Here is a 230,686-nt window from a genome sequence, read left to right on the forward strand (position 1 = left end):
TTTTGGTGCTTTGATCCAGCTCATGCTAAGGTTTTTTCAGAAAAAGATGAATTGGAATGGTTAAAAACATTGTATCCATATCTTAAAGAAATACATTGCCATGATAACTTAGGAAAATATGATGATCACTTAGCTATAGGAAAGGGTAATGTAAAATTTAAAGAAATTTTTGAATTTTTGAGAGAAAAAAATATTAAACCCATTTTAACCTCAGAAGCTCATAATGAGGAAGATACCTATATTAATTTGAAATTTCTAAAAAGTATTTTCTAATGAAGAAATTAATATTTTTTTTAATATTTTTATTTTTAATTTCTTATATCTGGACAAACGCTTTATTTTCTTTCAATAATAGCACTTCTTCTACATCAAATACAACATCAAATGTAACTTTAAATAGCACTTCAAATATGACCACTTCTAATATAATTTTAAATGAAATATCAAATGAGAGTTCAAATAAAACTTTAAATATGAATTTATCAAATAATACAGTTTCAAATAAAACTTCTTCAGAAAATTTTGAAAATTTCAAGGAAGTTTATGAAACTTTTGAAGAATTACCTCCTGAAGTAATTATAAACTTGCCTCCAGATATAAACAATCAGGTTGCATATTTTCTTCATTATTATACTACCCGAGGAAAAAAGGGACTTCAGAAATGGTTTAACAGATGCGGTCCTTTTTTACCTTATTTCAAGACTATTTTTAAAGAATACAATATTCCAGAAGATTTAGTTTATTTAGCTTTAATAGAAAGTGGATGCAATCCTTTTGCGGTGTCCAGAGCAGGGGCAGTTGGAATTTGGCAATTTATGAAAGGAACAGCTAAGAAGTATGGTTTAAAAATAAATTATTGGATTGATGAAAGAAAAGATTTTATAAAATCCACCTATGCAGCAGCTAAATATTTAAAAGATCTATATCAACTTTTTGGAGACTGGAGACCAGCAGTTGCAAGTTACAATCTTGGTGAAGGTAGACTATTGCGAATTCTAAAAGCCAAAAATTTTATAGATTACTGGCAAGTAATGAGGTCTAATAGATTACCTTTAGAAACTATGACATATCTGCCTCAATGGATGGCTATAACACTAATTGCCAAAAATCCTCAAAAATACGGATTTAAACCTATTGTAGAAAAACCTGTAGATTATAAAGAAATAAAAGTAAATGGAGGTATAGATTTAAAAGTTTTTACTGCGGCAGGGAAAATAGATTACAAAAAATTGCTTATCTTAAATGCAGAGCTGAGGCGTAATATCACTCCTCCTAAAAAAATTTACAATTTAAAAATACCTTATGGTAAAGATAAGGAATTTCAAAAAAATTTGAAAAATATAAAATTAATCAAAGTTAGAAAATGGACTCCTTATGGCATAATAAGAATTATTACCATTCCAAGAGTTGCTTTTAGAGGTTTATTGCGATCTTCCAAAGCCAAAAAGTGAAAACTAAACTTGTTTTTTTTAAAAAATTTATTAAAATTTTGTCAGTTCTTTTTTAAAGGAAACAATATTATGAAAAAATTTATACATTTAGTAATAATATTAATTGCTCTCATTTTTTATAATTTATCCTATGCTCTGGAGATAGTTGTTTCTAATTCTCCTTTAAAAAAAATTATTAAAGAAATTGCTCCAGAGTATTCAATTTATCAATTACAACCTGAAGGAGCAGATTTTCACAGTTTTGAGCCAACTTTATCTCAATGGAATAAGATAAAAAAAGCGGATTTAGTCATTATAGTTGGAACAGAAAGTTGGGCTAAAAGGGTTTATGATTTAAGAAAAAATAGGCTTATTTTAAGTCTTTCTAATGGAGAAACTAAATTTATAGATCCGCATTTGTGGTTTGATCTAAACAGAGTTAAGATGTTAATAGAGAATTTTCTGAAATATATTAAGGTAAAAGATCCTGAAAATTATCAGGATTGTTTAAAAAGAACAAACAAATTTTTAAAAGAATTAACTAAAATAAAAAAGGAATATAAAAATCTTGAAAAATGTAAATATAAAGAGATTTTTATTTTGGGGCATCCAGTTTTTAGTTATCTTTTTAGAAATACAGATTTGAAGCAGATTACTCTTATAAAAGGATATCATAAAGAGGGAGAGCCAAGTATAAAAAGACTTGCAGAAATAATGAGAGGAATTCAAAAAAGAGAAGTAAAAATAGTGTTTTTATTAGATCCTGAATTTGAGAAATATAGAAATTATTTTGAGATTAAGGGTATAAAAGTTATCAAACTTTGGTCTGGTGGAAGTTATTATATGCCGGGTAATTATTTAGAACTTTTGAGATATAACTTGGAAAATATTAAAAAAAGTTTGCTTTGTAATTTTTAGATAGGGATAGGATTTTGTCTACAAGACTAAAATTAAAAATATTTTTTGTAATATTTTTATTGATTTTCGCTGCTTTTTTACTTTTACCTACTTTTGTTCCTAATCTACCTCCTTGGTTTAAAAAATATATCTATAGAGGTAGTTTAAAGCTTGGTTTAGATTTAAAAGGTGGAGTCCATTTAGTTTTACAGCCTGATTTACAAAAGGCTTTGCAGAATCAATTTGAAAATTATATTCAGGATTTAAAAGCCCAATTGGTAAGAGCCTCCATTAATTGCGAAATCTCAATAGATCATCTTAAAGCAACTTTAAAATTTAATAAAAAAGAGGATTTAGACAGCTTTAAAAGAGATATTTTAAAAGAATATAAAGAACTTCAAATAGTAAAAGAGACTCAGAAAGATAGTGTTTATACTATAGAATTAACCCTTTCCAAAGAAAGAGTTTCTTATATAAAAGAAAACATCGTAAATCAACTTTTAGAGGTTCTTAGAAACAGGATTGATCAGTTTGGTGTTTCAGAAGCTATTATTACTAAACAAGGGGCTGATAAAGTAGTAATTGAACTTCCGGGATTAAAAAATCCTCAAAGAGCTATCAAAGTAATAGGTCAAACTGCTCAGCTTGAATTTAAACTGGTAGATGAAGAGACTATGCAACGACTTGACTTAAAAAGCCTGATGCAAGAGTTAATAAAGGAAGGGAAGATAAAGCCTGATGCTTCTTTAGAAGAATGGAGAAAGGTTATAAAGCCTTATATTCCTGAAGATTCTGAGTTTTATTTTGAAATAGAAAAAGATAGAAAAACAGGCGAGATTATAAAGAGACCTATTATTTTGAAAAAAGAAACGCTTCTTACAGGAAATTATTTAAAAACAGCTCAGGTTAGAATAAATCCGCAAACCAATGAACCTTACGTTTGGATACAATTTGATTCAAGAGGAGCAAAGATTTTTGAACATATTACAGCTGAAAATGTGGGAAGACGCTTGGCTATAGTTCTTGATGATGTGGTTAGGTCTGCACCTGTCATTAGAGAAAAAATCTCTGGAGGAGAAGCACAGATTACAGGAAGTTTTACTATGGAAGAGGCTTCAGACCTTGCTTTAGTTTTAAGAGCAGGTGCTTTACCAGCCCCAGTTAAAATATTACAAAACATAACCATAGGACCTTCTCTTGGAAGAGATTCTATACAAAAAGGAATAACAGCAGGTTTAATCGGAGCAGCTGCAGTAATCCTTTTTACAGCTATTTACTATAAAATTTCTGGAGTTATTGCAGTAATAGCTCTTATTTTAAATATTTATTTTCTTCTGGCTTTGCTTTCAGCTTTTCAGGCTACTCTCACTTTACCAGGTATTGCAGGTATAATCTTAAGTATAGGAATGGGAGTGGATTCCAATGTTCTTATTTTTGAAAGAATTAGAGAAGAATTAAAGATAGGTAGAAGCACATATTCTGCTATTTTTCAGGGTTATTCCAGAGCCTTTTGGACAATTTTTGATGCTCATATTACAGTTTTGATTACCTCTTTAATTCTTTTTATTTTTGGAACAGGTCCTATTAGAGGTTTTGCTGTTACTCTTTCTGTTTCTATTATAGTAAATCTTTTTACAGCTATTTTTGTTACTAAAATCTTTTATGAATACTTTTATGAAAAAGGTAAAGATTTAAAAATCAATTTTTTTGAAATCATAAAAAATCCCAATTTTGATTTTATGAAATATAAAAAAGTTGCTCTTACTCTGTCTGCTATTTTAGCAACTACAGGAATAATAGCTTCTGTTTTAGCTTTTATGGGAAAAGCTAATTTAGGAATAGATTTTACAGGAGGAACTTTACTTTATTTAAAAAGTGAAACACCTGTTTCTCTGGATAAAATTAGAAAAGTTTTATCAGAAGAAGGAATAAAAGACTTTACTCTTCAGGATGTTAAAGGTGAAAATATGCTTTTATTAAAAGTAAAAAGCTCCAAGGAAACACTTACCGAGGATGTAAATAAAATACTTAAAATTTTAAATAACAAATGTTCAGAATATAAATTTAAATTAATAGCCAAGGAAGAAATCGGATCCGTAATAAGTAAAGAGCTTAAACATAAGGCAGTTTTAGCTATTATAGGTGCTTTATTAGGGATCATTCTTTATCTTTCTTTTAGATTTAATTTTAATTTTGGAGTAGCAGCAGGTATTGCTACTTTTCATGATGTATTTGTTACAGTAGCTATATTTTATCTCTTAGGGAAAGAAATAAACTTACTTTTTATAACAGCACTTTTAACCATTGCAGGATATTCTTTAACAGATACAGTGGTTATCTTTGATAGAATAAGAGAAAATATTTTAAAAGGTGGTTTTAAAGATTTTGATTATCTTATAAATAGAAGTGTAAATGAGGTCTTGGCAAGAACCATTATTACTACTTTAACAACTCTTTTTGGTTCTATAAGCCTTTTAGTCTTTGGAGGAATTGTAATAAGAGATTTTGCTTTAGCTCTAACTATAGGATTTATTGTAGGAACTTATAGTTCCACTTTTGTAGCTTCTCCACTCTTACAGATTTTACAAAAAGGCAAGATACCAGAACTTACTCAAAAAGATCACCTTTTTTAAGTCTTTTACCACAGGCAAATTCATAAGCAGACATTTTTTTCTTCCCTTCTAATTGAACTACCTTTAGTAAAATAGCATTTTTAGAGGTAGCTACTAATATTCCTTCTTTATTTATTTCTAAAATAGTTCCTGGTATTTTGTTATGAGTTAAATCTACAGCTTCAGCAGAAAAAACTTTAAGAAGTTTATTTTTAAAATAAGTATGAGCTACAGGCCAAGGTAAAAAGGCTCTCACTTTTCTTTCTATCAAATCAGCAGGTTCTTCAAAAGTAAAAAAACCATCTTCTTTTTTAATAATAGGAGCATAAGAGATCCCATCTTCTGGTTGAGGGGTAGATTTAAGAAGCCCTTTCTTATGCAAATCTATAGCTTCTAAAATGGCTTCCTTTCCTAAAAAGCTTAATTTTTGAGCTAAAGTAATAGCAGTATCTTTTTTTGAAATGGTAATTTTTTTCTGTAAAAGAATAGGACCTGTGTCTAAACCTTCTTCCATAATCATAATAGTTATACCTGTTTCTTTTTCACCTTCTAAAATAGCCCAATTTATAGGAGAAGCACCTCTATACTTTGGAAGAAGAGAAGCATGAATATTCCAACAGCCAAATTTAGGAATTTCTAAAATTTCCTTGGGTAAAATTTTACCATAAGCACAAACTACAATTAAATCCGGTTTCAAAGATTTTAGAGTATTTATAAATTCTAAATTTTTAATCTTAGGAGGATCTAATATTCTTAAATTTTTTGATAAAGCCCAAGCTTTAACTGGACAAGGAGCAGGTTTTAATCCTCTACCTTTTGGTTTATCTGGTTGAGTTACTACTGCTATAATTTCTTCCTTTTCATAAAGACCTTCTAAAGAAGGAATAGCAAATTCCGGACTTCCCATGAATATAATACGATATTTCTTCATAAGCTAATCTCCCTAATATTTTATAATTTAATTTTAGCATAATTTTTAATAAAAGTCTAAATTATAAAGAGGTCTTCTCTCTTTAAAAATAAATCAAAAAGATTTATAATTTTAAGCATGAGAAACTTTTTAAAATTTTTTGCAATCTATTTAGGATTAATTATAGGAGTTCTGGTTCTCTTAAAAGGAGAAGGTGTTCCAAATTTTTTATTTTTTCCTCTAAGATCAACAGAATTGTTCTATGGAATTTATTATGGTCCTTTTAAAATAGGAGAATGTAAAATAAGAATAACTTCAAAAAAATATGAAGCTATTGTTTATAGTGTTGGCTTAGGAAAAATATTTTTTCCTTTTTATGCTAAGTGGGATACTTGGGTAGATAAGGAAGGTTATCCTCTTAAAGTTTTAATTTATTCCAGAGAAAGAGGAAAGGAAAGAAAAAAATTGATAAAATTTAATAAAAAACAGAATACAGTATTTTATCAAAAATTATTACCTAAGAAAAAAAAATCTGAAGTAATTTCTATAGACTTTCCTGTTTATGATGAACTTTCATCTTTTATCAAAGCAATTTCAATAGATTATTATTATGTTAATAAAACAGCTCTTCCTGTTTACATTAAAAAAAGCAGGGATTTTATTATTTTAAAAGCGGAGAGAGAAACAGCATGTAAAATAGGAAAAGAGGAAAAAAAATGTATAAAAGTCTTAATTCATTTACCGGAAAAAAGTGAACTATTGAAAAGAACCTCTCAAATAGAAATGAAAATACTAAAAAGAGAAAAATATCCTGTAGAATTAAAAGGCAAGTTACCTTTATTAGGTCATTTGGTAGGCAAACTGCAAAAAATTTCTTATTTAGATTATGCTAAGGTAATTTCTTCTTCAAAAGAAGGGATATAAATTTCTTCAAATTTGTTTTTAAATTTTTCTTCAAGAACTTTTTTAAAAATTTCCATTTTTTCTCGTTCTCCATGGATTAAAAAAAGTTTTTTCACTTTATCTACATGAGAAATCCATTCTAAAAGCTCATTTTGTCCTGCATGAGAAGAAAATCCATTAATGGTATAAACCTTAGTTCTTACAGGTATTTCTTCCCCAAAGATATGCACCTTTTGTGCTCCATCTACAATATGTCTTCCTAAGGTCCCCTTAGGTTGAAATCCTACAAAAACAAGACTACATTCTGGTCTCCATAGATTATTTTTTAAATGGTGAAGAATTCTTCCACCAGTAAGCATTCCATTTCCTGCAATTATAATAGCTCCTGATTTTACATTATTAATACCTTTTGATTCTTCCACATCTTCTGTAAAGATTAAGTAGGGGAAATCAAAAGGATCTTTTTTAACAAAAATGTGAAAGGTTTCTTCATCATAGAATTCTGGATTATCTTTGAATATTCTGGTAGCTTTAATAGCTAAGGGGCTATCAAGAAAAACATGACATCTGGGAAGTTTACCCTCTTCATAAAATTCTCTCAAGATATATATAATTTCTTGGGCACGCTCTAAGGCAAAGGAAGGAATTAAAACATTTCCTCCTCTATCAAAGGTATCCAAAATAGCTTCTAATAGCTCTTGTTTAGATTCTTCAAAGCTTTTATGATTTCTATCCCCATAAGTAGTTTCTATGCAGAGAAAATCTGTAGAGGAGGGATAAGCAAAATCACGGATTATAGGTCTGTTTTTATTTCCAAGATCTCCAGAAAAAATAATTTTTTTGTGAATTTCTAAATCTTCAATCTCTACAAAAGCAGAACCTAAAATATGGCCTGCATCTTTAAAGGTAATTTTAATATTATTTTCTAAAAGTAGAGGAGTATCATAAGCTACTAAAATTTTAAAATAATTAAAACTTTCTACTACATCATATTCATCATAAAGAGGTGGAGGAGGCAAATCCAGACCTTTTCTTAAGGACTTTCTGTAAAGAGTTTTATAATGTTCTCTCATAACTTTGGCAGCATCAAGAAGCATTATTTTGGCTATTTGAGAGGTAGGCTTGGTGCAAATTATCTTTCCTTTAAAACCTTTTCTTACTAATAAGGGAATCCTTCCACAATGATCTACATGAGAATGAGTTAAGATAAGATAAGATATATCCTTGGGATCAAAAGGAAATTTTATATAATTTTTGTCATGTTCCAGCCCTTGAAACATTCCACAATCAATGAGAATTTTAGTTCCTCTAATATTTAAAAGAAAACAACTACCTGTAACAAATTGAGTAGCTCCATAAAAACCTATGGAAATGTCCATTTTAAAAACCTCCTCTTTTAAATTATTATTCTATAAGAATGTGAATACACATTAAATCTTTCTTCCCTCAAAAAGCCAATAACTGTTATATTTGATTTTTCAGCAAGTTCTACAGCTAAGGAGGTAGGGGCAGATCTGCTAACTACAATTGGTATCCCTGTTTTTACAATTTTTGAAACTATTTGATAAGAGATTCTACAACTCACTAAAAGTAACTTGTTACTTAAAGAAATACCTTTTAAAAAAGCATAACCGATGATCTTGTCTATAGTATTATTCCTACTTATATCTTCTACTAAAAAAATTATTCTATCTTCTTCGGCTAAAGCTGCAGAATGAAAAGCACCTGTTAATTTAAACAGTTTAGCATTTTTTTGAAAGTCTTTAAAAAGCTTAAAGAGATTTTGGCTTTTTATTTTAAAATTACTCTTTAAAACATTTCGGCAGTTTTTTTCTATTTTTACATCTTCTAAATATATATTTGCTATTATTTCATTGTTTTTTTCAAAAATATCAAGATTTTTTATAAGGTGAGAATTATCTAAAATATTTTGGCTTATAAGAAAACCTATAATAAGTTCTTTTATATAAGAAGGACTGATAGAAAGGGAAAAAACTTGATTGTTTACATTAATTTTTAAAATCTTTTCAACACCTAAGAAATCTTCTAAGCTCTCTTTAAAGCCGTCAGATTTTATTTTTGATATAAATTTTTTAGAAATTAAAGAAGACATTACCTTACAGTAACAGCTAAGATTTGCTGCAAAGTAGTTTCACCTTTTAGTACTTTTAAAATACCATCCTGCTTAAGGGTGAGAAATCCTTTTTCAATAGCAGCGTTTCTAATTTTATTAGCAGGGGTATTCTTGACAATTAAAGTTTTGATTTCATCATCAGGAATAAGAAGTTCATGAATGGCAATTCTTCCTTTAAATCCTGTATAATTACAATTATGACAACCTACAGGTCTAAAAAGGGTAGCATTTTTAATTTCTTCTTCAGACAATGGTTTTACAGGATGGTAACCGTATTCTCTTTTTATACGTTCTATTTCTTTTTGAGAAGGAGTATAAGGTTCTTTACAATTGGGACATAATTTTTTAGCTAACCTTTGAGCTAAAATTCCAAGTAAAGCATCTGCAAAGTTGTAAGGATCTATTCCCATATTGAGAAGTCTGGTGACTGTTTCGGGAGCGCTATTGGTATGTAAGGTGCTTAACACAAGATGCCCTGTTAAAGAAGCTTCAACCAAAGTATGAGCTGTTTCGTGATCTCTTGTCTCTCCTATCATAATAATATCAGGATCTGCTCTTAAAAATGCCCTTAAAATTCTGTGAAAAGTTAATCCTATTTTTGGATTAACTTGAACCTGTCTTAATCCTTCTTGAACAATTTCTACAGGATCCTCAGCAGTCCATATTTTTCTATTAGGTTTATTTAAATACTTTAAAGCAGCATGAAGAGTGGTTGTTTTACCAGAACCTGTTGGTCCTACAACCAATATAAGTCCATAAGGATAATCTAAAATTTTCTTAAAATTTTTGTAATTTTCTTCTGAAAGATGAATTTCCTCCAAAGTTCTGAATTCTATCCCTCCCAATATTCTCATAACTACATCTTCATTATTTTCTATAGTAGGTATAGTAGCAACTCTTATTTCAAAACTTTTACCATTCTTTGTTTTAAATTTTATTTTACCATCCTGAGGCAATCTTCTTTCTGCAATATCTAAATTAGCCATAATTTTAATACGAGAAATAACAGGTCTTTTTTGATGTTCGGGAATGGTGGTATGAAGGAAACACTCTCCATCAACTCTGAATCTGACCCGTAATCCCTTTTTTCCTGTTAAACTTTCCCAGTGAATATCCGAGGCTCTCATTTTGTAAGCCTCTTCAATAATACTGTTTACTAATTGAACAATAGCACTATCAATTAAAGCAGTTTCTTCAATTTCTTCCTCTTCTGGGACTTCTTCTATTTCCAATTCAGTCAATATAGGTTGGGAATAGTATCTTTCTATAGCTTCTATAATATCTTCTTTGATAGCATAGGCAATTTTTATATCCAAAGGAATTTGAAGAATTTTTTTCACTTTTTCTATTTTGTCTTTATCTTCAGGGTTATAACAAACTAAGTAAATAATTTGAGTTTGAAAATCTTTAAATGGAATACATAGAGTTTCTAAGAAGAACTGTTTTTTAATGGTTAAAACCTGAGGCAATTTTTGAAACTTTGCCAGATCTCTAAGTTCAAAAGCAGGGATTTTATAATAATTTTCCACACATTCTAAAATAGATTTTTTAGATATTTTAAACTTTTCAATTAATATTGATTCAATGCTTTTGTTTGTTTCTAAGGATTGTTGATAAATTTTTAATAAATCATTTAAGGAGAGAGAATAATTTTTTAAGATATCTTTAAACTTTTCAAAGACTTTCAAAATTTTTAAATTTTCTATTTTTTCCAAATACTTAGAATTTGAAGTGGAAAGATATAATTTATGATAAATTCCTATAGCTCTTTCAAATTCAAAGAGTTTTTCACATATAATAGCTACTTTTTCCCACAAAAAGAGTTCAACATCCTTAGGTATTTTTTTTGTGTGAAGAATTTCTAAAATGACTTCTAAAATTAGAAGGGGTTTATCAATTTTTTGTTCATATTCTTTTATAATTTGTTTAATTGAGACCAAGTTATTGATATTAGATTGCAAAAGTTCTTTTAATTCTCTAACATGAAGCTGTTCCATATTAGAGAAATTTTATTATAATTGTTTCAAAAAACAAGGGGGTTTTTGTTTTATAATATAATAAAAATATAAAAAAGTTAAAAAATATAGAAAAAAAGCCATAAAATAGTAGAAAAAATTAAAATAAAAACTTTTATTTTAAGACAATCCAAGATTTTCATTGTTGACATGAAATCAATTTTAAATAAAATCAAAGTTATACAAAAATTGTAGGGAGGGTGCAATGAGTGAGATTAAAAAACATGATACGCCAATGGTAGATCAGTTAAAAAGTGGTCCTTGGCCAAGTTTTGTGGATGACATTTATAGTTATGGTGAGAAACACAAAAAACAATGTGCTTTTGACCTTATGGGTCAATTAGAGCTTTCTTATAAGCACAAAGAAACACATTGGAAACACGGTGGAATTGTTGGAGTTTTTGGTTATGGTGGAGGAGTAATTGGACGTTATTCTGACCAGCAGGAAAAGTTTCCTTCTATTTGGGCTTTTCATACAATTCGTGTTCATCATCCTGCTGGTAAGTGGTATCATACAGCAGCTTTGAGAAAGCTCTGTGATATGTGGGATCATCGTGGAAGTGGTTTTGTTAATTTCCATGGTTCTACAGGAGATATGGTTCTTCTTGGAACTACTACAGAACAATTAGAGCCTGTATTTTTTGATCTTACTCATCAGTTTCACTGGGATCTTGGGGGGTCTGGTTCTAATTTAAGAAGTCCTGCCTGTTGTATGGGTAAATCTCGTTGTGAATGGGCTTTATTTGATACACAGGAAATTGATTATGAATTAACTATGCATTTTCAGGATGAGCTTCATCGTCCAGCATTTCCTTATAAATTTAAATTTAAATTCTCAGGATGTCCTCTTGACTGTGTTGCAGCTATAGCTCGTGCAGATTTGTCTTTTATTGGAACTTGGATTGATGAGATACAGATTGACCAGGAGGCAGTAAAAGCTTATGTAAATGGTGAATTAAAACCAAATGCAGGTGCATTTTCTGACAGAGACTGGGGTCCATTTGATATTAAAAAAGAAGTAATTGATCTTTGTCCTACTAAATGTATGCATTGGGATGAAAAAGAACAGAAACTTTATATAAATAATAAAGATTGTGTAAGATGTATGCATTGTATTGCGGTAATGCCCAAGGCATTGAAACCAGGAAAAGATAGAGGAGTATCTATATTAATTGGAGCTAAATCAGTTATTTTAGAAGGTGCTCAATTATCTACTCTGCTTATTCCATTCATGAGATTGGAACCTCCTTATGATGATGTAAAAGAACTTGTTTATAAGATTTGGGATTACTGGATGGAGGTTGGTAAGAACCGTGAACGTGTGGGAGAACTTATTCAGAGAATTGGTTTGAACAGATTTATTGTAGATGTTATGGGAATGAAGCCTATACCACAACATGTGAGAATACCTCGTAACGATCCTTACATCTTCTGGAGAGAAGAAGAAGTTCCTGGTGGTTGGAAGAGAGATATTAAAGAATTTAGAAAACGTCATCCTGCTTAGTAATTAGATTAAAAAAATAGAAATAAAAAATATGTAAAATAAAAGGAGGGAATAAGATGGCAGATGAAAAGGTTATTGAAAAATTGAAAGAACTTTGGACAAAGTATGAAGAAATAGATGGTAAATTTGATGAAGAAATGGATCCAGTATTTAAAGAACCTTATTATCCTGGGGTAGCAGAGAAATTATTTAATCCAGATAAACCAATGGAAAACAGAATTACAGATATAGGTCCACCTTATTTTAGACAGTTTTTACCGCCTATAATTAAGAAGAATTATGGAAAATGGGTTTCTCATGAAATTATTCAGCCTGGAGTTTTAAAGTATGAATCTGAAACCGGTGATGTAATTTATGTGGTAAGATGTGGAACTCCACGTTTGGAAACTACAGATTATATTAGAGAGATTTGTGATATTGCTGATAAATACTGTGATGGTTATGTGCGTTGGACTACTCGTAATAATATAGAATTTCATGTTGATTCTGAAGAGAAATTAAAAGCACTTATTGAGGATTTGAAGAATAGAAAACATCCTAATGGTTCTTACAAATTTCCTATTGGTGGAACAGGTGCAAGTGTAAGTAATATTGTTCATACTCAGGGATGGATTCATTGTCATACTCCTGCTATTGATGCTTCTGGAGTGGTTAAGTCTATTATGGATGAACTTTTTGAATATTTTGGTTCCCATAAACTTCCTGCTAAAACAAGATTAGCTTTAGCTTGTTGTTTGAATATGTGTGGAGCTGTTCATTGTTCTGATATTGCTATTGTTGGTATTCACAGAAAACCCCCTATGGTAGAAGATGACAGGATTCAACATGTATGTGAAATACCTTTAGCTATAGCTGCATGTCCTTTAGGTGCTATTAAACCTGCTACTGTAGAAATTGATGGACAAAAGAAGAAAACCGTTAGAGTAAATGCTGAACGCTGTATGTTCTGTGGAAACTGTTATACTATGTGTCCAGCTATGCCTATTGCTGATGGTGAAGGCGATGGTATTGCTATTGTGGTAGGAGGAAAGGTTACTAATAGAATTTCACCTCCTAAATTCTCCAGAGTTGTAATACCTTTTATTCCTAATGAACCTCCGCGTTGGCCTACCGCTGTAAAATGGATTAAGCACATTCTTGAAGTTTACTCTCAGCATGCTAATAAGTATGAAAGAGTGGGAGATTGGATTGAAAGAATTGGTTGGGAGAAATTCTTTGAATTGACTGACATTCCATTTACTGAAAAGAGTATTGATGATTACAGGCTTGCTTATACTACTTATAGAACTTCTACACACTTTAAGTTTACAAAACATATTGAAATTAAATAAAAATTAAAAAGGGGTGAGATAAGATGGATAAAGCAGAATTAAAGCAAAAAATTTTGGAAGTAATGGAAGCTAAGATTAAAAAAGGTGGTAAAACTAAAATTTATTTAAAAGATTTACAAAGAGAGATTCCAGGTGCTAACCCTCGTGAAATTAAGAATGCTGCTAATGAACTGGTTAGAGAAGGGAAACTGGAATATTTTTCCACTGGTAGCACAGTAATGTTTGGACTTCCAGGTGTAGGTATGGGCTTGGAAGCTGGTGTAGAAAAACCTGAAGAATAAATATTTTAATAAACTTTTTAAAAATAAAGAGGGAGAGGATTCCAGCTCTCCCTCTTTATTTTTTTGGTTAAAGAAATTCTTTAAAAGTTTTATATAATTTAGGATATAAATTATACATCAAATAAAATAGTTTTTTTTCTGCAATAGGAATATATGTTTTAAACCAGTGTTTTCCCAAGATGCTTAACTTGCAATAAGCAGCTAAAGCCTGCATCAGTCTTACAATACTTAAAAAATAGAATTCTTTAAAAAAAGAATTTGCAGAATAATCGGTCATTTCTAAATAATATTCAATCCATAAGGATATTGTTTTTAAATCATTGAAAAATCTTACATAAGGATCATGAAGTAAAGAAACCAAGTCATAAGATGGAGGTCCTATTCTTGCACCTTGAAAATCAATCAAATAAATTCTATTATTTTTTATCATTAAATTTTTACTTTGAAAATCTCTATGCATAACAACTTGATCTATAAACTTTGCTTCTTCTTTAGCCCAATAAAATATTTCTTTTATAAAACTATCAGGTAAGATGATTTTTTTATATTTTTTCATATACCAATCTAAAAAATATTTAATTTCTTTTTCCCATAAAAAATTAAAATCATAAACAGAATTATCTAAGGTTTTTTCAATAGGGAACAAAGAAACAAGTTTTTGGAATTTTATTAAAATTTGAATGCTTTCTTTATAATATCTATGAGAAAAATCTTTAATATCAAAGAGTCTTATATTTCCTAAATCTTCTACTAAAAGAATACCTTTTTCATGATCAAAAAATTCTATTTTAGGAACAGGAATGTTATTTTTATAAAAAAATTTTCCTAATTCATAATAACTACAGGCTTCTTTTAAACCATATTTTCCTTCCTGTGGTAAAATAAGGATCAAGGAACTTTTTTTTAAATAAATTCTAAAAAATTTTCTATTTGATCCATCTCCAATTAATGGTTCTATTTTATTATGAGAAAGATTTATTTTTTTTAAAAACTCAGTTATAATTTTTATCATACTAAAATACAATTATTATAAATCCCTGTTTTTATATAAGCTCCTTTCCAGGAGACAGTTTTTGACAAAATTGTATTATCTTCTATAAAAGTTCCATTGTCTATAAAAACCCAATTTTTAAAGATTACATTATTGCCAACTTTAGCATTTTTTATTACAATTGAATTAGCATAAGAAAAAGGGACAAAGGGAATATTTATTTTTTTTATCAAAATATCCTCATGACAAGCTAAATAATTTGAAATTGTTCCAATGTCTTTAAAATAATCATTGTTAGAGATAAAAGCAAAAATTTTTATTCCTGAATTCAATAAATCTTGATAAATTTCTATAAGGTCAGTTTTATAAGAAAAATGAGAAATTATATCAGGATTAATAATTTGTATTCCTGCATAGTTAAAAAGAACCCCTTCTTTTAATCTAAATCCTGAAACAGTATTAGATTTGTGGTCTATCAAAACATTGTTATTTTCACCTTTATAAAGCACCATAGTAATAGGAAAAGCTGAAGAAAAATGATGATCAAACAGAGTTTTGAAATTTAAGTTAGTAAGGATGTCAGAATTTATGATCAAAGTAGGTTCTTTAAAAAAATTTTTAGCATTTAAGATTGCGCCACCAGTCCCTAAAAGTTTAGGTTCTTCAAAAATTTGAAGTTCAATTTCAGGATGTTTTTTCTGATAATTTTTTAAAAAATTGATAAGTTTATTTTTAAGATGAAAGGTATTTATTCCAATTCTTTTTATTCCTGTATTTATTAACTGCTCAAGAATTATATTTATTATAGGCTTTCCTAAGATAGGGAAAAGAGGTTTAGGAATAATATTAGTAAAAGGATATAAACGTGTTCCTTTACCAGCAGCTAAAATAAAGGCTTGCACAATATAAAATTAAGCTTTTTTGGAAACTGCCTCTTCAGAAGAAGTATTGGTAGTAGCAGAGGGACTATTTTTTTCTTCCAATTTTTCTAAATCTTCTTTGACATCAGCAGCTTTTAAAGATTCTTTAAAAGCCCTAATTCCTTTGCCAAGTCCAGCTCCTACTTCCGGTAATCTTTTAGCACCAAAAAGGAGTAGTGCTAAAAATAAAATAATAAATAACTCTTGTCCACCTAAATTGGGGAACATAATTAACCTCCTTTTTTTAAAGAAGTCATCTTAATTAAAATTATACCTGTTTCATAAAGTAGTGTCAAGGGGATAGCTAAAAGAATTTGATTTAAAGGATCAGCTCCACCTGTAACAATAGCTGCAATTAAAAAAGCCAAAATAATAGCATAAGGTCTAAATCTTTTTAATTCTTCAACTGAAACTATTTCTAATTTGGAAAGAAGTAAAAGAAAAGAAGGTATTTGAAAAATAACTCCAAATATAATAAAAAACTTCAGAGTAAAATTAATATAATCTTTTAAAAAAGGTTTAAACACTAAAAACTTTTCTCCAAAAGAATAGAGAAATTTTAAAATAGAAGGAAGGAAAATAAAATAAGCTATTATATCACCTGTTAAAAAAGCAAAGCATGTTAAAAAAACAGCACTTTTGACCCATCTTTTTTCATGAGGATATAAACCTGGAGCTATAAAAGACCATAATTGATAAAAAATATAAGGACTTCCTAAAATAAAACCTCCGATTAAAGAAAGTTTTATATAAATAGAAAACACTTCAGGGAAGGTTTTAAAAAAAACTTTAGATTGAGAAGGAATAGCTTTATATAAAGGAAAAATCAAAATATTTATGATCTTCTCAGCTAAAATATAAGCTATAATAGAACCTATTATCCATCCTATAAAAGCTTTAATTAGACAACTTCTTAGTTCAATTAAATGTTCTACTAAACCTTGCTTTTTATCTTCAGAAAAGGCTTCTAATTCAGGCATTAATTAACTTTTCCATAGTATTGGCAATGTTTTCTGGATCTAAACCAGATATTTTAAATAATTCATGAGGTTTACCAGAAGATAAAGGTCCTTTATGTCCCAAGAATTTTAAATTAACAGATTTGTTATTTAAAGCTAAGAAAGAAGCAATTTTACTTCCTAATCCAGTTTCAATTAAATGATCCTCAACTACTAAAATATTTTTCAATTCTGAAGATCTTAGTATATCTTTTTCAGGTAATGGTCTAATGGAGGCGATATTTAATAAACTTACATCTAATCCTTTATCTTTAAGAATTTTCCAGGCAGATAAAGCATAATAGGTCATAGTTCCATAAGTAATGATTACACCTTTTGATCCATATCTTATCCAATCTGCTTTACCAGCTTCAAATTTATAATTTTTGTCAAAATAAGGAGTTCCATCTTCTTTTGTAATTATAGGAATTTTAGATCTTCCCATTCCTACAAAAATATTTCCTGGTCTGTTTGCTATGAATCTGATAATATGATCAGTTTGATTAGGATCAGCAGGTATATATATTTCAAAATCTGTTAGATTAAAAAGTAATCCTAAATAATCTATGCACTGATGGGTGGGACCATCTTCTCCGACATCAGCTCCTAAGTGAGTTGAAACTATTTTTAAAGCAGATTTATTAAGGGAATTTATTCTTAATTGATTATATACTTCATCTACTGCAAAAACTCCAAAAGTAGAAAAGAATACCAAGAAACCTTCCTTAGATAAAGCACCTGCTACAGAGGCAGTATGATGTTCTTGAATACCTGATTCAAAAAAGGCATGAGGTGAATGTTTTTTTAAACCAGTCATTTTAACAGAACCCTCTAAATCGCAGGTAAGACCAAGAATTTTAGGAGATTGATTGGGTAAATTATTTTTTTCTGACAATTTTAATAATGCTTTTCCATAAGCGCTTCTACAATCTGTCTTAGTTTCAGGAGAGTAAATAGTAGGTTCAGGTATTTCTATTTTTACAGGAAGAGGATCATGAGATTGATGTGGAAAAGATATATTCCAATTTTTTCTCTTTGCTTTTAAAATATCAAGTTCAGAGGGATCAAATCCCAGTTCTTCTAAAGCTTTTTTAGCTAAATCTTCTGGTAAAGCCATTCCATGCCATTTCGGATCATTTTCCATAAAAGATATGCCTTTTCCCATAATAGTATGGGCTAAAATAGCAGTAGGTTTAGAAGGATCTTCAACCTTACTTTTTAAAGCTTTTCTTAGAGCTTTAAAAATTTCAGAATAGTTATGTCCATCTATTTCTATAACATTCCATGATGTGGCAAGGATCTCATCTTTTAATTTTTGAGGCATTACTTTATAAGTATCACCACCTATCTGGAGTTTGTTATAATCTATTAGAGTAACTAAATTATTTAATCCAAATTTAACTGCCCAACGTCTTGCTTCTATTACTTGACCTTTTTGTTGTTCACCATCTCCCATTAAACAAAAAACATAGTTGTTAAGATTTTTTAATTTTAAGGCTTTGGCCATTCCACAAGCTGCGGATAATCCCTGTCCTAAATTACCAGTATTCCATTCAATTCCAGGAACAGCCTGTTCTACATGCCCTGCAAATGCAGAACCTGCTCTTCTAAATTCCATTAAAAAAGGTTCTTCAGAAAAAAAACCATATTCACAAAGCACACTATAAACTCCAGGACTTATATGACCATGGCTAATAACTACTCTATCTCTATCTGGTTTACGGGGATTTTGAGGATCAACCTTGGCTAAAGCATAAACTACTAAAAGTAAACTTAAAGAAGATAAAGAGCCTCCAGGATGCCCTGATCCTGCCAAAGTAGTAGCAAGTATTATCCTTCTGGCACACCTTTTAAAAGCCTCTTCAAAAGCTTTTATTTCTTCAGGTAAAAGCTCCTCTTTTTCTAAATTCAATTTAAGCATCTCTTCACCTCATCTATATTTTTTCCTTAGGAAATTTTACATAGACATTTATAACTTGATAAATAGAAAAATCAAGAGGATATTTTTGAAAAAATTTTAAGTAGATTTTTTCTCTCTTTTCATAGCAATAGTTCCAGTTCTTACAATTTCTTTAATTCCCATAGGTTTTAAAAGCTCTATTACTGCTTCTAATTTATTTTTATCTCCGGTTACTTCAACTACATAAGATCTTGGACTAACATCTACAATTTTACATCTAAAAATTTCACAAATTCTAAAAATTTCTTCTCTATTCTCTTTTTCAGCTCTAACTTTTATTAAAGCCATTTCTCTTTCTACATATTCTCCTTCTTCAGTAACATTAACTACTTTATAAACATCTACAAGTCTTCTGAGCTGTTTAATGATTTGTTCTATTATTTGATCATCACCATGGGTTACTAAAGTTAAATGAGATAAGGTAGGATCTAAGGTTTCTGCTACACATAAACTATCTATATTAAAACCTCGTCCACTAAAAAGTCCTGCGATACGTGCTAAAGCACCTGGAGTATTTTCTACTAACACAGAAAGAGTATGCCTTTTTTCAGACATTACTTATCCTCCTTATACTAAAATCATTTCTGTAGTAGCTTTTCCTGCAGGCACCATAGGAAATACGCCTTCTTCAGGAGCTATATGAACATCTAAAATAACTAAGGTATTCATAGATAATATTTTTTTTAATGTTGGTTCTACTTCTTCTGGTCTGGTAATTCTTATTCCTACTGCTCCATAGGCTTCTGCTAATTTTACAAAATCAGGTAATACATTAAATTTAACCGCAGAATATCTTTTACCATAAAATAATTCTTGCCATTGACGAACCATGCCTAAATATCCATTATTCAAAATGATAATTTTTATAGGGAGTTTTTGCTCCATAGCAGTAGCAAGTTCCTGTATATTCATCTGGATGGAACCATCTCCTGCAATATCTATAACTAATTTTTCAGGATTACCCATTTGAGCGCCTATAGAAGCAGGGAACCCAAAGCCCATTGTTCCTAAACCACCTGAGGTTATAAGAGTTCTGGGATATTTAAATTTGTAAAAAAGCGCTGTCCACATCTGATTTTGTCCTACTTCTGTAGCAACAATAGCCTCGCCTTTGGTTAATTCATAGAGTTTTTCTATTACAAATTGGGGTTTTATATAATTAGGATCTTCTTTATAAGAAAGAGGATATCTCTTTTTCCATATATCAATTTGTTCCCACCAATCTTTAAATCTTTCTTTCCAATATTTTTTAGGTCTTCCTACTAATTTAGTTACTTCAAGGAGTCTTGTAAGGGCTCTTTTACAATCTGCTACAATAGGTACATCAACTTTTACATTTTTTTGAATAGAAGTGGGATCTATATCAATATGGATAATTTTTGCTCCTGGAGCAAAGGCATCAACTTTTCCTGTCACTCTATCATCAAATCTTGCTCCTACTGCTAATAAAACATCACAATTAGCTACAGCCATATTAGCATAATAGGTTCCATGCATACCAAGCATTCCCAAGGCTTGATAATGCTCTCCTGGGAATGCTCCTAAACCCATTAAAGTCATTACTACAGGTAAATTAAGTTTTTCTGCTAATTTAACAGCTTCTTCTGAAGCATTAGAAGCTATAACACCTCCTCCTAACATTAATACAGGTCTTTCAGCTTGTTCTAACAATGTATAAGCTTTTTCTATTTGTTTTATATGGGGTTCATATACAGGATTGTAGCTTCTTAACTTTATCTCTTCAGGATAATTAAATTCTCCTTTAGCTTGTTGAATATCCTTAGGAAGGTCTACCAAAACAGGACCAGGTCTTCCTGTTTTGGCAATATAAAAAGCCGCTTTTAATATTTTTGGAAGATCTTCAATTTTTTTTACTAAAAAATTATGTTTGGTAATAGGTCTGGTTATTCCTGTGATATCAACCTCTTGGAAAGCATCGTTTCCTATCAATTTAGTGGGAACTTGACCTGTTAAAACTACTATAGGAATAGAGTCCATATAAGCTGTAGCAATCCCTGTTACTGTATTAGTAGCTCCTGGTCCAGAAGTAACCAAAGCTACACCAACTTTTCCTGTAGATCTGGCATATCCATCAGCTGCATGAGCAGCTCCTTGTTCATGTCTAACCAAAACATGTTTAATTTCTGGGGTTTTATATAATTCATCATAAATATCTATAACAGCTCCTCCAGGATAACCAAAAATAACTTCAACTCCTTCTTTCTTTAGAGCTTCTACTATCATTTTAGCACCTGTCATTATCTCACCCAAAGCTAAATCCCCCTCTTTATAAGATTTTAGGTGTACTTTAAAAAGTTTTAAAAGCTATTTGCTTTTAATTAATCTATTTCAACTCCTTCATAATTTTTAATAAGCTGATATATTTTTTCTTTTATGTGCAATTTTTCTTTTTTAAGCTGTTTAACTTTAACTTCTTCTTCCTGAGTTAGATATAATTTTTTACTTAATTCATCAACTTCTTTTTCAAGAGCTTGGTGCTTTTCAAATAAATCTTTTATATCAGAATACTTTTCAGCAAACTTTTTAACAAACTCTTTATCCATAATTTAAACCCCCTATAATTTTTTTATAATACAAATTTATTTAACAATTTAATACTATATGTGAAAATTTTCTTAATAAAAATCAGATATTTAAAAGTCATTTAGAATCTGTTGAAAGAGCTTTTAATAATTCTAAAGGCAATGGAAATAAAATAGTTGAATTTTTCTCAGTAGCAATTTCTATAAGAGTTTGAAGATAACGAAGCTGTAAAGCAACAGGATTTTGTGCCATTATTTGAGCTGCATCTAATAAGGTTTTAGCAGCTTGGTATTCTCCATCAGCACTAATAATCTTAGCTCTTCTTTCTCTTTCTGCTTCAGCTTGTTTAGCCATGGCTCTTTTCATCTCTTCTGGAAGGTCTATTTCTTTTATTTCTACTTTTGAGACTTTTACACCCCAGGGTTCTGTATCAGCATCTAAAATTTCCTGAAGTTTAATATTAAGCTTTTCTCTTTCTGCAAGGACTTCATCAAGTTCTACTTGGCCACAGATACTTCTTAAAGTAGTTTGAGCTAATTGACTGGTAGCATAAGAGTAATCTTCTACTTGCAAAAAAGCTTTTTCAGGATCCATAACTCTATAATAAACTACCGCACTTACTCTTATTGAAACATTATCTTTTGTAATAACTTCCTGGGGAGGAACATCCAAAGTTACTGTTCTCAAATCTATTTTTACCATTCTATCAATAATAGGAAGCAAAATAATTAATCCAGGACCTTTTACTGCCAAAAATTTTCCTAATCTTAATACAACAGCCCTTTCATATTCGTTAACAATTTTTATAGAAGCCTGCAAAATAAATAGAACAACTATTATAATAAATAAAAGAGAAAGCTCCATAACTCACCTCTTTAAAAGCTTATATAAAAATTTTATAATGGAAAATTTCTTTTTGGTCAAGTTTAAAAATTTAAAAATTTTTTACGAAGGATACTTGACTTTTTAATTTTTTTATGATATAAAAGTAATTGAAATTTAATTTCAATTACCTTGAAAAGGAGGAAATATATGTTACCCTTAGGACTTTTAAAGAGCGGAGAAAAAGGAGAAATCATAAATATTTTATCTACAGGAAGAGGAATGGGAAGAGGTATAATTTTTCGTTTGGAAAGCATGGGATTAATGCCTGGAAAAATTGTTGAAATTTTAAATAATACAGGTTGGGGACCTATGCTTGTTAAAGTGGATGGATCAAGAATAGCTATAGGACGAGGAATGGCTATGAAAATAATGGTAAAGAGATTGTCATGAGGTTAAGTAGAGAAATTTTAAGTAAAACAGGATCTTTAACTGCGATCCTTTACTTGTGGAATATTTGTTTAATATCCAAAATAAAATTGAATCGTATTTAGGTATAAAAAAAAGATAATTATAAAAAAATTTTTTTAAATAATAATTGAAAATGAAATACAATTTAAATTTCAATTTAAAATTAGGGGTTTAATCTGAATAACAGGAGAGGTAATTATTATGCTAAGAGACTTGTAAAAAATCTTATAAGGAGGAGGGAGGTATGAAACTAAGTGAGCTTAAACCAAAAGAAAAAGGAAAAATTGTAAAACTTACAATTACTGGATCTTTAAAAAGAAGATTGATGGATATGGGGATAGTACCAGGTGAAATTGTTTATGTAGAAAAAGTAGCACCTCTCGGAGATCCTATAGATATAGTTATTAAAAACTATCATCTCTCTCTAAGAAAAAGCGAGGCAGAAAATATAGAGGTTGAGGAGGTGAAGTGATGAAAGAGATAACCGTTGCAGTGATAGGAAATCCTAACACAGGCAAATCTACTCTCATAAATGCTATTGCTGGAACAAGACTTCAGGTGGGAAACTGGCCAGGTGTAACTGTAGAAAAGAAAACAGCTATTTTTGAATTTGATGGGTTAACTGTAAACTTAGTTGATCTTCCAGGGACTTATAGCTTAAGTCCTTATACTCAGGAAGAAATTATTGCAAGAGATTTTCTGATAAAGGAAAAACCCGATCTTGTGATAGATGTTGTGGATACTACTAATCTTGAGAGAAATCTGTATTTACTTTTACAGATTTTAGAGCTTGGAATCCCTATAATAGTTGCTTTAAACATGGTTGATGAAGCTAAAAAAAAAGATTGGAAATTAACATAAAAGGCTTAGAAGAAGCTTTAGGAATAAATGTGGTTCCTACTGTGGCTACTAAAGGAGAAGGGGTAAAAGAACTTCTTTTTACAGTAAAAAAAATAGCTGGAAATAAAGAGGGTTATAAACCAAAAATCCTTAACTATGGAGAAAAAATAGAAAAAGCTTTAGAAAATCTGGAAGAGCTAATAAAAAAAGAAAATATGGAACTTGTGGCTAAATATCCTTCACGATGGCTTTGTTTAAAACTTCTTGAAGGAGATGAACTTATATTAAAGGAAACAGGTCTTATTAATAATTCAGAATTTTTAGAGAAATTGGAGAAAATAAGAGAACCTTTAATAAAGACCTATGATGAAGATATAGAATCAATTTTGGCAGATATACGTTATGGTTTAGCTCATGGTATTGTCAAGGAAATGGTAAAGAAAAAGGAAAAGGTTACTTCAGATTTTACAGAAAGAGTGGATAAAATAGTTTTAAATCGTATTTTGGGAATTCCTATTTTCTTAGCTATAATGTGGTTAGTTTTTAAATTGGCTTTTGACTTTGGGGGACCTTTTTGTGATTGGATTGATGGATTTATAGGCTTCATAGGGAAATGGGTTTCAGTTGGTCTTGATAATATAGGGGCTGCAGAATGGTTTAAATTTCTTATTGTTGATGGGATAATTGGAGGAGTAGGGGCTGTTCTTGTTTTTGTTCCCTTAATTGGAATCTTTATGCTTGCTATAACCTTTCTTGAAGGAAGTGGTTATTTAGCAAGAGCAGCTTTTGTAATGGATAGAATAATGCATAGTTTTGGTCTTCATGGGAAATCTTTTATTCCTTTGATAATAGGTTTTGGTTGCAATGTTCCCTCTATCTATGGAACAAGAGTTCTTGAAACAGATAGAGATAGAAAACTTACAGCTCTACTCTGTCCTTGTATGTCCTGTAGTGCAAGACTTCCTGTATATGTTTTATTTGCAGGGCTTTTTTTTGCTCAATACGGAGGTACTGTAATCTGGTCTCTGTATATTTTAGGGATTATTGTAGCAGTCATTTTAGGAATAATTTTGAGTAAAACTATTTATAAAGGAATGAAACCAATTTTTGTTATGGAATTGCCACCTTATAGAATGCCTACTTTAAAATACCTCTCTATTTATACTTGGGAGAAATTAAAACATTTTCTTATAAAAGCAGGAACTTTTATTTTAGCAGCTTCTATTTTGGTCTGGGTTCTTTTAAATATTCCTTACGGTGCTCCAAAGGATAAAACACTTTTAGCAGGTATTGGAAAAGCTATAAGCCCTGTGTTTTCTCCACTTGGTTTTGGTAAATGGGAGGCTGTTTCAGCTCTTGTTACAGGCATAGTAGCAAAAGAGGTGGTAGTAACCACCATGGCTGAGATATATAGTGCTAAAAAGGAAAAAGAAGTAGAAGAAAAAACTTCTTTTGGGCAGGATTTAAAAGAACAAATAATAGGTTTAAGCTCTGCTTTTAAAGAAGCTGTTAAGAATATGTTTTCTCTAAAATCTGGAATTTTTGAAGCTGAGGAAGAGGAAGGTGGGTGGAAAGCCAATATTAGAAAAGCTTTTACTCCTTTGAGTGTTTATTCCTATTTAGTTTTTGTTCTTCTTTATTGGCCCTGCATGGTATTTGCTTTTGCTTTAAGAGCAGAATTTGGTTGGAAACTTTTGGGACAGACTTTTTTGATTTATACACTACTTCCCTGGATTATGTCTTTTCTTGTGTATAATATTGGTAAATTGTTAGAAATAGGATAAAAAGTAAATATTGAATATAAACTATTGAAAAATTTTTAAAATATGTTAATACAAATTTTTATAAAATTTTACAAAGGAGAAATAAATGGAAAAATTTTCAAACGATATGGCTAAAATTAAACATCTTATATCTCACTGGATTGAGCATGCTCAAGAGCATGCAGAGGAATTTGAAAGATGGGCTGAGAAAATAAAACAAATAGAAGGTACTGAGGAAATTTCAGAAGCACTTAAAAAGGCTTCTACGAAATTTAAAGAAGTGGTGGATTTGTTAAAACTCTATAAATAATATAAAGGAGGGATATCATGAGGAAAACCGCTTTTGCTTTGGCAATGGGAAGTTTATTATTAGTCCCCAGTATTTCGGTTTTTGCTTATGACTTAAATGGTAAAATCTCTTTTGAGGGTACTTTTACAGGTGTTTATCAATATTTAGATAAAACACAAGGAAATTTTAAAGATCATGATCGTGGTTCTGGAGCTGTAGATTTGGGTTTATCTTTTACTCCAACTGATGTGGATGAGTTTCATATTACAGGTAGCTTTGCCAGTGGTAATGGAGTGAAAGATGTATCACCTTTTAATCTTGCACCTAATGCAGATGATTTAGAAGATGATGTTAAAAATATAAACGGTCATAAAGATCAAGATGCTGTTTTAGAACTTTGGTATGCTCATGATTTTAACTTTGATAAAGATACTTCCTTAAAATTGACCTTAGGAATTATTGATGCTACTGTTTATATAGATGATAATAGATTTGCAAATGATGAAATTTCTCAATTCATGAATGATGTATTTGTAAATACCCCTTTAACTACACCTCCAAGTTATGATCTGGGTGCAGTGGCTGAGTTTAATAAAGGACCTATTTCAATAAAATTACTTGGTATGCAAACTAAGGATACTGATGTTAATACTTTTTATCAATATTATGCTTTGCAATTGGGATACCATTGGGAAAATTCTCTTGGAGAGGGTAACTATAGAATTTATGGTTTTATGACTAATAAAAGATTTCCTAATTGGACAAATACTGAAAAAGAGAGGCTTAAAGGGATAGGTATTTCTGTGGATCAAGATATTATAAAAGACAAATTAGGAGCCTTTTTAAGAGCAGGATGGCAGGATGATAAGGCTCAGATTGATTATGAATATCTTATTTCTTTTGGAGTAAACATTCCCTTTAGTTTTCTTGGTAGAGGAGGAAATGAACTTGGAATTGGGTATGCCTATTTAGATGGAGCTGATAAAGCTGATATTTCTAATACTCATGCTATAGAAGCTTATGCTAAATTTCCTCTTTTTACACAAGATAGATTAAGTTCAGATATTACTTTAGATTTTCAGTATTTAAATGATAATTACAAAAGCGATCAAGAAGATAAAGAAGGATTCGTTTATGGTGTAAGATGGAACTTGGCATTTTAACCTTCATACCACACCTCAGCCCCTTCGGGGGCTATTTTGTTTAAAAATCTTGACTTAAATTTTTTATGTTTTACAATTTTCAAATAAGAGAATTAAAATTAACTTAGGAGTTGGGTTATGGATTGCATTTTTTGTAAAATTGCTAAAAAAGAGATTCCTGCTAACATAATTTATGAAGATGATAAAGTATTAGCTTTTCATGATATTAATCCTCAAGCACCTTTTCATATTTTAGTAATTCCAAAAAAGCACATTTCTACACTTTTAGAGCTTACAGAAGATGACAAAGATCTTATAGGTCATATTTATTTAGTGATAAATAAATTAGCCAAGGATCTTGGTTTTGCGGATAGAGGTTACAGAGTAGTTGTTAATTGTAAAGAAGAGGCAGGACAGACTGTATTTCATATTCATTTCCATATTTTAGCAGGAAGAGAAATGGGCTGGCCTCCGGGCTAAACCAGCCCTTAATTTTATTTAACTTTTGCGCCTGGTTCCACCTCTTTTTCCGGGATTATTAAGCAAAGTCCATTTTTATCTTTTGCAGCTAATATCATCCCTTCTGATAATACACCTCTTATTTTGGCTGGCTTTAAATTTGCTACTAATACCACTTCCTTCCCTATTAAATCTTCAGGTTTATAATATTCCGCTATTCCAGAAACAATTTGCCTTTTTTCAGGACATAAAATTTCTAATTTTAAAAGTCTGTCTGTTCCTTTAACCTTTTCTGCAGAAATAATTTTACCTATTCTAAGATCTAATTTTTGAAACTCCTCTATAGATAATAATTCTGGTTTTTCTTTCTTTTCTTCCATAGACTTTTCTCCTTTTTCAGCTTTTTCTAAAATTTTTTCATCTATTCTTGGGAAAAGAGGTTTTCCTTTGGTAATTAAAACATCTTCTTTCAAACCCTTGAAATTTAAAACATCTTCCCAAATGAGATTTTTATCATAACCAAGATTATTTAAAAGAATTTGAGAACTTTCTGGCATAACAGGATAAAGAGCAATAGCAAAACTTTTAATAGCTTCTAATATAATTCTTAAAATGGTAGCAGTTCTTTTTTTATTCCCCTTTTTTATTTCGTTCCATGGAGCTGTGCGATCTATATAGACATTTCCTTCTCTTATGGCTTCCCAGAGTTTTTCCAAAGCTCTGTGAAATTGAAACCTTGTAAAAAGATTTTCATATTCTTTTAAAGCTTTCTCAATCAAAGCGAGATAATTTTTATCTTCATCTTTAAGCTCTTCCAACTGCGGAACTTTACTTTCAAAATACTTTTCTACTAAATTTAAAGTTCTATAAATCAAATTTCCATAATCATTAGCTAAATCTGCATTAATTCTTGTAATAAAAGCTTGCAAACTGAATTCTCCATCATAACCAAAAGCCATTTCTCTTAAGAGAAAATATCTTAATTGATCTTTTCCGAATTTTTTAGCAAGTTCTACAGGATCTACAATATTTCCCAAGGATTTTGACATCTTTAGTTTATCAACTAACCAGTATCCATGAACCAGAAGTTTTTTATAAACTGGTAAATCCAAAGCTTTTAGCATAATAGGCCAGTAAATAGCATGAGGTTTCAAGATATCTTTTGCTATAATATGATGGGCATTTTCCCACCAATCTTTCCATTGAGGATTATCAGGATATTCTATTCCTGTTAAATAATTAAGTAAAGCATCAAACCAAACATAAGTTACATAATTAGTATCAAAAGGAAGCTCTATTCCCCAGGAAAGCCTAATTTTAGGGCGAGATATACAAAGGGGAGGAAGCTCTTCTTCTAACATATTTAAAACTTCCTCTTTGTAAAATTCAGGATAAATCAAATCGTTCTTATGAATGTAGTCTTTTAACCAGTTTCTGTATTTTTCTAAATTAAAAAAATAGTTTTTTTCTTTTATATATTCTGGTCTGGTTTTATGATCTTTACACCTTCCTTCTTCATCAAGTTCTTTATTGGTAAGAAATCTTTCACAACCAAAACAATATAAACCTTCATATTCATCTAAATAAATCTCTCCTTTCTCATAAAGTTTTTGCAAAACAAACTGAACAACCTTTTTATGTTCAGGATAAGTAGTTCTTATAAATTTATTGTAAGTTAAACCAAAATAATCCCAGTTTTTCTTAAAAACTGAACTAATTTCATCAACAAAAGTCTGAGGATTTTTTCCTTTATCTTTTGCTGATTTTTGAATCTTATCTCCGTGTTCATCAGTTCCTGTTAAAAAGAAGACTTCCCAATTTTTTAATCTATAAAATCTTGCAAGTGTATCTACCACAATTGTAGTATAAGCATGCCCTAAATGAGGATAAGCATTAACATAATAAATCGGAGTAGTTAGATAGATTTTCATAGATTTATTCCTCCTCTTCTAAAGTTTTAAGATGGTCTTCAGTTATATCTTCTGCATGTTCTTCTATAAAAGATTTTATGTCATTTACAGGTATTTGAATTATCATACCATCTTTATTTTCCAGATATACAGCTTTTTGGAAGATGTTATATTTAAGAATTTTATAAGATTCGCCATTGATTCTAATTTTATTACCTATTTTAGGAAGATTTTCTAAAAATTCTTTATAAACATTCATTTCATAGGCTAAGCAACAGAGAAGTCTGCCACAGGGACCTGAAATTTTATTAGGATCCAAAATAAGCCCTTGTTCTTTTGCTATTCTTATGGATAGAGGTGTAAATTGTTTTAAAAACCTGGCACAGCAGAATTCCCTCCCACAAAATCCTATTCCTCCTATAAGAGCTGTTTCATTTCTTACCCCTATTTGTCGCATTTCAATCCTCATTCTTAAAGCTCTGGCTAATTCCTTTACTAGTTGTCTAAAATCTATTCTTCCATCTGCAGTATAATAAAAAATAATTTTGCTTCTGTCAAAAAAACAATCTACTCTTACTAAATTCATCTGTAATCCTAATTCCTTAGCAAATTGAAGACAAAATTCTTTACCTTTTTCTTCAAGTTCTAATTTTCTCTCAAACTCTTTCCTCTCTTTTAAATTGGCTTTTCTTAATACCACAGGAAGACCTTCTATATCAAAAGGTATTTTATAAGAAACTTGAGTAAGTATAAAAACTTCCTTTCTTTGATCAGGAAGTTCTACAAGAACATAAGTTCCCTTAGGGAGAGGTTTATAAAGTTTCAAAGCTCTATCAGGGAATTCAGATTTTAAAGTTCCAGAGCTAATCCAGATTTGGTGTCTTTTCTCTTGCGCTTTCCCTCCTTTTTTAGACATTTAACCTCCTATAGCTCTCATAGGTCTTTTAGTAAAATTAAGATGATGTTTAGCAGGTTTAATTCTTAAAGCTCTTTCAAAAGCCTCTTCTAAAGTTCCTTTATTTCCTCTTAGTATAGGCTTTAAATTTATTTCATTATCTGAAAAAAGACAAGGCCTTAATCTACCATCTGGAGTAATTCTTAATCTATTACATTTATAACAAAAATGTTCAGAAATAGGAGAAATTATACCTATTTTTCCTAAAGTATTTTTCCATTTAAAAACCTTAGCAGGTCCTCCTCCTACAGAGTTAGAGGGAATTAAAGGAGAATATTTGTTTAAAATTTCTTTTATTTCCTGGGCTGTTATAATATGATTTTCATTCCATAAAGAATTTTTTCCTATTGGCATAAATTCTATAAATCTTACCTCTAAAGGTTTTTCAAAAGTTAATTTAGCAAGTTCTAAAATTTCATCGTCATTAAAACCTTTAATTACAACAACATTTATTTTAACAGGATTAAAACCTAAATCCAAAGCTAAATTTATTCCTTTTAAAACTTTCTCAAAAGCATCTACTCCTGTGAGTATTTTAAATTTTTCTTTATTTAAAGTATCCAAGCTTATATTTAAACGTTTAAGTCCGGCTTTTTTTAATTTTCCCCCAAGCTCTTCTAAAAAGAACCCATTGGTAGTTAAACTTAAATCTACAATTCCGGGAATTTGAGACAATTTTTCTACAAGGATTTCTATATTTTTTCTTATAAGTGGTTCTCCTCCTGTTAATCTAATCCTTTTTACTCCTAATTTAGCTCCTACTTTAACAATTTTTTCTATTTCCTCAAATCTCAAAATTTCTTTATGAGAGAGCCATTTCCAATTCTGATGAGTTGAACAATAAATACATCTAAAATTACAACGATCTGTAACAGAAATCCTTAAATATTCTATAATTCTTCCTAAATGATCTATAAGCACTGTAATCCTTTTAATTTATTTTTATACCATTCTCTTGCTTTATTAAAAGTGGCTATGATTTGAGGTTGTTTGTAATCAGGATAGGTCCAAGGAAGCTCTGTAAAGCTTTTTCCTTTAAATATTAGAGTAACTTCAGCAAAAACACCTTTACCAATGTAAACTCTATGTGAAAAGTCTTTAAAAGTAGATAAGACAATTTTGGAAAGAGCTATATATCCAGGATCAAGATTTACTGTTCTATTTCCAGAGGGCTCAGCCAGTTCTCTTTCAATTTCATAGCATGTATGTTTTAAATCTATTAAAAATTCAGGTTCTCTCAGTCTTTCAAAAAAATAAAATCCCTTTTTGAGAGTCTCTCCCATTTCTTTAGCATAATAGGAAGTAAAAGAAGAAAAATCATATATTTCTGATTGTAAAACAACTTTTCCCAAATCAGGTTCTAAATTAATTAAAACTTTTTCCCATAAAGAAAGATCTTTTCCAGTAATAGCAAGAAAAAAAAGATTAGGAAAAGGTTTTTGAGGATGACTCATTTTAATCTAATTTTACATTTTCAGCTTCTTCAATAAGCATTACAGGAATATCATCTACAATAGGATAAAAAAGCTGACATTTTTTACAATAAAATCCCTGTTTTCCATCCCAGGTTTTGTATTCTAAATCCCCTTTACATTTAGGACAGGCTAAAACTTTTAAAAATTCATCAATTCTATCTTTTTCCATAAAACCCCTTTATTATAATATCACTTTTCAAAGTTTATGCAATTGCAAAAATATTATTCCTTAATCTTGTTTGACAAACAACATATTAAACTGGTAAAGAAAAAATACATCTTAATAGCTTTTAAATTTTTCACAAAATAGGTTGTATATTTTTTTTGATAATTTCTAAAAATGTTTCTACAGTTTTTATGATTTTTTCAGGCTCTTTTTCTTCAGAAAATAATATGTTTTTAATATTTTTTAATTTATCTACATCTTCAGGTTCTACAGATTCTAAGGTTTTTTTCCACAATTCTTCCAAAGAAGGAGGTTTTTCTGGAGGATTTATTTGTGATAGAGACCAAATAGCTTTTAAACCTATTTTAAAGATTTCTTGAGCCTTTCTTTTAAGATCTTCAGGTTTTTTTAAAAAATGGGGTAGATCTTTATATAAATCCAAGGCATATCTATAATAGCTTTTAGCTCTTATAAAATAAACCATTTAAGAAGATTTCTTTAAAACTTCTTCTCCCCATTTTTTATAAAAATGTTTACTTATAACTTCGTCTACCAGTTCGCAAATCTCAAAAAGAAGCTCAATCATATCAAGCATTTCTGCTTGACCATCAGGCGGTCTCATTTCAAAGTCTTCTATAAAAGCACCACTTTCTAAATATTCTTTAAATTCCTGAAGTTTTTTAAGAGTAAGCATTTTAACTTGTCCTTTCTATGTATTCTCCTGTTCTTGTGTCCACTTTTATCTTATCACCTTTATTTATAAATAAAGGAACCTGAATAACAGCTCCGGTTTCTAAGGTAGCAGGTTTTGTGGCAGAACCTACAGTATCACCTCTTACCCCTGGTTCTGTGTCTATAACCTCTAACTCCACAATGTTAGGTAGTTCTATTCCTATAACTTTTCCTTTATAATACATTACATACACATTAAGATTTTCTTTTAAAAACTTACCTGCTTCTCCAATATCTTTTTCATCTACATAGATCTGATCATAGTCTTCAAGATCCATAAAGACATATTGATCTTTGTCTTTATATAAATATTGCATTTCTTTTTCCTGAAAATCCGGTTTTTCAAATTTCTCTCCGGCTCTAAAATTTACTTCTAAAACTCTACCAGTAATTAAATCCTTTAATTTTGTTCTTACAGTAGGTTGATTTTTAGAAACTTTTACATGTTGATATTCTAAAATTTCGTATGGTTTCCCTTCCCATTCTATTTTAAGACCTCTTTTAAAATCAGAGGTAGTATAAGCCATATTGTATCACTCCTTTATTTATTTTTTTCTAAGTAAGAGGGTAAAGGGGTTGCCCAGGATTCATCATCAAAATATAATTCTTCTAAATTTTTGGGAACTTCTATATCTATAATTTTAGGACCTTCTACAACTTCAAATCTTAATAAACAGGATTTATACCAATCTACTGTAGGAAGGTTCAAATCAAATTCTTTCATAATTTTATAAGTTTTATAAAAATCTTCCCATTGATTTTCTTCTTCAGGATAAATAGTAAAATCTCTTAAAATATCAGTTAATACAAAGCCAGAATCTATAAGAAACTTTTGAAAATCATGCCATTTTTTTAAAGAGGCTTCTCTATGTGTAAATCCCATATAACCTACAGACCCTTCACCTTTTAAAGCACTAATACATCTACTTACAAAAAGAAAAAGCCCTTTTTGTGTTTCTACAGGATCTGTAACAAATACATCAAATTGTTTATGCAGATGTTCTGGAAGGCTGTCAATTACATTATAATTATAAACTTCTATATTTTTATAACCTATTTCTTCAGCCTTTTCTTTTATAAATTTGTTAATTCTCTCATCAATCTCTACTACTACAATTCGTTTAGGAAGTTTAGTGAGTGCCATACTTAAGGAAATTAAATCATCATCTCCAAGTATAAAAATTTCTGTATCTTCCAGATCTCCTCTCTCATATATAAAAGCAGTTCTTTTTAAAGTATCTTCAGGTCTTACAAAGCCCTGATCAAAATCACTGGTAGGTAAAGGCCTGTTTTTGGTAATTTCTAAAAATTTATTTAGGATCTTTTTCCAATAAGGATTTTTAGAAAAAGGAGAACAATGGAGACATCCTGGATTGTTATAAGGATTTGTATTAATATCTTTTTTAACTAAATAAAAATAAGGTTTTTCATATTTAATAATACCGGAATTCATTAAATCTTTTATAGCATTAAGAAAATTAACCAGATGGGAATCTTGATAATTAATTAATTCCCAAAAAGTAGCAGGATTTTTAACAAGATGTCTTAAAATTTGGTTTTTTATTCGTTCAATTTCTCTCACTTTTCAACTCCAGTTATGATTTAATTAAAAAGACCTCCCAATTTGATAAATAACAAGAATTACTTTTAAGAGAAATGGTTGCGGGGGTGGGATTTGAACCCACGACCTTCGGGTTATGAGCCCGACGAGCTACCTGGCTGCTCCACCCCGCGATCTTAAACTAAATTAAAATATAATAAATTTTTAAAATATGTCAAGATCAAAACCTCTTGTCTATTGAATTTTTAAAATAATACTTTAAAATTTTTACAAAAATTCTAAAGTTTTTAATTATGAACAGACATGAAACCTTAATTTCTACCACTGACTTTAAAGAAAAACTTTATTTTACTGTTAAAGAAATTGCTTTAAATCTAAAAAATCTTATTGAAAAGAATTTCCCGGTTTTGTGGGTAGAAGGAGAGATCGCAAATTTACGTTATAGTCAGAACGGTAATGTTTATTTTAATCTTATAGAAGAAGAGGCTTCTCTTAAAGCTATGATTTTTAGTTCAGATAAAGATCAGAGTATTGTTCCTTATTTAAAAAACGGTTTAAAAGTTTTATGTTTCGGAAGACTTAATTTTTACCTCCGCTCTGGGGATTGTTATTTTATTGTTAGAAGAATAGAACCCTTAGGTAAAGGCTTATTAGCTTTAAAAAAAGAAGAACTTATAAGAAAATATAAACCCCTTTTTGATCCTAATAGAAAAAAAGCTTTACCTTTATATCCTAAAAAAATAGCAATCATTACTTCGCTTTTTGGAGCAGCTTTAAAAGATTTTTTAAAAATAAGTCATAATAGATGGGATCTGGAAATTTTAGTATATCCTGTGAGAGTTCAAGGAGAAGGTGCAGAAAAAGAAATATCTCAAGCTGTAGAAGATATAAATCTGTATTTCAAGGATGTAGAAATTATTGTTATTACAAGAGGTGGTGGCTCTTTTGAGGATCTTGCTCCTTTTTATACAGAAGAAATAATTCTTAGTATAAAAGATTCAAAAATTCCTGTAGTTTCTGCAGTAGGCCATGAGATAGATTATACCATTTGTGATCTTATTGCAGATAAAAGATGCCCAACTCCTACTGCTGCAGCAGAAGATGTGGTTCCTGATAAAGAAGAAGTTTTTAAAAGACTTGAAATTTATAAAAAGAAATATCAACAACTTTTAGAAATAATTATCTCTAAAAGAGAAAAACAACTTTATGAATTAAAATTGACTCTTGAAAATAGAAATCCTTTTAAAATTATTAATAATCTGGAAAAACAGCTTAAAGATTATACGCATAATTTGATTTTAAGAATGGAAAAATTTTTATCCTTTAAAGAAAGCCGTTTAACAGAAATAAAAAACAGATTAAGAAAAAAACATCCTCAGGAAAAAATAAGTTTGGAAGAAGAAAGGCTTAAATTTTTAAAAAATAGATTAAAATCAGCCTTGAACAACTTTTTAGAAACCAAAGAAAGAAAGTTGGAGAGTTTACAGAAACTTCTTGATTCTTTATCCCCTTTAAATATTTTACAAAGAGGATATAGTATAGTAAAAAGTTATCCTGATGGTAGAATAATAAAAATAGCTCAAGATGTTAGTGAGGGACAATTTTTGGAAATTTATTTTTCTAAAGGTAAAGTTTTAGTTGAAGTGAAAAAAGTGGAGACATAGCTGTATGATAGAAAATAACAAAGATTTAAATTTTGAAGAGGCTTTAAAAAGAATAGAATATATTTTAAAACAGCTTGAGAATAAAGATCTTGATTTAGAAACAGCCATAGAACTTTATGAAGAAGGGCTTAAACTAATTTACTATTGCGAACAAAAGCTTAAAAATGCCAGAACAAGAGTAGAAGTGATTATTAAAGAAAAAGAAGGTTTTAGATTAGAAGAATTTGAAAAAGCTATAGAGATTCTTAAAAATGGCAATTAATTTTGATTTAAAATCTTATCTAAAAGAAAAAAAAGAAAAAATAGAAGAAATTTTATTTAAATATTTTCCAGAAGAAAAAGGATACGGGGCAAAGGTTATCACAGCTGCCAAGTATAGTCTTTCTGCTGGTGGAAAAAGAATTAGACCTGTGCTTTGTTTGGCAGGTTGTGAGGTGGTAGGAGGAGATTGGAGAAACATTTTGCTTTTCGCAGCAGGTATAGAGTGTATTCATACTTATTCTTTAATTCATGATGATTTACCAGCTATGGATGATGATGATTACAGAAGAGGCAAACTTTCTTGTCATAAAGCCTTTAACGAAGCTACTGCTATTTTAGCAGGAGATGGTCTTCAATCACTTGCTTATGAATTTTTTACTCATCCAGACTTGGTTAAAAAAGTCAGCAAAACAAGACTTTTAAAAGCTATTTATATAATTTCCAAAGCTATTGGTTTTGAGGGCATGGTTGGTGGTCAGATGGCAGATCTTCTTATGGAAGGTAAAAAAGGAAGCATAAAAGCTTTAAAATGGATTCATTTTAATAAAACCACTCGTCTTATAGAGGCCTCTATCGTTAGTGGAGCTTTGTTAGGGGGAGGTAAGACAAAAGAGATTAAAGTTTTATCTTCTTATGGAAAAAACTTGGGTCTGGCTTTTCAAATAGTGGATGACCTTTTAGATATTATAGGTGATGAAAAGAAACTTGGCAAAAAGGTTTTTTCTGATGTAAAGAAACAAAAATTGACTTATCCTGCTCTTTTAGGTTTGGAAAAAACTAAGGAACTTGCTGAGGCATATATAAATAAAGCAATCTCTGTTTTATCCATTTTTGGAGAAAAAGCCCAGCCTTTAAAAGCTATAGCAGAATTTGTTTTGAATAGGGTCTATTAAAGTATGGCTAAGTTTTTAAAAATGATTAATTCACCAGAGGACTTAAAGAAAATGAAAATTTCACATTTAAAAGCCTTGGCTCAAGAGATTAGAGATTATATTATAGAAGTAGTTTCTAAAAATGGAGGCCATCTTGCTCCTAATTTGGGAACTGTGGAGTTAACCTTAGCTTTACATTATGTTTTTAATTCTCCCAAGGATAAGATTATATGGGATGTAGGGCATCAGTGTTATACTCATAAAATAATTACAGGTAGAAGAAATAGTTTCCCAACTTTAAGAAAATATAAAGGGATTGCGGGTTTCCCAAAGAGGAGTGAAAGTTCTCATGATATTCTGGATACAGGACATAGTAGCACCTCTATTTCTGCTGGGCTTGGTGTAGCTACAGCTTTAAGGATAAAACAAGAAGAGGGTAAAGTTATAGCTGTTATCGGAGATGGAGCCATTACTGCTGGACTTGCTTTTGAAGGTTTAAATAATGCAGGTTTTCAAAAAGAAGATCTTTTGGTGATTCTTAATGATAATGAAATGTCTATAGCTCCTAATGTAGGAGCTTTGTCTTCTTTTGTGTCTAAAAGATTAACAAGTAATTTAGTAAGATTTATAAAAAAAGAGATAGAACATCTGGCTTATAAATTTCCTGGAGGAGATAACATAATAAATTTTCTAAAAAAAGGCGAAGAAATTTTAAAAATAGCAATTTCTCCTGGAGCTTTGTTTACTGCTTTAAATTTTGAATATATAGGTCCTATAAATGGTCATGATTTAGAATCACTTATTACCATTTTAGAAAACATCAAAAATATAAAGGGGCCTGTATTACTTCATGTTATTACTAAAAAAGGTAAAGGATATCCTTATGCTGAAAGGGATCCAGAGACTTTTCATGGGGTTGGACCTTTTGATGTAAAGACAGGAAAGGTTTTGAAAAAGAAAGATGCTCCTCCAACTTATACTGAAATTTTTGGTAAAACCATGTTAAGATTGGCAGAAATTGAACCCAGACTTGTTGCTATAACAGCTGCGATGAGGTCAGGAACAGGGCTTAAAGCTTTTTCAGAAAAATATCCTGATAGATTTTTTGATGTAGGAATTTGTGAACAGCATGCTGTAACTTTTGCTACTGGTTTGGCTTTAGAAGGATTTATTCCTGTTTGTGCTATATATTCTACTTTTTTACAAAGGGCTTATGATCAAATTATTCATGATGTAGCTTTAAATAATGTTAAAGTTATTTTTGCTATAGATAGAGCAGGGTTAGTAGGAGAAGATGGTCCTACTCATCATGGGGCTTTTGATCTTTCTTATTTAAGACCTATTCCTAATTTGATTATAATGGCGCCTAAGGATGAAAATGAATTGCAGCACATGCTTTATAATGCTTTAAAATATCCTGGAGCCGTGGCTATTAGATATCCAAGAGGAGAAGGAGAAAATGTAGAATTAGATTGGGATTTTAAAGAAATTCCCTTAGGTAAAGCGGAGTTACTTAAAGATGGGAAAGATTTGACTATCATTGCTATAGGCAATATGGTTTATCAGGCTTTAAAAGCATCTCAAGAATTGGAAAAAGAAGGAATATCTGTAGGTGTAATAAATGTGAGATTTTTAAAACCTTTGGATAAAGATTTGATTATAGAACAAGCTAAAAAAACCCAAAGGATTTTAACTGTAGAAGAAAATGCAAAACTGGGAGGTTTAGGGTCTGCTGTTTCTGAATTATTAATTGAGGAAGGTATTTCAGTAAAATTTAAAAAAATAGGCCTGCCTGATAAATTTGTAGAACATGGAGATCTCAAAACTCTTAGAGAAATCTATGGTCTTACTTATCAAAATATCATTTCAGAAGTCAAAAAGATTCTCCTTTAAATAACTTTTAACTTGTAAAAAAACAAATAGAATTTAAATTTAATATTTAGGATGGTTACATTAAGTAAGATTTTAGACCAAATTCAGAGTTATTTACCGGGATGTAATACCCGATTGGTAGAGAAGGCTTACGAATGGGCTGCTCGTCTGCATGAAGGTCAAGTTAGAAAATCAGGAGAACCTTATCTTTCTCATCCTATGGAAGTAGCTTATATTTTGGCCCAGATGAAATTAGATTTACCTACTATTGCTGCAGGGCTTCTTCATGATGCTGTAGAAGACACCTCTATTACTTTGGAAGATATAGAAAAAGAGTTTGGTAAAGAAGTAGCTTTTATTGTAGATGGTGTTACCAAGTTAAAAAACTTGCCAGGTCCTATAAATAAGATCAGTAAACAAGCAGAAAATATAAGAAAAATTCTTTTTGCAATGTCTAAGGATTTAAGAGTAATTTTAGTTAAACTGGCAGATAGACTTCATAATATGAGAACTCTCCAGTATCAACCAGAGCACAAAAGACAGAGGATTGCTAAAGAAACTCTGGAGATTTATGCTCCTTTAGCTGGTAGATTGGGTATTGATTGGGTAAAGAGCGAACTGGAAGATCTTTGTTTTAAATATCTTTATCCTCAAGAATATGAAAAATTAAAAGAGGAGGTAGAAAAAAGAGTAGCAGCCTCTCAAGAATATGTGGAAAAAGTAAAGTCTATTTTACAAGATTTATTAGAGAAAAATAATATCAAAGGGAAGGTTCTTGGAAGAGTTAAACATTTATATAGTATTTATAAAAAACTTCAGAAATATAATCTTACTATAAATGATTTAGACCAAATTTATGATATTATTGGTTTCAGAGCTATTGTGAATACAGTAGAAGAATGTTATAAAACCTTGGGTTTGGTACATGCCCTTTGGACCCCTATTCCTGGAAGGTTTAAAGATTATATAAGTCTTCCCAAACCTAATATGTATCAGAGTCTCCATACTACGGTGCTTGGTCCTGAAGGTAAAAAGGTAGAAATTCAGATTAGAACTAAATATATGGATCAGATAGCTAATGAAGGAATTGCTGCACATTTTCTTTATAAAGAGGGTTTTTTTTCTTCAAAACATCACCAATATAAATATTTAGAATGGCTTAATAAATTGGTAGAATTACAAAAAGAATTAAAACACCCCAGAGAATTTCTTGATTCTTTAAAATTAGATTTATTTCCAGAGGAAATATATGTATTCACTCCAAAAGGAGATGTTATAACTCTTCCTATAGGAGCTACACCACTTGATTTTGCTTATACTATTCATACAGAAATAGGAAATAGATGTGTAAGAGCCTATGTTAATGACAAGTTGGTGCCTTTAGACTATAAACTTCAGACAGGAGATATAGTGAAAATAGAAACCTCACCTTATCAAAAACCAAGCAGAGATTGGTTAAAAATTGTAGTTACAGGTAGAGCAAGAAGCCGGATTAAACAATGGTTTAACAGAGAAGAAAGAGAACGACTTGTCTCCTTGGGTAAAGAATTACTAATTAAAGAATTAAAAAAATTTGATATATCTCCTCATGTACTTTCTAAAGAATTAGATTTTCGTTCTGTACTTAAAATTTTAAAGATCAAGACCATAGAAGATTTATTTTATTATGTGGGAAGTGGAAAAATTACATCTAAGCAAGTAGCTAAACTTTGCAGAGAAAAATTTAAAGAGACTATATCCTTAGAGAAAGAAGTTATTCCAGAGCAATTAGAAAAAATAGAGATTTTGCCTCAACCTTCAAAAGATGTAATTATAGTGGATGGAACAGAAAATGTTTTATTTCATTTAGCTCAATGTTGTAGACCAATTCCTGGAGATGAAGTGATAGGTTATATAACAAGAGGAAAAGGTATATCAGTACATAGAATAGATTGTCCTAATCTTAAAGATTTAGATCCAGAAAGATTTATAGAAGTAAAATGGGGTAAGCTTGATAATAGAACTTATCCTGTTCATTTAAGAATAGTGTGTATAGATAGAAAAGGGCTTTTAGCAAATATATCTTCAGCTATTTCTACTTCAGAAAGTAATATTTTGAAAGCTGAATTAAAAACAACTTCAGATAAAAAAGCCTTTTTTGACTTTTATATAGAAGTATCAAATAAAAATCATTTAGATAAAATTATATCTAACATTTTCAAAGTAGAAGGAGTTTTAAGTGTAGAAAGAAAACTAATTTAGCCTACAGCTTTTTGAACTTTTCCAGCTTTTAAACAACGGGTACAAACTTTTATTCTCTTAACCTGTCCATTGGGTAATTTTACTCTTATTTTCTGAATATTAGGATACCACCATCTACTTGCTCTTTTTCCAGAATGACTAACTTTATTTCCTACACGAGGTCTTCTACCACAAATTTCACAAATTTTGGACATATCACAATCCTCCTTCTAAATATATTCAACAAAAAGCACTTTATAATATATTCCAAAGTTTTCAATTTTCAAGTAAAAGTTTTAAATCTCTTTAAAAGATAATTTTGTTTTGGTTTCAAATAAGATATTAAAGTTTTTCAAAGGATTGCCGATAAATATATACAGAAAAAAGAAAACAACAAAAACAAAAGGAGGTGGCTCATATGGCTGTAAGAATTAACTTTAACGAAGCAGCTGCACAAACACATACAGCCCTTATAAGAAATGAAAGGGCTATGAACAAAAGTTTATTAAGACTTTCTACAGGTTTAAGAATTCTCAGTGCTGCAGATGACTCTGCAGGACTGTTCATCGCGGACATGCTTGGGACAATTGCCAAAGCTTATGATCAGGGTAATAAAAACATCCAGACAGGAATTTCTGCTTTACAAATTGCTGAGTCTGCTGCTGGTCAAATTTATGATAAATTACAAGAAATTTATGTAAGAACTCAAAATGCAGCTAATGATATTAATGATCCAAATGCTCGTTCAGCTTTACAACAGGAAATCATGAATTTTGTAGATGCTATTCAGAAAATTGCTAATGATACAGAATACAACGGAATTAAGCTTCTTAACGGAAATTTTAGTGATAAGTATATCCATTATGGTGTGAGAATGGAGCAGACTGTATATATTAGTATTTCAGATGTAAGAGCTCAAAATATTGGTGCTCACATGATTCATTCTCAAGGAAGTGTTGGTTCTGGTACAGGAGCTATTACAAATTTAACTAATTATGTGTTGACAAGCGGTACCACGGTTGCTGTTGGAGGAAGATCCATCACTGCAACTTATAAAAATGGAAGTAACTATATTATAGATGCTGCAAAGATAGCAAATGAAATTAATACTAAATTATATGATGTGGGATTTGAAGCTAAAGCAGTAAATGTAAGTATTGCTAATGAATATAATGCTATTGCAAGTGGAACAGGGACTGTATCTTTGACATTTTATGTAGGAGATAAGAGTTTTAGTCTTACAAATATAGATAGAACAATAACATTGACCGATCTTATAGAACAGATTAATAGAGAAGCTGCTACTGTAGGAGCTAATCTTACAGCTAAGGAAGACAATGGAAGACTTGTTCTTACAGCTACAAACGGAGAAACTATAGGTGTGGAAGTAACAGGTGTTGGTACCAGTGATACAGTGAATTTGGATCAGTTGATTCAGGGAGCTACTGCCCAAAGTGGAGCAAGTAGTGCTGCAGCTATAAGAGTAGGTGAATTGTTCATTGCAGATGATGATAGTTTTTCAGCAGATTTAAGCGGTATTTCTTCAGCTTTAGGCACCATAGACATTGGTAGCACTACAGCTTCTGAATTTAAAAACTTATTTGCTATAGATGTAACAGATAACTCTGGAGCTGAAACAGGAATGATGATAGCAGAAATAGCCATGAAAAAAGTTGACAAGGTGCGTGCTCAAATTGGTGCTACTATGAATAATTTGCAGTCTATTTATGACTCTCAGAAAACTGCTTATGATAACACCAAACAGGCTGAATCTGTCATTAGAAATACTGACTATGCTAAAGAAATGGCTGAGTTCACCACCTATCAGATTAGAATGCAATCTACTATAGCAATGCTTGCTCAGGCTAACTCCTTACCTCAGTTAGTCCTTCAACTCTTGAGATAATAAGAATATAATTTAAAAATCTGAACCCTCCTTGTGGAGGGTTCAGATTTTTGTTTTTTCTTTAACATTTTCTATATTATTTTATTTTTCTGACATAAAAACATAGTTGTAAAAAACTATTCTTAACACCAGAAAAAGATTTTTTTAAAAAATATAACATCTGACTTTTAGATTTTTTAAAACGATTTTAGTAAGTGATTATATTAGTATTAGAGCTTAAAAAAAAGTAACCCCTTCCTCATCTTCTTTCTTTTCTGAAATTTTCACAAGTTCTTCCAAAGTTTTTCTTGCTATTTCTCTTTCCTTTTCCATAGTATAATAATTTTCCAGTTCTTTTAAAATCTCAGTTTTTATTCCTGCTTTAACCAAATCATCTTTTAATTTGTCCAACTCATTTTCTTCTATTTCTTCTTTTATTTTTTCTATTATTTTTAAGGTATGCTGGTTCATCTGGTTAGTTATGTCTTCGAATTGGAGGTTAAAGATAATCTGGTTAATATTTTCGTAAATGTTAGAATGTTTTTTAATAAAATTTTGATGTTCTTTTTTTATTTTTATTATATTTTCTATTAATTCCTTTGCAAATTTTTCAATTAAATTTAATCTTTTTAAGATTTCTACTGTTTCTTCAGCAAAAATAACATATAAAGATTCAAACTTTTTTATATTTTTTTGAAATTCTAAAATGATATCTTTAATTTCATTTACAAATTTAGAGCTAAAATCTGCTAATTTTTTTATTTCATTAGCAACCACTGCAAAACTTTTACCATGCTCTCCAGCTTTTGCAGCTTCAATAGTTGCATTTAAAGCTAATAATTTAGTTTGTTTTGCAATATCAGCAATTCCTTCTGAAATTTTACTAATATTTTCGATATTTTCTACCAAAGTTTTTATCCTATATTTTCCTGTAATTTCCTTAGTAAACTCACTATCTTCTACAGAAGAAACTACTTTTTTTAAAAATTTTTTTAATTCTATATAAATTTTTTCACTATTATTCAAATTTTGACATAATTTTTCTTTTTGACATTCTTCTTTGAACTCGCAAGATTTACCTTCTAATCTAAAACCAACCATTTCACAAAGATTAAAATTTACTTTTTTATGAATTAAGTCAATTTTTTCTACATCTGAAGCAGCAATTTTATCAAATTCTTCTGAAAGCTCCATAAATTTACTAATACTTTCTTGAGTAGCGGTAGAAATATTAGAAGTAGCAGATTGAATAGTTTCAGAAATTACATTCAACATTTCTTTCTGTCTTATAAAAATTTTTTTTACATTTATTAAATTTTCTGTCAATTTCTCAATTTCTTTTTCCAATAGTTTATTTCTTTTTTTAAGTTTTTTTATATTGCTCTCTTTTTTTAATATTATGAAAAGAGAAATTACTCCAAAGGTAATAAACAATAAAACTACAATTCCTAAGACAAGTAAATTCATAAAAGGCTCCTTTTTTTTTAAATAATTTTTTCTGGATTTAAAACCAGAACAACATTTCCATCACCCATAATCGTTACTCCAGAAACAAATTCTATGCCTAAAAGAATATCAGGAACTGGTTTAATTGCTATCTCATTTTTTTTATGAAGTTTATCTACCAGAATACCAAACTTTCCTGTGCGGGTTTTTAAAACCACAATAGAAACTTCTTTTTCTTTTTGAAAATTTCTTTTAGAACTTCTTTCATTTTTATAGAGTAAATTTGTTAATTTTTCGCAAGGTAAGATAGAACCTCTATAGTATATTCCTATTCTATCATGAAGAGTTTTTAGCTCTACTGCAGGAATTTTAAGAGTCTCTAAAACATAATCAATAGGAATAGCAAAGATTTTATTATTTTCTTCTATTAGAAGGGCAGATGTTATACCAATGCTGGTAGGAATTACTAAAGTAACTTCTGTGCCCCAATCTTTTTCTGAGCTAATATATACTTTTCCGCCTAAGGATTCTACTGTAGTTTTAACTACATCCATCCCAACACCGCGTCCTGAAATATCTGTAGCTTTTTCTTTAGTGCTAAATCCTGGCATAAAAATAACATTTAAAAGCTCTGGATCATCTGGTGATTGAAAATTGAAGCCCTTTTCTTTAGCTTTTTCAAAAAGTTTCTCTCTATCAATTCCTTTTCCATCGTCAATTATCTTAATAATAAGATTGCTTCCTTCTTGAAAAGCATTTAAAATAACTGTACCTTCTTCTGGTTTCCCTTTGGCTTTTCTTTCATCAGGAGGTTCAATTCCATGATCACATGCATTTCTAACTAAATGAATTAAAGGATCAGAAAGCATATCTGCAACTTTTTTATCTATTTCTGTCTCCTCTCCCTCAGTAATAAGTTTTATTAATTTACCTTGTTTTCTTGCTATATCTCGTACTGCTCTATGGAATCTCTGAAATATATTCTTTATAGGGATCATTCTCAGAGACATTACACCCTCTTGGAGACTGTAAGAGAGTCTGGTAAGTTGATAAAGATTATCTTTAAATGCACGTAAAAATTGTCTATCAAGCTCAAAAAGATTAATTAGAGAATTTAATAAATATTCATAAGTATTCCTTACTACCACTAATTCCCCTATAAGATTGGTTAAATTATCAATCTTCCTTTCATCAACTCTCATTGTTTTAATTTCTTCTTCTGCCTTAACAGTAACCTTAGAACTAAGTTGAGCACCTGTTTCCATAAGTCTCTGCTTTTTAAGTGCTTCTTGCACATCTTCTTTTTTAATCTTTCCTTCTTCAATCAAAATTTCCCCTATCTTTTTCTGTTTAGATAAAGCTTCTTTTAAATCTTTTTCAGTAATTTTTTGATCTTCTAATAAAATTTCGCCTAATTTTTTAGCTCCTCCAGATAAAAGACCTTCTAAAAAGGCTTCAATGCTTTTTAATTCTTTTTGAAAATCTTCAATTTTTTTCTCTTCATGAAGAGATAACGCTCTTTCTACCATTTGAGAAAGAGTATAAAGTCCAATATAAGAAGCTGAAGATTTTATACTTCTCAAAGCTCTTAAAATAATTTTTAAATTCTGCTCATCTAAACCCTTAGGAAGATAAATTTTTATGATATCTCTAAATTGAGAAGCCTGATCTAAAAAAATGTTAAGTGTGTCTTCCGGAGGCAAAGTTTCCTTAGATAAGATTGGTTTCTCCTTTAAAGATTCTTTAGAAGATAAAATCTCTTTTAACTCATTTTCTATCTGATGAATAGTAGAAGGATACCCTTTATTAGTTTTTAAATTAACAATAGTAATTCTTAGAATATCTATAGCTTTCAACAAAGTATCTATAATTGTTGGAGTTCTTTTAACTTTTCCAGATCTTAATCTTTCAAGGAGTGTTTCCAAATTATGACAAAATTTAGCTAAAACATTTAGACCAATATAATCAGCATCTCCTTTTAAAGTATGCACAGCTCTAAAAATTGCATTTAACGCTTCTAAAGAATTATCCTTTTCATAAGCAAGGATATTTTTTTCTATAGTGTCTAAAGCTTCAAAAGCATCTATCATGAATTCATTAAAAACATCTTTATCTATAGCTTCAAAAGGAATAAATTCTTCAGCTTCCTCAGGAACTTTAAACTGTAACGATAAGTCTATAATTTCAATTAAAGTTTCATCAAAAACTAAGTCTTTTATCTCTTCTGTATTTAAATCTGTTGCGATATAAATTACAGGTTGCAAATAAAGAGTTAAAGGATTAAAATCCTTTAAAGGAGGAACGGTGGAAATATCTGTTATAGCTTGATAGTAAACTGTATTGGATTTTAGATTTTTAAGAAAAATTAAAGGATCAAAACCATTTACATATTCATCTGTAGTATATTTTACCAATATTTTATATACTTTATAACCTCTTTCATAATAATCCTTTAAATTTTCAACTATATCTAAAGGTATTTCTTCTTTTTTAATAGAAACTGCTTCTTCTTTATGTATCTTTTCAGAAGTTTCGATATCTCTAATATTTTCAGATTCTTTGTTTGGAATAGCAAAACTTTTAAATTTTTCTATTAATTCATAATTTATCTCTGGTTTAAGTCCTTTTTCACAATCTTCAATCATTTTAGCTATATAGTCAAGTCCATTTAAAATTATATCCACAATTTCAGAGGTAAGTTGTATTTCTCTATTTCTTAATTTATCAAGTAAAGTTTCTAAGTGATGAGCAAATTCTGATATTTCTTCCAGTTCAAATCCACCTGCACTTCCTTTAATAGTATGAACCCCTCTAAAGATAGAATTAAGGAGTTCTATATTATCAGGTTCTGTTTCAGCTTTTAAAACATCTTCGGTTGCCTTTTCTATAATTTCTTTAGCTTCTATATAGAATTGTCTACGATAATATTCCATTTCATCCATCATCATATTTAACACCCCTTATCCTATAATTTTCTTTACTACACTTACGAGGACATCTGGTTTAAAAGGTTTTACAATCCAAGCTTTAGCTCCTGCTTTCCTTCCTTCTTCTTTTTTGGCTTCTTGACTTTCTGTAGTGAGCATTATTACTGGAATAAATCTATACTTCATATCTGCTTTTAAAGTTTTAATTAGTTCTATTCCATCCATATTAGGCATATTTAAATCGGTAATTATTAAATCTACCTTACCTACCGAAGAAAGTTTGGTAAGAGCATCTTTTCCATCAGAAGCTTCTACAACCTCATATCCGCTTTTCTTCAAAGTCATAGCGACTAATCCTCTCATAGAAGCAGCATCATCTACAATAAGAATTTTTTTACCCATAAAAACCTCCTTAAATTTCAATTCCGTAGAGAGTCTCTATTTCTTCTAAACTCTTCTTTCCTTTAGGAAATCCTATATTGAATCCCGAGTTTTTTAAAGATATCAAGATTTGAAAATAAGAAGTATCTATATTACACTCCTTAGAAGGAATGATTTCAAATTTTTTTATTTTTTTATTCTTAACAATTTTTGTGATTTCATTATAAAATTCCTCTATTTCCATAATAGAACAAGTTTCCTTTAAATAAATTTTTACAGTGCTGTTTTTCTTTTTTATTTCAAACATAGTTTATTCTCCTCCTAAAAGCATTTTAATATGTGTAATTAAAGCCTGAGGTTTAACAGGTTTTACTATATACAAATTAGCTCCCGCTTCGTATCCTTTTTGTCTATTAATAGCTTCTTCTTGAGTGGTAATAATAATTATGGGTGTCTCTTTATCTAATTCTCTATACTTCTTAATAAAAGTTAATCCATCCATTCTTGGCATATTTATATCACAAAGAATTAAATCATATTCATCTGTTAAAGCTTTTTCCAAAGCCTCCACTCCATCTGCAGCACCATCTACTTGAAAACCTGCTGATTTCAAAATATTTCCATGGAAACTTCTAACTACGTGGGAATCATCTACTATTAAAACCTTTCTTATCTTCTTCATAACTTTACTCCTTAGTATAAACTATATGTCCCCCTAATCTTTTAATTTTAAAGGCATTGGTAATACGAGCTAAAGATTCAGAACTTCCAAGAAAAATATATCCCCCTTTATTTAAGGCAATATAAAAATGATCCACTACTTTTTTGCGGGAAATTTCATCAAAATAAATAAGAACATTTCTACAAAAAATGAAATCAAAACCCCGTTTTTTTCTTAAAACTGGAAAATCCATTAAATTTAAATGCTCAAATTTAACCAATTTTTTAACCTCATCTTTTATTTTGTATTTATCTTTTATTATTTCAAAATATTTTTTTAAATATTCTGTAGGAACATGTTTTACACTTCTCCAATCGTAAATTCCTTCTTGAGCTTTTCTTAAAGCTTCCTTATCAATATCAGTTGCTAAAATTTCAATACTCCAGCTATTAACATCTTCTAACATTTCATATAAAATAATCGAAATAGTATAAGGTTCTTCTCCTGTGGAACAGCCTGCTGACCAAATTTTTAAACTATCATCCCTTATTTTTATCTTTCTTTCCACCACCTCAGGCAAACAGTATTCTGCAAAGGCTTGAAGTTGAGGAAAATCTCTAAAAAAATAGGTCTCATTTATAGTAATAAGATCAACTAAATTTTGGAGTTCTTCACCGTTTTTATCTCCAAATTTAAGTCTCCTTAAATAAGCAATGGGATCTGTAATACCCAATTCCTGCATACGTTTTTCTATTCTCTTAGAAAGAAAATAAAATTTTTTTTGATCAAAACGGATACCAGTTTTTCTATAAATAAAATCTGCAAATTTTTCAAAATCTTCTAAAGTAAGATTAATTCCTTCCATTAAAACAACCCTCACCTAAATAGGTTTTTAGTCCTTCCTCTACAGTAGGGTCGTCTTTAATGTATTGATAAATATTATAAATTTGCTCTAATTTTTTTAATTCTGGAAATCTTTGACAAATTTTAATTAAAAAATTTATTAAATCGTAAGCATAAGCTGGATCATATTTAACAATCTCTAATAAATAGATAATATCATCTTTTTCGCCTAAATCTGCTACTAATTTTATAAGTTCTGGCAAGAAAATTATATTCTCCTCTGTAACCTTTTTTTCAGGTAAAACCATTTTGATAATATCTTTTATTTTAAATCCTTCTTTTATTTCTCTTAAAGCATGTAAAATTGAAACTCTAAGCATGGGCTCAGGATCTTTTTTAAAAAGTTCTATCAATTCTGGTAAACTTTCTTTATCTCTCAATTTTCCTAAGTATTCTACAGCTGTAATTTGAACATTTTTAGAAGAGTCATAAAGAGAAGCCCTTATAGCCATAAGAGCTGATGGTGTGCCAAGCCCAACTAAACTATCTAAAATAAGTTTTCGAACTTCTTTATTAGAGTGATCAAGTTTAGAAGCTAAAAAGGCTACAGCTCCTTCTTTATCTAAACTTGAAGCAAAAATTTCTACAGCTGCATTCCTTAAATAGGCATCTGGAGAAGAAAATAGTTCAAAAAGTCTTTCATAAATAGAAGAAATATCCATATTTTTTAAAGCTTCTACTATAGCGTCTTTAACCGCTATGCTTTCGTCAGTGACTAATTTTTCGACTAAATCTGGAAGAAGTTCAGTAATATTATTGTCCATAATATCATGCACTGTATAAATTCTTTCAGCTTCGTCTGGATGGTTTAATTTTTTTCTTAATTCTTCTACACTATCCATAAGTCCCTCCAAAGCTATCAATTAGCTAAACGATTTACCGCTTTTATTATTTCTTCTGCTATTTGATAACTTGGAGCTATAATTTCAGCTCCTCCCCTTTCTATAGCTTCCTTAGGCATACCGAACACTATAGCTGTTTCCTCAGATTCTGCGATAGTAACACCACCTGCTTTTCTTATTTTCACCATGGCATTAGCTCCATCATCTCCCATTCCTGTAAGAAGAACCCCTACAGTATTCCTTCCAAAAACATTTAAAACTGATTCCATCATTATATCTACAGAAGGTATAAAAAGGTGTGGAGGATTAGTAGAAAGTCTTATTCTAATAACCTTTGATGCTTTCTTTAATAAGAGATGATATCCGCCTTTTCCTAAATATCCATAAGATTTTTTAACAATATCCCCTGCTTCAGCTTCTTTAATAAAAATTTGAGAATAGGCATCTAATCTTTTAGCAAAAGAATTAGTAAAAGATGGAGGCATATGTTGAACAATAAATATTGCAGCAGGAAGATCTGCAGGTAATTCCGGAATAATATCCATTAAGGTTTTAGGACCTCCAGTAGAAGCTCCTATAGCTACTGCTACAGGAATTTCTTTGGCAATTTCTTTTATTTCTGGTATAGATGGTTTAACAACTTTTCTTCTGGGAGGAATTCTTTTTTTAGCTCTTTTTAAAAGTTTATAAAAAATTAATTTCTTTTTAGCTGCTGCCTTTACTTTTTCTATAATTTCATCAGCTACTTGTTTTAAATTTAGTGATATAGTCCCCCCTGGTTTAGCAACATAATCAAAAGCTCCTAATTCTAAAGCTTGAAAAGTAATTTCAGCTCCTTCTTGGGTCAATGAACTTACCATAACTACTGGACAAATTTCTTCTTCTACAATATGCTTTAATACAGTTAATCCATCCATACCCGGCATATTTACATCTAATGTAATCACATCAGGTTCGAGTTTACGTGCCTTTTCTAAGGCATCTTCCCCATCTCGAGCTGTAGCTATTACCTCTATTTCAGGATCTGATTCCAAAATTTCTCTTAACATTTTTCGCATTAAAGCTGAATCATCAACTACCAGAACCCTAATCTTCTTTTTCATCATCTTTTATCCTTTTAAGTGTTTTTTTCTTTCTTTTAGGTTTTTCATCAGAAGGTTCTGGAACTGTAGTTTCTTCAGAAGATATTAAAGTTTCTAATTTTTCTTTTTCTTCATCACTTAAAACATTCAGAATATTTATTACTAAAATTATTTTATCTTTTTTTTCCAGTTTGCAAATTGCTTTAATGAAACGAGTATCTATATTTTCAGCAATAATTTCTGGTGGAGTCTCTAAACTATCCTTTGGAACTCTCAAAACCTCAGAAACTGAATCTACTACAAAACCAACCAATTTATCTTGCAATTTTACTATAATTACTTTAGTTGTTTCATCATATGGGCGAAATTCCATTTCAAATCTCTTTCTTAAATCAATAACAGGGATTACATTTCCTCTAAGATTCATAACACCTTCTACAAAATAAGGAGCTCTTGGAACAGAAGTTATACTTTCCACTCTGTTAATTTCCTGAACATCTTCTATAGGAATAGCAAAATCAACTTCAGCAAGTCTAAAGGTAACTAATTGAATTTCTTCTGTAACTGTAGTAACTTCTTTTTCTAATTTTTCTTCTTTTTTAATCATTTCCTTTAACTCCTCAATAGTTTTTTTATCAAATAAGCTTTCTTCAGAAATAAGCATAATTATTCTTTTTCCTTCTTCCAATTTTGCTATACCTTTTAAATTGTCACTTTTTTCGGTTTTTAAAATCTCAGGCGGTTTTTCTATAGAATCTTTTGGAACTCTAATTACTTGTTTTATTCTATCTACTAAAATACCTATAGGGATATTAAAGATTTCCAGTACCAAAATTCTTTGATCTTCTTTAATGTCTTCAGAAATAGCTTCTTTTAAATTTTTAAAATGCCTTTTTAATTTTTCAAATACAGATAACATGTCATTTTCAAAAAATTGCAGGGCTGATTCTTTACTATGTTCTTTAACCTTTTGTAAAGTTATTTTAGCCAGTTCATGAAAAAGTTGGTGGTCTTTTTTCATAGATTCAATAGCTTGATTTATCTTTTCACTTGAAGTAATAAATTTTTTCATCCACAAACCAAAGCTACATTTATTATGATCAAGTTCACCTCTAAAGGGACTTCCTGTTTCTATGGAATTTTTTAAATCTCTTACAAAATCTTCATGTTCTTTCAAAATTTTATCTACTTCCTCATTTATATCTTCTGCTAAATCTGAAAAACCGAATAATTTTCTTAAATCTATTACAGGAAGTAAAGTATCTCTTACAGCCAAAATTCCAAGAATATACTCAGGAGTTTCTGGAACTTCAGTAATATTACCCACTCTCAAAATTTCTCTTACTATTTCTATAGGAAAAGCGTATTCTTCTTCAGCAATTGAAAAAGTAACTAATTGAACTTCCTCTATATGCTTTTTTTCTTCTTCCTCCTGTTCCTCTTTAAATATTTGGGTACTTCTTTTAGTTTCTGAAGTGGTTATTTCAATTTTACATAAATTTTCTAAATTAAGTTTAAGAATAAGCTGACCGTTTTTCCTTATAACTCCAGAAATATATTCTTTTTCTATTTCAGAAGATAAAACTTGAGGAGGCGGTTCAACTTCATCCTCCTCTACATCTATTACTCCTTTTACCTGATCTACTATTAATCCCAAAAAAGTTTTACCTATATCTAAGATTAATACCCTGGTATGAGGAGTAATTTCTATATCAGAAATACCCAGCTTAATACGAGTATCAATAACTGGGATAATAATTCCTCTTAAATTAGCCAGACCTTTTAAATATTTAGGAGCTCGGGGGATCTCGGTGATTTTTGGATATCTTATAATTTCCTTTATTAAATTAGTATCTATACCAAATATTTCTTTTCCTAATTGAAAAGTAACTATTTGATTTCCCATTTTATACCCCCTTTTACATACTCTGCAATTCATCAGCAAGAGAAGCTATCTCTTCTATCGCCTGAGAAAGTTCTTGAATTCCTCTGGCTTGCTCTTCTGCGGCTGCAGCTGCTTCTGCAACAGCTTTAGCAGCTTCTTCAGATGCAGAGGCAATTTGATCTATAGCCTTTTTAGATTCTTCAATAGCTCTTAAGGCTTCCTGAGCAAGCTCTAAACTTTCTGCAAGTGCTGTAAGTGTATCTTTTATATTTTCATCTATTTTAACAAGAGATTGAGAGGCTACCTTTGATTTTTCTGCTTCCCCTTTAGCAGTTTTAGCTGCAAGTTCTATTTCTTGCATACATACATTAATTATATCTTGTAAATTTCTTACCAAATCTTTAATTTTATCTGCATTTTCCGCTGATTCTGTAGCAAGATTTCTTATATCACTTGCTACTACAGAAAAACCTTTACCATATTCCCCTGCTCGGGCTGCTTCAATAGAACCGCTTACAGCAAGCATATTAGTTAAAATTGTTACATTCATAATAACCTCAACTATTTTTTCAATCTTCCTGGTGTGTTTTTCTAAAGTTTTTATATTTTCCAAAGCCTTTAAATTATCCTCAGCAGATTGTTTAATATTTTCAATCATGCTCTCTACATTAATTTTATTTTCATTTACCAATTTGCTGACCTCTTCACAATCTTTTACAAGTTGATTTGCTCTACCTTCTATTTGTTTGGCAGAAGCTATAAGTCTTTCTGCTATTTCACTGGCATTTTGAGTTTCTTTGGCTTGAAGATCTGAAGCAGTTTTTATTTGATCAATAGCCTGAGCAAGTTCTTGAGCAGCTGTACTGGTTTCTTCTATATTAGCAGAAAGCTCCTCTGCCATAGCAGCTACTTCTTCAGCAGATTTTTTAGTATCTGTAGAAGTTTTCAATTCTTCAGCTACCTGTGCCAATTCTTGAGCAGCTACAGACATCTCACCCAATGCTTTGGATTGCATTTCTGTCCCTTTCCTTGCTTCCTCTGCTGAAGAAGCAAGTTCTTCCGCTGCTGTAGCAATTTGTTCTGCACTTTTCAAAAAGTTTCTTGCTTCCTCTAAAGTTTTATTTGCTACATCTACTATTTCTTCAGTAGCTTTTAAAAATTCATCCATTTTTTGAGTTATATTTTGTAGTTCCTCTCTTATTGTTTTCCCTTTTTCAGCCTCATTCTTAGCATTATTACTTATTTGATTAATTTCATCTACCACTGTTCTTACTGAATTTTGAATTTCCGCCACTAATTCTCTTATATCTCGGGCACTTTTCTCCGAAGTCTCAGCAAGATTTCTAACTTCATCAGCTACTACTGCAAAACCTCTTCCGTGTTCCCCTGCACGAGCTGCTTCAATAGCTGCATTTAAAGCCAGCAAATTGGTTTGATCAGCAATCCTCACTACTGCTTGAACAATATTTCCTATCTCCTCTGATTGTTTTTCAAGTTCCTCTATTAATTTAGAAGTTTCAAGAGCGGCTTCAGAGGCATTATGAACACCTTCAATTAAAAGTTCAATTTGAGAAACAGTGCCTTCGATTAAATTTTTGACATTTTTAACTTTTTCTAAATTCTGTTTAGCATTTTGGGCTATTCTTGTAGAGCCCTTTTCTATTTGAACTACAGAGGCACGAATTTGTTCAGCAGCACCACTTGTTTCTTCAGCACCAGCAGCAATCTGTTCCATAGAACGATTAAGTTCTTCTGCAGCAGCACTTGATTCTTCAATAGCTGAAGCAAGTTCTTCTGACGCTGCAGCTATTCTTTCAGCTATTTGCTGCTGTTTAGCAAGAGTTCGAGCACGAGCTTTTTCTTGAGCAAGTTTTTTAGCTTTCTCTCTTTTAAGAGACAAACCTTCTTCAGCTATTCCTTTAGGATGCTCTTCTGGTTTAGCTAAACCTTTAGATTTAATCCCCAATTTTTTTTCTTCAGCCATTTCTACCTCCCTCTTTTATTTTTGTATTTTTTAATACTAATCAGCCTATCTTTTAGCTTGTTAAAGAGGGATGGTATCCCCTCTTTTTTATTATCATCTCTTAAGATTGCAAAATTTGTAAATTTTCTTTAAGAATGGAATTCTCTGGAAAATTTTTTATTCCCTCTTTAAGAATTTTAATCGCCTCTTCTTCTCTCCCTACTTCAGCATATAATACTGCTAAATTATTTATTGCTTTTGCATTAGGTTTTAATAAATTAGAAAGACGATAATAAAATATAGCTTCTTCAATTAAACCTTCATCCTCACATCTTAAACCTATTTTAAAAAACAAACGGGAAAGCTCTGGAATATTTTTAAAAATTTGAACTATCAACTGATGAGTTTCCTGAAGCAGAAAATTGATATCTTTTTCTTTAAGTGCAACTTTAACATTTTTTATACTTTCTAAAATTTCAGGAATTTCAGGATAAACTCCAGAAACTTGAAAAAGTATATTTTCTTTTATTAACTCTTTAAGTTTTACACCTTTTGCCATCTTTAAACTCCTAAAAGAAGTTCTTCAGCAAGCATGTGAAAATCGTAGGCAGCTTTGGATCGAGGAGCATATAAAATAATTGGAAGCTGATGCCAAGCAGCTTCAGATATTTTTATATCTATCCTAATACCTCTTTTGATAACATCATTTCCAAATGTATCTTTTAACTCTTTTAAAATTGCATTAGCGTGTTTGGTTCTCATATCAACCATTACTGGAATAATGCCAGATAAAATAATATTAGGATTATATTTTTCTGAGATAGTATATAAAAACCCTAATAATTGAGCCAGACCTTCCATTGCAAGAAATTGAAGAGGCATAGGAACCATAAGCTCGGTAGAAACCGAAAGACAAAAAGTTAAAATATCTTCTCTTCCTGGAGGAGTATCTATCAGAATAAAATCGTATTTTGAACTTATTTCAGAAAATATATCTTTATACTTCAACTCAGAACCATAAAGTATATAAGAATTGTCTTTATGAAACGAAGGAATTATATCAAAAAGTTTATGAGAGGGAGTTTTTATTAGATTTTCAATATGATAATTATTAAAAAGTGAACCTGCTCCTTTTAAAGGAGAATAAGGATTAAGCCCTGAAATTAAAGTAGCATGACACTGAGGATCTAAATCAACCACTAAGCATTTTTTACCTTTTTGTCCCAAAACTGCAGCTAAATTTACTACTGTAGTAGTTTTTCCACTTCCACCTTTTCTATTACCAAAAGTTATAATTCTTGCAGACATAATTTTTATAAAAAATTATATTATAACTATAATAATTTGTCAATTTTTTTTTATTCAATTTTTAAAATTTTTTCGTTTTTTATTAGAAAACTTATATGAACAATTTTGGTTGGTTAATTTAAGAATAATAGTTAATATTTTAAAAATAAAATTTTTTAAAATAATAACAATTTTTAGTATAAAACCAAAGATTAAAAAAGAATAGTATTTTTTTTGAAAATTTTTTTATGAAGATAAAGAATATTACAAGTAAAATATAGAAAGAATTGAAAATCAAAAAGCAAGTAACGAAATTCAAATCAAAACCCCGTCTTATAAAATTTAAGTATTCTTAGCAAGCATAATTATTTATAAAAGTTATATCTACTTGGCAAAAACAGGTTTTTCGTATAAAATTTTTTAAAATCTCTGTAAGGAGGAAAATTTTTATGTTTGCACCATTTAGAGCTTTTAAAAATCCTGTTTTACTTGATGAAAAAGAGCACAAAGATTTAAAAATCAAAAAACCTTTAAACTATGCTTTTATGAAAGAGGTAGAAATTGTACCGCTTGGGTTTTCTGAAATTCTACCTGCTACTATGTATTATCCTGTAATGATCGGAAGCCATGAAGGTGAACTTTTCCCTTTTGCAGTAATGGGAGTTGATAAAAAAAATATTTTTATAAATGAAGAAGGTTTTTTTAAAGTAGAGGCAATACCTAAGGTATGTGAAATGTATCCTTTTTCAGTAATAAAACAAAGATTTGAAGGAAGAGAAGAATGGGCTGTAGTGGTGGATCTTGCCTGCATTAATGAAGAGGGAGAAAGACTTTTTACTGAAGAAGGAGAAGAAACTTCTTATTTTTCTGAAATTAAAGCCAAATTAACAGAACTTGCTATAGATTTTCAAAAAGCTATTGAATTTTGCCAGGAGATTACTCAAGCAGGGTGTGTGCAATCGGTAAATTTAAAAATAGAGTGTAAATATGGAAAAGCGGTTTTTAAAAATGTTTTTATAGGAAATATAGAAGCTTTGAGAAAAATTCAGCCAGAAAAACTTTATTATCTCAATACCTCTGGATATTTACCAATAATCTATGCCATTTATTTTAGTGCCAGGAATTTTAAACTTTTTGATTTAATTAATTAAATTTTTATAAAAAATGTTTGAAGATTTTTATAAAAATAAAAGAATTTTCATTACCGGACATACAGGTTTTAAAGGAAGCTGGCTTACTTTATGGCTTATAAATCTCGGTGCAGAAGTTATAGGATATTCTTTAGAACCACCTACCAAACCAAGTTTGTTTGAAGTTTTAAATATCAAAGAAAATATTGTTAATATAATAGGAGATATAAGAGATGAGAGAAAATTAAAAAAAGTTTTCAAAGAATATAAGCCTGAAATAGTTTTCCATTTAGCTGCTCAATCTCTTGTAGGATTTTCTTATAAAGAGCCAAAAATTACCTATGAAACAAATGTCATAGGAACTCTAAATCTTTTAGAAGCTGTTAGAGAAACGCAAAGTGTTAAGGTTGTAATAGTTGTAACCAGTGATAAGTGTTATGAGAATAAAGAATGGTTTTATGGTTATAGAGAAATAGATCCACTTGGAGGATATGACCCCTATAGCTCAAGCAAAGCTTGTGTGGAAATTTTGGTTAGTTCTTATAGAAGATCCTTTAGGCTTCCTCTTGCTACTTGCCGTGCAGGGAATGTAATAGGAGGAGGGGACTGGCAGATTGATAGGCTCATCCCAGATTGTGTAAAGGCTCTTTCTAAAGGAGAGTCTATTAAAATAAGAAATCCCAAGGCTATAAGACCATGGCAGCATGTTTTTGAACCGCTTTCAGGTTATCTTCTCCTTGCTATGCGTATGTGGGAAGAGCCGATAGAATACTCAGAAGCCTGGAATTTTGGGCCTTTTGAAAAAGATTTAGCCACAGTAAGGGAAGTTGTAGAGAAAGTAATTGATCTTTGGGGAGAAGGAAAATACGAAGTAATAGAAGATAAGTACTATCATGAGGCAGGTATATTAAGGCTTGATATAAGCAAAACCATGTTAAAACTTGGCTGGAAGCCAAAGTGGAATCTGGATACAGCTTTAAAGAAAACTATAGATTGGTATGAGTGCTTTTATAAACAAAGAGAAAATATAAAAAAGCTTAGCTTAAAACAATTAGAGGAGTATATGAAAGATTAAACGGTAAGAGGTGGATTTATATGGACTGGAAATTTTTACAGAGTATTAAACTGGTATTTGCTACTGGAAGTCCAAAATCTGGAACAACTTTTTTACAGATGATTTTAAACAACCATCCCGAGGTTTCCTGTCCTGCTGAACATTATTTGTTTGAATTGCTTACTGAAAAACTTCCGAGATTTTTAGAAAATTATAATAAAAGCGTAATTTTTATAGATAAAGTTACAGCTAATCAAGGAGCCCCTGTTTTTACTGAAGAAGATATAAAAGAAATCGGAAAATTTATTATAAAACTTGCAGGATATAAGGGTGCAAAGGGTAGAAGGGTTAAATGGTATGGAATAAAAGATGATCAGTTGACTGAAAGAAATGGTTTTAGTTTCTTGGAAAAACTCTTTCCTGAAGCGAAGTTTATAGGGATAATAAGAGATCCTCGTTCTGTAGTAGTTTCTGCTTGGCATTTTAATATTAGAATACATTCAGATTTTTTAGAAAGCATCGGAAATAATAAAGAAAAGTGGATTGAATATGCTGCTAACTGCTGGCTACGAGATAACAATAATCTTATCAATTTTTTTAAGAAAAGTCCTTCCAAGGTGTTTCTTTGCAAATACGAAGATTTGTTATTAAATTCTTTTGAAAATTATAAAAAAATTTTTGAATTTTTAGAAGTAAATACCGATGATACTTTAATAGAAGAAATAATTGAAAAAACTTCTTTCAAAAAATTTAAAGATGGTAAATTTTTTAGGAAGGGAAAAGTTGACAGTTGGAAAGAGGAGTTAACACCTTTAGAGATAAAAACTGTAGAAAAAGTCTGTGGATCATTAATGAATTTTTTGGGATATAAAACTGTATATTGGTAATAAACTTAGTGAAAAATAAAGTGCACTCAAGTAGATCAAGAAAAAAAATTAGTGTAATTATTCCCACTTTTAATGCAGAAAAGTTTATTGGAAAATTGTTGAAAAATCTTATAAAAAACCAAACTTTGAAGCCTGATGAGATAATAGTTGTTGATTCTTCTTCACAGGATAAAACAGTAAAAATTACCAAAAGATATGGGTGCAGAACCATCGTTATTCCTAAAGAAAAATTTAACCATGGAGGAACGAGGACTTTAGCAGGAAAAGAAGCTAAGGGAGAAATTTTGGTATATTTTACTCAGGATGCCTATCCTTATAATGAATATGCTTTGGAAAATTTGGTAAAAATATTTGAAAAAGATGAAAAAATAGCCTGTGCTTACGGAAGACAGATTCCCTACGAAAATACTAACTTTTATGGAAAGTTTTTTAGATACTTTAACTATCCAGAAAATTCTTTTATAAGAACTTATGAAGATAGACATAAATTTGGGAGAAAAACTGTATTTTTTTCAAATTCTTTTTCTGCTTATAGAAAAGATCTTTTAGAAGAAATTGGATGGTTTAAAGAAAATTTAATTTCTTACGAAGATATATATATAGCAGCAAGATTTTTGACGAAAGGTTATAAAATAGCTTATGTAGCAGAGGCAATGGTATATCATTCTCACTCTTTAAGAATATGGCAAGATTTTAAAAGACACTTTAAGCTTGGAAGATTTTTTAGAGAGGAAGATTGGATATTGAAAAAATTTGGCAAAAAGCCAAAAGATGAAGGATGGAGATTGATAAAAGAGTTTATAAAGTTTGCTTCAAAAGAAGGTAAAATTTTTACTTTACCTATGTTTTTAACAATAATGTACCTGAGAAAAATTGCATGGATTATGGGTTATTATTATGAAATCAGAAGAAAAATTTTTATATATTAAAGAATTAGAAGAATGGTTTGAAAAACTTAAAAGTGAAGGTGATAAACAAATTATATTTAAAAATTTTAAATTGTTTGATACATCCTTTATTGAAAAAGACAATTCCCATAATAAAGTAATCCCTGAAAAATTTTTATCTGATTTATGTCAGAAGTTAAAAGACAATAAATTTATTCTTTATGGTGCAGGGATAGGAGGTTTTTTATTTTTTAATGCATTTTGTAAAAAATATAATTTATATCCATTTGCAATAGTTGATAAAAATTTTAAAGGCAAAGAAAAATATTTTGATATACCAGCTTATTTTCCTTTAGAGTTTAATTTTACATCTGATTTGTTTGTTATAATTACAATAACTAAACCGTTTTATGTAAAAGAAATTATTGAATTTTTATCAAAATTTATTTCTTTGGAAAAGATTATTACTATACCACCAGAAATTTGGGGTTATCTACATTTATCTCTTTCAGGGTTTAAAAGAAAAAATAATTATTATTTAAAACCTGTAAAATTTTATTTAGAAAACAAAGATAAAATAATAAAAACACTAAAATTTTTTCACGATAAAACATCTTTAGAACTATATATAAAATTAATTAAAAGTTATATTTCAGGAAATTTTTATTCTTTACCTTTTTCACCTGCAGATGAGCAATATTTTCCAAGAGATATTAACCTCCTCAAAGGATATAGAAGATTTATTCATTGTGGAGCTTTTATTGGAGATACTATACGGCAGCTTATGCAAATTGTTGGAAAAATAGAAGCTTTGGTATGTTTTGAACCAGATATTATAAATTTTAATGAACTAAAGAAATTTTTAAATTACTATGCTAAAGAAATTGCAGATTATATAATAGCTCTCCCATGTGCTGTGTGGAAAGAAAATACATTTTTAAATTTTACAAATGGTATGGGTGGTGGTAGTTGTATTGATGAAAATGGAGAGTTTATGGTCTATGGAGTAGCTATAGATGATGTTTTACCTAATTTTAATCCTACTTATATTACAATGGACATAGAAGGGGCGGAACTTGAAGCTTTAGAAGGAACTAAAAAGACTATTAAAGAATGTCTGCCAGATTTAGCAATTAGTGTTTATCATAAACCTGAACATTTATGGGAAGTCCCTTTATATATTAAGAGCTTGAATCCAAGTTATAAATTTTTTTACGAAATTATACGGGTGGAATTTTAGAGACTATATTGTATTGTACAATGTAAGTAATAGTTGTTTAAAGTTAAAATTAGTATATAAGGTGTATAATGTTATGAACATAGAACAGATAAGTATAAAAGACTTAAAACAATTACTTAGAAATAAAAAAGTCGCAATTTATGGAGCTGGAGCTTTAGGTAAGTACTTAGTGGAATTTTTAAAAAAATCGGATTTAAATGTAGAGGTAGTTTTTGATAAAAAATTTAGAAAAAAAGAAAAATTTTTAGGGATAACAGCTACTAATTTAGATAATTGGGATATAGAAGATGATTTAAAAAATTTTTTAGTAATTATTACGGTTACTGGGAAATTTAATCAAAAAGAGATTTATTTAAATTTAAGAAAAAAGGGTTTTAAAGAGATATATGTTGTTTCTAAGGAATTTTTAAAGCCTATACCTAAAACTTCTCGTAGTTTAAAAATTTTAGAAAAAACTAAAGAAATTGTAAAACAAGAAGGAGGACATTTTTTAAAACTATTAGCTTTTTATTTACCTCAATTTCATCCTATCCCAGAAAATGACAAATTTTGGGGTAAAGGATTTACTGAGTGGTTTAATGTAGTAAGAGGGAAACCACGGTTTAAAGGACATTATCAACCTCGTTTGCCAGGAGAGCTTGGTTTTTATGACTTACGAGTTCCTGAAGTTCAAGAACAACAAGTTGCCCTTGCAAAAGAATATGGAATTTATGGCTTTGTTTTTCACTTTTATTGGTTTAATGGTAAAAGACTTCTTGAAAGGCCTATTTTACAATTTATTCAAAATAAAAATATAAGTTTTCCTTTTTGTATTCATTGGGCTAATGAAAGCTGGACAAGAAGATGGGATGGTTTGGAACATGAAATTCTTATCAAACAAGAACATACTTTAGAAGATGATATAGAATTTATAAAATATATCGCAATCACTTATTTTGAACATCCTAACTATATCAGGATAAAAGGAAAACCTTTACTAATTATTTATAGACCAGACTTATTTCCTAATATTAAAGAAACTGCAGAAAGATGGAGAGAATGGTGCTATAAAAATGGTATTGGAGAAATTTTTCTTTGTAATATGCATTCTTTTGATTGGACAGATCCAAGAGAAATAGGTTTTGATGCCAGCATAGAATACCCTCCTAATGCAATATTATTCAACGATGTAACTGATAAAATAGAAGTTATAGATTCTTTTTTTCAAGGCAGGGTTTTAGATTATGAATCAGCTATAGATCAGGCATATTTATATGAAAAGCCTGAATATAAAAAATTTAGAGGTGTTTTCCCTGATTGGGATAACGAAGCAAGAAGAAAAGGAAAAGGGAGATGTTTTATAAATTCTTCTCCTGAGAATTTTAAACTTTATCTTTCTATTGTGTGCAATTTTACAATTCAAAATTTTGAAAAAGAAGAAAGATTAGTCTTTATAAATGCTTGGAACGAATGGGCAGAGGGATGTTATTTGGAACCAGATGCAAAATATGGTAGGGCTTATTTGCAAGCAGTTAAAGATACCTTAGAATTTTTTAACAAACTAAATATATAAATTGCAGTAAAAAACAATGATTAGTTTTAAAAATTTTGTATATAAAGATAAAAAGCTAAAAATAATTTGGGAAGAATTAATAGAATTAACAAGCAAGTTTAATTATTTAAAGAGGATATTACAATCTGGAAAATTTTATCTATATGGTGGTGGCTGGTGTGGAGAAGTTTTTTATGAGATTTTTTGTAAACCAAATAATTTATATCCCAAAGCTGTATTAGATAAATATGCAGAAGAAAATAAAACTAAATTTGATGGTCTCTTAAAAAAATTTGATGAAAATGATAAAAGTCTGGATAAGAATTTTCCAGTAATAGTTACCATTTATAAAAAAAGTACTGTCGAAAATGTAAAAAAAACTCTTTTAAAATTTGGTTTTAAAGAAGTAATTATTATTCCTCAAGATTTTTGGGCTGATTTGCTACTTATTCAACACATGTTTTATTATTTAATAAACAAATATTTTATAAAAAAATTTTTTGATAGAAATAAAGCAGGATATGTAGATTTAGTAGGCGTAAGATTAGATTTATTGGGAGATTTTTTTATATTTTTACCTTTTTTTCTTGAATATTTAGAAAGGTATAAAAAACATTTGTTTATAGTTAATTCCTTTCACGAAGAGATAGTTAAATGTTTCACTAAAAATTACTTGTTAATAGAAAGAGAAAAATTTACTAAAAATTTGTTTTACAAAACTAAAATTTTTAAAAATTTGGCAAATTATTTGTCTCAGAAGGGAATTAATTTTATTACTTATAGAGGTTATTTAATTGCAGATGAACTAATTGCAAGTTTAAATAGTAAAGAAAAAATTTATTATAAAGGGGATTTTAAAACTTTACCAAATTTGGAAATTTTTCAAAAACTATTTGAATGGTATGATAGTTTTTATAATAAAAAAAATTTGTCAAATGTAAAAAATCTAAATAAAATTCAAAGAAGCGTCTTTTTGCATTCTTCAGAATATGAAAAGGATTATTTCTATCAATTAACTTTACAGGAGATTCAAAATTTAAGGATATTTTATGAAAAAGCTTATGATAGGTTTAAAAAATATATTAAAAATAACAAACTTAGTTCTAATTATATCTGTATTATTACCGATGCCTCGCAAAGATATAAAATTTATCCACAAGAAAAATGGCAAAAATTACTCAATATGTTACCTAAGGATTGGAAAGTTGTTCAATTAGGAATAAGGAAGATGCCTTTATTTCATCCAAATTTAATTGATTTAACTGGAAAAACTACTTTAAAAGAAGCTATGCAAATTGTAGCTAACGCAAAATTAGTAATCGGTAATGATACAGGGCTTATGCATCTTGCTTATCTTTCAGGAGTGCCTACCGTTTGTATTTTAGGAGGAGGACATTTTGGAAGGCTTCTTCCCTGGAAAGAATTTGAAGATAGAGTTATACCAGTTTATAAACAAATGGATTGTTTTTGTTGTAATTGGCAGTGTAAATATTTAGAAACAAGTTATAAAGCCTATCCTTGTATAGAAAGAATAGAACCTGAAGATATTTTAAAAACTGTGGAGGTGTTAAATGAAGGAAAAAAATAATAGTAAAAAATGGTTTGAAAAAAAAGATTTTTCAAAAGCTAAAAATGAAATAGAGCCTTTACCAGAATTTTATAAATATAAAGAAAAAGCAGAAACATTAGAAAAAAAGTTTGTAAATATTTTTAAAAATAATAGTTTTATAATGTATGGGGCTGGAGGAGGAGGATTGTTTTTTTTAAAAGCTTTTTGTGAAAAGTATAACCTTTATCCAAAAGTAATCCTTGATAAAGAAGGAGAAAAACATCCTAATAAAGACTTTTTTGAAGTTCATAATTTAAAAATATCTAAACCTGAAAATGAAACTTTTAAAAGATTTCCCCAAAATATTCCTATTGTAATCTCTATAGCTAAAAAGGAATTACAAGAAGAAATAAAAAATAATTTACAATTATTAGGATTTAAAAATTTATATTTAATTTCAGAAGATATATTTGACTATTGGTATTTAAAACTATGGGACGCTATATAAAATTCTTATTATGTTATAAAAATAATTATTAATTATAAAAAGGAGAAAAATAAATGTATATTATAGGTACAAAATTGTTCCATCATGATTCTGCAATATTTATTTTAGATTTTCAGAATAAAGAAATTTTTGCTCTTTCTACTGAAAGAATTACCAGAGTAAAACATGATCCAAGTTTTATTGCTCCTATTTTAACAGGAATAAATAAAGATATTTTTAAAAAAGCTGAATATATAGTATATAACCCTTTATGGGAAAGAGATTCTTTAGTTAAAAATTTTTTTTATAGATATGGTATAAATGCTAAAATAGAAAAAAAAGAACATCATTTATGTCATGCAGCTTCAGCTTATTATTTTTCTCCTTTTTATGGAAAGCCTACTATTGTTTTTACATTAGATGGAAAAGGAGATGGAAAATATGGTACACTATTTTTATTTAATAAAAATAATTATGAAAAAATCTCTTTTTTTAAAAATCAATATTTAGATAACAAAAAAATAGAATTTTATGAAACTTCTATTGGAATTTTATATCTTAAATTTACCAGTGTGTTAGGTTTAAAATCCAAAATAAATGAAAAAGCAAAACTTTTTAAAAGAGAATCAGAGATTGACATTTTAAAAGCTTTAGGAAATGAAGGAAAAACAGAAGCATTAGCAGCTTATGGAGAACCTGATGAAAAACTTTATAGTCTATTAAAAGATGGATATTCAGTAGATAAAGAAAACTTGTGCTGGAATCATAATTTTGAGGTTTTAAGAAAGTTGCATAATATAGATTTTTTAAAAAAATGGAAAGAAAAAGTAGGAGATAAAAATTTTGCAGCTACAATTCAAAGGTGGTTAGAAGATACGGTAGTAGAGCTTTTAAATATAGTTTATGAAAAATATAAAATTCCAAGGCTTGCTATGGCAGGAGGAGTAGTAGCAAATGTAATTATGAATCTAAATATTTTTGAAAGAACTCCTTTTAAAGAAATTTATATTTTTCCAGCAATGGGAGATGACGGAACAGCAGCAGGAGCAGCAGTTTTAAAAGCTATAGAATTAGGATACGATATTTCTTGGTTAAAGGAAAAAGAAATGCCTTATTGGGGGCCAAGCTATACCAAGGAAGAAGTAGCAAAAGAATTAGAAAAAGAGAGATGGAAAGATAAGATAAAATATACTTATATTGGAGAAAACTGGCAAGAAATGGCAGCAGAAATGATAGCAGATGGGAAAATAATTGCAGTTTTTCAAGGAAGAATGGAATTTGGTCCCAGAGCTCTAGGTAATAGGAGTGTTTTAGCAGATCCACGAGATCCCTATACCAGAGAAAAACTAAATAAAACTATTAAAAGACGTCCTTGGTTTCAACCTTTTTGTCCATCTGTTCTTGAAGAAGAAAGAGAAAGACTCTTTGAAAAGTCTTATAAGAATAAACACATGACTATTGCTTTTAGAATGAAAAAAGAATTTTGGGATAAACTTCCTTCTGCTATACATATAGATGGAACTGCAAGACCTCAATTTGTAGAAGAAAAAGATAATCCCAATTTTTATCGTATTTTGAAGAAATTTAAAGAACGTACTGGATATGGTATAGTTGTTAATACTTCTTTTAATTTGCATGGTAGAACAATTGTAATGACACCAGAAGATGCTTTAAAAGATTTTATAGATTGTAATATTGATGCGTTATTTATAGAAGGTTATCTAATAGAAAGAAAATAAAATAATTTTTAGGAGGGATTAATGAAAAATTACGAAAAAGAACTTAAAAAAATCTTAAAAAGTTTTGAACAAAACAAAGATATTCAAAATGAAAGTATAAGAAAAGAAAAATTAAAAAATTTAATACTTAACAGTTTCAAAACAGAATTGATTGATAGATATAAAACCAGTATAAAAAACGTAGAACAATTTGAAAAAGAATTGATACAAACATTAGAAAATAAAAAATTTTTTGTTTATGGAGCAGGAGGGGGAGGGTTTATATTTTTCAAGAATTTCTGTGAAGAATATAAAATTTATCCAAAAGCTTTCCTGGATAAAGAAGATAAAGGAGATTTTTACAAAAGTTTTTTAAAGATAAATGGGTGCGTTATAGTAAAAAGTCTTAGTAATAAATTCAAAGAATTAAACAGATCTTTACCTGTAGTAATTGCAGTAGGAAAAAAAGAATTACAAAAAGAAATAATAAGCTTTTTAAAAAAAGAAGGATTTAAAAAAATTATAACTATTCCAGAAGAATTCTGGAGAAAATGGTATAGTCAAGAATTAGATAAAGTATTATCTTTATGGTTTTGGGAGACTTTTATAAAAATAGAACATTATTTTGAAAAATTTAAAGAAAACTTATTAAAAATTATAGAGTTCTTTGATGAAAATAAAAGTAAAGAAATTTTAGTAACACATGTAAAACAGTTTTTGTTTTTAGAAAAAGAAAATATTAATTTTGAACCTTTAGAACAGCACTATTTCCCAGAAGATATAAAAATGGAAAAAGGATATAATGTATTTATTGATTGCGGGGCTTATTTAGGAGATACCGTTTACTATCTAAGTAAACACATAGGGAAGATTGATACTTTAGTTTGTTTTGAACCAAATTTAGAATTTTATAAAGCTTTAACAAAATATTTAAATGAAGATTATGAAAAAATAGCTAAAAACATTATTTCTATTCCTTGTGGAGTGTATAGTGAAGAAACAATTATAAAATTTGTTAATACATCTGCAGGAGATAGTCATATTACTTTTGATAGGGGTAATGAAGAAATTATGGTAGTGGTTCTTGATAGAGTATTATCTGGAATTGTTCCTACATTTATAAAAATGGATATAGAAGGAACAGAGCTTGAGGCTTTGAAAGGAGCAAAAAGAATTATAAAAACCTATAAACCAGATCTTGCTATTTGTGTTTATCACAACCCTATGGATTTAGTTGAAATCCCATTTTACTTAAAAAAGCTTGTGCCGGAATATAAATTTTACTTAAGAAAATATGGAGAGCAACCATTAACAGAGCTGGTGTTGTATGCAACAGTTTAGAGTAAATAATATCAAGGAACTTTTAACTTTATTAAAAGATAAAAAATTTATAATATGGGGTGCTGGGGCTGGAGGATATATATTTTTTAAATCTTTTTGTGAGAAATATAAACTTTATCCTCTATTTGTGCTTGATAAAAAAGTTGAAAAAGAAAAAAAATTTTTAGGAATAAAAGCAGTTAATCCTTATTATTACAAATTGGAAAATTTGGATAAAAATTTGTGGATTATAATAACTATTAAAAAGGAATGGATAGTCAGAGATATTGAAAAATTTTTAGAAGAGAGAGAATTTAAAAATATAATAGAACTTGAATATGATACTTGGTTTGAGTTAGAAAAAAATTTTTGGGAAGATCTTTATAAAACAACCTGGAAAACAAAAGAAAAACAGAAAAAACATTCAAAAAATTATACCATTAATGTTTTGCAAAATATAACTCAAAAAGTTTGTGTTATTCATATTGGTATGCCTAAAACTGGTTCAACTTCTATACAGATAAGTTTAAGCAATTTTAAAAATGATAAATTCTGTTATCCTAAGTTAGATCCCTTAGGAAATCATTCTTTTCCTTTAGCATATATTTTTATGAATTATGAAGAATTTATTAAAGTTTTTAACTTATTTGTAAAAGAAAAAAAAGAAAATTTTTTAGAAAAACAAAAATTTTATTTAAATCAGCTAAGAAAAGCATGTGAAAATGATAGTTCTTCTTTATTTATTTTATCTGGAGAGGCAATTTGTAAGTATTTTGAAAATAATTTAAAATATATAAAAAACTTTTTTAAAAAATATTTTTTCGAAATTAAAATAATAGCTTATATAAGGGAACCTTATAGTTATATTTCTTCATCTTTTCAAGAATATATTAAAAATTTTTGCGTAGCTTTAAAAGATTTAAATACTATTTATTTTCAATACCAAACATTTCAAAAATTTTTTGAAGTCTTTGGAGAAAAAAATGTTATACTAAAAAAATTTGATTCTTTAAAATTTCCAGATGGATGTGTTGTAAAGGATTTTTGTCAAACCTTAGGAATTGCTATAGAGGAAAAAAGAATCGTACGTGCTAATGCTTCTTTACCTAAGGAAGCTGTAAATTTGATTTACATCTTAAGGAAGTATTTTTCAAAAATAAACTTTTTTCCTTGGCAGATTGAATATCTTTTAAATGATTTATTACTGGAAAATATTTTAAAGGATATAGCTTTACATAAATTCAAAATCAGTAAAAAATTAATTAAACCAATAGTGGAAAAACATAAAGATGATATAAAATGGATGGAGGAGAAACTTGGAGAACCGCTTATAAATCTAGAAGACTTAGAAAAACCTGAGCCGGATTATGTAATAAAAAGTGAGGAAGATTTATTAACTATTCCAGAAGAGGTATTTGAAAGATTAAGAGATTATACCAATTACAAACTCAATAAAAGAAAATCTATTCCCCAGCAAGTAGCAGAGATGTTATTAACTATCTTGGCTGAAAATTTTCCCGATATAAAAGCTCAGTTAGAAGAGAAGAAAGGATTAATACTTTGAACTTAGATTTACTTAAAAACAAAAAAATTTTTCTTATTGGTGGCACAGGTTTTTTTGGCAGATGGCTTCTGGAAAGATTTGTCCATTTTAACAATACATTTAATTTAAAAACTAGGCTTTTCATTTTGAGCAGAAATCCAGAAAAATTTTTATCTAATAATCCTCAGTTTAAAAAGCGAAAAGATATGGTTTTTGTTAAAGGAGATGTAAGAAATTTTGAATTTTTAAAAGAAAAATTTCATTACATTATTCATGCAGCTTTACCTGCAAGTTATACCCAAATTAAACCCATAGAATTGTTGGACATTGGTATAAATGGAACCAAAAGAGTTTTAGAATTTGCTAAGTATTGTAAAGCTGAAAAATTTTTATTCATAAGCTCAGGGGTGGTTTATGGTAAACAGCTTTCTGAGATAAAAAAACTTTCAGAGAATTCCTTTGGAAGCTTGGAAATAAATCCAGAAAATCCCAAAATATATTATGCTGAAGCCAAAAGAGTAGGGGAACTTTTATGTTATGAAGCTATGAAAGAATGGGGATTAAATATCGTAATAGCCAGATGTTTTTCTTTTATAGGTCCTTATATGGAACTGAATTCCCACCTTGCAGTAGGAAATTTTGTCCGGGATGCTTTGAAAGGTGGACCAATTATTATTAAAAGTGATGGTAGAAAAATTAATTCCTACATGTATGCAGAAGACCTTGCTATCTGGCTCTGGACTATTTTACTGAAAGGCAAACCAGGAGAAGCCTATAATGTAGGCTCTGAAAAAGAAATATCTTTAAAAGAGCTTGCTCAGAAGATAGCAGAGATCTATGCAGAACTTACAGGAAAAAAAGTTGATATAATAATAAAAAAACAACCTGAGCCAGGGAAAATTCCAGAAAGATATGTGCCTTCAACTGAAAAAGCTAAAAAAGAACTTGGGTTAAAAGAAACTGTAAGCTTAGAGGAGGCTATTAGAAAAACTCTCCAGTTTTACCACACTTTCCAGGGAGCTTTTCCTGAAAACCATAGAGAGTCTAAATAGTTTTTATCTTTAAGAGTCTCCAGAGAATACCAAAATCCTTTGTGTTTATAGGCACTTAGCTGATTTTCTTGATTTAACTTTCCAAGAACATAATTCCAATCTGTCTCATCACCTTCTATGTAATCTAAAACTTCAGAAGATACAACGAAAAAACCTCCGCAAAACCATCCAAATTCTTCTTGAGGAGCGCTTACAATTTCTATTTTATCTTCAAAAATTCTCCATTCTGCATACCGAGCTGGATGTCTTGTTGCAAGAGCTGTTATTTTTTTACCACTCAACTTATGGAATTTGATTTCTTCTTCAATATTTACATCAGCTAAGCAATCTCCATAAGTGAAACAGAATATATTTTCATTTTTTAAGTATTTAGCAACTCTTTTAAGTCTCCCCCCTGTTTGGGTGTTTTCTCCTGTATCAACGATGGTAATTTTCCATGATTCGGCTTTGGAAGAATGATAGGTAATAGAGTTATTTTTGAGATCCACGGTGAGATCAGAATTATGCAGGAAGTAATTTGCGAAATATTCTTTGATTATATAGCCTTTATATCCCACACAGATAATGAATTCATTTATACTATAGACAGAGTATATTTTCATAATATGCCAGAGTATAGGCTTTCCTCCGATTTCTACCATGGGTTTGGGTTTGAATTCGGTTTCAGGAAAGAGTCTTTCTCCTTTTCCTCCTGCAAGTATAACAGCTTTCATTTTAGTCTTTCCAGACTTTCCAAGGTGCTTTACCTGAGGCCCAGAGTTTTTCCAAGTAAAGTTTATCTCTCAAGGTGTCCATAGGGTGCCAGAATTCCGTGTGTTTAAATGCTACGAGTTCTCCCATTTCAGCAAGTTTTTTAAGGGGTTCTGCCTCCCAAGGTGTATCGTCTCCTTCTATTAAATCTAAAACTTTTGTAGATAAAACGAAAAATCCTCCGTTTATCCAGCCTCCGTCTCCAGGTGGTTTTTCTATAAAATCTATTACAGATTCTCCTTCTATTTTCAATGCTCCAAATCTCCCAGGAGGTTGGACAGCAAGAATAGTAGCAAGTTTACCATGGGTTTTATGAAATTTTATTTCCTCTGCAATGTTGGCATCTGTAAGACCATCTCCATAAGTGAAACAGAATATATTTTCATTTTTTAAGTATTTGGCAACTCTTTTAAGTCTCCCCCCTGTTTGGGTATTTTCTCCTGTGTCAACGATGGTAATTTTCCATGGTTCGGCTTTGGAAGAATGATAGGTAATAGAGTTATTTTTGAGATCCACGGTGAGATCAGAGTTATGCAGGAAGTAATTTGCGAAATATTCTTTGATCATATAGCCTTTATATCCCACACAGATAATGAATTCATTTATACCATAGACAGAGTATATTTTCATAATATGCCAGAGTATAGGCTTTCCTCCGATTTCTACCATGGGTTTGGGTTTGACTACAGTTTCTTCCATTAAACGAGTGCCTTTTCCTCCAGCAAGAATAACCGCTTTCATTATTTATATCCTTTACCTCCCCATCCGGGTTTGAAGATAGGTTTTATTATTTCTTGATAAACTTCTAATAACCCTTTTTTAATTTCAATCAAATGAGTTTCTAAGTCTTTTTTTAAAAAATTTTCTTTTTCAGAGATCTTTTCCAGTTTTTCTTTTAAAATTTGATAATCTTTACAAAGTTCACGAGCCAGATAAACATTAGTTCTAATTTGTTTGGCAACAATGGGATCATCAATTATATCTGCAATATCAAGAATGTATCTCCATCCTTCATCAGGACGAGGGTTATCAATATAAAGTCCTATTCTTGCTGCTATCATTTCTGATAAAAGTCTATCCCAAAGATTAAGTTCTAAATACTTAAAAAAACCTGGCTTCAGTTTTTCTTGTAATATTTTTTCTTCATAAATAGTTTTTAATACTTTAACAAAGAGAAAGTACTTCCATCCAATATTTTCTTTTTCCCATCTTTTTAAATCTTCATCTGTCTGAGGGTTCATAGGTTCTACTATAGGATAATCAATCACTATAGCAGGATCATAGGCAAAGAAATGCAAGAAAAAAAGCACATGAGGAAATGCCGTAGTTTGATAAAGAGGACGATATTTTTTGAAAAAGACCTCTTGAATATAATCTTCTCCCCAATCTTTAAACTTTTCCTCTCTGTAAAGAAAATTAAGTATTACTGAGGGAGAATATCCCAAAAACTGGTTAAATCCCATAAGATTAGCAAATTCTAAAACAGTGCCTTCATAAGTTTTATAACTGTGAGGAGATAATGATGCATTTGCAACATGAATTATAGCAAAGTTTTTAGCTTTATCAGAATTTAATAAATTCCATACTAAAGGAAATGTGTCTTTTAAAATGATATCATCGTCTCCCATATTCCATATAAATTCAGCTTTTGTTTTTTCTAAAATTTCATTTGGAATAGGCAAGAATTCCCCCATTTTACACCACTTAGGATATCTATAAGTTACAATGAAAGGAAATTTCTTTTTTAATTCTTTCAAAACTTTGGGAGTTGAATCAGAGGAATGGTTATCTATTACAAATATTATTACATCCTTTTCAGCTCCTACTTTAACTACCTCTTCAGCAATTCTTTTTATACAAATCTCAAGTTTTTTGGCTCTGTTCCATGTTCTTATTTGAAAGGTTAATTTTTTCATTTATATTTTGTCCTCCCTTCCCCAAATTATTTCTGCAGCAGAATAGGAAATACTTCTTTTAATAATTTCTTCCCAATTATCATTGGTGTTCCCTTTTATAGCTAAAGCGTACTGAAAATTTCCAAGAAGCTGAGAATTAAAAAAAAGAGATTTCATAGCATCAAGCACAATAAGAGAGGTTGCATTTTTGCGAAGGATTATACTTTTACCACCCTCTTGTCTTATTTCAACTTCTCTTGGGTTTATTCCATCAAGCAGTGTTTCACTAATAAGAGGTTCGGTAAAAACAAAAATTTTGGAAAAACCAGCAGATTTTAAGGCATAAAATAGAGTCCAGAATTTCCAGCGAGTTAAATGATGAGGAGGAAAATCAGCTATCCACCATTTGTATTTTTTACATCCCTTTGCCAGATTTTCAAATTTATAAAAAGAAGGACAGCTTAAAAGTAAAAAGCCATTTTCTTCAAGCATGGAATAAACATCTTGTAAAAATTTCAAGGGATTATCCAAGTGTTCCAGAACTTCAAAAGCTGTAATTATATTATAAGGACCTTTAAATTCTTCAGGTAATTCTTCAAAGCTTGAGGCTTGGACTACATTTAATCCAAATTTTCCTTTTGCTATTTCCACGGCATCTTTTACAGCCTCTATTCCATAAACCTCAAAACCTCTTTTCCTTGCTAATAAAAGAAAATTACCAGAACCACATCCTATGTCAAAAAGTTTACCTTTGGGAAGAACAGAAAGAATGGGAAGAAGAATATTAAATCTTGGATGTTTTTCCCATTTTTCTATCTCTTTTTCTTCTTCTAACACATTTTTAGTCCAGCTATAATCCATATTACTGACACTTAATAAATCTTTTTCTTCTTCTTTTTTATAAGCTTTATTGTAATCCATAGCTTTAAAAGGGTATGCGAACTGTAAATTGCAGGAAGGACACTCAAAAATTCTGTGTTGATTAATAACCTCAAATAAACTAAAATTGCCTTCATATCCACAAAGAGGACATTTTTCAGGCTTTGGATGGTCTTTTTTGCAAGCAAGCTCAGCATCTTTTAGTGCAAAATAAATTACCTTAGGAGGAATACTATCTAAGCAGGGGCTGTAAAATTGCTTTTTTATTTTGGCTTCATTGCATGGTTCTTCCAAAGCATGAATCATACAGGGGGAACTGCAGGTTTCTCCTTTATAATTAGGTCTTACAGGAATAACCGTTGGATATGTTCCGCATCTTAATTCTGGCTCAATAGCTCCTGAAATAAGAACTGTAGGCTTTTTAAATGCTGCTGCAATGTGAACGGTTGCTGTATCTGCTGTAATTACTGCATCAGATAAACTTATAGCAGCTATTAAATATTTAATGTTTTTCATAAAAGAAGAGAGATTGGCTGCTCTAATTCCATAAACATCTAAAGCAACTTCAACAGTTATATCTTCCTCAGGTAAACTGCAAATTACAGGTGCATATTCATCCCAAATTAAATCTTCTATATATTTAAGCAGCCTGGGAGGCAAAGTTCTGTGAATGGAGGAGGCAAGATAATGAAAAATCAAAACTTTTTTTCCACCAGACACTTCTCTTATTTTAGCAAAAACCTCTTCAAGTTCTTTTTTTATATTTTCATCAACTACAACATCAGGTGTTTCATCTTCTGCAAAGTAAAGATGCATTTTCCAGAGGAAGTATTGCACCATATTCATATTGTCAAACTGGGGCTTTCCTACCATTTCTACTGCTTTTACTAAATAGTCAGCCTTTGTTACTTCTTTAAGAGGAGAGGGATGTGGAAGGAGCTTATCTATGTAAGGCAAGCCTTCAAGCACCGGACGGGCTCTGCCTGAAATTGCCACCCATAGCTTCATCTCAGGAAAACGCCTCTTTATCTCTCTTAAAGCAGGGGTCATACACAAAGCATCTCCAATTGCAGCTTGAGCAAAAACAAGTAGTATTTTTCCATTTAAATCCTCTCCTTCATAAAAAGGAGGAAGCACACTATGAGCTTTTTCAAATTGTATCTGTAAATCTTTTGGAAGAAGTGCAAATACATCATTTGCAAAAAGAAGCTTTTCTTTCCGTTTTAATTTAAATTCATATCCATTAAAAGAAAATTTAAGAGGCGTTTTTGCTTTGGCTACAAGCATTTAAATTCCTCCAAATTTTATATTAAAATTAATTTAAACAAGTTATTTTTGAAAGTCAAATTTATTCAATGTAAATGCAAAATTAATACCCAAAAAGAATAAGAAAGAATTTTTAAATAATTTTTGATCTTGGGAAGATCAAAGTCAAATTTTTGACAAAGAATAAATATAATAAAAAAATTATATGATACCATGGATTTACCATTAGTTTTTAAAATGTCATATTTAAACACATATTGATGCAATTTAATTGACAGAAATGTTTTCATATTTATAGAAAAATTTTTTTATATCTCTATAATATATAGAATCTTTACAAGCAAAAAGATTGAATTATAAATATGACAACTTATTTTATTAAACTCTTGACTAATTATTTAAAATCTGTATTATTTTCTTAAAAATGTCGTGATTTTAAAGTGAAAAATTAAAATGTTAGAACCTTTATTAACTAAGTTAAAGACCAAAATTAAAGGTGCAAAGAAAGGGATTTTAGGAATTAATTTTGGAAATTTTTCCATAAAAATTGCTGAGATCAAAGTTATAAAGGATAAGCCAGTTTTAACAGGATTTATTCAAGGAAGATCTTTTGAGAATGTTATCCTTAATGGAATAATAAATGATATGCCTTTATTAGTAACAAATATGAAAAATATTTTAGAAAATTTGCAATCTCATATAAAAAATGTCAATATTTCTTTACCCTATGAATTGATAATTTTTGATTTTTTTAAAATGAAATCTTTACCTCAAATAGAAGAGATAAAAGATAAAATTAATGAAGAAATTCCTTATAAAATTGAAGATGTTTATTATAGCTATTATATTTTACCTGAAGAAGATACTTATAAGATTTTTTATTTAGTGGCTAAAAAAGACATAATAGATCAATATGTTGACTTAATAAACAAGCTTGATCTAAAGATTAATAATATAGATGGAGATTTTATCAATTTACATAATTTGATTGAATTTTTATATGGAAACAAAAGCAAGTTAATAATAGATTGGGGTTACAGCAAAATTAAACTTTTGATTTCAAATAACCAGCATCCTATATATAGTAGAGAATTATTTAATTTAGGAATCAAAAAATTAGAACAAAAAATTATTAAAAAGTTAAGAGTATCTCCAGAAGTTGCAGAAAAATTGTTAATAGATCCTAAAAAAAGTGATCAGTTTAATCTGTTAAAAAAAGAATATATTAACTATATTAAAGAAATAAAAGAAGAGATAGAATACTCTTTAGAATTTGTTAAGGAAAGATTTAGAGTGAGTATAGAAACTATATTTTTGGTAGGTGGAGGTGCCAGAATTCCCGATATTGATAATACTATGACAAACCTGTTAAATATAAAAACTCAAAAGATAAAAATAGAAGATAAAATAGATATAGATTCCAATATAGATCCTGAATATTTAGAAATAATTAATTCTCAAGGAGCAATAGCAGTAGCTACAGCTATAAGGGATTTTATATGATAATAAAATTTAATTTATTACCTAAAAAGGAAGAAGCTTTTGAAGAAGAATTAAAAAAAGAGCATATTTTTTTAAAAGTTTTTATAATTTTAATAGTTTTATCGTTTGGTTTTATAATTGTTGAAACAATCAAAATGAGCTACGAAATTAAGCATTTAAAAAAAGAAAAAATTGAAAAAGAGAAAAAATTTAAACAATACCAGCTTATTGATAGGCAGATAAAAAATTTAAAAATAGAAAATGAAGAAATTAAAAGACGCATAGAAACTATAATTAGTTTGAGAAGAGCACAGGTAGAACAGCTCAAAAAAATAGAGACTATAATAGCTTCAATTAACAATAACAAAGTGTATTTAAGTCAATTAGTTTTAAATACAAACCATGCTAAAATAGAAGGTATATCTTTCAATTTAAAAGAAATAGCTAATTATTTAAATAACCTTGAAAAACAGAAGCCTGTTATTAAAGAAGTAAATATTGAAGAAATAAAAAGACAAAATAAATATATCTCTTTTAAAACATATGTAAAATTTTAGCCAATGGTTTTATTAGAAAAAATTAAAACTTGGGAAAAAACTGCTACAACAAGAGAAAAAATTTTAACCCTTGTAATAGTAATTATATTGCCTTTATTTTTATTTTTAAAATTTTATTATTTTCCCACCAAAGAAAAAATAGCCATATTAAAAAAAGATATAATTAATTTAAACTTCAAAATAAAAAGATATCAAAATTTAGTTAAAAAGCGAGAGATTTTAAATAAACAGCTAATTCAAAGAAAAAAATTTTTAGAATTTGTTAAAAATATTTTACCTACAGAAAAAGAAATTCCAGATCTTTTAAAAAGTTTAGCCTATACTGCTAAAAGAAACAACTTGGAGATTATATCATTTAAGCCAGTTGCAGAAAAGTTTAAAGATTATTATAAAGAAATTCCTATAAGTATTGAGTTTGCTGGTGATTTTAAAGATATAATAAATTTTTTTAATGATATAGAAAATATGGCACGTTTGATAGTATTAGATAGAATAGAATTTAAAGAGAATAATAACGAATTAAGAGTATTTGCTGTGTTTAAGACCTTTCAGTATACTGGTAAAATAATAAGTAAAAAAAGGAAACCATGAGGAAATATTCATTAAAGATTATTTTAAGCATAATTAGCATATTGCTTATAGTAGCGTGTTCCAAAAATGAAAAATCTATAAAAAAGCCAAGAAAGGTTTCTAATATCAAAATTGAAGATAAAGAGTTAAAAATATGGCAGCAGGAAATCAAGAAAGCACCTTACAAAATAAAAACCAATCTTAAAAATCCTTTTATCACTCCTGCTTTTATGTCAAAATCTTTTGCTCTTGAACCTACTGTTTCTATAAAATTGGTAGGGATTGTGGAAAAGAATGGTAAAAGAATAGCTCTTGTTCAGGATAATAACAATTTAGGATATTTTGTTAAAGCTGGCACTCAGATAGGAAAAATTAAAATTTTAACAATAGGAAAAAACTATATAATAATAAGCCAAAAAATAGTGAATGATTATGGTGAAGTGAAGATGGTTAGGAAAGTATTGGTTTTAAAGAAGGAGTGAGATATGAAGAAATTTCTGTTTTTTATTTTTATATTTTTATTTACCGGATTGGTAAAAGGTTATCCAGTTGAAAGAATGTATCTAAAAGATGTAATATTTTTAACAAGACCAGTTGATAAATTGGTTTTAGAATTTGATAAAAAGCCAGAATACAAAGTTAATCAAAAAGATAACAAATTAGTATTTGAACTTTTTAATGTTATTCCAGAAACTTCTTATTGGATAAAAAATTTACCTAAGAACATTTTTAAAGAAATTAATGTTTCTTTTGAAAAGAATAAGCTTATTTTAGAATTCACAATAAGTAAAAAATTTAATTTCAAAATAACACCCTTAGATAATAAAATAATTACTGAATTTATATGGAAATCTTTTAAAAAACCTGTAAATATAGCTATAAAAGGTAAAAAAGTAGAAACTTTAGAAGAAAAAGCTTTATCTGAAATCAAATCATTAGAAGAAAAAGTGCAATTTCCTCAATATAAATTATATTTTGAAAATAAAAAAATAAAATTACCTTTAACTACAAAGAAATATCACGGAATTCCTATTACTGTGGATTTTCAGGATGCTGATATACATGCAGTCTTCAGACTTCTGGCAGAGATAGGCAATATAAACGTAATTGTTAGTGATAAAGTAAAAGGTACAGTTACTTTAAAAGCCAAACAGGTTCCCTGGGATTTACTTTTAGATGCTATTCTTGCTAATAATGGTTTAGTTAAGTTAAAAATAGGCAATATAATCAGAATTAGCACCTTAGAAGAGATTAAACAACAGGCTGATTTATATAGATCTTATATGGAATCTATAGCTCAAAGCAAAGAAAGTGTAAGAACTGAAATGGAAGCTCAAAGAGAAATTTTTAGAGCTTTAAAAGAGCTTCAAGAGGAACAGAATATCCTTATTACTAAAACTTATAAATTAAAATATTTAAGAATAGGGAAAAATTATTTAGGAGGTCCTTCAGGACAGGGTGAGGGTCAGAGTTCACTTTTGGTTGATCGTTTAAAAGAGCTGGTAAAAGGTGATAATGAAATCACTTTTGATCCTTTTACAAATACTGTTATTGTAAAAGCTACTCCTAAGGTTTTGAAAGAAGTGGAAAGAGTGATTAAAGAGCTTGATAAACCAAGACCTCAAATTTTAATAGAAGCTCGCATTTTGGAAATAAGTGATACTTATATACATAATTTGGGCATTAAATGGGGAGGAGCAGCTTGGAAAGCTACAGAACATAGCATTTGGGGAGTCTCTCCCAATCCATCTTCTGATATAGGGTCTACAACTTATAACTATCCCGGAGGTGGTTATACTACAGGTAATAATACTATAAACATACCTTCCTCAGCTATTGTAGATCTTGGAGTTTCTGGAGCTACAAGTCAATTGGGAATAATTTTGGGGCATTTTGGCAAAACAGCAGAGGTATTGGATATGCAGCTATCAGCTTTGGAACAAAACGGAGTGGGAAGAGTTATTTCTAAACCTAAGGTTCTTACTTTGGATCAAGAACCAGCTATAATTCAACAGGGTTATAAAATCCCATATTTGCAATGGCAACAAAATGTAAGTCAGGCAACTACAGCCTTTATAGATGCAGGATTAAAATTGCAGGTTGTACCATCACTTACTCCTGAAGGTAAGTTGCTTCTTGATATTTATCTTGAAAGATCTTATCCTGATTGGTCTCACACTGTAAACGGAGTTCCCACTTTAATAACAGACACAATTCAAACAAGTGCTTTGGTAGACAACGGAGAGACTTTAGTATTGGGAGGAATTAAAATGAATGATATATATGAAGCTCTTGATAAAGTTCCTGGATTAGCTGATATTCCGGGCTTAGGAGAACTTTTTAAAAGAAAGGGTAAACAATGGAAAAATTCTGAATTGATGATATTTATTACTCCTAAAATAGTTTATTATCCTGTTAAAGGAATAGATTATTGATTTTATGCAAGAAATTATAATTATTGGAGGAGGATTAGCAGGCTCTGAGGCAGCTTGGCAGATAGCTAAAAGGGGCGTAAAAGTCAAACTCTATGAAATGCGCCCCTTTAAAATGACTCCGGCTCACAAGACAGATAAATTTGGAGAACTTGTCTGTTCTAATTCTCTTCGTTCTAAAGAACTAACCAAAGCTATAGGTCTTCTTAAAGAAGAATTAAAATTGCTAAAATCTCTTATCATGAAAGCAGCTCTTAATTGTGAAATAGAAGCTGGAAAGGCTTTAGCTGTAGATAGAGAATGCTTTGCCAATTATATCACAAAAAAAATTTCAAATCACCCTTTAATAGAAATCATAAGAGAAGAAGTAACAGAGATTCCCAAGGACAAAATGGTAATTATTGCTACCGGACCTCTTACTTCAGAAGCCCTGGCAAGGTCTCTGTCAGAATTGATTGAAGTTCCTTATTTACATTTTTATGATGCTATAGCACCTATTGTTTATGCTGATTCTATAAATTGGGATATAGTATTTGTTTCTAATCGCTATGGAGAAGGAGAAGGGGCTTATGTAAATTGCCCTATGACCAAAGAAGAATATGAAAAATTTGTAGAAGAACTTCTTAAAGCGGAAAAAGTGCCTCTCCATCCTTTTGAAGAACCCAAATATTTTGAAGGGTGTCTTCCTATTGAAGTTATGGCTGAAAGAGGCAAAGATACTTTGAGATACGGACCTATGAAACCTGTAGGGCTTATAGATCCAAGAACTGGAAAGGAGCCCTATGCTGTAGTTCAACTTCGTCCAGAAAATAAAGAAAAAACACTTTATAATTTAGTAGGATTTCAAACCAAATTAAAATATCACGAACAAGAAAGAATTTTTAGGATGATTCCAGGGCTTGAAAAAGCAGAATTTGCACGATTTGGCTCTATACATAGAAATACCTTTGTTAATGCTCCTTTAGTTTTAGAACCTACTTTGCAGCTTAAAAATTATTCTAAAATTTTTTTAGCAGGGCAAATTACAGGTGTAGAGGGATATGTAGAATCAACTGCTATGGGGCTTTTAGCAGGTCTAAATGCTGAAAGATTAGTCAAAAATAACCCTCTTTTAATTCCTCCTAAGGAAACAGCTATAGGGGCTTTGGTTAATTATTTAACAACAGCTAACCCAAGACACTTTCAACCTATGAATATCAATTGGGGACTCTTTCCACCCTTGAATATAAATAAAAAATTACCCAAACAACAGAAATATTTAAAAATGGCAGAAAGAGCCTTGCAAGTTTTAAAAAAGTGGATAGAAGAAAATCATATTCTTACTGATTAAAAGGTCCAGCAATATAACCTTTTACCACAGGTATATTGATATCTTTATCTACTTCTAACCAGATTATATCTCCTTCAATTTTAACAACTTTCCCTACAATTCCTCCTGAAGTGATAACTTTTAATCCAGGTCTTAATTGAGCAAGAAATTGCTGATGTTCTTTCATTCTTTTTTGCTGAGGTCTGATGAGAAGAAAATAAAAAATAAGAAAAATAATAAAAAGAGGAATTAAAGAGATAACAAAACTTGCCAATCCTCCACCTTGAGGAGCTTGTCCTTGGGGAGCTCCCATAGCCCATACACTTCCAATCAAAAAATTCAATAAACCCATAAATACCTCCTAATCTAAGTTGTTTTTGTGATAATACTCTGCTAAATTATTTCTTAACTCTCTAAGAGATTCAGTTTTAATAGCTTGTTTAATAATTCTCATTAGTTTAGCATAATAAAATAAATTGTGAAGAGTTAAAAGATGATATACTAAAAGTTCCTTAGAATGAAAAAGATGTCTTAAATAAGCTCTGGAAAAGTTTCGGCAGACATAGCAATTGCAATCTGGATCTATAGGCTCTGAATCTGATTTAAAATCAGAAATTTTTATAGAAAGTGGACCTTTTGAGGTAAAAACCGTTCCTCTTCTTGCATTTCTTGTGGGTAATACGCAATCAAACATATCAACACCTCTTATAACTGCATCCACAATATCTAAAGGGGTTCCCACTCCCATGAGGTATCTTGGTTTGTTATAAGGCATAAAATCCGTGCTTATTTCTATCATCTCATTTCTAATTTCTAAAGGTTCTCCTACTGACAACCCTCCTACAGCATATCCCTCAAATTCTAAAGAGGTTATAAATTTGGCACTTTCTTTTCTCAATTTTTCAAACATTCCTCCCTGAATAATTCCGAATATGGCTTGTTTATTATTGAAATGCCTTTTTTTATATTCATAAGACTCTAAAGCCCATTTATGAGTAAGATCTGTTAAATATTTAGTCTCTTCATAAGAAGAAGGGTAGGGAATACATGTATCCAGAACCATCATAATATCAGATCCGAGCTTCTTTTGAATCTCTAAGGTTTTTATAGGAGTGAAAAAATGTTCAGAACCATCTAAATGAGATTTAAAAAGAATTCCTTCTTCTGTAATTTTTCTGAATTGAGAAAGACTATAAACCTGAAAGCCTCCACTATCAGTAAGAATAAGTCTTTTCCAGTTCATAAATTTGTGAAGACCTCCAAGTTCTGCAATAATTTCTGGGCCAGGTCTTAAATAAAGATGATAAGTATTAGAAAGAATTATACTATAGCCAAGTCCTGCAATAATTTCAGGAGGCATAGCTTTAACAGTAGCTTGAGTGCCTACAGGCATAAAAACAGGTGTTTCAATAACGCTTCTATGAGTGATAATTTTTCCAATACGAGCTTTGGTATTTTTGCTCTGATAAACTATCTTGAATTTAAACATCAGATTTTAGCAATTCTAAAGGCTTTTTCACAGGCTTTAATAAAATTGGGCTCCATTTTTTCTAAAATATCTTCTGAAACACAAAAAGAAAGTCTTATATGATTTGGAGTGCCAAAGCCTTTACCAGGAACAGCCAGAATTAACTCTTCTTTTAAAATTTCACAAAATTTTACATCATCAATAGGAGATTTGGGAAAAATAAAAAAACCCCCTTTTGGTTTGATAAAAGAAATACCTGCTTTTTTAAGAATTCTGCATAAAATATCTCGTTTTTTTTGATAGGTAGCTACATCCACTTTAGCAAAGGCACAGTTAGCAACTATTCTTTGAGCAAGAGCAGGAGCATTGACAAAACCAAGTATTCTGTTGCAGAGGATTAATCCTTCCAAAATTTCTTTTTTAAACTCTATTTCAGGATGGATTGCTATAAATCCTATTCTTTCTCCAGCTAATGAGAGTTCTTTGGAAAAACTGTAAGCTATAATGCTATTGGAATAAAATTTAAAGATGGAAGGGACTGTGTAATTATCAAAAACTAAATTTCTATAAGGCTCATCTGAAACAAGATAAATAGATTTTCCTAATTCTTTGCTTTTTTGGGATAAAAGATCTGATAGAGCTTTAAGTTCTTTTTCAGAATAAATCTGTCCTGTAGGATTATTAGGAGAATTAATAAGAACTATTTTAGTTTTAGAAGTTATAGAGGCCTCTAATTTTTCTAAATCAAGACTAAAATCTTCTTTTGTTTGAACAGGTTTGGGAATTCCCTGATGATTTTCAGTGTAAAAAAAATACTCTACAAAAAAAGGAGAAGGGAAAATCACTTCTTCTCCGGGATTTAAAAGAGTTTTAAAAATAACATTTAAACCACCAGCAGCTCCACAGGTCATTACGATTTCTTCTGAGCTTACTTTTATATTCTGTTCTTTGCTTATTTTTTCAGCCATTATTTCTCTAACAAAAGAGAACCCCGCATTAGGCATATAACGATGAAAAAAAGGATTATAATTTTTAACCATCTCTTCAAGTGTATTTTTAACTTCAGGAGGGGGAGGAAGATCAGGATTTCCCAGACTTAGGTCAAAAACTTTATCTTCTCCATATTGTTTTTTAAGTTTTAATCCCTCCTCAAACATTTTTCTGATCCAGGAACTTTTTTCCAGATAATTTAAAATTTGGGCAGAAATTCCCATAGTATTTCTCCTTGGTATTTAAAATAATTTAAAAAAATTATACTTAATTTTTTAAAAAAATGTAGTCTGATTTTGTCAAAGTAAAAATTAATTATTCAAAATACACTACTACAGGAGATAGTCCCAGAAGTTTCGTTGTAGGAACAAGTGAAGTTTCCTTGAGAGGAAATGGCTTTAAGCTGAAGAGGATCTTCTGATTCAAGGATAATTTGCTGGGTGTATTTAGATTTTGAACAATTGGAAACAATTTCAGAAGTTGTGGCATTATCTTCTAATTGTTTTGTGGCAATAATTTGTGTTAAACAATTTCTAAGGTCTGAAATAAGAGAAGCACGGATAGCAGAAGGAAGATATTTTCTGTAATATAAAGTAATAGCCATCCCTGCCAGAATAGCAAGGATGGCTATTACTATAAGAAGCTCAATAAGAGTAAAAGCTTTGGACATAAATTTACAATGTTAAGAGCACTCTATAGTTCCATTTGCATAAATTTTACAGGTAATACCACTCGCAGCACCTTTACAATCGCCTTGTGCTAATACACTCCCATCAGTAGCAGAAGGATCTAATGTTGTAATATCTACATTTTGTGTGTCATTATAATCAGTACCTTCAGTACAGTTATTTTTACTAGCATCTTCAGCTAAAGCAGCAGCACATTGAGTTACAGCATTTCTTAAATCAGCAATACATGCTGCTTTAGCTGCATTTCTTCTATACTTGCTAAACTGCGGGATAGCAATGGCTGCCAAAATAGCAATAATAGCAACAACAATTAAAAGCTCAATCAAAGTAAAACCTTTACTTCTGTTTTCCTTCATACCTCCCTCCTTTTAAAAATTTTTAGCTCTTTAAAAATATTTTATAACATTAAACTTAAAAAGTCAAATAAGAAAATTTTGTTACCACTTCGTAGTGGAACTTTTTGGGTTAGCCTTGAATTATAAAAAATTTCTTTTAAACTGATTAAATAAGATGGAGTATAAATGGCTTCCTCCATCTAAAACACACAAATCGCTCTGGGAGGGTAAAATGGTTGAAAAAATTCAGTTAGATAATGGTCTCACCTTGGAAATATGGAACTATTCAAGAAAGATAGCTGGAGATCGCTGGTTGGTGGGACTTCTTATTCAAGTAGGAGTTTCTCCTGAAGAAGTCCATTTTTCTAATAGAGAATACTATCAGATGTTTTTAGAAAAAACAGATGGTAGAGTTTATTATCGTTATAGAAAAGAAAGAACCTTTGTTCCTGAAGATCAGGTTGAATCCCTGTTTTCTACTATGAAAGAGAATTTTCTTAGTGCTGCACTTCCCTATTTATCACATCCAGATTTTAGAGATAGACTTATAAAACGCGAAGTAAAACTTTTTGAACAAAAAATGGATTGGGAAATCTCTATTAAAAAGAAAGATGAAGAGGCAGAAAAGTTGGAAGAACTCTGGAAAGATAGAAAAATATTTTAGTTTGTCAGGGGGATAATGTATGAATATAAAAAATTTATTAAAAAAAACAAATTCTAAAATCCTTTTGATTGTTCTTGATGGGATAGGTGATCTTCCTCTGAAGGATGGAAAAACACCTTTAGAATTTGCTAATACTCCTAATTTAGATAAACTCGTTAAAAAATCCGCTACAGGGATGCATATTCCTGTGGATTATGGAATAACTCCTGGAAGTGGTCCCGGGCATTTAGGAATATTTGGTTATGATCCTTCTAAAATTACCATAGGAAGGGGAGTTCTTGAGGCTTTAGGAGTAGGTATAGATTTAAAGGAAACAGATGTAGCTGTTAGAGGCAATTTTGCTACTGTAAAATATGAAAAGGGAACACCGATAGTGGTTGATAGAAGAGCAGGGCGTATTCCAACTGAAGAAAATCAAAGACTTATAAAATATCTTTCAGAACATATCAAAAAAATAGAAGAAGCAGAGGTAATTTTGAAATCCGGTATGGAACATAGATTTGTAGTGGTTTTTAGATTTCCTCATAAAGTTACTTCTGAAGTAGAAACCATTAATGATACTGATCCCCAGGTGGTTGGTAAAAGTCCTTTATCTCCTTCAGGAAAAGGAGAGCTTGCTCAAAAAGTGGCTAATATAGCCTCTCAGTTTATTGCTAAAGTAGCAGAGCTTTTGAAAAATGAGCCCAAAGCTAACTATGTTTTGTTAAGAGGTTTTTCTGTAAAGCCTATTTTGGAAACTTATGAAGAGAGATATAGTTTAAAAGCTGGTTGTATAGCTACTTATCCTATGTATAAGGGGCTGGCAAGTTTAGTAGGAATGAAACTCATTAAATTTGAAGGAATGGATATAAAAGATGAGATAGAGGCTTTAAAAAGAGAGTGGAATAACTTTGATTTCTTTTTTGTGCATATTAAAAAAACAGATTCTTACGGAGAGGATGGAAATTTTGATGCCAAGGTTAAAATTATAGAAGAATTTGATAAACATTTACCAGAGTTTTTAGAATTAAATCCTGCGGTGCTTTGCATTACAGGAGATCATTCTACACCGTGTTTAATGAAATCCCACTCTTGGCATTCTGTTCCAGTGCTTATTTATTCTCCTTATGTCCTTGGAGAATTATCTAAGAGATTTACAGAAAGAGAATGCTTAAAGGGAGAATTGGGTATATTTTATGCTTATAAGCTTATACAACTTCTTTTAGCTCATGCAGGTAGACTTAAGAAATTTGGAGCATAAGAGTGGAAAAGAGAGGTGTTAATTAGGAAAAAATTAAAAATTAAAAGAAAAATAGATAAAAAAGGAGTTTTAAAAAATTTTTATCAGATTTTTGTTAATATAATCTTCTTTTTACCCTTGACAAAATAAAAAAAATAGTTTATAAAAGGTCTCATACATAAAACTCCCAAAGGAGGCTATTAAAAATGAATTACAAAAAGGTATTGTTGGGTTTAGGTGCAGTGATTTTAACTGGTGGTTTATGTTCGGTGAATAATGTTTTTTCTGGGCAAGCTTTAAATTTTCAAAATAATTCTAAAGTAATGTATCTTGCAAAGGCAGAAAAGGGGTCTCAAGAAAAAGTCCAATCAGTTTATAATTTTGAGGCAAAGCCTTTAAATATAGAGGAATGTGCAAGGTGTCACTATTCCATATTCAAGCTTATAAAAGAGCAAGGTGGAAAGCATAAAAAGGTGAAATGTACTGATTGTCATACTCAATTTCATGTTTATAATCCTGTAAAGAAAAACTGGGCTGAAATAATGCCCAAGTGCACAACCTGTCATGGTCTTATTCACGGTGGCAATTTTACTGCTTGTTTGTCCTGTCATTCGGATCCACATGCACCTATCACTAAATTAAAAGTAACTCCCGAGCTTGCTAAAGCCTGTGCTCAGTGTCATCCTAATATACCTAAGGAAATGAAAGCCTTTCCAAGTAAGCATATGCAGGTTGCTTGTGCTTCCTGTCACCATACTAAACATGGATATATTCCTGATTGTTTAGAATGTCATAAACCTCATAGAGAAGGGCAGACTACAAAGCAATGTCTTGTTTGCCACCCAGCTCATACACCACTTAATATTAAATTTACCAAACAGACACCAAATGAAGATTGTAAAGCTTGTCACCAGACAGAATATCATAAGATTGCTATTACAAAGAGTAAACATCACAATGTAGCTTGTGTCCAGTGTCATACTAAACATAAGGAAATTCCTAAGTGTGAAAGATGCCATGGTAAACCTCATGGTGCATCACTTCATGCTAAGTTCCCCAACTGCTTACAGTGTCATATAGATGTTCATAACTTACCTATCAAAAGATAACAAAAGTATGTAAGAAATGATATATTTCTAAACCCCCAGGTGATATCCTGGGGGTTTTTTTATTTATTAAAAATTTTTCAAAATTTTTTTATCAGCCTCTTGACAATTTAAAAATAATTTTTATAAAAATAATTAGAATATAAAAATAATTAGAAACTTAATAATAAAAATAAGAATAGAAAAAATAGGAGGTGTAATTATGAAACGTTTAATTATTTTTATATTAACATTTTTATTATGTTTTATAGGATTATTTATAAATAAAAATTTACAAGCTAAAATTACAGGTCCTTGTAGTAATTGTCATACTATGCATAATTCACAAAATGGTGAACCTATGGCTTATAATAATTCAACTACCCCTTATAGAGCCTTGACAAGAGGTGATTGTGTAGCATGTCATACAGGGACTAATCCTAATGATGAAAATATTCCTAAGGTTTATTCTACTTCTCAACCCAGTTATACATTTGGAGATGCCTCTAATAGAGCTACTTTAGCAGGGGGAAATTTTTATTGGGTTACTACAGATGACACCACAGGACATAATGTAAAGGGTATAGCAAATGTGGATAGTGATTTAGGGACAGTTCCTCCTGGTTATAACAGCAGTTATGCTGAAGATGCTGATAGACCTGCTACTTGGAATTCAACATATCAATTAAGTTGTGCTGGAGCTTATGGATGCCATGGAGATCCTTCTAAAGGAACAGATGATTTTGCAGCTATTTCTGGAGCGCATCATAAAAATGTAGATTGTAATGGAACCAATTGTGATGGATCTTATGTATATTCAAGTTACAGATTTTTGCTCGGTGTTAAAGGATTTGAAGATACACCTTCTACCACAGGTAGTAGCTTTGGTTGGGAATTAAATCCTGATACTACCCATCATAATGGATATTATGCAGTGGATGATCCTAATGATAGTGATACTGATTATAACCATGGTTCTATAAACTGGCTTTGTGCTGAGTGTCATGGTAATTTTCATGGAAGTAATGCTGGCTCTGGTTGCAGTCCTTGGTTAAGGCATCCTACAGATTATGATATGAATAACGTAGCTACTAAAGAGTATGGCAATTATCCCAATATAGCTCTTTTTAATGGAACTATGGGAGTAAGTGCAGTTCATGATTACTTTGCTGATGTTCCTGTAGGTAATACAGCTGGAACTTTAAAATCTACAGTTTTAAGTTCTGCAGGAGATGCTATAGTTCTCTGTCTTTCCTGCCACAGAGCTCATGGTTCTCCTTATGCAGATCTCTTAAGATGGGATTATTCTGCTTGTACTGCAGGAAGCCAGAATGCTAATTGTGGATGTTTTGCCTGTCATACAAATAAATAAATTTTTTTAACATAAAAAAGGGGGCTTTAAGCCCCCTTTTTTATGTTTATGATCTTTTTAATGAATTTTGAGCATTTGTGAAACTTTATGGATAGGGGAAAATTTTTTTTTTATAAAAAATATGAAATATTGTTTTTTGTTTTTTTATTTATTTTTTTTATATTTATATCCTTAGGTTTTTCTCAGGAAACATTTGAAGAAAATATTCCTATTAAAGAAGTCAAAGCGATTGCCATTCTTAACAAAGATGAATATGGTAAACCCTTTATGTTTCCTATATCTGTTGCTATTGATCCAGTAACCTATGAAATATATGTAGTAGACTCTGGAAAGTCTGAGATTACTATTTATAGTCCTGATTTTTTTCCTAAGATAACTCTTGATAAAGGCAGAGGACTTAGAGCACCTTATGGGGTTGCTGTAGATAAAAATGGAACATTTTATGTAATACAGGCTTCTTCATCTGGGAAACCAGCCTGTTTAAGTATTTTTAATTCAGCAGGGCTTTTAGAAAAAGAGATTTATTTTAAAGATCTTTCTTTTGAGGGATGTTCAAATTTTATTCCTGTGAGTATAGCTTTAGATAGAAGATATATATACATTGCAGGAGAAGGATTTGAAGGGGTTTTGGTTTTAAACAAAAAGGGAGATTTTGAAAAAATTATTACTGTTAAAGATAGTATAACTATGGATTTTCCCAAAAAAAAAGCTAAAATTAGAGCAGTTTATGTAGATAAGAAGGGTAGGTTATATTTACTTAGTGAGGAAATGGGTAGATTTTATGTATTTGACAGCCTTGGAAATTTTCTTTTCAAAGGAGGGATTAAAGGAGGAACTCCTGGTAAATTAAGCAGACCAAAGGGAATAGCTGCAGATCCTAATTTAGGCTTGATTTTAGTTGTAGATTATATGAGGCATTCAGGTCTGGCTTATGATTACAATAATGGACATTTTTTATTTGAATTTGGTGGTAAAGGCTGGTCTCCAGGATGGTTTAATGGACCTACTGATATTAAAATAGATCGCTTTGGAAGAATTTATGTTGCTGATCTATTTAATAGAAGAGTTCAGGTTTTAGTTTTAGGTAAAGAAATAACTCCATATTTGGGACCATCTTTTATAACACCTTTACAACCTGTAAGAAAGAGACTAAATAAAGTGAGGTAGAAAATGAATAACAAAAGATTAATAGGTTTTTTAATAATCTTCTTTTTCATTTTAGAATTTGTTATTTATCAAAAAATAAAGGCTAAGGAAACAACATCAGTTTTAACCGATGCTGATTGCATAAAATGTCATCCTTCTGAGGTTTCTCAAATTAAAACTGAAGGAGGAAAACATGCTAAAGTAAAATGTATAGACTGTCATAGAGGACATCCTCCTTTAGTTCCTAAGGAAAAAGTAATTCCTTCTTGTTCTGAGTGTCATAAAGGTAAACCACATTATACTTTAAGTAACTGTACAGGGTGTCATGTTAATCCTCATACACCTTTGGAAATTGTTTTGAAGGATAAAAAATTAAAGAAAGAATGCCTTAGTTGTCATTCTAAAGTGGGAAAAGAAATGGAAGAACATCCAAGTAAACATGAAAAATTGGCCTGCACTTATTGTCATATTAAGCATGGATATATTCCCGATTGTTTAAAGTGCCATAAACCACATTTCGCAGGACAAAAATTTGAAGATTGTATAAAATGCCATCCTGTTCATAAACCTACATATATTACCTATGGTTTGGATGTTCCTAATAGCTATTGTGGGGCATGTCACAAAGATATTCAGAAAATTTTAGAAAGTGGCAAGACCAAACATGCTCTTTTAAACTGTGCTTTTTGCCATAGAGGTAGACATAGAATTATACCACAGTGTGAAGCTTGCCATGGTATTCCTCATCCACAAAGTATGGTGAGACAGCATAAGGGATGTTTGGGGTGTCACGGAGATCCGCATAATTTGATAAAATGATTTAAAGCCAAATGATTATATTGTGTATAATTATATTTACAATTTTTTTTTGGATAAATGAAGTTTGTGCTATTAATCTTTCTGCAAGCTGGCATGGTGTAGAAGCTTCAGAAGCACCTACGGTATTTTCTCAAACCTATTCTTTTAGTTTTTCCCATGAACTTTCAAGAACCATGTTTTTTACAGGTAGTGTGAGATATTTGCGAACTGATCAAAAAGATGAATATAGAGAGATGATAACTCCATCTTTATTTTATGCTATAACAACAGATCTTTTTAATTATAATTTCGGTTTTTCATCTTTTCAATCCAGAAGCAATGATCGTCCCACTTTTAAAAATTATTCAATTACAAATACCCTTTCCACAAAGATAAAAAAAACCCGTGTAAGTCTTTATTATAACTTTGGAAGAAACTGGAATGAAGCGACTCCAAGAACACTGGATAATAAAAATGAAAGCTGGGGACTTAATTTATCACGCAATTTTTATGAAAAATACTTAAAAAATCTATCTTTAAGCTATTCATACCATTTTAACAAAGGTAAAGATTGTATTAATGGAGGTAAAACAGAAACTTCTACTCACACTTTTAATGGACGTTATTCTAAAAATATAGGAAAGTTGAATTTCAGTATAGAACAAAAGTATTCTACTTCCACTACAGAATCTTGGTATGCTTTAATTGGTGGAAAAGCAAAAGTGGAGATAGGTTTAACAACTAATGGAACTATACCCAATCCTCTTTATGACACGAATGCAACAATAGTTAAACTTCCTTCTGATCAATCTATAGATGGAATACAATTTTATACTGATTATGCCAATAGAATAACTATATCTTCTACAGTGTTTTTTGATATTTATTATAGTAATGATGGGATCACATGGAACACTTTAGCAACCAGTGTTTCACTACCCTATACCTTTTCTTCTTCAATATCCTACACATGGCTTAAGTTAGTGGTAAAAAGTGGAGCGGGAAGTCCACCTTCTGGAGGAATAAATTTACCAGATCCCAAGATTGTAGGGTTTTATTATACTACAGAAGGACATACAAAAAGAAAAAATACTTTTTATACAACTACCGGAAGTCTTTCTTATACTTTCCCAAAAGATATAAGAACAAACTATTTTGGATATTATGAAGTGCAAAAGTCTGACCCTGGTAATAAAAAGACTATTCAAAATCATTCCTTTTATACTTCTTGGGGAGGCAATCTCTACTTTAGACCATCTTTTAGTTTTAATATAAGCAAAACCAAGGATGGAAGTAAGCCGGAAACAAAAAGCACAACCTTTTCCGTAAGTGTATCTTCTACTCCCATAGATACAATTAATTTAGGGGTAGGATATTATAATAATAGATATTATGAAGGAAGTAATAAAGTTTTTAAAACTCAATTTTATTCTTTTTCAGGAGTATTTAATATCTTTCCTGACCTTACCTTAAGAACAAATTTGAATTATAATAAAAACAAAAGTTATGTTTCCAAGGTTGAACAAAATAGTTACGGAAGTAGTATAGATTTATTTATGAGGTTAAAATCCAATTTAACTGCAGAGTTTAAAATAAATTATACTCATTCTAAAAACACTTATGAAAATGGAACTGCCACTTCAGCTTCTAATCAAAAATATGGTGTTTTAATAGACTGGAGAATTTCACAAATTCTGCATTTTACTACTTCTCAATATTTAAACAGTTCTTCGGATAAAACAAATTATACTTTTTTCTATAGTGTATACTTTGCTCCTTGGAAAAGAATAAGGTTGAGTTCTTCTTATTCCGGTATAAGAAATGATGAAAAAACAGATAATATAGCTTTAAATTTAATCTGGGATTTAGGACCTCATATAAATTTCAATACTTCTTATACTTGGAATAAAATTGAAGGAGATACAAAATGGAGCTGGAATTGGACCCTGAATTTAACATTTTAAAAATTTTATACATAGGGGGAACAATATGAAACAGGGTATCAGATTTTTAAGGGGGCTAATTTTTCTATGTCTTCTGGTTTTAATATGTTCATGTGCAGAAATCAGGCCTGGGATTAAGAGTTATTTAAGGCCTGGGATTGATCCAAGATATGTAAAAAAGGTAGCTGTTTTGAAATTTGCTAATCATACACTTGATAAATTGGCTGGAGAGAGGATAAGAGATCTTGTAATTATGGAAGCACTCGCTTTAAAGAAGTTTGATGTAGTGGAGAAAGGTTTAGTTGATGAGGTTTTGTCTGAAGAAGGAGTAGATGCTACTTTTACTTTAAATAAAGAAACTATAAAAAGAATAGGAGCTAAATTAAAAGTTCCGGCAATTTTGGTTGGTTCTGTGATTACCTTAGAGAAAAAAAGAGAGGGAAGTTATACATATCCTGTTGTGTCTATTTCTTTGAGATTGATTGATGTTGCTTCAGGAGAAGTTATATGGGAAGCGACAGGGGTAGACACAGGTTATAGTGTCTTGGGAAGAATTTTCGGTTGGTCTCCTAAAAATGAAATAGAAGTTAGTATGGCTTTAATTGAAAAGCTTTTGAAAACTTTTTAAATGAAGATGAGATTAAAAATATTGTTTTTTACAATTTGTTATTTTTTTATTTTTATAAAAATTGGATTTACTCAAATTGCGGTTTTTCCTTTTGAGGATTTTAGCGGGAATGAAGAAGTAAATATAAAATTTGCAGAAAAAGTGGCAAGTTATTTGGTTACGCAGGGAATAAAGGTGATTTATCCCCAAGAAGTAATAAAAGAACTTATCAAATTGAGAATTAAAAGGATAGGAGTTATTGATAGGGTTGTAGCAAGAGAGATATTTTTAAAATTAAAAGCTCAATATATTTTATTAGGAAGTATTTATGAATTAGATAAAGAAGTTCCAAGTTTATGTGTAGGGATAAGAATTTTAAAAGCTAAGAATTGTAAACTTGTATGGAGTAAAATTTTTTCATTTTGTGGAAAAGACTATCATCCAATTTTAGGTATAAAAAAAATAACTTACGAAGATATTTTAAAAAAATGCTTTAATAATCTATTTGCAGGTTTTAAAGAAGAAAAAATAAATGTGATGTATTCCTCTCCGGTTTTAGAAATAGAAAATGTAATATTTAAAACAAAAAGTGTAAAACCTGGGAATACAATAGAGGTAGCATTAAAGTTAAAATTTTCTGGTCCTAAACCTGAGAAATTAATGTTAAATGTGGGTGATGATAAATTGGTTCCTTTATTAAAAACAGGTGCTTATTATATTGCTTTTTGGAGAGCAGATTTAAAAGAGGGTAAATATCCAATTATTCTTATATCCAAATGGGACAAAAATTGGAATACTCAAAAAAAAATATTTATAGGATCTTACACAGTAGATAATACTCCTCCGCAGATTAAATTGGAGTTTTGGGGGGTTAAAAAGTTGGCAAATATGATAGCATTTAATAAATATTTAGAGATAAGACCCAAAATTTTAAAAAAAGAGAAAATAACAAGATGGAAATTAGAAATTTTATCTAAAAAAAATAAAATTGTTGTTATGGAAGAACAACCGGGAGATCTTCCTTCAACTTTTTTTTGGAGAGGAATAGATAACTCTGGTAAAGCTGTTCCTCCAGGTGTTTATAAACTTAGACTAAGTGTATGGGATGAGGCTGGGAATCTCAAAGTAATAGAAAAGAAGATGCTTGTGGTAAAAAAGCTTCCTGAAATAGAACTCAGAGCTTTTAAAATAGATAATAAAATAAGAATAATTATAAATGTGAAAAAGCACATTATTCCTATTAGAGAAATGAGAGTGGAGATATGGGATAATAAAGGGAATTTAATTAAAAAGCTTGATAAAAAAGAATTAAAAAAGGGTAAAGTTGTTTTGGATAACCTGCCTTTAAATTTAAACTATGAAATAGTTGCGATAGATGTTTTAGGGAATAAATTGTTTGTTAAAGACAAAATCAATCCCCAGGTTTTAAAGAAAAAGAAAAAAGAAGAGAAAAAAACTCCCAAGGCTGAGGAATGGGTTCATGAATTTTAAAAATAAAAAAGTTTTTCATAGGTTTATTTTTTTAATATTATTAATCAGTCTTTCTTCATGTTTTAGAAAAGGGATAATTACAAAAGAACTTACTTCTAAAAGATTTAAAGTTTGTAAAATAGCTGTTTTTCCTTTTTATAATCTTACTAAAAATGAAAAGCTTAGTGATATGTTAGTTCAGATGTTTACAATAGATATGGTTAGAAAAGGTATAGAGGTCGTTGAACCTGGATTGGTAAAAAATTTCCTTTTTAGAGAAAGGATTTTAAATCCTTTATATATAAAGGCAGAAACTTTAAAAAAATTCAGATATGAAACAGGGGCAGATATAGTTATTGGTGGACAAATTATTAAAGTTTCACAAGTGGGTGATAATGTAAAATTAGCTTTGTTAATATGGGCAAGAAGTACATCAACAGGAGATTTTATATGGTATACTTTTTACAGAAGAGAAGGAGAAGATTATAGAAAGGTTTTTCATTTTGGAAAAATATCGTCACTTAGTGCTTTAGCTCAAAGAATGGTAGAGGAAATTATTAAAGATTGGGAAAATAGGGGGTTTTTTAAATGCGAAATGTAATTTTTATATGTATTTTAGTATTGGTTTTGAATCTATTTATTTATAAAAGTGGTTTAGCTAAGGATTATTTAATCAAAATAAATGATAAAGTTTACACAAAGGAAGATTTTAAAAATTGGTGGAAGTATTGGAAAGATAAAAATACTCCTTTTCCAGAAACTCCTGAGCCATTTATTGAATGGATTCTAATGGCAGAAGAAGCTAAAAGGATGAGACTTTATGAAAGTCCAAATTATAAAAGAAAATTAGATGAGTTTAGAAAAGTAAGGTCTTTGTTATGGCTTAAGTCTGAAGAAATAGATAGCAAAATAGACCTTTCTGATAAAAGGTTATGGGAAGAATATGTTAAAAATTTTACACCAGTTTATAAAATATATTTTTTAAAAAGTAATAAAAAAGAGGATATATTAGCTTGGAAAAAAGAGATTTCTGATATTCATAAATGTCAAAAATTTGCGAAAAGATTAAGCCGTAAAAATAGAGCAGAAATTAAGAATATAAGGCCATGGGGAATTCCTGAAAGTTTAAAAAAAGTTTTAAAAGAAGCTAAAGCAGGAGATATTATAGGTCCTTTGAAGATTAATAAATTTTATTATTTAGTTTGTATAGAAGAAAAAAAAAGTCCTTCTAAAGAGGATTTTAAAAAGATAAAAAGTCGTATTTCTTATATTCTAAGAAAAAAAGAAGAAAGCAAGTTAAACAAAGAATTTATTGAAAAATTAAAGAAAAAATACAAAGTGAAAGTAAATGAGAAAATATTAAAAGCTATTAGATTTCCTGCTAATTTTTCTGAAGATTTTTTAAACAAAACAGTTATAAAAATAGAAGATAAAACACTTCCGGTAAGGATTTTTATTGATATGTTAAAAAGAGAAATCTGGTTAAGATATCATAGAAAGAGACCTGAAGATTTGACAGAAAAAGAACTTGAAAGAATAAAAGAATTTTTAGTTAATTCTATAATAGCGCAAACTTTGGTGGATATAGAAGCTTTAAATAGAAAATATGAAGAGACAAAATATAAGCCTTTGTGGAAATTTTACAAAAAAGAAAGACTTGTGAAAGAGTTTGAAGCACAGGTAATATGGCCAAGAGTAAAAGTAAGTGAAAAAGAAATGAAAGAATACTATAAAAAACACAAAAGCCAATATTATTATCCAGAGAGAGTTACTATTGCTATTATAAGAACCAAAGATAAAAATCTTATAAAAACAATTTATGAAAAAATTCAAAGAGGAAGAGATTTTTTTACTGTAGCTAAGGATTTTGGCTTCAGAGTTGTTCCCCAAGTATATAATATAAATCAATTAGACTCGAGAATAAGAAAAGTTGTTGAAAAACTTAATGAGGAAGATATTTCTGATATATTTAAAATTGGAAATGATTATTGTATTGTTAAATTGATTGATAGGGAACCAGGAGGTTATTATCCCTATAAAATGGTAAAAAGATCAATTAAAAATATTTTAATAAACAAAAAATTTGAAAAAGAAAGAAAAAAAATAATAGACCAACTTAAAAAATATGCTAAAATAATAATTAATAAAAAAGAGTGGGAAAAGTTGAAAAAGGAAATGGCAAATGAAAAATAAAAATTTAATTGTTATTTTAGTATTATTAATTTCCTTCTGTTTAAATGTTTCTTCTGCAAGTCCAGAAGAAAAAAGCAAGGGGTGTTTAGATTGTCATCCGAAATTTTTAGAAAAACTCAAAAAAGAAGGAAGTTGTTTACATCCAGAAGTAAAAAAGAGAAATTGTTATGCTTGCCATTATCCTCATGGGATTATTAAAGGAGCATTTCTTAAGAGTAGACCACCTTTTTTGTGTTTGGAGTGTCATAAAGATTTAGAAAACAACCTAAAAGAAGCCAAAGTAGTTCACACACCTGTTAACAGAGGAGAATGTAATAAGTGTCATGGAATCCATGGAGCAAATTATAAAAAACTCTTAAAAGTCCCTGTTGACAAGTTATGTCTGGAGTGCCACAAAGATATATTAAAAGGTAAAAAACATAAAGCTCTTGATAAAGGGTGTATTTACTGTCATGATCCTCACACTTCTAAAAACGATGCTTTATTAAGAAAAAGTCCTGAAAAACTTTGTTTAGATTGTCATAAACCTGAGGCTTTAGCCAAAGCTCATCATGGGTTACCTGTAAAAACAAGATGCATATCTTGTCATAATCCACATTCTTCTGAAAAACCTAAGCTTTTCCAAGAATATATCCATTTACCTGTTCAAAAAGGAGAATGTAATAAATGCCATAACAAAGGAAAATTAACTTTGAGGAAGCCAGTTCCAGAGCTGTGTTTTGATTGTCATAAAAAAGAAGAATATAAAAATCTACATAAACCTTATAAAACAGGTAAATGTAGTGAATGTCATGACTTTCATGGAAGCAAGTATAAATATCATTTAAAAGTAAAACCTGATAAACTTTGTATTACCTGTCATTCCTATTCTTTGAAAGAACAAAAGAAAAAGCATCATATACATTCTATAGTTAAAGAAGGAAAATGTATAACCTGCCATAATCCGCATGGTTCTAATAGGGATTGGTTTTTAAAGGCTTCTTCAGGAGATCTTTGTATTAAATGTCATGCTAAGATATTGACAGGCAATAAAAAACATCCACCTGTGGAGCAAAAAAATTGTTTACTTTGCCATAATCCTCATGATTCCGATTATCTTCATCTTTTAAAGAAATATCCTACAGAAAAATTATGCTTAAATTGTCATAAGGATATTGAAGTTCAAAAGGAACTTTTTAGCCTTCATACACCTTTTGCTCATGGAAAATGTGAAGGTTGTCATAATCCTCATTCTTCCAATTATAAAAATTTATTAAAGACTTCAAAAACTAATTTATGTGAGACTTGCCACAAAGACTGGTTTAAACTTCAAAAAGGAAAATTGCATGCTCCTGTTAAAAAAAGAGATTGCGAACTTTGTCATAACCCTCACGCAGGAAACTATGCTCTTCATGCTCCAAAACCTATGGTTGATATATGTTATTCCTGTCATTCTGATGTAAAAAACGAAGTAAAACATAAAAAGGTTGTTCATTTACCTGTAAAAGAAGACGAATGTATAAGGTGTCATGAACCTCATAGCAGTAAAGAAATAGCTTATTTGAGAAAGAAACCTCAGAAATTATGTTTATCCTGTCATAAAGATATAGATGAATTCTGGAAACAAGGGGTAGCGCATCCACCAGCTAAAAAGAATTGTAAAAATTGCCATGTTCCTCATGCTTCAGATTATAAATTCCTGCTAAAAAATGATATTTCCAAGACTTGTATAAGATGTCATAAAGTCAATAAAAAATTGATAAATGTTCATGAAGGAATTATACCTGAATCAGGAAGTTGTATAATGTGTCATAATCCTCATGGAGCTCCTGATGAATCACTTTTATGGACAGGTTCTATGCATTCTCCCTTTGCAGAGAAAGATTGTAAAATATGTCATGGAGGAAAAAAGTGAGGTTTAGATTATATTTACTTTTTATAATAGTAAGTGTGATAAACCTTATTTGGTTTAAGTTTGTTGTAGCAAAAGAAGTGTGTTTTAAATGCCATAAAGTTGAAAAATTTAAGAGCAAACTTGTCCATTCTCCTGTAGCTAAAAAGGATTGTGAAGCATGCCATACACCTCATGTATCCAAGTTTAATAAACTTTTGATTGCAAAGGTTCCAGATATTTGTTATCAATGTCATCCCAATTTTTTAGAAGATATGCAGAAAGCTGAATGGGTTCATTCTCCTGTAGAAAAAGGAGAATGTTTGAAGTGTCATCAACCTCATGCAGGATATAGAGGTTTATTGAAAAAGTCAGAAAAAGCACAGTGTTTAACTTGTCATAAAAAACTAAAAAAAGAATCATTTAAGTTTATTCATAAACCATTTAAAGAAGGTAAATGTCATATATGTCACAATCCTCATTTTTCTCAAAATTCATATCTTCTTAAGTTTAAGGAAGAGACGATATGTTTAAATTGTCATAAATTAGAAAAGATAAAAAGCACCCATAGATACTATTCCAAAAATATGGAATGTTTAAGCTGTCATAATCCTCATGGAAGCAATAATGAGTATTTAATAAAACAGTATATGCATAAACCTTATGCTCAGAAAAATTGTAAAGTTTGTCACGAAAATCTTGCTAAGGGTTCTGATATGTGCTTTAGTTGCCATTCTGAGGTTAAAAAGGATTTCTTTAAAGTCCATACTCACTACTTACCTTCTAATAAAAAAGCATTTTGTTTAGATTGTCATTCTCCTCACACTTCTGATTATAAAACACTTTTAAAAGGCTCTCCTTCATCTGTTTGTTTTAAATGTCATCCAGAAGCTTTAAAACAACAGAGAGATAGTCTTTATGTTCATCCTTCTCATGATCAGTGTCTTAATTGTCACAATGCTCATGGGTCTGAAACCTTGGGTATGCTTAAAGGAACACAGATTTCAACCTGTGGAAGATGTCATAAAAGACATGTAAAATTTACCCATCCTATAGAAAAAGTGAAAGATCCGAGAAATGGGCAAACTCTTACCTGTATAACCTGCCATGATCCTATGGGAACAGAGTTTAAAAATAATTTAAGATTAAATGGAGATAAAGAGCTATGCTTAGAGTGTCACAAAGGTTATTGATAGGTTTATTTGTTCTTTTAAGTATTTTATTTTTTTGTAGAAAAGGAAGCTGTTGGGAGTGGATGCTAACATTGTATAAAGCACCAGATGGAACCAATCTCTATCATCCTATGAGTGCTATTTATGCTAAAAATAAATTTTATGTAGCAGATACAGGCAATAGCAGATTGATTTCTTATAATATTAAAGGAGAACCTTTGGTTGCAGTAAATCCAGGAGGAAAATTAAAAGCACCTTTAGATTTAACTTTTGATAAAATAGGTAATCTGTGGGTTGTAGAAAGATCAGATAATATGCTTTTAAAAATCAATTTTAAAGAAAAAAAAGTTGAATCTTTTAAGCTCTATTATAAAGGAAAAATTTTATTTCCTGAAAGAGTGAACTATGTAGGACCTTATTTATATGTGCTTGATAGAGAAACAGGAGGGGTTGCTTTTGTTAATATAGAAAATAAAAAACCTATGGTTGAAAAAATTTGGATTCCTAAGGAAAAAAATTTTTCAGGGTTTATAGATTTTAAAGTAAAAAAAGATGGAATCTGGGCTCTTGAGAGAAATAGTTTTAAAGTTTTTTACTTGGATAAAAATGGCAAAGAAAAGGTATGGAATTTACCAGAAAGTTTGGTTTATCCCATTTCTATTGAGGTAACAGAAAATCATTTATTAGTTTTGGATAGATATTTAAGAAAAATATTTATTTTTGATTTAAAAAATAATTTCAAACTTGCAGGGAGTTTTTTAGAACTTGGCTGGACAAAAGGTAAGGTTTATCTTCCTCGTGAAATAAAAATGAGCTTTTTGGGGCTCTTGATAGTTGATGAAGGAAATGGTAAGGTAGAAATATGGAAAAAGTAAAAATAAGCTTGGGAATAATTGTAAGCTTATTTTTAATGATTTTATTCAATACTCAGGGTATATGTAAAGTTACAGGTGTTTGCAGTAATTGTCATACCATGCATAATTCTCAAAATAACCAACCTATGGTTTATGGTAATTCTACCATTCCTATAAAAGCACTATTAAGAAAGAACTGTTTAGAATGCCATACAGGGAAAAATACTGGTGATAATACAATTCCTTATGTTTTAGATACTTCAGAACCCGGTTATACATTTGGAGATGCTTCTGGTAGAGAAACTTTAGCAGGAGGTAATTTTTATTGGGTTTATAAAGGCAACTATAGAGATGGTCATAATGTAGCAGGACTGGATCCTGACGATTCTTTATCTTCTCCGCCGGGGTTTGATTCAGCTTATAGAAATATTTCATGGTCAGGTCAACAGGTGACCTGTGCTGGAACTTATGGTTGTCATGGAGATCCTTCAAAAACAGATCCTATTGAAGCTGTTTTGGGAGCACATCATAAAAATGAACTTTGCAATGCCACTCTTGGGAATTGCGATGGTAGCACAGTAGCAAAAAGTTATAGATTTCTGTTAGGTGTCAAGGGAACAGAGGATCCTGATTGGGAATTACATCCTGATACCCTTCATCACAATGGATATTATGCAGTGGATAATCCTACAGGAGGAACTGAAAATTCTGGATCTATTAACTGGCTATGTGGTCAGTGTCATGGAAATTTTCACTCAGATAATGGAGGTGCAAGTCCCTGGTTAAGGCATCCTACAGATTATGATATGAACAATGTGAAAAATAAAGAGTATGGTAACTATCCCAATATAGCTTTATTCTCTGGCAAATTAGGAGTTTCTGCAACTTATGATTATTTTGCTGATGTCCCTGTAGGTAATACTCAAGGGGTGGTTCTCAGTCAAGTTCTTCAAAATTCTGGTGATGCTATAGTTTTATGTGTTTCTTGTCATAGAGCTCATGGTTCACCTTACTGGAAAAGCTTAAGATGGGATTACAAAGGATGGCCAGGAAATGGTGAACTTAATGGTTGTAATGCATGCCATACTACAAAATATTAACAACATGTTAGAAAAATGAGAAAAATTTTGTACCTTATAGCAATTTTTGTTTTACTTAAATTTCATTTATCTTTTGCTGGGCGAATTTCTGTATTTTGCAATCTTTATCATAACAGTGGAATAAATGCTGTAATGGAAATAAAGGAAATAACAATTCAAGGGGAAAGGGGATATCAGATTTTGGATCTTAAAAATTCTGAAATTTCAACTCAACTCCCTTTTTCTCAAACTTTGATTGCAACAGGTATAGTTCCTTCAGGAAAATATAATAAAATAAAAATAGTTTTAAAGAAAGTTATTTTTGAAGGAAAAAATTTAAAAATTTCTCAAAAAATTATAGAGCTTCCTATAAGTTTTGAATTAAAAAAAGGTGATAGCAAAAGTTTATTTTTGAACTGGAATGTAGCTGAATCTTTTGGAAATGTTTTTTGCCCAAGATTTTATGTAAGTTTACCTTATAAACCTCTACCCGGAGAAAATTTGTTTGTTTTTTCCAAAGATACGGTTTGGATAATAGATCCTAACTTAAATCAAGTGATTTATTCATTTGGAATAACAGGAGAACCTCAAGGAGTAGCAGTAGATTTAAACAATAACAAAATTTATGTAGTTTGTAAAAAAGAAAAGGTAATTAAAGTTATTAATATGAATTCCTTTCAGGTGGTAGAAATTATTCCTATTCCACTTTTAAAGATTCCTCAATTTATAGCTCTTGGAGAAGAAGGAGAAGCTCTAATAACTTCACCAGAGGATTATATGATTTTGGTAATGGATCTCTCAACAGGAGGCATAATTTCTCAAAGAAAGCTTAATTTTATGCCCTATGAAGCCTACTATTTGAAAAGCATTGGGAAATTTATAGTATCTTCTTATGATGAAGGAGCGGTTTATTTATATGATAGCAATTTATCTTCTGAAACAAGATTAACAGGAGGATTTAGAACTGAGGGATTTGTATCTGATGGAGAATTTCTGTATCTTACAGACACTCAGGGAGGAGTTCATGTGTATATTTTGCCTCAGCTTCAATACAGAGGTAAAATTAATGCCTGTGATAGTACTTTAAGAGGGATTTCAGCAGATGATAAAATTTTTATTACCTGTAGAGAAGGAAAGGTGATTTTAATAAGTCAAGGGGGTTATGTTGAAAGAACTATAGAGACTGAAGGAAAGATTTTTGCTATAGTATATCTTCCCAAGAAAAAGTGGATTTATGTAGGATTTAGTGAAGAAGATGCTATTGGAGTGATAGATCTTGTCAGGGAAAAATTTTTAGGCAAAATAAGTATTGGAGGGATACCCCGTGAGCTGGCTTCAAGTGATTAAAAAAGCCCTTTTTGTTTTGAGTTTTTTATTTATAGTTTTTTATTTTTATAATTATGCAAATTCTGAATCATATTTAAATTCAGCTCATGGGAATGGAACTTATGGAGTAAAAAGAGATGTAACAGAGTTGTCAGATTATTCACAGGGAAATTGTGCCCATTGTCATGAAATGCATGGAAGTATTAATGGAAATGAACCCAGTCCAGCAGGTGGTAGCCCTTCTCCTTGGGCGTTATTTGCTGACAATTTTAATAATGGAACTACCACAGGACCTTACTCTCAAAGTGATGATTTTTGCTTTTATTGTCATGGTCCCTCTTCTCTCCAGTCAAATGGAATTACAAATTATGATTATAGTCAAACTTTTGGAGGTGCACCTCAAAATTTAAACGCTACTAATATTATGGATGCTTTTAACCAGCTTTCTTATCACAATTTGTACGATATTTGGAATTTTGCTAAACAAAATTTTTCTTTTTTTAAAGAAAGTTCCAATCCATGCGTAGCATGCCATAATATTCATATTGCTCAGAGAAGTTGCGGAAAACCTGAAGGATCTTTTAATCCTTCATATTCAGCTATTTCTAAACCATCTGATCATGCTCATTTATGGGGAGACAATGATACAGAAAGGATGAATTATTATGCTAGTGGTTATACTTATCAAGCACCTTACTGGTGTGGTACTACAACTTATTATGAACCTGCTGGTGATACTACTTATGATGGGTCTAATATGCCTGATTATGTCACTTTCTGCACAGATTGTCATAATAATTCAAATGAAATTTATAGCACTACCTTAGGTCGTAATCTTTATAAAATTGATTGGGAGACTACAGGTGGGGAGAGTGGAGGTGATAAACATGGAAAAAATACAGCTACTGTTAGCACAAATCTTAAGGCTCCATATAACAACGCTACAGGTTTTGTAGTTTCTTGTTTAGATTGCCATGAGCCTCATGGTGCACCAAATGTAATGTTAATCAGACGAGAAGTTAATGGTGAGAAGCTGCCTGGAAATATTACTACTTTAGATACTTCTAACTGGGCTTATTTATGTGGACGTTGCCATAAGGATGATTCATATTATGGAGGATCCGCTGGTGAGTTTGAATACATTCACCATTTAGATACTAATGATGCACCATACCCCGGACCTCCTAAGTCATGTGGTACATGTCATGATTGGGATCATGCACCTATTAAATGCAATAAATGTCATTTTCATGGAGGAGATGATAGCTGGTTGCAAAATGTTTATCCTTCTGAATATACAGGAAGAAGATGTTTTTAATCTAATTTTTACCCCTTTAAATCCTTTTCAATAATTTCTGCTATTTTTTTACCGCTTCTGAGCATACCACCAAAAATAGGACCCATTCTGGGAAGACCAAAGATTTCACAAACCGCTATACCTGTTACATAAAGACCTTCTGCCACTTTATTGGTGTAATCCACCACCAGTTTTTCTGAAGTTTCACTCCAGTTAGACCTTGTTCCTTTAATATTTATATTAAGCTCTGGATTCTTTTCTGCTGCAATTCTAATGATCTCTGCATCATGTCCTGTGGCATCCACCAAGGCTTTAGAATGAGTATATAAAGGATCAACATGAAGTCCTGCTATTTCTATGGCACTCCATTTCCAGAGAACCCCTACTACCTTTGGTGGATCTTCTCTTACTATCACATCTTCTACATCAACTCCTAAAAAAATTTTAGCACCTGCCTCAAGAGCTCCTGTGGCAAGTTTAGCAATAAGCTCTGCAGGATCTATGATATATAAATTATTATCCGCCCTTTTATATCTTATTTTGAAATCATTTATAATAGAAAGAGCCTCTTCCTGAACTACAACCTTGGGGATCATATTACCACCACCACCAATGCCACCACCAAAAGAAAGTCTTCTTTCATAAATTAAAGTCTTAAATCCTTTTTCTGCTAAATATTTTGCTGCTGTAAGACCAGAGGGACCTGCTCCAACAATAAGCACATCCACATCACTATATTCATAGAGATCCTCTAAACCATATTTTATAATAGCCTTTTGAATTTCCAGTTCCATCTTTAAACAGCCTCCTTTTTAAAATTTTTAAATATATTTTAAATCTCTTTTTGTAAAAGATGTTAATTAGTGAAAAAAAATACATTAATTAATTATATTCCACTTTTTAAGTTTTAGACTAAGGGTTTTTCTATCAATTCCGAGCTTTTTAGAGGCAAGACTTTTATTCCAGTTTAAGGCTTTTAGAACTTTTAAAATGTAATTTTTTTCCACTTCTTCAAGAGGTAATATATTTTCTGAATCTATTGTTTCTTCTGATGTATTAGAGGCTTTTTTAGAGGGAATTTCAAAATCTGCTAATATTAAATCTTTTTTTGTTATTATATTTTTGGTGGAAAAAATGACAATTCTTTCTATCAAATGCTTCAATTCTCTAACATTGCCAGGCCAGTCATAATTTAAAAATATATTCATTGCTTCTGAAGAAAAACTTTTAATATTTTTATTGAATTTTTTAGAATAGTAATTTAAAAAATAATTGGCTAAAAGAGGAATATCTCCTTTTCTTTCTCTTAAGGGTGGTAAATGAAAATGAACTACATTAAGTCTATAATAAAGATCCTCTCTAAAATTTCCTTTTTTAACTTCTTCTTTTAAATTCTTATTAGTGGCAGCAATAATTCTTAAATTAGCTTTTATAATTTTATTGCTCCCTACAGGACAGAATTCTTTTTCATCTATAACTTTTAAAAGCTTAGCTTGAAGGTCAAGAGGAATATTTCCAATTTCATCTAAAAACAAAATGCCTCCTTGAGCAAGTTCAATTTTTCCTATTTTAGAAGTATGAGCTCCTGTAAAAGCACCTTTTACATGCCCAAAAAGTTCGCTTTCAAATAAGGTGGGAACAATAGATCCACAGTCTACACATACAAAAGGACCTTTGTAAATGAGATCCATTTCATGAATTTTCTTTGCCAAAAGACCTTTTCCAGTGCCTGATTCTCCTGTGATTAAAATATTAGAATCTGTAGTTGCAATTATTTTGGCTTTTTCCAAAACCTGTTTTATTTTTGGATCTTCTCCAATAAAAAGAGCCTGTTCCTCTTTTTCTTTTAAACTCAGCTTTAAATAAAGATTTTCTAAAGTGAGTTTTTTCTTTTCTATAGCCTTTTCTAAAGCCAACTTGGCTTGATAAATAGAAAAAGGTTTTTCTAAAAAGTCAAAAGCCCCCAATTTTATAGCTGAAACAGCGGTTTCTATGTTTCCATAAGCAGAGATTACTATTATCTGACTTTCAAGATTTAATTCTAAAAACTCTTTTAAAAGATCCAGACCATTTCCATCTGGTAATTTCAAGTCTAAAAACACTACATCGTATTCATATTTGGAAAACAGATCCAGAGCCTCTTTTTTGGAAGAGGCAGAATCTACAGAATATCCCTCTTTTTTAAAAAAATGGGATAAACTTTCTCTGATATCTATTTCATCATCAACTACCAGAATTTTGCCTTTATACTTCATCTTCTCTTAATGCCTCTCTGGTATATAAAGGAAAAGAAATTTCAAAACAGGCTCCACCTTCTCTTGAATTGTATACTTTTACTTTACCTCTATGGTTTTTAATAATTCCATAACATACCGAAAGCCCCAATCCTGTTCCCTCATTTTTATCTTTTGTAGTAAAAAAGGGATCAAAAATAAAAGGCATAACCTTTGATGGAATTCCTGGCCCTGTGTCTTTTATTTTAATGAATATATTATCATTTTTTATAAAAGTTTCCACAGTTATTTCTCCATAACCCTTCATAGCCTCAGCAGCATTAATAAAAATATTAAAAAACACCTGTTCAATCTGTGTTCTATTAGCATAGATTTTTGGTAATTTGTCATATAAATTCCAGTTCATCTTAATATTTTTAAAAATTTCATAACCTGAGAGAACCTGAAAAACCTTTTTAGCAGATTCATTTATATCCACCCATTCTTTGTTTTCTTTTTCTGGTTTTCCAAAACTTAAAAGACTTGTTGTTATATTTTTGCATCTGTTGGTTAAATGTATTATTCTGTCTAACCATTCTGTATAAGCAGAATTAGGAGGCAATTCATCTTTTAACATAGTAGCATAAAGTAAAATTCCACTTAAAGGATTTTTTAATTCGTGAGAAATTTCACCTGCAAGTTTCCCCAGGCTTGCCAATCTTTCTGTATTAAACCAATAAGGAAATTTTAACCATTCTTTTTCTTCAATAAAAATATGTAGTGTATATCCATAATTAAAAGGAATATTGAATAAATAATAAAACTGATTTTCAAAAGTGAAAAAAGTTAATCCTGATTCATTAAAAACAGGCCCAAACAGGTCTTCTAAAAAAATTGCCTCTTCATCTTTTAAAAAATAGATAAAATTTTTTAAAAAAGAAGAATTGTATTCCACAATTCTATGTTTATTAGTATCCTGAATATTTTCCTTTAAGGAAATAACACAGGAATATTTTATCTTTTCCAGATTTTCTTTTGTAATAGTATAACTACTTTTCTTCATGGTTTAATATCTCAAACAACCTATTTACTTCTTTTTCAAAATAAGCACTTGACATAAAGATTAACAAAGTTTTTTCAGAAGAAAATTCCAATAAATTTATATTTTCATTTAAAAAATAAACTTTTTTACCTTTATTTTTAAGAGATTGTGATATATGACACAAGTTAATTCTTTCAGATTTGGGAATATTTTCTATGCCAGGAGGTTCTTTTAAATAAATAACATCAGCTAAAGCTAAATTTTCCTCATATTCTTTTTGAAAAATTTTCCTTTTGCTGGAGTTGGTTCTTGGTTCAAATACAAGAATAGTATTTTCTGGTTTTATAGCTTTTTGTAATTCCCTTAAAGTTATTTTTAACGCTGTAGGATGGTGTGCAAAATCATCAATAATTATCAAATTTTTATCAGCATAAAGAAGTTCCTGTCTCCTTTTAACTCCAGGAAAATTTTCATAGGCTTGCCATATTTTTGAATCTAAAAGGTTCAACCCATAAATTAAAGCCAAAACTGAAAGGGCATTTAAAGCATTATATTCTCCGGGAATACTTAAAGAGAATTCCAAAATCTCTTTAAAAGGGGTTTTTGCTTTTATTTTATTAACAAATCTATTTTTTTGAAAGGTGGTAATACTTTCCAAAAGAAGAAAATCAGCTTTAGAGTTTTTTCCATAAGAAATACACCTTGCCTTTATAGAAGCCTTAGAAATTAAACTCTTTAAACAGGAATCATCATAATTATAAATAATAACACCATCCTCAGGAACTAATTCTATAAGTTTTTTAAAGACTATTTTTAAAGAATTAAGATCTGGATAAACATCAGCATGATCATATTCTAAACTTGTTAAAATAAGACCAAAAGGTTTATAATGTAAAAACTTGGGATTTTTATCAAAAAAAGAAGAAGGGTATTCATCTCCTTCTATCACCATCCAGGGGTTATTACCAGTTCTAAAATTGGACAAACTGTGTTTTAAAACTCCACCTACCAAATAGCTTGGATCAAGTTCTGATTTTTCTAAAACATAACTTAAAAGAGCTGTGGTGGTGGTTTTTCCATGAGTTCCTGCACAAACTAAAACCTTTTTATCAAAGAGGATAAATTTTTCTAAAAAAGAAGGAAAAGAATATAAAGGAATTTGCAGTTTTTTAGATTCTAAAACCTCGGGATGATCACTTTTTATGGCATTTCCTACAATTACAGCATTAGGTTTTATATTTATTATATTCTGAGGATCAAATTTATAAACAGGAACACCAAGCTTTCTTAAAATATCAGATGCAGGTGGGTAAACTCTGTCTTTTTCTGAACCGTATACCTTGAAACCAGAATTTTTTAAGATTCCTGCTACACCACACATTCCAATGCCACCTATCCCGATTAGGAATACTTCCATTTATAGAATCCTCCTAATCAAAAATAATCTCTATTTCAGGGTTTTTTAAAACACTTATAGCGGATCCACCATTTATAGCAATTTCCAAAAGATTTTCACTTCCAAAAAGAGCTACCAGCTCTCCTATTTTAGCATATCCATAACTTTTGACTAAAGGCAGCTCCTTTCCATTTACCAAAACTTTAAAAGATTTGACAGCTAAATCTTTATGAAAATTTGTTATTATATTACCAAAATGATCTACATACCAGATAGACAGTTTATAACCCTTTTCAGTTTTTTCAGGTAAAGGAAAATCAAGTTTTACCAAGCTGTCTCTGGAAAGAGGTTGGCTAAAATCATTTAAAGGTTCATTTGCTAAAATATAGGCTACTACAGGAGCAAAAAGATCTCTTCCATGAAAAGTTGAACTATAAGGTGGTTTTAAGATTTTATTTGGTAGAATTTCAAAAACTTTAAACTCAGAAATTTCTTTATAAATAAGAGTAAATATTCCATTATCAGGGCCTACAAAAATATAGTCTTGGGTCTGCAATATGATGGCTCTTCTTTCAGTGCCTACTCCAGGGTCAACTATTGCCAAAAATACAGTGTTTGCAGGGAAGTATTTATAAGAGAAATATAAAAGCAAAGCAGCTTTACGAATATCCTGAGGAGGAATTTTATGGGTTAAATCTATAAATTTTATTTGAAAAGGTATTTTTAAGCTTAAAACATGGGTCAGTTCCTGTAAAATTCTACCTTTTACTACTCCTGTATAATGATCTTCTGTTCCAAAATCTGTAAGCAAAGCTACAGTTTTATACATTTTACTTTTTCACCTTGCTGAAGTTTTTGTTTTGCCTTTTTGGAGTATTTTATGAGTAGAGATTTTATAAAATCTTCTGGAGGATCTCCTTCTACAATAACAGCTGTAGGAGCAGGAACATTCAGAGTAAAAATAGGAAATTTATTTTTAGCAATTTTTTCTATTTTTTGATTTTCTTCTTGATTCCTTCCAAGAACTATCCACCAATCATCTTCAAAATAATGTCTTCCCAAAATAAGAAATTGAGCTGTATCATAATTTAAAAGCCTTTTATCTTTAAGAATTTTGAGGACTCTTGTTCCAATTTGAGGATCATTTAAAAGGCATCCACCAGAGGGGGTAGGAATGTTTTTAATTCCCCATTTTCTGGCGAGTTCCAGTTGAGTGGTTCTTTTTCTTCCTCTGATGTCCATAAGTTTTTCTCTTTTGACAAGTCCTTTTATTTCTGGTTCAGTAGGAGCTAAAAGTTTAGCACATAGAGGTCTTAAAACCAATCCTTTTACCCCGGCTTTTTTTTCTATAAGTTCCAAAGCATTTTTATTTTGACTCATAGGTCTTTGCCCTATCACTTCTCCAGTGGCTATGAAATCTACTCTCAATTTTTCCATTAATTCTCTGGCTTTTTTAAACATTAAAATTTTACAATCTATACAGGGATTAGCATAATCTCCGTATCCATATTCAGGCTTTTTTAAAATTTTTAAAAAATCTTCTGTAATATCCTCTATAATACCCTTTTTAAAGTTTAAATCCTTTATTTTTTTATAAAAACTTTCTGGATTTTCTTTATATTTCCAGCCAAAGAAAGGAGTAATGAATTTGACTGCTATGATTTCTATATTCAATTTTTTTAAAAGAATACCAGCTAAAAGGCTATCTAAACCATCTGAAAAAAGAAGGATAGTTTTTGCCATTAGAGTGTGGTTTGTAGAAAATTTTTGGCTAATTTCAAATTGTCAGGATCTCCCAGCATACGGGCTATTTCTTTCAACCTGTCTTCTCCTTCAACTTTTTCTATTTTAGTCTGTGTTTTATTTTCTTCAATTTTCTTTTCCACTACATAATGGGAATCTGCCAAAGCAGCAATTTGCGGAAGGTGAGTAATGCATAAAATTTGATAGTTTTTAGAGAGATTTTTGATTTTTTGAGCTACCTTTTTAGCTGTAATTCCACCTATTCCTGTATCTACCTCATCAAAAATAAGAGTTCCAGCTCGGGTTTTGTCTTGCATAATGGATTTACAAGCTAAAAAGATGCGGGACAATTCACCCCCTGAAGCTATCTTTTCAAGAGGTTTTAGAGGAATTCCTGGATTGGGAGAAAATAAAAATTTTACTTCCTCTAAACCTGAAGAGGTTAAATTTTCAATTGCTGGCTCTTTTGAGATCACCTTTATTTTAAATTCAGCTTTTTCTATTCCAAGATCTTTTAATTCTTTTTTTAACAAGCTTTGTAATTCAGGAGCACCTTTAACCCTTTTTTTACTTAATTGAAAAGCCAGATCAAAAAGTTCTTTTTTTAATTCTTCCTCTTTTTTCTTTAATTTTTCATATTTTTCCTCTCCAGAATCTAAAAGATTTATCTCATCCTTTAGTTCTTTCAGTAATTCTATAAGTCCATGTGTATCCCTTTTGTATTTTCTTTTGAGTTTTTCATATCTGGCAAGTCTTTCTTCTATTTCATTTAAATAGGTATCATCTTCTGGTAGCTGATTTAGGTAGGAGCTAAGATCTCTGTGAATTTCTTTCATTTCATAATAAAAAGAATAAATTTTAGAAAAATAATCTTTAAAACCAGATTCAAAGTTGCTTAATTTTTCAAATATAGAAATAATCTGAGAAAGATTATTATCATTTTCTTCAAAAGCAGAAATAAGGATATGTAAATTTTCTTTTAAGAAACTTAAATTTTTTAATTTTTCTCTTTCTTTAAGAAGTTTATTTTCTTCTTCAGGATCAGGATTTAATTCTTCTAATTCATTGATTTGAAAAAGGATAAAATCTTTTTTCAACTGAGCTTCTGCAATTTTATCTTCCAGGATTTTGATTTGAGATAACAAATTTTTATAATCATTGTATAGGTTTTTAAATTTTTCCAGAAGAGGCTCCAGTCCTAAAAATTGGTCTAAAAATTCAAGCTGTTTTTCAGGATGAAGAAGTGTGTAAAATTCATGCTGACTTGTAAGTATGATCAAATCTTTGGTGAGATAAGAGAGTTCACTTAAAGTTATGGGAGAGCCATTAACATAAGTTTTTTGTCTTTTAGGAGAGATAATTCGTCTTACATGAATTTCTTCTTGGGGAGTGTAACCAATGTTTTCAAGTTTTTTAGACAGTTCTTTTCCACCCCAGATAAGAGCTTCAATTTCTCCATTTTCAGCTCCAGGGCGGATATAATTACTTCCCCCTTTTTCTCCTAACAGAAGTTTGATAGCTTTTACCAAAAGAGATTTCCCTGCTCCTGTCTCACCTGTAAATACAACAAAACCATTATCTAAATCTAAATGAGCTTCTTCTATAAGCACCAAATTTTTAATTTTCAATTCTAAAAGCATAAATAGCTTAATTATTTGAAAATTTTAATACAACCAAAGAAAAAAACAAGAAATACCACTTCGTATGTTAAAAAGCTACACCTGCTCCCAAGAAAATCCTACTATGTTTCTTTCCTTCCGACTAAACTCAACCCCTATGAGATAAATTTCACGACAAGAATTTTGATACTTCTCATGATACCTTTTTGCTTTAAGCTGCTCTATTGCCTTTCCTTCAGGTTCAAGCTCAACCACCTTAAACTCAAATAAATAACACCTATCCTCAAATTTTACTGACATGTCAAGACGGCCAAAACTTGTTGCATCCTCAACCCTCACATCCACTCCTAATGCAGTAAAATATGCATAAAACACACTCGCATAATACCCATCATAGTTCTGTATTTCGCTTTTTTTATACCAGTCATAGGGAACAGAGGCAAAAAAACTTTTAAAGATTTGTATTAAATCCTCTATCTTTCCTTCCTCTAATACTATATACACACGATCAAGTATTCTTTCTTTTTCAGCAGGAACTTTTGTATACCAGTTAAGTAAAGCATCATTGAAACTCATTTTTACTTCAAGATTGGGATAGCCAAGCTTATACATTATTCTTGGGCCACGCCTACGCTTTTCTTTAATTGTCAAATATCCAGTTTGGAATAAAAGAGACTCTGGTTCTATATAATCCACATCAAAAGAAGCCACCAAATTTTCCCCTGCTTCAAATTCTTCAAGACGGGGAAGGTAAAATTTTTTTCATAAAGAAGCTTTATAAGAAAAGTAGGCGTTCCGGTCTCAAACCAGAAGGAGCGGAAGTCTTTTTCTGCGAGAAAAAGAAGGATATCAAAAGGATTATAAACAGGTTCTTTAAGCCAAAAATAGCCATTATACCATTTTTTAACTTCTTCAAGATTTATATCTTTTAGTCTTTCAGCGAAGATTATTTCAAATTCATTTTGGGTATATCCACAGATAGTGCCATATTCAGGATTTAAAGTAATATCTTGCAAATTGTTCAAGCCACTAAAAAGCGAAACCTTGCTGAACTTAGAAACTCCTGTAATGAAGACAAACTTAAGGTAAGGGTCTGCATCTTTGAGAACAGAATAGAAGTTTTTGAGGCATTCCCGCATTTCTATGGCAATTTCAGGATTTTCAATGTTGTCAAGGATGGGTTTATCGTATTCATCTATGAGAACTACTACTTTTTGGTTGTATTTGCGGTAGAGTTTTAGAATAAGTTCTTCAAAACGTTTTTCAAAACGTTTGTTATATAGTTTTTCAGCAAGTTCAACTTCATAGTCCTCAGTAAAGCGTCTTAGGATAAAAAAAATAGTTTCAATAAGTTCTTCTTTTGATTTTACAACTCCAGCTCCAAAACTTATGTAAATAACAGGATACTTCTTAGACCAGTCCCAGTGGTTTTCTAAATAAAGTCCAGTAAAAAGCTCTTTGCGACCAAGAAATGCCTGTCTTAGGGTGTCCAGAAAAAGAGATTTTCCAAATCTTCTTGGACGAGAGAGAAAAAAGTATTTACCCTCATTTGCAAGTTTTTCCACAAAAGGACTTTTATCTACATAATAATACCTTTCAGTTCTTATAACTTCAAAACTTTGAATTCCTATAGGAAGTTTTTTCATAAAATGAAATATATATTATAAATACAAATTTTTATTTATAAAATCCAGCCCTACAAAATGATAATTTGAAAAATTTCCCATTTAATATGTTAAAAAAATTTTAAAAATAATTCAGATTTTTAGAAAAATTTTATCAAAAAAGATTCTAATTCTTTAAATTTCCTCTTGACTTTTTCTTAATTTTTTAATAAGCTTAAGTGGTATAAAGTGGTAAAAAGTGGAAAAAAATGTTTAGAGGAAAATTTAAACACAATATAGATAATAAAGGAAGGTTTAGTCTCCCTTCTAAATTCAGGGAAGTTCTTAGAGTTAAATATGGAAGTGAAAATCTGGTAATTACTAATTATCCTGATTGTTTAGTAGCTTATCCTATAGAAGAGTGGCAAAAAATTGAAGAAAAATTATTAAGTCTTCCTTGGGATGTTCCTGAAGTAAGGCAATATGTTAGATATTTCTTAGGCTCTGCAGAAGAGTGTCAGCCAGATAGACAGGGAAGAATACTTCTTCCTCAGTCTCTTAGAGAAGAAATAAAACTGGAAAAAGAGGTTATCCTTTTAGGAATGTTAAATCACTTTGAAATATGGAATCCTAAGGATTTAGAAGAAAGATTCAGAGAAACTAAAAGCAATTTCAATCAAATTATGCAAATTATAAATCCTTATTTAACAGGGGTTAAAAATTTACCATCATGAGCCAGTTTTATTAAAAGAAGTTCTGGAGTGGTTAAAAGTGGAAAAAGACAAAATTTATGTAGATGGAACTGTAGGATTAGGAGGACATAGTGAAGCTATTTTAGAAGCCTCTTCTCCTACAGGTATTCTGTATGGATTTGAATGGAATGAAGACTCTTTTAAACTGGCAAAAGAACGTTTGAGTAAATATGGTTCCAGGATAAAACTTTTCAATAAGAGTTTTATTTATATAAAAGAAGAATTAAAAAAACAGGGAGTTTTAGCAGATGCTATTCTTTTAGACCTTGGTATTTCTTCTTTTTTGTTAGAAGGATCTGGAAGAGGATTTTCTTTTCAAAAAGATGAGCTCTTAGATATGAGAATGAGTTATACTATAGATCTTACAGCAAAGAAAATTTTAAATTCCTATACTTTTGAAGAGCTTAAGCAAGTATTTTTAAAAGGAGAAGTGCCAAGAGCAGAAAAGTTTGCCAAATTTATTTGTGAAAAAAGAAAAAGAGAACCTTTTGAAACTACTCAGGATCTTGTAAAAGCGGTAAAAGAATTCTATAAAACCTCTAAAAAAGACTTATTAGCAATTATTTTCCAAAGTTTAAGAATTGAAGTTAATCAAGAGCTTAAAAATTTGGAAGTGGCTTTAAAAGAACTTCCAGATATATTAAAACCTTCAGGAAGAATAGCTATAATATCTTTTCATTCCTTAGAAGATAGATTGGTGAAGTTTGCTTTTAAAGGAGATCCCAGAATAAAAGTTCTTACCAAAAAACCCATTATTCCTTCCCAGGAAGAAATAAAAAGAAACCCAAGAGCAAGAAGTGCTAAAATGAGAGTGGGGGAAAGAATATGATAGTAAATAAAGCTTTGCATTACAAACCTGATCTGGAGTATAATAATATAAAATCAAAATCCAAGAAAAAAAAAGAAAAAGTTTCTTTTAAAGAGCTACTTAAGGAATTCTTTTTAAATGTAGCTCTGTTATTCTTTGCTATTTTGACTGTTATTTTTACAGCAGGTATAGCTTATAAAAGCTATATACTTTTTAAATTGAAAAAAGAAGTTTATAAATTAACTCAGGAAAATCAAAAATTGGTAAAAAAATACCAATATCTGACCTCACGAGATATAGTTTTAGAAAAGGCTAAAAAATTAGGACTTAGGCCGCCTCAAAATCGGGATTATCTGAGGTTAGAATGATGAATAAAAATAATACTTCCAGAGTTTTAATATTTGTTACTGTTTTAGTTATTTTATTAACTGGGATATTTAATCTATCTATAAAAAAAGTTAGAGGAAATATTAATAATCTGGAAATAAAAAGAGGCTATATTTTAGATAGAAATATGGAACCTTTAGCTATAACCTTAGAAAATTATAAAGCCTATTATCTTATAAAAGATGATCTATTATTCAACTATTCTCCTGTTTTAAAAAAATATTTAAATTCTACTTTAAATCTTCCTAAAAGGGGTCTTATATTACTTTCAGATAATCTTAGTTTAGATGAAGTGGAAGAACTTAAAAAAGAAAAAAATGTTATCATAGAAAAAAATTTCAAAAGAAAAATTTTGGATTCCAGTTTAACCTTTTTAATAGGAGAAACTTTTAATGGATATGGTGTTTGTGGTTTGGAAAAAATTTTTGATAAAACCTTACAAAAGGGAAAGCCTGTTATTCTTTCTTTGGATTATAAAATAGAAAAAAAACTTTATAAATGGGCTGAAAAGTTTAGAGATTATGATTTAGGAATAGGTTTGTTTGATCTGAAAACAGGAGAGTTATTAGCTTATATAGAAAAAGGAGAAGATAAACTTTTTAATCATTTTTATTCTTCTTCTATTTTCAGAATATCTGAAAAAAATTTGACTGATTTTGAATGGCCCCTTACCAAGGGGAATATAATAGAAATTAATCACAATAGATACATAAATCTTTGGTATTTAGCCAAGTTGTATATGGATAAAGTTTGCGATGGTTCTATAACTCCAAAATTAGTTTATATTAAAGAAAAAGATATATGCAAACCAAAATTGGACTCCTTTGAAAGAAAAAAACAGATCTATTTTTTTAACAAAGGATTTATTAGTGTATATTTAAAAAATGATAAGATGTTGATTTTGGTTTTGAAAGTAAATAATGAAACCAGTTTAGACGAGTTAAAAGAGTATGAAGTTTTAAATAAAAAATTTGATAATTTAGCTTATAAAATCTTATGAAACCCTTAAAAAAGCTTATTAAAGATTTAGAAATAATAGACTTTTTTCCAAAAAAGCATAGAGATTATTTTTATAATTTAGAAATAAAAGGAATTACAGAAAATTCTAAAGAAGTAGAATCCGGATATATATTTGTTGCCAGAAAAGGCACTCAATTTAATGGAGAAGAATTTATTGAAGAGGCTATAAATAAAGGTGCTGTAGTTATATTAAAAGAAAGTCCTATTAAAGAAGTTGAAAAATTTTCAAATGTATTTTTTATACAAGTAAAGAATATCAAAAAAGCTCTTTCTCGCATAGTTTTAAATTTTTATTCTCATCCAGAAAAAGAGCTAATTTTAATTGGAGTAACAGGCACCAATGGAAAAACCTCAGTCAGTTATTTTACTAAAAATATTTTGAATAAAGCAGGATTAAAAACAGGGTATATAGGAACTATATTTTACGAAACTGATCGTGTTATTCCTGCTCTGGAGACCACTCCTTCAATTTTAAAAATAGTCTCGCTTTTGAAAGAAATGGTAGATAAAAATTTTAAAGCCTGTGTAATAGAAGTTTCTTCTCATGCTTTGCATCAGGATAGAATTCTGGGCTTGACTTTTGATATAGCAGCTTTTACCAATCTTTCAAGAGATCATTTGGATTATCATCAAACCATGGAAAGTTATTATCAAGCTAAAAAGAAGCTTTTTACCTGTTATCTTAAACCTTCTGGCAAAGCTGTTGTTTCTCAGGAAACAGAATATGGTAAAAGACTAACTAAAGAATTAAAGCCAATTTTAAAGGATAGACTTATTTTGGTAAATAATGAGAAAATAAAAGCGGAAATACTGGATAAAAAAAACGGTTTGTTCTTATTAGTAAAGTTTGGGGATAAAGAATATAAAATTTCTACTCAATTGTATGGCGATTATCAAGCTAAAAATATAGCAACCCTGTGTGGTATTTTATTAACCTTGAGTTATAAAGAAGATCAAATTATTTCTTATTTAAAAGATTTGAAAAACCCCTTAGGAAGACTTGAGTTGGTAACAGAATATAAAGGAGCCAAAATTTTTGTAGATTATGCCCATACTCCTTCAGCTTTGGAGGAGGTTCTTAAAAGCTTAAAATCTTTAAAAGATAACAGACTCATAGTAGTTTTTGGATGTGGAGGAAATAGAGATAAAGGTAAAAGGCCTCTTATGGGACAAGTGGCAAGTGTATTAGCAGATGAAATCATTTTAACTTCTGATAATCCAAGATTTGAAGATCCTCTTGAAATTATAGAAGATATTAAAAAAGGGATAAATGGAAGCAAACCTTATAAAGTCATTCCTGATAGAAAAGAGGCTTTGAAAGAAGCTATAAAAAGTTTAAAAAAAGGAGATGTGCTTGTAGTTGCTGGGAAAGGACATGAGACCTATCAGGAAATAAAGGGAAAAAGATATTCCTTTTCTGATCAAGAAGAGGTTTTAAAAATTATCCGAGAAATAGGAGGTTAAATTAAATGAACATAGAAAATAAGTTTTCTACAGAAGATATAGTAAAAGCAACTTCTGGAATTCTCATTAATGGAGATATGGGAATCACTTTCAGAGGTATTTCTACAGATACCAGAACTATAAAACCAGGTTATCTTTTTTGGGCTTTAAAAGGGACTAATTATGATGGACATGATTTTTGGAAAGAGGCTATTGATAAAGGAGCTAAAGGCTTAGTAATATCTCGTTTTCCTTCTAAATTTAGAATAGAAGAGCTTCCCAAAACTATATCTGTAGTTTTTGTAAAAGATACTTTAAAAGCTTTAGGAGATCTTGCACATTTTTGGAGAAAAAAACTGAATTGCTCCATGGTTGCTATTACAGGATCCTGTGGAAAAACCACTACCAAAGAATTAACCTATGAAATTCTCTCAAAATTCTGGAAATGTGCTAAAAACGAAGCAAATTATAACAATTTGATAGGTGTTCCTTTATCTATTTTATCCATAAAAGAAGGAACAGACATAGGAATTTTAGAACTTGGCACAAATGCTCCCGGAGAAATAGAAAGGCTTTCTCAAATAGTTTCCCCTCAAATTTCTGTAATTACCTGTATATACCCTTCTCATTTAGAGAGTCTTGGTACTATGGAAGGGGTTTTAGAAGAAAAAATAAATTTATTTAAAAATACCGATCCAAATGGGATTTTAATATATAATTACGATCAAGATATTTTAAGAGAAAAAATCAAAAATTTTCCTCAGAAAAAAATTTCTTTTGGATTAAATAAAGGTGCTGATCTTTATGCAGAGAATTTTAAAATTGTTGAAAATGAGTTAAAAGGAGAAGTGGTCTATTGTAACAAAAAATTCAATTTAAAAATTCCTTATATTGGAAAACACAATTTACAGAACCTGTTAGCAGCTCTTTCTGTAGTAGTAAGTTTGGATTTAGATTTGGAAAAAATTATTTCAGAGCTTGGTAAAAGTATAAACCTCTTTCAAAGAACCAGATTTTATAAAAAAGGAAATTTTTTAATTGTAGATGATACCTACAATGCCAATCCTGGTTCTATGAAGGCTGCTTTTGAATATTTAAAAGATTTTTCTGGTAAGAAAAGAATTTGCATTTTGGGAGATATGAAAGAACTTGGCAAAGAGGCAGAGAAATATCACAGAGAAATAGGAAAATTAGCAGGAGAAATAGCAGATTTATGTTATTTTGTAGGAGATATGGCAGAGGTTTATGGAGAAGCCTTTTCCATCTCTTCTAAGCCTTTTAAGACCTTTAAAAATACTGAAGAATTGTTAGAAAACTTAAATATTTATGAAATAAAGGAATTTTGCCCAGAGAGTGGAATAATTTTTGTAAAAGGATCAAGAGCCTTAAAAATGGAAAGGATAGTAGAAAAACTTTTTAAGGAGCTTGATTAATGTTTTATTATTTATTTTATTCTTTAAGTGATATTTCTATTATTTTTAATGTGTTTAAATATATAACTTTCAGAATGATTTGTGGAGCTATAACTTCTTTTTTCTTGATTTATTTTTTGATGCCACCTTTTATAAGGTTTATGAGAAAAAAACAATTTGGACAAATTGTTAGAGAAGAAGGTCCTTCTCATCATAAAATTAAAACCGGAACACCTACTATGGGAGGTTTTATAGTTATATTAGGAATAACTGTTTCTGTTTTATTGTGGTGTAAACTTACCAATCCTTTTGTATGGTTGGCTCTTTTTATTCTTTTAAGCTTCGGGTTTATAGGGTTTTTAGATGATTTTCTAAAAATAAAAAGAAAAAAAAATTTAGGGTTAAGAGCCAGGGAAAAGCTTTTACTTCAGGTTTTGATAGTAACTGTTTTATATTTTCTTCTGTTTAAAACTTTAAATTTTTCTACAGAATTAATGTTTCCTTTTTTTAAAAAAGCTATAATTAATATAGGTATATTTTATTTAATTTTTAGTATGCTTGTAATTGTGGGAAGTTCCAATGCTATGAATTTAACTGATGGACTTGATGGTCTTGCAATAGTTCCTTTCATGGTGGTGGCAGGAGTATATAGTATTTTAGCTTATGTAGTGGGGAACATTAAATTTGCTAATTATTTATATTTGCCTTTTATACCTTATGCAGGAGAACTTGCTATTTTTTGTGCTATATTAATGGGAGCAGGTTTGGGTTTTTTGTGGTATAACTGTCATCCAGCAGAAGTTTTTATGGGAGATGTAGGATCCTTAGGATTAGGAGCAAGTCTTGGTGCTATTTCTATTATGACAAAACAGGAATTTCTTTTGGTAATTGCAGGGGGTATTTTTGTTATGGAAGCTCTTTCTGTTATACTACAGGTAGGTTATTTTAAATTAACACATGGAAAAAGACTTTTTAAAATGGCTCCTATTCACCATCATTTTGAATTAAAAGGATGGCCTGAAAATAAGGTAGTAGTTAGATTTTGGATTATTTCTATTATTTGTGGATTACTTGCTTTAAGCACACTTAAAATCAGGTAAAAAATTATGGAACTAAAAGAGAAAAAGGTAGTAGTAATTGGCTTTGGGAAAAGCGGTCAAGCAGCTACCAGATTGCTTTTAAAACAGGGAGCTGAGGTTATTGTTTCTGAAAGTAAAAGTAGAGAAAGTTTAAATGAAAATCTTTTGAAAAGTTTTGAATCTCAAGGGGTTTATTTTGAAACAGAAACTCATAAACCTAAAACACTTTTATCTGCAGATTTAATAGTAGTAAGTCCTGGAGTTCCAAAAGAAGTTTATGAAATAGCTTTAAAAAAGGATATTCCTGTTATTGGTGAACTTGAACTTGCCTGGCAATTTTTATCTTGCAAAGATGAAACCATAGCTATTACAGGAACTAATGGAAAGACCACTACTACTGCTATGGTTTCTGATCTTTTAAAATTTTCAGGATATAGAGTTTTTACTGGCGGAAACTATGGTATTCCTCTTTCAGAGCTTGTTATTTCTGAAATTAAAGTGGATAAAGTAGTGCTTGAAGTATCAAGCTTTCAACTGGAAACCATAAAAACTTTTGCACCTAAAACAGGGATAATTATAAATATTACTCCTGATCATTTGGAAAGGTATGTCTCAGAAGAGGAATATGCTTATTATAAATACTGTGTATTTAAAAATCAAAAATTTAAAGATTTTAGCATCCTTCCTTTTGGAGAAAAATGGCTGGAAAAATTTGGATATCTTATTAAAGGGCAAAAAAAGTTTTTTGATGAAAAAGAAAATGCTGAAGCTTCAGCATTTTTAAGGGATGAAAGAGGATTTATACTTAAATTAGAAGAGGAAGAAGAATACTCTTTTACAGGATTTAAGCTATTAGGCAGACATAATAAATTAAACTTTATGATTGCAAGTCTTGGAGCAAGATTAATGGGAGCAACTCAGGAAAGTATAAAGAGACTTGTAAAGGAATTTACAGGATTTCCTCATAGGTTAGAGTATATAGGATGCTTTGGAGGGGTTTATTTTATAAATGATTCAAAGGCTACCAATGTAGATGCTACTTTACAGGCTTTAAAGGGGTTGCAGGCTCCTCTTATTTTAATTATGGGAGGTAGACACAAAGGTGCTTCTTATGCATCTTTAATTTCTTATATCAAAGAAAAAGTTAAAAAATTAATTTTGATGGGAGAATCTCGTTATATTATAGGAGAAGAACTCGGTTTGATTACAGACACTTTTATTACAGAAACTTTGCTACAGGCTGTAACTTTGGCACTTAAATTGGCAGAGCCAGGGGACACTATACTTTTTTCTCCTGCTTGTTCAAGCTTTGATCAATTTAAGAACTATGAAGAAAGAGGAGAGGTTTTTAGAGAATTGGTATTTAAATATGCACCTTTATTTTTAAAAGATACTTCTAAAGAGGTTTATCATTGAGGTGGCTTATAGTGGCAGGAGGGACAGGAGGACATTTGTTTCCAGGTATCGCGGTAGCACAGGAATTAATGCGTATGGGAAGAGAAGTATATTTTATTTCAGGTATAAGGAAAGTAGAAAAGGTTATTTTAAAAGATAGCCCTTTTAAAGTATATGAATTAGATGTAGAGGGTTTCTTAGGTAGATCAGTTTTTAATAAAGGTAGAGCTTTTTTAAAGATGGGAAAAGCAGTTTTAAAGGCTTATAAATTGATAAAAAAACTTAATCCACAGGTCATTTTTGCTACAGGAGGATATATTTCTTTTCCTGTAGTTTTAGCAGGAAAATGCCAAGGTAAAGTTACAGGTCTTCATGAACAGAACATAGAACCAGGTCTTGCTAATAAAGTTTTAAGTAAATTAGTAGATAGAGTTTTTGTAAGTATAAAAGGAAGTGAAATTCACTTCCCTAAGGAAAAAGTGGTTTTCTCAGGAAATCCAGTAAGAAGAGAGCTTTTACAAAAAAAACAAAGAGAACATCCTGGCAAAGGGCTTTTAATCTTGGGAGGTAGTTTGGGAGCAAAATTTATAAATGAAATTTCCTTAAAAATTATACCTGAGCTTTTAAAAGATTTCCAGGATCTTTTTGTAATTCATCAAACAGGCTTAGATGATTATGAAAGAATAAAAGAAATGTATGAAAAAAAATTAAGAAAAGAACAAAAAGAAAGATTAAAAGTCTGTCCTTTTATAAAGGATATGAGCTGGGCTTATTCTCAAGCAGATCTTGTTTTAGGAAGAGCAGGGGCTACAACATTGGCAGAACTTTTTGCAATAGGTCTTCCTGCTATTTTTATACCCTTTCCTTATGCTACTAATAATCATCAGGAAAAAAATGCAAGAAGTGTAGCAGAAAAAGGAGGAGCAATTTTGATTAAACAAAGTGAAGCAACTCCTGAAAGAGTTTTGAGAGAACTGAAAAGTTTATTGAGTTTTCCAGAAAAACTAAAAATGATGGCTCAAGCCATGAAAAGTTTTTTTATAAAGGATTCTGAAAAAATTATTATAAATGAACTTGAGAGGTTAGTGGAAAATGCTTAAAAATTGTTTAAATGAAAAAGAAAAAAAGAAAATTCATTTTATAGGAATTGGCGGAGTTGGAATGAGCAGTTTAGCTATAATTTTAAATTTTTTAGGACATGAAATAACTGGCTGTGATATTTCAAAAAGTAGATATACACAGATGTTAGAAAAAAACGGTATAACAGTATATTATGGTCATTCTGAAAAGCACTTGGATGGGGTAGATATAGTGGTTTATTCCTCTGCTATTCCTCAAAACAATCCAGAATTGCTTAAAGCTAAAGAAAAAGGGATCTGGGTTATTCCAAGAGCTCAGATGCTTTCTGAAGTGATGAATTTATATCCTAAGAGTATTGTAGTAGCAGGTTCTCATGGTAAAACTACCACTACTTCTATGATAGCAGAAGTTTTAATAAATTTAAAGAAAAATCCTACTGTAGTAGTAGGAGGAATTATTAATAATATTAAAACTCATTCAATCTTAGGAAAAAGTGAATACTTAGTAGCAGAGGCAGATGAAAGTGATGGGTCTTTTCTCTGCTATAACCCTTTTATTGAGGTAATTACCAATATTGATAAAGAACACTTGGATTTTTATGCAGATTTCAAGGCAGTTAAAAAGGCATTTATTAATTTTATCAAAAAATGTTCTCCTGATGGAAAGGTGGTGCTTTGTGGAGATGATGAAGGAGTAAAAGATGTTTTAGAGGAAATCTCTGGCCCCTTTTTACTCTATGGTTTTTCTTCAGAAAATCATTTAGTAGGAAAAATTTTAGAGGATACCGGTTATCCTTTAGTAGAAATTTATTATAAAGAAAATTATTTAGGAAATTTAAAACTTTCTGTTCCGGGAAAGCACAATATTTTAAATGCTTTAGCTACTATAGGTGTGTCTTTAATTTTGGATTTACCTGTAAAACAGGTTTTAAAGATTTTAGAAAAATTTAAAGGAGCAAGAAGAAGATTGGAATTCAAAGGAATATGGAGAGGTAATATTTTGTTAGATGATTATGCCCATCATCCTACAGAAATTAAAGCTTCTCTTGAGGCTTTAAGAAAGGTTTATAGAGATAAAAAATTATTTTTAATTTTTCAGCCTCATAGATATAGTAGGGTAAAAGCTTTATGGGATGAATTTTTATTGGTTTTAAAAGACCCAGAAATATTAGTGTTGACAGAAATTTATCCTGCCAGTGAAAAACCTATTCCTGGGGTTTCAGGTTATACTTTTTTTGAAAGTGTAAAAAATTTAAGAGGATCCAAACCCACTTTTTTTGCAAATGATTTTGAAGGTATTTTTGATCTTTTAGAAAAAATAGGAGACAAAGAACAAATTATAGTAACTATGGGAGCAGGTAATATTTATAAAATACATAGTAAACTTTTGCAACAAGAAAAAAATTTAGAAAATGTGGCTTAATGACTTAGAAAAGAGATTAAAGGAAATGGGAATTTTTTATAAAAAAGAAGAGGTTTTAGCTCCATATACTACTATTAAAATAGGTGGTCCCTGTAGCTTAATGATTTTTCCTAAAACTAAGGAAGAAATATTAGAAATTTTAGAATATTTAGAAAAGGAAAATATACATAGTTTTATATTAGGAGGAGGAAGTAATCTTTTAGTTGCTGATGAAGGGTTTGATGGAGTGGTCTTAACTTTAAAAGAGTTTAAAGGAATGGAAATAGTGAAAGAAAAAGAGAAAGAAGTGATTTTGAAAATAAAAGCAGGAACACTTGTAAATGCATTAATATCCTTATGTTTAAAGGAAGGTTTTTCAGGGATAGAATTTTTAGCAGGAATTCCAGCAACTATAGGTGGAACCATCAAAATGAATGCAGGAGCCTTTGGTAACACTATATCTTCTTTTGTTAGAACTATAGAAATTTATAAAAATAATAAATTATTTATTTTAAAATCCGAAGAAAATTTATGGGATTATAGAGTCTTTAAAGAAGAAGGTGTAATTTTAGAAGTTGAATTAAAACTAAAAAAAATGAAAAAAGAGAGGATAAAAGAAAAAGTAAAAGAATATATTCAAAAAAGAAAAAAGAATCAGCCATTTTCTAAAAAAACCTTTGGTTCAGTTTTTAAAAATCCACCTAATGATTATGCAGGGCGATTAATAGATGCGTGTGGATTAAAAGGTTATAGAATAGGAGATGCTGAAATTTCTGAAAAACATGCCAATTTTATTGTTAATTTAGGAAAAGCTAAAGCTAAGGAGGTTTTGAAATTAATAAAATTAGCCCAAGATAAGGTTTTTGAAAAGTTTAATATAAAATTGGAACCTGAAGTTAAATTTTTGGGATGCAGTTTATGATTAGAAAATTTATTAAAAATAAAATATTTTGGGGAATTTTGTTTACTTTAAGTATAATAGTAGGTATAATTTATATTTTATATTTTACAAACCTGTTTATTCTTAAAGAAATAAAAGTTTTTAATACAAAAAGAGTTGATAAAAATGAAATAATAAAATTAACAGGACTAAAAGGAGGAGAAAAGCTATTTAGGATTTCCATGAATAAGCTTAAAAAAAGAATACTTACTAATAATAATATAGAAGATGTAACTATAGTTAGACGCTTGCCAGGAACTTTGGAAATTAAAATTGAAGAAAGAGAACCTTTAGCTATCCTGGTTAAAAATAACAGAGGTTATTTAATAGATAAAAATGGAGTTATTTTAAGTGGCATCTTACCTGAAGATTATTTCTTTTATCCTGTAGTTGAAATAAAGAATAAAACTTTTGAAAAGAAGTTATTTAATTTTTTGGTTTGGTTAAAGAATAATAAAAATTATTTGCCTGTATATGAAAATTTAGCTAAAATTATATTAGCTGAAGATAAATTGATTTTGATTACTAAAAATCATTTGACAATTTATTTACCTTTAATTTCTGAAAAGGATTGGATTTATTATTATAGAAATTTAGACCGAATTATGGCTTATTTATACGAAAAAAAATTGATAGAAAAGATAGAATTAATAAGATTAGATTATCCTTTGGGAGAGGCTTTAATAAAGTTTAGGAGTTGAATTTTATGGGCAAAGGAAAAGGGATTTTAGTAATAGATGTGGGAACAACTAAAATATGTGCTCTTATAGGAGAGGAAAGGGAGGGTAATTTATGGATTACCGGAATAGGAGTAGCTCCTTCTCGTGGATTAAAAAAAGGAATAATTATTAATATAGATGAGGCTACAGAAAGTATAAAAAGTGCTATAGAAAAAGCCCAAGCTCAGGCAAAAGTAAATATTGGATTAATTTACACAAGTATTGCAGGAAGTCATATTAAAACCATTCCTGGAATGGGAGTTGTAGCTTTAAAAGAAAAACAGGTTACACCTGTAGAGGTAGAAGAAGTTTTGCAGGCAGCTCAAGCAGTAGATTTACCCAAGGATAGAGTAATTTTACATGTTATTCCTCAAGAGTTTATTGTGGATCAACAGAGAGGAATTTTGCAACCTCTTGGAATGACAGGAGTTAGATTAGAGGCACATGTAAATTTAATTACCTGTAATCGCTCAACTCTTCAGAATTTATTAAAGTGTTTTGAAAATCTTGAATTAGAGGTTGATGGAGTTATTTTTCAGGGTTTAGCCTCTGCAGAAGCCATTTTAACTCCAGAAGAAAAAGAACTTGGAGTAGCTTTATTGGATTTTGGAGGAGGAACTACAGATGTAGTAGTATATTGGGATGGGGTTTTAAGATATGTGTTTTCTTTACCCATAGGAGGAGAACTTCTTACCAATGATTTAGCAGTGGGTCTTAGAACATCTAAAAAAGAGGCAGAGAAGATAAAAATCCAAAAGGGAGTATGTTTAAGAGAACTGGTGGAGGATGAAGAGGTTATAGAAGTTCCAGGAATTGGTAATCGGCCACCAAGAAAAGTAAGTAAAAGGTTTTTAGCAGAAATTCTGGAACCAAGGGTAAAAGAATTGTTTGAATTTGTAGAGAAAGAATTAAGAAATTACGTTTTTAAAGAGGGTGAAATGTTTGATATTAAATCAAAAATGGGAAGTGGTTTGGTTATCACTGGAGGTTCTTCTTTGTTGCCAGGATTAATTTATTTAGCAGATCAAATGTTTGATTTACCAACAAGAGTAGGTTATCCTCCTAAATTATCAGGTTTAACAGAAGAAATTCATCATCCCCAGTTTGCAACTGCTGTTGGTATGTTGCTTTATGGTTACAGGTTTAAAGAGAAAATTATAGAGGTTGAAAAAGGGGAAGGTTTATTTGGAAAATTAAAAAAGAAATTTCTAAAAATATTACAAGGAGGATAGATATGATACCTTTTGAACTGTTAGAGGAAGAAATAAAAATTCAACCCAACATAAAAGTAATAGGTATAGGTGGTGCTGGTGGGAATGCTGTGGCTAATATGATAAAAAATAAACTTGTAGGAGTAGAATTTATAGTAGCTAATACTGATTACAAAGTTTTAGAATTAAATCCAGCACCTATTAAAATCCAACTTGGTAAAAAATTAACCAAAGGATTAGGAGCAGGAGGAAAGCCAGAAATTGGAAGACAGGCTGCAGAGGAGAGTGAAAAAGAAATTAGAGATGTTTTAAAAGATGCAGATATGGTTTTTATTGCAGCGGGAATGGGAGGAGGAACAGGTACAGGGGCAGCTCCTATAATAGCTAATATTTGTAAAGATTTGGGTATTTTAACTGTAGCAGTTGTTACAAAACCATTTTCTTTTGAAGGAAAATTTAGAATGAAAATTGCAGAACAGGGCTTAGAAGAACTCTCTAAATTTGTTGATACCCTTATAACTATTCCGAACGATAGACTTATTACCTTAGGTTCTCCTCAAGAAAGACTTGCAGATATGTTTAAAAAAGCAGATGATGTATTATATTATGCAGTAAAGGGAATTTCTGATTTGATTTTGTCCCCTGGATATATTAATTTGGATTTTGCGGATGTAAAAGCTGTTATGAGTGAGAGTGGAGGAGTGGCTTTAATGGGAATGGGAGAAGCAGTAGGAGAAGGTAGGGCAGAAATAGCTACTCAAATGGCTATTTATAGTCCTTTGTTAGAGGATCTTTCTATTTCTGGAGCTAAAGGAATTTTAATTAATATAAGCGTTCATCCTGAAACTTTAACTATTCAAGAAACACAAATTATTACTGGTATGATAACCAAGGAGTTACATCCTGATGCTAAGGTATATTGGGGAGTGATTTTTGATGATACCTTGGGAGAGGCTTTAAGAGTTACAGTAATAGCTACAGGTCTTGAAGAGGGTGAAGTGCAAGAAGAAAAAAGTGAAAAAGTAGTTACTATAGAGGAAGGATTAAAAAGAAAAGAATTTAAAGATAAGAAAAAAAAGGTAGATTTAGATTTATTTGATGAGGAAGTTTTGGATATACCCACTTTTTTGAGGAGGAATGCAGATTAAGAGTTTATTAAAGGGGGTGAAATTATGATTGAGTTAGCCTCCTTTGAAGATCCTGTAAAAAAGCAGCCTTTAAAATTGGCTTTGTTTAAGATTGATGAAGTTAATAGACCACCTTTCCAAAGAGATATTTCTGAAAGTTTAAAAAAACATTTAGAAATGGCTATAGAAAAACTTGGTTTTCTTACTCCTATAGTAGTGGTTCAAAAAGATGGAAAATATTATGTAGTAGATGGACAACATAGACTTGAAGCTATGAGAGATTTAGGAGCAAGAGAAATACTTGCTATAATTGCAGATGAAAGTTTATATCATCATATTTTAGAATTTAATACTGAAAAACCCCCAAATGTAAAAGAAAAGTCCAAACAATCCTATAGACTTTATCAGGATCTTTTAAAGAGTGATCCTAATTTAATAGAAGCTGATCTGTTTACTTATTTTAAAGATCCAGTATTTATTACTTTTGGTTTTGCTTTAGAAGAATATGATCCAAGATTTCCTGCAAGTTTTTATGAAAGCTTTGTTTCTAAAATTGATAATTTTTTAGATATGCCTTTAAGTGAGGCTGCTGAAGAAAGAAGAAAGAGGGCAGAGGCTTTAATAGATCTTAATAAGGTTGTCAATGAAAAATATGCAGAATTTGGATGGGAAAATGCTCTTATGAAAGGTGATATAGTAAGAAAATCAGTTCAAAAAGCCTTTGGTATAAGAGTAAGAACAATAGAAGAAGATTTTTATACTGCTGTAGAAAGAGTAAAAGAAGCTTGTCAGAGTTTAACACCTGAAGATTTTGGAGAGGGAGCATAATGGAGGAATATAGTTTGGATTTTAAACCTATTTTAAGATATATGGATGCTATTCCAACAGAACATGAAGGACAACCTGTATTTTTGTTAAGAGATCCTATAGGTATTATAGAGGAGCTTGTAGTTATCCCTCAGAATATAGCTTTTCTTCTTTCTTTAATGGATGGAAAGCATGATTTAAGAGATTTACAGGCAGAGGCTACTAAAGCTGCGGGAGAAATAGTTCCTATTGAAGAAATAATTAAAATTGTTAAATTTCTGGATGAAAAAGGCCTTTTGTGGAGTAAAAATTTTGAAGAGATAAAAAATAAAGCCTATTCTAAATGGTTTTCTTATCCTTTTAGACCAATGGCTCATGCCAATCAGGCTTATCCTTTATCTGCTTCAGAAGCTAAATTTTTTGTAGAAGATATTTTAAAATTAGCAAATCCTCATTCCTCTGAACCTCCCAAAATTCTTATTGTTCCTCATATAGATATAAAAACTGGTGCTAAAGCTTATGCAGAAAGTTATAGCAGATTTAAAATTCCTGAGGGGTCAAGAATAATCATTTTAGGAGTGGGGCATCACTTAGATCTACCTTTTTCTATCCTTACTAAGGATATAGCTACACCCTTTGGAACTGTTAGAAATGATAAAGGAGGAATATTTTATTTAAATAAATCTAAAAAACTGGAAATATTTCCTGATCACATGGCTCATAAATTGGAACATTCTATAGAATTCCAGGTTTTATTTTTACACCATTTATTAGGAGATGGTTTTGTAGTTTTACCTATTTTAATTGGCCCGCTTCCTACCTTTTTTCCTCAGAAAGATCTTGTGGAAAAATTTGCAGAAGGGATAGCAGAATTGTTAGATGATAGCACTTATTTATTGTTAGCTATAGACTTCTGTCATTTAGGCTTAAGATATGGAGATCCCTTTGAAGTTACAGATAAACATATTAACAGAGCTTTAGAAGTAGATAAAACTTTAATAGAACTTACTTCTAAGGCTTCTACAGAAGAATTTTTAGATAAAGCCAAAGAAGTAGCTCCTATGAAAATTTGTGGTTTATCCTGTTTATTTTTAACTAATCTTATTTTACAAAAAGTAGATCTAAAAGGTGATTTTAAAATTTATTACCAACAAGCTGTGCCTTTTGGAAAAGGCTCTGCAGTATCTATAGTCTCTGCAGGATATCATATTTAATATAAATTTCTCTTGATTTTATTTTATTTATCCTTATATTTTAAGACGAGATTAAAACCAGAGTTAAATATTTAAATAAAGGAAAAATTATGAAAATAATTGAATTTAGGTGCTGTGTTTGTGGAAAAAAATTTAACAAATTTTTTTGCACTAATTGCAGTAATGAAAGTTGTAATTTAAAAATAAAATGTCCTTATTGTGGTTCAAATAAAATAGTAAGAATAGTAAACAAAGTTAATCTTTTTCAAATATCTTCAAAAACTTATCATAATCATCTTTAAAGAATTAAAAATTCAAAAGAATAAATAGTTTTTTAATTTTTTCATGATCTTTTTTCCCAGGTGAAGCTTCTAAACCTGAGGAAATATCCAGAGCATAGGGATTAACAGCTTTAACAGCATTTAAAGCATTATCAAGATTTATTCCTCCTGCTAAAAAGATTTTATAACCCTCAGAAACAACTTTTTTTGCAATTTCCCAATTAAAGGTTTTCCCGGTTCCTCCTGGAAGATCCTTTATAAAAGTATCAAGAAGAATAGCATAAGCCTTTTTCCAAGGTTTTAAGTCTTTTAAATTAAAACCCTTATTTTTTACTCTAAAAGCTTTAATAACCCTTTCTAATCCTATTTTTTTAGCAAAATCCAGAGGCTCATTTCCATGAAGCTGAATAAGATGAGCTCCGTAATCTAAAGCCTTTTTAACTTCCTCATAAGAAGGATCTACAAAAACAACCACTTTTTTAGCTTTTATTTCTAAGGAAAGTAGGTCTTTTAGTCTATTTCCTACATATCTGGGAGATTTTGGATACATAATAAAACCTACATAATCTACAGAGAATTGAATAAGAAACTCTATATCCTCTTTTTCCCTAAGTCCACAGATTTTTATTTTAGCCATTCTATTTAACAGGAGGTCTATCAAAATAGATATTTTTTCCTTTTATACTTAATGGTATTCCCATTATGATTTGTCCAGGAAGTAATTTTAGCCTTCTGGCAGCAACCCCCACAGTATACATTATTCTATTATCTATACATAAATCCTTAGCTTTAGCAACTGCAGAACCTATGGCAATACCCATATCCAGAAGTTTTATAGCACAAACAGGACCTTCAAAATCTGAGTTAGATTTGGATTGTTTTAATATATCTCCACAGGAAAAACCACAGGCTCCACAATTTAGACCTAAAGGCTTTTTGAAATCTAAGGAGATTAAAATAACAGCCTCGGAATTTCTCACATTATTCGCATCTCTTTTGAAAAATTTAAATTTTTCTCCTTTTTCTTCTGCAACTTTTTCCATTTCTTGTGCCAATTTTTCTTTTTCTTCTTTATCTGTAATTAAAGCAAACTGTAAATCATCTACCCCTTTAGCCTTAGGAGCAGTTCTTGCAGCAACAAGTATTTGTTTAGCAAGATCTTCTATAATTTCTATCTCAGGATTTATTTTCATAACTATCCCTCCTTGATATTGTTTAATATTTTTAAAGTTTTATAAATAGCTGAAAAATCTTCTTCTCCATATCCCAGATTTTTGGTTAGCTTAAATAATTCCTTTGCCAATGTTCCTTCTATATAAACTCTTGAAATTTCTTTAAAAAGATCATCAACATAATACAGATCTTTTAGCATGTTATTAACAGAAAAATGGGGAGTAAAGTCTTCTTTTAAAATCTTTTCTTTTTTGGCATTTAAAAGATAAGAATTACCTGATCCTGAAGAAAGGATTTCTATGATTTCTTCTTTAGTAAAACCTACTGCTTCTCCAAAATTAATCCCAGAGGCTAAAGAAATTATTAACATTGCTACTACATAATTGTTAATGAGTTTAGCTTTTGTAGCTTTTCCAGGTTCTTCTAAATAAAAAATTTTTTGTCCTATAATGTTCAATATAGGCTTAACTTCCTTAAGGACTTTCTCTTCTCCACTTACTAAAATATTTAATAATCCTTTTTCTGCAGGTATAACACTTCCTAATACAGGGGTTTCTAAATAAAAACCACCTTTATTTTTTAAAAATTTGTGAAACTCAAGAACAGTGGGAAAATGGTTAGTAGTGATGTCTATTATAATTTTATTTTGTAAATTATCAGATAATTTATTTAAGATATCTTTAACAGCTTTACTATCTGTAAGACATAAAATTAATATATCTCTTTTTTGCAAAAGATCCTCAGGATTTTCTACATAAGGTAGGTTTAATTTTTGAGCTTTTTCAATGGTTCTATTCCAGACTGTAACTTTGATCCCTTGTGAAATCAGTCTTTTAATTATAGCCTGCCCAAGAGCTCCCAGACCTATAAAACCTACATTCATTTTGTTCTCTCAAGGTAATTAAATAAAACCATGTTCTTTTAAAAAATCCAAACTAAGGGTTTTTTGAGAGGAACCTGAAAGATTTTCCAAATAGGGAGAAAGCCATTTATAAACCATTTTAGCAATTATATCTATTTCTATATTTACTAAATCTCCTGTCTTTTTAAAACCAAGTGTGGTCATTTTTAAAGTATGAGGGATAATCATTAATTCTATATTATTATTTTTACAGTCATTTATAGTAAGACTTATACCATCAATAGCGATAGATCCTTTTTTAACCAGATAAATAGCGAGATTTTCCGGGACTTCTATAATAAAACGATAAAAATTTTCTATAGGGTTGATGGATGATATTTTACCTATGCCATCTACATGACCTGAAACAAGATGTCCACCTAACCGATCTCCCAATTTTAAGGCTCTTTCAAGATTAACAGGATCTCCTATTTTTTTATATTTAAAAGTGGTTTTAGAAAGGGTTTCAGGAGAGATTTGGGCTTTAAAAGAATTTTCTTTCTTATTTATTACTGTTAGACACACTCCATCCACAGCAATGGAATCTCCTATTTGAGTATTTTTTAAAGAAAAAGGAGAGGAGACTTCTATAAGAAGTCCACCTTTTTCAGATTGAAGAGCCAAAATTTTTCCTACACCCTCTATTAGGCCTGTAAACACAATTTAAATTATATCAAAAATTTCAAAAAAACCAAATAAAATGCTACCTCGTAGTGGAAATTTTAAAGCTTTACATTTTGAAAATAGGGAAAAAGATCTCTATAGAGTTTTATAAGATGGGTTGAAACCACCCTAACGTCATCCAATACTGCCAGAAAATTTATATCTCCTTCCCATCTTGGAACAATTTGTAGATGGATATGATCAGGATATCCTGCACCAGCTACTTTACCAAGGTTAAAACCCACATTAAAGCCTTGAGGTTTTAAGACTTCCTTTAAAATTTTTATAGCTTCCTGACACATTCTCATTATAGATAAAAGCTCATTTTCTGTGAGATCCTCTAACTCAGCTACATGTCTTCTTGGAGAAATAAGTAAATGGCCTACATTATAAGGAAATTTGTTCATTATTACCAAAACTTTATCATCTCTGTATAAAATTAATCTCTCTTCATCAGGTAAAGGTGCTTCAGGAGGGCAAAAGATACAACCAGGATCTTTTTTACCAGCTACATATTCTCCTCTCCAAGGAGCCCAAAGTATCTTTCTTTCCATAAAACCCCCTTTATATTTTAAAACTTTCATTTAAAATATGAAATAATATCATAAAATAAAAGAATGTAAACCAAGATTAATTTTTAAATTATTAAATGTATAAAAATATTTTATATGGACTTTTATTAACAATTATAATAGTTTTTTTGTCTTTTTTTTATTTAATCACCAGAAATGTTCCTAAAAATTTTTGTCAAATTTTTCACCTTTTAGATAAAAAATATATAATTTTAAGTTTGTTGTTTTTATTTTTTTTTCATACTTTTGATAATCTAAGAATTTTTGTTATATCCCGTGCTCTGGGTTTAAAATATTCTTTTTTTTACGGATATGCTGTATCATTTGTAAGCACTTTTGGTGCCACGGTTACACCTGCTCATATAGGAGGAGAATTTTTACCTCTTTATACACTTAAAAGAATAGGAGGAAATTTTCATGAAATAATGAGTATTATTACTTTAAAAGGCTTTTCAGGATTATTTTTTTACATAATCTTTTTTCCTTTTACCCTTCATGTTTTAATAAATAATCCAAAAGAAGCTAAGGATCTTTTAATATTAGTAAGTATAATTATTCTAATTTCTTTATTAATTTATATTATATGGGTAATCTTATTCAAAAAAAAAGAATCTATTTTTACTAAAGAACAACTTATAAAAATAAAATACACTACTTTTAAGTATTTAATTTTATGCAAAAATTTTTTTAAAAATAAAAAAAGATATTTTTTCTTGGCTTTGATTTTGAGTTTATTAATGTATTTTTCTTATATTTTTATAGGTATATTTTTAGTAAAAGCTTTTAATAACAATAGTTCAATGAAAACTTTATTTTTAGATCAATTACCTTTGATTTATGCTATTTTTATAAGTCCAACCCCTGGTGGAAGCGGAGTAGGAGAATTGGGAGCTATTCCAATATTTGACAATTTCATCGCTCAGGAATGGGTAGGAATATTTGCCATATTTTGGAGAATTGTTACCCAATATTTAGGTGCAATTATTGGGGGTATAATCTTTTTAATCCTTACCTGGAAAGACATTGCTAATAATAAAAATGTTAAATTATCTTAATCCCTATTTTTATATCATCTTCATTAGAAACTTTTTCTACGATAAAAATTTTTTTAAAAGCTATAAATTGTCTGTTCCTGTTATTTCCATAGGAAATTTATCTGTAGGTGGAACTGGTAAAACCTCCATAGTTAGGTATCTCTGTGAAAACTTAGCTGATAATTTTCATATAGGTATTCTTTCAAGAGGATATAAACGAAAAAGTAAAGGCACTCTTATAGTATCTTACATGGGTAAAATTCAGGAAAACTGGGAAAGGGTAGGTGATGAACCCTTTCTATTAGCTAAAATTTTTGAAAAAAAGGGTCTTCAAATTAGTATAGTAGTTGACGAGAATAGAGTAAGAGGTGGAGAAAAGGCTATTAAAGAACTTGGAGTGAATTTAATAATCTTGGATGATGGATTTCAACATAGAAGATTAAAAAGAGATTTAGATATAGTTCTTATAAAAAAAGAGGATCTTGAAAATAAAATTTTACCTTTTGGGAAACTTAGAGAACCTCTTACATCTTTAAAAAGAGCAGATGCAATAGTTCTTACTTATCAGGATTATCAACCTTTTGATTACAGTTTCAATGATAAACCAATTTTCAAACTTTATAGAAAAAATTGGAGAGTTTTAAATCATAGGTTAGAAGAAATAAATCCTGGAGATAAAGAATTTATAGCTTTTTGTGGTCTTGGAGATAATAGACAATTTTTTATAACTTTAAAAAGATTAAACCTGAAAATAAAAAAAATGATCTCATTTCCAGATCATTATGACTATTCAAACTTCACTTTGAGTCCTGACGAAAGTTATATTACTACTCTTAAAGATGGAATAAAATTAGAATTTAAAGAAAATCTCTTTTTTTTGGATTTTTCTATAGAAGTAAAAGGATTAAAAGAATTTATATTGAAAAGACTGGAGTTGTCAGTTTAAAATTTATGGTATAAATTAAAAAATTAGTAAAAAATTTTAAAGAGGTGATTTTTATGAAACCTAAGAAATTTTTGTGCTTAACCTTGATAATTTTATGTTTAATTATTGGTTCTGTTTCTAATCTTCAGGCTTCATCTTTAAATTTTGATTTTTACACCTATAAAGGTCAAAAATATAATATAGCTGATTTTAGAGGAAAATATGTATTATTAAATCTTTTTGCTTCTTATTGTCCCACCTGTATGATAGAATTAGGAACTTTAAATAAGATTAATAATAAATGTAGTACCAAAAATCTTGAGATTATTTCTTTAATGATTGATAAAGAAGGAATACCTTTACTTCCTAAAATCGTATCTTCTCGTGGAATAAAATATACTGTAGGTTTAGCCCCTTCTGAAATTTTTAGAATCTTTCCTGATTTTTCAGAACTTCCTACAACTTACTTTTTAAATAAAAAAGGAGAGGTAATAGAAAAAATTACTGGATATAAATCTTTAAACGACTGGATTAAACTTTTAACTAAATACGTTAGTTGTAATTAAAATCCTTTATAATCAATGTTTTATAAAACGATCTAATTTTAAAGGGACTTTATTATTAAATAAACAAACTTATTTCCTCTATCTCGCTCAACCTACTATAACACTTCATGTAAAAGACTTAGAAGAAGAGTTAGGAGTGAATTTATTTGATTGTCATACCAGAAAAGTAATTCCAAGTAAAGCAGGCAAGGTTGTGTATAAATACGGTAGGAAGAAATAGAATTGGAAGATCTTTATAACTTACCTTTAATAAAAATTGACTTTATAAACCTATGTTCTAATTTAGCTTAAACCATATAAACCTGCTCCAATAGCTCCTAAAAATTGAGGATGTTTTGGAATTTTAAGTTTTTTATTAATTTCTTTTTCAATGAAAACTTTTATTAATTTATTATAAGCACATCCTCCTGCGAAGATAATATCTTCCTCCAAGGAAACTCTCTTTAACATACTTACTATTCTTTGTGAAATAGAGTAATGTACTGCCTTAAGAATTTCTTTTCTATCAATTCCCTGGGCTATCATAGAAATGACTTCTGATTCAGCAAATACAGTGCACATGCTATTTATTTTCACTTTAAGCTTTGTATCAGGTGCGAAATCTTTTACTTTTTCTAAATTATATCCTAAAGCCTTTACCATTATTTCTAAAAATCTGCCTGTTCCTGCTGAACATTTATCATTCATTTCAAACTTTAGAATTTTTCCATCATCATTTAATCTAATTACTTTGGTATCCTGTCCTCCAATGTCTATAATTGTTCTGGCAGAAGGATGGATATATTTAGTTCCTATAGCAAAAGCTTTTATTTCAGTAATATCAATAATTCCAAGATCCTTTAATCTCTGGCTAATTAATTTTCTTCCATAACCAGTAGCAATTATTTTATCAGGTTTAAATTTTTTAATAAAATCATAACATTTTTCTAAAGGATTATAAGAAGTTTCAGTAATTTCTAAGGCTTCCAGATCTCCATTTTTTATCAAAGCAGATTTAATGTATGTTGAACCTACATCAAGCCCGAGCACTCTCATTTTTTACATCTTTAAAGTTTCTATAAAAGCTTCTATTCTGGTTTTGAGCTGTCCTATATCTTCCATACTGTAATCTGTTTCTATTCTCAAATAAGGCATATCTAACTTTCTTTCAACTTTATAGGATTCAAACATATAGGGTGTGCAAAACTGTAAGGAATAATGGATAACTCCATCAGCTTTTTGAGCTTCAAACATCTGTTTAATATCCTCTATTCTTTCATCATTTGGAGTAAAACAGGCACAATGAGTGGTTAAATATCTCTCAGCTATTTTTACCAAACCTTCTTTTATGGAGTTAAAGTTTTCATCTACCAATTTATAATAATATCTTTTTCCTACACAGGATTCTTCTCCCACTACAATAGCTCCACTTGCTTCAATAAGATGATGGAGCTTCCAATTAGGTAAAGCAAAGGGACATCCAGAAATCAAAATTCGCGGTGTTCCTTTTGGAACAACACCTGTCCCGTTTTCAACCCTTTTTTCCAGTTCATCACAAAGCTCATTAACTTTTTGGGTAAATCTTACAGGATCATCATAGAAGGCTATCTGATAAATAAGCAGGGCATCAAGTCCTGATATAGGAGGAGGGTCTGTAGCTCTAAACCTTTCTAATCTTGCAAGGGCCTTTCTTTTTTCGTTAGAAATAGCAACTCCTTTTTAAGGGTTTCTAAAGTAATTTTTTTCCCAGCTAAATCTTCCAATTTTTCTTTAAATTTTTCTACCTCTTTTAAATATAATTCTCTTGCTTCTTTAGTTTTAGTATGAGGAACCTCCATCACATGGACTCTTCCGGTAATTTCATGAAAAGATTCATAAGCCTTTTTCTTACCATCACAAGTGGTTTCTCCAACTAAAATATCACAACATTTTACATAAGGGCACACATTGGTTAATTCAAATCCCATAAAAGCTTTTATAAGAGGACAGCTATTGCGGGGTATATATTTTTCTGCTTCATCAAAACCTATTTCAGCTCCTGCACACAAGCCTACGCAAATTCCATCAAGAGCAAGTATTAATTCCTCAGGAACATATACACAAAAAGCACCTATTACCTTCCTGCCCTCTTTTTTAGCTTCTACCAATTCTTCAATTCTCAATCCATGAGCTTCAGAAATAACAAAATCAAAATATTTCATACCCTCAGGTCTGTTTTTCTGAGATAAATAAATATTTTTATAAAATTCACTTAGAGTATTGAGCAGAATCTCATGTTTATCTAAATCTAAACCAAGCTCTTTCCACATAGAAGTATAGTTTTTGCTCATAAAACCTCTTATTTAAAAAAGTTTTGAAATTTTCAAAAAAGATTTAATACTTTGATTAAAAAATGTCAAATAGATATTATTAATAAATAACCAGAATAAAATTAAAGATTTAAATAAATTTTAAGGTAAGATTTTAAGGTAAGATTTTAAGGCAAGACCTCTACAGTAGGACAACCCTTTTCCTTTTCTTTTACTTTCCCTATCAATTTTAAAAAATACAATCCTTTTTCTATAGCTTTTTCCTCAAAAATAGATTTTTTTTCAGGAGGAACTGATACTAAGATTCCTCCTGAGGTTTGAGCATCAGAAAGTAAAATAAGATCTTCTTCTTTTACTTCAGGATGAATTTTAATATATTTTTTACAGAAATTTAAATTATGATAATCTCCTTCAGGAATGATACCCATTTGGATAAAATTTTTAGCTTCTTTTAAATAAGGAACTTTATGGGTATAAATAACAAATGTTTTTTTGCTTGCTATAGCCATTTCCAAAGCATGTCCTAAAAGACCAAAACCTGTAATATCCGTAGCTGCTTTTAAACCAAGCTCTGTCATAACTTCAGCTATTTTGTTATTTAATTCTGTCATAGTTTCTATCATGGATTTATAAGAAGAGCTGGTTTCATCAATAAGTTTTCCTTTATAAGCAGTTATAAGAATTCCTGTACCAATAGGTTTAGTAAGATAAAGCAGATCACCTTCTTTAGCACCTTTATTAGTTATAATTTTTTCAGGATGAACTGTTCCTACTACAGCAAGGCCGTATTTTGGCTCTGGATCATCTACACTATGCCCCCCTACCAAAAGTGCTCCTGCTTCTTTAATTTTATCAAGACCACCTTTTAAGATCTTTTTTAACATTTCTTTAGGCAACCCTTTTTTTGGAAAACAAATTAAATTTAAAGCTAAAAGAGGCTTACCTCCGCAGACATAAATGTCTGATAGAGAATTTGCTACTGAAATTTGACCAAACAGATAGGGATCATCAACGACAGGAGTAAAAAAATCAGCTGAAAAGACAAGGGCAGTTTCTTCATTTAATTTATAAATACCTGCATCAGCTCCGTTTTCAAAGCTTTGAATTAAATTGGGATGGATAGGCAACTCCAAACCCTGTAAAATTTCCACAAGAAACTCTTGTGGAAGCTTAGCTGCTCAGCCAGAGGCTTTTGTTATCTGAGTAAGTTTAATTTCTTGCACACTCACTTGCATCACCTTTTATTTTTTCTACAGCATGTTTAATAATATCAATCAACTTGGGAAAAATTTCCTTAATAGCTTTAGGACTACCTGGTAAGTTTATAATCAGAGTTTCTTTTCTCACTCCAGCCATACCTCTGGTAAGTGCTGCCATAGGAGTAATAGGATAGCTAATATAACGGATATATTCAGGAATACCAGGAATTTCTTTTTCTAAGACTTCTTTAGTAGCCTCTGGTGTTACATCTCTTGGATAAACTCCAGTTCCACCTGTGGTAACTATAAAGTCCAAATTTTCTTTATCACACCAGTTTTTGAGAATTTTTACTATTGTTTCTTTTTCATCAGGAATTATTTCATATTTTAAAACTACCCATCCCTCTTTTTCACATAGCTCTTTTAAAAGTTTTCCAGATAGATCTTCTCTCTCACCTTTGCTTCCTTTATCACTCAGAGTTAAAATTCCGACTTTTAGCACTTAATTTCCTTTTTCAGATTCTTGTGCTTTGCTTTCAGCAATTATTTTTTCAGCTACAAAAGGTGGAGCTTCTTCATAATGAGAAAACCTGGCTATAAAATAACCTCTTCCTCCAGTTAAACCTTGCAAAGCTACCACATAATCCTGTGCTTCAGCCATAGGAACCACTGCGTTTATTTTAGTATTTTTTTTGTCTTTTTCAAGATTAAGGACTCTTCCTCTTCTGGCATTAAGGTCTCCTACTACATCTCCTACAGTTTCATCAGGAACAAAAATTTCCAGTTCTAAATATGGTTCTAAAAGAACAGGATTAGCTTGTTCTACACCTTTCTTAAAACAATGGAAGGCAGCTATTTTAAATGCAAGATCAGAAGAATCAACTTCATGAGATTTCCCATCATAGAACTGAACCTTTACATCCACTACTGGATACCCAGCTAAAGGACCTTTTTCCATAGCCTCTATTATTCCCTTTTCTACCGCAGGAACATAGTTTCTGGGGACATTCATTCCTGTAAGAGTTTCCACAAATTCAAACCCTTTTCCTCTTTCTAACGGAAAAATGTGAAAATGTACCTCAGCAAATTGTCCTCTTCCTCCACTTTGTTTTTTATGTCTATAAATAACACCTTGCACAGGTTTTTTAATAGTTTCTCTATAAGGAATTTTAGGTTGGGTAAGTTTTACATTCACTCCAAATTTATTTTTAAGTTTTTCTATAGTTTTCTCAATATGAAGCACACCTATACCAGAAATAAGAAGCTCTTTAGTTTCCTCATCTCTGTTAAATACAATAGAGGGATCTTCGTCTTTTATTTTGGTAAGAGCAGAGCTTATTTTATCTTCATCTGCCCTTGTTTCTGGATGAATAGCCATAGTAATCATAGGTGCAGGCATAACAGGTGACTCTATAGCTTTGGACACAGGGGTTTTAGAAAATGTATCGCCTGTGGATAAACTTTCTATTTTAGAAAATACTATAATTTCTCCCTCTTTGACCTCTTTTACTTGTTGAAGTGTATCACTTTTGGGAACAAAAATTTGGGTATATTTTTCCTCTTTACCATTAGAGGTATAAATTACACTGTCAGAATTAAAATTACCTGTAAAGACTCTTCCATAAGAAAGTTTTCCTGCATAAGGATCTATAATGTTTTTAAAGATAAAACCTATAGAATCTCCTTCTATACCTTCTCTTTCCTTTATTAGCATGTAGGAAGGTGTGAAATTATAAATGTATTCTAACATTAATGGGATACCCCAACCCTGTTTAGCTGAACCAGTAAATACTAAACATGCTTTATTCTTTTCAAAAGAAGCTTTTAATCCCTCTAAAATTTCACTTTTTTCTAAACTTCCATTTTCTAAATATTTTTCAATAAGCTCATCTTTTCCTTCAGCTGCTGATTCTATTAATTTTTCTCTTAAATTAGAAGTTTCACCCTTTAAATTTTCTGGAAGATCTTGATATTCTATTTTTCCGCTGTTTAAAGAGAAAGCTTTGTTTTCTATTAAATCTACCAGAATTGGAGAACTATTTTTGTTTCCAAAGGCGTAGAAAATAGGTATTTGATGAATTTCTAATAAATTCTGTAAATTTTGTAAGGTCTGTTCAAAATTTGCTTTTTCTTCATCTATTTTATTTATAAGCACAAACAAAGGGACACCTAATTCCTTAGCAATTTCAAAAACTCTTACATTCTGGTATTTTAAAGGAGCAGAGGCATCAACCACTAAAATGCCAGCATCTGCTACTTTTAAAGCCCATTTAACCTCACCTATAAAATTTTCATCTCCGGGAGTGGTTAAAAGGTAAAAAGGTGTATTTTTATAATTGAAGCCATAAATTTTAAGATAGAAAGTTGGTTCTTTTTTGGTGTTTTTTATAGTTTCTCCACAAAGTTTACAAAGAGCCTCTGATAATTTAACTTTCCCAGCATCTGTTTGTCCTATAACAGCTAAAACTTTGGGTTCCATAAATAACCTCCCAATCAGTTTTTTAAATTATTTATTAAAATATTTTTTAACAAAAACTATTATAATAGTCAAGAGAGATTTTAACCAAGTAAATTTCTTTTAGAATTTAATATTTTTATATTATTTTTAATAATTAAAAAATCAGCTATTTAAATAAAATTTTTTTAAATTTTTTGACTTTTTCTTTTCTTTATTTATACTTTTAAAACAATATGAAGATAGGATTTATCAGAAAGAGATTGGTTTCTCTAATTGAAAGGCTTAAGTTGCCAGAATATGTTTTTTTGGTTCTGGTTGCTTTTATTATTGGAGTAGTAGCTGCTTTAGGTAGTTATTTATTTATAAAAGCTGTTGGTATTTTGTGGTGTAATATATTTATACCTTTGCTTAATTTTTGTCATAGCTCTTATGCTTATTTTATTTTTATTCCTGTATTGCTTCTTCTTCCTCCAATAATCTTATTTATATTGGCTAAGATTTTCGGTACAGGAATTTATGGTTACGGATTTCCAGATTTTTTAGTAAACGTAAATTTAAAAGGTGGTTCTCTAGATATAAGGCATACTCTTATTAAAATATTGGCTTCTGTTATCACTTTAGGACTTGGAGGTAGTGCAGGACAGGAAGGACCTATTGCTCAAATAGGAGGAGTTGCAGGCTCTGCAATCAGTCGTTTTTTTGTAGCTTCAGAAGAAAGAAAAAAAACATTTATTGCATGTGGCACAGCAGGAGCTATTGCTTCTGTATTTAATGCTCCTATTGCAGGAGTTTTTTTCGCTTTAGAAATTGTTCTTCTTGGTAATTTTGAATTGACTAATTTTATGCCTGTTCTTGTGTCTTCAGGAATGGGTACTATTACTGCTCGGGCTTTGTTTGGAAATCATCATGTTTTTAAAATGCCTCCTTATAAGTTTGTAAGTTATTGGGAGCTAATTTTTTATATTCTTTTAGGAGTGTTTTTAGGAATACTGGCTTATTTGTTTATCCGGGTGTTCTATGGGATAAAAGCTTATTTTGAAAAATTGCCTTATTCCCCTTATTTAAAACCTTTTATTGGATTTTTTTTGGTAGGAATAATAGGTATATTTTTTCCTCAAATATTTGGAATTGGTTATGAGCAGGTAGAAAAAGTTTTAAATGCAGAGATGTTACCTTGGCTGATGTTTATTTTAGTATTTTTAAAAATTATAGCTACAGCAATCACCTTAGGATCAGGTGGAGTTGGAGGAATGTTCTCTCCTGCTTTTTTTATTGGAGCTATGGCTGGTGGAGCTTTTGGGGTGATTGTTCATCATTTCTTTCCTAATATTACTGCTGCATATCCTGCTTATGCAGCAGTAGGAATCGGAGCTTTTCTTTCAGCACTAACTCATGCTCCTGTAACTGCTGTGTTTTTAGCCTTTGAAATGACGGGTAATTATTACATAATTCTTCCTATTTTATTTGCTTCTGCTACAGGACTTTTAGTTGCTTATATTTTTAGCAAAGATTCTATTGATACCTATGAACTTAGTCAGCAGGGAATTAATCTTCATGCTGGTCATGAACGTAATATTCTTGCATCTATCAAAGTAAAAGAGGCTATGACACCAAATGTAATTGTTGTTCCTGAAAATATGACTTTTAAAGAGTTTCTTAATTTTGTAAGAGATAAAAGACATACTTGTTTTCCTGTAGTAGATGAACAAGGAAATCTGTGTGGTATTATTTCTTTTCAAAACTTTAGAGAAATGCTTGGAAGAGAAAACATTGAGAATATAAGGGTTAAAGATTTAAAGACTTCTCCAGTAATTACTATTTTTCCTGAAGATAGCCTGGAGACCGCTATGTCCAAAATGAGATATCATCATATTGAAAGACTTCCTGTAGTAGATCCAAATAATCCTAAAAAATTAGTTGGAATTCTGTCTCAGAGAGATGTATGGAGTGCTTATAATAAAGCACTTTTAGAAAAAATGGGAAGGGTGCAAGAGTAAATTGAAAATCACATTTGAAACCACAAGTCTTGACATTTTGACTATAAAATTAGGAAAAAACTTGCTATTCATCCTGAAAGACTGGCATGTTTGAAAGTGGTGGTTTCGCTTGGAGGAAATGCTCTTAAAGGTTCCGAGATGATTTATGAGTGAGGAATTTGTCTGGGAAGAATCCATTTTTTCGCACATTGGAGATACAAAAAAGTGGTAATTTTTTGATTATTTGTTGACGAATTTTTAATAAAGGGGTATTTTTAGGAAATTAAAACTAAAAGGAGGGATTTTTTATGCCTATCTATGAATTTCAATGTGAAGAATGTGGAGAAATTTTTGAAGAATTAATTTTTGGAAATGATTTTGAAGGAATAGTTTGTAAAAAATGCAAAAGCCCCAAGGTTAAAAAACTCATATCCAGAACATCTCCTAAAACAAGTTCCGGGTCAGGTTCTTCTTGTAGTGGATGTAAAGGTGGATCTTGCAGCACCTGCCATTAGTTTAAGGAGTTAAAAGTGTTTATAAAAGTTGGAACAAGAGGTAGTAAATTAGCTTTAGCACAAACAGATTGGGTAATTTCAAAATTAAAAAAAATCTATCCTCAAATAAAAATAGAAAAAATAATCATTAAAACTACAGGGGATAAAATATTAGATTCTCCCTTAAGTAAAATAGGGGGTAAAGGCTTTTTTGTAAAAGAAATAGAACAGGCTTTGTTAAAAGAAGAAATAGATATAGCAGTTCATAGTATGAAAGATGTTCCTTCAGATCTTCCTGAAGGTTTAGAAATAAGTTGTATTCCAGAAAGAGAATCTCCTTTTGATGTATGGATTTCTAATTACAAAACTATTTTTGATCTTCCTTCCCAAGCTAAAGTTGGAACAAGTAGTTTGAGAAGGCTTTCTCAATTGAAAAAACTTAGAAAAGATCTGGAAATTTTACCTTTAAGAGGAAATGTAGATACTCGTTTAAGAAAATGGAAAGAAGGACAATTTGATGGAATAATTTTGGCAGAAGCTGGGTTAAAAAGATTAAGCATAGAGATTGAATATAGAAGGTTTACTTTGGAAGAAATGATTCCTGCAGTAGGGCAGGGTGCTCTTGGAATAGAAGTTAGGAAAAAAGATAAAAAAATTAAAGAATTACTTAGTAAAATCCATTCTCAAGAGACCGCTATTTGTATAGAAGCTGAAAGAGCATTTTTGAAGACCTTAGAAGGAGGATGTCAGGTCCCTTTAGGAGCTTATGCTTGTGTTAAGAATTCTAAACTTTTTATTACAGGTTTTATAAGTGATCTGGAAGGGAAAAGGTTTTATAAAGAAACAGAAGAAGGGAGCTTAGAAGAAGCCAGAGTTTTAGGAGAGAAATTGGCAAAAAAACTTTTAAAAGCAGGTGGAAAAGAAATTTTAAAAGAAATCTATAAAGGATAGAAATTATGAAAAAAGGAAAAGTTTATTTAGTAGGAGCAGGTCCTGGAGATCCCGGGCTTTTTACTTTAAAGGGTAAAAAAGTTTTGGAAGAAGCAGATGTAATAATATATGATTATCTTGCTAATGTTAAATTATTAAACTTTTGCAAAGAAAATGTGGAAAAAATTTATGTAGGTAAAAAAGGTGGAGCACATACATTACCTCAAGAGAAAATTAATAAACTTCTAGTTAAAAAAGCTAAAGAAGGTAAAACTGTAGTAAGGCTTAAAGGAGGTGATCCTTTTCTTTTTGGAAGAGGAGGAGAAGAAGCTGAAGAATTACAAAAAGAAGGTATTCCTTTTGAGATTATCCCAGGAATAACCTCTGCTATTGCAGTTCCAGCTTATGCAGGAATTCCTGTAACACACAGAAATTTTACTTCAACCTTAGCTATAATTACAGGACATGAAGCCGAGGGAAAAGAAGAAAGTAAAATTAATTTTTCAGCTTTATCTAAAATAGGAACTTTAGTTTTTTTAATGGGAGTTAAAAATCTTCCTTATATAATAGAAAATCTTATAAAAGAAGGAAAAAGTCCTGAAACACCAGTAGCAGTTATACAATGGGGAACCTTACCCAAACAAAAAACAGTTACAGGTGTTTTGAAGAATATAGTTGAAAAGGTAAAAAAAACTGGAGTAACAGCTCCTGCTATAATTATAGTAGGAGAAGTAGTAAGATTAAGAGAAAAGTTTAATTGGTTTGAAACTAAACTTTTATTTGGGAAAAAAGTAGTTGTTACTCGTACAAGAGAACAAGCCAGCAAACTTGTTGAAAATCTGGAAGCCTTAGGGGCTTATTGTTATGAAATACCAGCAATAAAAATAGAACCATTGTTAAACGAAAACATTTTGGAAGTTATTAAAAAGATATCCAATTATAAGTGGATAATCTTTACTTCAGAAAATGGCGTGAAAATATTTTTTAAAATCCTCTGGGAAGCTGGTAAAGATTGGAGAGCCTTTGGTAATACTAAAATAGCTGTTATTGGTGCTTCTACTAAAAAAGCTTTAGAAAAATTGGGTATTAAGCCTGACTTGGTTCCTGCAAAAGATTTTACTCAAGAAGGTTTAATTAATGAGTTTGCTAAATTGGATATAAAAAACAATTTAATTCTCATTCCCAGGGCTAAAGAAGCAAGGGAATTGCTTCCAGAAAAGTTAAAAGAAATGGGTGCAAAAGTTGAAATATTGCCTATTTACGAGACTAAGATCTGTGAAGAGTCTAAAAAGGAGCTTAAAAAAGCTTTAGAAGAAGGGGTTGATATAATAACATTTACCAGTTCTTCAACAGTAAAAAACTTCTTTAAACTTTGTGAAGATTTAGATAAAGAAAAATTAAAGGATTTAATTTTTGCTTCTATAGGGCCTATTACTTCCTCAACTTTAAGAGATTTTGGCTTTGAACCTCATATAGAGGCTAAAGAATATACTATAGAAGGTTTGGTAAATGCTATAGCAGAATACTTCAAAATCAGGGGGACTGCATAATGAAGGAGGAAGTAAAAAAGGCTTTAGAAATCATTAAAAGGGGAATAGTTGATCTCATAGATGAGGAAGATCTTATAAAAAAACTGGAAAGAGCTTATAAAGAAAATAAACCTTTAAAAATTAAAGCTGGCTTTGATCCTACTGCTCCAGATTTACATTTAGGACATACTGTTCTTTTAAGAAAATTAAAACAATTTCAAGAATTAGGACACAAAGTTTATTTTTTAATTGGTGATTTTACTGCTATGATTGGTGATCCTACTGGAAGGTCAGAAACACGCCCAGCTTTAACTAAAGAACAGGTTTTGGAAAATGCTAAGACCTATAAAGAACAGGTTTTTAAAATTTTAGACCCAGAAAAAACTGAAATAATTTTTAATAGTCAGTGGTTTTCTAAAATGACAGCTGAAGATATAATAAGGTTATGTGCTAAATATACTGTTGCAAGAATTTTAGAAAGAGATGATTTTAAAAAACGTTTTGAATCAGGTCTTCCAATAAGTATTCATGAATTGATTTATCCTTTATTTCAAGCTTATGATTCAGTAGCTTTAGAAGCGGATGTGGAACTTGGAGGAACAGATCAGTTGTTTAATTTATTAATAGGTAGAGATATTCAAAGAGAATATGGTCAGGAACCCCAGGTTATTATAACTCTTCCTATTTTAGAAGGTCTTGATGGTGTTCAAAAGATGAGCAAAAGTCTGGGAAATTATGTAGGAATTATGGAACCACCTTTTGAGATGTATGGAAAAATCATGTCTATTCCTGATCAAATTATGTGGAAATATTATATTCTTTTAACTGATATACCAGAAAGAGATATTATGAAAATGAAAGAACAGGTAGAAAAAGGAGAATTCCATCCCAAGGAGGCAAAAAAAAGATTAGCAAGGTATATAGTTACTCAATTTCATTCAGAAGAAGCAGCTTTAAAAGCTGAAGAAGAATTCGAAAGAGTTTTTAGCAAAAAAGAAGCACCTACTGAGGCACCTGTCATAGAGGTTTCTGCTGGAAAAATTTGGCTTCCAGGATTTTTAAGAGATCATAAATTAGTAAAAAGTGGTTCTGAAGCAAGAAGACTCATTTCTCAAAAAGCTTTAGATCTCAATCAAAGCCCTGTAACTCAAGAAGAAATAGAATTAAAACCAGGAGAATATATTTTAAGAATTGGTAAGAAGAAGTTTGTAAAAATTAAAGCTGTTTAATTGTAGGAGAAAACTTAGCAAAAACAGCTACTGTTCTTGAAGAAGCTGTAGAATACTATTGGGTATAGAAGAACCAAATAGTTTTTTTAAAAATTTTAAACCAGTTTCTCCTTTTAAAGAAAGCTCGTCTATTACAGGAATTTGAGGAAAAAACTCAGGAATTAATCTTCCCATTATTCCGTAAGTTCTTCCTATTAACTCTTTTCCTTCTAAATCTTTGTAAAATTTAGTAGTAGGAGATGGGCTGCAAGAGGGAGATTTGCTTTTTAAAATAAAAGCATCTACAGGAGGAAGTTGTGTTAAAAAATTAATACAAAAATTCTCTATCTCTTTAGTAAGGTCTTTTTTTGTACCTTCTTGAATGACTTTAAATTCTCCTTGTGCATCATAAAGAAATACTCTTGGACGAGGCACTGGAAATCCAATAGCAACTTCAGGACAAATTTTAATTACTTTACAATACTTTGCAATTTCACAAACTATGGGCGAACTTTTAATGGTTCCATCAAAACGAGTATTTTCTCCAAGAAGGCAAGCACTTATTACTACTAAGTTCCTTCCTGCCATCCGCTTAAATACCTTTCTTGTTCAGGAGTTAAATTGTCAATTTTTATTCCCATAGCATTGAGTTTAAGTCTTGCTACTTCTTTGTCAATTTCTTCAGGCACTTTATATACTTTTTTCTCTAAAGTTTTATAATTTTTTACAATATATTCAACACACAAAGCCTGATTGGCAAAACTCATATCCATAACACCAGAAGGATGCCCTTCAGCTGAAGCTAAATTTACCAATCTTCCTTGAGAAAGAACATAAATTCTTTTACCATTAACTAAGGTATATTCTTCAACCTCTCTTCTTATTTGTTTTACATTGGTAGAAATTTCTTTTAAAGCTTTAAGATCAATTTCTACATCAAAGTGTCCTGAATTAGCAACAATGGCACCATCTTTCATTTTTAGAAAATGTTCTTTTCTTATTACTGCTTTATTTCCTGTAACTGTGCAGAAAAAGTCTCCTATTTCTGCAGCTTCATCCATGGGCATAACTAAATAACCTTCCATTACTGCTTCTAAAGCTTTAAGAGGATCAACTTCTGTTATTACTACCCTTGCTCCCATGCCTCTTGCTCTCATAGCAAGTCCTTTTCCACACCAGCCAAATCCTGCTACTACAAAAACAGATCCTGCAAGAAGTCTGTTTGTAGCTCTTAAAATTCCGTCAAGTGTGGATTGTCCTGTTCCATAGCGATTATCAAAAAGATGCTTGGTTAAGGCATCATTAACAGCAATAATAGGATATTTTAAAACCCCATCCTTAGCCATAGCTCTAAGTCTTATAACACCTGTAGTAGTTTCTTCAGTTCCTCCCAAAATTTTCTCTGTCTGTTCAGGTCTTTCTCTATGAAGTGTAGTTACAAGATCAGCTCCATCATCAATGGTAATATGTGGCTTTTTATCAAGAACAGCTTTAATATGAGAGTAATATGTATCTCTGTCTTCTCCTCTAATAGCAAAAACAGGTATTTCAAAATGTTTTACAAGTGCAGCAGCTACTTCGTCTTTAGTAGAAAGTGGATTTGAGGCGCAAAGATAAACTTCTGCTCCTCCTTCTTTTAAAGTTCTTGCTAAATTGGCTGTTTCAGTGGTTATATGCAAGCATCCACCAATTCTAATGCCTTTAAAAGGCTTTTCTTCAGAAAATCTTTTTCTAATCTGTCTTAAAACAGGCATATCCATTTCAGCCCATTCTATAAGTTTCAAACCTTCATCAGCTAAATTCAAATCTTTTACATGAAATTCCATATTTTCCTCCTTCTTATCTTTTCGCACCTGCGAAGTGGCACCTACGAAGTGCGAAAAGGGTTATTTATCAAAGCCTGCAAGTTCTTTTATTTTTTCTACCATATCAAGTTTTTCCCAGGTAAATTCAGGTTCATTTCTACCAAAGTGTCCATAGCAAGCAGTTTTCTTAAAAATAGGTCTCCTTAAATTAAGATATTCTATCATGTGCTTGGGTCTGAAATTAAAAAGTTTATTTATAATTTCTAAAATTTTCTCTACAGGAATTTTTTCTGTTTCATAGGTATTAACATTTATAGCTAATGGATCAGGGACTCCAATAGCATAAGCAACTTGAACTTCCAATTCTTTTGCCACTCCTGCAGCTACTAAATTTTTTGCCACATATCTGGCATAATAAGAAGGAGTTCTATCAACTTTTGTAGGATCCTTTCCAGAAAAGGCACCACCCCCATGATGTCCTCTTCCTCCATAGGTATCTACAATGATCTTTCTTCCTGTCATACCACAGTCTGCCAGAGGTCCTCCTATAACAAATCTTCCGGTTCCATTTATAATGATTTTAGTTTCAGGTTTAAGATGCTCTGGAGCAATAACTTTTTTGATCACCTCTTCATAAATAGCTTCTCTTAACTCTTTTAAAGTTACTGTAGGATCATGTTGAGCTGCAATAACTATAGTATGAACATCAATAGGGCGTCTATTTTCATATCTAACAGTAACCTGGGTTTTTCCATCAGGTCTTAAAAAGGGAACAATACCTCTTTTTCTAACCTCAGCAAGTCGCATAGCAAGTCTATGAGCATACCAAATAGGCATAGGCATAAAATCAGGAGTCTCATCACAGGCATAGCCAAACATAAGTCCCTGATCACCTGCACCTATATCTCCATCTTTATCTATTCCCATAGCAATATCAGGACTTTGTCTATCTATACTTATTAACACAGCACAGGTCTGATAATCAAAACCAAGATCAGAGTGATTGTATCCTATTTCTTTAACCACTCCTCTTGCTATAGTGGGATAATCAACTCTTGCTTCTGTAGTAATTTCTCCAGCTATAAGAATCATCCCTGTATTAACCAAAGTTTCACAGGCAACCCTTGCGTAGGGATCTTTTTCTAAAATAGCATCTAAGATAGCGTCAGATATTTGATCAGCAACTTTATCAGGATGTCCTTCGGTAACAGACTCAGAGGTAAATAAAAAATTTTGCACTAACATAATAATCCCTCCTCTTTTTAAAAGTTAAAAAAAATTTAATAGCAAATTTACTATATATTTAAAATAAAGCAATAAGTTTGAAAAAATTTTTAAATTTATTGAAATTTGGCGAAAAACTTCTAAAATAGAAGTTTTAGTAATTAAATTTTTTTCAATAGGAGGTCTTTTATTTATGAAAGGCAGGATTATAAGGGAATTGTTTCTAAAATTTTTTAAAGAGAAAGGGCATGAGATTGTTCCAAGCTCTTCTCTGATACCTGCGGATGATCCTACTTTACTTTTCACCAATGCTGGAATGGTTCAGTTTAAAAAAGTATTTTTGGGCGAAGAAACCAGACCTTACAAAAGAGCAGCCTCCTGTCAGAAATGTATGAGAGCAGGTGGAAAACACAATGATCTTGAAAATGTAGGATATACTGCAAGACACCACACCTTTTTTGAAATGCTTGGCAACTTTTCTTTTGGAGACTATTTTAAGGAAGAGGCTATAGCTTATGCCTGGGAATTTATTACCCAGGTTTTAAATCTACCAAAAGAAAGGCTTTATGTAACGGTTTATAAAAATGATGATGAGGCTGCAGAGCTTTGGAAAAAAATAGCAGGATTGTCTGATGAGAGAATTGTAAGGCTTGGAGAAAAAGATAATTTTTGGGCTATGGGAGATACAGGACCTTGTGGACCTTGTTCAGAAATTATTTATGACCAAGGAGAAAAATTCGGGTGTGGAAAACCTGATTGTGGTCCAGGATGTGATTGTGATAGGTTTTTAGAAATATGGAACCTTGTATTTATGCAATATGAAAGAGATGAGTCTGGAAATTTAAAAGATCTTCCCAAGGGATGCATTGATACAGGAATGGGGCTTGAAAGGATTACTGCTGTAATTCAGGAGGTCCCTTCTAATTATGATACAGATCTTTTTGCCGGGATTATGCAAAAAATTTCTGAAATAAGCGGAAGGGGTTTTAAAGAATCAAAAGAAACAGAAGTTGCTTTTAGAGTTATAGCAGATCATATCAGAGCCTCTGCTTTTCTTTTAGCAGAAGGAATTATGCCTTCTAATGAAGGAAGAGGTTATGTTTTAAGAAGAATAATTAGAAGAGCAGAAAGATTTGGTAAAATTTTGGGATTAAAAGAACCTTTTCTATATAAACTGGTTGAACCTGTAGTTCAAGAATTTGGAGATATTTATTCAGAAATTAAACAAAATCAAGAAACTGTGGAAAAGGTTCTAAAAATAGAAGAAGAAAAATTTTTAGAAACTCTTAATTTAGGGCTTGAGATACTTGAAAAAGAAATAGAAAAACTTAAGAAAGAAGGAAAAAAGATAGTGCCAGGGGAGCTTCTTTTCAAACTTTATGATACTTATGGATTTCCTTATGATCTGGTAAGAGACTATGTGCTTCCTATGGGTTTTAGCTTAGATGTTCAAACTTTTGAAAAACTCAGGAATGAAGCAAGAGAAAAAAGCAGAAAGTCCTGGAAAGGAAGTTTAGAAAAAGTGCCAGAAACTGTAAAAAAACTTGTTTCACAGGGATTAAAAACTGATTTTATTGGATATGAAACCTTAGAAACTAAAGCAAAAGTGATAGCTTTGGAAAAAAGGAATGGCACATACTATTTGATAACTGATAAAACTTGTTTTTATCCTGAGGGAGGAGGTCAGGTCTGGGATACAGGTTTAATAATAGCAGAAAAGGGTAGGGCAGAAGTTAAAGAGGTTCATAAAGCAGGAGCTCTCATTTATTGCAAAGTTAAGTTTTTGGAAGGAGAAATAAAAGCAGGAGAAGAAGTTTTGCTTAAGGTTGATAAAGAAAGAAGAAAGCATATTCAAAGACATCACACAGCAACCCATCTTTTACATGCAGCTTTAAGAAAAATCCTCGGAGAACATGCAAGACAATGTGGTTCTTTGGTTGAAGAGAATAGATTAAGATTTGATTTTAATCATTTTCAGGCTTTGAGCAAGAAAGAGCTAAACAAAATAGAAGAGCTTGTTAATAGATGGATTTTAGAGAATTATCCAGTTGAAACGGCTTTTATAAAAAAAGAGGAGGCAGAAAAGCTCGGAGCAATAGCTCTTTTTGAAGAGAAATATGGAGAAATTGTAAGAGTAGTTAAAATTGATGGTATTTCAGTTGAGCTTTGTGGAGGAACTCATGTTAAAAGAACAGGAGATATAGGACTTTTCAAAATTCTTTCCGAAAGTAGTGTAGCTTCTGGAATAAGAAGAATTGAGGCTGTTTGTGGGCTAAAAGCTTATGAATGGATCAAAAAACAAGAAGAAAAAATAGAAAAAATTGCTGAAACTCTAAAAACTTCTCCACAGGATATAGAAAAGAAGATAAATGCCTTATTTAAAGAGATTGATAAACTGCAAAATGAAATAAAAAGGCTTAAAAGTGTAGATTTAAAGCAGACTTTAGAAGAAAAATTGAAAGAAGCAGAAGAAGTTAATGGAGTTAATCTTCTTGTAGTAAGTGTCCCCTTGGAAAATATGAATGAACTTAGAGAAATTGGAGATTATTTTAAAAACAGATTAAAATCCGGTATAATATTTATTACAGGAGAAAGAAAAGAAGGAGCTTTAGCAGTTTGTATGGTTACTAAGGATCTTAATGAGAAATATCCTGCTAATAAAATTTTTCAAGTTTTAAAAGATTTGGGATTAAAAGGGGGAGGAAAACCTCATCTTGCTCAAGGAAGCTTTAAAGGAAAGGCAGAAATTAATAAAATAAAAGAAATGATAAAAGAGTTTATAAAGTCTTAAGAAAATGAATTTTTACACTGTAGAGTGGATAAAAGAAATATTTAAGAGTTATCAGGAGAAAGAAGATTTTTTTATAGAGGATAAAGAAATCAGTTTTGAACCAAAATATTTCCTTTTGGCACTTTTACACATTTACAATAAAAAAGATTTCCTATTTTTATGTGACTTTTTAAATTTAAACGATTTAGAAAAAATAAAGAAAGATCAGGAATTTGATTTCATGTATTTAGTGGATCTTTTAAGAAAGGAGTTTTCCTATTGGTTTAAAGAAAACCTTCTTTTTAAAGACTTTTCTGAAAAAAATTATTTTATTTTAGCTCACGAATTTTTAATCCTTGAAGAACAGGTAAAAAAACAGATTCAAATTCCTCTTTTGGATCAATTAAAAAAGTTTATTATGGATTTGGATGAAATTATAGAAAAAAATAATTCTTTAGATAATTTTGAGGAAAGCAAATTTTTAAGACTTTTTAAATTTTTTAATATAGTAGAAAAATTGGAACCATCCTTAAGTTCAAGACTTATAAATAGAGCTAAAGAAACTGCTAAAAAAGCTTATAAAGAAAATTATGAGCAAAAATTTGCCTTAACCTTTGCTAATCCCTTTGAAGATATAGAGGCATTTAAAAGATATTTAAAAAATGCTTTATATAAAGAATTAAAAGAGAATTAAAACAATAGGAGATAACCTATGGATGTAAAGAAAAAAGCTAAAGAAATAGTTAAGAGATTGAGAAAAGTCTATCCAGATGCTAAAATAGCTTTAAGATTTGAAAATCCTGTTCAACTTCTTGTAGCTACTATTTTATCTGCTCAATGTAAAGATGAAAGGGTAAATGATGTTACAGAAAAACTTTTTAAAAAATATAAAACTGCTGAGGATTTTGCTAAAGCGGATTTAGAAGAACTTGCTGAGGATATAAAAAGCACAGGGTTTTATAAACAAAAAGCTAAATACATCAAAGAGGCTTGTAAAATTATTGTAGAGAGGTATCATGGAGAAGTACCTAAGACTATGGATGAGCTTTTAGAATTGCCTGGAGTTGCAAGAAAAACTGCTAATATAGTACTTGCCAATGCTTATGGAATAGTTGATGGAATTCCAGTAGATACCCATGTAAGAAGGCTTTCTCAAAGACTTGGTTTGGTAAAATCAAAACAACCAGAGAAGATAGAAAAAGAACTTATGGAAGTCCTGGATAAAAAAGATTGGTTTGAGTTTCCTTATTTAATGCAAGCTCATGGTAGAAAAATTTGCACTTCTAAAAAACCCAAGTGTGAAGAATGTATTTTAAAGGATATATGTGATGCTTACTTATCCTAAAATTAATCCTGTAATTTTTAAGATAGGTCCTTTTTCTGTAAGATGGTATGGTTTGATGTATATCATAAGTTTTTTCTGTTGTCTTTTTCTTTGTAGGTATCAGCTTAAAGAAAGAGGAAGACAGGATTTATATCCTTTTTTAGAAAATCTCTTATTTTACAGTTTTATAGGGCTTGTTATAGGAGCCCGTATAGGTTTTTGTTTTTTTTATTATCCAGATTATTATTTGCACCATCCTTGGGAAATTATTGCTGTTTGGGAAGGAGGAATGTCTTTTCACGGAGGATTAATAGGAGCTGTACTGGTTGGATATATTTATATAAAAAAGCACAGACAATCCTTTTTATGGTGGGCGGATTTAATAGCTGTTACTGGACCTGTAGGGCTTTTTTTTGGAAGAATAGGTAATTTTATTAATGGAGAGATTTATGGAAAACCCAGTAATCTTCCCTGGGCTATGATTTTCCCGGAAGGAGGACCTGTTCCAAGACATCCTGTTCAGCTTTATGAATGCTTAGTGACAGGACTATTTTTATTTTTGTTTTTGTGGAAATTGAGAAAAAAAGATTGGCTTCCAGGGACTAAATTAGCTATATTTTTAATTTCCTATGGAATACTTAGATTTCTTTTTGAATTTATAAGAGAACCTGCCCAAAGTTTTCCTCTCCTTTTTGGCTGGATGACCATGGGACAAATTTTATGCATAGTAATGATTTTTGCAGGTATTTTACTCCTTTACTTAGTTCGTAAAAAATTTGTCCAAAAGTATTTCTAATTCTTTGGCTATACCCTGAGCAATAATAAAATATTCATCAAAAATTTCTTCAGCCTGTTTAGAAGAAAGTGCTTTTTTAAGCTTATTACAATTTTGACAAAGAACTCTTCTAAAATGATTTCCCCAGGGATTTTCTAATTGAATTTTTTCATAAAGTTTTAAATCTTGATTAGCAAGTCTTTTTAAAATATCCAATTGTTTTAAAAAACTTGGTGTAGAAATAGAAATAAGTTCTTTTAAATCAAATCCGGAATCTTTAATAGTTTTTCCTAAAAGGATAAGCCAGAAATGATTTAAAACCTGCACTAATCCCATCATTTTATCATGTTTTTTAGGAGAAATTTTTACTAATTTTAAACCTTCTTCAGACATGGTCTTTATAAACCAATTGATTAAATTTTTTCCTCTTATTGGCCAATAAGCTATGATTTTATTTTCCAAATTTTTTTCAAAAGGACCAAAAAGAGGATGGGTAGCTAATATTTCTCCTTTTTTTAAATAGGTTTTCATTATCTTGGCAGGCTCAGCTTTTAAAGAGCAAATATCTATTACCCAATGTTTATTTTCTATATAAGGAGAAATTTCCTTAATTATATTTGGAAAAACAGGCATTGGAACCGAAATAATAACAACTTTGCTTTGTTTAACAAGATCTATATTTGATAATTCTGTATCCATATCTGAGATTAAAACAGGATATCCTTTTTTTCTAAAAAATTTTTTAAAAAGCTCTCCCATTTTACCTTTTCCACCAATAATTCCGATAATAAAGTTTTCGTTCATTTAAGCCCCCGATATTATGCAATTTCTGATAATTTCAATCTTTCTTCCCATCTTCTCATTAACTCTTCTTTTAAAATAGGATAATTTTTAAGCTCTGGGTCTTTTTCTATTAGTTTAAAAGCTTCTTCTCTTGCCCAGAGAAGTATCTCATAATCTTTTACCAGATCCGCTTTTTTAAATTCTAAATATCCAGATTGCTTAGTTCCCAAAAATTCGCCAGGTCCTCTTAATTTTAAATCTTCCTCAGCTATTTTAAAACCATCATTGCTTTTACACAAAACCTGAAGGCGTTTAAAAGCTTCACTTTCTATAGAAACTTTATAAGCAATTAAAAAACAATAAGACTGAAATTCACTTCTACCAACTCTACCTCTTAATTGGTGAAGTTGAGATAATCCAAATCTTTCTGCATGTTCAATCACCATAACTGTAGCATTAGGAACATCAACACCAACTTCCACTACAGTAGTGGAAACAAGAATATGTATATCTCCTCTTTTAAAAGCGTGCATTATTTTTTCTTTTTCATAAGAAGACATTTTTCCATGTAAAATACCGACTTTATACTCAGGAAAAACCTTTTTTTGTAAATATTCTCCATGAGTGGTAACAGCCTTTAAATCCAGTTTTTCAGATTCTTCAATAAGAGGAAGTATAACATAGGCCTGATGTCCTTTTTTAAGCTCCTCTTTTACTGCTTCATAAGCTTTACCACGGTTGTAGTCTAAAAACAATCTGGTAATAATGGGTTTTCTTCCTTTGGGCATTTCGTCTATAACAGACAGATCCAGATCTCCATAAATAGTAAGAGCCATAGTTCTTGGAATAGGTGTGGCTGTCATAACCAAGGTATCAGGAGTAACACCCTTAGCTTTGTCCCTTAATGCAGCTCTTTGAAGAACTCCAAAACGATGTTGTTCATCTATGATGATTAAACCCAATTTTTTAAAATCTACTTTTTCTTGAAAAAGAGCATGGGTTCCTATAACAAAATTGATATATCCCGTAGATAATCCATGATAAATTTCTCTTTTTTTAGAAAGTGGAATACCCCCTGTTAAAAGAGCAGTATGAATTCCCATAAGCTGAGCATATTGTCTAAAACTATGATAATGCTGTTCTGCCAAAATCTCTGTAGGAGCCATAAGAGCTACCTGATAGCCATTATCTATGGCAATTAAAGCGGCAATAAAAGCTACTACTGTTTTTCCACAGCCTACATCTCCTTGAATAAGTCTATTCATAGGGAGACTTTTAGCCATATCTTGTTTTATTTCTTCTATAACCCTTTTTTGAGCAGAGGTGAGTTCAAAAGGAAGCTTTTTAAGAAAAGCTTCTACCAGTTTACTTTTAACATTAAAGGCAATACCGCATTCTTTCTTAATTTTTCCTTTTCTTAAGGCTAAGGCAAGTTCTAAAAAGAAAAATTCATCAAAAGCAATACTTTTGTGATAAATACTTTCCTCTCTTTTTAAAATCCAAATATTCTCATCAGCTTCAGGAAAATGCAAATTTTTAACAGCTATATTTATAGGAACCAATTTTCTTCTTTTTAAAATATCAGCAGGGATATAGTTATCTAAAAGATCAACATAATCCTCTACAGCATTTTTCATGATTTTTCTAAAATATTTTTCAGAAACACCTTCCACAGAAGAATAAATTGGCACAATATGTCCAATCTCTAAGGCTATTTTTTCTTCATCTCCTTCTTCAATTATCTCAGGATGTATCATTTCCAGAGACCTTCCAAAGCGAGAGATTTCTCCTACAGCATAAATATTTTTACCAGGTGCTAAAAGCTTTCTCCAGACTTTTTCATTGTAATTAAACCATTTTAATGTTAAAAATCCTGTACCATCAGTAATATAGGCTTCAAATATTTTTCTTTTAGAAAAAAAAGCTGTTCCACTTTTAAGAATCTCTCCAAACACTACAGCCCTTTGTCCTTCCATTAAATCTCCTATTGGAATGACTTTTCTTCTATCCTCATAATCTCTTGGTAAAAAGAAAAGTAAATCCTCTATAATATGAATACCTTTTTTACTAAATTTTTTAGCTATACCCGGTCCTACACCTTTTAAAAATTGAACTGGTTTTCTAAGAATTTCCTTGTGTTTAATATAAGTTTCAAAAGAAATTTTTCTTGCTGGAAAGTCAAAAATTTTACAGGGCTCTTCATTTTTTTCTTTTTCATGCTTTGAAGAGAAATTTAAAGAAAGCAAAATATCTAAAAGGGCTTTTATTCTTTCTTTTTTTTCTTCCACAGAAAGAATCTCTAAATTATGACAAAGTGATAAGAGTTTATTTTTTAAATCTGAATATTCTTTTGGGGCTTGATTGATTAAAAAATTAAGAGTCTTTTCAAGACCTTTTGTTTTAGATAAGTTGGCAAAATTGTTTTTTGAAACAAATTCAAGAGGTCTTAATATTTTAAAAAACCAATCTTCTTTATTTAATTCTTTTTCTTTTACCATATTTTTAACACAAACCTTTGTAAGGTGATATAATTGAACTTCCAAAAGTCTGTTCAAAGATTTTTTTTAATTTAAAAGCCTTCTCTAAATTTCCATGTTTTAAAGCACCTTTATAAAAAATTTTAAATTTTCTTTTTGCTTCTGCAAAGAGCATAATTTTTTGTTCTAAATTTAAATCTTTTTGATAATTCTTAAAGAGTTTTATAAGAGCTAAAGTTCTATAGTAATCAAGTCCTTTGGTAGCAGAAAGCTGATCCGGTCTTCCTCCGCTTTTAATAACTAAATTTTCCTTAATAAGTCCTATAGGCATTTTAAGAGCTACTCTTAACCAGAATTCATAATCTTCACAAACCCAAAATTTTTCATCAAAAAGACCTACTTCGTCAAAAAGTTCTCTTTTCATTAAAACTGTAGACATAGAAACTACACACAGTTTAATGGCTCTATGGAAAAACCATCCCACAGCTTTTTTATGCAATTTTTTAGGATTTATCCTTTTATTTCCTTTATACCAAATTTCATCTGTTTGAACAATTTTATAATCGGGATTTTTCTCAAAAAATTCCAATTGTTTTTCTATTTTATCAGACACAAAAATATCATCGCTATCAAGAAAAGCAATAAAATCTCCCTTAGCTTTTGCTATCCCAGTATTTCTCGCATGAGCAACCCCTTTTCTTAATTTTTTAACATAAATAAGAGGATATTGGGTAATTAAATAAGGAGTTTCATCAGTAGAACCATCGTCTACAACAATCAATTCCAAATCTTTAAAAGTTTGGTTTAAAACACTTTCTATAGCTTTAGGTAAAATATAAGCCCTGTTATAGGTAGGTATGATTACACTTACTAAAGGTTTTTTCATTAATGATAATTTGTCACTAAGATAAAGAGCTATGCAGTAGCTTTGTATTCTTCTATCAATTCAGTATAATCATCAAACCAGTAAGCCTCTGGATTTCTTTTAAAAACCATAAATTTCCCATTATTTTCAGGATCAGCAGCTCTATGATATCTAAAGAAGACATGCTCTTTGGTTTTCCCAAGGATTTCTATTTTACCAGTAGCATGAGACATTACATATCTAACTTTAGCAGCAAGTCCAGAAACTTGAGATCTGGCTTTTTCCACAATATCAATAGTATCCTCTATTTTAGTAGAGAACATTTTATTACCAACTACAGGTCTGCACTGAAATACATAGTAAGGCACTACTCCTATAAAAGAAAGATTTTCAATTAAAGTTTTTAATATTTCTGCATTATTATTGATATTTTTTAAAATAGGAGTCTGGTTAAAGGTAATAGTTCCTGTTTTCTGAACCAAACTTATAGCTTTTTTTGCAACTTCTGTAATTTCCTTGGGATGATTAAAATGACACATAAGGTATAGCTTTTTGCCTGTATAAGTATTGAACCATTCAAAAAGATTTAACAGCTCTGGATCATCAATAATTCTGTGTGGGTTGGAAGCAGGTACTTTGGAACCTATCCTTACAATTTTTACATGAGGTATAGTGCTTAATTCTTTTAAGATTTTCTCAAGCTTGGAGGTTGTAAGAACTAAAGGATCTCCTCCTGTTAAAAGAATATTGTTTATTTCTGTATGTTCTCTAATGTATTCCATAATTTTTGATATATCCAGAGCTATCTCTGCTCCTTTGTTGATAAAAAGTCTTTTTCTAAAACAAAACCTACAATACATAGCACAGACATTGGTAACAAGAACCACAGCAGTATCGGAATATTTGTGTTCAAGTCCTTTTACTTTCATATAATTCTGTTCATTTGAGGCATCCAATTTTCCCCAGACTTCAAGTTCTTCTAAAGAGGGAATAGAAATTTTTCTTATAGGATCATTAGGGTCAGTCCAATCAATAAGAGAAAGATAATATTCGTTTGTTCTAAAATCAAATTTTTCTGTAACTTTTTTAAGTTTTTTCTTTTCTTCTTCAGATAATTCTTTTATATGATCTAATTTTATAATGTAATTGATTTTTCTTTCCATTTGCACCTCCTTTAAAAGTTATAAAAAAATTCAGAAATTAGACTAAAAAGCTTTTTATTTTTGGAGGAGGGTAAAAAAACCCCGAAAAAAATTTTGAGTAAAATAGCCCTTGCTTATTTATAATAATTTTAATAGAAAATATAGATAAGTCAACCCCATTTAAACTGATTTATTTTATTATATAAACATTTTTCTTTTAATATTTTAAATTTTTGTATTTTTATATATTAGTTTCTTTTATTTTGGAATTTTTAAATTCAATAAACTTTTTGAATAGTTTTTTAGTCTGCAGAAGAGGATTTTTTTATTAGGAATTTTAATATAATGGGAGCTAAAAAGGTTGTTATAGCCACTACAAAAATAATCACAGCGTAAAGAAGATCATTGTAAATATTTGCTCTTCTACCTATTTCAGCAAAAATAAGACCTACTTCTCCTCTGGGGAGCATGGAAAATCCTATTAAAATCTTTTCTTTAAAACTTCCTCTTATAAAAAAACCTGAAGCAACTTTTCCTATGATAGCTATAATAAGAATCAAAAGAGTAAGATACCAGAAATTAAAAGAACCAAAATCAATAGCTCTTAAATTCATTTCTAAACCTACAGAAATAAAAAATATAGGAGTTAATACCGATACCAAAGGCATTATAGTTTCTTCTATTTTTTTTCTCATTATTTCATCAAATTTAGCAAAAAAGTTTAAAAAACTAAAATCAGTTTTAAAAACCTTAAAAAACTCAGGAGGTTTTATTTTATATAAAATATTAAAAGAAGGACTAAAACTTTCAGAAAAAGCAAGCCCAGCTGTAAAAGCCCCTAAAATTTCAGGAGAACCTACTTCATGAGCTAAATAAGCAAAAAGAAAAATCAATGATAAAATAGTGGCAGGCACAAAATCAAAGGTTTTTAATTTTCTGGCTAAAAGGTGTATAAGATTTCCCAAGAATAAAGCTAAAAAAGGGGATAAAATAAAAAAAGTTACAATATAAATTATTAAGCGGAGTAAATGCTCTACTTCTATAGCACCTTCTTTAGCAAATTCATACAATCCAGCCAAAACCACCACTCCTAAAATATCGTCTAAAACCGCAGCCCCAAGAACAATTTGAGCAAATCTTTCCTTCATCTGCCCAAGATCTTCTAATACTCTCACTGTAATCCCTATGCTGGTAGCTGTTAAAGCACCACCTATAAAAAGAGAGGTTATTAAAGAAATATCTAACCAATAATAGCTTACCAAAGCTCCTACAACCAAAGGTATAGTAGCACCTATACAAGCCACTAAAAAAGCTGAAAATCCTACCTTTTTGAGCTGTTTTATATCTGATTCCAAGCCTATTTGAAAAAGAAGAAGAATTATACCAATTTCAGCTAAGGTCTCTATAACTTCATTCATTGGAACTATATTTAAAATACTTTGACCAAGGAGAATGCCAACAAAAATTTCCCCTAATACAGAAGGAATTTTGATTTTATTTAGAATGCTTCCTAAAAGCTTTGCTAAAAAAAGAAGAATTGCAAGATATAAAAAAATAGTATGAATATTCACAGTTTTAAAAGTATAAAATAAAATAAAAAAAAATGAAGTCTTTTTAATTTTATTAATATTGTTTAGAATAATATTAATTGAATCAGTTTTTTAATGAAAAAGACTTGCTTAGGTAACAATGGGTATAAAAAGATTGACCTTAAAATTTGAAAGCATTAGATCAATGGCTATTTTATGGAGTATTATTATTTTTTCTATAACTATTTTATTAATAAGTGCTTATTTCAGTTATAAAAATTCTAAAATTGCAGCAGAAGATGCTTTGAAAATGCAGGCTATGGGTATAGCAGTTACTTTGCAAAGCTTTTTTCAATCCGAAAGTCTCAAAAATCTGCAGGAAAATAATAGAGATTTTTTAATGGATATTATATTAAATGAAAACTGGGAAAATGTAGCTTTTATAGCTTTATATGATAAAAAAGGTTATATAGTTTTGCATTCCAATCCTGATCTTATAGGGAAGAAAATAGAAAATTTTAGTCCTGATTTAAATCAAAAATACCCTTATTTTCATTATTTGATTTTGTCTACATTTGAAAAAGTATTTGTAGCAGATTTTAATTTTTATATAGATAAAAAGCCTTATTTTTTGAGAATTGCTCTTCATATTTATCCTGCGGAAGTGATCCTAAAAAGAACCAGATTATATATTTTTTTAAAAATTGCAGGAGTTATTGGTTTAGTGGTGTTTGGTATATTGGGAACAATTTTATTAAAAAAATTTGAAGATATCCAGATAAAAATAAAAGAATTGAAAAGTCTCGCTTTAATGACAAAAATTCTGGCTCATGAAATTAGAAATCCTTTAAGCAGTATTAAAGGATTTTCTCAGTATTTGTTTAAAAAAATAGATGAAGAAAAAATTAAAAAGTGTTTACAAATTATTTATAATGAAGCTTTGAGAATTGAAAGACTTACTGATGAATTATTGCTTTATGGAAATCCTGTTAAATTAGAAATTTCAAAATTTAATTTTAAAGAACTTATAGAAGAATTAATTTTAGGATTTAAAGAAAAATACCCTGAGATAATTTTTCAAATTCAGATTTCAGATGATTTATGGATACAATCTGATAAAGACAAACTCAAGGAAATTGTTTCTAATCTTTTGCAAAATTCTGTAGATGCACTTATGGAAACTTCTAAAAAAGAAAAAAGAATAGTTTTGGAGGTGGAAAAAACAAAAAATCTGATTAAGTTTGGAATAATAGATAATGGAGCAGGAATGGATGAAAAGACTTTAGCTAAGGCTATGGAGCCCTTTTTTACTACCAAGGTCTGGGGTTCTGGTTTGGGTTTGGCTATAGTTAAGAAACTTTGTGATGTTTTAAAAATAAAAATACAAATTAAAAGTAAAAAAGAAGAAGGAACCAGGGTATATCTATGGATTCCAAAATCGCTATAATTGAAGACGATTTATCCTTTGGAGAATTTTTGAAAGTCATCTTAGAAGAAGAAAATTACAAGGTAGAAGTTTATAATGAGCCTGAGGAAGCTTTAAAAAAATTACCTGAGTTTAAACCACATTTAGTAATCACAGATTTAAAAATGCCTAAAATAGATGGAATAGCTCTTATTGAACAGGCTAAAAAAATTTTACCAGAAACTGATTTTGTAGTAATTACAGCCTATGGAAGCATTCCTTCTGCAGTGGAAGCAGTTAAAAAAGGAGCTGTAGATTATATTACCAAGCCTTTATCAAGCCCTGAAGATTTTATAGCTTTGGTTAGAAAAATTTTAGAAAACAAAAAAGCAAAAAATTTTTCTCATAAAATTTTTGAAAAATCAGAAGATATTCCGCCTTTTGATATACTTTTTGCAGGGATGGATGATATTTATAAAAAAATTATCAAGGTAGCTCCTACAGACACTACTATTATACTTTATGGAGAAACAGGCACAGGGAAAACTATAATAGCTAAGGTTATACATATATTGAGTCAGAGAAAAGGGGCTTTTGTGGAAATAAATTGTGCCTCTATTCCAGAAAATCTTATAGAATCAGAACTTTTTGGATATGAAAAAGGAGCTTTTACAGGAGCTCTAAAAACCAAACCAGGTAAAATTGAACTTGCCAAGGATGGAACTTTATTCTTAGATGAAATCTCTGAGATGAGTTTAGCAGTTCAGGCCAAATTTTTAAAAGTGTTACAGGAAAAAACATTTGAAAGATTGGGAGGACTTAATTTCATAAAAACCAATGCCAGATTTATTACAGCTACTAATAAAGATCTTAAAAAATTGGTAAAAGAAGGAAAATTTAGAGAAGATTTATATTTTAGAATAAATGTCTTTCCTATTAATATTCCTTCTCTTAGAGAAAGAAAAAAAGAGATTTTAAAAATAGCAAAATATATAATTCAAAAACTTTGTAAGAAGTTAAATAAAGAAGTTCCTGAATTAAGTCACAAAGCCAAGGAAATACTTTTAAATTATCACTGGCCAGGGAATATTAGAGAACTTGAAAATGTTTTGGAAAGGAGTTTAATCCTTTGCCAGGGTAGGGAGTTAGAAATAGATTTAGAACCTGTTTTTTTTGAAATAGAAAAAGAAAAAAACTCAGCCATAAATTTAAAATTTTTGGAAAAACAAGCTATTATTGAAGCTTTAGAAAAAACAAAAGGAAATAAGAAAAAAGCCTCAAAACTCCTGGGAATATCTCTAAGAACTCTTTATAATAAAATAAAAGAATACAATTTAAAAGATTTTTAATATTATTAAAAAAAGAAAAAATGTTTACGATATTTTCTTTTTCTAACTCTCCAATAAGGCCGCATATTTTTATCTCTTAAATAATAGATCTGTTTTTTACTAAAATTTTTTATAAAACGGGCTATTATATAGAGATTCCCCTCTCTGGAAATATATTTAGACCCCTTTATTATAACTCTATCATTTAAGTCTATTTTTATATTCCTTTTTTTTAAAAATCTTTGAGGACCTAAAATCACAGTATAGATATGTTTTTTCCTTTTTACACCTATCAAAACAATGTTATTTTTGGTAATCCATATACTTTTAACTTTTCCTCTTAGAGTTATTTCAGTGCGTATATCATAAAATTCATATATATCAGGCACATGTTGAGCAAAAACATTTTTATTAAAATAAACCAAACTTAAAATTAGAAGTATTACAAGAGGGAAAATGTTTTTCATAATGTTTTTATAAAAATTTAATTAATAAAAATTTTATTAATAACATCTTCTGAGCCTATATTCAACAAAATTAGAAGGGGGAGAGATATTTTTTTTATCTCCCCCAAGATTTATTAATAACATTTCCTAAGTTTAATTTCAACTCCATTTGAAATATCTTTTATATAACAAGCCATATAAGTATTTTCTAATTTTAAAGCTTCCCATTTTGGAGGAAAATAGGCTTTTACTAAAAGTTTGTCTCCTGGAGAGACAGTCAAAGTAGAAAATCTATGAAAAGGAGCGATGTAAATAGTATAAACATCTTTTGCACTTTCTATTTCTAAAGCCCACCAAATCCTCTTTTTTCTTATTCCAAGGACTTTTTTAACAGAAATCACTTTGCCTTTTATTACAACATTTTTAATTGTTGAAAAATTTGAAAGGACATCAAACTCAGGAAAAGTATTTTTAGAAAAGCTTATTTTTTGGCACCATTTTCTAATTTTTGAAAAGTCATAGATAACATCTGTATTTTTATCCTCAATTCTGCATGCCATTATAGCATTAAATCCTTTCTTTAACCAATATGGAGGAATAAAACCTTTTATCTCAACTTTATCACCATTTTTAATCTCTATATTATGGTATAACCAAACAGGAGCTATTCTCACTTCTATTCTTTTACCATCTTTATTTTTAACATCCAATGCCCACCAGATAATTTTGCTTTTTTTAAATCCAGGAACCTTTTTTACTTTAACAACTTTTCCTTCAAACTCATACCCAATAACAGGTTTTGTAATTACTTTAGAAGCATAGATATTGGAAAACACAAGAAATACAATCAATTGTGCTAATAAAATTGCTCGCTTCATCTTTGTTCCCTCCTCCTGCAAAAATTATTTTATTATTTATTTTAATGACAATTTTTATACCTGAAATTTTGTTTTTTAAATATAAAGAATTTCAAAAAGATTAAGAAACTTGACTAAAATTTTTATGTGCAAAAATTGCAAAGATTTTGCAAAAAATGCAATCTTAGCTCCTGATAGTTTTAAGATATGTTCCTTTTAAGGAATGCTTTCCTGCTTCATCAATTAACACTTTTACTATGGCTCCTTTTAAATCCAGACGAGGAGCTTTAAAATTAACAATTACATTAGTGGTAGTTCTTCCCATAAGCATATCAGGATTTTTTTTGCTTGCTCCTTCTACCAGAACCTCTACTTCTTTTCCTACATAGGATTTATAAATTTCTTCTGTAATTTTAGCCTGGACTTTATGCACTTCTTTTAATCTTCTTTCTTTTTCTTCTTCAGGGATTTTATTTTCCATTTTTTGGGCAACTGTAAAAGGTCTGTCTGAATATTTAAAAGAAAAAATTTCATGATATCTTACTTTTTCAAGCATTTCTAAGGTTTCTTTAAAGTCTTCTTCTGTTTCTCCCGGAAATCCTACAATAAGATCTGTAGTAATAGCAATCTCAGGAACCAAAGATTTTAACTTCTCTACTTTAGCTAAATAATATTCTTTGGTGTATTTTCTGTTCATTAATTTAAGAATTTTATTAGAACCTGCTTGCAGAGGGAGATGGATGTGTTTGCAGACTTTTGGATTAGTAGCTATAACCTCTATTAATTTGTCAGATAAGTCCTTAGGGTGACTGGTGGTAAATCTGATTCTCCAGACTCCTTCAATTTCTGAGACCATATTAAGTAAGTCTGGAAAATTGGGGAAATTTTTCTCTTTAAGTCCATAGGAATTTACATTTTGGCCTAAAAGAATGATTTCTCTGACTCCCTTTTTAACCAGAGTTTCCACTTCTTTTAAAATATCTTCAGGGGGTCTGCTAATTTCTCTTCCTCTAACATAAGGAACTATACAATAGGTGCAGAAATTATCGCAACCCTGCATAATAGTAACAAAAGCACTAACTTTTCTATCTTTAAAGATGGAATTATTTTCGCTTTCAAGAATAAGAGGGAATTTGAAATCTGGTTTAAGTTCAGTGAACACTACAGGTTTTTTAGTTTTTTTATAAGTTTTTAAAGCCTCTCTAATGAAATAAAAACCCTGAGTTCCAAGTACTAAATCTACATAGGGAAGTTTTTTTATAAGATTTTCTCCCTCTTGCTGAGCTACACAACCCGTAATTCCTATAATAAGATCTGGATTTTTCTTTTTAAGAGATTTATATCTTCCTACCTCACTATAAACCTTATGTTGAGGTTTTTCCCTTACTGAACAGGTATTAATAAGGATTAAATCAGCTTCTTCAGGATTTAGAGTAGGCTCGTATTCATCACTAAGTAAAATATACATTTTCTCTGTATCATTTTCATTCATTTGACAACCAAAAGTTTTTATATAAACTCTTTTTTTCATAGTAAAAATAAATATAATTCATTTTAAAAATTTTTAAATTTAAAAGGAGGAAAATATGTTAGTAGAAGAAATAACCTCAGAGGAGTTTGAAAAAGCTAAGAGCGAAATAAAAACTGTTATAATTCCAGTAGGTTCTATAGAAGCTCATGGACCTCATTTGCCTTTAGCTACAGATTTATACACTATTTATGAAGTGTGTAAAGTTTTAAGCCAGAAAATCAAAATTTTAGTAGCACCTCCAGTTTATTACGGACTTTGCAGAAGTACTTATCCTTTAGCAGGAACTATAAGTATAAAAGGAGAACTTTTAAAAGCACTAATTTTTAACATAATATCAGAATTTTATCGTCAGAATTTTAGAAATTTTTTTATTTTATCAGGGCATGCAGGAGGGACTCATAGTGCTTATTTAATAGATGCAGCAGAAGCATTTTTAGAGCTTCATCCTGAAGCTAAATTTTTCGTAGCTAACATTTATCAGCTATTGATTCCCTTTTTAAAGGAAATAGGTATTCCTGAAAGAGATTCTCATGCAGGAGAATGGGAAGTCTCTCTTATAAAGTATTTTAAGCCTCATTTAGTTAAAGGAGAAGGATTTGAAGATTATCCTGATTTTCCTAAATTTAGAGTAGTAGCTGATAAAAAGAAATACTGGCCTTCTGGTATATGGGGTAATCCTTTAAAAGCCTCTGAAAAAAAAGGCAAGATTTTAGTTGAAAGACTGGTACAATTTTTGATAAAAGAAATAAAGAGAATGGAAGAGGAATAGTATGCTCTTGATAGATGGTTCTTATGGAGAGGGCGGGGGACAGATATTGAGGACTTCTCTCTCCTTAGCTATTATTTTTAAAAAGCCAGTTAAAATTTTTAACATAAGAGTAAATAGATCCAAACCAGGTTTACAGCCTCAGCATTTAGCCTGTGTAAAAGCTTCTGCTGAAATTTCTAAAGCTGAAGTACAAGGAGCTGAACTAAATTCTAAGGAGATTATTTTTATTCCTAAGGATATGCCTTCTAATAAAACTTATATCTTTGATATTAAAACCGCTGGTTCTACAGGCCTACTTTTTCAGACTTTGATCTATCCCTTGGCTTTTTCAGAGGGAGGGACTCTTATTATTAAAGGAGGAACCCATATACCTTATAGCCCTTGTTATCATTATTTAAAATATGTTTTTTTACCTGTCGTTGAAAATTTCGGTTTAAAATCCCATATTATAATGGAAAAAGCGGGTTTTTATCCTAAGGGAGGTGGAAAAATTAAAGCCAAGATTTTTCCCTGGAAAGAATTTTATTTTCCTAATTTGGCTTCTTCTTTTGTTCCTTTTAGAACACAGATAATCAGTTTGATTTCAGATAAATTACCTTCTCATATTTTGGAAAGACAGGCTAAATCAGCTTTGGAAATTTTAAAATCTAAAGTATTAGAAGCAGAAATTATTTTAGAAAAAGTAAAGACAGAATCTCCAGGCACTATGCTTTTTATTTATTCTATAGATAAGGATAGAATAAAAAGGGCAGGTTTTACTGAATTAGGGAGAAAGAGATATCCTGCAGAGGAGGTGGGCAAAAACGCAGCTTTTCAGTTTTTAAATTTTTTGGATACTCATACTCAAATAGAAGAACATTTAGGAGATCAGCTTTTAATCCCTATAAGTCTTGCTATACTAAATTCTAAGAAAAAAGAATTCGGTTATACTGTTTCTAAGGTAACCAGACATCTTCTTACTCAGGCATGGCTTATTCCACAATTTATCCCTGAAGTCAAAATAGAAATAAAAGGGAAAGAAGGAGAAAAGGGAGATGTTAGAATTGAAGAAAGATGAAAAGGATATTTGGGAATATTTTAAATTTTGCTGGAAACAAAATTCTTATTTGAAAAGAATACCTCTGGTGGATTGGGAAAAAGCTTTTCAAAAAGGGAAATTATTATTCTTTTCTTGGAAAAATAAAAATTTTTTTAGATTAAATAAAGAATTTCGTTCTTATCCCTTGGGAACATTTTTTAATGAAAAACTTTTTGTTCCAGGGTATCCCCATATTCCAAGAGTTTATGTCTTAAAAACAGGTTTAAAGAGATATTTAAAATATCCCTTTTATGCAGAAGAGAAGATAGAAGGTTATAATGTGAGACTGGTGAAAGTAGAGGATGAGATTCTGGCATTTACCAGAAGGGGCTATGTTTGTCCCTTTGCTACTGATAGATGGGAAGACTTTTTACCTAATCTCCCAGAATTTTTTGAAGAAAATCCTGATTTCGTGGTCTGTTGCGAAGTTGCTGGACCTGAAAACCCTTTTGTAAGTGAATATCCTCCTTATATCAAAGAAGATGTAAATTATTTTGTTTTTGATTTTATGGAAAAAGGAACAGGTAAATTTATAAATATTTCAAAAAAATTGAAATGGCTTGAAAAATATAATCTAAATTCTCCTGAAATAAATGGACCTTTTGATCCTGAGAGAGATTACAAAGAAATAAAAGAATTATTAGCCAGGTATCACTTGGAAAAAAGGGAAGGGGTTGTTTTTAAACCAGAAGACAAAGGATCAAGAGTGAAATATGTAACTCCATTTTCAAATTTAGAAGATTTAAAGGTAGTTTTTCCTTATTTAGGTGATATAGATCCTTATTTTATCTCTTTAAGATTAATCAGGCTTGCCTTAAATTTGTATGAATTTGAAGAGTTTAAAGAAGAGGTTTATAATAAATTAGGACCAAATATGTTTGAAGAAATTCTGAAAATGTTTAATGAAGATAAACCTTCTCAGGAAATTTTTAAAGTCAGATTTAAAAAAGAAAGTAATTATCTGGCAATGTTAGCGCATTTTCGTTTAGCCAAAGTAAATGTAGAAATAAAACGAGCTGAATGGAAAAATGGCTATCTGCATATAGAATTTGTTAAAATTTATCCTAAAGCAACACAATTTTGGAAATCCAAATTGGAGGGGTGGGGTGAGGTTGATTAAAGAATATTTTCCGATTTTTTTAAATATTGAAAACAAATTATGCATAGTTGTAGGTGGAGGGAAAGTAGCGGAAAGGAAAATAAAAAGTCTTTTAAGAGCAAAAGCCAAGGTAAAAGTTATTTCTCCAGAGTTAACCCCAAAGCTTAAAAAATGGGCTGAAGAGGGAAAATTTGTTTGGGAAAAAAGAGTTTATCAAATAGGTGATTTAGAAGGAGCTTGGTTAGTTATAGCAGCTACCAATGATCCTGAAGTTCAAAAAGAGATTTATCAAGAGGCAGAACAAAAAAGAGTTTTTTGTAATGTAGTAGATGTTCCAGAATTTTGCAGTTTTATAGTTCCTTCGGTGGTGAGAAGAGGAAAATTAGCTATTGCTATTTCTACTTCAGGAGCAAGTCCTGCTGTAGCAAGAAGATTAAGAGAAACTTTGGAAGAATTGATAGGTGAAGAATACGAGATTTATATAGAACTTATGAAAAACCTTAGAGACCAAATTTTGAATTTAAATATATCTTCTCAAGAAAAAGAAGCCAAACTTCAAAAACTGGCTTTAATTCCTATTCCAAGGTATATAAAATATGGGGATTTAGAGCTACTAAAAACTGTTATAGAAAAAGAAGGCCTTATTTTCCCTTCAGCTCTGTTTGAGTCACTAAGGACCAGTATTTCTTCCAAAGAAATTTAAAAGATGGGCTGAAAATTTCAGGAGAAGTTTGAATTAATTTATCTACTTCTTCTACCAAAAAGAAACGTCCTTCTTCAATCTCTAAAGGATTAGGTTTGGGAATTTTGTTAGTATATCCTACAAAAAGAGCTATACATTCTCTGGTAGGACTTTCTGTAGGATTTATTTTAAATACTTCCTCTAATTTTACCTTTATAGATAATTCCTCTTTTAACTCTCTTTGAGCAGTTATTAAAAAACTTTCTCCTACTAAAACATGTCCTGAAGCAGAAGATGTCCAGAGGCCTGGATTTTCTTCAACAATTTGCGATTTTTTTTGCAAATAAATCTCTCTATTTTTATTAAATAAGAAAATATGAACAGTTTTATGGAAATACCCTTTGTTATGAATTTCTTCACGGTTTAGAATAGTAATAGGATTGCAATTTTCATCAACAGCTTCTAAAAGTTCTCGTTTTCTACTTTCGGGTGTTTCTTTTTTTTTACGGCCTTTTTTTTGGCTATCTTTTTTCTTTTTATTCATAATTTTTTCAAAAATTATATTATTACAAAAAATTAAAATTTGAAAAGAGATAAAAATTAATTTTTTATAACCAATTTAATAACTTCATCTAAATGTGAAATAAATATGAATTCTATTTGTTCCCTTAAATCTTTGGGGATATCTTCCAAATCTTTAGCATTTTTATAAGGTATAAGAACTTTTTTGATACCTTTTCTCAGCGCAGCCAAGGATTTTTCTTTAATTCCTCCTACAGGTAAAACTTTACCTCTTAAAGTAATTTCTCCTGTCATTGCATAATCTTTTGAAACAGGTTTTTGTGTAAGTGCGGAGATCATAGCAGTAGCTATAGTAACTCCGGCACTTGGTCCATCCTTGGGGATAGCACCAGAGGGGACATGTACATGTATATCATATTTAGTATAAAAATCTGGTCTTAACTGAAGTTCTTTGTGTCTGGATCTTATATAAGAAAGAGCTGCTTGAGCGCTTTCTTTCATAATATCTCCCAAATGACCAGTTAAAATTAAATTACCCTTACCAGGCATGGTCACAGCTTCTACATATAAAACCTCTCCACCATTTGGTGTCCAAGCAAGACCCGTAGCTACTCCGATTTCATCTTTTTCTTGTTTTAATTCTTCTATATACTCTGGGGGACCTAAGTATTCTGTTAAATTTTCTTCAGTAATTTCAAAAGGTCCTTTTTCTCCTTCAGCGAGTTTTCTTGCTATCTTTCTGCAAATAGTGGCCAGCTTTCTTTCCAGTTCTCTTACTCCTGACTCAAAGGTATATTCTTCAATGATTTTTAAAATTACTTTATCAGAGATTTTTAATAGTTTCTTTTTTAAACCATGGTCTTTAAGCAATTTAGGTAGAAGATGCCTTTTAGCTATTTCTAATTTTTCTTTAAAAGTATAACCAGATAGATATATTACTTCCATACGGTCTAAAAGGACCTTTGGAATAGGTTCTGTCATATTAGCTGTAGCAATAAAAAGAACTTTGGACAGATCAAATGGTACATCTAAATAATGATCTACAAATTCTTTATTTTGTTCAGGATCTAAAACTTCTAAAAGAGCAGCAGCTGGATCACCGTGAAAATCACTGCAAAGTTTATCAATTTCATCAAGTAAAAAAACAGGATTATTTACACCAGCTTGTTTAATTCCCTGAATGATTCTGCCAGGTAAAGCTCCTACATAAGTTCTTCTGTGCCCTCTTATTTCTGCTTCGTCTTTTATTCCTCCAAGAGCAGCTCTTACAAATTTTCTTCCCAGAGCTTCAGCTATGGATCTTCCTAAACTGGTTTTACCTACTCCAGGAGGTCCTACAAAACAAATTATAGCTCCTTTAGCTTTTGGATTTATTTTTTTAACAGCTAAAAATTCTAAAATTCTATCTTTAACTTTTTCCAAGTTATAATGATCTTTATCCAAAACTTTTTTTACATGCTTTAAATCTAAAATATCTTTAGTAGATTTTTTCCAGGGAAGTTCTATGAGCCATTCTAAGTAATTTCTGATTACTGCAGCTTCAGAGGAATCCGGATGCATAAATTCAAGACGATTTAATTGCTTTAAGGCTTCTTTTTCTACTTGTTTGGGCATTTTAGCTTTTTTAATCTTTTTACGGAGTTCTTCTATTTCACTTTCTATATCTTCAAATTCCCCTAATTCTCTTTTTATAGCCCTAAGCTGTTCTCTTAAAAAGTATTCTCTCTGAGATCTCCCTATTTCCTCCTGTGCCTCTGCTTGGATTTTGTTTTGAAGAGTGGTTATTTCTATTTCCTGTAATAAAATTTTAGAAATGGTTTTTAAACGTTCTACTCCATCAAGGGTTTCAAGAAGATTTTGAGCTTGTTTAACCTTTAATTTAAGATAAATGGTAATAAGATCTGCTAATCTTCCAGGTTCTTCTATAGATTCAATAACTGCAGAAATTTCTGAATTTAAAGTTCCTTTTAAAGCTAATAGCTTTTCAATATTTTCTTTTACAGTGCGGATTAAAGCTTCAATTTCAGGGGTAATAATTTCTGGCTCTTTTTCCTTACAGGGTTCTATTTTTACTTTAAAATAAGGATCTGTTTGTAAAAATTCTTTAATTTCAACCCTTGATAAAACTTGAACAACCACTTTTAAACGGTTTTCAGATATATTAAAGGTTTTTAAAATCAGACCTATGGTGCCGATTTTGTATAAATCTTCAGGCTTGGGATTTTCTATACGAGAATTCTTTTGAGTTGACAAAGCAATGAGTTTGTCTTTGTTTAAGGCTTCTTCTATAGCTTTTAAGGATTTAGGTCTTCCAACAAATAGAGGAACTACCATAGAAGGAAAAAGGACAATATCTCTAATTGCCATTAAAGGTAGTATTTCAGGGACATCTATTATTTCCCCTTCTGAGATTTCAGGAATATTAATTTCAAGCTCTTCTCTCATAAACCTCCTTTTAAATTTTAAAAAATTTTGTATCATAAATGTAAATCCTTAAATGATTTATTCAAGAGAAAAAAGAAATTTTTATCAAATTATTTTTATATAATTTAATTTTTTGAAAAAAAATCATAAACAATTTTTAAACAAAAGGTATATTGATTTTTTAAAAAGGTATATTAAATTTATAATGACTATTGGAGGCCGTAGCTCAGTTGGTAGAGCATCGGGCTGTGGCCCCGAGTGTCACGGGTTCGAGTCCCGTCGGCCTCCCCAGATTGATGGCTCTTTTGAGATGTAAGCTTCTCCGGCAGTAATTGCTTCAGAGTACAACTCATTATATATGTAGTATTGCAGATACATATACCTCTGAATGAACTCACTTTTTCTCTATAAAGCAAAAGAAAAAACCTTGTATGGATAAGAAGTCGCTAAGGTTTATACAGAGGCTGCTTTTTCATATTCTATCAATAAGCTTTCAATTAACTCTTTAACAGAAATAATCTTATCCACTCTATATGCATTAGCTCCTGCAAAAGCAAAGCCCTCTTCCAAATTGCCTTTTTTTGCGTTGGTTAGTGCTAAAGCAATACAGTATGGCACTTTTTTAAAATCACAAGGTTTTAAACACTTCCATAAAAACCTGATCGGTTTTTTTATTCCAGCTTTAACTTCTTCTAAAAATTTATTTTTTATTGCTCTTCCTGGTAAACCAACAGGACTATCTATTATTATTATATCTTCTTTTTTACACTTAACAAAAGCTTCTTTAAACCGGACATCTGCATCGCACTCATGAGTTGCTACAAATCGTGTACCCATTTGAACTCCATCAGCACCCATTTGAATAAATTTATAAATGTCTTCACCAGTATATATTCCACCAGCGACAATAATCGGGATTTTCTTTTCAAATTGTTTTTCATAGACTCTTATTACAGATATAACTTCTGGCAAAATATTTTCCAGGCTATAGCGTGGATCATCAATCTGTTCTCTTTTAAATCCAAGATGACCTCCAGCTAAAGGACCCTCAATAACTACAGCATCAGGAACATGGTTGTAGTGTTTTGCCCAATATCTAAATATAAGATCAGCAGCCCTTGCAGAAGATACAATAGGAACAACCTTTGTGGAGCTATTTTTTAAAGCTTCAAAAGGAACTTTTAATGGCAAACCTGCACCGAGAAAGACAAGATCTGCTTTCTCTTCTATTGCTACCAGTAAAAGCTCCTCAAAATCTGAAAGAGCTACCATTATATTAACTCCTATAATGCCCTTTGTCATTTCTTTTGCTTTTCTTATTTCTTTTCTTAATGCTCTTTTATTTGCTTCCTTAAAGTTTGTTTTAAAATCTGGTTCAAGCATACCAATTGCGGCAGCACCAATAACTCCTATACCACCTTCATTTGCTACAGCTGAAGCCAATCCCGATAAAGAGATACCTACGCTCATTCCACCTTGAATAATTGGTATTTCAGCCTCAAGATCACCTATTTTCAATTTAGGCAATTTTCTTGAGCTCATAAATTTACCTCCATTAAAATTTTAAATATTATGAAAAAATATACCAAAGAAAAATGAAAAGTCTATTAAAAATTTTTAAAAAGTGATATTTTATTAATGATATTATCTGATATGCTATTGTTAAATAAATCCCAGTTCCTATTATGTCTGCCAGAGTTGTAATAAGGGAGTGCGCTTGCAGTCGCAGGATTTTTTAAGCTTTTAATATCATCGCTAATTTGTTTCAATTGCAGAAAATTTTATAAATTTTATCAGTTGATGAATATATTTTGGGGAAAACTTCTCTGGTAACTTTGATTTTTTGTTTATATCTTTCTGATACTTTTTAATAGAAATTATACATCCTATGGTAATAAAAAAACAAAAAAAGCAAGAGTATTTTTTAATCAAAAACGAATTTTACATGGATACCTTTGTCTAATTGGACAAATAGAAATTTTAGAAATAGGTTAAAGAGAAAACAAAATCAGAAAGAAAAGAAATGATAGGATAAACTATATAGGATAAAAGACCAGTAAGAGCTAAAAATAAAATCAGAAAAAATCCAAAAAGTTCCAATTTTAGATAACTTGCTCTTAAAGAATAGGGGAGAAATTTTACTAATATCTTACTTCCATCTAAAGGAGGTATAGGAAGAAGATTAAAAACTCCCAATCCTATATTGATTTTTACTCCTAAATAGCACATCAAAGCTAAAGGTTCTGAAACTTGAAAATTTAAAAAATTAATCTTTAAAATACCAAACAGATGGAAAAAGAAAGCAAATATAAAGGCTAAAATTATGTTGGATAAAGGTCCTGCTAAAGAAACCAAAGCCATGTCTCTCCAGGGATTTTTAAAATAATTAGGATTAATAGGAACAGGTTTAGCCCAACCTATAGCCTGTGTTATAAAAAGAGTTATAGTTCCCAAAGGATCCAAATGTTTAAGAGGATTTAAAGAAAGTCTATCAGCAAGCTTTGGAGTAGGATCTCCTAATAAATAAGCCACAAGTCCATGAGAAAACTCATGAACTGTTAAAGCAAGAAGTAAAGGAGGTGTAAGTAAAATAAAAATTTTTAAATCAAACATCAATACTCTATTTTAGAAATCTCTTTTATGTTTTTTAAAATAGAAAGAGCCATTTTTACCTGAAAATCCTTTTCAGGATCTGTGGTTCTCATAATTACATCTTCATGACTTTTTATTTTAAGTTCCATTTCAGGTATTTCTATATCAGGCTTTATTCCCACCTTATCTATGCAAACTCCATTGGGAGTATAATAAAAAGCAGTAGTTAGTTTTACAGCATAACCATCTTCCAATGGAATAACTGTTTGAACTCTGCCTTTTCCAAAACTTTTTTGTCCTAATACCAAAGCTCTATGATTATCTTTTAAAGCTCCTGTAACAATTTCAGAAGCAGAGGCTGTTCCGTGATTAATCAAAATAACAATAGGATAATGATGTTTTTCATTAGGAGGATTGGGTTTAGCTCTAAATTCCATCTGGCTGTTTTTATTTTTACCTTTTATGGAAACTATTAAACCTTTATCTAAGAATTCATCAGCAACATCTATAGCAGAGGAAAGTAAACCTCCTGGATTATATCTCAAATCTAACACAATACCCTTGATTTTTTCCTTACTTTCTAATTTTTCTAAAGCTTTTTCTAATTCTTCAGGGGTTTTTTCTTGAAAACTTGTGATTCTAACATAGGCATAACCAGGTTCTAAAATTTTGTATTTTACACTTTTTATAGGAATAACATCCCGTGTTAAAGTGATAACCTTGATATCTTTATCATTTCTTAATATGGTAATGGTAACTTTTGTTCCTTTTGGTCCTCTTAAAAGCTTAACAGCCTCTAACAAAGACATTCCTTTTGTAGGTTTATCATTTATTTTTAAAATTTTATCTCCAGGTTTTATACCAGCTTTCCATGCAGGGGTATCTTCTATAGGAGCAACAACCGTTAGAATTCCATCTTTCATAGTTATCTCTATACCAATTCCTGTAAAACTACCTTTAGTTTCTATTTCCAGCTCTTTATACTCTTCAGGTGTCATTAAACAAGAGTAAGGATCAAGAGAATTTAGCATTCCATTTATAGCACCGTAGATCAATTTTTTGGGACTTATATCTGTTACATAATTATCTTCTATCAAACTTAAAACCTGAGAAAACATTTTAAGATATTTATATATTTCATTATTTTTTTCTTTTGAAAAACAATTATTAAATTTGAAAATTATAAAAAAGATTAAAATTAGGCTTAAGATAAATCCTATAACTTTTTTAGAATTTGATCTCATAAAAAACCCCTTACAAAATTTTTTTAAATTTAAAAAATTAAACACCTAAAAAAAATTTTTTCAAGATATTTGAAGAATAATAAAGAATTCTTAAAATATAAAGATAAAATCTTGCAAAAAAAAGAAAACATGATTTAATTAGGAAACACAAAAAGCACGTCTAAGGGTTGGGGTGTCCCTTTAAAGGGATGCTTGGTTTTAGTCCACCTTAGACGGAAGAAAAAAACCCCAAAGGAGGTAATTTTATGGCTCACATTACTATGAAACAGCTTCTTGAAGCAGGTGTCCATTTTGGACATCAGACCCGTAGATGGAATCCAAAAATGAAACCCTTCATTTTTGGAGAAAGAAACGGCATTCACATTATTGATTTACAGCAAACTCTTAAGTATTTTGAAATTGCCTATGAATTTGTGGTAAATTTAGTAGCTAATGGTGGAAAACTTTTATTTGTCGGAACAAAAAAACAGGCTCAAGAAACTATTAAAACTGAAGCTGAAAGATGCGGAATGTATTATGTAAATTATCGTTGGCTTGGTGGAACACTTACTAATTTTAGAACAATTAGACAAAGTGTAGAAAAGCTCAAAAGAATTGAGTCTTGGTTTGAAGATGGAACTATAGAGAGGTTCCCTAAAAAAGAAAGACTTAAGTTAGAGCGTTTAAAAAATAAATTAGAAAGAAACTTGGCTGGTATTAAAGATATGGAAACCTTACCTCAGGCTTTATATATAGTTGATCCTGTGCATGAAGAAATTGCTGTAAAAGAAGCAAGAAAACTTGGAATACCTATAATAGCTATTGTAGATACAAATTGTGATCCAGATCTAATAGACTATATCATTCCAGGGAATGATGATGCTATAAGAGCTGTAAAACTTCTTACCAGTAAAATAGCTGATGCCTGCTTAGAAGGTTTAGAAATTTACAAAGAAAAAGTAGCAGCTATGAGTGATAAAGAGGAAATGGTAGGAGAAGAAGAATTTCAAAGTGAGGAAGAAAAGGCAGAGGCTATTTTAGAAGAAATTTTAGCTGAGGAGACTAAGGAAGAGAAATTAGAAGAAGAAGCTTCTAAGATGCCTGAAGAATAAAAAATTTTAAAAGGAGGTTAATTATGACAAAAATTAGTTTAGAACTTATAAAACAACTTAGAGAAAGAACTGCTGCTGGTTTTTCAGACTGCAAAAAAGCTTTGGAAGAAGCTGGTGGAGATATAGAAAAAGCTGTAGATATTTTAAGAAAAAGAGGTTTAGCTATAGCTGCTAAAAGAGCAGGAAAAGAAGCCAGTGAAGGGGTAATTGCTGCTTATATTCATAGTAATAAAAAAATAGGGGTTTTAGTAGAAGTAAATTGTGAAACAGATTTTGTTGCCAGAACTGATGAATTTCAGGAATTTGCTCACAATGTAGCTATGCAAATTGCTGCTACTAATCCTATAGCGGTAAGCAGAGATCAGGTGCCTCAAGAAATTTTAGAAAGAGAAAAAAAGATATATGAAGAGCAATTAAGAGAAAGTGGAAAACCTGAAAATATAATTCCAAAAATAATAGAAGGAAAGTTAGAGAAGTTTTATAAGGAAAATGTTTTGTTAGAACAGGATTTTATTAAAAATCCAGAGATTACTGTTCAGGATTTGTTAAATGAACTTATAGCAAAGACTGGAGAAAAGATAGTAATTAAAAGATTTTGTAGATATCAAATAGGGGAATAAAAGAAGTGCCTGAAGTGAAATATAAAAGGATTTTGCTTAAAATTTCTGGAGAAGCTTTACTTGGGGATAAATCTTTTGGTATTGATAATAAAGTACTCAATAAAATTGCAGAGGAATTAAAAGAAATTTATCAATATGGTGTTGAAATAGGAATAGTTATTGGTGGAGGAAATATTTTTAGAGGTGTAGCAGGAGAAAAACAGGGAATGGATAGAGCCAGAGCAGATTATATGGGTATGCTTGCAACTTTAATAAATGCTCTGGCTCTTCAAGATGCTATAGAATCTAAAAATATTCCTTGTAGAGTAATGTCAGCTTTGGAAGTTAAAGAAGTTGCAGAGACTTATATAAGAGAAAAAGCTTTAAAACACTTGGAAAAAGGTAGAATACTCATTTTAGCTTGTGGAACCGGGAATCCTTTTTTTACCACAGATACAGCTGCAGTTTTAAGAGCTTTGGAATTAAAAGCAAAAATTTTATTTAAAGCCACCAAGGTTGATGGAGTATATGACAAAGATCCTTTTAAAGATCCTACAGCTAAAAAATTTGATGAATTAACTTTTGATGAAGCCTTGCAAAAAAAATTAAGAGTTATGGATGCTACAGCTTTTTCTTTAGCCAGAGATTATAAACTTCCAGTTTTAGTTTTTAACTTATTAAAATATGGTAATATTAAAAAAGCACTTTTAGGGGAAAAAGTAGGGACTTTGATTAAATAATTTAAAAAGGAGGTGAGAACTTCGTGAATCAATCCTTAGAAGAAACAAAGAAGAAAATGGAAAAAAGGGTTAAGGCTTTTAAAGAAGAACTTTCTCATATAAGAACTTCAAGAGCTTCTATTTCTCTTTTGGAAGGAATTAAAGTTGATTGCTATGGAACCAAGATGCCTATTACTCAGTTAGCTACTATTAATATCATAGAAGGAAAAATGATAGTTATTCAACCCTGGGATGTTAATCTGGTAAAAGAAATGGAAAAGGCTATTCAAAAGTCGGATCTTGGTATTAATCCTACCAGTGATGGAAAAACCATAAAACTTGTTATACCTCCACTTACAGAAGAAAGAAGAAAAGAGTTAACCAAAGTAGTAGGTAAATTGGCTGAAGAAGCAAGAATCGCTATAAGAAATATAAGAAGAGATATTTTAGATAAATTTAAAACAGCCAAAAAGAAAGGTGAAATTTCTGAAGATGACTATATTCAATTGGAAAAAAAGGTTCAAAAAATAACTGATGAACATATAAAAAAAATAGATGAATTATTAAAAGAAAAAGAAAAAGAAATTTTAACAGTTTAATGATGAGCTCACAAGATTTTGATCTGATTTTAGATCCGTCAAAGCTTCCTGAGCATGTTGCTATTATTATGGATGGAAATGGCAGATGGGCTAAAAAAAAAGGGTTGCCCCGTATATATGGACATAAAAAGGGAGTAGAAACTGCTAAAAAAATCATTTTAAAAACCTATGAGCTCGGTATTCCTGTTCTTACTCTTTTTGCTTTTTCCAAAGAAAACTGGGAAAGACCTAAGAGTGAAATAGAAACTATTTTTGAACTTTTAAAATTCTATTTGGAAAATGAATTAGAAAACATGCAAAAAAAAGAGATAAAATTTGTAGCTATAGGTGATATAGAAGATTTTCCAAAAGACTTGCAAAAAAGAATTAAATATACAGAAGATGTTACTAAGGAAAATAAGAAAATGAAACTTTGTTTAGCTCTTAGTTATGGGGGAAGGACTGAAATTATAAGAGCTACTAAAATAATAGCTGATAAAGTTAAAAAAGGAGAGGTTGACCCTGAAGAAATAAATGAAAAATTATTTAGAAAATTTCTTTATACTGCAGATTTACCTGATCCTGATCTTCTTATAAGAACAAGTGGAGAGCTCAGAATTTCCAATTTTTTGCTTTTCCAGATGGCTTATACAGAATTTTATTTTACTCCTATTTGTTGGCCTGATTTTGATGAGAAAGAGTATATAAAAGCCCTTTATTCTTATCAACAAAGAGAAAGAAGATTTGGCAGAATTTATGAATTTTAAAAGATTTATTACTGCTTTAATTCTTTTTCCTATTCTTATTTTACTTCTTTTTAAAGCTTCTTTGTCTATTCTTTTGGTATTAATTTTATTTACTGCTTTTATATGTTATTATGAATGGTCTAATCTTTTTCACTTTTCTTTTTACTGGTTATTCTGGGGTGAAGTTCTGCTACTTATGGGATTATTTTTATCTGCTATTTTAAATATTCCTAAGTTTTATATATTTTATATATTTCTATTTTTTTCTTTTCTACCTTTTTTATTTGCTTATGAAAAAGAAAAGTTTAAAATACTTTTTTTACCTTTTTTAATAGGCCTTATCTATCTTTTTATAGGTCTTTTCCCTTTTTGGGAAATTTTACAAGAATTTAAAAGAGAATATCTGGTTTACTTTTTTTCAATAATCTTTGCTAATGATACAGGTGCTTATTTGACAGGTAAAGCCTTTGGAAAACATCATTTTTTCCCAAAAATCTCTCCTAAGAAAACCTGGGAAGGTTTTTTTGGGGGAATATGTTTAGCTGTAATAATAGCAATATTACTTAACAAATTCTGGAATTTATTTCCTAATTTCACTAATTTATTTATAGCAGGGTTTTTAGCTATAGTGGGAACCATAGGAGATCTTTTTGAATCAGCTTTTAAAAGAATGGTAAATAAAAAAGATTCTGGTAGAATAATTTGGGGACATGGAGGAATGCTTGACAGAATAGATGGAGTTTTATTTTCTGCGCCTTTGTTTTTAATATTTTTAAATTTTCTTAAAAAATGATTCCGTCTATAGAGGAATGCTATAAACTTTTAAAAGAAGAAAAAGTCCCAGAACATATTATCAGACATTCTGAAAAAGTGGCTTTAGTTTCTCTATTTATTGGTGGTTGTTTAAAAGAAAAAGGAGAGGATTTAAATTTACCTTTATTATTGGCAGGTGCACTTTTACATGATATCAAAAAGTATGAGTCAATTTTAACAGGAATTAATCACGCTGAAGCTGGTTACAAACTTTTAAAAAGTTTAGGATATAAAAGAGTAGCAGAAATTGTAAAAAATCATATTTATTTGAATTTAGATTTGTATTCACCTATTAAAGAAGATGAAATTGTCTTTTACGCTGATAAAAGGGTTAAACACGAGCAAATTGTTAGTTTAAAAGAAAGATTTATTGATCTTAAAGAAAGGTATGGAAGGAATCCTAAATCTCTTGCCAGATTGCAATTTTTGGAAAAAATTACTTATCTTATTGAAAATCGCATTTTTAACAAACTTCCTTTTTCTCCTGAGAAAGTATTAGAATTAGAAAAGATTAAGGAGGTAAAAAATGTCCTCTACAAGAATATTGAAAATAGCACTTCTTGCTGGTGGAAAATCTTCTGAAAGAGAGATTTCTTTAAAAGGTGTAGAATCTGTTAAAAAAGCTTTAGAAAAATTAGGGCATAAATATGAATTTTTTGATCCAGCTACTGATTTGCCAATAATTGCACAAAGAGCCAAAGAATTTGATTGTGCTTTTTTGGTAATGCATGGTCCAGGAGGAGAAGATGGGACTTTACAAGGATTTTTAGATTCTATAGGTCTTCCTTATCAGGGGTCAGGGGTTTTAGGAAGTGCACTTGCTATGCATAAAGGCCTTTCCAAAAAACTTTACGAATCTGCTGGTTTACCCGTCCCTAAAGGAAAGATTTTTTTTAAAAACAGCCTGTTTTCTGATATTGCAGATTTTGCTAAAGGTTTAGGATACCCTTTAGTAGTAAAACCAGCTACTCAGGGATCAAGTGTAGGATTAAGTATAGTCAAAAAAGAGGAAGATTTAAAAGAAGCTTTGGAAAGAGCTTTTAGCATAGATAATGAAATTTTGTTAGAAGAATATTTAAAAGGTAGAGAAATAACTGTAGGAATTTTGGATGACAAACCTTTACCTGTGGTTGAAATTGTTCCTAAAGCCTCTGAAACTTTTGATTACAAGACTAAATATACTCCCGGACTTGCAGAAGAAATATGTCCTGCAGTATTACCTGAAAGTCTGACTAAAAAAGCTCAGGAATATGGACTCAAAGCTCATAATACTTTGAGATTGAGACATTATAGTAGAACTGATATGATAATTGTAGGAGAAAAAATTTATGTTCTTGAAACAAATACAATTCCAGGAATGACAGAGACAAGTTTATTACCTTTAGCAGCAAAAGTAGCTGGATATACCTTTGAAACTCTTATTCAAAAATTATTAGACCTTGCTTTAAAAAAATAACCTTAGGAATAGAAACCTTCTTTAATTTTTTGTGCTTCAATTCCTATAAAGAAAGCCCAGTCTTTTAAAAGATTTTTTAAAGAGGATTCTGGAAGAGTTTCTAAAAGCTTATTAATCTCTAAAGCCTGAATTAAAAGATAATCTCCTATTGTTTCAGATGTTGAATAATTAATCTTTTTTTCTCCTAAATTTTCCAAGATTTTAGAACTTTCCTCTAACTTTTGATAAATGTAAGAAAATTTTTCCTCTTGAGATTTTTGTAAAAATTCATGAGTTTCTAATTTTTCAAGGGCTACTTTAAGATAGTCTTCAAAATTTGTCTTAAAATTTCTATTTAAACTTTTAGAATCTATGTTAAAATTTATCTGGTTTAAAATTTTAGGATCAATTTTCATAAGGAGCCTCCTGATGTTTAAATTATATTTTAATAAATTTATCGGAAAAAATCAAGCTAAATTAAGTAAAAAAGTATTTTTGTTTCTAATTCTTTTACCTGTTCTTTTTTGTTATGGTTGTGGGTGGGTTTTAGTTGGGGTAGGAGCTTATGGAGGTTATAAAGTTGCTACTGATCCAAGAAGTGTAGGAACCCAGATAGATGATGCTAAGATTACTGCTAAAATCAAGCTTAAACTTATAGAAGATCCAGAACTTAAAGCTTTTTCTATAGATGTAGATACAGTAAACGGAGTGGTTACTCTTACAGGTGTAGTAAAAAATGAAAAACAGAGAATGAAAGCAATAAAGATTGTTAAAAGTGTTCCAGGAGTAAAAAAAATTATCAATAATTTACAGATAGAGCACTAATAAGATTATTCTGTGTAATTTTTGCCCTGATATAATTCTTTTTTGCTCATTATCTTTCTGATTAAATTAATAACTTCCATTTTTCTGCTAACCCATAAAGGGGCTAAGATATCTTCTTTACGTGCTTCAGAACATAGTCTATGAATTACTGTAGTAGGAGGAAGGTAGGTTAAAGCTTCTGCTACAAGATTTGCATAAAACTCCATTTCTAAGGGGTTATATTTGCCTTTTAAATACAATTCTGCCATTTTAGAACCCTTTACTATATATAGAGCGTGAAATTTTATACCATCTATTTTGAGTTTGGCTAAGGTTTTAACAGTTTCTAACATCATCTCTTTAGTTTCCCCAGGTAAACCAAAAATAATATGCACTACTACAGGAATATCGTATTTTTTAAGCAAATTATAACCCTGTAAAAAATCTTCAAAGGTGTGACCTCTGTTAATAAGTTTTAGTGTCTGGTTATGCATACTTTGCAATCCCAATTCTATCCAAAGATAATAGCCTTTTTCTTGATAAGATTTTAAAAGCTTGGCGATATTTTCATCTATACAATCAGGACGGGTGCCAATAGCTAAACCTACTATAGAGGGATCTAAATAAACTATATCATAAATTTCTTTTAGCTTTTCTAAAGGAGCATAAGTATTACAGAAGGACTGGAAATAGGCAATAAATTTTTTAAATTTTTTCTTTTTAAAAATTTCCAAAAATAATTTAACTTGCTCTTCCAAAGATTTGCCTTCTTTAAATAGACCTGTCCCAGAGCCTTTAGGATCACAGTAAATACAACCTCCGTACCCTTTAGTTCCATCTCTATTAGGACAGGATAAACCTGCATCAAGGGGGATTTTTTTTACTTTTTCTCCAAACTTTTCTTTTAAAAATTCATTTAAGGAATAATAGAGCCTTTGTTTTTTCATGAAGTTAATAGTAAATCCCTTTATAATTTTTTCAACCATTCCTAAAAATGAAAATAGGGGTTATATTTAATATAAAAACAAACCCTTTAGGGAGGATGAAGCTGGGTATGATATTTTTAGATAATTTTGATGTGATTGTTATTGGAGCAGGGCATGCAGGAATAGAAGCGTGTTTAGCAGCAAGTAGAATGGGATGTAAAACCTTATTAATAACTGTTAATCTTGAACGTATAGGAGCTATGAGCTGTAATCCTTCTATAGGAGGTATAGGAAAAGGACATTTGGTAAAAGAGATAGATGCTCTTGGCGGTGAAATGGCTTTAGCAATAGATGAAACAGGTATTCAATTCAGAAAACTTAATACTAAAAAAGGTCCTGCTGTAAGAGCAACCCGTGCTCAGGCAGACAGATTTAGATATCAAGAAAGAATGAAAAGAATTTTAGAAAGAGTTCCCAATCTTTATATAAAACAAGGACTTGTCACCAGACTTTTAATTAAAGATAAAAAAATAATTGGAGTAGAAACTAAAGCAAAAGAACAATTTGGAGCTAAAACAGTGGTTATTGCTCCTGGAACCTTTTTACATGGGCTCATCCATATAGGTTTAGAACATTTTCCTGCTGGAAGAATGGGGGATCCTCCTTCCAATAAATTAGCAGAAAATTTAAAAGAACTTGGTTTTGAACTTGGAAGGTTTAAAACCGGGACCTGCGCCAGACTTGATGGAAGAACTATAGATTATAGCAAATTAGAAATACAATGGGGAGATTTTCCACCACCTTTATTCTCTTTTAAAAATAAAGGGAAAAGACCACCTCTCCCTCAAGTCCCCTGTTTTATTACTTATACTACTGAAAAAACTCATAAGATTATTAAAAATGCCTTAGATAGATCTCCTTTATTTACAGGAAAAATTAAAGGGAGAGGAGTCAGATATTGTCCTTCTATAGAAGATAAAGTTTTTAGATTTCCTGATAAAGAAAGACATCAAATTTTTATTGAACCGGAAGGTCTGGATACTATAGAAGTTTATCCTAATGGAATAAGCACCAGTCTTCCTATAGATGTTCAATGGGAGATGATAAGAAGTATACCAGGGCTTGAGAAAGCTGAAATTTTAAGACCTGGTTACGGAATAGAACATGATTATGTAAATCCTGTCCAAATTAAACATTCTTTGGAAACCAAGCTTATTTCTGGTTTATTTTTTGCAGGTCAGATTAATGGAACCACTGGATATGAAGAAGCTGCTGCTCAGGGATTAATAGCAGGAATAAATGCAGCACTTTATGTAAAAGAGGAAGAACCTCTTATTTTAGATCGTTCTCAAGCCTATATAGGAGTTCTTATAGATGATCTTGTAACCAAAGGCACTGATGAACCTTATAGAATGTTTACTTCCCGTGCAGAATATAGACTCCTTTTAAGAGAAGATAACGCTGATTTAAGACTTACAGAAATAGGAAGAAAATTAGGATTGGTTGATGATAAGAGATGGAGCTTATACTTAGATAAAAAAGAAAAACTTCAAAAAATTACTCAATTCTTAAAAGAGACCAAGATATCTCCCAGTTTTATAAATGCTTATTTAGAAAAAATAGGTTCTACACCTTTAAAAACAGGTATTAGACTCTATGAATTGTTAAGAAGACCTGAAGTAGAAATACAAGCTCTGGTGGATTTAATTCCTGAGTTAAAAGAATATTCTTCTGATATCCTTTCTGAGGTAGAAACAGAAATAAAATATAGTGGATATATAGAAAAGCAACTTCGTGAGGTGGAAAAATTCAAAAAACTTGAAAGCATGAAACTTCCTGAAGATTTAAATTATTACGAAATTCCAGGGCTTTCTAATGAAATGAGAGAAAAATTTAGCAGAATCAGACCTACTTCTATTGGTCAGGCTATGAGAATTCCAGGAGTCACCCCTGCTGCCATTTCTGCTATTCAGATTCATCTAAAAAAGCATTATTCTTCTGAAGATTAAAATAGTGTTTAATAAAAAAATTCCTAAAAGGATTATAAAAATTATTAAAAAACTTCAAAAAAAAGGGTATACTACCTATTTGGTAGGAGGTTGTGTAAGGGATCTATTAGTAGGGCTTACTCCTAAGGATTATGATATAGGAACTACTGCTACCCCTGAAGAAATTATAGAAATTTTTCCCAGAAGTCAAATAATAGGAAGGAGATTCCCTATTGTTCATGTTTATTTAAATAAAAATAAGTATGTAGAAATCACCACTTTTAGAGGAAGAGAAGAACTGGATAATAAAATAAAAGATAATTATGGAACACCTGAAGAAGACGCTTTCAGAAGAGATCTTACTATAAATGCTCTATTTTATGATATAAATAATCAACAAATTATAGATTATGTAGGTGGTTTAAAAGATTTAAAAAAAGGAATAGTTAGGGTAATAGGTGAACCCTCTAAAAGATTTGAAAAAGATCCTATAAGAATGCTAAGAGCAATTAGACATGCCTCTCGCTTGGGCTTTAATATAGAACCTGAAACTTGGGAAGCAATATTAAAAAATAAATCTCTTATCAAAAAAGTGACCTGGGAAAGATTAAGAGATGAAATTTTAAAAGATATAGCAGGCTTTTGGGTCCATAGCTGGTTTGTTCTTTTAAAAGAAAGCGGTTTACTTTATGAAATATATCCTTTTTATAAAAAACTTTTTAAAAACTCAAAATTTAATGAAATATTGTTGTTTAAAACTTTAAAATTTTTGGGAAAGGAGAATAAACTAACCTTAGAGCAAAGGGTGATATTGTTTACTTTTGCTTTTTTACCTCTTATAAATCGGCCTTACAATCCTCTCTCTTTTAAGAGAATTCCTGGTTTTGATAGGCAGGATCTTTTGAAATTATTCTGGGCTTTATTTTTTACTTTCAGATTTAACAGAGTTTTTTTTGAAAAAGCTATGGATATGCTTAGAGATACTTATAAAATTTTATATATAATCAAAAGAAAACAGAGGATCTCCAAGAAATATAAGAAAAAATCTTATTTTGATGAAATTCTAATAATTGCAAGATTTTTAGAAAAACTTTTAGACAAGGAGGAAAAAAGTGTTAAAAAGAACAAAGGCTTATGAATTTTTAAAAAGTACCAATTTTTCTTTAAGAAAACCTATTCTAAAAGAGGTTCCTGTAGAGCCGGCTTTTCCTTTCAAAGAATATCCTTCAGCTACCAAAATAAAACTATCCTTAGAAACTATTTCTTCCACTCCTAATCTTTTTGAAATTTTATCTAAAAGGAGGAGCAACAGAGATTATAAAAAATATCCTATCAGCTTAAAAGAAATTTCTCTACTTTGTTATGCTGTACAAGGAATTACAGGTAGAGCAGGACCTTATTTATTAAGAACTGCTCCTTCAGCTGGAGCTCTGTATCCCATAGAAACTTATATAGCTATTAATTTTTCTTCAGAAATATCACCTGGTATTTATCATTTAGAGATAAAAGATTTTTCTTTAGCTTTGCTTCAGGAAGGATATTTAGGAGATGTATTAAGTAAACTTGCTCTTGGACAAACTTTTGTTGCTACAGCAAGTGTGGTTTTTATTTGGTCTGCGGTTTTAAGAAGGACTATTTCTAAATATGGAAATAGAGGCTTAAGATATATATTTATGGATGTAGCTCATATTTGTCAAAATTTGCTTTTAGCTTGTGAAGCTCTTGGTTTAAAAGCCTGTCCTATAGGGGCTTTTTTTGATGAGGAAATAAATGTTCTTTTAGGTTTAAATGAAGAAGAAAATGTAATTTATATAGCAACTGTAGGAAAATAAATTAAAATTTTCCTTTTTCTTTTGCTTTTTTCTTTTGATATTTCTTCCAGGGTCTTTCCTTTTTCTTTCCATAAGTAATTTTTCTAAAGGGTATATCTTCCAAGTCATTTTTGGTTTCAAAAATTAAAGGTTCTTTAAAAAATGTAATAGGTTCAGGCTTTTCTGGAGTTTTTTCCTTAGGGCCGTATTTTTTAAGAAATTTATTATCTATAGGAGGTCCTTTTAAAGCAGAATAAGGAAGTTTTTCTACTAAAAAAATGTTATCTCCAAATTGTAAAACTTCTGTATCCTCAGATATAAATTTAGGATTAATCTGTATAACCAGAGCACCTTTAACTTTAGCCCAATTTTCTGCAAGTTCTTTATCTGCAAAAAGAGGAATTTTCTGATTGTAAGGTTTCCAAATTCCATCTATGGAGATTTTAAGCCAAATTTTTGGCTTGACAAAACTCCAAAAATTATTAAAATTATAAATTTGGGATAAATTTATTTTTACAGGAGGTGAATAGAAGGTATTTTTAGCTTTTACCAAATTGAAATTTTCCAAAAATTCAAAAAAATCTCTGTAATAATAAGAAAAAACCTGTTTTAATGTTTGTAAGTTTACTTTTTTAAATTTTTTAGTAAAAATTAGGACTTGAAAAATTTCTTTAATTTTAAAAAATCCATTATTATCAGGAATTAAACCGAATTCTTCTGGATGATATGCTAAAAGATAGGTTAGAAATTTTAGTAATAAATTATTTACCATTGAATATTTATAAACTATGTTTTATGTTTTAAACAGCTTATAAAAAATATAACACTAAAAAATTAAAAGAGGAGAGGTGGTAGGGTTAAAATGGCTAATAAAGGTTTAAATGAAAAAATTTTAGAATTAGGAAAATCTGGACAGCTTACTTATGATCTATTAAATAAGCTTCTTCCAGAAGAATATAACGATCCTGATAAAATGGAAGAAATTTTTGATCTTCTTGAAAGCTATGGAATAGAATTAAAAGATATGGATCCTTATGAAAAAGAAGAATATATAGAGAAAAAAGCTCATGATAAAATGAAAGAATTAACCACTTTTGTAGAGGGTGAACTTGAGGAAGAAGAAACTATTTCTGAACCAGGAAGTGAGGAATTACTTTCATTTTATTTAAAAGAAATGGGCAAGTATGATCTTCTTACTCCTGAAAGAGAAGAAGAATTATCTAAACAAATAAGAGAAGGTTTTGATAGTATTATTAATTTAATAGAAAAGTCCAAACTTAATTATCCTGAAATAAAAGAGCTTAAACAAACTATAGAAGATTGGAAAAGAAAAGATCCCAATTTAAAACCTAAGAAAATTTATGTAAATTATTTAGAAGATATGGTTAAAACATGTGAAAAAAAATATAAGAAGATCTCTTCAGAAAAAGAAAAGCACAAAGATATTCTAAATCTTTGTGCCAAGATTAAAAAATATATAAATCAAATTGAAAGAGCCAAAGATGAAATGGTAAAAGCTAATCTTAGATTAGTAGTTTCTATTGCCAAGAAATATATCAGACAGGGATTATCCTTGGCTGATTTAATTCAGGAAGGGAATCTTGGTTTAATGAGAGCAGTTTATCGTTTTGACTATAGAAAGGGCAATAAATTTAGCACTTATGCTTCTTGGTGGATTAGACAATCTATTACAAGGGCTATTTTAGATAAAACCCGCACTATAAGATTACCTGTCCATTTCTTGGAATTGAGAAATCAAGTTTTCAAAGTATTTTATGAACTATCTAAAGAATTAAAAAGAGAACCCACTCCTGAAGAGCTTGCTGAAAGAACAGGTGTTCCTTATGAAAAAATATTGGTAATTTTTGAAACTTCTAAGGAACCTGTTTCACTTGAGACACCTATAGGAGATGAAGATAGCACTCTCGGGAATTTTATAGAAAATAAAAAAAGTCCATCTCCTTATGATTCTACAAGAAAAAAAGATGTTTCTGAAAAAATAAAGAAATTTTTAGCTACTCTTTCTCCAAGAGAAGAAAAAATAATCCGCATGAGATTTGGTTTAGGAGAATATGAAGGCTATACTTTGGAAGAAATAGGTTATATGTTTAAAGTTTCTCGTGAAAGAATTAGACAGATAGAAAAAAAAGCTTTAGCAAAAATGAGACAAGTTGCCCAAAAAGAAAAATTTGATTTAAGAGATTAAAATAAACCTGTTTGCTTGGGTTTTCTGGGTTTGGGCTTAAATATTTTAAGAGGAAAATTTTTAAAATACGGTGATAGACCTTTATTTAAATTAAAATAAAATATTTTTCTTTGATTGGTAGCTGTAAAATAAAAACCTTTTTTAGCTCTGGTTAATGCTACATAAACCAATCTTTTTTCTTCCTCTTCCAATGTATCTTTAAAAATCTTTAATGGGATTAAATCAGCCTCAGCTCCTACTAAAATTACATATTCTGCTTCCAATCCTTTAGAAGCATGAATGGAGAGAAAATTAATTCCTTCTTTATTGGTATTTAAAAAATCAGAAGGAGTTAGACTGGTTAAATAAGCTAAAAACTTTTCTTTATCATTAAAAGATAAAGCCCAAAGATTTTCAAGAAAAACTTTTATTTCGGAATTTAAGTTTTTTAAATGATCTTCTACAGGTATAGAAGAGGTTTTTAAAATATTTACTATTTCTTGAATCCTTTCAAAAATCAAATTAGCTTCTTCTTCAGCAAGATTTACAGGAATTCCAGATTTTTGAAAACTATTTTTTAAAGGTAAAAACACATTTTTAATTCTTGAAAGGATAAAAATATCATTGGGTGAAACAGTATCATACTTTTGTTCTTCTAATTGAAGACCTCCTAAAAGATTTTTTATCAGTTTTATTAAAAAATCTACTTCTTCATAGGTATTTTTAAAGAAAAAACCCTGAACAATTCCTTCTTTTTTAAGAGCTTTATAGGAAGGAACTTCCCAAGGAGCATTTTTAAAAGTTTCTGCATATTTTAAAATATTTTCAGGACATCTAAAACTTAAAGATAAACTTAAAATTTTTAAATCAGGTCTGAAATTTTTCCAGAAATTGTAAAGTTCTTTTAGATTTACATTTTTAAAACTATAGATAGATTGATTAGGATCTCCGAAAAGGATAAAAACAGCTTTTTTAAAAATTTTAAGAAAGTTTAAAATATCTGAAGAGAGATCTTGAAACTCATCAATAATTATATAATGATCTTTAAAATCCAAAAAATTAAATTGAGAAACTTCATAAAGCAAGAGTTCAAAATCCAATAAATTATTCTTTTTTAAATATTGGAAATAAATTTCTTTATTTTTAGGGTCTTTAAAAGAGTTTTTGTTTTTTTTAAAAAGTTTTTTTATTATAGAGGATTTTTCTTTTTCTGAGATAAGATTGGGAGTTTTTTGAAAGTGCTCTTTCCATAAATCATAGGCTAATCCATGAAAAGTATCAATTTTTATATCCGATAAACCTGATTTCTGAAATCTGACCTTTAATTCTTGAGATGTTTTTACAGAATAGGTTAAAACTAAAATTTTTTCAGGTGAAACAAAATCTAAAAGAGAATGGACTTTTCCTATTAAAGTATAAGTTTTCCCTGTTCCAGGACCTGCTATTATTAAAAGATTTCCAGGTGTTTCTATAATTCTTCTTTGCTCTTTTGTATATTCCATATTTTAAATTTTAACCAAGCTTTTTACCTAAGCAAGTTTAAATATAATCAGTTAAAGATCTTGTTTTTCATGGAAAATTTTATATAATCTCTTTTTATAAAATTTATAAGCCCTTTTTGGAGATAAAAATGAATAAATTAGAAAATATTTATTTTTTATTTCTTCTTTTAATTGTTCTTATTTTTGGTCTTTATATAAGATTTGATGATATAAAAATTTGGCAAGCAAATAAAGAGTTTTATTTTTATAAAAATAATCCCCTTTATAGTGAATATGATTCTTTTTATTTTGCAAGATTAGCACAAGATATTAAAGAAGGCATTTTTAAACCTGGAGAAATAGATAATTATAGATTTTTCCCTGACAATTCCTCTCAAGCCAAAGTAGATGACGAGAAATTTTATTCTAAATATACTATTGCAGGCACTTTTATAAGTTGGATATGGGCTCATCTCTCTTCTTGGTTTAATATTTCTTTAGAAAAACTTACTTGGTACCTAATTCCTATTTTAGCTATTTCTGTAGCTTTTCCCATTTTTTTTTATTTTAAAGATTTAGGTTATCCTTATGCAGGTTTAATAGGAAGTCTGATAGCAGTTTCAGCTCCTATGTATCTTGCAAGAACTAATCTTATGAGATTGGATCATGATGTTTTTAATTTAACATGGCCTTTTCTGATTGCTTACATATTTTATAAATTTTTCCAAACAACTAATAAAAAAAAGAAATATCTGTGGGTAATCTTAGCTACATTTACATGCTTTTTTTACTACTTATGGTATGCTCATACCAATTTAATTTTTGTATTAATACTTATGTTTTTAATTAGATGTTTCTGGGATAAAAAATTAGATTGGAATAAAGAAGATGTTATTTTTGTCTTAATTTTAATTTTGCCTCAAATTTGGTATTTATACAAAGGTCCTGTTCAACTCTACGATCAAGTAAAAACCTTGGTTTTTAATATTAAAAACCCCTCCAGTGTAGATATTTTATTTAAAGATTTTCCAAATATATTTATGTCTATTTCTGAATTACAAAGATTGAGTTTTAAAGAAGTTATAGAAAATGTTACTTTTAGTCTTATTTTAGGAATTTTGGGTCTAATAGGTATAATAATAGCTTTCTTATGTGATTTTAGAAAACTCATTTTTCTTTTTCCTTTTTTAGGAATTGGATTTTTGTCTTTTGTTTCTGGAGCGAGATTTGTTATGTATTTAGCTCCTTTTATAGGAATTGGATTGGGTTTTATAGTTCATTTTTTGTTTGTTAAAATAATGCCTTATTTATCTTTATTCAATGAAAAAGAAAAGCAAAGTAAAATTTGTCATTTAGTTGGTAGTGGTTTATTTATAATCACACTTCTTGCTCAGAGGCCTGTTTTAGGGCTTACAAGTTATCCCAAGGTTTTTGCACCTCTGGTTAAAGATATGGAATACATAAAAATTCATACTCCTAAAAATTCTGCTATATGGACCTGGTGGGATTATGGTTATGCCTTTCAGCTTTATTCAAGAAGAACTACTTTTCATGATGGGGGTTCTCAGGGAACTCCTAAGACTTATTTTATAGCAAGAAGTTTTACCACTTCTGATCCAAAGGAAGCATGGTATATAACCTCCTTTATAAGCAATCTTGGATTAAAAGGAGTTGCTGAAGAATTAAAAAAAGGAATAAAAGCCAAAGATTTGGTTAAAGATATTAGAGAAGGTAGATACGCTAAAGAGATAAAAACCCCTGTTTATTGGATTTTTACTCGCGATTTAATAAGCAAATTTGCTTGGATTCATTATTTTGGAAGTTATAATTTTGATAAAAAAAGAGGGATCTTTGCAAGAATTCTTACACCTCATAGGTGTGAATTTTTAAATAATATTTTATATTGCCAAGATATAGGAGCTAAAATTGATCTTGAAAATGGAGTTATATTTGCAGGGCAAAAGGTTTTAGCTATTAGTAAAGTATATATAAAAGATCAAAAAAAGTTAAAGGAAAAAAAATTTTTTGACAGGGGTTATGTAATAGAAATAATCAAAGTTAATACTAATCAAGTTGCATTATTTATTATGGATTCAAAAGTGGCAAATACTCTGTTTAACAAGATGTTTATTTTAAGACAATACAATCCTAAATATTTTAAACTGGTTTTAGATGATTTTCCTATCGCTGTGATTTATAAAGTAAAAAGTAGAATTAATAAATAAGTTTATATAGGAAGACAATAAATGGGATTTTTAATTAATTTAAAAGAAGTGGAGATGAAAGACCACCCAAAATTTAAGGGAGTAAAAATAGGTTTTATAGTTACCAAAGAAAAACAACCAGAATTAAGCATTACTGTATTGGAGATTCAACCAGGTGTAGAGATTTCAGTTCATACTCATGAAAAAGAAGTAGATACTATATTTGTTTTAGAAGGGGAAGGAGAAATATATTTGAATAAAGAATGGCAGGAGCTAAAAAAAGAGGATATAATAGTAGTGTCTCCAAAAGAGGAACATGGAGTAAGGGTTAAAGGGAATAAACCTATGAAATGTTATATTGTTCATGCTCCGGCTTTATGGTAAAGGAAAGATAAAATGGAGATTTTAGAAAAAGCCAGAATTCTTATTTCAGCTTTACCTTATTTTAGAGAATTTTATAACAAAATAATGGTAATTAAATACGGTGGGCATGCTATGGTTGATGAGAACTTAAAATCAGCCTTTGCCCAGGATATAGTATTGATGAAATATGTAGGAATTCAGCCTATTATTGTGCATGGAGGTGGTCCTCAAATTAATAAAGTAATGGAAAAAATGGGATTAAGGCCTGTTTTTATTGAAGGACAAAGGGTCACAGATGAAGAAACTATGAGTGTGGTAGAAATGGTTTTAGTTGGAACAGTAAATAAAAATATAGTGAGTCTTATTAACAAAGCTGGAGGAAAAGCAGTTGGTCTTTCTGGAAGAGATGGAGATCTTATTGTAGCAGAAAAGATGCATATTTATAAATATTCAGGAGAAGATAGACCCCCTGAAATTATTGATATAGGAAGGGTAGGGAAGGTAAAAGAAGTAAATCCTCAAGTGCTTTATACTCTCATAGAAAGAGGTTTTATTCCTGTAATTGCTCCTGTAGGAATAGGTCCTGATGGTGAAGCTTATAATATCAATGCTGATCTTGTGGCAGGAGCTTTAGCAGGAGCTTTATCTGCTGAAAAATTGATTTATCTTTCTGATGTGGAAGGAGTTAAAGATGAAAAAGGAAAGTTAATTTCAACTTTATATTTAGACGAAATAGAGAACTTAATAGAAAAAGGGATTGCCAAAGGTGGTATGATCCCTAAATTAAAAAGTGCAAGAAAGGCTTTATTAGCTGGAGTTAAAAAGACTCATATAATAGATGGAAGAATTCCTCATAGTTTAATTATAGAACTTTTTACTGATGAAGGTTTGGGAACCCAAATTATTACCAAAAATTAAGGAAGGAGGGATGAATTTTGGAGGGTGAGTTTTTAGAAAAGAGTTATAATCCTAAAAAAGTTGAGGAAAAATGGTATAAGATTTGGGAAGAAAAAGGTTATTTTGAGCCTACCTATGATGAAAGAAAACCCAAGTTTTCTATGGTAATTCCTCCGCCTAATGTTACAGGGGTTTTGCATATAGGACATGCTTTAAATAATACTATTCAGGATGTTTTAGCAAGATATAAACGTATGGACGGATATGACGTTTTATGGATTCCAGGAACAGATCATGCAGGCATTGCTACTCAAAATGTAGTAGAAAGAGAAATAGCTAAGGAAGGGCTAACAAGACATGATCTTGGTAGAGAAAAATTTTTAGAAAGAGTATGGAAATGGAAAGAACAGTATGGTAATCGTATTATAGAACAGCTTAAAAAATTGGGAGCCAGTTGTAGCTGGTCTTATCAAAGATTTACTATGGATGAGGGATTATCAAGAGCAGTTAAAGAGGTCTTTGTAAGGCTTTGGGAAGAGGGATTAATTTATAGAGGAGATTATATTATTAATTGGTGTCCACGATGTCAGACAGCTTTAGCAGATTTAGAAGTTGAATTTGAAACAGTTCCTGGGAAACTTTGGTATCTTAAATATCCTTTTGAAGACGGATCAGGTTATATCATAGTTGCTACTACCAGACCTGAAACTATGCTTGGAGATACTGCCGTTGCTGTAAATCCTGAAGATGATAGGTATAAGCATCTTATTGGTAAAAATCTTATATTACCTTTAGTAAACAGAGTAATTCCTATTATTGCAGATAAAATTGTAGATCCTGAATTTGGAACAGGTGCGGTAAAGGTTACGCCTGCCCATGATTTTACAGATTTTGAAATAGCTAAAAGACATAATTTACCTTTTGTAAAAGTTATAAATGAATTTGGAAGGATGACAGAAGAAGCAGGAGCTTATGCTGGTCTTGATAGGTTTGAGGCTCGTAAAAAAGTGGTAGAAGATTTAAAAGCTCAGGGGCTTTTAGAAAAAGAAGAAGATTATCAGTTAGTTTTAGGACATTGTTACAGGTGCAACACAGTAATAGAACCTTTAATTTCTAAACAATGGTTTGTTTCTACTAAACCTTTAGCTCAGCCTGCTACCGCTGCAGTAGAATATGGATTCATAAAATTTGTTCCAGAAAATTGGACCAATCTTTACTATGATTGGATGAGAAATATAAGAGACTGGTGTATCTCAAGACAGATCTGGTGGGGACACAGAATTCCTGTTTGGTATTGTAATTCCTGTGGAGAGATTATTGTAAGTAAAGAGGATGAAGTTAAAAAATGTCCTAATTGTGGGTCCATTGATTTAAAAAGAGAAGAAGATGTTCTTGATACATGGTTTTCTTCAGCTCTCTGGCCTTTTTCTACTATGGGATGGCCTGAAAAAAACAAGATTTTATTTACTTTTTATCCCACTTCAGTTTTGGTAACCAGCTTTGATATTATTTTCTTCTGGGTTGCCAGAATGATTATGATGGGAATCCACTTTATGGGACAGATTCCATTTGAAAAGGTTTATATCCATGCTCTTGTTCGTGATGAAAAAGGGCAAAAAATGAGCAAAAGTAGAGGAAATGTCATAGATCCTTTAGAAATGATAGAAAAATACGGAACAGATGCTTTAAGATTCACTCTTGTTGCTCTTGCTGCTCAAGGAAGAGATATTAAACTTTCGGAAGCCCGTATAGAAGGGTTTAAACATTTTATTAATAAAGTTTGGAATGCCAGCAGATTTGTTTTAATGAATCTTGAAAATTATAACTATAGCTCTCAAAAAAATATAGACTTTGAGAAATTACCTCTATGGTCTAAATGGATAATTTCTGAGCTTCAAAAAACCATTAAAGAAGTTAGAGAAAAGCTGGATGAGTTTGAATTTGATCAAGCTGCTATGGCTGTTTATCACTTTTTCTGGGATAAATTCTGTGATTGGTATTTAGAAGCCTCTAAAATTTATTTAAAAGATAAAAATTATAAAGATTCTACTCAAAAAGTATTATTAGAGGTTTTAAAAACATCTTTAAAATTGTTACATCCTTTTATACCTTTTATTACAGAGGAAATTTGGCAATATTTATTAGAAAAAGAGACAGAACATATTATTATAGCTAAATATCCAGAATTTGATGATTCAAAAGTTGATAAAAATACCGAGAAGTTGATACAATTTTTACAGGAATTTATTGTAAATATACGAAATATTAAATCAGAATATAACTTGACTTCTAAAACAAATTTAAATATAATCTTTAAATCAGATGATATAAATTTGTTAAATTTGATTGAAAAAGAAAAAGAGATAATTAAATTCTTAGCAAAAATAGAAAATATAGTTTTATTAAAAGATTATAAAAAAGAAAAAGGAGATATTTCAGTAGTTTTATCAGAAGGAGAGATTTTTGTTAATTTAAAAGATTTAATAGATGTAGAAAAAGAAATCAGAAGATTAACCAAGGAAAGAGAGAAAATTGAGAAAAAATTGTCTCAAATAGAAAGAAAGTTACAGAATAAAGAATTTTTAGAAAAAGCTCCAAAAGAGGTGGTAGAAAAAGAAAAAAATGCTTATAATGAATTAAAAGAAAGACTATTTAAAATAAACCACTATTTAAAAGAACTTATTTAAACTTTTTAGATGAATTTGCAAGATAAAAGGTATTATAGTCGATATAAGGTAAGATTAGAAGGGAAAGTAGCTCTTGAAAAAGGTTTTACTTTTCCTGTAGAGATTTTAGATATTAGTGCTGAAGGAGCAAGGTTAAAAACAGATAATCAAGTTCCTATTAATGAGGGAGATATTATCAATTTGGTAATAAAATGGAAGGGGCCTATTAAAACAAAAGCAGAGATTAGATGGATTAAATGTAAAAAGCCCTTTTTAGAATTTGGGGTAAAATTTATAGAAATGAATATGGCAGATAGAGAAGCTTTATCTTCTCTCCTTTCTGAAATAGCTTTAACTTCTCTATTGGATCATTATACTCGATAAAGGTTTTTATGGATAAAGATAAAAGATATCATTCACGTTATAAAACCAAGATAGAAACTAAAGCAGCTCATGAGAAGGGTTTTATTTTTCCAGTAGAAATTTTAAATATCAGTATGGAAGGAGCAAAACTAAAAACAGAAAGATCTACACCTTTAAAAGAAAAGGAAAAATTAGAACTTTTAATAAAATGGAAAGCACTTATTAAAGTAAAAGCAGAAATTAAATGGATTAATTTAAATAAAAATTTTGTAGAATTTGGAGTGAGCTTTTTAGATACAGATTTTCATAATAGAGAAGCTTTATCTTTTCTTATTTCTGAAATGGCTTTATCAAGTTTTGGTAAGACTGATGTTCCTTAACTAATTGATCCAGTTTTATAGTGAATATTTTAGAAATTCCTTTTTCTTCCATAGTAACTCCTAAAAGAGTATCAACCTCTTTCATAATATTTGGATTATGAGTAATAATTATTATTTGAGAATTTTTTTTGATTAATTGTAATAATTTAATAAATTGAATAGAATTTTTTTCATCTAAGGAGGCATCAACTTCATCTAAAATACAAAAAGGTCCAGGTTTTACCAAATAGAAAGAAATTAATATAGCAATAACACAAAGAGCCTTTTCCCCACCTGACAACATATTTAAATGTCTAATATTTTTACCTGGAATTTTTATATTTAAATCCAATCCTGCTACAAGAGGATTGTTATCAGTTAAAATAAGTTTAGCTTCTCCTCCAGGAAAAATAGTAGGAAAGATCTCTTTTAGTTTAGTATTTACTTTTTCTAAAGTATCTAAAATTTTTTCCTTAGATAAATTTTTAAGATTCTCCAGAATTCCTTCTAATTCTTTTATACCTTTTTCTAAATCTTCTTTTTGAGTTAAAAGATTTTTATATCTCTCAGAAATAATTTCATATTCTTTTATACTTGCCAGATTGACTTCTTGAAAATTTTTTAAAATATTTTTAGTATTTTGAATTTCTTTTTCTATTTCTTCCAGATTTATATCTAATATTTCTTCATTTAGATCTGAAGAAATATTAAAATCTGTCAATTCTTCTAATTCTTTTTTGATATTATCTAAATATAATTTTATTTCAGTTAATTTAAGTTCTAAATTGTATTTTTGAGTATTCAGATGTTTTAATTCTTTTTCTTTATTTTTCCTTTCAAACTCTTTTTTCTTTAACTCTTTTTCCAGATTTTCTTTTTCTTGCTGAATTTTTTCCAAATCTTTTTTTAACATTTCTAATTCCTGATTTATAAGCTCTTTTTTATTTTTAGTTTGTTTTATTTTGGTTTTCACATATTCTATATCATTCAAAATTAAATCTGTAGAAAATTTAAAGTTTTTAAGAAAATTTTGAATTTTTTCTATATTTTTCTGAATCTCAATTTTTCTATTTTTAAAGGTTTCATTTTGGGTTTTTATTTTTATAATTTCTTGATAAATATTATTTAATTTTTTATCAAGTTCTTTTAAAATTTTTTCTAAATTAAATTTTTCTTTTTGAACATTTTCATAATTTTTAGCATTTTCATTAAGCTGTTTATCAAGTAATTCTAATTTTTTTATAACTTTTGACTTTTCTTCATTTAAATTTAGAAAATCTTGATTAAAATTTTCCAATTTTTCTTTTAAATTTTTGTCTTGTTCTTTCAATTTTATTAAAGATATTTTAAAATTCTCTTTTTGTTTTATAAGATTTTCATATTCCTTTTTAATGTTTTCTAATTCCTGATTTAAATAATTTATTTCTTGTTTATATTTTTTTAAATTTTGCTCAAGTTCTTTTTCTACATTTAAAAGTTTTTCAAGATCTTTTTCCAACTCCTTTTTTACCTTAATTAATTCCTTTTTTTCCTTTTTTAAACTTATTATACCTTTCTTAGGCTTTTTAATAAAATAGATAAAACCTAAAGGTGTAAAAAGAATTTTATCTTTTAAAATATATATAAACTGAGGGGTGTTTTTATATTCCTGGAGAATTTTTTCTGAAAGAGTTTCAAATTTTTTTATTTTAAAAAACTCATCCAAATTTTCTTTTTTTAAAAACAGAACCAAATTATCCTTGACATCTAAATTTTTTAAAGATTTTAAGTTATCTATAACCAAGGCATTGAGATCATCTTTTAATACTGTTTCTAAAAGATTTAGATCTTCTTTTTCTAAATCAAGCAAACTTTCTAAAGAAGGCAAATTGATTTTGTTTACATAGCTTTTTTTAGGAGTTTGGGGTAAAATTTTATTAATTAATTTTAAACGCTCATCCAAGGATTTTATTTCTGAAATATATTTTTGTTTTTTTAAAAGGATCTGATTTAACTTTTCTTGTATTTCTTCTTTAATTTTAGAAATGTTTTTTATTTTTTCTTCTAAAATTTTCCTTTTTTTCTTTTTTTCTTCAATAATCTTATCCCATATATTTTCTTCTTTTTGAATCTTTTTCCATTCCTTGGAGATGTTTTTGAAAGTTTTTTCTGTTAGTTCTTTATCTTTTAAAAGCTGGTTTATTCTTTTTTCTAAAAAACTCCTTTTTTCTAAAAGTTTTTCTTTTTCTCTGGTTAAATTTATATATTCCTCTTCAAAAACTTTAAATTTGTTTAATTTATCTTCATAAATTCTTAAATGATTTTCTTTTTCATTTTTTAAAATTATCAATTTATCTTTTAATTTCTCTGCTTTTTCTTTAAAGTCTTTTAAAGATGCATCTATAGTTTCTAATTCTTTATTTAAAATTATTAACTTTTCCCTTTCATTTTCTTCTTTTATTTTTTCTTTTTCTAATTTGTATTTTAGATTTCTTTCTTCTTTTAATAAATTTAGAAATTTATTATCCCAATCTTTATATATTTTTTCTTTTGACTGAATTTCCTCTTTTAAATCTTTAATTTCTCTTTCTTTTTTAATAAGTTCTTGGTAATATTTTTGTTCTTCTATTTCTAATTTTTCTATTTCTTTTTCCAATTTAGCTTTTTTATTAAACAAATCATTTATTTTTTCTTCTATTTCTGCTTTTTCTTTAGAAAAATTTTTCCAGAGATATAAATTTTTCTTAACAAGAAGATTTTGAAGTTTATCCTTTAAAGTTAAATATCTTTTAGCTTCTTCAGCTTGTGCTTTTAGATGATTATACTGGGCTTCTACCTCTTTAATAATATCTTGTAATCTTGTTAAATTTTCTTTAGTTTTTTTTAGATTTTTTCTGGTTTCTTCCTCTGTAACTTTAAATTTAGAAATACCTGCCAAGTCTTCTAAAAATATTTTTCTCTCCTTGGGAGAAATTTCTAAAAATTTAGACACTTCTCCTTGTTCAATTATTCCGTAACTTTGAGGATTTACACCTAAATCTAAGAATAAAAACTGAATATCCTTTAGTCTACAAGGCTTTTGATTTATAAAAAATTCTCCTTCTCCATTTCTATAGAATCTGCGGGTAATAATTATTTCCGGAAAATCTTTAAATTTTTCCCAAACAGGGGGATCATGATTAATTATAAGTTTAACTTCTGCAAAATCTATTTTTTTTTGAATATTTCCTGCAAAAATAAGATCTGAAAGCTCCTTTACTCTAAGTCTCTTAGGACTTTGTTCTCCTAAAATCCAGCGAATGGCATCAAGTATGTTACTTTTACCTGAACCATTAGGACCAACTATAGCAGTGATGCCAGGAGAAAAAGGGATATTAACTTTATAAGGAAAAGATTTAAAGCCGTAAATTTCCAATCTTTTAATAAACATAAATGTTTTTGTATAATTGTATATCAAAATGAAAAATTTAAAAGGAGCTTTAATTATAACACCCCTCCTATAAAATTGGGAGGGGTGTTATAAGAAATTTATTCTTTTTGACCTTCTTTTAATTTAAGATATTGTTTTATTTCGTGAACCAGCATAGCAGGAGTTTTAATAGGATATTGTAAGTTATCCATAATCTCTTCAGCAGGAATACCTTTGATATTTAAATCTTTAAATCTTTCTTTTAGTTCTTCAGGAGAGGTAATGGGATATTTAATTCCTTTAGATTTTCGTAATACTAAGTAAGCCCAGGGTATATCAAGAGTCCTGGCAATTTCTTCACTTATTGTAGAACAATAATGCAACAGGGTTTGAGCGTCACGTCCTTCTTTTATTTCTTTATAAGCAAGTTTAGCGATGCCTCCAGCAGTATGCACTTTTAATTCTCTTAATTCTTCATTAACCAGTTCTTCCATAGCTTTAATTTTTTGCAAGGCAAGTTCAGGATCAGCTCTTAAAATATTTCTAACAGTATTTTTAGTAAGTCCAACCTTTTGGGCAATTTCATCATCAGTTTTCATATACTCTTCTTTTAAGACCACTACAAAAGCAGCCCTTGCTAAGGAAGGAAGCCATGTTAAAGTTCTGAATTCTGCAAGTTTGTTTAATCCTCCAAGTAGATCAATAGCTTTAAAAAAAACTCTGCTTACTAAATGTTCTATTTCTGTTTCTGGAACCACTGAAGTGCTAATTTGTATTACCATAATTATCACCTCCTTATTTGGTTTTGGAAATAGGATCTTTTATTACTACTAACCCTTCTTCTGTTATTTCAAGAAAGCGAGTTTTTGTATCATGTCCGCATATTCTACATCCATCTATTCTGAAAAGCCTTATCACTTCTCCTATTTCTTTTTTGTAAATTTTTGCTTTATAAGAAGAATCTATAAGTTCTTTGGCTAAAACCATGGTTCCATCGACAATATGTCCTACAGCGTAACCTCCTGCTGCTTCAGCTGTTAATTCCTCATGTCCACTCCTTTTTTGAGATACAAAAAGAGCAGTTTGATACCATTTTTTCATAAAATTAAAAAGTCTTCTTACAATACTTCTTGCAAGCATTTCTTTAGTTTCAAAAAGTCCTGTAACAGAGTCTATAATTGTAAAATTTACTTTATAATTTTGAATTACATAAGCGAGGGTTGCCAGAAGATCAGGGAGATTTTCTCTTAATCTGGTAGAAGAAGCAGCATCAATAATGATAAGATTATCTTCAAAGTCTTCAAAATTTAATCCCATAGCAGCAGCTCTTAGTTTTAAAGAGGTAGCTACAAAATTCGCAGGAGTTTCAACAGTTATAAAGGCTACTCTTTCTCCAATAGAAGCCTGTTTTACTGCAAACTGTTCTACCATCAAAGATTTTCCTGTATCAGAAACACCTGTAATATTAAAGACAGAATAAGCAGGAATACCTCCTAAATTTTTCTTTACAAGTTTTCCATTTTCAGAAGTAACAATAAAAAATAAATCGTCTAAACCTTCTATACCTGTAGGAACTCCATAAACCTTAGGAGCCTTTTTAATAGCCTGACTACCTGTATAAATTGATTTTAAATCTGGCTCACCTATACCCCGAATATTTTCTTCTTTTTTAACAATGTTTTCAGTTTTATCCCATTTATTCATTTTTTAACTCCATATATATTTTTATTTTTTAAAATTAAGATCAATTTTTATAAATTCAAGTTATCTTATACATTGATTATTATAAAAATATTTATAACATAATTTATAATCCTTAGGGTTAAATACTTGATTTTTGTAATATTTATTTTAAAATCCTAAATTAAGATGTCTATAAAATTAGGTGTTTGTTACTGTCAGGAAAGTCAAATTAAAAACTGGCGAAATTTTGTTGAAAATTTAGAAAAATTTCTTAAATCCAAAGTGTCTTTAGAAATTTTTCAAAATTTAAAAGAAGAATTGGAAAAAATAAGAAAAGAATATTTTGATATATATTTTGCTTCTTTTCCTATTGGTGTGTATGAACTTTATAAAAGAGGTTATATTCCTATAGCTAAATTTAAAAAGAAAAAAGTACCAAACTATGTTTTAATCAGTAATAAAAATTTAGAACTTTTAAAACAGAAAGAAAAGATCAAAATAGCTATTTTGGATCATCCCACTTTTTCTGGATTATTTATTCCTCTTAAACTACAGTTTGATTTGGAATTTTTAAATTTTTTAATTCTGAAAATCGATTCTTATGAAGAAATCGTTCAGAAAGTTTTAAATAAGGAAGTAGATTTGGGAATTATTCCTGATCTTGAACATTTTAAAAACTTTTTAACATCTTTAATAAAAAAAGAACTTGTAATAAAAAATTATCATTATTTTATGATTCCCCGAGACTTTTCTGATTTTAAAAATATAAAAGAAGCTTTGAAGTCTATTGATAAGAAAATTTTAGAACTTTTTGATGCGGAAGATATAGAATTCATATCATTTTGGGAAAGACTTAATGTTTTAGCTTTTTGTTTTATAAGTGATTATTTATCAGAACTTTTGGAAAAATCTTTTATTAGTAAAGTAATGTTAGAGTTTCCATATTTGGGAATAGGAATTTATCATGATCATTATGTATATACCAATCCTTATTTATCTTCTCTTTTAAAATACACTCCTGAAGAATTTCAGAAACTTAAACCTGAGGATTTGTTTTATTATGAAGAAGATAAAATAAAAGGTAGAGAAATCGTTAAAAAGCGTTTAAAAGGAGAATTTTTTACCTTGAATTATAATATAGTACCCCTTAAAACTAAAGATAATAAAAAGATAGAAGTTTTACTTTCTTCTACCACCATATTTTATAAAGGAAAATATAGTGGTTTGGTTTTATTAATAGATGTTACTAAACAAAAAAGGTTGGAAAGATTAAACAGAGTTTTAAAAAAAATCAATCAAATTTTAATTACCAGCAGTTATGAAAAAGAGATTTATGAGAAAATTTTACCTATACTTTTGGAAGAACTTCAATTAAAGGGAGTATGTATAGGTATTATTGATGAAGAAAAAGGAATTATAAAACCAACTTTTTATTGCCCAGAAGATTTAAAAGTAAAAGATGCAGTTACCTTAAAGGAAAAGGAGTATTACTGTGTAAAGGCTTATAAAACAAAAGAGATTCAAATAATTTCAGATATAAAAAGTCATTTAAATTCTCAAAAGATTAAAAAACACTTGTTATCATTAGGAATCAATTCAATTTGTGCTATTCCATTAATAAAAAATGATAAAGTTGTTAGTATTTTAACTTTATATTCTGAAGAGCCTCAGTTTTTTGAAGAGGATTATAGGGAAGTAATAGAAGAACTCAAAAGAGATTTGTCTTTTGCTTTTAGAAAAATAGATTTATTATTAAAAGATCATATTATTAATGAGTTTATAAAAAGAACTGAAGAAATTTTAATTATTGCAGATGTTGATGGAAAGATAGAATACATAAATCCTTATGGTGCTCGGATTTTAGAATTTGATAAAGGGACTGATAATTGTTTTAGACTACTAAGTATTCCTAAAAGTGTAATAAAAGAATTAAAAGATAAAAATTTCGGAGAAGTAAGAAGGATCGGAACTTATTCTAAAAAAAATAAAAGACTAATATTAAATTTAAAAATCGGTTATATTGAATTGTCAGAAGAAATAAAAAAATTAATAATTTGGGGAAAAGATTTATCAAGAGAGATGAGGTTTGAAGAAGAAAGATTTAGATTACGTAACTACGATGGATTGACAGGACTTTTAAATTATCAAGGTTTTGCTCAAAAAGTTACTGAATTGCTTAGTATATTGAGAAAAAACGGAGTATTGATACTTTTGGATATTTATAATTTTTCTTATATAAATCATTTTTATGGAACAGAAACAGGAGATTTTTGTCTTAAGGAAATAGCTAAAAAATTAAACAAACTTGTAGATAAAAACGGAATATTGGGAAGACCTGTAGGAGATGAATTTAGTATTTTTCTTGTAGATATTGAAAAAAACGAATATACTGAATGGATAAAAAAAATCATAAACATTTTTTCAGAACCTTTACAATTTAAAGATAAAAAAATATTCCTTGAATTTAACGCCAGTGTGGTTATATATCCAGATGACGGAACCAATTTTAAAGAACTTTGGCAAAAAGTTAATGTTTTGTTAAACGAAACTAAAAGAAAAGGTCCTAATGTGATAGAGTTTTTTAATTCTGTTATTGAAACAGAAGTAGAAAAGGTTTTTAAAACTATCAATTTAATAAAAAAAGCTATTAAAGAAAATCTGTTTATATTTTATTACCAACCTTATTTCAAAACTCAAACCTTAGAAATAGCAGGTTTAGAGGCTTTAGTTAGAATTAAGGATGGAGACAAAATTATCAAACCTTTAGAGTTTATTGAATACTTAGAAAATAGTCCTTATATAAAAGAATTTGAATATTACAATCTATATAAAAATTTAAACAAAATAAAAGAATGGAAAATACCTATTTCTATAAATATTTCTTCTAAAAGTTTCGAATTTTTATCTATTTTAGAAATTATCTCAAAATATGAAGATTTAATTAAAAGTTTACCTACTTATTTTATTATAGAAATTACAGAACATACTTTAGCTAAAAATTTAGAGAGATCTCAAAAGGTTTTAAACATATTAAAATCTTATAATATAAAAATAGCCTTAGACGATTTTGGCACAGGATATTCATCCTTAAACTATTTAAAAGATTTTTCTATTGATATTATTAAAATTGACAAATCTTTTACAAATTTGATACTTAAAGATAATAAAACTTATTATATAGTGGAAACAGTTATAAAATTGGCCAAAAATCTGGGTATAAAAACCTTAGCTGAAGGGGTTGAAACAGAGGAGCAATTAAAAATTTTGCAAAATTTAGGTTGTGATTTTGTTCAGGGATTTCTCCTTTCTAAACCTTTACCTGAAAAGGAAGTAGAAGAAATAATAAAAAAAGATAGGAAAAAAAATAAATGAGAAGAACTAAAATTGTAGTTACTATTGGTCCATCGTCAAGAGATCCTCAAACAATAAAATCTCTTATTGAAGCTGGAGTAAATGTATTTAGACTTAATTTCTCTCATGGAGACCAAAATTATCATAGAGAAAATATAGAAAAAATACGCAAAATTTCTCAAGAGCTTAATATCCCTGTGGCTATTCTTCAAGACTTATCAGGACCAAAAATAAGAATAGGAGAGGTGAAAACTCCTTTTACTTTACATCAAGGAGAGATTCTTGAAATTTATAAAAGACCCATTACATGTGAAAAAATTGATGGAATAGGAAAAGTTTATATAGATTTTCCAGAGATTTTAGATGATCTTAAAGAGGGGGATCTAATCTATATCGCTGATGGTCTTATAAAAGTAAAACTTATAAAAAAAGAATTAGAAAAAATAGTCACCCAGGTTATTCAGGGTGGAGTAATTTCTTCTAAAAAGGGGGTTAATTTCCCGGGAGCGCATCTTTCTATTTCTGCACTTACAGAGAAAGATAAAAAGGATTTAGAATTCGGTTTAAAAATGGAAGTAGATTTAATAGCACTTTCTTTTGTAAATACACCTAAGGATATTATAGAATGTAAAAAACTGGTTGAAAAATATCAAAAAAAAACATTTATTTTAGCTAAAATAGAAACACAAAAGGGTGTAGAAAATTTTGATGAAATTTTAAAAGTAGTTGATGGTATAATGATTGCCAGAGGGGATTTGGGGGTGGAAATACCTATAGAAAGGGTTCCTGTTATACAAAAAGAACTGGTTAGAAAATGCAAAGAAAAAGGGAAACCTGTTATTATTGCGACTCAGATGCTTACCTCTATGATAAATTCTACTATGCCAAGCAGAGCAGATATTTCTGATATAGCCAATGCAGTTTTAGATGGGGCAGATGCACTTATGCTATCAGATGAGACCACAGTAGGTAAATACCCTGTGGAAGCTGTTAAAATGATGGCTAAGACTATAGAAGAAGCAGAAAAGATTTATTTTTTTGGTCCTGAGGAATGCCAACATGTCTCTCCAGATTTTGCTATAGCCTATAGTAGCTGTATTTTAGCTGAAGAAATAGGAGCTAAAATTATAGTAGTTTTTACTAAATCTGGAAGCTCTGCTATGAGAGTGGCTAAATTTAGGCCCAAAGCTCTGATTTTAGCCAATGTTCACAATGAAGAAGTTTTAAGGCGTTTGAATTTAGTATGGGGAGTTTATCCTTATATGGTTCTTTCAGAAAGTAATAATGTAGAAAATATGGTAAAGGAGTTTGTTAAAAAAGCTTTTAATGATAAAATAATATCAGAAGAAGATACTTTAGTTTTAACTATGGGTTATCCCATAGGTAAGATAGGATCTACTAACTTAATAAGAGTTATAAAAAATGATCAACTTAAAGAAATTTTATCTCAATAAGATATGCCTATTTTCACACCTATCCAAGTTCCTAAGTTAATAGATCTTGCTAAGAAAAACCGCATAGCTCCGGTTTATATTTTTATTGGACCTGAACATATTTGTAAAGAAAAGGCTAAAGAAATATATACTATTTTACAACAAAAAGAGGCTATATTAGAGGTTTATAATCTTAATGATAAAGAAGGAAAAAAAGATTTCTTTCAGATTAAAGGATATCAAGAAAGTCTTTTTGGTATAAGAAAGGTTTATCTAATTTTGGGAGCTGAAAATATTAGCATTGAAAAAGGAGAAGATATAGTAAAAAATTTAATCCGGGGAAATAACCTATTTAGTTGGTTTTTAATTGCAGCTAAGTTTGAAGAAGATCATCCTTTATATAAATATGCTTTTGAAAAAGGAGCTATAATTCCTTTTACCACCAGAAAAGAAGAGGATATTTTGGAAAGCGAATTAATTATGGCTTTAAAAGAAACTAATAAAATAATGGACAAAAATACTGCTAATTTATTTCTTTCTTTGGTGGGAAAAGATTATTATCATTTTAAAAATGAGCTTAATAAATTGATTCTTTATACAGATGAGCATCAAATAATAAGTGAAGATGATATATGGACAGTTACTATACCTTTAGAAAATGATGCTCTTTATCTTTTAGCTGATACTTTTTTTAATTATGGACCTGAAAAGGCTTATAAATTGGTTTTAACTCTTTTAGATCATAAAATTGAAGCTCCCAAAATTTTATGGTATTTATATAAATTTTTTAAAAAGATGGAAATTTTCAAGGAATTTTTGCAAAAACATGCAGAACTTGCTAAAGAGAATAAATATGTCTATTTTTCCAAAAAATTGCAGGAAATTAAAGAAAATCCTATAGAAGAAGTTCCTAAGATCATAGCTGAAAGCCATCCTTATCCTTTATTTACTATGAAAAAATACATAAACAGGATAAAAGATTTTAAAGTTGTTTTTGAAGAACTTTATAAGGCTGATCTCGGTATAAAAATATACTTCAGAAATCCAGCACAGGTTTTTAATGAATTTTTCTTAAATTTATGGTACAAAATAGAAAAATGTTAAATCTTAGATTTTAGATTTTTTCTAAGATATATTTTATATCTTTCTGATTTTTTGTTAAAAATTCTATCTTTTTAGAAATTTCTTCCATATTTTTTCCTTTAAATTGAATATTTATTTCTTTTTTTTCAAAATATGGAACAAAATCAAGATTAATATTTTTAGCTTTAAATTTTTCCACTACAGGGCTAATTTCTCTTAATTTTGAAAAATAATGAATATAATAAAATTCTTTTAATTTATTTAAGAATTCTTTTTTTCTTTTATTGAAATCTTTTTCTTCCAAGATTTTTTTTAATTCTTCAGATAAAAGATCATTTAAATTATTTCTTTTTTTTAAATCCAACAATTTTTCCAAAATATCCTTTTGCTCACTAAAGCTAAGATTTAATTTTTTAAGAAGTTCCAAAAATTCTTCTCTTTCAAATTTGTTCAATTTAGCTAAAATTTGCGTAATTTTAGGATTTAATTTTTCTAAAACCAGTAAATTCTTAAATTCATCTTCTAATTTATTAATATTTTGTAAAAATTCTATCCAAATGTAATTTTTAGAAAATCCTAATTTAGGAAGAATTTCCAGAATTTCTTCTATAGAAAAAAAATTTAAAGCTCTTTTTATAAATTCTGCTTTTTCTACCAAATTTAAAGAACGGAAAAGATTAGACTCCAAAGAAATAAGAAGGAGTTCTTTAGAAGTATAACCAGTAATAATGCAGGAGGGAATAGATTTTAAGCCCAGAGATCTGTAGGCTAAAATTCTGCCTTCACCATCTATAATAATATATTTAGTTTTTTCTGAAGATAAAAAAAGAATTGGGGGGGTAAGAAGTCCAAATTTTTGAATGCTATCTTTTAGAAACTTTTCTCTTTTAGGGTAAGAAAATACATAAGTTCTATCCTCAAGATCTATTTTATTTAAAAAAATTTGCTCTACAGAGAAATTTTTAATTTTTAGCATTCTATTAAGAGAGAAAAAAGTTTTTATAAAGTTTTTCCAGTAAGTCTATAAAGAGCTTCTAAATATTTTTCTTTGGTTTTTTTTACGATTTCTGGTGGTATGGAAGGAGGGGTTTCTCCTTTTTTCCAATTTGCTTTTAACCAGTCCCTGATAAATTGTTTATCAAAGCTTTTTTGAGGCTTGCCCGGCTCATATTCATCCTTAGGCCAGAATCTTGAGGAATCCGGAGTTAAAACCTCATCTATTAAAATAATCTTTCCATCTAAAATCCCAAATTCAAATTTAGTATCAGCAATGATTATCCCTTTAGATTCTGCATATTCTGCAGCTTTTTTATAGATTTTTAAAGATAGTTCTTTTAAAATTTCTGCTGTTTCTTTTCCTACGATTTTGCACATTTCTTCAAAAGTTATATTTATATCATGTTCTCCTATTTCTGCTTTGGTGGATGGAGTAAAAATAGGCTCTGGAAGTTTGTCTGCTTCTTTTAAACCAGAAGGCAGAGTAATTTCACAAACTTTACCAGTTTTTAAATATTCTTTCATAGCAGAACCAGTAATATAGCCTCTTACAATACATTCAACAGGAATAACCTTAGCTTTATGAACAATCATACTTCTTTGATAAAGGATGTTTTTATAAGACTGTAAAACTTCTGGAAATTCATCTACATTGGCTGTGATCAAATGATTATCTACTATATCTTTTAAAAAATCAAACCAGAAAAGACTCATCAAAGTTAGAATTCTTCCTTTATCAGGAATAGGAGTAGGAAGAACCACATCAAAAGCAGAGATCCTATCAGTAGCTACAATAAGAAGCTTATCTTCAAGATCATAAATATCTCTAACTTTTCCTCTTTTTATTAAAGGTATTTCTTTTATATCAGTCTGAAATAAACCTTCTTTCATAGAGCTCTCACTTTTTAAGCAACTTTAGCAAGTTTAGCAAGCTTTCTGGTGCGTTTTTTGAATTTACTGGCAAGTTTTCTATATCTTTCATATTTTTCCCATTCTTTATTCTTTTTAGCTTCCTCTGCTAAAGCTTTAAATTTTTTTATTTTAGCTTTAATTTCTCTCATAGAAGCACCAACTTTTTTAGGCTCTTCTTTTATTCCATAGACTTTTTTAAGAGCAGAAATAAGTTCCTCTTTGTTCATTCCATGAACACCAGAAATTTCAGGAATTTGAAGAGCTATTTCTCTTAATTCCTTAATGGTCATTTTTTCAAGTTTTTTTTCCAATTTAGGAAGTTCTTTAGTTCCTTCTTCAACCTGTGCTTCTTCTTGATTTTTTACTTCTTCCATATTTACCCTCCTTAAGAAGGATTTAAAAAGAATTTTTTCAAGATTTAAAAAAAATACCACAAAAACAAAAGAAAGCAAGTTATTTTCAAATTTTACCACTTCATAAATGGAACTTTTTGGTTTTGTGGTATAATTGAAAGACCATGATTCTTTTTATAGTGGAGTCTCCTTTTAAAATCAAAACTCTTAGAAAGATTTTAAAAAATGGTTTTATTTTTCGTGCTACTTTTGGACATATCAAAGATCTTCCTGGGAAAAAATTAGGAATTGATTTGCAAACTTTTACTCCATCTTTTTACATTTTACCTAAGAAAAGAAAGGTTCTCTCAGAACTTAAAAGACTTATTCCTAAAGTAAATCTAATCTATCTTGCTACAGATCCTGATAGAGAAGGGGAGGCTATTGCTTATCATTTATATGAATACCTTTCTAAAATAAACCCTAAACTTAATTTTAAAAGGATTGATTTAATAGAAATTACTGAATTTGGAGTAAAAAATGCTCTTTCTTATCCAAGAGAAATAAATTTTAATCTATATCAATCATGGCTTACCAGAAGAGTTCTTGACAGATTAATAGGATATTTAATTTCTCCCTGTTTATCCAAAATATTCAAAAAAACTCTTTCCGCAGGAAGAGTTCAAAGCATAGCATTAAGACTTATTGTAGAAAAAGAAATAGAAATAGAAAACTTTATTCCTGAAATTACTTACTCTTTGGAGGTAATGTTAAAAAGTGATTCTATAATTTTTTCTACAGAACTTTATCACAAAAATAGATTATTTAAAACTAAATCCTTAGAAGATTTAATAAAATTTTGTGAAGAAAAGTTAAAAGGGCAAAAGTTTATTTTAAAAGAAGTAAAAGAAAAGATAGAAAAAACGCCTCCACCTTTACCTTTAAAAACAACCTCTATGATAGAACTTGCTCAAAAAATGCTGGGCTATGAACCCAAGGAAACCATGAAATATGCTCAAATTCTTTATGAAAATGGGTATATTACCTATATGAGAACCGATTCTGTGAGAGTAAGTGAATATGCTAAAAAAAGAGCAAAAGAATTTATAAAAATTTATTTTGGAGAAAAATATATAGGAAGAGGTAGAAGGATAAAACAAACTAAATTTGTGCAAGATGCTCATGAATGTATAAGGCCAACTGATATTTATAGAGAAAGTGTTCCTTTGTCTTCCAAGGAAAAAAATTTATATCATCTTATAAGACTCTTTTTTATTGCAAGCCAGATGGCTCCTGCAGAATATTTGGTCAGAAGATATACTTTTATCAATAAGAATTTGGGGAAAGATTATTCTTTAAAAACCACCTGCAAAAAACTTTTTTTTGATGGGTTTTTAAAAATTTTTTCCGAAGATAAAAAAGAAGATCAAATCTTTTTAGACCTAACAAAAGGAGAAATTTATGATTTTTTAGAATGTAAGACAAAAAAACATATTACAACTCCTCCTTCCAGATACACTCCTTCAAGTCTTATAAGAAAGCTTGAATCCTTAGGAATAGGCAGACCCTCTACTTATGCTACTTTACTTGATATTTTGTATAGAAGAAATTATGTAGTAAGAGAAAACAGATTTTTAAAACCCACAGAACTGGGGAAACAGGTTTGTCAGTTTTTAGTGGAAAAATTTCCTAAATTTATGGATTATAAATTTACTGCTGAGATGGAAGAAGATTTAGAAAAAGTGGTAAATCAGGAAAAAACCTATTTAGAAATTGTAAAACCTACTTATGAAGTTTTAAAAGAATATTTAAACAGAATTTAATTTTTTCCTAAGATATAATTTAGCAGGCCTGCTTAGTTCATAATAAGTATGATTCATGTGTTTATATTTTCCACGAATTATAGCAAATCTTCCTTCAATTCTCTTTAAAAAACCAAGCTTCTCAAGTTTTTTAAGCCTCTCCATAACTTCTTTTAAATCAATTTTAAACCTTCTTGATATAAATTTGGCACAATCAGCCCCGTCTTTATATAAATCTTTTAAAATTTCCCAGTCTTTATCTTCTAATTTTTCCCAAGGTAATTTTAAATCCTTAGCTTTCATTTAGATGATTTTCCAAAATTTTTAAACAATTAGCTATAAAATAAATTGAACCTGTAATCAAAATTTTATTATTTTTATCTTCTAAAGCTTTATCTATAGCTTCTTGCGGGTTTTTAAAAAATTTAATGGGAACATTATTTAAATTAATTCTACCAAGCTCTTTTTTCCAGTCTTCCACAGTAACAATCTTTCTTGGAGAAAAAAATTCACATACAAAAATATTATCAGCTAAAATTAAAAGTTCTTTAAGCATTTCTAAAAAAGGCTTTTCTTCATCTTCATTAGTTGCTCCAAAGATTAAATTAAAATTTTTAAAATCATCTTTTTTCAGGTTTTCTTTTAAAGTTTTAACTCCTTCTAAATTATGAGCTACATCTATCAAAATTTCCTTGTTTTTTATTAAAAATCTTTCATATCTTCCTGGCCATTTAACTTCTTTTAAAGCCATTTTTAATTTATTTTCATCAATTTTTAAAAAGCCTTTTTCTTCCAGAATTTCAAAAGTTTTTAAAGCACATCCTAAATTTATACCCTGATAAAATCCTTTTAAGTTTAAATCTAAATCTTTAAAGTTTTTTTTCCCATAGTAATTCCACTTATTTTCTTTTTGTTCTATTTTAAAATCTTTATTCCAGATAAACAAAGGTGAGTTTAATCTTAAACATTTTTCTTTAAAAATGGGTATTAATCTTTCTTCTAAATTTCCTAAAACACAAGGAGTAAACCTTTTAATTATTCCTGCTTTCTCATAGGCTATTTTTTCTAAGGTATTCCCTAAATATTTTGTGTGATCCAAACTTATAGAAGTAATAATAGATGTCTCTGGTTTTATTACATTAGTAGCATCAAGCCTTCCTCCTAAACCACATTCTATAATTGCTATATCCACTTTTTCTTCCCAAAAATATAAAAAAGCCAGAGCAGTAGTAATCTCAAAATAAGTAGTAGGAAAATTTTTAATAGTAATTTTTAAAATTTTTAAAAGATCTTTTAATTTTTCATCTGAAATTTCTATACTATTTATTTTAAATCTCTCATTGAGCTTGAAAAGGTGAGGGGAGGTATAAAGACCTGTTTTTAAACCATGAGATTTGAGAAGTTCATTTAAAATAGCACCAGTTGATCCTTTTCCATTAGTCCCTGCAATATGCACAGTTTTTATTTTTTTATGAGGATCACCCAACCACTTTAAAATCTTTGTAATTCTATCTAAACCAGGTCTAATACCATGAAATTGATAGCTATTTAACCATTCTAAATAATTTCTCAGCATTTAAGAAGCTAAGGTTTTTATTATTAAATAAATGTAAAAAATATAAAAAAAACCAGATATAAAAAATATATAAGGAGGTAGTTTTTTAAAAATTTTTAAAATTATTAAATAAAAAACTCCAAGAAAAAGTGTAATCAAAGCTGAGAATAATGCAAGTCCTTTAATTTTCCAGGTAGTAAATAATAATCCTACACTTACAGGAAAAGTTGCCTGAAAGACCATAGCTCCTGTTATATTCCCTAAAGCAAGAGTATCCTTTCCTCTTAAAGTCCATAAAAAACTGTTACATTTTTCAGGAAGTTCTGTAGCTATAGGAGCTAAGATAAGTGCAAACAAAAGAGGCTCTATACCCAGTTTTTTGGAAATTATTTCTAGATTTTCTACAAAAATATGAGCCCCTTTAATCATTAAAACTAAAGCTAAAACTACCTGAAAAATGGATAAAAAAATTATCAAAATCTTACGATTGAATGAAAAACTGATTATTTTTAAAACTTTGTTTAAATATAAATCTCTTACAGATTCAAGTTCAAGACTATCAGCTCTGAAAGTGCAAAATAAATATATTATATAATTTATTATCAAAAATACAGCTATAAAATAGTGTAAAAATTTAGTATTAGGGAAAATCAAAGGAAAAAAAATAGCCAAGGAATAACTAAAAAGAAAAAAAGAAAGATCTCTCAAAAAAGTTGAATATTCTAAATGTATTTCTAATTTAGATCTTCTTTTAAAAAAATAACTAATAAAAATCCCTAAACCGATTAGAAATAATCCTACGGTAGAAAGCATAAAAGGAGCGCCTAAGATAGCTCCTACTCCTATATAAGCTCCTTCTTTTCCTTTGTATAAAAGGATAGCAACTAAAGGAACTATAGTTTCTGGAAGAGCCGTGCCTATAGCTGCAAGAACACTTCCAACTACAGCTTGAGATAAAGACAGTGTTTCCCCAAATACCTCTATTCCATTAGTAAATAACTCCGCACTAAAAAGAATTATTAACAGAGATAAAATTAAAAAAATTAATTCCATGTCTCAGGACTAATTTTCTACTATAAAAATAGGTATATTTATTGAGTATAGTATTTCCTTAGTCAAAAATCCTAACCCCTCTTTAAGTTCTTTTCCTCTTTTACCTATTATTAACAGATCTGTTTGAGTTTCTTTAATAAATTTGTCTATTTCTTCTAATCTATCTCCAAATCTAATATAAAAATTAAAAGGTACAAAAGGAATTTTAATTTCTTGTAATAAACTATGCCATGATTTTTCAATTTCTTTTTTAGTATTTTCTAAGTATTTTTCTTGTAATTTTGAATTTTGGATTCCAAGAGGAGGAACTATATTTAAAATGTTTAAATTACATTTTAATTTTTCTGTTAAGAAAAAGGCTTTTTTAAGAGAAATTGGCGAAAATTCTGAAAAATCAATAGCACAGAGAATATTTTTAATTTTTTGCAGAGGTTTCTTTTTTACTACTAAAAAATTGCACTTAAGTTTTTCAAGCATTTTTTCAGCAGTAGGAACTTTAAAAATATGGGATTTATACCCCAATACTAAAACTTCAGGTTTTAACCTACTAATAAAATTTTCTAAAACTTCCCAAAAATTTCCTAAAAGAACATGAATTTCTACTGAAAAATTTTTTTCTTTAAAAAGTTTAGTTAATTTTTCAAGTTCTTTATAAATATTTTCTTTTTCTTTGTTTAAATAAGGAAGAAGATATACAGGAGGAGTAAAAAAATATTCAATAGCATGAAATAAAACAATTTTACTTTCAGTATAAACATTTTGAGCTAAAAAGACACCACTTTCAATAATGATAGAAGTGAATTCTTTAAAGTCTATAGCTAAAGCAATAGGTTTATTCATTTGAATTTTTAATCATTTCTTGACCAGTAAACCCTTACCAATTTATTCCCTTTAGACCATCTAAACTCTAAATCTCCTTTACAAGCCTTATACAAGGCTCTTCCTAATCTTTGAGCTAAATGGTCTGTGGTAGTTTCTATAACTGTAGTTCCATCTTCTTCATAAATATTTATAATTTGGTGTAAAGGATTTAAACCTCTTGCTCTTTCAACTTCATTATTTATAAGACGCATAATTTCTTCTCTATGAGTCTCCCAAAAATTGCCAGAAATATAAAGATATCCCATAGCATAACGGTCCAAAATTTTTCTACAAGCTGGGCAAATAATGTGAGGAACTGTTTCTATATCTTTTAATTCTTCATAAAGTTCTTCATCTATAAACCATCTTTTATCTTTAAAGATAGCTTTACATCTTGGACAGATAGCTTCACCAGCAGGAGCAGCTTTCATTGCATAAGGATCTCCATTAGTTTCATATTCCTGAGTATGGGTGAACCACTTATCTCCTTTTTTAGACATAAAAACCTCCTAAATAAAGTTTTCTTAATTTAAAATATAATCTTCATTTCAAGCAAGTCAATTAGATCAACTAAAATCCCTGTTTTAAAAGAATAATAGGATCAACTTTAGAAGCTTTAAAAGCTGGATAAACCCCTGCTATAATCCCAAAAATTATGGTTAATAATGTAGAAGTAATGATAGGACCTAAAGGAAAAATTAAGGGATAATTAAATAAAGGTAAAAAAATTAAAGCTCCTAAAATTCCTATTAAAATTCCTATTAAACCTCCCAGCATGGTGATAAAAATACTTTCTGCCAAGAATTGAAAAAGAATATCCTTTTCTTTAGCTCCAAGGGCTTTTCTAATACCTATTTCCTTTTTTCTTTCATTAACTGAAAGTGTCATAATAGCTGTAACTCCCAAAGCACCTACTAAAAGACACAAAATTGAAACATTTTTTACCAATACTGAAAAAATCCTGGTAGTTTGAGTTTTTACTTTTAAAATATCTTCAGCTTTGATAATAGTAAAATCTTTATTTTTTTCACTAACTTTATGCCTTTTCATAAGTAATTTATTTATTTGATCTTCTATTTTAGAAATTTCTGATATATCCTTTACACTTAAGTAAATACTTCTTATATAATCCACATTATAAACAGCTGATATAGCTACAGTATAAGGAATTAAAACTTGATCATCCTGATCAGTATTACTGGCATCAATTCCTATTTTATCCAAAACTCCTATTACTCTAAAAGGTAATTTGTTTATTAGTATAATTTTTCCAATAGGATCTTTATTACCAAAAAGTTCCTTTTTTACTTTATATCCCAAAATAGCTACCTTTTTATATCCTAAAACTTCCTCTTTTAAAAAGTTTCTTCCTTCAACTAAAGGGAATTTTCTTAGCTTTATATATTCCTCGTTAACCCCATTAATTATGGTAATAAGAGTATTTCTTAAATATCTTACAATCCCATCACCATTAAACACAGGAGAAATATATTTTATTCCGTTTATTTCCATCAAAACCTTTGCATCACTTGGTTTTAAAGTTGTGGTTATTTCTGTTTGAATAGCTCTACCTGCTCTAACCTTTACATTACCTGCTACTACCATCATTACTTCAGGACCGAAGGTTTCTATTTCTTTTAATGTTTTAATTTTAGCAGATTCTCCAAAAGAATTCATAAGAAGAAGAGAAGCAACCCCTATAATTATTCCAATAATAGATAAAATAAGCCTTAATTTTTTATGAAAAAGTCCTCCCCAAAGTAATTTATATTTCAGCATTTCTTACAAACTCTTTAATAAAATAGAAGGTTCTACTTGGGTAGCTTTTACAGAAGGTATCAAACTAAAAACAATAGTTGTTAATATAGCAAAACTAAGGCTAAATAAAAATGTTAGCCAAGAAAAATAAGCTTTTAAAGGGGTAAAATAGGCAATAGTTTTTAAAATAAGTAAACTTAAAATCCATCCTATTAAGCCACTTATAAAAGCAATTATTAAAGACATTACTAAATAATGTATAATTATTCTTTGAGAAGTCGCTCCTAAAGCTACTCTTAAAGCAATAATAGGAGATTTTTCTTCAATATTAGCATACATAAGATTCATAATAATCACACCACTTATTATCAAACTTATTAAAGATATAGTTAAAAGAAAAATTGTTAAAATTTTTGATGCAGAAGTAAAAAACTTTATAGCCATATCAGGAGTAATAATTCTAAAATCATCTGGTTCTATACCATAAAGCTTGTGTCTTTTTCTCAAAATTTGACGAATCTTATATTTAGCTAAATCAATATTTGTACCAGGCTGAAATAGAATTTTTATAGCATCTATATAATCCTTATTGAATAGTCTTCTTTGAGCAGTAGTAAGAGGAATAAAAATTCTTTCATTTCTGTTAAAATGTCCGAAAGTGGGTTTGGATTCTAAAATTCCAATTATTTCAAAATATTCTGATCGTATTTTTATCTTTTTTCCTATAGGATCTTTAATCCCAAATTTTTTAGGAATATCAAAACCTACTACACAAACCTTGCTTAGTCTCTTTAGATCGTTTTTATTAATAAATCTTCCTGTTTTAGGATACCAATTGGTTGCAATGGTATAATTAGGAAAAACTCCTTCTATTCTTATCATTTCTGCATTTCCTTTATATGAAACTTCTGATGTTCCTAAGGAGATAGGAGAAACTAATTTAACAAAATCAAGTTTTTCAATCTCTTTTGCATCTCCCAGTTTTAAAGTATCTCTTCTGGTGGTAGTAAGACCTATTATTTTTCCTCCTCCAGCAAGAATGAGCATAGCGTCTTTTCCAAATTGCACGTTAGCCAGAGCATTCAGTATTTGTTCTTTAGCTGAATATCCTAAGGAATAAATTGTATTTAAAGCTGTTAAACTTATTACCAAGGATAGAATCATAAAAAAAAGATTTACTTTATTTGAAATTAATTCTTTCCAGACATCTTTTAAAATTTGAATATACAAAAATTTCATTTTTCTATAAAATTGCCATCTTTGATTATTTTTATTCTTTTAGCATATTTAGCTATTTCTGGATCATGAGTAACCATTATAATGGTAATTCCTTCTTGATTTAATTCACGAAAAATTTTAATCACCTCCTCACTGCTTTTACTGTCCAGATTGCCTGTGGGTTCATCAGCAAGTAAAAGTTTAGGCTTTCCAATAAGAGCTCTTGCAATAGCCACTCTTTGCTGTTGTCCTCCGGAAAGTTCAGCTGGTTTAGCCTTTATCCTGTCTCCTAAACCTAATCTTTCTAATAATTTTTTAGCTCTTTCTTCGTCTTTTTTACTAATTCCCTCTTTTCTATAAAGTAAAGGCATCAGAACATTTTCCAAAGCTGTAGCCCAAGGAATCAAATGAAAAGCTTGAAAAATAAAACCTAATTTTCTATTCCTAATGTATGCTAACTCTTGTTTACTTAACTTGCTAACCTCTTCCCCATCAAGAATATAACTTCCTGATGTTGGTTTATCAAGAAGACCTATAATATTTAAAAGGGTTGTTTTTCCACTCCCAGAAGCTCCCATAATAGCAAGAAATTCTCCTTTTTCTACTTCTAAATTAATTCCTTTTAAGACTTGATAAGAAACTTTACCTGTTTGATAAGTTTTGGTTATATCTTTAAGAATAACTAATTTTTTTACCACAAACCTACTTCCTCGCCTTCTTTCAAACCAGAAATTATCTCTGTTTTTCCTTCTGATTCCCAACCAACTTTAACAATCCTTTTTTCCCATTTTTCTTCTTTTTTAACCATAACATAATAATTTCCTGAAGAATCTATTTTAATAGCCCTGGAAGGAACTATCAGTACATTCTGTTTTTTACCTGCAATAATAGTAACTTGAGCTGTCATTTCTGGACGAAGAAGGTTTTTATAAGGATCTAAAATATCAAGCACTACATCATAAAAAACTACATTATTTTTGATAACAGCTCCTGGATAAATAGTTTTAACTCTGGCTCTAAAAATTTTATCAGGATAAGCATCCACAGTAAACTTAGCTTCTTGTCCAGGAGCAATTTTCCCTATATCTGTTTCATCTACATAACATTCTACTTGAAGTTTTGAAAGATCTATTACTGTAATAAAAGTAGGGGCATTTAGCCCAGCAACTACAGTTTCTCCTTGTTGAGTAGTAACTTCAGAAACAACTCCTGAAATAGGAGCATATACAAAAGCATAACTTAATCTTATTTTAGCTTCTTCCCATGTATTTTTAGCAGCTTTTACCTGTTCTTCAGCAGCCTTGAGTTCATTTTTATATTCTTCTATTAAAGCTCTGAGATTATAATATTCTGCATTTACTTGAGCTTTTGCAACATCGTAATCTCTTTGAATTCTTTCCATATCTGTTTTAGAAATAAGACCATCTTTATATAAAACTTCCTGTCTTTTGAATTCTCTTTCTATTTGAGCTAATTTGATTTTTAAAGCCTTTATATTTTCTTTTTGAGCTTTTATTTTTTCAGAGTAAGTAAGTTTAACTTTTTCTAAGTAAGCTAAAGCCTGTTTATAATTAGCATAGGTTCTATTTACTTCATCTTGTAAATCCTCATGTTCAATAATAGCAATAAGTTGTCCTTTTTTTACTTTATCACCACGGGTTACAAAGAGTTTTTCAACTTTACCAGAGATTCTTGCTCCAACTTTAACTTGAGCACCAACCTGCGGCTTTACTGCTCCTGTAGCAGCAATTTCTGAAAAAATAATACCCTTTTTTACTTTAATAGTCTTTTTAGGATAAAGTTCTTTTTTATTTTTCTCTTTACATCCAAAAACAAAAAAGGGAAAAATTAATAAAATCAAATATAAAACCTTTTTCATCTTATTTTTCTAATCCAGGAATAAAGCCCATAGATTTTTGAAGGTTATAATAAGATAAAATGAAATTATATTTAGAAACTGCTACTTGTGATCTTGCTTCTGAAAGACGTGCCAATGTAGTGGTTAAATCTACAATGCTTGCCAAACCGGTTTCATATTTTTTCTTTATAATTCTATAATCTTCTTCTATGCTTTTTAACCAAGCTATAGCGCTTTCGTAATTTTCCTTAGCAGTTTGCCATCTTTTATAATTGGTAAATATTTCCTGTTTTACTTCTAATTCTGTTTGAGTTTTTTCAAAATGTTTTTGTTCTAAAGTTGCTCTTTCTTTTTTTAGTTCTTCCCATCTGGATAAACCCAAAAATATAGGCCATTGAATTTCTATCCCTGCTGTAAATTCATAATCTCTATCTGGGAAAAATTTGGAATCTTCTTTGTAATAGCTACTGACTAAATTTATAGAAGGCAAAAATTTACCTTTTACTTCTTTTACTTTTTCTTCTTGAGCAAGAATTTCTTTTTCTTTAGCTTTAAGTTCTGGTCTTTTCATTAAACCAAGTTTAATACAATCAGCTAAATTTTTTGCTTTAAGATCTGTTTCTTTGACAGGTAAAAATTCAAAACTATCAGTTTGGGTAATATCATAATTGATTAAAGTTAAAACATTAGCTTTAGCAATTTCAGAAGTGTATTTGTAATTAGTAACATTAAATTCTGCTTTTTTTACACGGGCTTCAGCATCTAAAACATCAGCATAAGGAGCTAACCCCACTTCATATTTCTTTTTAGCAAGCTTTAAAATCGTTTTGGCATCTTTTAAATCTGTTAAAGCAGCTTCATAAAGAGCTTTTTGTTTAAAATATTCTAAATAAGCTTGGATTATATTCATAGAAATATTTAAAATAACGCTTTTAATATTTTCATCTTGAGCTGCTATTAACAATAGAGCTTCTTTATAAGCATGCCAATCAGAGAATCCTGAAAAAATATTCCAGGTTAAACTCGGACCAAAATAATGAAAATCAACTGAGGGTTTATTCCTACCTAAATCCTGTCTCTGATAATTGTAATTTAAATATAAATAAGGAAAAAACTTTGCTTTTATCATATTTTTTTGAAAAAAATATTCTTCTTTGATTTTAGAAGAAATTTTAATTTGTGGATTATTTTTTATTCCTAAAGATATCACATCACTTAAAGATAAGAACTGTTTAGCATATAAATGCTGACACAAAAGAACAAAAAGAGAAAGAGTTATAATTATCTGTCTCATAAAATTTCCTTCAATATGTAAGTGCTTACTTAAATTTATATCTAAAAGTTTTTTTGTCAATAAAAAAATTTTTTATTTTATGATATTGGCAGTGCTGTTTTTATATCCATATAAAAAATAAATTAAAATTCCTATAAAACTCCAAATTATAAATCTTATCCAAGTATCTAAAGGTAGACCACTCATTATAAAAAGTAAAAATAATAGATTAATAGGAAGGACAATATAAGGAAAAGGGACTTTGAAACCGGGTTTATATTTGGGATTATTTCTTATTATAAAAATAGCCACACCAACTATAAAGTATGCAAAAAGAGTTCCGATGTTTATAAGTTCTGCTAATACTTTCAAAGGTAAAAAGCCTGCAAAAAATGACAAAAAAAATCCTCCAATAAGAGAGGCTTTGTAAGGCGTAAAAAATTTTTTATGAATATCTGCAAAAGACTTAAAAATTAAACCATCTCTTGCTAAAGCATAAAGAACTCTTGTAAAACCTATGGCCATAACCAGCATTACAGAAGTAATAGTAATAACTGCCCCTATAGATATAATATCAGCTACCCATTTTTCATTAACTTTATACATAGCATAAGCCAAAGCATCAGGTTTCCCTTTGTATTCCCAATAAGGAAGCATTCCTACCAAAGTAAAAGAAACAGCAATGTAAATAAAAGTGGTAATAACTAAGGATAAAATAAGCCCTTTGGGTAAAGTCTTTTTCACATCTTTGGTTTCTTCAGCCAAGGTTGCTAAAGCATCAAAGCCTAAATAAGCAAAAATTATTAAAGATGCTCCTCTCCAAATTCCTTTCCATCCGTAAGGTAAAAAAGGAAAAAAATTTTCCCATTTAATATGTTTTAAACCAAAAATAACAAAAATAAAAAGGGTTATCAGTTTAAGAATAACAATTAGATTATTAACAAAAGCACTTTTTCTTATTCCTATGGTAACAAGTATAAATATTACTATAACTCCTAAGAAGGCAAACAGATCAATAAAAGTTCCTTGTTGAAAATTTAAAGGCCCTGAAAGGGCTTTAGGTAAAGAAAAATGCAAATTATTTTCTAAAAAGGCTCTGAGATACCCCGACCATCCTGTAGCTACTGCAGCTGTGGCTATACCATATTCTAAAAGTATATTCCAACCTACTAACCAGGCAAAAAATTCTCCTAAAACAAAATAAGCATAATTATAAGCTCCACCTGCTAAAGGAATAGCTGAGCAAAGTTCAGCATATACTAAGGCTGTTATGCCTATTCCTATAGCTGCTAAAATGAAAGAAATAATAATACCAGGACCACCATAAGAGGCAGCAGCTTCACCAGTAATAACAAAGATACCAGCACCAATAATAGCTCCTATACCTATAAAAATAATATCTCTAAGATTAAGATCTTTTTTTAGCTGAGAAGAATTCGTTTCTAAGATTTTTAAAGATTTTTTTCTAAAAATATCCATACAAATCTCATATTATATAATAGTTTTTATTTTTGAAAATAATTATTTTAAGACTTATGAAAAAATTTTTAAAATGCTATTGATTTATTTCATAAAAATTTCTTTTAATCCATGAGTAATATATTCTATAGCTATGCTTGCTAAAATAAGACCTAAAATTCTTACTACTGCTTTGGTACCAAGTTCTCCCAAAAATTTGAATATTTTAGAGGAATAGGCTAAAATAAAAAAAGTAATAAAAATAATAAAAAAAATTATTATAGATAAGGCAATTTTTCCAAAAATATCAGAGGTTTCTCCTAAAATAATAGTTGTGGTTATAGCACCAGGTCCTGCTAAATAGGGAATTCCTAAAGGTACAATAGAAACATCTTCTTTTTCTTTTATCTGTATAGTTTCTTTTTCTGTGGTTTTAATTTGAGTTGTCTTTCCAAAAAGCATTTCTAAAGCTGTTAGAAATAGCAATATACCTCCTGCAATTTTAAAAGAAGATATAGAGATCTGAAAAAAATAAAGAAGCTGACTTCCTGTCCAGAGAAAAATTAATAAAGTTATAAAAGCAGTTATAGAAGCTTTTAAAGCTATTTTTTGTCTTTCTTTTTCTGAATATCCAGCTGTAATACTTAAGAAAAATGGTGCTCCCCCAATAGGATCAATAATAGTAAAAAGAGTTATAAAACTTTTTAATAAAAAACCTATTTCCATAAACGTTTTTCTTTTAAATAAAAGTATAAGCCAGGTAAAGCTGAAATTAAAATTAAAGAATAACCCAAAAGTCCTAAGGAGATACCATATTCTACAGAATAATTAAGTAAATGTAAAAAATAACTTAGAGATCCTTCTCTCACACCTAAACCTGAAATACTTAAAGGTAAAGCAGATAAGAAACTGATAATAGGAATTATTACAAAAAAATAGATAAATTTAAGATTTAAATGTAAAGCTTTACCTAAGAATACAAATTGTAAAACAAATAAAATTTGAATAACAAAACCAAGAAAAAGAGGTTTTAGATTATAAGGAAAGGTTAAAGGTTTAAAATAGTCTGAATTAGTAAATTTTTTAAGAATAAATCCTGCTAAAATTACACCTGCAATAACTCCATAAGTTAAAAGAAAAAGAAAAAAGTGAAGCTTAGAAGGTAAAAAGTTGCTATAAAAAGGTAAAAACAAAGCTAAAATAAAAAAAATTCCTACCAAACCGCAAAATCTATCATATAAAACACTTAAACTCGCTTTTTTCCAAATCAAACCTTTTTTAGTGAGAAAAACTGTTCTTAAAACATCTCCACCCACAATACCTGGCATAGCAGTATTTAAAGAAAAACCCATTAAATAGGACTTTAAATAAAAAAGATAATTTGTCTTAAAATCCCAGGCTTCGCAAATTTTTTTCCATCTAAGAGCTACCAAAAACTGAAAACAATTAAAACACAACAAAGCTATTAAATAATAGGGCAGGGTAATTCCTTTAAAAATTTCTTTTAGTTTATTTATATCACTTTTTTTGAATAAAAAATAAAGAATGGAAAAGGTAATAAAAAATCTAAGAAATAAAAAGAAAAACTTTTTAAAATTTTTCATTTCAGTTATCTTTAAAAACCCTAAAATATTTTACATAAGGACTTGAAGGATTTAATAAAGGATTTTCTATAATAGCCACCAATTTACCTTTGGTATTAACAATTCTTATCCATTTTTCAGTAGGAGATAAAGTTAGTTTTTGAAATTTTATAAAAGAAAGAAAAGAAGTGGTATGCATTTGTCTTCCTTCTTTTACTCTTTGAGAGAACTCTTCACTTACAATAATCTTGGGCAAAAATTCTAAAGCTTTTTCTATAGAAATAATATAATTCTGGATTTTTTTTGGATCTTCTTTTAAAATAGATTTTAGATCCTCTAAAGTAATAGCTTTTTCTATAGAAAATACACTTTTTTTTACTCTTCTTAAACTACTCAAAACTGCACCACATTCCAATTTTTCTCCCAAGTTATGTATAAGAGCCCTTACATAGGTTCCTTTAGAACAACTTAAATAAAATTTAACAAAATTGTCTTTTTTTTCTAAAATTTTAAATTCATAG

Annotated in this window: 215 protein-coding genes, 2 tRNA genes and 2 pseudogenes (2 of these 219 running past the window's edge); 116 read left to right on the forward strand and 103 right to left on the reverse strand. The window is 29.7% G+C overall.

The window, feature by feature from the left end; all coding sequences use genetic code 11:
• From CC87_RS01105 to CC87_RS01120, 4 genes are all read left to right on the forward strand, one after another.
• Positions 1-273 carry the end of a sugar phosphate isomerase/epimerase family protein gene (locus CC87_RS01105; protein WP_038055184.1) on the forward strand. The gene continues 495 nt to the left of window position 1, outside the view, so the window shows 273 of its 768 coding nt (coding positions 496-768); its start codon lies off the left edge, out of view; the stop codon is at positions 271-273.
• Positions 273-1,451 (forward strand): lytic transglycosylase domain-containing protein, encoded by a 1,179-nt coding sequence (locus CC87_RS01110; protein ID WP_084222153.1) that lies wholly within the window; start codon positions 273-275, stop codon positions 1,449-1,451. The genes CC87_RS01105 and CC87_RS01110 overlap by 1 nt, the downstream gene beginning before the upstream one ends.
• Before the next feature lie 69 nt (positions 1,452-1,520).
• Positions 1,521-2,348, forward strand: coding sequence for a metal ABC transporter substrate-binding protein (locus CC87_RS01115; RefSeq protein WP_038055185.1), 828 nt, complete (start codon positions 1,521-1,523; stop codon positions 2,346-2,348).
• A gap of 14 nt (positions 2,349-2,362) precedes the next feature.
• On the forward strand, positions 2,363-4,960 hold the full coding sequence (locus tag CC87_RS01120) for a protein translocase subunit SecDF (RefSeq protein WP_038055186.1): 2,598 nt from the start codon (positions 2,363-2,365) through the stop codon (positions 4,958-4,960).
• Here CC87_RS01120 and fmt read toward each other — a convergent pair.
• A complete protein-coding gene (gene fmt / locus CC87_RS01125; protein WP_051920391.1) occupies positions 4,935-5,870 on the reverse strand; it encodes a methionyl-tRNA formyltransferase in 936 nt (311 codons plus the stop codon). The genes CC87_RS01120 and fmt overlap by 26 nt on opposite strands.
• A 117-nt stretch (positions 5,871-5,987) precedes the next feature.
• Here fmt and CC87_RS01130 point away from each other — a divergent pair, with 117 nt between their 5' ends.
• Positions 5,988-6,773 (forward strand): DUF3108 domain-containing protein, encoded by a 786-nt coding sequence (locus tag CC87_RS01130; protein ID WP_038055190.1) that lies wholly within the window; start codon positions 5,988-5,990, stop codon positions 6,771-6,773.
• On the opposite strand, the gene CC87_RS01135 is transcribed toward CC87_RS01130, so the two are convergent.
• The 3 genes from CC87_RS01135 to CC87_RS01145 are packed head-to-tail and all read right to left on the reverse strand — an operon-like array spanning position 6,734 to position 10,883.
• Positions 6,734-8,131, reverse strand: coding sequence for an MBL fold metallo-hydrolase RNA specificity domain-containing protein (locus CC87_RS01135; RefSeq protein ID WP_211248377.1), 1,398 nt, complete (start codon positions 8,129-8,131; stop codon positions 6,734-6,736). The two genes, CC87_RS01130 and CC87_RS01135, sit on opposite strands and share 40 nt — an antisense overlap.
• Positions 8,132-8,148: 17 nt before the next feature.
• Entirely contained in the window at positions 8,149-8,865 is a 717-nt protein-coding gene (gene fdhD / locus CC87_RS01140) for a formate dehydrogenase accessory sulfurtransferase FdhD (protein ID WP_038055192.1), read from the reverse strand.
• A complete protein-coding gene (locus CC87_RS01145; protein WP_038055193.1) occupies positions 8,865-10,883 on the reverse strand; it encodes a GspE/PulE family protein in 2,019 nt (672 codons plus the stop codon). The genes fdhD and CC87_RS01145 overlap by 1 nt, the downstream gene beginning before the upstream one ends.
• 223 nt (positions 10,884-11,106) lie before the next feature.
• Here CC87_RS01145 and dsrA point away from each other — a divergent pair, with 223 nt between their 5' ends.
• The 3 genes from dsrA to CC87_RS01160 all read left to right on the forward strand — a co-directional run bounded on the left by dsrA (position 11,107) and on the right by CC87_RS01160 (position 14,017).
• Positions 11,107-12,405, forward strand: coding sequence for a dissimilatory-type sulfite reductase subunit alpha (gene dsrA / locus CC87_RS01150; protein ID WP_038055195.1), 1,299 nt, complete (start codon positions 11,107-11,109; stop codon positions 12,403-12,405).
• 137 nt (positions 12,406-12,542) lie between these two features.
• Positions 12,543-13,736, forward strand: a complete 1,194-nt coding sequence (dsrB, locus tag CC87_RS01155) for a dissimilatory-type sulfite reductase subunit beta (protein ID WP_051920448.1) — start codon at positions 12,543-12,545, stop codon at positions 13,734-13,736.
• Positions 13,737-13,759: 23 nt separating this feature from the next.
• Positions 13,760-14,017 carry a dissimilatory sulfite reductase D family protein gene (locus CC87_RS01160; protein ID WP_038055197.1) on the forward strand — a complete coding sequence of 86 codons (258 nt, stop codon included), beginning with the start codon at positions 13,760-13,762 and terminating at the stop codon, positions 14,015-14,017.
• A 67-nt stretch (positions 14,018-14,084) separates the two neighbouring features.
• Here CC87_RS01160 and CC87_RS01165 read toward each other — a convergent pair whose 3' ends face one another.
• From CC87_RS01165 to CC87_RS01205, 9 genes are all read right to left on the reverse strand, one after another.
• Positions 14,085-15,029, reverse strand: coding sequence for an aminoglycoside phosphotransferase family protein (locus tag CC87_RS01165; protein ID WP_038055199.1), 945 nt, complete (start codon positions 15,027-15,029; stop codon positions 14,085-14,087).
• Positions 15,026-15,910, reverse strand: coding sequence for a nucleotidyltransferase family protein (locus tag CC87_RS01170; protein WP_038055201.1), 885 nt, complete (start codon positions 15,908-15,910; stop codon positions 15,026-15,028). Before CC87_RS01170 ends, CC87_RS01165 begins: the two co-directional genes overlap by 4 nt.
• Positions 15,911-15,919: 9 nt before the next feature.
• Positions 15,920-16,156, reverse strand: coding sequence for a twin-arginine translocase TatA/TatE family subunit (tatA, locus tag CC87_RS01175; RefSeq protein WP_038055203.1), 237 nt, complete (start codon positions 16,154-16,156; stop codon positions 15,920-15,922).
• Positions 16,157-16,158: 2 nt separating this feature from the next.
• Positions 16,159-16,908, reverse strand: a complete 750-nt coding sequence (gene tatC, locus CC87_RS01180; RefSeq protein WP_051920393.1) for a twin-arginine translocase subunit TatC — start codon at positions 16,906-16,908, stop codon at positions 16,159-16,161.
• On the reverse strand, positions 16,901-18,847 hold the full coding sequence (locus tag CC87_RS01185; RefSeq protein ID WP_038055205.1) for a transketolase: 1,947 nt from the start codon (positions 18,845-18,847) through the stop codon (positions 16,901-16,903). Before CC87_RS01185 ends, tatC begins: the two co-directional genes overlap by 8 nt.
• Before the next feature lie 96 nt (positions 18,848-18,943).
• Positions 18,944-19,441 carry an acetolactate synthase small subunit gene (gene ilvN / locus CC87_RS01190; RefSeq protein WP_038055207.1) on the reverse strand — a complete coding sequence of 166 codons (498 nt, stop codon included), beginning with the start codon at positions 19,439-19,441 and terminating at the stop codon, positions 18,944-18,946.
• A gap of 12 nt (positions 19,442-19,453) precedes the next feature.
• Positions 19,454-21,145 (reverse strand): biosynthetic-type acetolactate synthase large subunit, encoded by a 1,692-nt coding sequence (gene ilvB, locus CC87_RS01195; protein ID WP_038055209.1) that lies wholly within the window; start codon positions 21,143-21,145, stop codon positions 19,454-19,456.
• 80 nt (positions 21,146-21,225) lie between these two features.
• Entirely contained in the window at positions 21,226-21,450 is a 225-nt protein-coding gene (locus CC87_RS01200; protein WP_038055211.1) for an HP1242/YdcH family protein, read from the reverse strand.
• A 97-nt stretch (positions 21,451-21,547) separates the two neighbouring features.
• The gene (locus CC87_RS01205; protein WP_038055213.1) at positions 21,548-22,294 is read right to left on the reverse strand and encodes a slipin family protein; all 747 of its coding nucleotides are present in this window, start codon (positions 22,292-22,294) and stop codon (positions 21,548-21,550) included.
• Positions 22,295-22,462: 168 nt separating this feature from the next.
• Between CC87_RS01205 and CC87_RS01210 the strand changes: the two genes are divergently transcribed.
• The 7 genes from CC87_RS01210 (at position 22,463) to CC87_RS01235 (ending at position 27,237) form a co-directional block, all read left to right on the forward strand.
• On the forward strand, positions 22,463-22,705 hold the full coding sequence (locus CC87_RS01210) for a FeoA family protein (RefSeq protein ID WP_038055215.1): 243 nt from the start codon (positions 22,463-22,465) through the stop codon (positions 22,703-22,705).
• A gap of 262 nt (positions 22,706-22,967) precedes the next feature.
• Positions 22,968-23,195 carry a FeoA family protein gene (locus tag CC87_RS01215; protein WP_038055217.1) on the forward strand — a complete coding sequence of 76 codons (228 nt, stop codon included), beginning with the start codon at positions 22,968-22,970 and terminating at the stop codon, positions 23,193-23,195.
• Positions 23,195-23,584 carry a FeoB small GTPase domain-containing protein gene (locus tag CC87_RS09240; protein WP_245605472.1) on the forward strand — a complete coding sequence of 130 codons (390 nt, stop codon included), beginning with the start codon at positions 23,195-23,197 and terminating at the stop codon, positions 23,582-23,584. The genes CC87_RS01215 and CC87_RS09240 overlap by 1 nt, the downstream gene beginning before the upstream one ends.
• Positions 23,569-25,347 (forward strand): ferrous iron transport protein B, encoded by a 1,779-nt coding sequence (gene feoB, locus CC87_RS01220; RefSeq protein WP_245605473.1) that lies wholly within the window; start codon positions 23,569-23,571, stop codon positions 25,345-25,347. Before CC87_RS09240 ends, feoB begins: the two co-directional genes overlap by 16 nt.
• Before the next feature lie 85 nt (positions 25,348-25,432).
• Entirely contained in the window at positions 25,433-25,636 is a 204-nt protein-coding gene (locus tag CC87_RS01225; RefSeq protein ID WP_051920395.1) for a DUF8180 domain-containing protein, read from the forward strand.
• A 17-nt stretch (positions 25,637-25,653) separates the two neighbouring features.
• A complete protein-coding gene (locus CC87_RS01230) occupies positions 25,654-26,778 on the forward strand; it encodes a carbohydrate porin (RefSeq protein WP_038055218.1) in 1,125 nt (374 codons plus the stop codon).
• 117 nt (positions 26,779-26,895) lie between these two features.
• A complete protein-coding gene (locus CC87_RS01235) occupies positions 26,896-27,237 on the forward strand; it encodes a histidine triad nucleotide-binding protein (protein ID WP_038055221.1) in 342 nt (113 codons plus the stop codon).
• 14 nt (positions 27,238-27,251) lie between these two features.
• Here the strand turns inward: CC87_RS01235 and metG are convergent, their stop codons facing one another.
• The 10 genes from metG to CC87_RS01285 all read right to left on the reverse strand — a co-directional run bounded on the left by metG (position 27,252) and on the right by CC87_RS01285 (position 34,188).
• Positions 27,252-29,147 carry a methionine--tRNA ligase gene (gene metG, locus CC87_RS01240; RefSeq protein ID WP_038055223.1) on the reverse strand — a complete coding sequence of 632 codons (1,896 nt, stop codon included), beginning with the start codon at positions 29,145-29,147 and terminating at the stop codon, positions 27,252-27,254.
• 4 nt (positions 29,148-29,151) lie between these two features.
• Complete coding sequence (locus CC87_RS01245) at positions 29,152-30,042, reverse strand: PSP1 domain-containing protein (protein ID WP_051920397.1); 891 nt, start codon at positions 30,040-30,042, stop codon at positions 29,152-29,154.
• Positions 30,043-31,002 carry a GTP 3',8-cyclase MoaA gene (gene moaA / locus CC87_RS01250; RefSeq protein WP_038055226.1) on the reverse strand — a complete coding sequence of 320 codons (960 nt, stop codon included), beginning with the start codon at positions 31,000-31,002 and terminating at the stop codon, positions 30,043-30,045.
• Positions 30,993-31,535 (reverse strand): DUF4416 family protein, encoded by a 543-nt coding sequence (locus CC87_RS01255; RefSeq protein ID WP_051920399.1) that lies wholly within the window; start codon positions 31,533-31,535, stop codon positions 30,993-30,995. The genes moaA and CC87_RS01255 overlap by 10 nt, the downstream gene beginning before the upstream one ends.
• 1 nt (position 31,536) lies before the next feature.
• Entirely contained in the window at positions 31,537-31,725 is a 189-nt protein-coding gene (locus CC87_RS01260; RefSeq protein ID WP_038055236.1) for a Trm112 family protein, read from the reverse strand.
• A gap of 130 nt (positions 31,726-31,855) precedes the next feature.
• Positions 31,856-32,206 (reverse strand): hypothetical protein, encoded by a 351-nt coding sequence (locus tag CC87_RS01265; protein ID WP_038055242.1) that lies wholly within the window; start codon positions 32,204-32,206, stop codon positions 31,856-31,858.
• Positions 32,207-32,416, reverse strand: a complete 210-nt coding sequence (locus CC87_RS01270) for a hypothetical protein (protein ID WP_038055245.1) — start codon at positions 32,414-32,416, stop codon at positions 32,207-32,209.
• 1 nt (position 32,417) lies between these two features.
• Positions 32,418-32,981 carry an elongation factor P gene (efp, locus tag CC87_RS01275; RefSeq protein WP_038055247.1) on the reverse strand — a complete coding sequence of 188 codons (564 nt, stop codon included), beginning with the start codon at positions 32,979-32,981 and terminating at the stop codon, positions 32,418-32,420.
• A gap of 14 nt (positions 32,982-32,995) precedes the next feature.
• Positions 32,996-34,036, reverse strand: a complete 1,041-nt coding sequence (locus tag CC87_RS01280) for a bis-aminopropyl spermidine synthase family protein (protein ID WP_038055248.1) — start codon at positions 34,034-34,036, stop codon at positions 32,996-32,998.
• A 75-nt stretch (positions 34,037-34,111) separates the two neighbouring features.
• Positions 34,112-34,188, reverse strand: a tRNA-Met gene (locus tag CC87_RS01285).
• Between the two features lie 120 nt (positions 34,189-34,308).
• Here CC87_RS01285 and xseA point away from each other — a divergent pair.
• From xseA to CC87_RS01310, 5 genes are read left to right on the forward strand one after another with little or no spacing between them, the layout of a single operon-like run.
• Positions 34,309-35,679 carry an exodeoxyribonuclease VII large subunit gene (xseA, locus tag CC87_RS01290; protein WP_038055250.1) on the forward strand — a complete coding sequence of 457 codons (1,371 nt, stop codon included), beginning with the start codon at positions 34,309-34,311 and terminating at the stop codon, positions 35,677-35,679.
• A 4-nt stretch (positions 35,680-35,683) separates the two neighbouring features.
• A complete protein-coding gene (xseB, locus tag CC87_RS01295; RefSeq protein ID WP_038055252.1) occupies positions 35,684-35,941 on the forward strand; it encodes an exodeoxyribonuclease VII small subunit in 258 nt (85 codons plus the stop codon).
• A complete protein-coding gene (locus CC87_RS01300; RefSeq protein ID WP_038055253.1) occupies positions 35,931-36,833 on the forward strand; it encodes a polyprenyl synthetase family protein in 903 nt (300 codons plus the stop codon). Before xseB ends, CC87_RS01300 begins: the two co-directional genes overlap by 11 nt.
• Before the next feature lie 3 nt (positions 36,834-36,836).
• Complete coding sequence (gene dxs / locus CC87_RS01305; RefSeq protein WP_038055256.1) at positions 36,837-38,705, forward strand: 1-deoxy-D-xylulose-5-phosphate synthase; 1,869 nt, start codon at positions 36,837-36,839, stop codon at positions 38,703-38,705.
• A gap of 51 nt (positions 38,706-38,756) precedes the next feature.
• Complete coding sequence (locus CC87_RS01310) at positions 38,757-40,925, forward strand: RelA/SpoT family protein (protein ID WP_038055266.1); 2,169 nt, start codon at positions 38,757-38,759, stop codon at positions 40,923-40,925.
• Here the strand turns inward: CC87_RS01310 and rpmB are convergent.
• Positions 40,922-41,119 carry a 50S ribosomal protein L28 gene (rpmB, locus tag CC87_RS01315; RefSeq protein WP_038055274.1) on the reverse strand — a complete coding sequence of 66 codons (198 nt, stop codon included), beginning with the start codon at positions 41,117-41,119 and terminating at the stop codon, positions 40,922-40,924. The two genes, CC87_RS01310 and rpmB, sit on opposite strands and share 4 nt — an antisense overlap.
• 203 nt (positions 41,120-41,322) lie before the next feature.
• Between rpmB and CC87_RS01320 the strand changes: the two genes are divergently transcribed.
• The gene (locus tag CC87_RS01320; protein WP_038055276.1) at positions 41,323-42,810 is read left to right on the forward strand and encodes a flagellin N-terminal helical domain-containing protein; all 1,488 of its coding nucleotides are present in this window, start codon (positions 41,323-41,325) and stop codon (positions 42,808-42,810) included.
• A 216-nt stretch (positions 42,811-43,026) separates the two neighbouring features.
• On the opposite strand, the gene CC87_RS01325 is transcribed toward CC87_RS01320, so the two are convergent.
• From CC87_RS01325 to CC87_RS01380, 12 genes are all read right to left on the reverse strand, one after another.
• Complete coding sequence (locus CC87_RS01325; RefSeq protein ID WP_038055278.1) at positions 43,027-44,256, reverse strand: methyl-accepting chemotaxis protein; 1,230 nt, start codon at positions 44,254-44,256, stop codon at positions 43,027-43,029.
• 17 nt (positions 44,257-44,273) lie between these two features.
• On the reverse strand, positions 44,274-47,183 hold the full coding sequence (locus CC87_RS01330) for a chemotaxis protein CheA (RefSeq protein WP_038055280.1): 2,910 nt from the start codon (positions 47,181-47,183) through the stop codon (positions 44,274-44,276).
• Positions 47,184-47,195: 12 nt separating this feature from the next.
• Positions 47,196-47,564: a response regulator gene (locus tag CC87_RS01335; RefSeq protein ID WP_038055281.1), complete on the reverse strand. Its 369-nt coding sequence runs from the start codon at positions 47,562-47,564 to the stop codon at positions 47,196-47,198.
• 10 nt (positions 47,565-47,574) lie between these two features.
• Positions 47,575-47,850, reverse strand: coding sequence for a hypothetical protein (locus CC87_RS01340; RefSeq protein ID WP_038055282.1), 276 nt, complete (start codon positions 47,848-47,850; stop codon positions 47,575-47,577).
• 3 nt (positions 47,851-47,853) lie between these two features.
• Positions 47,854-48,225: a response regulator gene (locus CC87_RS01345; protein WP_038055283.1), complete on the reverse strand. Its 372-nt coding sequence runs from the start codon at positions 48,223-48,225 to the stop codon at positions 47,854-47,856.
• A gap of 4 nt (positions 48,226-48,229) precedes the next feature.
• A complete protein-coding gene (locus tag CC87_RS01350; RefSeq protein ID WP_038055284.1) occupies positions 48,230-49,069 on the reverse strand; it encodes a CheR family methyltransferase in 840 nt (279 codons plus the stop codon).
• Positions 49,056-49,949 carry a HEAT repeat domain-containing protein gene (locus tag CC87_RS01355; protein ID WP_038055288.1) on the reverse strand — a complete coding sequence of 298 codons (894 nt, stop codon included), beginning with the start codon at positions 49,947-49,949 and terminating at the stop codon, positions 49,056-49,058. The genes CC87_RS01350 and CC87_RS01355 overlap by 14 nt, the downstream gene beginning before the upstream one ends.
• A 17-nt stretch (positions 49,950-49,966) precedes the next feature.
• Complete coding sequence (locus CC87_RS01360) at positions 49,967-51,052, reverse strand: protein-glutamate methylesterase/protein-glutamine glutaminase (RefSeq protein WP_038055680.1); 1,086 nt, start codon at positions 51,050-51,052, stop codon at positions 49,967-49,969.
• Positions 51,036-52,937 (reverse strand): chemotaxis protein CheW, encoded by a 1,902-nt coding sequence (locus tag CC87_RS01365; protein ID WP_038055291.1) that lies wholly within the window; start codon positions 52,935-52,937, stop codon positions 51,036-51,038. The genes CC87_RS01360 and CC87_RS01365 overlap by 17 nt, the downstream gene beginning before the upstream one ends.
• Before the next feature lie 13 nt (positions 52,938-52,950).
• Complete coding sequence (locus CC87_RS01370; RefSeq protein WP_038055293.1) at positions 52,951-54,900, reverse strand: methyl-accepting chemotaxis protein; 1,950 nt, start codon at positions 54,898-54,900, stop codon at positions 52,951-52,953.
• 100 nt (positions 54,901-55,000) lie between these two features.
• Positions 55,001-55,438 carry a hypothetical protein gene (locus CC87_RS01375; RefSeq protein WP_038055294.1) on the reverse strand — a complete coding sequence of 146 codons (438 nt, stop codon included), beginning with the start codon at positions 55,436-55,438 and terminating at the stop codon, positions 55,001-55,003.
• Between the two features lie 2 nt (positions 55,439-55,440).
• On the reverse strand, positions 55,441-56,187 hold the full coding sequence (locus CC87_RS01380; protein ID WP_038055295.1) for a ParA family protein: 747 nt from the start codon (positions 56,185-56,187) through the stop codon (positions 55,441-55,443).
• 428 nt (positions 56,188-56,615) lie between these two features.
• Here CC87_RS01380 and CC87_RS01385 point away from each other — a divergent pair, with 428 nt between their 5' ends.
• From CC87_RS01385 to CC87_RS01440, 12 genes are all read left to right on the forward strand, one after another.
• Positions 56,616-57,317, forward strand: coding sequence for a SapC family protein (locus tag CC87_RS01385; protein WP_038055296.1), 702 nt, complete (start codon positions 56,616-56,618; stop codon positions 57,315-57,317).
• A gap of 13 nt (positions 57,318-57,330) precedes the next feature.
• Positions 57,331-58,371: a CDP-glucose 4,6-dehydratase gene (rfbG, locus tag CC87_RS01390; protein ID WP_038055297.1), complete on the forward strand. Its 1,041-nt coding sequence runs from the start codon at positions 57,331-57,333 to the stop codon at positions 58,369-58,371.
• A 20-nt stretch (positions 58,372-58,391) separates the two neighbouring features.
• A complete protein-coding gene (locus CC87_RS01395; RefSeq protein ID WP_038055298.1) occupies positions 58,392-59,237 on the forward strand; it encodes a sulfotransferase family protein in 846 nt (281 codons plus the stop codon).
• 8 nt (positions 59,238-59,245) lie between these two features.
• Positions 59,246-60,166, forward strand: a complete 921-nt coding sequence (locus CC87_RS01400) for a glycosyltransferase family 2 protein (protein ID WP_169740251.1) — start codon at positions 59,246-59,248, stop codon at positions 60,164-60,166.
• Positions 60,135-61,364 (forward strand): FkbM family methyltransferase, encoded by a 1,230-nt coding sequence (locus CC87_RS01405; protein WP_038055300.1) that lies wholly within the window; start codon positions 60,135-60,137, stop codon positions 61,362-61,364. The genes CC87_RS01400 and CC87_RS01405 overlap by 32 nt, the downstream gene beginning before the upstream one ends.
• Positions 61,365-61,437: 73 nt before the next feature.
• Positions 61,438-62,916, forward strand: coding sequence for a glycosyltransferase WbsX family protein (locus CC87_RS01410; RefSeq protein ID WP_051920401.1), 1,479 nt, complete (start codon positions 61,438-61,440; stop codon positions 62,914-62,916).
• A gap of 16 nt (positions 62,917-62,932) precedes the next feature.
• The gene (locus CC87_RS01415) at positions 62,933-64,483 is read left to right on the forward strand and encodes a glycosyltransferase family 9 protein (RefSeq protein WP_038055303.1); all 1,551 of its coding nucleotides are present in this window, start codon (positions 62,933-62,935) and stop codon (positions 64,481-64,483) included.
• Complete coding sequence (locus CC87_RS01420) at positions 64,467-64,952, forward strand: hypothetical protein (RefSeq protein ID WP_038055305.1); 486 nt, start codon at positions 64,467-64,469, stop codon at positions 64,950-64,952. Before CC87_RS01415 ends, CC87_RS01420 begins: the two co-directional genes overlap by 17 nt.
• Positions 64,953-65,005: 53 nt before the next feature.
• Complete coding sequence (locus CC87_RS01425; RefSeq protein ID WP_038055307.1) at positions 65,006-66,670, forward strand: carbamoyltransferase N-terminal domain-containing protein; 1,665 nt, start codon at positions 65,006-65,008, stop codon at positions 66,668-66,670.
• 21 nt (positions 66,671-66,691) lie between these two features.
• Positions 66,692-67,990 carry an FkbM family methyltransferase gene (locus CC87_RS08540; RefSeq protein ID WP_051920403.1) on the forward strand — a complete coding sequence of 433 codons (1,299 nt, stop codon included), beginning with the start codon at positions 66,692-66,694 and terminating at the stop codon, positions 67,988-67,990.
• A complete protein-coding gene (locus CC87_RS01435; RefSeq protein WP_038055309.1) occupies positions 67,977-69,533 on the forward strand; it encodes a hypothetical protein in 1,557 nt (518 codons plus the stop codon). The genes CC87_RS08540 and CC87_RS01435 overlap by 14 nt, the downstream gene beginning before the upstream one ends.
• Entirely contained in the window at positions 69,530-70,564 is a 1,035-nt protein-coding gene (locus CC87_RS01440; RefSeq protein ID WP_051920404.1) for an NAD-dependent epimerase/dehydratase family protein, read from the forward strand. Before CC87_RS01435 ends, CC87_RS01440 begins: the two co-directional genes overlap by 4 nt.
• On the opposite strand, the gene rfbF (CC87_RS01445) is transcribed toward CC87_RS01440, so the two are convergent.
• Genes rfbF (CC87_RS01445) through CC87_RS01460 form a run of 4 tightly spaced genes read right to left on the reverse strand, consistent with a single transcriptional unit; the run spans position 70,513 to position 75,375 of the window.
• The gene (rfbF, locus tag CC87_RS01445; RefSeq protein ID WP_038055311.1) at positions 70,513-71,277 is read right to left on the reverse strand and encodes a glucose-1-phosphate cytidylyltransferase; all 765 of its coding nucleotides are present in this window, start codon (positions 71,275-71,277) and stop codon (positions 70,513-70,515) included. The genes CC87_RS01440 and rfbF (CC87_RS01445) overlap by 52 nt on opposite strands.
• Before the next feature lies 1 nt (position 71,278).
• Positions 71,279-72,055: a glucose-1-phosphate cytidylyltransferase gene (rfbF, locus tag CC87_RS01450; RefSeq protein ID WP_038055313.1), complete on the reverse strand. Its 777-nt coding sequence runs from the start codon at positions 72,053-72,055 to the stop codon at positions 71,279-71,281.
• Entirely contained in the window at positions 72,055-73,230 is a 1,176-nt protein-coding gene (locus CC87_RS01455; RefSeq protein ID WP_038055315.1) for a glycosyltransferase family 2 protein, read from the reverse strand. Before CC87_RS01455 ends, rfbF (CC87_RS01450) begins: the two co-directional genes overlap by 1 nt.
• Positions 73,231-75,375, reverse strand: coding sequence for a methyltransferase domain-containing protein (locus CC87_RS01460; RefSeq protein ID WP_038055317.1), 2,145 nt, complete (start codon positions 75,373-75,375; stop codon positions 73,231-73,233).
• Between the two features lie 432 nt (positions 75,376-75,807).
• Here CC87_RS01460 and pilM point away from each other — a divergent pair, with 432 nt between their 5' ends.
• The 6 genes from pilM to trmFO are packed head-to-tail and all read left to right on the forward strand — an operon-like array spanning position 75,808 to position 81,725.
• A complete protein-coding gene (gene pilM / locus CC87_RS01465) occupies positions 75,808-76,857 on the forward strand; it encodes a pilus assembly protein PilM (protein WP_038055319.1) in 1,050 nt (349 codons plus the stop codon).
• Positions 76,854-77,393: a PilN domain-containing protein gene (locus CC87_RS01470; protein ID WP_038055321.1), complete on the forward strand. Its 540-nt coding sequence runs from the start codon at positions 76,854-76,856 to the stop codon at positions 77,391-77,393. The genes pilM and CC87_RS01470 overlap by 4 nt, the downstream gene beginning before the upstream one ends.
• Positions 77,394-77,396: 3 nt before the next feature.
• Positions 77,397-77,984 carry a type IV pilus inner membrane component PilO gene (locus tag CC87_RS01475; protein WP_038055326.1) on the forward strand — a complete coding sequence of 196 codons (588 nt, stop codon included), beginning with the start codon at positions 77,397-77,399 and terminating at the stop codon, positions 77,982-77,984.
• Positions 77,981-78,445 carry a hypothetical protein gene (locus CC87_RS01480; RefSeq protein ID WP_038055336.1) on the forward strand — a complete coding sequence of 155 codons (465 nt, stop codon included), beginning with the start codon at positions 77,981-77,983 and terminating at the stop codon, positions 78,443-78,445. The genes CC87_RS01475 and CC87_RS01480 overlap by 4 nt, the downstream gene beginning before the upstream one ends.
• A gap of 3 nt (positions 78,446-78,448) precedes the next feature.
• A complete protein-coding gene (gene pilQ, locus CC87_RS01485; protein WP_038055340.1) occupies positions 78,449-80,398 on the forward strand; it encodes a type IV pilus secretin PilQ in 1,950 nt (649 codons plus the stop codon).
• Positions 80,399-80,402: 4 nt separating this feature from the next.
• Positions 80,403-81,725 carry a methylenetetrahydrofolate--tRNA-(uracil(54)-C(5))-methyltransferase (FADH(2)-oxidizing) TrmFO gene (gene trmFO / locus CC87_RS01490; RefSeq protein ID WP_038055341.1) on the forward strand — a complete coding sequence of 441 codons (1,323 nt, stop codon included), beginning with the start codon at positions 80,403-80,405 and terminating at the stop codon, positions 81,723-81,725.
• Here trmFO and yajC read toward each other — a convergent pair.
• The 5 genes from yajC to CC87_RS09360 form a co-directional block, all read right to left on the reverse strand.
• Positions 81,715-82,056 (reverse strand): preprotein translocase subunit YajC, encoded by a 342-nt coding sequence (gene yajC, locus CC87_RS01495; RefSeq protein ID WP_245605475.1) that lies wholly within the window; start codon positions 82,054-82,056, stop codon positions 81,715-81,717. The genes trmFO and yajC overlap by 11 nt on opposite strands.
• Before the next feature lie 9 nt (positions 82,057-82,065).
• Complete coding sequence (tgt, locus tag CC87_RS01500) at positions 82,066-83,193, reverse strand: tRNA guanosine(34) transglycosylase Tgt (protein WP_038055343.1); 1,128 nt, start codon at positions 83,191-83,193, stop codon at positions 82,066-82,068.
• On the reverse strand, positions 83,193-84,386 hold the full coding sequence (locus CC87_RS01505; RefSeq protein WP_038055344.1) for a pyridoxal phosphate-dependent aminotransferase: 1,194 nt from the start codon (positions 84,384-84,386) through the stop codon (positions 83,193-83,195). Before CC87_RS01505 ends, tgt begins: the two co-directional genes overlap by 1 nt.
• Positions 84,387-84,481: 95 nt before the next feature.
• Positions 84,482-84,832 (reverse strand): prepilin-type N-terminal cleavage/methylation domain-containing protein, encoded by a 351-nt coding sequence (locus CC87_RS01510; protein ID WP_038055346.1) that lies wholly within the window; start codon positions 84,830-84,832, stop codon positions 84,482-84,484.
• A 12-nt stretch (positions 84,833-84,844) separates the two neighbouring features.
• Positions 84,845-85,207, reverse strand: coding sequence for a prepilin-type N-terminal cleavage/methylation domain-containing protein (locus CC87_RS09360; RefSeq protein WP_051920407.1), 363 nt, complete (start codon positions 85,205-85,207; stop codon positions 84,845-84,847).
• A 154-nt stretch (positions 85,208-85,361) separates the two neighbouring features.
• On the opposite strand from CC87_RS09360, the gene CC87_RS01520 reads away from it, so the two are divergent.
• The 17 genes from CC87_RS01520 (at position 85,362) to CC87_RS01600 (ending at position 105,302) form a co-directional block, all read left to right on the forward strand.
• Positions 85,362-85,850, forward strand: a complete 489-nt coding sequence (locus CC87_RS01520) for a hypothetical protein (protein WP_245605476.1) — start codon at positions 85,362-85,364, stop codon at positions 85,848-85,850.
• A gap of 19 nt (positions 85,851-85,869) precedes the next feature.
• Positions 85,870-87,090, forward strand: coding sequence for a 2,3-bisphosphoglycerate-independent phosphoglycerate mutase (locus tag CC87_RS01525; protein ID WP_038055351.1), 1,221 nt, complete (start codon positions 85,870-85,872; stop codon positions 87,088-87,090).
• Between the two features lie 185 nt (positions 87,091-87,275).
• On the forward strand, positions 87,276-88,178 hold the full coding sequence (locus tag CC87_RS01530) for a hypothetical protein (RefSeq protein WP_051920408.1): 903 nt from the start codon (positions 87,276-87,278) through the stop codon (positions 88,176-88,178).
• A 199-nt stretch (positions 88,179-88,377) separates the two neighbouring features.
• Positions 88,378-89,526, forward strand: a complete 1,149-nt coding sequence (locus tag CC87_RS01535; protein WP_038055353.1) for a cytochrome c3 family protein — start codon at positions 88,378-88,380, stop codon at positions 89,524-89,526.
• Between the two features lie 87 nt (positions 89,527-89,613).
• Complete coding sequence (locus CC87_RS01540) at positions 89,614-90,693, forward strand: NHL repeat-containing protein (RefSeq protein ID WP_038055356.1); 1,080 nt, start codon at positions 89,614-89,616, stop codon at positions 90,691-90,693.
• Positions 90,694-90,696: 3 nt separating this feature from the next.
• Positions 90,697-91,491 carry a hypothetical protein gene (locus CC87_RS01545; protein ID WP_051920410.1) on the forward strand — a complete coding sequence of 265 codons (795 nt, stop codon included), beginning with the start codon at positions 90,697-90,699 and terminating at the stop codon, positions 91,489-91,491.
• A gap of 11 nt (positions 91,492-91,502) precedes the next feature.
• Positions 91,503-93,434, forward strand: a complete 1,932-nt coding sequence (locus CC87_RS01550) for a hypothetical protein (RefSeq protein ID WP_038055358.1) — start codon at positions 91,503-91,505, stop codon at positions 93,432-93,434.
• Between the two features lie 25 nt (positions 93,435-93,459).
• Positions 93,460-94,041 carry a CsgG/HfaB family protein gene (locus CC87_RS01555; protein WP_038055360.1) on the forward strand — a complete coding sequence of 194 codons (582 nt, stop codon included), beginning with the start codon at positions 93,460-93,462 and terminating at the stop codon, positions 94,039-94,041.
• Positions 94,042-94,047: 6 nt separating this feature from the next.
• Entirely contained in the window at positions 94,048-95,511 is a 1,464-nt protein-coding gene (locus CC87_RS01560; RefSeq protein WP_156955554.1) for a hypothetical protein, read from the forward strand.
• Positions 95,501-96,091, forward strand: a complete 591-nt coding sequence (locus CC87_RS01565) for a hypothetical protein (protein WP_038055364.1) — start codon at positions 95,501-95,503, stop codon at positions 96,089-96,091. Before CC87_RS01560 ends, CC87_RS01565 begins: the two co-directional genes overlap by 11 nt.
• On the forward strand, positions 96,079-97,683 hold the full coding sequence (locus CC87_RS01570) for a peptidylprolyl isomerase (protein WP_038055367.1): 1,605 nt from the start codon (positions 96,079-96,081) through the stop codon (positions 97,681-97,683). Before CC87_RS01565 ends, CC87_RS01570 begins: the two co-directional genes overlap by 13 nt.
• Complete coding sequence (locus CC87_RS01575; protein WP_038055369.1) at positions 97,673-99,577, forward strand: cytochrome c3 family protein; 1,905 nt, start codon at positions 97,673-97,675, stop codon at positions 99,575-99,577. The genes CC87_RS01570 and CC87_RS01575 overlap by 11 nt, the downstream gene beginning before the upstream one ends.
• Entirely contained in the window at positions 99,574-100,746 is a 1,173-nt protein-coding gene (locus CC87_RS01580) for a cytochrome c3 family protein (protein ID WP_038055372.1), read from the forward strand. Before CC87_RS01575 ends, CC87_RS01580 begins: the two co-directional genes overlap by 4 nt.
• A gap of 62 nt (positions 100,747-100,808) precedes the next feature.
• A complete protein-coding gene (locus CC87_RS01585; RefSeq protein ID WP_156955555.1) occupies positions 100,809-101,600 on the forward strand; it encodes an NHL repeat-containing protein in 792 nt (263 codons plus the stop codon).
• The gene (locus CC87_RS01590; protein WP_038055376.1) at positions 101,588-102,679 is read left to right on the forward strand and encodes a cytochrome c3 family protein; all 1,092 of its coding nucleotides are present in this window, start codon (positions 101,588-101,590) and stop codon (positions 102,677-102,679) included. Before CC87_RS01585 ends, CC87_RS01590 begins: the two co-directional genes overlap by 13 nt.
• A 15-nt stretch (positions 102,680-102,694) precedes the next feature.
• The gene (locus CC87_RS01595; protein ID WP_038055379.1) at positions 102,695-104,005 is read left to right on the forward strand and encodes a YncE family protein; all 1,311 of its coding nucleotides are present in this window, start codon (positions 102,695-102,697) and stop codon (positions 104,003-104,005) included.
• Positions 103,983-105,302 carry a cytochrome c3 family protein gene (locus tag CC87_RS01600; protein ID WP_038055382.1) on the forward strand — a complete coding sequence of 440 codons (1,320 nt, stop codon included), beginning with the start codon at positions 103,983-103,985 and terminating at the stop codon, positions 105,300-105,302. The genes CC87_RS01595 and CC87_RS01600 overlap by 23 nt, the downstream gene beginning before the upstream one ends.
• Positions 105,303-105,310: 8 nt before the next feature.
• Here the strand turns inward: CC87_RS01600 and CC87_RS01605 are convergent, their stop codons facing one another.
• From CC87_RS01605 to CC87_RS09400, 8 genes and pseudogenes are all read right to left on the reverse strand, one after another.
• The gene (locus tag CC87_RS01605; RefSeq protein ID WP_038055385.1) at positions 105,311-106,075 is read right to left on the reverse strand and encodes a sulfide-dependent adenosine diphosphate thiazole synthase; all 765 of its coding nucleotides are present in this window, start codon (positions 106,073-106,075) and stop codon (positions 105,311-105,313) included.
• A gap of 84 nt (positions 106,076-106,159) precedes the next feature.
• A complete protein-coding gene (locus CC87_RS01610) occupies positions 106,160-107,536 on the reverse strand; it encodes a sigma-54-dependent transcriptional regulator (protein WP_038055387.1) in 1,377 nt (458 codons plus the stop codon).
• On the reverse strand, positions 107,526-108,557 hold the full coding sequence (locus CC87_RS01615) for a sensor histidine kinase (RefSeq protein WP_051920413.1): 1,032 nt from the start codon (positions 108,555-108,557) through the stop codon (positions 107,526-107,528). The genes CC87_RS01610 and CC87_RS01615 overlap by 11 nt, the downstream gene beginning before the upstream one ends.
• Complete coding sequence (locus CC87_RS01620; RefSeq protein ID WP_051920415.1) at positions 108,544-109,953, reverse strand: UDP-N-acetylmuramate--L-alanine ligase; 1,410 nt, start codon at positions 109,951-109,953, stop codon at positions 108,544-108,546. The genes CC87_RS01615 and CC87_RS01620 overlap by 14 nt, the downstream gene beginning before the upstream one ends.
• Positions 109,954-109,966: 13 nt before the next feature.
• Entirely contained in the window at positions 109,967-110,761 is a 795-nt protein-coding gene (locus CC87_RS01625) for an SAM hydrolase/SAM-dependent halogenase family protein (protein ID WP_038055389.1), read from the reverse strand.
• Positions 110,746-111,675, reverse strand: coding sequence for a hypothetical protein (locus tag CC87_RS01630; protein ID WP_038055391.1), 930 nt, complete (start codon positions 111,673-111,675; stop codon positions 110,746-110,748). Before CC87_RS01630 ends, CC87_RS01625 begins: the two co-directional genes overlap by 16 nt.
• Positions 111,675-113,315: a DNA repair protein RecN gene (gene recN, locus CC87_RS01635; protein WP_038055393.1), complete on the reverse strand. Its 1,641-nt coding sequence runs from the start codon at positions 113,313-113,315 to the stop codon at positions 111,675-111,677. Before recN ends, CC87_RS01630 begins: the two co-directional genes overlap by 1 nt.
• Before the next feature lie 75 nt (positions 113,316-113,390).
• Positions 113,391-114,940 (reverse strand): annotated as a pseudogene (locus CC87_RS09400) (ATP-binding protein).
• A 227-nt stretch (positions 114,941-115,167) separates the two neighbouring features.
• Between CC87_RS09400 and mraZ the strand changes: the two are divergent.
• The 17 genes from mraZ to CC87_RS01730 all read left to right on the forward strand — a co-directional run bounded on the left by mraZ (position 115,168) and on the right by CC87_RS01730 (position 131,974).
• A complete protein-coding gene (mraZ, locus tag CC87_RS01650; RefSeq protein ID WP_038055399.1) occupies positions 115,168-115,632 on the forward strand; it encodes a division/cell wall cluster transcriptional repressor MraZ in 465 nt (154 codons plus the stop codon).
• Between the two features lie 37 nt (positions 115,633-115,669).
• A complete protein-coding gene (gene rsmH, locus CC87_RS01655; RefSeq protein WP_245605478.1) occupies positions 115,670-116,479 on the forward strand; it encodes a 16S rRNA (cytosine(1402)-N(4))-methyltransferase RsmH in 810 nt (269 codons plus the stop codon).
• A complete protein-coding gene (locus CC87_RS01660; RefSeq protein ID WP_038055406.1) occupies positions 116,476-116,826 on the forward strand; it encodes a hypothetical protein in 351 nt (116 codons plus the stop codon). Before rsmH ends, CC87_RS01660 begins: the two co-directional genes overlap by 4 nt.
• Complete coding sequence (locus tag CC87_RS01665) at positions 116,823-117,845, forward strand: penicillin-binding protein 2 (RefSeq protein WP_156955556.1); 1,023 nt, start codon at positions 116,823-116,825, stop codon at positions 117,843-117,845. The genes CC87_RS01660 and CC87_RS01665 overlap by 4 nt, the downstream gene beginning before the upstream one ends.
• Positions 117,842-119,329: a UDP-N-acetylmuramoyl-L-alanyl-D-glutamate--2,6-diaminopimelate ligase gene (locus tag CC87_RS01670; protein ID WP_051920417.1), complete on the forward strand. Its 1,488-nt coding sequence runs from the start codon at positions 117,842-117,844 to the stop codon at positions 119,327-119,329. The genes CC87_RS01665 and CC87_RS01670 overlap by 4 nt, the downstream gene beginning before the upstream one ends.
• Positions 119,330-119,334: 5 nt before the next feature.
• Positions 119,335-120,741, forward strand: coding sequence for a UDP-N-acetylmuramoyl-tripeptide--D-alanyl-D-alanine ligase (locus tag CC87_RS01675; RefSeq protein WP_038055411.1), 1,407 nt, complete (start codon positions 119,335-119,337; stop codon positions 120,739-120,741).
• Positions 120,741-121,820 (forward strand): phospho-N-acetylmuramoyl-pentapeptide-transferase, encoded by a 1,080-nt coding sequence (gene mraY / locus CC87_RS01680; RefSeq protein WP_038055413.1) that lies wholly within the window; start codon positions 120,741-120,743, stop codon positions 121,818-121,820. The genes CC87_RS01675 and mraY overlap by 1 nt, the downstream gene beginning before the upstream one ends.
• 6 nt (positions 121,821-121,826) lie before the next feature.
• A complete protein-coding gene (gene murD, locus CC87_RS01685; protein ID WP_038055416.1) occupies positions 121,827-123,215 on the forward strand; it encodes a UDP-N-acetylmuramoyl-L-alanine--D-glutamate ligase in 1,389 nt (462 codons plus the stop codon).
• Positions 123,212-124,294: an undecaprenyldiphospho-muramoylpentapeptide beta-N-acetylglucosaminyltransferase gene (murG, locus tag CC87_RS01690; protein ID WP_038055418.1), complete on the forward strand. Its 1,083-nt coding sequence runs from the start codon at positions 123,212-123,214 to the stop codon at positions 124,292-124,294. The genes murD and murG overlap by 4 nt, the downstream gene beginning before the upstream one ends.
• Positions 124,287-125,696, forward strand: a complete 1,410-nt coding sequence (murC, locus tag CC87_RS01695) for a UDP-N-acetylmuramate--L-alanine ligase (protein ID WP_038055421.1) — start codon at positions 124,287-124,289, stop codon at positions 125,694-125,696. The genes murG and murC overlap by 8 nt, the downstream gene beginning before the upstream one ends.
• Positions 125,686-126,597: a UDP-N-acetylmuramate dehydrogenase gene (murB, locus tag CC87_RS01700; protein ID WP_038055424.1), complete on the forward strand. Its 912-nt coding sequence runs from the start codon at positions 125,686-125,688 to the stop codon at positions 126,595-126,597. Before murC ends, murB begins: the two co-directional genes overlap by 11 nt.
• Entirely contained in the window at positions 126,594-127,316 is a 723-nt protein-coding gene (locus CC87_RS01705) for a cell division protein FtsQ/DivIB (protein ID WP_038055427.1), read from the forward strand. Before murB ends, CC87_RS01705 begins: the two co-directional genes overlap by 4 nt.
• Before the next feature lie 5 nt (positions 127,317-127,321).
• Positions 127,322-128,566, forward strand: a complete 1,245-nt coding sequence (ftsA, locus tag CC87_RS01710; protein WP_038055430.1) for a cell division protein FtsA — start codon at positions 127,322-127,324, stop codon at positions 128,564-128,566.
• 2 nt (positions 128,567-128,568) lie between these two features.
• Positions 128,569-129,693: a cell division protein FtsZ gene (gene ftsZ / locus CC87_RS01715; RefSeq protein ID WP_038055432.1), complete on the forward strand. Its 1,125-nt coding sequence runs from the start codon at positions 128,569-128,571 to the stop codon at positions 129,691-129,693.
• Between the two features lie 24 nt (positions 129,694-129,717).
• Positions 129,718-130,500, forward strand: coding sequence for a ParB/RepB/Spo0J family partition protein (locus CC87_RS01720; RefSeq protein ID WP_038055433.1), 783 nt, complete (start codon positions 129,718-129,720; stop codon positions 130,498-130,500).
• A complete protein-coding gene (gene amrB, locus CC87_RS01725; RefSeq protein ID WP_038055435.1) occupies positions 130,500-131,693 on the forward strand; it encodes an AmmeMemoRadiSam system protein B in 1,194 nt (397 codons plus the stop codon). Before CC87_RS01720 ends, amrB begins: the two co-directional genes overlap by 1 nt.
• A gap of 89 nt (positions 131,694-131,782) precedes the next feature.
• The gene (locus CC87_RS01730) at positions 131,783-131,974 is read left to right on the forward strand and encodes an FmdB family zinc ribbon protein (protein WP_038055437.1); all 192 of its coding nucleotides are present in this window, start codon (positions 131,783-131,785) and stop codon (positions 131,972-131,974) included.
• A 4-nt stretch (positions 131,975-131,978) separates the two neighbouring features.
• Here the strand turns inward: CC87_RS01730 and CC87_RS01735 are convergent, their stop codons facing one another.
• The 5 genes from CC87_RS01735 to CC87_RS01755 form a co-directional block, all read right to left on the reverse strand.
• Positions 131,979-132,590 carry a phosphoribosylanthranilate isomerase gene (locus CC87_RS01735; protein WP_038055439.1) on the reverse strand — a complete coding sequence of 204 codons (612 nt, stop codon included), beginning with the start codon at positions 132,588-132,590 and terminating at the stop codon, positions 131,979-131,981.
• A gap of 1 nt (position 132,591) precedes the next feature.
• Entirely contained in the window at positions 132,592-133,146 is a 555-nt protein-coding gene (locus tag CC87_RS01740) for a ferredoxin domain-containing protein (RefSeq protein WP_038055441.1), read from the reverse strand.
• Positions 133,147-133,148: 2 nt separating this feature from the next.
• Positions 133,149-134,009 carry an NAD(P)-dependent oxidoreductase gene (locus tag CC87_RS01745; protein WP_038055442.1) on the reverse strand — a complete coding sequence of 287 codons (861 nt, stop codon included), beginning with the start codon at positions 134,007-134,009 and terminating at the stop codon, positions 133,149-133,151.
• A gap of 18 nt (positions 134,010-134,027) precedes the next feature.
• Positions 134,028-134,687: a riboflavin synthase gene (locus CC87_RS01750; RefSeq protein WP_038055444.1), complete on the reverse strand. Its 660-nt coding sequence runs from the start codon at positions 134,685-134,687 to the stop codon at positions 134,028-134,030.
• A 62-nt stretch (positions 134,688-134,749) separates the two neighbouring features.
• Entirely contained in the window at positions 134,750-135,244 is a 495-nt protein-coding gene (locus CC87_RS01755) for an HIT family protein (RefSeq protein ID WP_038055446.1), read from the reverse strand.
• Positions 135,245-135,339: 95 nt separating this feature from the next.
• On the opposite strand from CC87_RS01755, the gene CC87_RS08835 reads away from it, so the two are divergent.
• Genes CC87_RS08835 through CC87_RS09365 form a run of 4 tightly spaced genes read left to right on the forward strand, consistent with a single transcriptional unit; the run spans position 135,340 to position 138,007 of the window.
• Positions 135,340-136,317 carry a flippase-like domain-containing protein gene (locus CC87_RS08835; protein WP_038055704.1) on the forward strand — a complete coding sequence of 326 codons (978 nt, stop codon included), beginning with the start codon at positions 135,340-135,342 and terminating at the stop codon, positions 136,315-136,317.
• Complete coding sequence (gene lpxK / locus CC87_RS01765; RefSeq protein ID WP_084222160.1) at positions 136,301-137,242, forward strand: tetraacyldisaccharide 4'-kinase; 942 nt, start codon at positions 136,301-136,303, stop codon at positions 137,240-137,242. Before CC87_RS08835 ends, lpxK begins: the two co-directional genes overlap by 17 nt.
• A gap of 53 nt (positions 137,243-137,295) precedes the next feature.
• Positions 137,296-137,787, forward strand: coding sequence for a TlpA family protein disulfide reductase (locus tag CC87_RS01770; protein ID WP_038055449.1), 492 nt, complete (start codon positions 137,296-137,298; stop codon positions 137,785-137,787).
• Positions 137,788-137,809: 22 nt separating this feature from the next.
• Positions 137,810-138,007 (forward strand): LysR family transcriptional regulator, encoded by a 198-nt coding sequence (locus tag CC87_RS09365; RefSeq protein ID WP_084222161.1) that lies wholly within the window; start codon positions 137,810-137,812, stop codon positions 138,005-138,007.
• A 62-nt stretch (positions 138,008-138,069) separates the two neighbouring features.
• On the opposite strand, the gene CC87_RS01775 is transcribed toward CC87_RS09365, so the two are convergent.
• The 5 genes and pseudogenes from CC87_RS01775 to CC87_RS01795 form a co-directional block, all read right to left on the reverse strand.
• Entirely contained in the window at positions 138,070-138,822 is a 753-nt protein-coding gene (locus tag CC87_RS01775) for an acyl-CoA dehydratase activase (RefSeq protein ID WP_038055451.1), read from the reverse strand.
• A gap of 3 nt (positions 138,823-138,825) precedes the next feature.
• A pseudogene (locus CC87_RS09255) lies at positions 138,826-140,096 on the reverse strand (double-cubane-cluster-containing anaerobic reductase).
• 146 nt (positions 140,097-140,242) lie between these two features.
• The gene (gene selD / locus CC87_RS01785) at positions 140,243-141,298 is read right to left on the reverse strand and encodes a selenide, water dikinase SelD (RefSeq protein WP_084222165.1); all 1,056 of its coding nucleotides are present in this window, start codon (positions 141,296-141,298) and stop codon (positions 140,243-140,245) included.
• Entirely contained in the window at positions 141,285-141,776 is a 492-nt protein-coding gene (locus CC87_RS01790; RefSeq protein WP_038055453.1) for a MogA/MoaB family molybdenum cofactor biosynthesis protein, read from the reverse strand. Before CC87_RS01790 ends, selD begins: the two co-directional genes overlap by 14 nt.
• A complete protein-coding gene (locus CC87_RS01795) occupies positions 141,777-143,753 on the reverse strand; it encodes an elongation factor G (RefSeq protein ID WP_038055455.1) in 1,977 nt (658 codons plus the stop codon).
• A gap of 212 nt (positions 143,754-143,965) precedes the next feature.
• On the opposite strand from CC87_RS01795, the gene CC87_RS01800 reads away from it, so the two are divergent.
• The 5 genes from CC87_RS01800 (at position 143,966) to tyrS (ending at position 149,890) form a co-directional block, all read left to right on the forward strand.
• Positions 143,966-145,729: a chloride channel protein gene (locus CC87_RS01800; protein ID WP_038055457.1), complete on the forward strand. Its 1,764-nt coding sequence runs from the start codon at positions 143,966-143,968 to the stop codon at positions 145,727-145,729.
• A gap of 287 nt (positions 145,730-146,016) precedes the next feature.
• Positions 146,017-146,223 carry an FmdB family zinc ribbon protein gene (locus CC87_RS01805; protein ID WP_038055459.1) on the forward strand — a complete coding sequence of 69 codons (207 nt, stop codon included), beginning with the start codon at positions 146,017-146,019 and terminating at the stop codon, positions 146,221-146,223.
• 15 nt (positions 146,224-146,238) lie between these two features.
• Positions 146,239-147,153, forward strand: coding sequence for a hydroxymethylbilane synthase (gene hemC / locus CC87_RS01810; RefSeq protein WP_038055461.1), 915 nt, complete (start codon positions 146,239-146,241; stop codon positions 147,151-147,153).
• Between the two features lie 5 nt (positions 147,154-147,158).
• Positions 147,159-148,682 carry a uroporphyrinogen-III C-methyltransferase gene (gene cobA, locus CC87_RS01815; RefSeq protein ID WP_038055463.1) on the forward strand — a complete coding sequence of 508 codons (1,524 nt, stop codon included), beginning with the start codon at positions 147,159-147,161 and terminating at the stop codon, positions 148,680-148,682.
• Positions 148,682-149,890, forward strand: coding sequence for a tyrosine--tRNA ligase (tyrS, locus tag CC87_RS01820; protein WP_038055465.1), 1,209 nt, complete (start codon positions 148,682-148,684; stop codon positions 149,888-149,890). The genes cobA and tyrS overlap by 1 nt, the downstream gene beginning before the upstream one ends.
• A 27-nt stretch (positions 149,891-149,917) precedes the next feature.
• On the opposite strand, the gene CC87_RS01825 is transcribed toward tyrS, so the two are convergent.
• From CC87_RS01825 to metK, 3 genes are read right to left on the reverse strand one after another with little or no spacing between them, the layout of a single operon-like run.
• The gene (locus CC87_RS01825; protein ID WP_051920419.1) at positions 149,918-150,457 is read right to left on the reverse strand and encodes a 2-thiouracil desulfurase family protein; all 540 of its coding nucleotides are present in this window, start codon (positions 150,455-150,457) and stop codon (positions 149,918-149,920) included.
• Positions 150,439-151,695: an adenosylhomocysteinase gene (gene ahcY, locus CC87_RS01830; protein WP_038055468.1), complete on the reverse strand. Its 1,257-nt coding sequence runs from the start codon at positions 151,693-151,695 to the stop codon at positions 150,439-150,441. The genes CC87_RS01825 and ahcY overlap by 19 nt, the downstream gene beginning before the upstream one ends.
• A 60-nt stretch (positions 151,696-151,755) precedes the next feature.
• Positions 151,756-152,919, reverse strand: coding sequence for a methionine adenosyltransferase (metK, locus tag CC87_RS01835; protein ID WP_038055470.1), 1,164 nt, complete (start codon positions 152,917-152,919; stop codon positions 151,756-151,758).
• Between the two features lie 172 nt (positions 152,920-153,091).
• Between metK and alaS the strand changes: the two genes are divergently transcribed.
• Genes alaS through lgt form a run of 4 tightly spaced genes read left to right on the forward strand, consistent with a single transcriptional unit; the run spans position 153,092 to position 157,788 of the window.
• Complete coding sequence (gene alaS / locus CC87_RS01840) at positions 153,092-155,689, forward strand: alanine--tRNA ligase (protein ID WP_038055474.1); 2,598 nt, start codon at positions 153,092-153,094, stop codon at positions 155,687-155,689.
• A gap of 4 nt (positions 155,690-155,693) precedes the next feature.
• Positions 155,694-156,362: a hypothetical protein gene (locus CC87_RS01845; protein WP_038055476.1), complete on the forward strand. Its 669-nt coding sequence runs from the start codon at positions 155,694-155,696 to the stop codon at positions 156,360-156,362.
• Between the two features lie 18 nt (positions 156,363-156,380).
• A complete protein-coding gene (gene nth, locus CC87_RS01850) occupies positions 156,381-157,013 on the forward strand; it encodes an endonuclease III (RefSeq protein WP_038055478.1) in 633 nt (210 codons plus the stop codon).
• Entirely contained in the window at positions 156,997-157,788 is a 792-nt protein-coding gene (gene lgt, locus CC87_RS01855; protein WP_038055480.1) for a prolipoprotein diacylglyceryl transferase, read from the forward strand. Before nth ends, lgt begins: the two co-directional genes overlap by 17 nt.
• On the opposite strand, the gene CC87_RS01860 is transcribed toward lgt, so the two are convergent.
• From CC87_RS01860 to CC87_RS01880, 5 genes are all read right to left on the reverse strand, one after another.
• Positions 157,753-158,571, reverse strand: a complete 819-nt coding sequence (locus CC87_RS01860) for a prephenate dehydrogenase/arogenate dehydrogenase family protein (protein WP_038055482.1) — start codon at positions 158,569-158,571, stop codon at positions 157,753-157,755. The two genes, lgt and CC87_RS01860, sit on opposite strands and share 36 nt — an antisense overlap.
• Before the next feature lie 14 nt (positions 158,572-158,585).
• Positions 158,586-161,093 (reverse strand): ATP-dependent DNA helicase RecG, encoded by a 2,508-nt coding sequence (gene recG / locus CC87_RS01865; protein WP_245605479.1) that lies wholly within the window; start codon positions 161,091-161,093, stop codon positions 158,586-158,588.
• Complete coding sequence (locus CC87_RS01870) at positions 161,053-161,913, reverse strand: glycosyltransferase family 2 protein (protein ID WP_038055484.1); 861 nt, start codon at positions 161,911-161,913, stop codon at positions 161,053-161,055. The genes recG and CC87_RS01870 overlap by 41 nt, the downstream gene beginning before the upstream one ends.
• Positions 161,914-161,942: 29 nt before the next feature.
• A complete protein-coding gene (locus CC87_RS01875) occupies positions 161,943-163,055 on the reverse strand; it encodes a KamA family radical SAM protein (RefSeq protein ID WP_038055486.1) in 1,113 nt (370 codons plus the stop codon).
• Positions 163,056-163,336: 281 nt separating this feature from the next.
• Positions 163,337-164,605: a cation:proton antiporter gene (locus tag CC87_RS01880; RefSeq protein WP_038055489.1), complete on the reverse strand. Its 1,269-nt coding sequence runs from the start codon at positions 164,603-164,605 to the stop codon at positions 163,337-163,339.
• A gap of 163 nt (positions 164,606-164,768) precedes the next feature.
• On the opposite strand from CC87_RS01880, the gene CC87_RS01885 reads away from it, so the two are divergent.
• Both CC87_RS01885 and CC87_RS01890 read left to right on the forward strand, forming a co-directional pair.
• Positions 164,769-166,010, forward strand: coding sequence for a sensor histidine kinase (locus CC87_RS01885; protein ID WP_169740252.1), 1,242 nt, complete (start codon positions 164,769-164,771; stop codon positions 166,008-166,010).
• Positions 165,989-167,317 carry a sigma-54-dependent transcriptional regulator gene (locus tag CC87_RS01890; RefSeq protein ID WP_038055493.1) on the forward strand — a complete coding sequence of 443 codons (1,329 nt, stop codon included), beginning with the start codon at positions 165,989-165,991 and terminating at the stop codon, positions 167,315-167,317. The genes CC87_RS01885 and CC87_RS01890 overlap by 22 nt, the downstream gene beginning before the upstream one ends.
• Before the next feature lie 5 nt (positions 167,318-167,322).
• Here the strand turns inward: CC87_RS01890 and CC87_RS01895 are convergent, their stop codons facing one another.
• The 3 genes from CC87_RS01895 to miaB all read right to left on the reverse strand — a co-directional run bounded on the left by CC87_RS01895 (position 167,323) and on the right by miaB (position 170,130).
• On the reverse strand, positions 167,323-167,763 hold the full coding sequence (locus tag CC87_RS01895; protein WP_038055494.1) for a MamS/MamX family magnetosome protein: 441 nt from the start codon (positions 167,761-167,763) through the stop codon (positions 167,323-167,325).
• 113 nt (positions 167,764-167,876) lie between these two features.
• The gene (locus CC87_RS01900; protein ID WP_051920423.1) at positions 167,877-168,620 is read right to left on the reverse strand and encodes a MamS/MamX family magnetosome protein; all 744 of its coding nucleotides are present in this window, start codon (positions 168,618-168,620) and stop codon (positions 167,877-167,879) included.
• 163 nt (positions 168,621-168,783) lie between these two features.
• On the reverse strand, positions 168,784-170,130 hold the full coding sequence (gene miaB, locus CC87_RS01905) for a tRNA (N6-isopentenyl adenosine(37)-C2)-methylthiotransferase MiaB (RefSeq protein ID WP_038055496.1): 1,347 nt from the start codon (positions 170,128-170,130) through the stop codon (positions 168,784-168,786).
• Positions 170,131-170,185: 55 nt separating this feature from the next.
• On the opposite strand from miaB, the gene CC87_RS01910 reads away from it, so the two are divergent.
• The 4 genes from CC87_RS01910 to CC87_RS01925 are packed head-to-tail and all read left to right on the forward strand — an operon-like array spanning position 170,186 to position 173,779.
• Positions 170,186-170,899: a creatininase family protein gene (locus CC87_RS01910; protein WP_038055498.1), complete on the forward strand. Its 714-nt coding sequence runs from the start codon at positions 170,186-170,188 to the stop codon at positions 170,897-170,899.
• Between the two features lies 1 nt (position 170,900).
• Complete coding sequence (gene rtcA / locus CC87_RS01915; protein WP_038055500.1) at positions 170,901-171,956, forward strand: RNA 3'-terminal phosphate cyclase; 1,056 nt, start codon at positions 170,901-170,903, stop codon at positions 171,954-171,956.
• On the forward strand, positions 171,934-173,097 hold the full coding sequence (locus CC87_RS01920) for an RNA ligase (protein WP_051920425.1): 1,164 nt from the start codon (positions 171,934-171,936) through the stop codon (positions 173,095-173,097). Before rtcA ends, CC87_RS01920 begins: the two co-directional genes overlap by 23 nt.
• The gene (locus tag CC87_RS01925; RefSeq protein ID WP_245605480.1) at positions 173,084-173,779 is read left to right on the forward strand and encodes a precorrin-2 dehydrogenase/sirohydrochlorin ferrochelatase family protein; all 696 of its coding nucleotides are present in this window, start codon (positions 173,084-173,086) and stop codon (positions 173,777-173,779) included. The genes CC87_RS01920 and CC87_RS01925 overlap by 14 nt, the downstream gene beginning before the upstream one ends.
• Here the strand turns inward: CC87_RS01925 and CC87_RS01930 are convergent.
• Positions 173,718-174,302, reverse strand: a complete 585-nt coding sequence (locus CC87_RS01930) for an NUDIX hydrolase (RefSeq protein WP_051920427.1) — start codon at positions 174,300-174,302, stop codon at positions 173,718-173,720. The genes CC87_RS01925 and CC87_RS01930 overlap by 62 nt on opposite strands.
• A gap of 56 nt (positions 174,303-174,358) precedes the next feature.
• The gene (gene lon / locus CC87_RS01935) at positions 174,359-176,725 is read right to left on the reverse strand and encodes an endopeptidase La (protein ID WP_051920428.1); all 2,367 of its coding nucleotides are present in this window, start codon (positions 176,723-176,725) and stop codon (positions 174,359-174,361) included.
• Positions 176,726-176,919: 194 nt separating this feature from the next.
• Here lon and CC87_RS01940 point away from each other — a divergent pair.
• Positions 176,920-176,995 (forward strand) — tRNA-His (locus CC87_RS01940).
• A gap of 162 nt (positions 176,996-177,157) precedes the next feature.
• Here CC87_RS01940 and CC87_RS01945 read toward each other — a convergent pair.
• The 3 genes from CC87_RS01945 to CC87_RS01955 form a co-directional block, all read right to left on the reverse strand.
• On the reverse strand, positions 177,158-178,246 hold the full coding sequence (locus CC87_RS01945) for an NAD(P)H-dependent flavin oxidoreductase (protein ID WP_038055505.1): 1,089 nt from the start codon (positions 178,244-178,246) through the stop codon (positions 177,158-177,160).
• Between the two features lie 438 nt (positions 178,247-178,684).
• A complete protein-coding gene (locus CC87_RS01950) occupies positions 178,685-179,317 on the reverse strand; it encodes a site-2 protease family protein (protein ID WP_038055507.1) in 633 nt (210 codons plus the stop codon).
• Complete coding sequence (locus CC87_RS01955; RefSeq protein WP_038055509.1) at positions 179,317-180,540, reverse strand: S41 family peptidase; 1,224 nt, start codon at positions 180,538-180,540, stop codon at positions 179,317-179,319. The genes CC87_RS01950 and CC87_RS01955 overlap by 1 nt, the downstream gene beginning before the upstream one ends.
• A gap of 245 nt (positions 180,541-180,785) precedes the next feature.
• On the opposite strand from CC87_RS01955, the gene rpsB reads away from it, so the two are divergent.
• From rpsB to CC87_RS01995, 8 genes are read left to right on the forward strand one after another with little or no spacing between them, the layout of a single operon-like run.
• The gene (rpsB, locus tag CC87_RS01960; protein ID WP_038055511.1) at positions 180,786-181,631 is read left to right on the forward strand and encodes a 30S ribosomal protein S2; all 846 of its coding nucleotides are present in this window, start codon (positions 180,786-180,788) and stop codon (positions 181,629-181,631) included.
• A gap of 23 nt (positions 181,632-181,654) precedes the next feature.
• Positions 181,655-182,251 (forward strand): translation elongation factor Ts, encoded by a 597-nt coding sequence (gene tsf / locus CC87_RS01965; RefSeq protein ID WP_038055513.1) that lies wholly within the window; start codon positions 181,655-181,657, stop codon positions 182,249-182,251.
• A 5-nt stretch (positions 182,252-182,256) separates the two neighbouring features.
• A complete protein-coding gene (gene pyrH, locus CC87_RS01970; RefSeq protein WP_038055515.1) occupies positions 182,257-182,970 on the forward strand; it encodes a UMP kinase in 714 nt (237 codons plus the stop codon).
• Positions 182,971-183,026: 56 nt separating this feature from the next.
• Positions 183,027-183,548, forward strand: coding sequence for a ribosome recycling factor (gene frr / locus CC87_RS01975; RefSeq protein WP_342666625.1), 522 nt, complete (start codon positions 183,027-183,029; stop codon positions 183,546-183,548).
• A gap of 2 nt (positions 183,549-183,550) precedes the next feature.
• Entirely contained in the window at positions 183,551-184,294 is a 744-nt protein-coding gene (locus tag CC87_RS01980; RefSeq protein ID WP_245605481.1) for an undecaprenyl pyrophosphate synthase, read from the forward strand.
• Positions 184,284-185,066, forward strand: a complete 783-nt coding sequence (locus tag CC87_RS01985) for a phosphatidate cytidylyltransferase (RefSeq protein ID WP_156955557.1) — start codon at positions 184,284-184,286, stop codon at positions 185,064-185,066. Before CC87_RS01980 ends, CC87_RS01985 begins: the two co-directional genes overlap by 11 nt.
• Positions 185,063-185,668: an HD domain-containing protein gene (locus CC87_RS01990; RefSeq protein WP_051920430.1), complete on the forward strand. Its 606-nt coding sequence runs from the start codon at positions 185,063-185,065 to the stop codon at positions 185,666-185,668. Before CC87_RS01985 ends, CC87_RS01990 begins: the two co-directional genes overlap by 4 nt.
• On the forward strand, positions 185,613-186,542 hold the full coding sequence (locus CC87_RS01995; protein ID WP_038055521.1) for a D-alanine--D-alanine ligase family protein: 930 nt from the start codon (positions 185,613-185,615) through the stop codon (positions 186,540-186,542). Before CC87_RS01990 ends, CC87_RS01995 begins: the two co-directional genes overlap by 56 nt.
• Positions 186,543-186,544: 2 nt before the next feature.
• Here the strand turns inward: CC87_RS01995 and CC87_RS02000 are convergent, their stop codons facing one another.
• Complete coding sequence (locus CC87_RS02000; RefSeq protein ID WP_038055523.1) at positions 186,545-186,937, reverse strand: hypothetical protein; 393 nt, start codon at positions 186,935-186,937, stop codon at positions 186,545-186,547.
• A 13-nt stretch (positions 186,938-186,950) separates the two neighbouring features.
• On the opposite strand from CC87_RS02000, the gene CC87_RS02005 reads away from it, so the two are divergent.
• Complete coding sequence (locus tag CC87_RS02005; RefSeq protein WP_051920432.1) at positions 186,951-187,346, forward strand: BON domain-containing protein; 396 nt, start codon at positions 186,951-186,953, stop codon at positions 187,344-187,346.
• Positions 187,347-187,351: 5 nt separating this feature from the next.
• On the opposite strand, the gene mnmL is transcribed toward CC87_RS02005, so the two are convergent.
• Positions 187,352-188,311, reverse strand: a complete 960-nt coding sequence (gene mnmL, locus CC87_RS02010; protein WP_245605482.1) for a tRNA modification radical SAM protein MnmL/YtqA — start codon at positions 188,309-188,311, stop codon at positions 187,352-187,354.
• 68 nt (positions 188,312-188,379) lie between these two features.
• On the opposite strand from mnmL, the gene mnmG reads away from it, so the two are divergent.
• From mnmG to CC87_RS02025, 3 genes are read left to right on the forward strand one after another with little or no spacing between them, the layout of a single operon-like run.
• Complete coding sequence (gene mnmG / locus CC87_RS02015) at positions 188,380-190,260, forward strand: tRNA uridine-5-carboxymethylaminomethyl(34) synthesis enzyme MnmG (RefSeq protein WP_038055724.1); 1,881 nt, start codon at positions 188,380-188,382, stop codon at positions 190,258-190,260.
• A 4-nt stretch (positions 190,261-190,264) separates the two neighbouring features.
• On the forward strand, positions 190,265-191,377 hold the full coding sequence (locus CC87_RS08555; protein WP_051920434.1) for a CCA tRNA nucleotidyltransferase: 1,113 nt from the start codon (positions 190,265-190,267) through the stop codon (positions 191,375-191,377).
• Positions 191,352-192,071: a SagB/ThcOx family dehydrogenase gene (locus CC87_RS02025; protein WP_038055526.1), complete on the forward strand. Its 720-nt coding sequence runs from the start codon at positions 191,352-191,354 to the stop codon at positions 192,069-192,071. The genes CC87_RS08555 and CC87_RS02025 overlap by 26 nt, the downstream gene beginning before the upstream one ends.
• Before the next feature lies 1 nt (position 192,072).
• Here CC87_RS02025 and CC87_RS02030 read toward each other — a convergent pair whose 3' ends face one another.
• Positions 192,073-192,822 (reverse strand): hypothetical protein, encoded by a 750-nt coding sequence (locus CC87_RS02030; protein ID WP_038055528.1) that lies wholly within the window; start codon positions 192,820-192,822, stop codon positions 192,073-192,075.
• 90 nt (positions 192,823-192,912) lie between these two features.
• Between CC87_RS02030 and CC87_RS02035 the strand changes: the two genes are divergently transcribed.
• Positions 192,913-194,256 carry a sigma-70 family RNA polymerase sigma factor gene (locus CC87_RS02035; RefSeq protein ID WP_038055530.1) on the forward strand — a complete coding sequence of 448 codons (1,344 nt, stop codon included), beginning with the start codon at positions 192,913-192,915 and terminating at the stop codon, positions 194,254-194,256.
• On the opposite strand, the gene CC87_RS02040 is transcribed toward CC87_RS02035, so the two are convergent.
• Entirely contained in the window at positions 194,253-195,737 is a 1,485-nt protein-coding gene (locus CC87_RS02040; protein WP_038055532.1) for a UvrD-helicase domain-containing protein, read from the reverse strand. The two genes, CC87_RS02035 and CC87_RS02040, sit on opposite strands and share 4 nt — an antisense overlap.
• Positions 195,738-195,865: 128 nt before the next feature.
• Here CC87_RS02040 and CC87_RS02045 point away from each other — a divergent pair, with 128 nt between their 5' ends.
• Genes CC87_RS02045 through CC87_RS02070 form a run of 6 tightly spaced genes read left to right on the forward strand, consistent with a single transcriptional unit; the run spans position 195,866 to position 202,589 of the window.
• Positions 195,866-197,941, forward strand: a complete 2,076-nt coding sequence (locus CC87_RS02045; protein WP_038055534.1) for an STT3 domain-containing protein — start codon at positions 195,866-195,868, stop codon at positions 197,939-197,941.
• 21 nt (positions 197,942-197,962) lie between these two features.
• Positions 197,963-198,304 (forward strand): cupin domain-containing protein, encoded by a 342-nt coding sequence (locus tag CC87_RS02050; RefSeq protein WP_038055536.1) that lies wholly within the window; start codon positions 197,963-197,965, stop codon positions 198,302-198,304.
• A 12-nt stretch (positions 198,305-198,316) separates the two neighbouring features.
• Positions 198,317-199,201, forward strand: coding sequence for an acetylglutamate kinase (gene argB, locus CC87_RS02055; RefSeq protein ID WP_038055538.1), 885 nt, complete (start codon positions 198,317-198,319; stop codon positions 199,199-199,201).
• Between the two features lie 17 nt (positions 199,202-199,218).
• On the forward strand, positions 199,219-201,867 hold the full coding sequence (locus CC87_RS02060) for a valine--tRNA ligase (protein WP_038055540.1): 2,649 nt from the start codon (positions 199,219-199,221) through the stop codon (positions 201,865-201,867).
• Positions 201,868-201,876: 9 nt separating this feature from the next.
• On the forward strand, positions 201,877-202,230 hold the full coding sequence (locus CC87_RS02065; protein ID WP_038055542.1) for a PilZ domain-containing protein: 354 nt from the start codon (positions 201,877-201,879) through the stop codon (positions 202,228-202,230).
• Between the two features lie 8 nt (positions 202,231-202,238).
• On the forward strand, positions 202,239-202,589 hold the full coding sequence (locus tag CC87_RS02070) for a PilZ domain-containing protein (protein ID WP_038055544.1): 351 nt from the start codon (positions 202,239-202,241) through the stop codon (positions 202,587-202,589).
• On the opposite strand, the gene CC87_RS02075 is transcribed toward CC87_RS02070, so the two are convergent.
• The 3 genes from CC87_RS02075 to CC87_RS02085 form a co-directional block, all read right to left on the reverse strand.
• Complete coding sequence (locus tag CC87_RS02075) at positions 202,540-205,977, reverse strand: AAA family ATPase (RefSeq protein WP_038055546.1); 3,438 nt, start codon at positions 205,975-205,977, stop codon at positions 202,540-202,542. The two genes, CC87_RS02070 and CC87_RS02075, sit on opposite strands and share 50 nt — an antisense overlap.
• A 98-nt stretch (positions 205,978-206,075) precedes the next feature.
• The gene (locus CC87_RS02080) at positions 206,076-206,738 is read right to left on the reverse strand and encodes a bacterio-opsin activator (RefSeq protein ID WP_038055548.1); all 663 of its coding nucleotides are present in this window, start codon (positions 206,736-206,738) and stop codon (positions 206,076-206,078) included.
• Positions 206,739-206,751: 13 nt separating this feature from the next.
• Positions 206,752-207,660 carry a KaiC domain-containing protein gene (locus CC87_RS02085; RefSeq protein WP_038055549.1) on the reverse strand — a complete coding sequence of 303 codons (909 nt, stop codon included), beginning with the start codon at positions 207,658-207,660 and terminating at the stop codon, positions 206,752-206,754.
• Positions 207,661-207,825: 165 nt separating this feature from the next.
• Here CC87_RS02085 and CC87_RS02090 point away from each other — a divergent pair, with 165 nt between their 5' ends.
• Genes CC87_RS02090 through CC87_RS02100 form a run of 3 tightly spaced genes read left to right on the forward strand, consistent with a single transcriptional unit; the run spans position 207,826 to position 213,527 of the window.
• Positions 207,826-211,011 carry an EAL domain-containing protein gene (locus CC87_RS02090; RefSeq protein ID WP_038055551.1) on the forward strand — a complete coding sequence of 1,062 codons (3,186 nt, stop codon included), beginning with the start codon at positions 207,826-207,828 and terminating at the stop codon, positions 211,009-211,011.
• Positions 211,008-212,444: a pyruvate kinase gene (gene pyk, locus CC87_RS02095; protein WP_038055553.1), complete on the forward strand. Its 1,437-nt coding sequence runs from the start codon at positions 211,008-211,010 to the stop codon at positions 212,442-212,444. Before CC87_RS02090 ends, pyk begins: the two co-directional genes overlap by 4 nt.
• A 3-nt stretch (positions 212,445-212,447) precedes the next feature.
• Positions 212,448-213,527, forward strand: coding sequence for a DNA polymerase III subunit delta (locus CC87_RS02100; protein WP_038055555.1), 1,080 nt, complete (start codon positions 212,448-212,450; stop codon positions 213,525-213,527).
• Between the two features lie 10 nt (positions 213,528-213,537).
• On the opposite strand, the gene CC87_RS02105 is transcribed toward CC87_RS02100, so the two are convergent.
• From CC87_RS02105 to CC87_RS02115, 3 genes are read right to left on the reverse strand one after another with little or no spacing between them, the layout of a single operon-like run.
• Positions 213,538-214,482 carry a ParB/RepB/Spo0J family partition protein gene (locus tag CC87_RS02105; RefSeq protein ID WP_038055557.1) on the reverse strand — a complete coding sequence of 315 codons (945 nt, stop codon included), beginning with the start codon at positions 214,480-214,482 and terminating at the stop codon, positions 213,538-213,540.
• 23 nt (positions 214,483-214,505) lie between these two features.
• Positions 214,506-215,393, reverse strand: a complete 888-nt coding sequence (locus CC87_RS02110) for a phosphoribosylaminoimidazolesuccinocarboxamide synthase (RefSeq protein ID WP_038055558.1) — start codon at positions 215,391-215,393, stop codon at positions 214,506-214,508.
• Between the two features lie 14 nt (positions 215,394-215,407).
• A complete protein-coding gene (locus tag CC87_RS02115; protein WP_051920450.1) occupies positions 215,408-215,788 on the reverse strand; it encodes a Rho termination factor N-terminal domain-containing protein in 381 nt (126 codons plus the stop codon).
• 143 nt (positions 215,789-215,931) lie between these two features.
• On the opposite strand from CC87_RS02115, the gene topA reads away from it, so the two are divergent.
• Positions 215,932-217,569 (forward strand): type I DNA topoisomerase, encoded by a 1,638-nt coding sequence (topA, locus tag CC87_RS02120; protein ID WP_038055559.1) that lies wholly within the window; start codon positions 215,932-215,934, stop codon positions 217,567-217,569.
• On the opposite strand, the gene CC87_RS02125 is transcribed toward topA, so the two are convergent.
• From CC87_RS02125 to truB, 14 genes are all read right to left on the reverse strand, one after another.
• A complete protein-coding gene (locus CC87_RS02125) occupies positions 217,555-217,851 on the reverse strand; it encodes a DUF2250 domain-containing protein (RefSeq protein ID WP_038055561.1) in 297 nt (98 codons plus the stop codon). The two genes, topA and CC87_RS02125, sit on opposite strands and share 15 nt — an antisense overlap.
• Positions 217,841-219,124 (reverse strand): bifunctional folylpolyglutamate synthase/dihydrofolate synthase, encoded by a 1,284-nt coding sequence (locus CC87_RS02130; protein ID WP_038055563.1) that lies wholly within the window; start codon positions 219,122-219,124, stop codon positions 217,841-217,843. Before CC87_RS02130 ends, CC87_RS02125 begins: the two co-directional genes overlap by 11 nt.
• Entirely contained in the window at positions 219,125-220,156 is a 1,032-nt protein-coding gene (locus CC87_RS02135; protein WP_038055565.1) for a sodium:calcium antiporter, read from the reverse strand. It abuts the gene before it with no gap.
• A gap of 9 nt (positions 220,157-220,165) precedes the next feature.
• Complete coding sequence (locus tag CC87_RS02140) at positions 220,166-220,996, reverse strand: universal stress protein (protein WP_038055567.1); 831 nt, start codon at positions 220,994-220,996, stop codon at positions 220,166-220,168.
• Between the two features lie 8 nt (positions 220,997-221,004).
• On the reverse strand, positions 221,005-221,517 hold the full coding sequence (locus CC87_RS02145) for a BCAM0308 family protein (RefSeq protein WP_038055569.1): 513 nt from the start codon (positions 221,515-221,517) through the stop codon (positions 221,005-221,007).
• A 70-nt stretch (positions 221,518-221,587) separates the two neighbouring features.
• Entirely contained in the window at positions 221,588-222,796 is a 1,209-nt protein-coding gene (locus CC87_RS02150; RefSeq protein WP_038055570.1) for an ABC transporter permease, read from the reverse strand.
• 3 nt (positions 222,797-222,799) lie between these two features.
• The gene (locus tag CC87_RS02155; RefSeq protein WP_038055571.1) at positions 222,800-224,014 is read right to left on the reverse strand and encodes an ABC transporter permease; all 1,215 of its coding nucleotides are present in this window, start codon (positions 224,012-224,014) and stop codon (positions 222,800-222,802) included.
• Positions 224,011-224,691, reverse strand: coding sequence for an ABC transporter ATP-binding protein (locus CC87_RS02160; RefSeq protein WP_038055572.1), 681 nt, complete (start codon positions 224,689-224,691; stop codon positions 224,011-224,013). Before CC87_RS02160 ends, CC87_RS02155 begins: the two co-directional genes overlap by 4 nt.
• Positions 224,685-225,872 carry an efflux RND transporter periplasmic adaptor subunit gene (locus CC87_RS02165; protein WP_038055573.1) on the reverse strand — a complete coding sequence of 396 codons (1,188 nt, stop codon included), beginning with the start codon at positions 225,870-225,872 and terminating at the stop codon, positions 224,685-224,687. The genes CC87_RS02160 and CC87_RS02165 overlap by 7 nt, the downstream gene beginning before the upstream one ends.
• Position 225,873: 1 nt before the next feature.
• Positions 225,874-227,145 carry a TolC family protein gene (locus CC87_RS02170; protein ID WP_038055575.1) on the reverse strand — a complete coding sequence of 424 codons (1,272 nt, stop codon included), beginning with the start codon at positions 227,143-227,145 and terminating at the stop codon, positions 225,874-225,876.
• Positions 227,146-227,217: 72 nt separating this feature from the next.
• On the reverse strand, positions 227,218-228,603 hold the full coding sequence (locus CC87_RS02175; RefSeq protein WP_038055577.1) for an amino acid permease: 1,386 nt from the start codon (positions 228,601-228,603) through the stop codon (positions 227,218-227,220).
• An 84-nt stretch (positions 228,604-228,687) separates the two neighbouring features.
• Positions 228,688-229,308: a MarC family protein gene (locus CC87_RS02180; RefSeq protein ID WP_038055579.1), complete on the reverse strand. Its 621-nt coding sequence runs from the start codon at positions 229,306-229,308 to the stop codon at positions 228,688-228,690.
• Positions 229,299-230,186: a lysylphosphatidylglycerol synthase transmembrane domain-containing protein gene (locus CC87_RS02185; protein WP_038055581.1), complete on the reverse strand. Its 888-nt coding sequence runs from the start codon at positions 230,184-230,186 to the stop codon at positions 229,299-229,301. The genes CC87_RS02180 and CC87_RS02185 overlap by 10 nt, the downstream gene beginning before the upstream one ends.
• Position 230,187: 1 nt before the next feature.
• Positions 230,188-230,686, reverse strand: the 3' portion of a protein-coding gene (truB, locus tag CC87_RS02190) for a tRNA pseudouridine(55) synthase TruB (protein WP_051920437.1). 455 nt of this gene lie beyond the right edge of the window; only the last 499 of its 954 coding nucleotides appear in the window; its start codon lies off the right edge, out of view; the stop codon is at positions 230,188-230,190.

Origin of the sequence: Thermodesulfobacterium hydrogeniphilum, assembly GCF_000746255.1 — a bacterium.
Taxonomy (GTDB): domain Bacteria; phylum Desulfobacterota; class Thermodesulfobacteria; order Thermodesulfobacteriales; family Thermodesulfobacteriaceae; genus Thermodesulfobacterium; species Thermodesulfobacterium hydrogeniphilum.

Coding starts and splice junctions, on each gene's coding strand:
- CC87_RS01110 (WP_084222153.1), top strand. CDS start 273: ATGAAGAAATTAATATTTTTTTTAATATTTTTATTTTTAATTTCTTAT.
- CC87_RS01115 (WP_038055185.1), top strand. CDS start 1,521: ATGAAAAAATTTATACATTTAGTAATAATATTAATTGCTCTCATTTTT.
- fmt (WP_051920391.1), bottom strand. CDS start 5,870: ATGAAGAAATATCGTATTATATTCATGGGAAGTCCGGAATTTGCTATT.
- CC87_RS01130 (WP_038055190.1), top strand. CDS start 5,988: ATGAGAAACTTTTTAAAATTTTTTGCAATCTATTTAGGATTAATTATA.
- CC87_RS01135 (WP_211248377.1), bottom strand. CDS start 8,131: ATGGACATTTCCATAGGTTTTTATGGAGCTACTCAATTTGTTACAGGT.
- fdhD (WP_038055192.1), bottom strand. CDS start 8,865: ATGTCTTCTTTAATTTCTAAAAAATTTATATCAAAAATAAAATCTGAC.
- CC87_RS01145 (WP_038055193.1), bottom strand. CDS start 10,883: ATGGAACAGCTTCATGTTAGAGAATTAAAAGAACTTTTGCAATCTAAT.
- dsrA (WP_038055195.1), top strand. CDS start 11,107: ATGAGTGAGATTAAAAAACATGATACGCCAATGGTAGATCAGTTAAAA.
- dsrB (WP_051920448.1), top strand. CDS start 12,543: ATGGATCCAGTATTTAAAGAACCTTATTATCCTGGGGTAGCAGAGAAA.
- CC87_RS01160 (WP_038055197.1), top strand. CDS start 13,760: ATGGATAAAGCAGAATTAAAGCAAAAAATTTTGGAAGTAATGGAAGCT.
- CC87_RS01165 (WP_038055199.1), bottom strand. CDS start 15,029: ATGATAAAAATTATAACTGAGTTTTTAAAAAAAATAAATCTTTCTCAT.
- tatA (WP_038055203.1), bottom strand. CDS start 16,156: ATGTTCCCCAATTTAGGTGGACAAGAGTTATTTATTATTTTATTTTTA.
- tatC (WP_051920393.1), bottom strand. CDS start 16,908: ATGCCTGAATTAGAAGCCTTTTCTGAAGATAAAAAGCAAGGTTTAGTA.
- CC87_RS01185 (WP_038055205.1), bottom strand. CDS start 18,847: ATGCTTAAATTGAATTTAGAAAAAGAGGAGCTTTTACCTGAAGAAATA.
- ilvN (WP_038055207.1), bottom strand. CDS start 19,441: ATGTCTGAAAAAAGGCATACTCTTTCTGTGTTAGTAGAAAATACTCCA.
- ilvB (WP_038055209.1), bottom strand. CDS start 21,145: ATGACAGGTGCTAAAATGATAGTAGAAGCTCTAAAGAAAGAAGGAGTT.
- CC87_RS01200 (WP_038055211.1), bottom strand. CDS start 21,450: ATGGATAAAGAGTTTGTTAAAAAGTTTGCTGAAAAGTATTCTGATATA.
- CC87_RS01205 (WP_038055213.1), bottom strand. CDS start 22,294: ATGGAGCTTTCTCTTTTATTTATTATAATAGTTGTTCTATTTATTTTG.
- CC87_RS01210 (WP_038055215.1), top strand. CDS start 22,463: ATGTTACCCTTAGGACTTTTAAAGAGCGGAGAAAAAGGAGAAATCATA.
- CC87_RS01215 (WP_038055217.1), top strand. CDS start 22,968: ATGAAACTAAGTGAGCTTAAACCAAAAGAAAAAGGAAAAATTGTAAAA.
- CC87_RS09240 (WP_245605472.1), top strand. CDS start 23,195: ATGAAAGAGATAACCGTTGCAGTGATAGGAAATCCTAACACAGGCAAA.
- CC87_RS01225 (WP_051920395.1), top strand. CDS start 25,433: ATGGAAAAATTTTCAAACGATATGGCTAAAATTAAACATCTTATATCT.
- CC87_RS01230 (WP_038055218.1), top strand. CDS start 25,654: ATGAGGAAAACCGCTTTTGCTTTGGCAATGGGAAGTTTATTATTAGTC.
- CC87_RS01235 (WP_038055221.1), top strand. CDS start 26,896: ATGGATTGCATTTTTTGTAAAATTGCTAAAAAAGAGATTCCTGCTAAC.
- metG (WP_038055223.1), bottom strand. CDS start 29,147: ATGAAAATCTATCTAACTACTCCGATTTATTATGTTAATGCTTATCCT.
- CC87_RS01245 (WP_051920397.1), bottom strand. CDS start 30,042: ATGTCTAAAAAAGGAGGGAAAGCGCAAGAGAAAAGACACCAAATCTGG.
- CC87_RS01255 (WP_051920399.1), bottom strand. CDS start 31,535: ATGAGTCATCCTCAAAAACCTTTTCCTAATCTTTTTTTTCTTGCTATT.
- CC87_RS01260 (WP_038055236.1), bottom strand. CDS start 31,725: ATGGAAAAAGATAGAATTGATGAATTTTTAAAAGTTTTAGCCTGTCCT.
- CC87_RS01265 (WP_038055242.1), bottom strand. CDS start 32,206: ATGGTTTATTTTATAAGAGCTAAAAGCTATTATAGATATGCCTTGGAT.
- CC87_RS01270 (WP_038055245.1), bottom strand. CDS start 32,416: ATGCTTACTCTTAAAAAACTTCAGGAATTTAAAGAATATTTAGAAAGT.
- efp (WP_038055247.1), bottom strand. CDS start 32,981: ATGGCTTATACTACCTCTGATTTTAAAAGAGGTCTTAAAATAGAATGG.
- xseA (WP_038055250.1), top strand. CDS start 34,309: ATGAACAGACATGAAACCTTAATTTCTACCACTGACTTTAAAGAAAAA.
- xseB (WP_038055252.1), top strand. CDS start 35,684: ATGATAGAAAATAACAAAGATTTAAATTTTGAAGAGGCTTTAAAAAGA.
- CC87_RS01300 (WP_038055253.1), top strand. CDS start 35,931: ATGGCAATTAATTTTGATTTAAAATCTTATCTAAAAGAAAAAAAAGAA.
- dxs (WP_038055256.1), top strand. CDS start 36,837: ATGGCTAAGTTTTTAAAAATGATTAATTCACCAGAGGACTTAAAGAAA.
- CC87_RS01310 (WP_038055266.1), top strand. CDS start 38,757: ATGGTTACATTAAGTAAGATTTTAGACCAAATTCAGAGTTATTTACCG.
- rpmB (WP_038055274.1), bottom strand. CDS start 41,119: ATGTCCAAAATTTGTGAAATTTGTGGTAGAAGACCTCGTGTAGGAAAT.
- CC87_RS01320 (WP_038055276.1), top strand. CDS start 41,323: ATGGCTGTAAGAATTAACTTTAACGAAGCAGCTGCACAAACACATACA.
- CC87_RS01325 (WP_038055278.1), bottom strand. CDS start 44,256: ATGAATTTACTTGTCTTAGGAATTGTAGTTTTATTGTTTATTACCTTT.
- CC87_RS01330 (WP_038055280.1), bottom strand. CDS start 47,183: ATGATGATGGATGAAATGGAATATTATCGTAGACAATTCTATATAGAA.
- CC87_RS01335 (WP_038055281.1), bottom strand. CDS start 47,564: ATGGGTAAAAAAATTCTTATTGTAGATGATGCTGCTTCTATGAGAGGA.
- CC87_RS01340 (WP_038055282.1), bottom strand. CDS start 47,850: ATGTTTGAAATAAAAAAGAAAAACAGCACTGTAAAAATTTATTTAAAG.
- CC87_RS01345 (WP_038055283.1), bottom strand. CDS start 48,225: ATGAAGAAGATAAGAAAGGTTTTAATAGTAGATGATTCCCACGTAGTT.
- CC87_RS01350 (WP_038055284.1), bottom strand. CDS start 49,069: ATGGAAGGAATTAATCTTACTTTAGAAGATTTTGAAAAATTTGCAGAT.
- CC87_RS01355 (WP_038055288.1), bottom strand. CDS start 49,949: ATGGATAGTGTAGAAGAATTAAGAAAAAAATTAAACCATCCAGACGAA.
- CC87_RS01360 (WP_038055680.1), bottom strand. CDS start 51,052: ATGAAAAAGAAGATTAGGGTTCTGGTAGTTGATGATTCAGCTTTAATG.
- CC87_RS01365 (WP_038055291.1), bottom strand. CDS start 52,937: ATGGGAAATCAAATAGTTACTTTTCAATTAGGAAAAGAAATATTTGGT.
- CC87_RS01370 (WP_038055293.1), bottom strand. CDS start 54,900: ATGGCTGAAGAAAAAAAATTGGGGATTAAATCTAAAGGTTTAGCTAAA.
- CC87_RS01375 (WP_038055294.1), bottom strand. CDS start 55,438: ATGGCAAAAGGTGTAAAACTTAAAGAGTTAATAAAAGAAAATATACTT.
- CC87_RS01380 (WP_038055295.1), bottom strand. CDS start 56,187: ATGTCTGCAAGAATTATAACTTTTGGTAATAGAAAAGGTGGAAGTGGA.
- CC87_RS01385 (WP_038055296.1), top strand. CDS start 56,616: ATGTTTGCACCATTTAGAGCTTTTAAAAATCCTGTTTTACTTGATGAA.
- rfbG (WP_038055297.1), top strand. CDS start 57,331: ATGTTTGAAGATTTTTATAAAAATAAAAGAATTTTCATTACCGGACAT.
- CC87_RS01395 (WP_038055298.1), top strand. CDS start 58,392: ATGGACTGGAAATTTTTACAGAGTATTAAACTGGTATTTGCTACTGGA.
- CC87_RS01405 (WP_038055300.1), top strand. CDS start 60,135: ATGAAATCAGAAGAAAAATTTTTATATATTAAAGAATTAGAAGAATGG.
- CC87_RS01410 (WP_051920401.1), top strand. CDS start 61,438: ATGAACATAGAACAGATAAGTATAAAAGACTTAAAACAATTACTTAGA.
- CC87_RS01415 (WP_038055303.1), top strand. CDS start 62,933: ATGATTAGTTTTAAAAATTTTGTATATAAAGATAAAAAGCTAAAAATA.
- CC87_RS01420 (WP_038055305.1), top strand. CDS start 64,467: ATGAAGGAAAAAAATAATAGTAAAAAATGGTTTGAAAAAAAAGATTTT.
- CC87_RS01425 (WP_038055307.1), top strand. CDS start 65,006: ATGTATATTATAGGTACAAAATTGTTCCATCATGATTCTGCAATATTT.
- CC87_RS08540 (WP_051920403.1), top strand. CDS start 66,692: ATGAAAAATTACGAAAAAGAACTTAAAAAAATCTTAAAAAGTTTTGAA.
- CC87_RS01435 (WP_038055309.1), top strand. CDS start 67,977: ATGCAACAGTTTAGAGTAAATAATATCAAGGAACTTTTAACTTTATTA.
- rfbF (WP_038055311.1), bottom strand. CDS start 71,277: ATGAAAGCTGTTATACTTGCAGGAGGAAAAGGAGAAAGACTCTTTCCT.
- rfbF (WP_038055313.1), bottom strand. CDS start 72,055: ATGAAAGCGGTTATTCTTGCTGGAGGAAAAGGCACTCGTTTAATGGAA.
- CC87_RS01455 (WP_038055315.1), bottom strand. CDS start 73,230: ATGAAAAAATTAACCTTTCAAATAAGAACATGGAACAGAGCCAAAAAA.
- CC87_RS01460 (WP_038055317.1), bottom strand. CDS start 75,375: ATGCTTGTAGCCAAAGCAAAAACGCCTCTTAAATTTTCTTTTAATGGA.
- pilM (WP_038055319.1), top strand. CDS start 75,808: ATGTTAGAACCTTTATTAACTAAGTTAAAGACCAAAATTAAAGGTGCA.
- CC87_RS01470 (WP_038055321.1), top strand. CDS start 76,854: ATGATAATAAAATTTAATTTATTACCTAAAAAGGAAGAAGCTTTTGAA.
- CC87_RS01475 (WP_038055326.1), top strand. CDS start 77,397: ATGGTTTTATTAGAAAAAATTAAAACTTGGGAAAAAACTGCTACAACA.
- CC87_RS01480 (WP_038055336.1), top strand. CDS start 77,981: ATGAGGAAATATTCATTAAAGATTATTTTAAGCATAATTAGCATATTG.
- pilQ (WP_038055340.1), top strand. CDS start 78,449: ATGAAGAAATTTCTGTTTTTTATTTTTATATTTTTATTTACCGGATTG.
- trmFO (WP_038055341.1), top strand. CDS start 80,403: ATGCAAGAAATTATAATTATTGGAGGAGGATTAGCAGGCTCTGAGGCA.
- yajC (WP_245605475.1), bottom strand. CDS start 82,056: ATGGGTTTATTGAATTTTTTGATTGGAAGTGTATGGGCTATGGGAGCT.
- tgt (WP_038055343.1), bottom strand. CDS start 83,193: ATGTTTAAATTCAAGATAGTTTATCAGAGCAAAAATACCAAAGCTCGT.
- CC87_RS01505 (WP_038055344.1), bottom strand. CDS start 84,386: ATGGGAATTTCTGCCCAAATTTTAAATTATCTGGAAAAAAGTTCCTGG.
- CC87_RS01510 (WP_038055346.1), bottom strand. CDS start 84,832: ATGTCCAAAGCTTTTACTCTTATTGAGCTTCTTATAGTAATAGCCATC.
- CC87_RS09360 (WP_051920407.1), bottom strand. CDS start 85,207: ATGAAGGAAAACAGAAGTAAAGGTTTTACTTTGATTGAGCTTTTAATT.
- CC87_RS01520 (WP_245605476.1), top strand. CDS start 85,362: ATGGAGTATAAATGGCTTCCTCCATCTAAAACACACAAATCGCTCTGG.
- CC87_RS01525 (WP_038055351.1), top strand. CDS start 85,870: ATGAATATAAAAAATTTATTAAAAAAAACAAATTCTAAAATCCTTTTG.
- CC87_RS01530 (WP_051920408.1), top strand. CDS start 87,276: ATGAATTACAAAAAGGTATTGTTGGGTTTAGGTGCAGTGATTTTAACT.
- CC87_RS01535 (WP_038055353.1), top strand. CDS start 88,378: ATGAAACGTTTAATTATTTTTATATTAACATTTTTATTATGTTTTATA.
- CC87_RS01540 (WP_038055356.1), top strand. CDS start 89,614: ATGGATAGGGGAAAATTTTTTTTTTATAAAAAATATGAAATATTGTTT.
- CC87_RS01545 (WP_051920410.1), top strand. CDS start 90,697: ATGAATAACAAAAGATTAATAGGTTTTTTAATAATCTTCTTTTTCATT.
- CC87_RS01550 (WP_038055358.1), top strand. CDS start 91,503: ATGATTATATTGTGTATAATTATATTTACAATTTTTTTTTGGATAAAT.
- CC87_RS01555 (WP_038055360.1), top strand. CDS start 93,460: ATGAAACAGGGTATCAGATTTTTAAGGGGGCTAATTTTTCTATGTCTT.
- CC87_RS01560 (WP_156955554.1), top strand. CDS start 94,048: ATGAGATTAAAAATATTGTTTTTTACAATTTGTTATTTTTTTATTTTT.
- CC87_RS01565 (WP_038055364.1), top strand. CDS start 95,501: ATGAATTTTAAAAATAAAAAAGTTTTTCATAGGTTTATTTTTTTAATA.
- CC87_RS01570 (WP_038055367.1), top strand. CDS start 96,079: ATGCGAAATGTAATTTTTATATGTATTTTAGTATTGGTTTTGAATCTA.
- CC87_RS01575 (WP_038055369.1), top strand. CDS start 97,673: ATGAAAAATAAAAATTTAATTGTTATTTTAGTATTATTAATTTCCTTC.
- CC87_RS01585 (WP_156955555.1), top strand. CDS start 100,809: ATGCTAACATTGTATAAAGCACCAGATGGAACCAATCTCTATCATCCT.
- CC87_RS01590 (WP_038055376.1), top strand. CDS start 101,588: ATGGAAAAAGTAAAAATAAGCTTGGGAATAATTGTAAGCTTATTTTTA.
- CC87_RS01595 (WP_038055379.1), top strand. CDS start 102,695: ATGAGAAAAATTTTGTACCTTATAGCAATTTTTGTTTTACTTAAATTT.
- CC87_RS01605 (WP_038055385.1), bottom strand. CDS start 106,075: ATGGAACTGGAAATTCAAAAGGCTATTATAAAATATGGTTTAGAGGAT.
- CC87_RS01610 (WP_038055387.1), bottom strand. CDS start 107,536: ATGAAGTATAAAGGCAAAATTCTGGTAGTTGATGATGAAATAGATATC.
- CC87_RS01615 (WP_051920413.1), bottom strand. CDS start 108,557: ATGAAGAAAAGTAGTTATACTATTACAAAAGAAAATCTGGAAAAGATA.
- CC87_RS01620 (WP_051920415.1), bottom strand. CDS start 109,953: ATGGAAGTATTCCTAATCGGGATAGGTGGCATTGGAATGTGTGGTGTA.
- CC87_RS01625 (WP_038055389.1), bottom strand. CDS start 110,761: ATGTATAAAACTGTAGCTTTGCTTACAGATTTTGGAACAGAAGATCAT.
- CC87_RS01630 (WP_038055391.1), bottom strand. CDS start 111,675: ATGGCAAAAACTATCCTTCTTTTTTCAGATGGTTTAGATAGCCTTTTA.
- recN (WP_038055393.1), bottom strand. CDS start 113,315: ATGCTTTTAGAATTGAAAATTAAAAATTTGGTGCTTATAGAAGAAGCT.
- mraZ (WP_038055399.1), top strand. CDS start 115,168: ATGTTTAGAGGAAAATTTAAACACAATATAGATAATAAAGGAAGGTTT.
- CC87_RS01660 (WP_038055406.1), top strand. CDS start 116,476: ATGATAGTAAATAAAGCTTTGCATTACAAACCTGATCTGGAGTATAAT.
- CC87_RS01665 (WP_156955556.1), top strand. CDS start 116,823: ATGATGAATAAAAATAATACTTCCAGAGTTTTAATATTTGTTACTGTT.
- CC87_RS01670 (WP_051920417.1), top strand. CDS start 117,842: ATGAAACCCTTAAAAAAGCTTATTAAAGATTTAGAAATAATAGACTTT.
- CC87_RS01675 (WP_038055411.1), top strand. CDS start 119,335: ATGAACATAGAAAATAAGTTTTCTACAGAAGATATAGTAAAAGCAACT.
- mraY (WP_038055413.1), top strand. CDS start 120,741: ATGTTTTATTATTTATTTTATTCTTTAAGTGATATTTCTATTATTTTT.
- murD (WP_038055416.1), top strand. CDS start 121,827: ATGGAACTAAAAGAGAAAAAGGTAGTAGTAATTGGCTTTGGGAAAAGC.
- murC (WP_038055421.1), top strand. CDS start 124,287: ATGCTTAAAAATTGTTTAAATGAAAAAGAAAAAAAGAAAATTCATTTT.
- murB (WP_038055424.1), top strand. CDS start 125,686: ATGTGGCTTAATGACTTAGAAAAGAGATTAAAGGAAATGGGAATTTTT.
- CC87_RS01705 (WP_038055427.1), top strand. CDS start 126,594: ATGATTAGAAAATTTATTAAAAATAAAATATTTTGGGGAATTTTGTTT.
- ftsA (WP_038055430.1), top strand. CDS start 127,322: ATGGGCAAAGGAAAAGGGATTTTAGTAATAGATGTGGGAACAACTAAA.
- ftsZ (WP_038055432.1), top strand. CDS start 128,569: ATGATACCTTTTGAACTGTTAGAGGAAGAAATAAAAATTCAACCCAAC.
- CC87_RS01720 (WP_038055433.1), top strand. CDS start 129,718: ATGATTGAGTTAGCCTCCTTTGAAGATCCTGTAAAAAAGCAGCCTTTA.
- amrB (WP_038055435.1), top strand. CDS start 130,500: ATGGAGGAATATAGTTTGGATTTTAAACCTATTTTAAGATATATGGAT.
- CC87_RS01730 (WP_038055437.1), top strand. CDS start 131,783: ATGAAAATAATTGAATTTAGGTGCTGTGTTTGTGGAAAAAAATTTAAC.
- CC87_RS01735 (WP_038055439.1), bottom strand. CDS start 132,590: ATGGCTAAAATAAAAATCTGTGGACTTAGGGAAAAAGAGGATATAGAG.
- CC87_RS01740 (WP_038055441.1), bottom strand. CDS start 133,146: ATGAAAATAAATCCTGAGATAGAAATTATAGAAGATCTTGCTAAACAA.
- CC87_RS01745 (WP_038055442.1), bottom strand. CDS start 134,009: ATGAATGTAGGTTTTATAGGTCTGGGAGCTCTTGGGCAGGCTATAATT.
- CC87_RS01755 (WP_038055446.1), bottom strand. CDS start 135,244: ATGGAAAGAAAGATACTTTGGGCTCCTTGGAGAGGAGAATATGTAGCT.
- CC87_RS08835 (WP_038055704.1), top strand. CDS start 135,340: ATGTATAAAAATATTTTATATGGACTTTTATTAACAATTATAATAGTT.
- lpxK (WP_084222160.1), top strand. CDS start 136,301: ATGTTAAATTATCTTAATCCCTATTTTTATATCATCTTCATTAGAAAC.
- CC87_RS01770 (WP_038055449.1), top strand. CDS start 137,296: ATGAAACCTAAGAAATTTTTGTGCTTAACCTTGATAATTTTATGTTTA.
- CC87_RS01775 (WP_038055451.1), bottom strand. CDS start 138,822: ATGAGAGTGCTCGGGCTTGATGTAGGTTCAACATACATTAAATCTGCT.
- CC87_RS01795 (WP_038055455.1), bottom strand. CDS start 143,753: ATGGAACCCAAAGTTTTAGCTGTTATAGGACAAACAGATGCTGGGAAA.
- CC87_RS01800 (WP_038055457.1), top strand. CDS start 143,966: ATGAAGATAGGATTTATCAGAAAGAGATTGGTTTCTCTAATTGAAAGG.
- CC87_RS01805 (WP_038055459.1), top strand. CDS start 146,017: ATGCCTATCTATGAATTTCAATGTGAAGAATGTGGAGAAATTTTTGAA.
- cobA (WP_038055463.1), top strand. CDS start 147,159: ATGAAAAAAGGAAAAGTTTATTTAGTAGGAGCAGGTCCTGGAGATCCC.
- tyrS (WP_038055465.1), top strand. CDS start 148,682: ATGAAGGAGGAAGTAAAAAAGGCTTTAGAAATCATTAAAAGGGGAATA.
- CC87_RS01825 (WP_051920419.1), bottom strand. CDS start 150,457: ATGGCAGGAAGGAACTTAGTAGTAATAAGTGCTTGCCTTCTTGGAGAA.
- ahcY (WP_038055468.1), bottom strand. CDS start 151,695: ATGGAATTTCATGTAAAAGATTTGAATTTAGCTGATGAAGGTTTGAAA.
- metK (WP_038055470.1), bottom strand. CDS start 152,919: ATGTTAGTGCAAAATTTTTTATTTACCTCTGAGTCTGTTACCGAAGGA.
- alaS (WP_038055474.1), top strand. CDS start 153,092: ATGAAAGGCAGGATTATAAGGGAATTGTTTCTAAAATTTTTTAAAGAG.
- CC87_RS01845 (WP_038055476.1), top strand. CDS start 155,694: ATGAATTTTTACACTGTAGAGTGGATAAAAGAAATATTTAAGAGTTAT.
- nth (WP_038055478.1), top strand. CDS start 156,381: ATGGATGTAAAGAAAAAAGCTAAAGAAATAGTTAAGAGATTGAGAAAA.
- lgt (WP_038055480.1), top strand. CDS start 156,997: ATGCTTACTTATCCTAAAATTAATCCTGTAATTTTTAAGATAGGTCCT.
- CC87_RS01860 (WP_038055482.1), bottom strand. CDS start 158,571: ATGAACGAAAACTTTATTATCGGAATTATTGGTGGAAAAGGTAAAATG.
- CC87_RS01870 (WP_038055484.1), bottom strand. CDS start 161,913: ATGAAAAAACCTTTAGTAAGTGTAATCATACCTACCTATAACAGGGCT.
- CC87_RS01875 (WP_038055486.1), bottom strand. CDS start 163,055: ATGGAAAGAAAAATCAATTACATTATAAAATTAGATCATATAAAAGAA.
- CC87_RS01885 (WP_169740252.1), top strand. CDS start 164,769: ATGGCTATTTTATGGAGTATTATTATTTTTTCTATAACTATTTTATTA.
- CC87_RS01890 (WP_038055493.1), top strand. CDS start 165,989: ATGGATTCCAAAATCGCTATAATTGAAGACGATTTATCCTTTGGAGAA.
- CC87_RS01895 (WP_038055494.1), bottom strand. CDS start 167,763: ATGAAAAACATTTTCCCTCTTGTAATACTTCTAATTTTAAGTTTGGTT.
- CC87_RS01900 (WP_051920423.1), bottom strand. CDS start 168,620: ATGAAGCGAGCAATTTTATTAGCACAATTGATTGTATTTCTTGTGTTT.
- miaB (WP_038055496.1), bottom strand. CDS start 170,130: ATGAAAAAAAGAGTTTATATAAAAACTTTTGGTTGTCAAATGAATGAA.
- CC87_RS01910 (WP_038055498.1), top strand. CDS start 170,186: ATGTTAGTAGAAGAAATAACCTCAGAGGAGTTTGAAAAAGCTAAGAGC.
- rtcA (WP_038055500.1), top strand. CDS start 170,901: ATGCTCTTGATAGATGGTTCTTATGGAGAGGGCGGGGGACAGATATTG.
- CC87_RS01920 (WP_051920425.1), top strand. CDS start 171,934: ATGTTAGAATTGAAGAAAGATGAAAAGGATATTTGGGAATATTTTAAA.
- CC87_RS01930 (WP_051920427.1), bottom strand. CDS start 174,302: ATGAATAAAAAGAAAAAAGATAGCCAAAAAAAAGGCCGTAAAAAAAAA.
- lon (WP_051920428.1), bottom strand. CDS start 176,725: ATGAGAGAAGAGCTTGAAATTAATATTCCTGAAATCTCAGAAGGGGAA.
- CC87_RS01945 (WP_038055505.1), bottom strand. CDS start 178,246: ATGAGCTCAAGAAAATTGCCTAAATTGAAAATAGGTGATCTTGAGGCT.
- CC87_RS01950 (WP_038055507.1), bottom strand. CDS start 179,317: ATGTTTGATTTAAAAATTTTTATTTTACTTACACCTCCTTTACTTCTT.
- CC87_RS01955 (WP_038055509.1), bottom strand. CDS start 180,540: ATGAGATCAAATTCTAAAAAAGTTATAGGATTTATCTTAAGCCTAATT.
- rpsB (WP_038055511.1), top strand. CDS start 180,786: ATGGCTCACATTACTATGAAACAGCTTCTTGAAGCAGGTGTCCATTTT.
- tsf (WP_038055513.1), top strand. CDS start 181,655: ATGACAAAAATTAGTTTAGAACTTATAAAACAACTTAGAGAAAGAACT.
- frr (WP_342666625.1), top strand. CDS start 183,027: ATGGAAAAAAGGGTTAAGGCTTTTAAAGAAGAACTTTCTCATATAAGA.
- CC87_RS01980 (WP_245605481.1), top strand. CDS start 183,551: ATGAGCTCACAAGATTTTGATCTGATTTTAGATCCGTCAAAGCTTCCT.
- CC87_RS01985 (WP_156955557.1), top strand. CDS start 184,284: ATGAATTTTAAAAGATTTATTACTGCTTTAATTCTTTTTCCTATTCTT.
- CC87_RS01990 (WP_051920430.1), top strand. CDS start 185,063: ATGATTCCGTCTATAGAGGAATGCTATAAACTTTTAAAAGAAGAAAAA.
- CC87_RS01995 (WP_038055521.1), top strand. CDS start 185,613: ATGTCCTCTACAAGAATATTGAAAATAGCACTTCTTGCTGGTGGAAAA.
- CC87_RS02000 (WP_038055523.1), bottom strand. CDS start 186,937: ATGAAAATTGATCCTAAAATTTTAAACCAGATAAATTTTAACATAGAT.
- CC87_RS02005 (WP_051920432.1), top strand. CDS start 186,951: ATGTTTAAATTATATTTTAATAAATTTATCGGAAAAAATCAAGCTAAA.
- mnmL (WP_245605482.1), bottom strand. CDS start 188,311: ATGGTTGAAAAAATTATAAAGGGATTTACTATTAACTTCATGAAAAAA.
- mnmG (WP_038055724.1), top strand. CDS start 188,380: ATGATATTTTTAGATAATTTTGATGTGATTGTTATTGGAGCAGGGCAT.
- CC87_RS02030 (WP_038055528.1), bottom strand. CDS start 192,822: ATGGTAAATAATTTATTACTAAAATTTCTAACCTATCTTTTAGCATAT.
- CC87_RS02035 (WP_038055530.1), top strand. CDS start 192,913: ATGGCTAATAAAGGTTTAAATGAAAAAATTTTAGAATTAGGAAAATCT.
- CC87_RS02040 (WP_038055532.1), bottom strand. CDS start 195,737: ATGGAATATACAAAAGAGCAAAGAAGAATTATAGAAACACCTGGAAAT.
- CC87_RS02045 (WP_038055534.1), top strand. CDS start 195,866: ATGAATAAATTAGAAAATATTTATTTTTTATTTCTTCTTTTAATTGTT.
- CC87_RS02050 (WP_038055536.1), top strand. CDS start 197,963: ATGGGATTTTTAATTAATTTAAAAGAAGTGGAGATGAAAGACCACCCA.
- argB (WP_038055538.1), top strand. CDS start 198,317: ATGGAGATTTTAGAAAAAGCCAGAATTCTTATTTCAGCTTTACCTTAT.
- CC87_RS02065 (WP_038055542.1), top strand. CDS start 201,877: ATGAATTTGCAAGATAAAAGGTATTATAGTCGATATAAGGTAAGATTA.
- CC87_RS02070 (WP_038055544.1), top strand. CDS start 202,239: ATGGATAAAGATAAAAGATATCATTCACGTTATAAAACCAAGATAGAA.
- CC87_RS02075 (WP_038055546.1), bottom strand. CDS start 205,977: ATGTTTATTAAAAGATTGGAAATTTACGGCTTTAAATCTTTTCCTTAT.
- CC87_RS02080 (WP_038055548.1), bottom strand. CDS start 206,738: ATGGTAATACAAATTAGCACTTCAGTGGTTCCAGAAACAGAAATAGAA.
- CC87_RS02085 (WP_038055549.1), bottom strand. CDS start 207,660: ATGAATAAATGGGATAAAACTGAAAACATTGTTAAAAAAGAAGAAAAT.
- CC87_RS02090 (WP_038055551.1), top strand. CDS start 207,826: ATGTCTATAAAATTAGGTGTTTGTTACTGTCAGGAAAGTCAAATTAAA.
- pyk (WP_038055553.1), top strand. CDS start 211,008: ATGAGAAGAACTAAAATTGTAGTTACTATTGGTCCATCGTCAAGAGAT.
- CC87_RS02100 (WP_038055555.1), top strand. CDS start 212,448: ATGCCTATTTTCACACCTATCCAAGTTCCTAAGTTAATAGATCTTGCT.
- CC87_RS02105 (WP_038055557.1), bottom strand. CDS start 214,482: ATGCTAAAAATTAAAAATTTCTCTGTAGAGCAAATTTTTTTAAATAAA.
- CC87_RS02110 (WP_038055558.1), bottom strand. CDS start 215,393: ATGAAAGAAGGTTTATTTCAGACTGATATAAAAGAAATACCTTTAATA.
- CC87_RS02115 (WP_051920450.1), bottom strand. CDS start 215,788: ATGGAAGAAGTAAAAAATCAAGAAGAAGCACAGGTTGAAGAAGGAACT.
- topA (WP_038055559.1), top strand. CDS start 215,932: ATGATTCTTTTTATAGTGGAGTCTCCTTTTAAAATCAAAACTCTTAGA.
- CC87_RS02125 (WP_038055561.1), bottom strand. CDS start 217,851: ATGAAAGCTAAGGATTTAAAATTACCTTGGGAAAAATTAGAAGATAAA.
- CC87_RS02130 (WP_038055563.1), bottom strand. CDS start 219,124: ATGCTGAGAAATTATTTAGAATGGTTAAATAGCTATCAATTTCATGGT.
- CC87_RS02135 (WP_038055565.1), bottom strand. CDS start 220,156: ATGGAATTAATTTTTTTAATTTTATCTCTGTTAATAATTCTTTTTAGT.
- CC87_RS02140 (WP_038055567.1), bottom strand. CDS start 220,996: ATGAATAAACCTATTGCTTTAGCTATAGACTTTAAAGAATTCACTTCT.
- CC87_RS02145 (WP_038055569.1), bottom strand. CDS start 221,517: ATGTCTAAAAAAGGAGATAAGTGGTTCACCCATACTCAGGAATATGAA.
- CC87_RS02150 (WP_038055570.1), bottom strand. CDS start 222,796: ATGCTGAAATATAAATTACTTTGGGGAGGACTTTTTCATAAAAAATTA.
- CC87_RS02155 (WP_038055571.1), bottom strand. CDS start 224,014: ATGAAATTTTTGTATATTCAAATTTTAAAAGATGTCTGGAAAGAATTA.
- CC87_RS02165 (WP_038055573.1), bottom strand. CDS start 225,872: ATGAAAAAGGTTTTATATTTGATTTTATTAATTTTTCCCTTTTTTGTT.
- CC87_RS02170 (WP_038055575.1), bottom strand. CDS start 227,145: ATGAGACAGATAATTATAACTCTTTCTCTTTTTGTTCTTTTGTGTCAG.
- CC87_RS02175 (WP_038055577.1), bottom strand. CDS start 228,603: ATGGATATTTTTAGAAAAAAATCTTTAAAAATCTTAGAAACGAATTCT.
- CC87_RS02180 (WP_038055579.1), bottom strand. CDS start 229,308: ATGGAAATAGGTTTTTTATTAAAAAGTTTTATAACTCTTTTTACTATT.
- CC87_RS02185 (WP_038055581.1), bottom strand. CDS start 230,186: ATGAAAAATTTTAAAAAGTTTTTCTTTTTATTTCTTAGATTTTTTATT.